Annotated in this window: 203 protein-coding genes, 5 tRNA genes, 2 pseudogenes and 1 riboswitch; of the genes and pseudogenes, 136 read left to right on the top strand and 74 right to left on the bottom strand. The window is 42.1% G+C overall.

Features of this window, described 5'->3' with window-relative positions; all coding sequences use genetic code 11:
• The 5 genes from PSV17_RS07505 to dapF all read right to left on the bottom strand — a co-directional run.
• Positions 1-1,096, bottom strand: a 1,096-nt coding sequence (locus PSV17_RS07505; RefSeq protein WP_300481147.1) for a PAS domain S-box protein, incomplete at its 3' end; no start/stop codon positions are given.
• A gap of 443 nt (positions 1,097-1,539) precedes the next feature.
• Entirely contained in the window at positions 1,540-2,124 is a 585-nt protein-coding gene (locus PSV17_RS07500) for a Fe-Mn family superoxide dismutase (RefSeq protein WP_300481145.1), read from the bottom strand.
• Positions 2,125-2,291: 167 nt separating this feature from the next.
• Positions 2,292-3,176, bottom strand: coding sequence for a tyrosine recombinase XerC (xerC, locus tag PSV17_RS07495; protein WP_300481143.1), 885 nt, complete (start codon positions 3,174-3,176; stop codon positions 2,292-2,294).
• A 46-nt stretch (positions 3,177-3,222) separates the two neighbouring features.
• Positions 3,223-3,900, bottom strand: coding sequence for a DUF484 family protein (locus tag PSV17_RS07490; RefSeq protein ID WP_300481142.1), 678 nt, complete (start codon positions 3,898-3,900; stop codon positions 3,223-3,225).
• Between the two features lie 44 nt (positions 3,901-3,944).
• The gene (gene dapF, locus PSV17_RS07485) at positions 3,945-4,769 is read right to left on the bottom strand and encodes a diaminopimelate epimerase (protein WP_300481141.1); all 825 of its coding nucleotides are present in this window, start codon (positions 4,767-4,769) and stop codon (positions 3,945-3,947) included.
• A 177-nt stretch (positions 4,770-4,946) separates the two neighbouring features.
• On the opposite strand from dapF, the gene metK reads away from it, so the two are divergent.
• The 5 genes and pseudogenes from metK (at position 4,947) to metF (ending at position 10,311) form a co-directional block, all read left to right on the top strand.
• The gene (metK, locus tag PSV17_RS07480; RefSeq protein WP_300481140.1) at positions 4,947-6,104 is read left to right on the top strand and encodes a methionine adenosyltransferase; all 1,158 of its coding nucleotides are present in this window, start codon (positions 4,947-4,949) and stop codon (positions 6,102-6,104) included.
• A 71-nt stretch (positions 6,105-6,175) separates the two neighbouring features.
• A pseudogene (locus PSV17_RS07475) lies at positions 6,176-7,400 on the top strand (HD-GYP domain-containing protein).
• 79 nt (positions 7,401-7,479) lie between these two features.
• Positions 7,480-7,560, top strand: a riboswitch (S-adenosyl-L-homocysteine riboswitch).
• 93 nt (positions 7,561-7,653) lie between these two features.
• On the top strand, positions 7,654-9,078 hold the full coding sequence (gene ahcY, locus PSV17_RS07470) for an adenosylhomocysteinase (RefSeq protein ID WP_300481139.1): 1,425 nt from the start codon (positions 7,654-7,656) through the stop codon (positions 9,076-9,078).
• A gap of 32 nt (positions 9,079-9,110) precedes the next feature.
• Positions 9,111-9,461 (top strand): phage holin family protein, encoded by a 351-nt coding sequence (locus tag PSV17_RS07465; protein ID WP_300481137.1) that lies wholly within the window; start codon positions 9,111-9,113, stop codon positions 9,459-9,461.
• A 16-nt stretch (positions 9,462-9,477) separates the two neighbouring features.
• A complete protein-coding gene (gene metF, locus PSV17_RS07460; protein WP_300481135.1) occupies positions 9,478-10,311 on the top strand; it encodes a methylenetetrahydrofolate reductase [NAD(P)H] in 834 nt (277 codons plus the stop codon).
• Positions 10,312-10,369: 58 nt separating this feature from the next.
• Here metF and PSV17_RS07455 read toward each other — a convergent pair whose 3' ends face one another.
• The 3 genes from PSV17_RS07455 to PSV17_RS07445 all read right to left on the bottom strand — a co-directional run bounded on the left by PSV17_RS07455 (position 10,370) and on the right by PSV17_RS07445 (position 13,131).
• Positions 10,370-10,843, bottom strand: a complete 474-nt coding sequence (locus PSV17_RS07455) for a DUF494 domain-containing protein (protein ID WP_300481133.1) — start codon at positions 10,841-10,843, stop codon at positions 10,370-10,372.
• Between the two features lie 96 nt (positions 10,844-10,939).
• Entirely contained in the window at positions 10,940-12,055 is a 1,116-nt protein-coding gene (gene dprA / locus PSV17_RS07450; RefSeq protein ID WP_300481132.1) for a DNA-processing protein DprA, read from the bottom strand.
• An 11-nt stretch (positions 12,056-12,066) separates the two neighbouring features.
• Positions 12,067-13,131, bottom strand: coding sequence for a LysM peptidoglycan-binding domain-containing protein (locus tag PSV17_RS07445; protein WP_300481130.1), 1,065 nt, complete (start codon positions 13,129-13,131; stop codon positions 12,067-12,069).
• 172 nt (positions 13,132-13,303) lie between these two features.
• Between PSV17_RS07445 and def the strand changes: the two genes are divergently transcribed.
• The 7 genes from def to PSV17_RS07410 all read left to right on the top strand — a co-directional run bounded on the left by def (position 13,304) and on the right by PSV17_RS07410 (position 21,859).
• Complete coding sequence (gene def, locus PSV17_RS07440; RefSeq protein WP_300481128.1) at positions 13,304-13,804, top strand: peptide deformylase; 501 nt, start codon at positions 13,304-13,306, stop codon at positions 13,802-13,804.
• A 51-nt stretch (positions 13,805-13,855) separates the two neighbouring features.
• A complete protein-coding gene (fmt, locus tag PSV17_RS07435; protein ID WP_300481126.1) occupies positions 13,856-14,779 on the top strand; it encodes a methionyl-tRNA formyltransferase in 924 nt (307 codons plus the stop codon).
• 86 nt (positions 14,780-14,865) lie between these two features.
• The gene (htpX, locus tag PSV17_RS07430; protein WP_300481124.1) at positions 14,866-15,741 is read left to right on the top strand and encodes a zinc metalloprotease HtpX; all 876 of its coding nucleotides are present in this window, start codon (positions 14,866-14,868) and stop codon (positions 15,739-15,741) included.
• Positions 15,742-16,490: 749 nt separating this feature from the next.
• Positions 16,491-17,810 (top strand): 16S rRNA (cytosine(967)-C(5))-methyltransferase RsmB, encoded by a 1,320-nt coding sequence (gene rsmB / locus PSV17_RS07425; RefSeq protein WP_300481122.1) that lies wholly within the window; start codon positions 16,491-16,493, stop codon positions 17,808-17,810.
• Between the two features lie 64 nt (positions 17,811-17,874).
• Positions 17,875-18,357 (top strand): DUF4390 domain-containing protein, encoded by a 483-nt coding sequence (locus PSV17_RS07420; protein WP_300481120.1) that lies wholly within the window; start codon positions 17,875-17,877, stop codon positions 18,355-18,357.
• A 13-nt stretch (positions 18,358-18,370) separates the two neighbouring features.
• Positions 18,371-20,527: an ATP-binding protein gene (locus tag PSV17_RS07415; RefSeq protein ID WP_300481118.1), complete on the top strand. Its 2,157-nt coding sequence runs from the start codon at positions 18,371-18,373 to the stop codon at positions 20,525-20,527.
• 12 nt (positions 20,528-20,539) lie between these two features.
• A complete protein-coding gene (locus PSV17_RS07410; RefSeq protein ID WP_300481116.1) occupies positions 20,540-21,859 on the top strand; it encodes a response regulator in 1,320 nt (439 codons plus the stop codon).
• A gap of 110 nt (positions 21,860-21,969) precedes the next feature.
• On the opposite strand, the gene xth is transcribed toward PSV17_RS07410, so the two are convergent.
• Entirely contained in the window at positions 21,970-22,737 is a 768-nt protein-coding gene (gene xth / locus PSV17_RS07405; RefSeq protein WP_300481114.1) for an exodeoxyribonuclease III, read from the bottom strand.
• Between the two features lie 261 nt (positions 22,738-22,998).
• Here xth and PSV17_RS07400 point away from each other — a divergent pair, with 261 nt between their 5' ends.
• Both PSV17_RS07400 and PSV17_RS07395 read left to right on the top strand, forming a co-directional pair.
• On the top strand, positions 22,999-23,655 hold the full coding sequence (locus PSV17_RS07400; RefSeq protein WP_300481113.1) for an HAD family phosphatase: 657 nt from the start codon (positions 22,999-23,001) through the stop codon (positions 23,653-23,655).
• A gap of 8 nt (positions 23,656-23,663) precedes the next feature.
• A complete protein-coding gene (locus tag PSV17_RS07395) occupies positions 23,664-24,803 on the top strand; it encodes an HPP family protein (protein ID WP_300481111.1) in 1,140 nt (379 codons plus the stop codon).
• A gap of 4 nt (positions 24,804-24,807) precedes the next feature.
• Here PSV17_RS07395 and tmpT read toward each other — a convergent pair whose 3' ends face one another.
• The 16 genes from tmpT to PSV17_RS07315 form a co-directional block, all read right to left on the bottom strand.
• Complete coding sequence (gene tmpT, locus PSV17_RS07390) at positions 24,808-25,446, bottom strand: thiopurine S-methyltransferase (protein ID WP_300481109.1); 639 nt, start codon at positions 25,444-25,446, stop codon at positions 24,808-24,810.
• Entirely contained in the window at positions 25,446-27,395 is a 1,950-nt protein-coding gene (locus PSV17_RS07385; protein ID WP_300481106.1) for an RNA-binding domain-containing protein, read from the bottom strand. The genes tmpT and PSV17_RS07385 overlap by 1 nt, the downstream gene beginning before the upstream one ends.
• A 9-nt stretch (positions 27,396-27,404) precedes the next feature.
• Complete coding sequence (locus tag PSV17_RS07380; RefSeq protein ID WP_300481105.1) at positions 27,405-29,450, bottom strand: M3 family metallopeptidase; 2,046 nt, start codon at positions 29,448-29,450, stop codon at positions 27,405-27,407.
• 20 nt (positions 29,451-29,470) lie between these two features.
• Positions 29,471-29,839, bottom strand: a complete 369-nt coding sequence (locus PSV17_RS07375; RefSeq protein WP_300481104.1) for a DUF4870 domain-containing protein — start codon at positions 29,837-29,839, stop codon at positions 29,471-29,473.
• A gap of 43 nt (positions 29,840-29,882) precedes the next feature.
• Positions 29,883-31,658 carry a phosphoenolpyruvate--protein phosphotransferase gene (ptsP, locus tag PSV17_RS07370; protein ID WP_300481103.1) on the bottom strand — a complete coding sequence of 592 codons (1,776 nt, stop codon included), beginning with the start codon at positions 31,656-31,658 and terminating at the stop codon, positions 29,883-29,885.
• Positions 31,659-31,703: 45 nt separating this feature from the next.
• Positions 31,704-31,973 carry an HPr family phosphocarrier protein gene (locus tag PSV17_RS07365; RefSeq protein ID WP_300481102.1) on the bottom strand — a complete coding sequence of 90 codons (270 nt, stop codon included), beginning with the start codon at positions 31,971-31,973 and terminating at the stop codon, positions 31,704-31,706.
• Between the two features lie 74 nt (positions 31,974-32,047).
• The gene (locus PSV17_RS07360) at positions 32,048-32,461 is read right to left on the bottom strand and encodes a PTS fructose transporter subunit IIA (protein WP_300481099.1); all 414 of its coding nucleotides are present in this window, start codon (positions 32,459-32,461) and stop codon (positions 32,048-32,050) included.
• Between the two features lie 150 nt (positions 32,462-32,611).
• Positions 32,612-33,478, bottom strand: a complete 867-nt coding sequence (gene rapZ / locus PSV17_RS07355) for an RNase adapter RapZ (RefSeq protein ID WP_300481097.1) — start codon at positions 33,476-33,478, stop codon at positions 32,612-32,614.
• Positions 33,479-33,482: 4 nt separating this feature from the next.
• Complete coding sequence (hprK, locus tag PSV17_RS07350) at positions 33,483-34,433, bottom strand: HPr(Ser) kinase/phosphatase (protein WP_300481096.1); 951 nt, start codon at positions 34,431-34,433, stop codon at positions 33,483-33,485.
• A 26-nt stretch (positions 34,434-34,459) separates the two neighbouring features.
• The gene (gene raiA, locus PSV17_RS07345; RefSeq protein ID WP_300481094.1) at positions 34,460-34,786 is read right to left on the bottom strand and encodes a ribosome-associated translation inhibitor RaiA; all 327 of its coding nucleotides are present in this window, start codon (positions 34,784-34,786) and stop codon (positions 34,460-34,462) included.
• A gap of 214 nt (positions 34,787-35,000) precedes the next feature.
• A complete protein-coding gene (locus PSV17_RS07340; protein WP_300481091.1) occupies positions 35,001-36,584 on the bottom strand; it encodes an RNA polymerase factor sigma-54 in 1,584 nt (527 codons plus the stop codon).
• Positions 36,581-37,303, bottom strand: coding sequence for an LPS export ABC transporter ATP-binding protein (gene lptB / locus PSV17_RS07335; RefSeq protein ID WP_300481089.1), 723 nt, complete (start codon positions 37,301-37,303; stop codon positions 36,581-36,583). The genes PSV17_RS07340 and lptB overlap by 4 nt, the downstream gene beginning before the upstream one ends.
• 69 nt (positions 37,304-37,372) lie before the next feature.
• On the bottom strand, positions 37,373-37,972 hold the full coding sequence (gene lptA, locus PSV17_RS07330) for a lipopolysaccharide transport periplasmic protein LptA (RefSeq protein ID WP_300481086.1): 600 nt from the start codon (positions 37,970-37,972) through the stop codon (positions 37,373-37,375).
• A gap of 21 nt (positions 37,973-37,993) precedes the next feature.
• Positions 37,994-38,725, bottom strand: coding sequence for an LPS export ABC transporter periplasmic protein LptC (lptC, locus tag PSV17_RS07325; protein WP_300481083.1), 732 nt, complete (start codon positions 38,723-38,725; stop codon positions 37,994-37,996).
• Positions 38,725-39,285, bottom strand: a complete 561-nt coding sequence (locus PSV17_RS07320; protein WP_300481081.1) for an HAD family hydrolase — start codon at positions 39,283-39,285, stop codon at positions 38,725-38,727. Before PSV17_RS07320 ends, lptC begins: the two co-directional genes overlap by 1 nt.
• Positions 39,286-39,290: 5 nt before the next feature.
• Positions 39,291-40,295, bottom strand: a complete 1,005-nt coding sequence (locus PSV17_RS07315; protein ID WP_300481079.1) for a KpsF/GutQ family sugar-phosphate isomerase — start codon at positions 40,293-40,295, stop codon at positions 39,291-39,293.
• A 252-nt stretch (positions 40,296-40,547) separates the two neighbouring features.
• On the opposite strand from PSV17_RS07315, the gene PSV17_RS07310 reads away from it, so the two are divergent.
• Together PSV17_RS07310 and PSV17_RS07305 are read left to right on the top strand one after the other, a co-directional pair.
• A complete protein-coding gene (locus tag PSV17_RS07310; RefSeq protein ID WP_300481078.1) occupies positions 40,548-42,533 on the top strand; it encodes a monovalent cation:proton antiporter-2 (CPA2) family protein in 1,986 nt (661 codons plus the stop codon).
• Between the two features lie 9 nt (positions 42,534-42,542).
• Positions 42,543-43,625 carry an FAD-dependent oxidoreductase gene (locus tag PSV17_RS07305; RefSeq protein WP_300481077.1) on the top strand — a complete coding sequence of 361 codons (1,083 nt, stop codon included), beginning with the start codon at positions 42,543-42,545 and terminating at the stop codon, positions 43,623-43,625.
• A 340-nt stretch (positions 43,626-43,965) separates the two neighbouring features.
• Here the strand turns inward: PSV17_RS07305 and PSV17_RS07300 are convergent, their stop codons facing one another.
• Together PSV17_RS07300 and moaC are read right to left on the bottom strand one after the other, a co-directional pair.
• On the bottom strand, positions 43,966-45,285 hold the full coding sequence (locus tag PSV17_RS07300; RefSeq protein WP_300481076.1) for a hypothetical protein: 1,320 nt from the start codon (positions 45,283-45,285) through the stop codon (positions 43,966-43,968).
• A 41-nt stretch (positions 45,286-45,326) separates the two neighbouring features.
• Entirely contained in the window at positions 45,327-45,815 is a 489-nt protein-coding gene (moaC, locus tag PSV17_RS07295; RefSeq protein WP_300481075.1) for a cyclic pyranopterin monophosphate synthase MoaC, read from the bottom strand.
• Between the two features lie 74 nt (positions 45,816-45,889).
• On the opposite strand from moaC, the gene PSV17_RS07290 reads away from it, so the two are divergent.
• The 5 genes from PSV17_RS07290 (at position 45,890) to ahpF (ending at position 50,610) form a co-directional block, all read left to right on the top strand.
• Positions 45,890-47,389 carry a M48 family metalloprotease gene (locus PSV17_RS07290; RefSeq protein WP_300481073.1) on the top strand — a complete coding sequence of 500 codons (1,500 nt, stop codon included), beginning with the start codon at positions 45,890-45,892 and terminating at the stop codon, positions 47,387-47,389.
• 10 nt (positions 47,390-47,399) lie between these two features.
• On the top strand, positions 47,400-47,843 hold the full coding sequence (gene soxY / locus PSV17_RS07285) for a thiosulfate oxidation carrier protein SoxY (protein ID WP_300481071.1): 444 nt from the start codon (positions 47,400-47,402) through the stop codon (positions 47,841-47,843).
• Between the two features lie 8 nt (positions 47,844-47,851).
• Entirely contained in the window at positions 47,852-48,166 is a 315-nt protein-coding gene (gene soxZ / locus PSV17_RS07280; RefSeq protein WP_300481069.1) for a thiosulfate oxidation carrier complex protein SoxZ, read from the top strand.
• A 154-nt stretch (positions 48,167-48,320) separates the two neighbouring features.
• The gene (ahpC, locus tag PSV17_RS07275) at positions 48,321-48,884 is read left to right on the top strand and encodes an alkyl hydroperoxide reductase subunit C (protein WP_300481066.1); all 564 of its coding nucleotides are present in this window, start codon (positions 48,321-48,323) and stop codon (positions 48,882-48,884) included.
• Between the two features lie 142 nt (positions 48,885-49,026).
• Complete coding sequence (ahpF, locus tag PSV17_RS07270; protein WP_300481065.1) at positions 49,027-50,610, top strand: alkyl hydroperoxide reductase subunit F; 1,584 nt, start codon at positions 49,027-49,029, stop codon at positions 50,608-50,610.
• Positions 50,611-50,704: 94 nt separating this feature from the next.
• Here ahpF and PSV17_RS07265 read toward each other — a convergent pair whose 3' ends face one another.
• From PSV17_RS07265 to nhaA, 5 genes are all read right to left on the bottom strand, one after another.
• The gene (locus PSV17_RS07265) at positions 50,705-50,890 is read right to left on the bottom strand and encodes a DUF2892 domain-containing protein (RefSeq protein WP_300481062.1); all 186 of its coding nucleotides are present in this window, start codon (positions 50,888-50,890) and stop codon (positions 50,705-50,707) included.
• Positions 50,891-50,985: 95 nt separating this feature from the next.
• Positions 50,986-52,482, bottom strand: coding sequence for a phospholipase D family protein (locus PSV17_RS07260; protein WP_300481061.1), 1,497 nt, complete (start codon positions 52,480-52,482; stop codon positions 50,986-50,988).
• Between the two features lie 251 nt (positions 52,483-52,733).
• Complete coding sequence (locus PSV17_RS07255) at positions 52,734-54,341, bottom strand: NAD(P)/FAD-dependent oxidoreductase (protein WP_300481058.1); 1,608 nt, start codon at positions 54,339-54,341, stop codon at positions 52,734-52,736.
• Positions 54,342-54,610: 269 nt separating this feature from the next.
• Positions 54,611-55,051 carry a hypothetical protein gene (locus PSV17_RS07250; protein WP_300481055.1) on the bottom strand — a complete coding sequence of 147 codons (441 nt, stop codon included), beginning with the start codon at positions 55,049-55,051 and terminating at the stop codon, positions 54,611-54,613.
• Between the two features lie 132 nt (positions 55,052-55,183).
• A complete protein-coding gene (nhaA, locus tag PSV17_RS07245; RefSeq protein ID WP_300481052.1) occupies positions 55,184-56,563 on the bottom strand; it encodes a Na+/H+ antiporter NhaA in 1,380 nt (459 codons plus the stop codon).
• Positions 56,564-57,146: 583 nt separating this feature from the next.
• Here nhaA and PSV17_RS13940 point away from each other — a divergent pair.
• A pseudogene (locus PSV17_RS13940) lies at positions 57,147-57,493 on the top strand (Na+/H+ antiporter NhaA).
• A gap of 14 nt (positions 57,494-57,507) precedes the next feature.
• On the opposite strand, the gene PSV17_RS07230 reads toward PSV17_RS13940, so the two are convergent.
• From PSV17_RS07230 to PSV17_RS07220, 3 genes are all read right to left on the bottom strand, one after another.
• On the bottom strand, positions 57,508-58,830 hold the full coding sequence (locus PSV17_RS07230; protein ID WP_300481046.1) for a hemolysin family protein: 1,323 nt from the start codon (positions 58,828-58,830) through the stop codon (positions 57,508-57,510).
• Positions 58,831-58,851: 21 nt separating this feature from the next.
• The gene (locus PSV17_RS07225) at positions 58,852-59,457 is read right to left on the bottom strand and encodes a DnaA/Hda family protein (RefSeq protein WP_300481044.1); all 606 of its coding nucleotides are present in this window, start codon (positions 59,455-59,457) and stop codon (positions 58,852-58,854) included.
• A 165-nt stretch (positions 59,458-59,622) separates the two neighbouring features.
• Positions 59,623-60,717, bottom strand: a complete 1,095-nt coding sequence (locus PSV17_RS07220) for an AI-2E family transporter (RefSeq protein WP_300481041.1) — start codon at positions 60,715-60,717, stop codon at positions 59,623-59,625.
• Positions 60,718-60,811: 94 nt separating this feature from the next.
• Between PSV17_RS07220 and purM the strand changes: the two genes are divergently transcribed.
• The 5 genes from purM to PSV17_RS07195 all read left to right on the top strand — a co-directional run bounded on the left by purM (position 60,812) and on the right by PSV17_RS07195 (position 66,651).
• Complete coding sequence (gene purM / locus PSV17_RS07215; RefSeq protein ID WP_300481038.1) at positions 60,812-61,861, top strand: phosphoribosylformylglycinamidine cyclo-ligase; 1,050 nt, start codon at positions 60,812-60,814, stop codon at positions 61,859-61,861.
• Between the two features lie 85 nt (positions 61,862-61,946).
• The gene (locus PSV17_RS07210; RefSeq protein ID WP_300481036.1) at positions 61,947-62,684 is read left to right on the top strand and encodes a DUF3108 domain-containing protein; all 738 of its coding nucleotides are present in this window, start codon (positions 61,947-61,949) and stop codon (positions 62,682-62,684) included.
• Positions 62,674-63,792 (top strand): DUF3108 domain-containing protein, encoded by a 1,119-nt coding sequence (locus PSV17_RS07205; RefSeq protein ID WP_300481035.1) that lies wholly within the window; start codon positions 62,674-62,676, stop codon positions 63,790-63,792. The genes PSV17_RS07210 and PSV17_RS07205 overlap by 11 nt, the downstream gene beginning before the upstream one ends.
• A gap of 52 nt (positions 63,793-63,844) precedes the next feature.
• The gene (locus PSV17_RS07200; protein WP_300481034.1) at positions 63,845-65,404 is read left to right on the top strand and encodes an RsmB/NOP family class I SAM-dependent RNA methyltransferase; all 1,560 of its coding nucleotides are present in this window, start codon (positions 63,845-63,847) and stop codon (positions 65,402-65,404) included.
• 5 nt (positions 65,405-65,409) lie between these two features.
• Positions 65,410-66,651: a dicarboxylate/amino acid:cation symporter gene (locus tag PSV17_RS07195; RefSeq protein WP_300481032.1), complete on the top strand. Its 1,242-nt coding sequence runs from the start codon at positions 65,410-65,412 to the stop codon at positions 66,649-66,651.
• Between the two features lie 24 nt (positions 66,652-66,675).
• Here PSV17_RS07195 and PSV17_RS07190 read toward each other — a convergent pair whose 3' ends face one another.
• Positions 66,676-67,881, bottom strand: coding sequence for a glycosyltransferase (locus PSV17_RS07190; protein WP_300481029.1), 1,206 nt, complete (start codon positions 67,879-67,881; stop codon positions 66,676-66,678).
• A 180-nt stretch (positions 67,882-68,061) separates the two neighbouring features.
• Here PSV17_RS07190 and PSV17_RS07185 point away from each other — a divergent pair, with 180 nt between their 5' ends.
• Positions 68,062-68,922 (top strand): zinc dependent phospholipase C family protein, encoded by an 861-nt coding sequence (locus tag PSV17_RS07185; protein ID WP_300481028.1) that lies wholly within the window; start codon positions 68,062-68,064, stop codon positions 68,920-68,922.
• Positions 68,923-69,216: 294 nt separating this feature from the next.
• On the opposite strand, the gene PSV17_RS07180 is transcribed toward PSV17_RS07185, so the two are convergent.
• From PSV17_RS07180 to PSV17_RS07170, 3 genes are all read right to left on the bottom strand, one after another.
• Positions 69,217-69,753, bottom strand: coding sequence for a phosphatase PAP2 family protein (locus PSV17_RS07180; protein WP_300481153.1), 537 nt, complete (start codon positions 69,751-69,753; stop codon positions 69,217-69,219).
• 150 nt (positions 69,754-69,903) lie between these two features.
• A complete protein-coding gene (locus tag PSV17_RS07175) occupies positions 69,904-70,953 on the bottom strand; it encodes a M48 family metallopeptidase (protein ID WP_300481026.1) in 1,050 nt (349 codons plus the stop codon).
• 8 nt (positions 70,954-70,961) lie between these two features.
• The gene (locus PSV17_RS07170; protein WP_300481023.1) at positions 70,962-72,311 is read right to left on the bottom strand and encodes a YjgN family protein; all 1,350 of its coding nucleotides are present in this window, start codon (positions 72,309-72,311) and stop codon (positions 70,962-70,964) included.
• Between the two features lie 169 nt (positions 72,312-72,480).
• Here PSV17_RS07170 and PSV17_RS07165 point away from each other — a divergent pair, with 169 nt between their 5' ends.
• Positions 72,481-73,020 carry a GNAT family N-acetyltransferase gene (locus PSV17_RS07165; RefSeq protein ID WP_300481022.1) on the top strand — a complete coding sequence of 180 codons (540 nt, stop codon included), beginning with the start codon at positions 72,481-72,483 and terminating at the stop codon, positions 73,018-73,020.
• Positions 73,021-73,264: 244 nt separating this feature from the next.
• Positions 73,265-74,200 carry a DMT family transporter gene (locus PSV17_RS07160; protein ID WP_300481021.1) on the top strand — a complete coding sequence of 312 codons (936 nt, stop codon included), beginning with the start codon at positions 73,265-73,267 and terminating at the stop codon, positions 74,198-74,200.
• Between the two features lie 29 nt (positions 74,201-74,229).
• Here PSV17_RS07160 and PSV17_RS07155 read toward each other — a convergent pair whose 3' ends face one another.
• Genes PSV17_RS07155 through ampD form a run of 3 tightly spaced genes read right to left on the bottom strand, consistent with a single transcriptional unit; the run spans position 74,230 to position 79,088 of the window.
• Positions 74,230-77,331, bottom strand: coding sequence for an efflux RND transporter permease subunit (locus PSV17_RS07155; RefSeq protein ID WP_300481020.1), 3,102 nt, complete (start codon positions 77,329-77,331; stop codon positions 74,230-74,232).
• A 33-nt stretch (positions 77,332-77,364) separates the two neighbouring features.
• Positions 77,365-78,498: an efflux RND transporter periplasmic adaptor subunit gene (locus tag PSV17_RS07150; protein WP_300481017.1), complete on the bottom strand. Its 1,134-nt coding sequence runs from the start codon at positions 78,496-78,498 to the stop codon at positions 77,365-77,367.
• Between the two features lie 20 nt (positions 78,499-78,518).
• Positions 78,519-79,088, bottom strand: a complete 570-nt coding sequence (gene ampD / locus PSV17_RS07145; protein WP_300481014.1) for a 1,6-anhydro-N-acetylmuramyl-L-alanine amidase AmpD — start codon at positions 79,086-79,088, stop codon at positions 78,519-78,521.
• A gap of 106 nt (positions 79,089-79,194) precedes the next feature.
• Between ampD and PSV17_RS07140 the strand changes: the two genes are divergently transcribed.
• Positions 79,195-80,196 (top strand): sodium:calcium antiporter, encoded by a 1,002-nt coding sequence (locus PSV17_RS07140; RefSeq protein WP_300481012.1) that lies wholly within the window; start codon positions 79,195-79,197, stop codon positions 80,194-80,196.
• Positions 80,197-80,250: 54 nt separating this feature from the next.
• On the opposite strand, the gene PSV17_RS07135 is transcribed toward PSV17_RS07140, so the two are convergent.
• From PSV17_RS07135 to PSV17_RS07125, 3 genes are all read right to left on the bottom strand, one after another.
• Complete coding sequence (locus PSV17_RS07135) at positions 80,251-81,660, bottom strand: sigma-54 dependent transcriptional regulator (protein WP_300481010.1); 1,410 nt, start codon at positions 81,658-81,660, stop codon at positions 80,251-80,253.
• A 6-nt stretch (positions 81,661-81,666) separates the two neighbouring features.
• The gene (locus PSV17_RS07130; protein WP_300481008.1) at positions 81,667-83,268 is read right to left on the bottom strand and encodes a HAMP domain-containing sensor histidine kinase; all 1,602 of its coding nucleotides are present in this window, start codon (positions 83,266-83,268) and stop codon (positions 81,667-81,669) included.
• 69 nt (positions 83,269-83,337) lie between these two features.
• The gene (locus tag PSV17_RS07125) at positions 83,338-83,583 is read right to left on the bottom strand and encodes a PP0621 family protein (RefSeq protein WP_300481005.1); all 246 of its coding nucleotides are present in this window, start codon (positions 83,581-83,583) and stop codon (positions 83,338-83,340) included.
• A 107-nt stretch (positions 83,584-83,690) separates the two neighbouring features.
• Between PSV17_RS07125 and PSV17_RS07120 the strand changes: the two genes are divergently transcribed.
• Genes PSV17_RS07120 through PSV17_RS07105 form a run of 4 tightly spaced genes read left to right on the top strand, consistent with a single transcriptional unit; the run spans position 83,691 to position 85,690 of the window.
• Positions 83,691-84,317, top strand: a complete 627-nt coding sequence (locus tag PSV17_RS07120; RefSeq protein WP_300481151.1) for an RNA polymerase sigma factor — start codon at positions 83,691-83,693, stop codon at positions 84,315-84,317.
• Between the two features lie 10 nt (positions 84,318-84,327).
• Positions 84,328-84,771 (top strand): DUF3619 family protein, encoded by a 444-nt coding sequence (locus PSV17_RS07115; protein ID WP_300481002.1) that lies wholly within the window; start codon positions 84,328-84,330, stop codon positions 84,769-84,771.
• Entirely contained in the window at positions 84,747-85,208 is a 462-nt protein-coding gene (locus tag PSV17_RS07110) for a DUF3106 domain-containing protein (RefSeq protein WP_300480999.1), read from the top strand. Before PSV17_RS07115 ends, PSV17_RS07110 begins: the two co-directional genes overlap by 25 nt.
• Positions 85,209-85,225: 17 nt before the next feature.
• Positions 85,226-85,690, top strand: a complete 465-nt coding sequence (locus PSV17_RS07105; protein WP_300480997.1) for an RDD family protein — start codon at positions 85,226-85,228, stop codon at positions 85,688-85,690.
• Here the strand turns inward: PSV17_RS07105 and lptG are convergent.
• Both lptG and lptF read right to left on the bottom strand, forming a co-directional pair.
• Entirely contained in the window at positions 85,638-86,708 is a 1,071-nt protein-coding gene (gene lptG, locus PSV17_RS07100; RefSeq protein ID WP_300480996.1) for an LPS export ABC transporter permease LptG, read from the bottom strand. The genes PSV17_RS07105 and lptG overlap by 53 nt on opposite strands.
• Positions 86,709-86,733: 25 nt before the next feature.
• The gene (lptF, locus tag PSV17_RS07095; RefSeq protein WP_300480993.1) at positions 86,734-87,852 is read right to left on the bottom strand and encodes an LPS export ABC transporter permease LptF; all 1,119 of its coding nucleotides are present in this window, start codon (positions 87,850-87,852) and stop codon (positions 86,734-86,736) included.
• Between the two features lie 101 nt (positions 87,853-87,953).
• Between lptF and PSV17_RS07090 the strand changes: the two genes are divergently transcribed.
• The 3 genes from PSV17_RS07090 to PSV17_RS07080 are packed head-to-tail and all read left to right on the top strand — an operon-like array spanning position 87,954 to position 91,520.
• Complete coding sequence (locus PSV17_RS07090) at positions 87,954-89,450, top strand: leucyl aminopeptidase (protein ID WP_300481149.1); 1,497 nt, start codon at positions 87,954-87,956, stop codon at positions 89,448-89,450.
• A gap of 7 nt (positions 89,451-89,457) precedes the next feature.
• Positions 89,458-89,880: a DNA polymerase III subunit chi gene (locus PSV17_RS07085; protein WP_300480990.1), complete on the top strand. Its 423-nt coding sequence runs from the start codon at positions 89,458-89,460 to the stop codon at positions 89,878-89,880.
• A 53-nt stretch (positions 89,881-89,933) separates the two neighbouring features.
• Positions 89,934-91,520, top strand: coding sequence for a hypothetical protein (locus tag PSV17_RS07080; protein ID WP_300480989.1), 1,587 nt, complete (start codon positions 89,934-89,936; stop codon positions 91,518-91,520).
• A 31-nt stretch (positions 91,521-91,551) separates the two neighbouring features.
• On the opposite strand, the gene gcvH is transcribed toward PSV17_RS07080, so the two are convergent.
• Positions 91,552-91,938, bottom strand: a complete 387-nt coding sequence (gcvH, locus tag PSV17_RS07075) for a glycine cleavage system protein GcvH (RefSeq protein WP_300480987.1) — start codon at positions 91,936-91,938, stop codon at positions 91,552-91,554.
• A gap of 198 nt (positions 91,939-92,136) precedes the next feature.
• On the opposite strand from gcvH, the gene pbpG reads away from it, so the two are divergent.
• The gene (pbpG, locus tag PSV17_RS07070) at positions 92,137-93,159 is read left to right on the top strand and encodes a D-alanyl-D-alanine endopeptidase (RefSeq protein WP_300480985.1); all 1,023 of its coding nucleotides are present in this window, start codon (positions 92,137-92,139) and stop codon (positions 93,157-93,159) included.
• An 82-nt stretch (positions 93,160-93,241) separates the two neighbouring features.
• Here pbpG and topA read toward each other — a convergent pair whose 3' ends face one another.
• The 5 genes from topA to PSV17_RS07045 all read right to left on the bottom strand — a co-directional run bounded on the left by topA (position 93,242) and on the right by PSV17_RS07045 (position 102,411).
• The gene (gene topA / locus PSV17_RS07065; protein WP_300480983.1) at positions 93,242-95,851 is read right to left on the bottom strand and encodes a type I DNA topoisomerase; all 2,610 of its coding nucleotides are present in this window, start codon (positions 95,849-95,851) and stop codon (positions 93,242-93,244) included.
• 139 nt (positions 95,852-95,990) lie between these two features.
• The gene (gene ttcA / locus PSV17_RS07060) at positions 95,991-96,896 is read right to left on the bottom strand and encodes a tRNA 2-thiocytidine(32) synthetase TtcA (protein ID WP_300480981.1); all 906 of its coding nucleotides are present in this window, start codon (positions 96,894-96,896) and stop codon (positions 95,991-95,993) included.
• A gap of 48 nt (positions 96,897-96,944) precedes the next feature.
• The gene (locus PSV17_RS07055) at positions 96,945-97,343 is read right to left on the bottom strand and encodes a type II toxin-antitoxin system death-on-curing family toxin (RefSeq protein WP_300480979.1); all 399 of its coding nucleotides are present in this window, start codon (positions 97,341-97,343) and stop codon (positions 96,945-96,947) included.
• Positions 97,344-101,594, bottom strand: coding sequence for an Eco57I restriction-modification methylase domain-containing protein (locus tag PSV17_RS07050; RefSeq protein ID WP_300480978.1), 4,251 nt, complete (start codon positions 101,592-101,594; stop codon positions 97,344-97,346).
• Between the two features lie 67 nt (positions 101,595-101,661).
• A complete protein-coding gene (locus PSV17_RS07045; protein WP_300480975.1) occupies positions 101,662-102,411 on the bottom strand; it encodes a pteridine reductase in 750 nt (249 codons plus the stop codon).
• A gap of 46 nt (positions 102,412-102,457) precedes the next feature.
• Here PSV17_RS07045 and PSV17_RS07040 point away from each other — a divergent pair, with 46 nt between their 5' ends.
• Both PSV17_RS07040 and trmB read left to right on the top strand, forming a co-directional pair.
• Positions 102,458-103,624 carry an SAM-dependent methyltransferase gene (locus tag PSV17_RS07040; RefSeq protein WP_300480972.1) on the top strand — a complete coding sequence of 389 codons (1,167 nt, stop codon included), beginning with the start codon at positions 102,458-102,460 and terminating at the stop codon, positions 103,622-103,624.
• Between the two features lie 109 nt (positions 103,625-103,733).
• Complete coding sequence (gene trmB, locus PSV17_RS07035; protein WP_300480970.1) at positions 103,734-104,474, top strand: tRNA (guanosine(46)-N7)-methyltransferase TrmB; 741 nt, start codon at positions 103,734-103,736, stop codon at positions 104,472-104,474.
• Between the two features lie 82 nt (positions 104,475-104,556).
• Here the strand turns inward: trmB and yihA are convergent, their stop codons facing one another.
• Complete coding sequence (gene yihA / locus PSV17_RS07030) at positions 104,557-105,225, bottom strand: ribosome biogenesis GTP-binding protein YihA/YsxC (RefSeq protein WP_300480968.1); 669 nt, start codon at positions 105,223-105,225, stop codon at positions 104,557-104,559.
• A gap of 273 nt (positions 105,226-105,498) precedes the next feature.
• On the opposite strand from yihA, the gene PSV17_RS07025 reads away from it, so the two are divergent.
• Positions 105,499-106,164, top strand: coding sequence for a c-type cytochrome (locus PSV17_RS07025; protein ID WP_300480966.1), 666 nt, complete (start codon positions 105,499-105,501; stop codon positions 106,162-106,164).
• A 92-nt stretch (positions 106,165-106,256) separates the two neighbouring features.
• On the opposite strand, the gene PSV17_RS07020 is transcribed toward PSV17_RS07025, so the two are convergent.
• On the bottom strand, positions 106,257-107,816 hold the full coding sequence (locus PSV17_RS07020; protein ID WP_300480964.1) for an ATP-binding protein: 1,560 nt from the start codon (positions 107,814-107,816) through the stop codon (positions 106,257-106,259).
• Between the two features lie 446 nt (positions 107,817-108,262).
• Between PSV17_RS07020 and PSV17_RS07015 the strand changes: the two genes are divergently transcribed.
• From PSV17_RS07015 to tatC, 25 genes are all read left to right on the top strand, one after another.
• Complete coding sequence (locus PSV17_RS07015; protein WP_300480962.1) at positions 108,263-108,940, top strand: prepilin-type N-terminal cleavage/methylation domain-containing protein; 678 nt, start codon at positions 108,263-108,265, stop codon at positions 108,938-108,940.
• A gap of 164 nt (positions 108,941-109,104) precedes the next feature.
• Positions 109,105-109,905, top strand: a complete 801-nt coding sequence (locus tag PSV17_RS07010; RefSeq protein ID WP_300480960.1) for an ABC transporter ATP-binding protein — start codon at positions 109,105-109,107, stop codon at positions 109,903-109,905.
• Between the two features lie 42 nt (positions 109,906-109,947).
• The gene (gene mlaE, locus PSV17_RS07005; protein ID WP_300480957.1) at positions 109,948-110,754 is read left to right on the top strand and encodes a lipid asymmetry maintenance ABC transporter permease subunit MlaE; all 807 of its coding nucleotides are present in this window, start codon (positions 109,948-109,950) and stop codon (positions 110,752-110,754) included.
• 34 nt (positions 110,755-110,788) lie between these two features.
• The gene (gene mlaD / locus PSV17_RS07000) at positions 110,789-111,337 is read left to right on the top strand and encodes an outer membrane lipid asymmetry maintenance protein MlaD (protein WP_300480955.1); all 549 of its coding nucleotides are present in this window, start codon (positions 110,789-110,791) and stop codon (positions 111,335-111,337) included.
• 74 nt (positions 111,338-111,411) lie between these two features.
• Positions 111,412-112,029 carry an ABC transporter substrate-binding protein gene (locus PSV17_RS06995; protein ID WP_300480953.1) on the top strand — a complete coding sequence of 206 codons (618 nt, stop codon included), beginning with the start codon at positions 111,412-111,414 and terminating at the stop codon, positions 112,027-112,029.
• Positions 112,030-112,044: 15 nt separating this feature from the next.
• Positions 112,045-112,365 (top strand): STAS domain-containing protein, encoded by a 321-nt coding sequence (locus PSV17_RS06990; protein WP_300480952.1) that lies wholly within the window; start codon positions 112,045-112,047, stop codon positions 112,363-112,365.
• A 187-nt stretch (positions 112,366-112,552) separates the two neighbouring features.
• Positions 112,553-113,470, top strand: a complete 918-nt coding sequence (locus PSV17_RS06985) for an ABC transporter ATP-binding protein (RefSeq protein WP_300480950.1) — start codon at positions 112,553-112,555, stop codon at positions 113,468-113,470.
• On the top strand, positions 113,467-114,255 hold the full coding sequence (locus PSV17_RS06980; protein WP_300480947.1) for an ABC transporter permease: 789 nt from the start codon (positions 113,467-113,469) through the stop codon (positions 114,253-114,255). Before PSV17_RS06985 ends, PSV17_RS06980 begins: the two co-directional genes overlap by 4 nt.
• A gap of 32 nt (positions 114,256-114,287) precedes the next feature.
• Positions 114,288-114,533, top strand: a complete 246-nt coding sequence (locus tag PSV17_RS06975; RefSeq protein WP_300480945.1) for a BolA/IbaG family iron-sulfur metabolism protein — start codon at positions 114,288-114,290, stop codon at positions 114,531-114,533.
• A 69-nt stretch (positions 114,534-114,602) separates the two neighbouring features.
• Positions 114,603-114,914 (top strand): Grx4 family monothiol glutaredoxin, encoded by a 312-nt coding sequence (gene grxD, locus PSV17_RS06970; RefSeq protein ID WP_300480943.1) that lies wholly within the window; start codon positions 114,603-114,605, stop codon positions 114,912-114,914.
• The gene (gene murA / locus PSV17_RS06965) at positions 114,915-116,177 is read left to right on the top strand and encodes a UDP-N-acetylglucosamine 1-carboxyvinyltransferase (protein ID WP_300480940.1); all 1,263 of its coding nucleotides are present in this window, start codon (positions 114,915-114,917) and stop codon (positions 116,175-116,177) included.
• Between the two features lie 2 nt (positions 116,178-116,179).
• Complete coding sequence (gene hisG / locus PSV17_RS06960) at positions 116,180-116,824, top strand: ATP phosphoribosyltransferase (RefSeq protein ID WP_300386945.1); 645 nt, start codon at positions 116,180-116,182, stop codon at positions 116,822-116,824.
• Positions 116,825-116,852: 28 nt separating this feature from the next.
• A complete protein-coding gene (gene hisD / locus PSV17_RS06955; protein WP_300480937.1) occupies positions 116,853-118,151 on the top strand; it encodes a histidinol dehydrogenase in 1,299 nt (432 codons plus the stop codon).
• A 6-nt stretch (positions 118,152-118,157) separates the two neighbouring features.
• Complete coding sequence (gene hisC / locus PSV17_RS06950) at positions 118,158-119,225, top strand: histidinol-phosphate transaminase (RefSeq protein WP_300480933.1); 1,068 nt, start codon at positions 118,158-118,160, stop codon at positions 119,223-119,225.
• A 228-nt stretch (positions 119,226-119,453) separates the two neighbouring features.
• A complete protein-coding gene (gene hxlA / locus PSV17_RS06945; RefSeq protein ID WP_300480931.1) occupies positions 119,454-120,308 on the top strand; it encodes a 3-hexulose-6-phosphate synthase in 855 nt (284 codons plus the stop codon).
• Positions 120,309-120,572: 264 nt separating this feature from the next.
• A complete protein-coding gene (gene hisB, locus PSV17_RS06940) occupies positions 120,573-121,160 on the top strand; it encodes an imidazoleglycerol-phosphate dehydratase HisB (RefSeq protein WP_300480929.1) in 588 nt (195 codons plus the stop codon).
• A 48-nt stretch (positions 121,161-121,208) separates the two neighbouring features.
• Complete coding sequence (gene hisH, locus PSV17_RS06935) at positions 121,209-121,868, top strand: imidazole glycerol phosphate synthase subunit HisH (RefSeq protein WP_300480926.1); 660 nt, start codon at positions 121,209-121,211, stop codon at positions 121,866-121,868.
• Positions 121,869-121,952: 84 nt separating this feature from the next.
• The gene (gene hisA / locus PSV17_RS06930) at positions 121,953-122,696 is read left to right on the top strand and encodes a 1-(5-phosphoribosyl)-5-[(5-phosphoribosylamino)methylideneamino]imidazole-4-carboxamide isomerase (RefSeq protein WP_300480924.1); all 744 of its coding nucleotides are present in this window, start codon (positions 121,953-121,955) and stop codon (positions 122,694-122,696) included.
• The gene (gene hisF / locus PSV17_RS06925; protein ID WP_300480922.1) at positions 122,686-123,450 is read left to right on the top strand and encodes an imidazole glycerol phosphate synthase subunit HisF; all 765 of its coding nucleotides are present in this window, start codon (positions 122,686-122,688) and stop codon (positions 123,448-123,450) included. Before hisA ends, hisF begins: the two co-directional genes overlap by 11 nt.
• The gene (hisI, locus tag PSV17_RS06920) at positions 123,447-123,845 is read left to right on the top strand and encodes a phosphoribosyl-AMP cyclohydrolase (RefSeq protein ID WP_300480919.1); all 399 of its coding nucleotides are present in this window, start codon (positions 123,447-123,449) and stop codon (positions 123,843-123,845) included. The genes hisF and hisI overlap by 4 nt, the downstream gene beginning before the upstream one ends.
• Positions 123,838-124,167 carry a phosphoribosyl-ATP diphosphatase gene (locus tag PSV17_RS06915; RefSeq protein WP_300480918.1) on the top strand — a complete coding sequence of 110 codons (330 nt, stop codon included), beginning with the start codon at positions 123,838-123,840 and terminating at the stop codon, positions 124,165-124,167. The genes hisI and PSV17_RS06915 overlap by 8 nt, the downstream gene beginning before the upstream one ends.
• Complete coding sequence (locus PSV17_RS06910) at positions 124,167-124,505, top strand: histidine triad nucleotide-binding protein (protein ID WP_300480916.1); 339 nt, start codon at positions 124,167-124,169, stop codon at positions 124,503-124,505. Before PSV17_RS06915 ends, PSV17_RS06910 begins: the two co-directional genes overlap by 1 nt.
• A 21-nt stretch (positions 124,506-124,526) precedes the next feature.
• Positions 124,527-124,733: a Sec-independent protein translocase subunit TatA gene (gene tatA / locus PSV17_RS06905; RefSeq protein ID WP_300480914.1), complete on the top strand. Its 207-nt coding sequence runs from the start codon at positions 124,527-124,529 to the stop codon at positions 124,731-124,733.
• A 6-nt stretch (positions 124,734-124,739) separates the two neighbouring features.
• Positions 124,740-125,168, top strand: coding sequence for a Sec-independent protein translocase protein TatB (tatB, locus tag PSV17_RS06900; RefSeq protein WP_300480912.1), 429 nt, complete (start codon positions 124,740-124,742; stop codon positions 125,166-125,168).
• A 6-nt stretch (positions 125,169-125,174) separates the two neighbouring features.
• A complete protein-coding gene (gene tatC / locus PSV17_RS06895) occupies positions 125,175-125,933 on the top strand; it encodes a twin-arginine translocase subunit TatC (protein WP_300480911.1) in 759 nt (252 codons plus the stop codon).
• Positions 125,934-125,954: 21 nt separating this feature from the next.
• Here tatC and PSV17_RS06890 read toward each other — a convergent pair whose 3' ends face one another.
• Positions 125,955-127,139, bottom strand: coding sequence for a Do family serine endopeptidase (locus PSV17_RS06890; protein ID WP_300480909.1), 1,185 nt, complete (start codon positions 127,137-127,139; stop codon positions 125,955-125,957).
• A 123-nt stretch (positions 127,140-127,262) separates the two neighbouring features.
• Here PSV17_RS06890 and PSV17_RS06885 point away from each other — a divergent pair, with 123 nt between their 5' ends.
• From PSV17_RS06885 to rplQ, 52 genes are all read left to right on the top strand, one after another.
• Complete coding sequence (locus PSV17_RS06885; RefSeq protein ID WP_300480907.1) at positions 127,263-128,012, top strand: Nif3-like dinuclear metal center hexameric protein; 750 nt, start codon at positions 127,263-127,265, stop codon at positions 128,010-128,012.
• A 179-nt stretch (positions 128,013-128,191) separates the two neighbouring features.
• On the top strand, positions 128,192-128,815 hold the full coding sequence (gene petA / locus PSV17_RS06880) for a ubiquinol-cytochrome c reductase iron-sulfur subunit (protein ID WP_300480906.1): 624 nt from the start codon (positions 128,192-128,194) through the stop codon (positions 128,813-128,815).
• Positions 128,816-128,818: 3 nt separating this feature from the next.
• Complete coding sequence (locus tag PSV17_RS06875; protein ID WP_300480905.1) at positions 128,819-130,159, top strand: cytochrome b N-terminal domain-containing protein; 1,341 nt, start codon at positions 128,819-128,821, stop codon at positions 130,157-130,159.
• Between the two features lie 4 nt (positions 130,160-130,163).
• Entirely contained in the window at positions 130,164-130,889 is a 726-nt protein-coding gene (locus PSV17_RS06870; protein WP_300480903.1) for a cytochrome c1, read from the top strand.
• A gap of 3 nt (positions 130,890-130,892) precedes the next feature.
• On the top strand, positions 130,893-131,492 hold the full coding sequence (locus PSV17_RS06865) for a glutathione S-transferase N-terminal domain-containing protein (RefSeq protein ID WP_300480901.1): 600 nt from the start codon (positions 130,893-130,895) through the stop codon (positions 131,490-131,492).
• Between the two features lie 16 nt (positions 131,493-131,508).
• Positions 131,509-131,931, top strand: a complete 423-nt coding sequence (locus PSV17_RS06860; RefSeq protein ID WP_300480899.1) for a ClpXP protease specificity-enhancing factor — start codon at positions 131,509-131,511, stop codon at positions 131,929-131,931.
• Between the two features lie 45 nt (positions 131,932-131,976).
• Positions 131,977-132,052 (top strand) — tRNA-Thr (locus PSV17_RS06855).
• A gap of 73 nt (positions 132,053-132,125) precedes the next feature.
• Positions 132,126-132,210 (top strand) — tRNA-Tyr (locus tag PSV17_RS06850).
• 77 nt (positions 132,211-132,287) lie between these two features.
• Positions 132,288-132,363 (top strand) — tRNA-Gly (locus tag PSV17_RS06845).
• 22 nt (positions 132,364-132,385) lie between these two features.
• Positions 132,386-132,460 (top strand) — tRNA-Thr (locus PSV17_RS06840).
• 120 nt (positions 132,461-132,580) lie between these two features.
• A complete protein-coding gene (gene tuf / locus PSV17_RS06835) occupies positions 132,581-133,771 on the top strand; it encodes an elongation factor Tu (protein ID WP_300386885.1) in 1,191 nt (396 codons plus the stop codon).
• A 74-nt stretch (positions 133,772-133,845) separates the two neighbouring features.
• A tRNA-Trp gene (locus PSV17_RS06830) sits at positions 133,846-133,921 on the top strand.
• A gap of 53 nt (positions 133,922-133,974) precedes the next feature.
• Positions 133,975-134,322 carry a preprotein translocase subunit SecE gene (secE, locus tag PSV17_RS06825; protein ID WP_300480897.1) on the top strand — a complete coding sequence of 116 codons (348 nt, stop codon included), beginning with the start codon at positions 133,975-133,977 and terminating at the stop codon, positions 134,320-134,322.
• On the top strand, positions 134,322-134,858 hold the full coding sequence (gene nusG / locus PSV17_RS06820; protein WP_300480895.1) for a transcription termination/antitermination protein NusG: 537 nt from the start codon (positions 134,322-134,324) through the stop codon (positions 134,856-134,858). Before secE ends, nusG begins: the two co-directional genes overlap by 1 nt.
• Positions 134,859-134,938: 80 nt before the next feature.
• Complete coding sequence (rplK, locus tag PSV17_RS06815) at positions 134,939-135,370, top strand: 50S ribosomal protein L11 (RefSeq protein ID WP_300386901.1); 432 nt, start codon at positions 134,939-134,941, stop codon at positions 135,368-135,370.
• Between the two features lies 1 nt (position 135,371).
• Complete coding sequence (rplA, locus tag PSV17_RS06810; protein WP_300480894.1) at positions 135,372-136,058, top strand: 50S ribosomal protein L1; 687 nt, start codon at positions 135,372-135,374, stop codon at positions 136,056-136,058.
• Between the two features lie 357 nt (positions 136,059-136,415).
• Positions 136,416-136,907: a 50S ribosomal protein L10 gene (rplJ, locus tag PSV17_RS06805; protein WP_300480893.1), complete on the top strand. Its 492-nt coding sequence runs from the start codon at positions 136,416-136,418 to the stop codon at positions 136,905-136,907.
• A 40-nt stretch (positions 136,908-136,947) separates the two neighbouring features.
• Positions 136,948-137,322, top strand: a complete 375-nt coding sequence (gene rplL, locus PSV17_RS06800; protein WP_300480892.1) for a 50S ribosomal protein L7/L12 — start codon at positions 136,948-136,950, stop codon at positions 137,320-137,322.
• 194 nt (positions 137,323-137,516) lie between these two features.
• Complete coding sequence (rpoB, locus tag PSV17_RS06795) at positions 137,517-141,689, top strand: DNA-directed RNA polymerase subunit beta (RefSeq protein ID WP_300480891.1); 4,173 nt, start codon at positions 137,517-137,519, stop codon at positions 141,687-141,689.
• 11 nt (positions 141,690-141,700) lie between these two features.
• Entirely contained in the window at positions 141,701-145,945 is a 4,245-nt protein-coding gene (gene rpoC, locus PSV17_RS06790; RefSeq protein WP_300480890.1) for a DNA-directed RNA polymerase subunit beta', read from the top strand.
• 170 nt (positions 145,946-146,115) lie between these two features.
• On the top strand, positions 146,116-146,502 hold the full coding sequence (gene rpsL, locus PSV17_RS06785) for a 30S ribosomal protein S12 (RefSeq protein ID WP_013147035.1): 387 nt from the start codon (positions 146,116-146,118) through the stop codon (positions 146,500-146,502).
• A 90-nt stretch (positions 146,503-146,592) separates the two neighbouring features.
• Positions 146,593-147,063, top strand: a complete 471-nt coding sequence (gene rpsG / locus PSV17_RS06780) for a 30S ribosomal protein S7 (protein ID WP_292841752.1) — start codon at positions 146,593-146,595, stop codon at positions 147,061-147,063.
• A 97-nt stretch (positions 147,064-147,160) separates the two neighbouring features.
• Positions 147,161-149,251 carry an elongation factor G gene (gene fusA, locus PSV17_RS06775; RefSeq protein ID WP_300480889.1) on the top strand — a complete coding sequence of 697 codons (2,091 nt, stop codon included), beginning with the start codon at positions 147,161-147,163 and terminating at the stop codon, positions 149,249-149,251.
• 42 nt (positions 149,252-149,293) lie between these two features.
• Positions 149,294-150,484, top strand: coding sequence for an elongation factor Tu (gene tuf, locus PSV17_RS06770; RefSeq protein WP_300386885.1), 1,191 nt, complete (start codon positions 149,294-149,296; stop codon positions 150,482-150,484).
• A 119-nt stretch (positions 150,485-150,603) separates the two neighbouring features.
• On the top strand, positions 150,604-150,912 hold the full coding sequence (gene rpsJ, locus PSV17_RS06765; RefSeq protein ID WP_013147038.1) for a 30S ribosomal protein S10: 309 nt from the start codon (positions 150,604-150,606) through the stop codon (positions 150,910-150,912).
• Positions 150,913-151,058: 146 nt separating this feature from the next.
• A complete protein-coding gene (gene rplC, locus PSV17_RS06760; protein WP_300480888.1) occupies positions 151,059-151,718 on the top strand; it encodes a 50S ribosomal protein L3 in 660 nt (219 codons plus the stop codon).
• Positions 151,718-152,344: a 50S ribosomal protein L4 gene (rplD, locus tag PSV17_RS06755; RefSeq protein ID WP_013147040.1), complete on the top strand. Its 627-nt coding sequence runs from the start codon at positions 151,718-151,720 to the stop codon at positions 152,342-152,344. Before rplC ends, rplD begins: the two co-directional genes overlap by 1 nt.
• On the top strand, positions 152,341-152,655 hold the full coding sequence (gene rplW, locus PSV17_RS06750; RefSeq protein ID WP_300433040.1) for a 50S ribosomal protein L23: 315 nt from the start codon (positions 152,341-152,343) through the stop codon (positions 152,653-152,655). The genes rplD and rplW overlap by 4 nt, the downstream gene beginning before the upstream one ends.
• Before the next feature lie 11 nt (positions 152,656-152,666).
• On the top strand, positions 152,667-153,500 hold the full coding sequence (gene rplB / locus PSV17_RS06745; protein ID WP_013147042.1) for a 50S ribosomal protein L2: 834 nt from the start codon (positions 152,667-152,669) through the stop codon (positions 153,498-153,500).
• 3 nt (positions 153,501-153,503) lie between these two features.
• Positions 153,504-153,779 (top strand): 30S ribosomal protein S19, encoded by a 276-nt coding sequence (gene rpsS, locus PSV17_RS06740; protein WP_015831300.1) that lies wholly within the window; start codon positions 153,504-153,506, stop codon positions 153,777-153,779.
• 9 nt (positions 153,780-153,788) lie between these two features.
• On the top strand, positions 153,789-154,118 hold the full coding sequence (gene rplV / locus PSV17_RS06735) for a 50S ribosomal protein L22 (RefSeq protein ID WP_013147044.1): 330 nt from the start codon (positions 153,789-153,791) through the stop codon (positions 154,116-154,118).
• Between the two features lie 9 nt (positions 154,119-154,127).
• Positions 154,128-154,853 carry a 30S ribosomal protein S3 gene (rpsC, locus tag PSV17_RS06730; RefSeq protein WP_300386876.1) on the top strand — a complete coding sequence of 242 codons (726 nt, stop codon included), beginning with the start codon at positions 154,128-154,130 and terminating at the stop codon, positions 154,851-154,853.
• Complete coding sequence (gene rplP / locus PSV17_RS06725) at positions 154,837-155,253, top strand: 50S ribosomal protein L16 (RefSeq protein ID WP_013147046.1); 417 nt, start codon at positions 154,837-154,839, stop codon at positions 155,251-155,253. Before rpsC ends, rplP begins: the two co-directional genes overlap by 17 nt.
• A 16-nt stretch (positions 155,254-155,269) precedes the next feature.
• Positions 155,270-155,464: a 50S ribosomal protein L29 gene (gene rpmC / locus PSV17_RS06720; protein WP_013147047.1), complete on the top strand. Its 195-nt coding sequence runs from the start codon at positions 155,270-155,272 to the stop codon at positions 155,462-155,464.
• Positions 155,465-155,466: 2 nt separating this feature from the next.
• Positions 155,467-155,712, top strand: a complete 246-nt coding sequence (gene rpsQ, locus PSV17_RS06715) for a 30S ribosomal protein S17 (protein WP_300433037.1) — start codon at positions 155,467-155,469, stop codon at positions 155,710-155,712.
• 225 nt (positions 155,713-155,937) lie between these two features.
• Positions 155,938-156,306, top strand: coding sequence for a 50S ribosomal protein L14 (rplN, locus tag PSV17_RS06710; RefSeq protein WP_013147049.1), 369 nt, complete (start codon positions 155,938-155,940; stop codon positions 156,304-156,306).
• Positions 156,307-156,314: 8 nt separating this feature from the next.
• Positions 156,315-156,632 carry a 50S ribosomal protein L24 gene (rplX, locus tag PSV17_RS06705; RefSeq protein WP_292841865.1) on the top strand — a complete coding sequence of 106 codons (318 nt, stop codon included), beginning with the start codon at positions 156,315-156,317 and terminating at the stop codon, positions 156,630-156,632.
• 8 nt (positions 156,633-156,640) lie between these two features.
• Positions 156,641-157,180, top strand: a complete 540-nt coding sequence (rplE, locus tag PSV17_RS06700; RefSeq protein ID WP_013147051.1) for a 50S ribosomal protein L5 — start codon at positions 156,641-156,643, stop codon at positions 157,178-157,180.
• A gap of 3 nt (positions 157,181-157,183) precedes the next feature.
• The gene (gene rpsN, locus PSV17_RS06695; RefSeq protein ID WP_013147052.1) at positions 157,184-157,489 is read left to right on the top strand and encodes a 30S ribosomal protein S14; all 306 of its coding nucleotides are present in this window, start codon (positions 157,184-157,186) and stop codon (positions 157,487-157,489) included.
• Between the two features lie 15 nt (positions 157,490-157,504).
• Positions 157,505-157,900, top strand: a complete 396-nt coding sequence (gene rpsH, locus PSV17_RS06690) for a 30S ribosomal protein S8 (protein WP_013147053.1) — start codon at positions 157,505-157,507, stop codon at positions 157,898-157,900.
• A 10-nt stretch (positions 157,901-157,910) separates the two neighbouring features.
• Positions 157,911-158,444, top strand: a complete 534-nt coding sequence (gene rplF / locus PSV17_RS06685; RefSeq protein ID WP_300433035.1) for a 50S ribosomal protein L6 — start codon at positions 157,911-157,913, stop codon at positions 158,442-158,444.
• 10 nt (positions 158,445-158,454) lie between these two features.
• Positions 158,455-158,808, top strand: a complete 354-nt coding sequence (rplR, locus tag PSV17_RS06680; protein WP_300480887.1) for a 50S ribosomal protein L18 — start codon at positions 158,455-158,457, stop codon at positions 158,806-158,808.
• A gap of 27 nt (positions 158,809-158,835) precedes the next feature.
• The gene (gene rpsE, locus PSV17_RS06675; RefSeq protein WP_013147056.1) at positions 158,836-159,348 is read left to right on the top strand and encodes a 30S ribosomal protein S5; all 513 of its coding nucleotides are present in this window, start codon (positions 158,836-158,838) and stop codon (positions 159,346-159,348) included.
• 2 nt (positions 159,349-159,350) lie between these two features.
• On the top strand, positions 159,351-159,548 hold the full coding sequence (rpmD, locus tag PSV17_RS06670; protein ID WP_300480885.1) for a 50S ribosomal protein L30: 198 nt from the start codon (positions 159,351-159,353) through the stop codon (positions 159,546-159,548).
• Positions 159,548-159,988 (top strand): 50S ribosomal protein L15, encoded by a 441-nt coding sequence (gene rplO / locus PSV17_RS06665; protein WP_300386860.1) that lies wholly within the window; start codon positions 159,548-159,550, stop codon positions 159,986-159,988. The genes rpmD and rplO overlap by 1 nt, the downstream gene beginning before the upstream one ends.
• 10 nt (positions 159,989-159,998) lie before the next feature.
• Entirely contained in the window at positions 159,999-161,324 is a 1,326-nt protein-coding gene (secY, locus tag PSV17_RS06660; RefSeq protein WP_300480883.1) for a preprotein translocase subunit SecY, read from the top strand.
• 50 nt (positions 161,325-161,374) lie between these two features.
• Complete coding sequence (rpmJ, locus tag PSV17_RS06655) at positions 161,375-161,488, top strand: 50S ribosomal protein L36 (RefSeq protein WP_013147060.1); 114 nt, start codon at positions 161,375-161,377, stop codon at positions 161,486-161,488.
• A gap of 169 nt (positions 161,489-161,657) precedes the next feature.
• On the top strand, positions 161,658-162,020 hold the full coding sequence (gene rpsM, locus PSV17_RS06650; protein WP_300433030.1) for a 30S ribosomal protein S13: 363 nt from the start codon (positions 161,658-161,660) through the stop codon (positions 162,018-162,020).
• 67 nt (positions 162,021-162,087) lie between these two features.
• Positions 162,088-162,477 carry a 30S ribosomal protein S11 gene (gene rpsK / locus PSV17_RS06645; RefSeq protein ID WP_013147062.1) on the top strand — a complete coding sequence of 130 codons (390 nt, stop codon included), beginning with the start codon at positions 162,088-162,090 and terminating at the stop codon, positions 162,475-162,477.
• A gap of 43 nt (positions 162,478-162,520) precedes the next feature.
• Entirely contained in the window at positions 162,521-163,150 is a 630-nt protein-coding gene (gene rpsD, locus PSV17_RS06640) for a 30S ribosomal protein S4 (RefSeq protein ID WP_300480881.1), read from the top strand.
• A 109-nt stretch (positions 163,151-163,259) separates the two neighbouring features.
• A complete protein-coding gene (gene rpoA / locus PSV17_RS06635) occupies positions 163,260-164,246 on the top strand; it encodes a DNA-directed RNA polymerase subunit alpha (protein ID WP_013147064.1) in 987 nt (328 codons plus the stop codon).
• Between the two features lie 37 nt (positions 164,247-164,283).
• Positions 164,284-164,673: a 50S ribosomal protein L17 gene (gene rplQ, locus PSV17_RS06630; protein ID WP_013147065.1), complete on the top strand. Its 390-nt coding sequence runs from the start codon at positions 164,284-164,286 to the stop codon at positions 164,671-164,673.
• 77 nt (positions 164,674-164,750) lie between these two features.
• Here the strand turns inward: rplQ and PSV17_RS06625 are convergent, their stop codons facing one another.
• A complete protein-coding gene (locus PSV17_RS06625; RefSeq protein ID WP_300480880.1) occupies positions 164,751-164,999 on the bottom strand; it encodes a glutaredoxin family protein in 249 nt (82 codons plus the stop codon).
• A gap of 212 nt (positions 165,000-165,211) precedes the next feature.
• Between PSV17_RS06625 and PSV17_RS06620 the strand changes: the two genes are divergently transcribed.
• Both PSV17_RS06620 and PSV17_RS06615 read left to right on the top strand, forming a co-directional pair.
• Entirely contained in the window at positions 165,212-166,561 is a 1,350-nt protein-coding gene (locus tag PSV17_RS06620; RefSeq protein WP_300480878.1) for a CorA family divalent cation transporter, read from the top strand.
• 64 nt (positions 166,562-166,625) lie between these two features.
• Positions 166,626-167,903 carry a mechanosensitive ion channel domain-containing protein gene (locus tag PSV17_RS06615; protein WP_300480876.1) on the top strand — a complete coding sequence of 426 codons (1,278 nt, stop codon included), beginning with the start codon at positions 166,626-166,628 and terminating at the stop codon, positions 167,901-167,903.
• A gap of 73 nt (positions 167,904-167,976) precedes the next feature.
• On the opposite strand, the gene rpmG is transcribed toward PSV17_RS06615, so the two are convergent.
• The 3 genes from rpmG to dut all read right to left on the bottom strand — a co-directional run bounded on the left by rpmG (position 167,977) and on the right by dut (position 168,999).
• Complete coding sequence (gene rpmG / locus PSV17_RS06610; RefSeq protein WP_013147069.1) at positions 167,977-168,132, bottom strand: 50S ribosomal protein L33; 156 nt, start codon at positions 168,130-168,132, stop codon at positions 167,977-167,979.
• Positions 168,133-168,144: 12 nt separating this feature from the next.
• Complete coding sequence (gene rpmB / locus PSV17_RS06605) at positions 168,145-168,381, bottom strand: 50S ribosomal protein L28 (RefSeq protein ID WP_013147070.1); 237 nt, start codon at positions 168,379-168,381, stop codon at positions 168,145-168,147.
• 165 nt (positions 168,382-168,546) lie between these two features.
• On the bottom strand, positions 168,547-168,999 hold the full coding sequence (gene dut, locus PSV17_RS06600; protein ID WP_300480875.1) for a dUTP diphosphatase: 453 nt from the start codon (positions 168,997-168,999) through the stop codon (positions 168,547-168,549).
• A gap of 133 nt (positions 169,000-169,132) precedes the next feature.
• Between dut and PSV17_RS06595 the strand changes: the two genes are divergently transcribed.
• Positions 169,133-171,409 carry a TonB-dependent receptor gene (locus PSV17_RS06595; RefSeq protein WP_300480874.1) on the top strand — a complete coding sequence of 759 codons (2,277 nt, stop codon included), beginning with the start codon at positions 169,133-169,135 and terminating at the stop codon, positions 171,407-171,409.
• 105 nt (positions 171,410-171,514) lie between these two features.
• Here the strand turns inward: PSV17_RS06595 and coaBC are convergent, their stop codons facing one another.
• Positions 171,515-172,720, bottom strand: coding sequence for a bifunctional phosphopantothenoylcysteine decarboxylase/phosphopantothenate--cysteine ligase CoaBC (gene coaBC, locus PSV17_RS06590; RefSeq protein WP_300480872.1), 1,206 nt, complete (start codon positions 172,718-172,720; stop codon positions 171,515-171,517).
• 14 nt (positions 172,721-172,734) lie between these two features.
• On the opposite strand from coaBC, the gene PSV17_RS06585 reads away from it, so the two are divergent.
• The 4 genes from PSV17_RS06585 to PSV17_RS06570 are packed head-to-tail and all read left to right on the top strand — an operon-like array spanning position 172,735 to position 177,566.
• Positions 172,735-174,855, top strand: a complete 2,121-nt coding sequence (locus PSV17_RS06585) for a PEP/pyruvate-binding domain-containing protein (protein ID WP_300480870.1) — start codon at positions 172,735-172,737, stop codon at positions 174,853-174,855.
• Positions 174,856-175,620, top strand: a complete 765-nt coding sequence (locus tag PSV17_RS06580; protein ID WP_300480869.1) for a hypothetical protein — start codon at positions 174,856-174,858, stop codon at positions 175,618-175,620.
• 13 nt (positions 175,621-175,633) lie between these two features.
• The gene (gene radC, locus PSV17_RS06575; RefSeq protein WP_300480867.1) at positions 175,634-176,308 is read left to right on the top strand and encodes a DNA repair protein RadC; all 675 of its coding nucleotides are present in this window, start codon (positions 175,634-175,636) and stop codon (positions 176,306-176,308) included.
• Between the two features lie 10 nt (positions 176,309-176,318).
• Positions 176,319-177,566, top strand: coding sequence for a DUF4010 domain-containing protein (locus PSV17_RS06570; RefSeq protein WP_300480865.1), 1,248 nt, complete (start codon positions 176,319-176,321; stop codon positions 177,564-177,566).
• A 35-nt stretch (positions 177,567-177,601) separates the two neighbouring features.
• On the opposite strand, the gene PSV17_RS06565 is transcribed toward PSV17_RS06570, so the two are convergent.
• Positions 177,602-179,440: an ABC transporter transmembrane domain-containing protein gene (locus tag PSV17_RS06565; protein ID WP_300480862.1), complete on the bottom strand. Its 1,839-nt coding sequence runs from the start codon at positions 179,438-179,440 to the stop codon at positions 177,602-177,604.
• A 168-nt stretch (positions 179,441-179,608) separates the two neighbouring features.
• On the opposite strand from PSV17_RS06565, the gene PSV17_RS06560 reads away from it, so the two are divergent.
• The 3 genes from PSV17_RS06560 to PSV17_RS06550 are packed head-to-tail and all read left to right on the top strand — an operon-like array spanning position 179,609 to position 182,128.
• The gene (locus tag PSV17_RS06560) at positions 179,609-181,678 is read left to right on the top strand and encodes a carbon starvation CstA family protein (RefSeq protein ID WP_300480860.1); all 2,070 of its coding nucleotides are present in this window, start codon (positions 179,609-179,611) and stop codon (positions 181,676-181,678) included.
• Between the two features lies 1 nt (position 181,679).
• Complete coding sequence (locus PSV17_RS06555; RefSeq protein ID WP_300480858.1) at positions 181,680-181,874, top strand: YbdD/YjiX family protein; 195 nt, start codon at positions 181,680-181,682, stop codon at positions 181,872-181,874.
• Positions 181,847-182,128, top strand: a complete 282-nt coding sequence (locus PSV17_RS06550) for a TIGR03643 family protein (RefSeq protein WP_300480856.1) — start codon at positions 181,847-181,849, stop codon at positions 182,126-182,128. Before PSV17_RS06555 ends, PSV17_RS06550 begins: the two co-directional genes overlap by 28 nt.
• A gap of 30 nt (positions 182,129-182,158) precedes the next feature.
• Here PSV17_RS06550 and PSV17_RS06545 read toward each other — a convergent pair whose 3' ends face one another.
• Complete coding sequence (locus PSV17_RS06545) at positions 182,159-182,359, bottom strand: hypothetical protein (protein WP_300480854.1); 201 nt, start codon at positions 182,357-182,359, stop codon at positions 182,159-182,161.
• A gap of 222 nt (positions 182,360-182,581) precedes the next feature.
• Positions 182,582-183,367, bottom strand: coding sequence for a prolipoprotein diacylglyceryl transferase (gene lgt, locus PSV17_RS06540; protein WP_300480851.1), 786 nt, complete (start codon positions 183,365-183,367; stop codon positions 182,582-182,584).
• 265 nt (positions 183,368-183,632) lie between these two features.
• Here lgt and PSV17_RS06535 point away from each other — a divergent pair, with 265 nt between their 5' ends.
• From PSV17_RS06535 to PSV17_RS06520, 4 genes are all read left to right on the top strand, one after another.
• Positions 183,633-186,116, top strand: coding sequence for an EAL domain-containing protein (locus tag PSV17_RS06535; RefSeq protein ID WP_300480849.1), 2,484 nt, complete (start codon positions 183,633-183,635; stop codon positions 186,114-186,116).
• Positions 186,117-186,198: 82 nt separating this feature from the next.
• On the top strand, positions 186,199-188,049 hold the full coding sequence (gene ilvD, locus PSV17_RS06530) for a dihydroxy-acid dehydratase (protein ID WP_300480847.1): 1,851 nt from the start codon (positions 186,199-186,201) through the stop codon (positions 188,047-188,049).
• 60 nt (positions 188,050-188,109) lie between these two features.
• Complete coding sequence (locus PSV17_RS06525) at positions 188,110-189,054, top strand: D-hexose-6-phosphate mutarotase (RefSeq protein ID WP_300480845.1); 945 nt, start codon at positions 188,110-188,112, stop codon at positions 189,052-189,054.
• A gap of 215 nt (positions 189,055-189,269) precedes the next feature.
• Positions 189,270-189,584 carry a c-type cytochrome gene (locus PSV17_RS06520; protein ID WP_300480843.1) on the top strand — a complete coding sequence of 105 codons (315 nt, stop codon included), beginning with the start codon at positions 189,270-189,272 and terminating at the stop codon, positions 189,582-189,584.
• A 136-nt stretch (positions 189,585-189,720) separates the two neighbouring features.
• Here the strand turns inward: PSV17_RS06520 and PSV17_RS06515 are convergent, their stop codons facing one another.
• The 3 genes from PSV17_RS06515 to PSV17_RS06505 all read right to left on the bottom strand — a co-directional run bounded on the left by PSV17_RS06515 (position 189,721) and on the right by PSV17_RS06505 (position 193,822).
• The gene (locus tag PSV17_RS06515; RefSeq protein ID WP_300480840.1) at positions 189,721-191,079 is read right to left on the bottom strand and encodes a sodium-dependent transporter; all 1,359 of its coding nucleotides are present in this window, start codon (positions 191,077-191,079) and stop codon (positions 189,721-189,723) included.
• A 16-nt stretch (positions 191,080-191,095) separates the two neighbouring features.
• A complete protein-coding gene (locus PSV17_RS06510) occupies positions 191,096-192,424 on the bottom strand; it encodes a sodium:alanine symporter family protein (protein WP_300480838.1) in 1,329 nt (442 codons plus the stop codon).
• A gap of 81 nt (positions 192,425-192,505) precedes the next feature.
• On the bottom strand, positions 192,506-193,822 hold the full coding sequence (locus tag PSV17_RS06505) for a M18 family aminopeptidase (protein ID WP_300480835.1): 1,317 nt from the start codon (positions 193,820-193,822) through the stop codon (positions 192,506-192,508).
• Positions 193,823-194,209: 387 nt separating this feature from the next.
• On the opposite strand from PSV17_RS06505, the gene eat reads away from it, so the two are divergent.
• From eat to eutC, 3 genes are all read left to right on the top strand, one after another.
• Entirely contained in the window at positions 194,210-195,568 is a 1,359-nt protein-coding gene (gene eat / locus PSV17_RS06500) for an ethanolamine permease (RefSeq protein WP_300480833.1), read from the top strand.
• Between the two features lie 146 nt (positions 195,569-195,714).
• Positions 195,715-197,112, top strand: coding sequence for an ethanolamine ammonia-lyase subunit EutB (locus PSV17_RS06495; protein WP_300480832.1), 1,398 nt, complete (start codon positions 195,715-195,717; stop codon positions 197,110-197,112).
• A 26-nt stretch (positions 197,113-197,138) separates the two neighbouring features.
• Positions 197,139-197,984 carry an ethanolamine ammonia-lyase subunit EutC gene (eutC, locus tag PSV17_RS06490; protein ID WP_300480830.1) on the top strand — a complete coding sequence of 282 codons (846 nt, stop codon included), beginning with the start codon at positions 197,139-197,141 and terminating at the stop codon, positions 197,982-197,984.
• A gap of 19 nt (positions 197,985-198,003) precedes the next feature.
• Here the strand turns inward: eutC and PSV17_RS06485 are convergent, their stop codons facing one another.
• The 7 genes from PSV17_RS06485 to PSV17_RS06455 all read right to left on the bottom strand — a co-directional run.
• Complete coding sequence (locus PSV17_RS06485; RefSeq protein WP_300480827.1) at positions 198,004-199,011, bottom strand: helix-turn-helix domain-containing protein; 1,008 nt, start codon at positions 199,009-199,011, stop codon at positions 198,004-198,006.
• A gap of 289 nt (positions 199,012-199,300) precedes the next feature.
• The gene (gene hemF / locus PSV17_RS06480) at positions 199,301-200,245 is read right to left on the bottom strand and encodes an oxygen-dependent coproporphyrinogen oxidase (RefSeq protein ID WP_300480825.1); all 945 of its coding nucleotides are present in this window, start codon (positions 200,243-200,245) and stop codon (positions 199,301-199,303) included.
• A gap of 2 nt (positions 200,246-200,247) precedes the next feature.
• On the bottom strand, positions 200,248-201,516 hold the full coding sequence (gene purD / locus PSV17_RS06475; protein ID WP_300480822.1) for a phosphoribosylamine--glycine ligase: 1,269 nt from the start codon (positions 201,514-201,516) through the stop codon (positions 200,248-200,250).
• A gap of 30 nt (positions 201,517-201,546) precedes the next feature.
• Entirely contained in the window at positions 201,547-203,154 is a 1,608-nt protein-coding gene (gene purH, locus PSV17_RS06470; RefSeq protein ID WP_300480820.1) for a bifunctional phosphoribosylaminoimidazolecarboxamide formyltransferase/IMP cyclohydrolase, read from the bottom strand.
• Positions 203,155-203,207: 53 nt separating this feature from the next.
• Positions 203,208-203,441, bottom strand: coding sequence for a helix-turn-helix domain-containing protein (locus tag PSV17_RS06465; RefSeq protein WP_300386733.1), 234 nt, complete (start codon positions 203,439-203,441; stop codon positions 203,208-203,210).
• A complete protein-coding gene (gene dusB, locus PSV17_RS06460; protein WP_300480818.1) occupies positions 203,441-204,478 on the bottom strand; it encodes a tRNA dihydrouridine synthase DusB in 1,038 nt (345 codons plus the stop codon). Before dusB ends, PSV17_RS06465 begins: the two co-directional genes overlap by 1 nt.
• A 149-nt stretch (positions 204,479-204,627) precedes the next feature.
• The coding region (locus PSV17_RS06455) for a hypothetical protein (protein ID WP_300480815.1) at positions 204,628-205,130 on the bottom strand (503 nt) is incomplete at its 5' end.

Here is a 205,130-nt window from a genome sequence, read left to right as displayed (position 1 = left end):
TTCCTTTGAAGGTCATTGGTAAAATATCATTTACACAGATTTTTTTACAGGCTCCATAATCGTGCCCATACTGATCATTGATTGATTTAAAATAATCCAAATCTATAAACAGCAATGCCCCAAGCTCTGCATTGCTCGAAGAAAAAGATATCGCTTTGTTCAGGCGATCCAACAAAAAACGTCGGTTCGGCAACCCAGTTAAACTATCGCTAAATGCTAACGCTTTAATCTCATTCTGATCCAATTTTTGCTCAGTAATATCACGCCCTACGGATTGAATTTCAGTTAATGATCCATTTTCATTAAAAACACCAATATTGATAAATTGCATCCAATGAACTTGGCCACTATGCCCAATTACTCTATTTTCAATTTTAACGACTGGATTAGAAACGGATAACAATCCAAGCTTCCTAGTTACTTTTTCCAAATCATCTGGAAAAACCACGGGTTGCCATTTACTGCCTATCAGCTTTTCGGCAGGTCTTCCGAAAAAGCGGCAAAATGCATCGTTTACAAATGTATAGGTACCATCGGCTTTTAAGCGTGAGATTAGTTCTGTTTGCGCTTCCACTACCAACCGATATCGTTTTTCGCTTAACTCTAAGGCCTCTTGCTTATTGCGTAGCTCAAACTCTGCTATTTTAAACGCGCTGACGTCTGTAACTAAAGCATAGAAACCCTCAACTTTATTATTTCTAATGTCAGGGATATAGTTTGCAAGGGAGTATCGGAATCCAGTTCCATTAACTGAGGGAATGGCCCTTTCAAACTCTTGTGGAACCCCTTTTAGTACAGCTTCAATATAAGGTAAATTGAGTTCATATAATTGCTTTCCAATCACCTCGCTAATATGTTTACCTGCAATTTCGTTCAATTTGCAACTAAACCACGCTTCATATGCCTTATTTACAAACCTGTTTCTTAAGTTTTTATCCCAGTAACCAACCATGGATGGTAGTTGATCTAGTAACTTAAGAATAGATTCACTTGAGAAGTAAGGATTTATTAAATTGGATGGGGATTCTATGTTTAGAACCTCATTTTTAGATAACGAGCGTAACTCGGATGTATCTGATGTGTCTAGTGAAGCCATTTTCATATACTCAACAATAAAAATACTTATATTTTTTATTTACGCCACTCAATAATAAACTTTATCTTATGCAAAGTCTAATTGACGTAATGAACTGCTGTTTTTCAAGGTTAGCAACCTCAAATCAAATCATCAATCCGTTTACCCAAGACGAGCTTTTTATAGATAAAGCTGCTTCACTTAATGAGTTGAAAATTCATTTAGGTCAGTTTGATCGAACTAAGATAATACATATATTACCTTAGTGGGCGGCTGTACAATTTCTAACTTAAACTCTAAATGTACTACAGATAAAACTGCCCCTCATCGGTTGGATTGATATCCAGCCGATGAGGGGCAGTTCAAAACATCTAAGGTTTTTTTTGAGAGTTAATCTTTAAAATTAAGAATTGATTATTATCGTATTTTTAAAAGTTACGTTTTTTCTCACCAGCTAGATATTTTTAGCCTGCAAAGTTAGTTGCTGCAAAATCCCAGTTGGCTAATGAAGTTAAGAATACCTCAACAAATTTAGCGCGAGCGTTGCGATAATCGATGTAATAAGCATGCTCCCAAACATCAATAGTTAATAATGCTTTGTCGCCAGTGGTGAGTGGTGTGCCAGCGGCGCCCATGTTAACGATGTCTACTGAACCGTCTGCCTTTTTAACAAGCCATGTCCAACCTGAACCGAAGTTACCCACAGCAGAAGCTTGGAATGCTTTTTTGAAATCTTCAAAAGAACTCCATTTTGCATTAATTGCATCGGCCAATGCACCTGTAGGAGCGCCGCCGCCGTTTGGCTTCATGCTGCTCCAAAAGAAAGTGTGGTTCCAAATTTGGGCTGAGTTGTTGTAAACGCCACCTGAAGATTTTTTGATAATTTCTTCTAAACTTGAATTTTCAAACTCTGTGCCTTTAATTAGGTTATTTAAGTTTGTTACATAAGTTTGGTGATGTTTGCCATAGTGAAACTCTAAAGTTTCTTCTGAAATGTGTGGTACTAAAGCAGTTTTTGCGTATGGTAGGGCTGGTAAAGTATGTTCCATGAGAAAGCTCCTTTGTATTATAAAATCTTTTGAATTACCATTTTGCCATATTTATTTCGCATTGTAGCGAGATAAATGGTCTGATATTTATTAGCACGGCATTGTAAATTCAATCTTCGTCGACTCTGAACCTAGAGTAAAACATTCATAACACAAGATGTATTAAGTTAGAGTTTCTTTTTAGCTCTAGGATGTGCTTTATCGTATATGGTGGCTAAGTGTTGAAAATCAAGATGCGTATAGATTTGCGTGGTACTAATATTTGAGTGACCTAACATTTCTTGTACTGCACGCAAGTCTTGGCTGGATTGCAATACATGGCTTGCAAAACTATGGCGAAGCAAATGCGGATGCATGCTGATATTGATGTCTTGCTTGATTGACCACTCTTTAACGCGATATTGAACAGCACGTGGCGTGATGCGTTTGCCTTGCTGAGTGACAAATAACGCATTAGGATTGGTTTTTTCAATTTTAATCAGGGCGCGGCTTTCTAACCAAGTTTGAATCGCACTCATCGCATGGCTGCCGATGGGCACAATGCGGGTTTTGTTGCCTTTACCGGTAACGGTGACGGTGCCTTCAGAAAAATCCAGCATATTTATATCTAAATTCACCAGCTCAGTCAAACGTAAACCTGATGAATAAAATAACTCTAAGATGGCGTGGTCTCGCCGTTCGAGCAGGCTATCGCTTTTAATATCTACAAACTTAACCGCTTGGTCTGTAGAAAGCGCTTGTGGCAAAGTTTTGGCTGATTTTGGCGCGCGCAAATCCATGACAGGGTTTTGCGTAAAACCTTTATATTGAGTGAGGTAACGATAGAAGCCGCGCCAAGCAGAAAGTGCCCGCGCTATGGTTTTGCTACTTAGGCCTCGCCCATGTAACGTGGCGACATAACGCCTGATTTGCATATTGGTAATGGCATCTAAAGCGGTATTATCAGCCAAGGATTTCAGTAACTCGATATCTCTGGCGTAGTTTTTTAGGGTGAGCGCGCTAAGGCCGCGCTCAAATGTTAAGTGTTGAAAGTAATCGTCCAAGTGGTTCATTTAACGGCCTAATTACCTATAAATGTGCCTAAGCGCTGCGAGCCACTTACAAATAGTTTGAGAACGAAGCGCTCACTAAATCGCCGATGCGTTTTAAATACATTAAACCCATATCAGCTTTAAAGCGTTTTTGGTCTTCAGAGCCTAGCATTAATACACCAAATGCGTGTTTTTTATCGCCGTTCTTGTACAGCGGTAGAAATGCAAAAGATTGAAGATTCTCTCCAAGTAAACCTTTAGCTGATTCAGGTTGAGTGCCGCAGTGAGGCGCTTCTAACGCAACTACCCAATCGCTAAAAGTATCATTGACTGGGGCGAAAACAGCATCATGCGAGAGTGCTTCATCATGTGGTTTTAACCAAATGCGCACATGAGACTCTGTCACATCAAACACATGCTGCATGTTTTCAGCAATAAGCGGTTGTAGTTTGGTTAAGTCATTGTTTTCAAGTAACTTAACGCTAAAATTATGTACCTTATGGCTGGTGACGTCATTTTGCTCACCAAATTCAATCAATTGTGCAAGCATCACTTCCTGCACGCGAATTTTGTCGCGCTGAGCCAGTTGTTGGCGCTCTGCTAATGAAATTGCACCACTACCATGCGGGCTTGGTAGATAGATTTCGGTCAGTAAGCTGGCGTGCTCTTCAAAGAAGTTTTTATGCGTGCGCAAATAACTTTTTACGTCGTCAACTGAAATGGTATTTTGAATATCTTCTTGCATAGTATTCCTTGTGATTCTCTTGAATGAGCGTGTTTTTATTAGATTTATATTTCAATGTTGCCAGTAAATACTGCCACAGCTGGCCCTGTCATCATCACAGGTGAGTTGCCACCCTGCCAAGCAATATGCAGTTCACCGCCACGTGCAGATACTTTGACAGGTGATTGTAATCGCCCTAATTGAATGCCCGCAACCACGGCGGCGCAAGCACCCGTGCCGCAAGCAAGGGTTTCGCCAGTACCACGCTCAAACACTCTTAGTTTGATATGATGTTCATTAATAATTTGCATGAACCCTGCGTTTACACGCTCAGGAAAGCGCGGATGCACTTCAATTTGGCTACCAAGCGCAACTACTGGCGCAGTTTCCACATCTTCAACGATTTGCACCGCATGCGGATTACCCATAGAAACTGCCGAAATGGTGATTTGTTGATTAGCAACTTCTAGTGGGTAGCTGTCAGCAACAACATCAGCAATGAAAGGCACTTCATCTGGTAATAATCTAGGCGCGCCCATATTCACTGTAACTAAACCAGTGCTTTCTAATTTTGGCGTAATAATGCCGCTAGCGGTTTCCACGCTAATTTCATGTTTATTGCTCAGTTTTTGGTCTACCACAAAGCGTACAAAACAGCGTGCACCATTGCCGCATTGCGAAACTTCATTGCCGTCAGCATTAAAAATACGGTATTTGAAATCGGCAACTTTAGAGGTTTCGACGAGTAAAAGTTGGTCAAAGCCAATGCCAAATTGGCGATGCGATAAAGCTTGAATTTGCTCGGTTGTGAGCTGAAAAGGCTGGTCAATGCCGTTAATCACAATAAAGTCATTGCCAGCGCCTTGCATTTTTGTAAAGTGTAAATTCATCGTTATATTATAAATTGATTGATTGAATAGGCTGTCATTTATTCTTCTTATTTTAACTATATTGTTTAAATACTTAGGTACAATAAGCGCCTAGTCTTTGACCTGTGATTCATGCTTTAGCCTTTAGTATGAATTTCATTTCATTTTTTTAAATTTTAGTTTCCAAGGCGCACCTCAATGAATGAATATTTTTTTACTTCAGAATCTGTTTCTGAAGGTCACCCAGACAAACTCGCAGACCAAGTATCAGACAGCATTTTAGATGCTATTTTAACCCAAGATCCAACCGCTCGTGTCGCTGCCGAAACCCTAGCCAACACTGGTTTGATTGTTTTAGCAGGTGAAATTACCACAACAGCGAATGTGGATTACATCAAAGTTGCGCGTGATGCGATTAAACGTATCGGCTACGACAATACAGAGTACGGTATCGACTACAAAGGTTGTGCGGTATTAGTGGCATACGACAAGCAATCACCCGACATCGCCCAAGGAGTTGATGGTGCACATGATGACCCACTAGACCAAGGTGCAGGCGACCAAGGGTTAATGTTTGGTTATGCCGTAGATGAAACGCCACAACTCATGCCATTGCCAATCTGGCTGAGCCATCGTTTAATGGAGCGTCAAGCGCAATTGCGTAAAGATGGCCGTCTGCCATGGCTACGCCCAGATGCTAAATCTCAAGTAACGATTAAATATGTTGATGGTAAACCAAGTGCCATTGATACAGTAGTCGTGTCAACACAACATGCGCCTGAAATGAGCTTAGAAGCGATTCGTGAGGCGGTCATTGAAGACATCATTAAACCCGTGCTACCAAGTGAGCTCATTAAAGGTGAAATTAAATATTTAGTGAACCCTACAGGGCGCTTTGTAATCGGTGGTCCGCAAGGCGATTGCGGTTTAACGGGTCGTAAGATTATTGTGGACACCTACGGTGGTGCCGCACCTCACGGCGGTGGTGCGTTTTCAGGTAAGGATCCTTCAAAAGTAGATCGTAGCGCGGCTTATGCAGGTCGCTATGTGGCTAAGAATATTGTCGCCGCAGGTTTGGCATCACGTTGCTTGGTACAAGTTTCTTACGCAATTGGCGTTGCACAGCCAACCAGCGTGATGGTGGAAACTTACGGTACAGGTAAGGTTAGCAATGAAACGCTGACTGCTTTGGTGCGCGAGCATTTTGACTTACGTCCAAAAGGTATCGTAAAAATGCTTGATCTGTTACGCCCTATTTACGCTAAAACAGCCGCTTACGGTCACTTTGGTCGTGATGAGCCCGAATTCACTTGGGAAGCGATTGATAAAGCAGCAGCACTAAAGGCGTCTATTTAGAACAATTGAATTGATTATGTCATTGCTAAAATGATGTTAAACGCTTGTTAGTATCTTTTTAGTGGTGGCATATGTTAAAAGTTGTTGCTATAAAGCAAGTTCGACTAGGCATGTTTATTCAAGAGCTGAAAGGCGCTTGGATAGACCATCCTTTCTGGAAAAAAGCATTCAAATTAGAAGACCCTGCTGATTTAATAAAACTGCAAGCCAGCGTTATTAAAGAGGTTGTCATTGACTCTTCTAAAGGCTTGGATATTGCAGAACTCAATGAGGTTGTAGATTCAGACATTCCTCTCGTTGTGGATATACCTGTATTAGCCTTAAATACTCCCATTCCGTCGCCAAAATCTAAGCAAATTTCGATAGCACAAGAGCAAGCTCAAGCGAAAAAAGTTATTAACGCTTCTAAAAAAGCGGTTGCATCAATGTTTCATGACGTGCGCATGGGTAAAGCCATTAATGCTGAAGCCGCTATGCAGATGGTCGATGATATCGCCGCTTCAGTGGATAGAAATCTAGGCGCACTTATTAGCTTGGTGCGTTTAAAAAACAAAGATGAATATACCTATATGCATTCTGTGGCCGTTTGCGCATTGATGATGGCATTGGCAAAAGAGCTAGGTATGCCTGAAGCTGAAACTAAAAAGGCTGGTTTGGCGGGTTTATTGCACGATTTAGGTAAGGCGGCTATTCCTTTAGAGGTGCTTAATAAACCTGGTGCCCTCACAGATGAGGAATTTACTTTAGTTAAGTTGCATCCAGAACGTGGGCATGAGCTTTTATTGCAAGCCAATATCACAGATGAAGTTACTTTGGATGTGTGCTTACATCACCACGAAAAAGTAAATGGCACTGGCTACCCTAACAAATTAAAAGCTGAGGAAATTAGTATTTTTGCCAAAATGGGTGCGGTGTGTGATGTCTACGATGCGATTACTTCTAACCGCCCATACAAGGGTGGTTGGGAGCCAGGCACCAGGCATTTCATTGCAGCGGATGGCGCAGTGGAATGGACATTTTGATGAGGTTGTTTTCAAGGCGTTTGTTAAAAGTGTGGGCATATATCCAATCGGCTCTATGGTTAAGCTCAAATCTGGACGATTGGCAGTAGTGATTGATCAAAGCCCCAAGTCTTTATTAACACCCATTATTAAAGTATTTTTCTCAACAAAATCAAAATCGCGTATTAAGGTTGATGTGGTAGATTTATCTAAACCTCACGAGCAAGACACTATCGTTGGTCATGAAGATCCTATTCTTTGGGGCATTAATGATATTCATGAAATATGGAGTTAGTATGAAATTTGGTAACGTAATTATTCACTTAGGCATTTTTAGCTATTTGTAAGCTAAAAAATATCGAGTATAATTCAGAAATTCCGAGGAGCGTTGCGAGAGATGTGATTTGTAAACATCTTCCCAGGCTCGGTAAATGTTTAAACTGCGCTCACCATTATTAACCGTGCCGGGCACGGGATACGGGTGAGAAAAGCGTTAGCATCTCTATATTATTCCCCATCCCCCCGGTCACACATTCAAGGAAATTGAAATGAATATTGTGACTGCAGATATTAAAGATACAAGCAAAGACTATGTAATTGCCGATATTAGCTTAGCTACATTTGGCCGCAAAGAAATCGCTATTGCTGAAACCGAAATGCCAGGCTTAATGGCAATTCGCGAAGAATTCGCCGCAGTGCAACCGCTTAAAGGTGCGCGCATTACGGGCTCTTTGCACATGACCATTCAAACAGCCGTGCTGATTGAAACCTTAAAAGACCTCGGTGCTGAAGTACGTTGGGCATCATGCAACATCTACTCTACGCAAGACCATGCTGCTGCTGCAATTGCTGCAGGCGGCACGCCCGTATTCGCTATTAAAGGTGAAACTTTGGCTGAGTATTGGGATTACACGCATCGCATTTTTGAGTGGACCGATGGTGGGTACTCAAACATGATTTTAGATGATGGTGGCGATGCAACATTGTTGCTTCACCTTGGCACACGAGCAGAAAAAGATTTGTCAGTGATTGCTCACCCTTCTTCAGAAGAAGAAACTTGCTTGTTTGATGCGATTAAAGCGAAATTAACAGTTGACCCAACATGGTATTCAACTCGCCTAGCTAAAATCATCGGCGTAACTGAAGAAACCACCACTGGCGTGCATCGTTTGTATCAAATGCATAAAGAAGGCAAATTAGCTTTCCCAGCGATTAATGTGAATGACTCAGTGACTAAGTCAAAATTTGACAATCTATATGGTTGCCGTGAATCATTGGTTGATGCGATTAAACGCGCAACTGACGTGATGATTGCAGGTAAAGTGGCAATTGTGGCTGGTTACGGCGATGTCGGTAAAGGTTCTGCACAAGCGCTTCGTGCATTATCTGCCCAAGTTTGGGTTACTGAAATTGATCCAATCTGTGCACTACAAGCCGCGATGGAAGGCTATCGTGTAGTAACCATGGATTATGCTTGTGAGCATGGTGATATTTTTGTCACTTGTACAGGTAACTATCATGTGATTACACATGACCATATGGCTAAAATGAAAACACAAGCTATCGTGTGTAATATCGGTCACTTTGATAACGAGATTGATGTTGCTTCACTTGAAAAATATGAGTGGGATGAAATTAAGCCACAAGTTGATCACGTGATTTTCCCCGATGGCAAAAAAATCATCTTGTTAGCAAAAGGTCGTTTGGTGAATTTAGGTTGCGGTACAGGCCACCCAAGCTACGTGATGAGCTCATCTTTTGCCAATCAGACCATTGCACAAATTGAGCTGTTTACGCAAACTGCTAATTACCCAGTAGGCGTATATACTCTGCCTAAGCATTTAGATGAAAAAGTGGCAATATTGCAATTGAAAAAACTCAATGCACAATTGTCTGTATTAACAGATCAACAAGCAGCTTATATTGGTGTGCAAAAACAAGGCCCTTACAAGCCAGACACCTACCGCTACTAAGCAACATTAACGCTTATTTAAGGAGTTAGCCCGTGAAACTATTACTTGTATGGTTATTAAATGCATTGGCTTTATTATTGGTCACGCATTTTGTTCCAGATATTCATGTGGCTAATTTCACAACAGCGCTAGTGGCAGCATTAGTGATTGGCTTAGTCAATATGTTGATTAAGCCAATTTTGGTCATATTAACGCTACCCATTACTATTCTTACATTAGGCCTTTTTATTCTGGTGATCAATGGAATATTATTTTATGGCGTTGGTCATTGGCTACAAGGGTTTGAGGTTAAAACCTTAATGGCAGGGATTATTGGTGCCTTGGTGTATAGCGTGCTGTCTTGGCTGTTCGCAGCTATTGTGATTGACAATAAAAAAGACTAATAATAAAGATTAATAAATGAAAAAAACTACGTTTAGTTTTGAATTTTTCCCGCCAAAAACAAGTGATGGCATAGAAAAGCTACGTGAAACTCGTGTGGAATTAGCTCAATATAATCCTGAATTCTTTTCGGTGACGTTCGGTGCAGGCGGCTCTACGCGTGATAGAACGATGGATACTGTGCTGGAAATTCAACAAGAAGGTTTTCAATCTGCGCCGCATATCTCTTGTGTTTCATCCAGCAAAGAAGAAATTCGTGATTTGCTAAAAACCTATCAAGAACGCGGTATTAAGCGTTTGGTGGCATTGCGTGGTGACGTACCCTCAGGTGAAGTGAGCGCAGGTGATTTTAAATATGCTGCGGAGCTAGTAGAGTTTATTCGTGCTGAAACTGGTAATCAGTTTCATATCGAAGTGGCTGCTTACCCAGAATTTCATCCAGAAGCAAGAACGCCTAAGGCGGACTTAATGAATTTAAAACGTAAAGTAGACGCTGGAGCTAACTCAGCTATTACGCAGTATTTTTATAACGCGGATGCATACTTTAGATTTGTAGATCAATGTGAGGCTACTGGCATTCATGTGCCTATCGTACCTGGTATTATGCCAATTTATAACATTACTCAATTAGCCAGATTTTCTAGCGTATGCGGTGCTGATATTCCACGTTGGCTTAAAATGCGCCTAGAAGAATATGGCGAAGATATAGATTCTTTACGCGCATTTGGCGTCGATGTCGTGAGTGAATTATGTGAGACATTGCAAGCTTGGGGAGTGCCAAGTCTGCATTTTTATACGCTGAATCGTTCTACAATGATTAGTAAAATCATAGAAAATATTAGCGAAAAATAACGTTTTAATTTGCTAGTTAAGTGTTTGACTAGTTTATTTTTTAATAAAAACCGACTTTCTAATGCAAAGTCGGTTTTTGTTTATTGAGTAAGGCATCTTCAATAAATAAATATTCTTTGGTTTTATCTGGACCAGACTTACTTGCACCCCAAGTCGTCATTAACGCAATCCAACGCATTTCTTCTATGCTGATGAGCGGTTGCGGTAAGTTCATGGCTAACTCAAGGATTAATTCTCGTTGTGCAGCATTGAGAATTTTTGCTTGAACCAAAAATAAGACAAAACCTAAGCTTTCACCAGTGATTTTTTTAAGTTCATCGCTAGTAAATATTCGTGTGCTCACGTGATTGGGCGTTTCAAATACATCAGCTTGGTCGGCCATCAGTTCTAGCTGATTAAACCAATCAAATGCGCCGTTAATATCTTGTTCATCAAAGCCTGCGGCACTTAATTCTCTTGAAAGCGTGCTCTCGTCAGGTCTAAAGTGTGTATCAATGTAATTCTCAAACATATAAACCAATACTTCAAACATGATGTTTATCCTTAAATTAGAGTTATTCTTAAATAAAGTGTGATGGTTTATGCATAAATCAAATTTCTAAATTTCCCTCAATTTAGATGAATCCAGTTACACAATTTTTTGATATTTTCCGCCTGCTAGGCTAGCGACACTCCCTTCTAATTCCAATATCATTAGCATGGATGAAACTTCGCTCACCGTCAAGCCACTTAAGTTGACTAAATTTTCTAATGTAATCGGCTCATATCCCATTAGAGTGAGCATTGTGTGATTAGTTTTAAGTTCGTCACTAGCGTCGCCATTAATGTTTGAATCTTGCTTGTTTAAGTCCAATTCTTCAACAATATCTTGTAGGCAATCGACCAATTTAGCACCTTGCTTGATAAGTTGATGACAGCCTTTAGACATTGGTGAATGAATTGAGCCAGGTATGGCAAATACTTCGCGTCCTTGCTCAGCAGATAGGCGAGCAGTGATTTGTGAGCCACTTTGTAGGTTAGCTTCGACTACCAAGCAGCCTAAGCTTAAGCCGCTAATGATGCGATTGCGCTTTGGGAAGTTTTGCGGTTTGGATGGCGTACTTAAAGCAAATTCGGAAATAATCAGTCCGTGTTCGACTATTTGATGGGCTAAATCTCTATGTTTGGCGGGGTAGACAATGTCTAAGCCCGTGCCGACTACGGCGATAGTTAAGCCTTTAGCTTTTAATGCGCCTCTATGTGCCGCGCCATCAATTCCAAGTGCCAAGCCACTTACGATACATAAGCCGTATTCACACAACCCTTGTGCAAATGCCTCAGCATTTTTTTCACCTTGCACAGAGGCGTTGCGACTTCCGACAATTGCGATACTGGGGTAATTGAGTAGCGCTAAATTACCTTTAGCGTACAAAAAAGCTGGAGGATCGGTAATTTCAAGTAGTGCTTTTGGGTATTCTGTGTCAGCAAGTGTGACTAAATGATTGTTAGGTTGCGATAACCAGCGTAGCGAACTGGAAAGGGCATCATGATTAACGCCTTTTGTGATTTCTGCTGCAATGGTATCTGATACCACTTCTTTTAGCTGATTATATGTTGCATCAAAAATATTGCTTGGATTGCCGAAAGTTTTGAGTAACAGGCAAAAAGTTTGTGAACCAATGCCATGAATGCTACTTAACGCTATCCACAGTGACTTTTCTACATGCGCTTCTTCGTAGAGCTCTTCACTGCGGGGGTCGCTCATAATTGTTTATATTAAGGAGTTTTTACAGAGTCGAGGGTGTTGATAGGTTGTGATGCTTGCATGATTAAAGCATATGACACATTTTCAAAGACACGGAACACCATTAATAAACCGATACGCTCATCAGGTAGTTTAACCATACCAGGTTCAAGTCCAGATTCTGATTTAATATTTTTTGAACCTTTCTCTTTGACGTATTCAGGGTCTTTAATCACAGGTCCATAACGATTAATTGCTAGTACATGTCCAACCTCAATGCCATCACTAGTTCCGCGATTAAGTGAAACTATGCTTTGTGGACCTGCTTCAGCAAGGCCGCCATAAACCTTCATAATGCGCCCAGATATTGCAGAATCCGGTGCATGGGGTACAAAGTTAGTGACAACGTCATCACCAGTAGGCACTAATCGGTCTTTAACAAAAACCTCTTCTTTGGCTTTGGAGATATCCGCACTGGCAGGTTCGCCGTATTTAGTGATTTTTGCGTCACCTAAATAGGTAGCTTCAATGCCTAATACTTTTTTAGTATCAGGATCTACCAAGTTGTCACCTGGGCGATAAATATACCAATTCAGGTTTCCGCCTTCTTCGATTTTATTAATATAAACACGTGTTCCAGGGCTAAGCACTACGCGGTTATCTTGTGCCGCAATGATTCTAGGTGATTTTTCCAGTTGATTTTTCTCAATTACCAAGGGCTGACTTAAGAAGGGCGCGATTGCATTAAGCTGAATGGTGGAAATAGCTGTTTTATCTAGCGGTTCTTCCACTGCCCCTGGTTGTAGAGTGATGGTTTCGTGTAGTAAACGTAATTGCGGCGTGCCGCTACTCATGTCTAATACGATAACGTCACCAGGATAAATCCAGTGTGGATTTTTAATTTGAGCGCGGTTTAACTTCCAAATGCTTGGCCATTGCCAAGGATCTTTGAGAAATTTAGCTGAAATTCCCCATAATGTATCGCCTTTTACCACGACATGTCGGTCAGGATGGTTATTTTTTAGAGTAACTACTTGAGCGTTAACGTTGAAGCTTATGCAACAAAACATGAGCAGAGTTATAATATGGCGAAACATATCTTGATGACCTCGGTCAAAAAAGCATTATAAAATATGCGGAGTAAACTACTTCTTTAACCGCGAAATTACGTTAAATCTATCACGTAATTCATTAAACAATCAAGCTTTTATGGAAAAACAACCATATTTGTAGTAACAATTTAGCTTTTAAGGAAACAACAAGGCTTTTATGGCAATTTTAGACATACTTAATTATCCAGATCCGCGCTTACATAAGGTGGCTAAACCAGTAAAAGAGGTGGATGCAAGCATTCGCCGTTTAATCGACGACATGCGCGAAACCATGTACGAGGCGCCTGGCATTGGCTTGGCGGCTACACAGGTGGATCAGCACATTCAACTTTTAATCATTGATACCAGTGAAACGAAAGACCATTTACAGGTATTTATTAATCCAAAAATCATTGAAAAAAGTGGCGAGCAAGACTATGAAGAAGGCTGTTTATCCGTGCCTGGTGTTTATGACACGGTTACTCGTGCTGAAAAAGTAACGGTTGAAGCTTTAGACTATCACGGTAAGCCATTTACATTGAAAGCCGAAGGTTTGTTAAGTATCTGTATTCAACATGAAATGGATCATTTGTTGGGTAAAGTATTTGTTGAGTATTTATCGCCACTTAAACGCAGTCGCATTAAAAATAAAATGCTGAAACTCACACGAAATAAATAGCGCAGCAGAAGTGCTTTAGTAAGTCATTAAGTAGTCATATAGGAAGTTACTTTGAAAATTATATTTGCTGGTACGCCAGAATTCGCCGTCCCAGCTTTAGCCGCATTGATTGCAGCAGGACATCAAATCGTCATGGTGCTCACACAACCAGACCGCCCAGCAGGCCGCGGAATGAAGCTTAAAGCTAGTCCTGTTAAGGTGATAGCTGAGCAACATGGTTTACTTGTATTCCAACCAGAAACTCTCAAAGACGCAGCAGTGCAAGCGCAAATAGAAGCTGTAAATGCCGATGTGATGATAGTCGCTGCTTACGGATTGATTATTCCGACGGTTGTTCTCAATATGCCGAAATTTGGTTGTTATAACATTCACGCCTCTTTGCTACCACGCTGGCGTGGCGCGGCACCTATTCATCGCTCTTTGTTAGTAGGTGATACAGAAACGGGCGTCACTATTATGGAAGTCGTTCCAGCTTTAGATGCAGGGGCGATGGTTAGCCGTGGTGTTGTGCCAATCACTGAGAACGATACTACACAAACTTTACATGATGAGTTAAGTAAAACGGGCGCTGTTTTAATGGTTCAAGCAATGGCTGAGTTAGAGTTAAAAGGCTCATTGCCAGCCACACCGCAAAATGAAGCTCTAGTGACTTATGCGCATAAATTAGAGAAATCTGAAGCGGCTATTGATTGGCAAAAAAATGCAATTGAAGTTTCGCGCCAAGTACGTGCATTTAACCCTTTCCCCGTTGCGCAAGGCGTACTTAAAGGTGAGGTTTGTCGTATTTGGATGGCCACCGCAAAAGAGGGAAAAGCTAAAGTAGGTGAAATCGTTAGCGTGCAAGATGGCGTCACGGTTGGTTGCGGCGATGGTTTGCTACATATCACAGAACTTCAAGCGCCAGGCGGCAAGCGGCTTAGCACGCAAGCTTTTGTGCAAGGGCATAATTTGCAAATCGGCGATTTTTTTAGTTAAGCGTTAACGCCTATAACAAAACTTGAATTTCTATCAATAGCCTTCATCTATCAAGCATTGAGGTGCGTCATGAACAGGAGAATGCAATGTTCGGAAATTGGTTAAAAACAGCGATATTAATGGCAGCCATCGTCGCATTATTTGGTGCGGTGGGCGCTGCGCTTGGCGGACAAGGCGGCATGATGATTGCCCTGCTATTGGCAGCGGGTATGAATGTGTATGCTTATTGGTTTTCAGATAAAGCCGTACTCAAAATGTATGGTGCGCAAGAAGTTAGCCCAGAAAACAATTTTGGCGATAACACGCAGTTTCGCAACTACTACAAAATGGTCAAAGAACTTGCCGAAAATGCGCAATTACCTATGCCAAAAGTGTATGTCATGAACGAAGCGCAACCGAATGCTTTTGCCACAGGTCGCAATCCAGAACACGCCGCCGTTGCGGCCACTACAGGCATTATGCAGGTATTGAGCGAACGAGAGTTGCGTGGCGTTATGGCGCATGAATTGGCACACGTTAAGCATCGTGATACGCTAATTTCTACTATATCTGCGACGATTGCAGGTGCAATTTCATCTATTGGTGCATTTGGCATGCTGTTTGGCGGTGGTCGTGGAGATGATGGCGAGCGCAATGTAAGCCCCATAGTAGCCATGTTGATGATGTTTTTAGCACCAATGGCAGCATCGCTGATTCAAATGGCAATTTCACGTTCGCGCGAGTTTGAGGCGGATAGAATGGGGGCGGAAATTAGTCGTGACCCGAAAGCCTTAGCGAGTGCATTGCAGAAGATTAGTGATTATGCGCATCAAATTCATAATCCAACAGCGGAAGCGCATCCAGAAACGGGGCAGATGATGATTATTAATCCATTGGCGGGCGTGTCGTTTGATAGTTTGTTTAGTACGCATCCTAAGACTGAGGAGCGGGTGGCGCGGTTGATGGCGATGGCAGTCGTTTAGCAAATTCATTCTTTGGAATTTGTAAGTGGTCGCTTTCGCGCGACTGGCGAGTTTCTTTCTTTTGCTTAGCCAAAAGAAAGAAACCAAAGAAAAGGCTACCCCTACCGCTTGACTCCTATTCTGCTCAGCTTCATGGGCGGCAATCGGAAACTCGCCAATAAAATCATTTGACTCAAACAGCCGCTTGCCGAAAGCTCCCATGAAACTGAGCAGAACAGGCGCGGTAGCAGGGGATTTAAGTTCAAAACCATGATGTTTTGGATTTATTTGAGTTTCTGAAACCTCGCCATTTCATTATATTTCCCCTTTATGCCACGCTGAGCAACACAGACATAAAGGGGCATTCAGCAAGCGGCTGTTTGAGTGCAGCGAGTTTCCGATTGCTGCCTTTGTGTTGAGTAGCGCAAGGAAGCCTTTAGGCCGTGATGTTAGGGTGCCGTTTTCTTGGGTTACTTTCTTTTTAGGCAGTTAGAAAGAAAGTGACTAGCTGTCGGGCTACCCCCGACACCTTACTTATTAAAATCGCTAGCGCTTTTTATACTGAATAGTTACTAATGCAAAGCAACAAACCAAACCCCAAAGTCGCTGGATTCTTTGTCAAGTACAGAATGAATTGGTTTATTGCTTGTGCGGCGCGATAGTAGAGGATTTAAACTGCATTAAGTTCGTCTATTGGTTTAACCCGAGCTGGCGGTTATCAAGTAAAATCAAGCCTTAATCAATTGGTTTTAACTTCAAGAAAGTTTTCTTTGTATATATCTCAACAAATCGCTGCGAATGCTGTGAATCAGGTGTTGTCTGGTCGTAATCTAACAATAGCGTTGCCTGCGGCTTTGGCTGTGTTTCCTAGTGCTACTCCACAGCAGCGTGGGGCGGCGCAGGATTTAAGTTATGGTACTTTGCGGTTTTATGGTGAGATTGATGCTTATTTGGTGCAATTGCTAGAAAAACCGTTAACGGATGACCGTATTAACGCCTTATTATTAGTCGCAATTTATCAGTTGTTGCACGATAAAGCGGACTCTTTCACCGTGGTAAACCAAGCAGTGCATGCGGTGAGTGAGTTAAAACGCCCAGCGCCTAAGAGCTGGGCTAAGGGTTTGGTGAATGCGATCTTGCGTAATTTTTTACGTCAAAAAGATCAGCTTGCGGCAAAACTTAAATCTAACGATGTGGCGACTTATTCTTATCCTCAGTGGTGGGTTAATAAACTTAAAACGCAGTATCCAGAGCATTGGCAAGGAATGCTGGAAACAGGAAATCAGCATCCGCCGATGACTTTGCGCGTTAATACGCAAAAAGTCAGCATGCAGGACTATTTACAACTACTCACTCGTCAAGATATTGAGGCTAAACATATCGGTGCGCAGGCTTTGATTTTAACTCACCCATTACCAGTAGAAAAAATCCCAGGTTTTAGCGATGGTATTGTTTCTGTGCAAGATTTAGGTGCGCAGTTGGCGGCGTATATGCTCGATGCCAAAGCTGGCATGAACGTGCTAGATGCTTGTTGCGCGCCAGGTGGTAAAACTGGTCATATTCTCGAGTTGGCAGATGTGGCATTAACGGCTTTAGATTCTGATGAAACGCGTTTGCAGCGCGTGCAAAGTAATTTGAGTCGCATGAATTTACAGGCGAATTTATTGGTTGGCGATGCATCCATGACTGATTGGTGGAATGAGAACACAACTGCCCCGCAGCTTTTTGACAGAATATTGGCGGATGTACCTTGTAGCGCATCTGGTATTGTGCGCCGCCATGTAGATATTAAATGGTTAAGACGTGAGGCTGATATTGCTTCGTTTACGCGACAACAGGCTAAAATTCTGGCTAATTTATGGCAGATGTTGGCAAAGGGTGGTAAATTACTTTATGTAACCTGCTCTGTTTTCAATGAAGAAAATCAAGGTCAAGTGGATAATTTCTTACAAAATAATGCGGACGCAACTCAACTGCCGTTTGAACTTCCAGAAAGTTATGCTTCTGCAGATATCACGCATATAAATGGTCAACTTCTTCCTACAATTGCACACGATGGCTTTTTTTATGCATTGCTACAAAAAAATTAAACCATTTTTCGCACTCTGCTTGCTCATGCTGTTTTCTACAACAGTTTTGGCGGGTAATAGCAGTATGATTATCAGGAGTGCTTCACTAGTTGCGACTGATGATTCTTACGCACTTAATGCAGACCTTGACATGAAATTCAGCGAGAAGATGGAACAAGCCATTAGTAAAGGTTTTGAGCTAAATTTCTTAATTGAATTCCAGTTAGCAAAACCACGTCAATATTGGTTTGACGATGAGGTGGTAACTGTAACTAACCGTGTGACTTTAAGCTACCATGCGCTTTCGAGACAATTTTTAGTCATCCGCGGCGATCAGCAAAAAGCTTTTGTGCGTTTAGATGAAGCGACTGATGATTTATCTGAAATCAGCGACCTAAAGTTATTTCAAAAGTCTGAAGTGGAAAAGGGTGAGCATTATAAAGCCGCTTTATTGATAAGGCTTGATCCTAGAAAATTACCAAAAGTAGTGCAGGGCGATACCATAGGCTCAGATGACTGGAAGATGAGTTCGCAGCGCTTTGAATGGGTGCCTAGTTTGTTTAAATGATCAATATCCCACAATGAAGTATGTCATTTTTATTAGCGCTGCTTTAGGCGTTTTTTTACTTTACTTGCTGTCAAATGCAAGTGCGAATACTGCTGCTTCAGGTGAATACTACACTTTACTGGTGACGCTCAATGGCGTTTTAGCAACCTTCTTGATTGTATTGATTGGTTATCAAATTTGGCGTTTATACCGACAAATTCGTAAAGGTGTGGTGGGTAGCCGTTTTACGCTACGTTTGTTAGGTAGCTTTGCGATGATGGCGATTATTCCAGGCTTAATCGTCTACCTAGTTTCCGTGAACTTTTTAACAAGGTCTATTGAATCTTGGTTTAACGTGAAGGTTGAAGCTGCGCTTGAGGGCGGGCTTAATTTAGGGCGCACGGCCTTAGATATTATGCTGGCGGATGTAAAAGAAAAAGGCGAGAGCATGGCGACAGCCTTATCTTTTCAACCTTTAAATACCCATTCCATACTAAATGATTTACGTGAAAAAAGCGGAATACAAGATCTGACTTTATTAACCGTACAAGGCCGAATTTTAGAGGTTTCAAGTAGTGATTCAGGGACTTTTTTGCCTGAGTTGCCAAGCATTGTTCAGCTTAGGCAAGCGCGTAAACATACCGTGGCAAGTATTGAACCTATCGGCGATAAAGGTTTATATTTACGCGTGCTGGCACCCGTCAATGGGCAAGACTTAACTGGTGAACTACGTATATTACAGCTGTTGCAGCCAGTACCTAAACCGTTAGCAAAAACAGCTGAAGCGGTACAAGATGTCTATCAAGATTATCAGCAGCTTTCATATAGTCGTGCTTCATTAAGGGAGGTATTTGCCCTTACGCTCACTTTGGTGATGATGCTGGCGATGCTGGGAGCGGTTGCTGTGGCTTTCGTGTTAAGTCGGCGCCTTTCTGCACCATTAACCGTTTTAGCAGAAGGTACTAAGGCGATTGCTAGCGGTGACTACAGTACGATGTTGCCTGCGCATGGTAAAGATGAGTTGGGCGTGCTGGTGCAATCATTCAATAGCATGACGCAACAGTTAGGCGATGCGACAAAAGCTGCTGATGGAAATCGTGCGCGAGTTGAAGCCGCACGCGGCTATTTAGAAACCATACTCGCGCATTTGTCATCAGGCGTGATGGCGCTCAATAAACGTGGCGAGTTGCGCACATTTAACGAAGCGGCTATGAACATACTTGGGGTGCCATTGCAAGGTTATGTCGGCCTGCAGCTAGAACAAATTAACCTTAAATATCCCCGATTGGAAAACTTTTTACTTACTGTGGCTAAGAATAGCTTAGATGATATTGAGCAAGCTGGCACTCATAAAGAAGATGGTCAAACCCAGGTAGAATTGTTAGGTGCTAATGGCAAGCAGATACTAACAGTGCGTGGCACGCGCTTACCTGATGGCGGCTATGTTGCGGTATTTGATGACGCAACCACGATGATACAAGCGCAACGCGATGCAGCATGGGGTGAGGTGGCAAGACGACTTGCGCATGAAATTAAAAATCCGCTTACGCCGATTCAACTATCAGCAGAACGCATGTCGCATAAATTACTGAGTAAGCTGAATGATGCTGATGCGGAAATGTTAAGACGTTCGACAGAAACCATCGTTAACCAAGTAGATGCGATGAAGCGCATGGTGAATGAGTTTAGTGATTACGCGCGTTCACCAGCGCCACAACTACAAAAGCTAAACTTAAACAATCTCATTAAAGAAGTAGTTTCACTTTATGATCATTCGGGTAGTAAGATAAGTTTGGTGTTAGAAAAACAGCCTTGTTCAATAAAAGGCGATAGTACGATGTTGCGTCAAGTGATTCATAATTTGCTTCAAAATGCGCAAGATGCACTTGTAGATCAAGCCGATGCCACCATAGCGGTTCAGACTAAAATTGAAGGTGAAATGTTAGCGCTCACTGTCACCGATAATGGCTTAGGTTTTCCTGAAGACATGCTGTTGCGTGTTTTTGAACCTTATGTCACAACCAAATCACATGGTACTGGCTTAGGCTTAGCCATCGTGAAAAAAATTATTGAAGAACATAAAGGCAGTATTAAAATTGAAAATGTGCCAAAAGCCATGCAAACCACAGGTGCAATTGTTGCAATCAAAATCCCACTCTTGATAGATACACTTAGTCATACGGAATCATAAAGAAGATAGAAAATGGCATCAAAACATATATTAGTAGTTGACGATGAAATTGGTATACGCGAGCTTTTGCGCGATATTCTGCAAGACGAAGGCTACCAAGTACAGCTGGCAGAAAATGCTGCCGCAGCCCGTGCAGCACGCTTGCATGAACGCCCTGATCTTGTGTTGCTTGATATTTGGATGCCAGATTGTGATGGTATTACGCTGCTTAAAGAATGGGCGAATAGCAGTTTATTGACAATGCCCGTGGTGATGATGTCAGGGCATGGCACGATTGATACTGCAGTAGAAGCAACACGTATCGGCGCTTTTGACTTTTTAGAAAAGCCAATTGCACTACAAAAGCTCTTAAAAACTGTAAGTGCCGCGTTAAAACACAGTGAACAGTTGCCAAAATCAGAAATGAATCTCAGCAGTTTAGGCAAAAGCCCGATTGTTACAGCACTTAAAGATAGGCTAGATAAAATTGCCGTTGGCGTTAGTCCTACGCCAATTTTATTGATTGGCCCTAAGGGTTGTGGGGCGGAGCTTTGCGCACGATATTTACAAGATGCTGGTAGCCCTTGGCTGCAACTCACGGACTTCAACCAACTGGTAGATACGCCTTTGGACATACTTGAATCGGTTCGTGGTGGCGTATTATTTCTTTCCGAGATTGCCGATCTTAAGAAAGCTGAACAAAAAGGCTTACTGCTGTTAATTGCAAAATCAGAAAAGTATCATGTGCGTGTTGTGTGTGGCACCAGCGAAAACTTACCTAAGTTACAAGCTGAATCTTTATTTGATCTCAATTTATTTCAAGCTTTGTCTGCGGCATCTTTACGTGTACCAGCCTTAGATGAGCATAGGGAAGACATCCCTGACTTAGTAGTTGCGATTGCTAATTTGCAACTCGAGTTGGCGGGCTTGGAATACCGCGAGTTTGATATAGCCGCATTAAATGCGCTACGTAATGCTAATTGGCCTGGCGATTTGGCGCAATTAGATGCCGCAATCAGAAATTTAATACACACGAGTTTGGGTGAGAAAATCACTTTAGATGATGTGAAGCGTGTTTTGCACCAGTTTGATAACTCTGAAGTGCAGGTTAATACTGCTGAAATTAAAAAGCATAAACCAGTACAAGTTGGAGAGGTCAATATGGCGGACGCTCTAAGTATGTCATTCTTAGACCAGCCTTTGCGTGAGGCGCGAGACGACTTTGAGCGTATGTATTTTCAGCATCACATGAAGGCTGCGGCTAATAATATGAGTAAATTAGCCGATATAGCTGGATTAGAGCGCACACATTTGTACCGTAAACTCAAACAGCTTGGGATTAAGATTAAGTAATCAGGCGTCATTCCCGAGCAGTCGAGAATGACGATTAAACGTGAAAGGTCTAGGTTTTATCTAGCAAGAACGTTAAACCGCAAGTGTATTCTGACCGCCGTATATTTCCTTTAAATACCTAATTCCAAAATCACAGGTGTATGGTCAGAAGGTCTTTCCAGTTTGCGTGGTGTTTTGTCGATAGCCACAGCGATACAAGCTGATTTAAGCGCGTCGCTAACTAAAATATGGTCAATGCGCATACCGAAGTTACGTCTGAAACCCATCATGCGGTAATCCCACCAGCTAAAGCTTTTTTCTGCTTGCTCAAATAACCTAAAGCTATCATGCAATCCCAATTGAAGCAGTTTTTGAAAATGCTCGCGCTCTTTTGGGCTGACTAATATTTGCCCAAGCCAGGCTGCAGGGTCGTGGCAATCACGGTCTTCAGGTGCAATGTTGTAATCACCTAATAAAACTAATTTTGGGTACTTTTTAAGCTCAATCGCTAACCATGCATTAAGCGCACTTAACCAGCGCATCTTGTATTCATACTTTTCAGAATCCACAGCTTGGCCATTTACAATATACACACACACTACTCGCACGCCGTTAATAGTGGCAGAAATCACACGTTTTTGCTCATCTTCAAAAGCGTTAATACCATGCTCAATATCTGTCATTTCATGAGTGCTTAAAATTGCCACGCCATTGTAGGTTCTTTGCCCACTATGAATGGCGTTGTAACCTGCCTCTTTTAATTCAGCATAAGGAAACTTGCTATCTTCTTGCTTAGTTTCTTGCAAGCAAAGCACGTCAATGGGGTTATCACGGAGCCAATCTAGTACATGCGGTAGGCGCACATTCAGTGAGTTTACGTTCCAAGTTGCAAGTTTCACGGCTCAATCTCAATTATGGTTTAGCCTATTTTAGCATGTGTAAATAATTGCATATAATTCTATATAAATGAGACCTTTGTACGAACCAGAATTTAGGTGTGTCTTGAGCAGAGTTATAAAATCCCGTCTTAACCGCATGCGACGGAAGGACGAATTTGTAAGTTTTTATAACGAAAGTGCATTCGTGCAAAAGTCTCTTAATGAATTTAAATCACGGTTCTTGTTGTATGTTAAAGTCACGCTTTTTGCGAAAAAGCTCACGTGATAAAAGCAGCAATTTTTGATATGGATGGCTTACTGATTGATTCTGAGCGCATCATCATGCAAGGCTGCATACAAGCCGCAGAACAAATTGGTATTAACTACACGCAAACTGAGTATGTTGAGTTAGTTGGACGAGTTTGGTCAGATTCCACGCGCATCATGACTCAGCAATTGGGTGGAGAAGCCAACTTTAATCACGTGTTACAAGGCTTAAATACCTACTTAGATCTGCGCAATCATGTGTTTCCCCTGAAAGCAGGCGCACAAGCTTTATTACACCACTACCAAACCAATGGCGTGATTTGTAGCGTGGCTTCTTCATCGCCAATGCAACACATTACCCATCGATTAACGCATACTGGTGTGTTGGATTATTTTAGTCATCTTACCAGCGGTCAAGAAGTTTCCCGAGGCAAGCCAAACCCAGATATTTATTTACTTGCAGTAGAGAAGCTAGGCTTAAAAGCCAGTGAATGTATCGCGTTTGAAGATAGCGAATTAGGCGCACAAGCCGCCATAGCCGCAGGTTTAAAAGTAGTTGTGGTGCCAGATTTAAAACAACCTAGCGACTTTGTAGTGCAAAATAGTTACCATGTAGTTAATAACTTAAGTGATTGGCTGACTTTGACTAATGTTGATAACAAATGTGCTTGAGCTAAAAAGTGAATCTGATTATTTATCTAAAGCGTTTTTGGCCTCAAGCCATGACAGGTGGTTGGGCTGAAAAATACCGCGCTGCTGTAGGTGCTTTATGTGGCATTTTATTTACGGGTTTGATTGCTCAATACGCGGTTAATTACGACCCTATCGCGACCTTTTTCTTGATTGCTCCCATGGGAGCTTCGTCAGTTCTACTGTTTGCTCTACCCAGTAGCCCTTTAGCGCAGCCGTGGTCTATTGTTGGCGGCAACATCATTGCCGCATTGACGGGAGTGAGCTTTGCATTATTGTTTCCGCAGAATATCTCGCTCGCCGCAGGGCTAGCTGCCATGTTTTCCATACTCTTAATGTTTGCCTTGCGTTGCTTGCATCCGCCCAGCGGCGCTGTTGCGCTTACCGCTGTTTTAGGTGGACCAGCGATTCATGCGCTGGGCTACGGATTTGTACTTTGGCCAGTGGCTGTTAACAGCTTTCTATTATTAGGCATGGCTTTAATTTACAACAACCTGACTGGACGCACCTATCCACCTGCATCCGCGAGCGAAAAAACGGCCTCTCCCGCGCAAATGCATTATCAATTCGGCTTTCGCGAAGAAGATCTCAACGCAGCACTGCAGCAATTTGATCAAATTATTGATATTAACCGTGATAATTTAAAGCAATTGTTAGAGCAAACTGAGCTCAATGCTTATAAGCGTAAGCTGGGAGAAATTCAATGCAATAAAATCATGAGCCCTGTGACTTTTGCCTTGGAGTATGGGCATAGATTAGAAGATGCTTGGGAAAAGCTCAGGCAAAGCCCTTACCCAGCCATTCCTGTAGTTAACAAAGCAAACCGAGTGATTGGCCTATTAAGTCACGATGACTTTATGCGCCACGCCAAACCTGAATCATTTGCGCATGTGGAATCACGCTTTAAGCAACTTATCCGTCGCTCGCATCGCACACATAGCACTCAGCCAGAAGTAGTTGGGCAAATTATGAGCACCCATGCCGTCACCATTCAACATGACGCGCATATTGTGCATATTATTCCGCTTATCACCACGCATGCCCTGCATGTTATTCCCGTGGTGGATGATGAAAAGCGCTTAGTAGGCATATTGTCGCAAACCGATGTGATTAATGCCTTGTATAAATAAAAGTTTAGTCAGGCTTTAACAACCAAACCTGTTCTGTAGCTGGGTATTTACCTTTCAAACCATCGGCTAAGGTCTCGCTTGCTAGCAAAGTTAAGTCATAAACAGCTTGGTAATGCTGTTTTACTTCATCCGCACCAATTGAGAATGGCGGCCCCGCATGCACAGACTGGTCATACTCAAAGCAAATCAGTAATTGGGGTGCCTTGTTTGTGAGCGCCATTAAATGCTCGGTGTAGGTTGTGCGCATATCTTCAGGCAGCGCCACCAAAGCAGCACGGTCGTACACTGCCTCCACCTTGCCGAGTAAAGCTTGGTTAATCTCAAAAATATCACCATTCCATAGGGTGATATTAGGCGCGCTATACTGGACCAACCTACCCACTTGAGTAATGGTTGGCATAAGGTTTAACTCACTAAACAAAGCCTCAACCGCAATAGTGCTCAACTCGGCCCCAACCACTTGGTAGCCCTGCGCCAGCAACCAATGAATGTCTAAGGTTTTGCCACATAAAGGCAAAAAAATGCGGCTATTTGACGCAAGTTGTAACGCAGGAAAATGTTTAACCAATAATGGATTGGCTTCAGCTAAGTGAAAACCAATCTCGTCTTTTTGCCATTTACTGTGCCAGAAATCGTGTTTCATTATAACGACCTATATGCTTGTTTTTCGTGCGTGGGTGTGGCTGGGAAAGCAAGCCCAATCTGTTGAGAACGAACCATTTCATTTAAATGCTGTTGTCTTAAAGCATCTGGGCTTCTATTGAGTAGTTTTGCGAGGACATGCAGTGTTAGAAACTGGTCTCTACAAACACTACTAATCAATGTTTTCATTTCATCTGAAGCTAATCTTTTGTTATTTCTAGCTTGGTTCGTTAATCCTTCTAATTTGCTTTTAAGTATAGGTGATAGGGACTCTATATCATCAACTATTGGCACTGTTAATAAAGGACTAATCCAACACCCATCAGAGTTTCTGTTCCCTTTCTGGGTCGTTAAATGTTCGGAGCTACGATTCAAATGTTCGGAGCTGCTCACCATATATTCGGAGCTGCTCCCTATATATGAAAATACTTGATCTGGTGTTGGTAAATTCTCTCCCGGTAAGTGGTATACAGTTCCTTTTCCTGATCGACCGTTGGTTTCCAAATATCCCTGACGAACTAAACCCTGCAAGCATGTAGATAAATCATGGGGGTGATCAGTACTTATTTCGAGTAATCTTTGATGCGTCACTACACGCTCAATTTCTGCTGTTGCAAGAACTAGTCGTTCTGTAGTTTTTAATGCATCAAATTTTTGTTTAAATCTGTCACGCAGCTTCGCTAAAACTGGTTCAGGCAATAAATCTAGCATACGCAATTCAAGCAACGTTTGTTCTGGGTCATCTTTTTGATATAAAGCGGGAGGTCGCCAATGCTGACTACCCCAACCACTATATATTTTTGGAACACCAGAACCACCACGTTCCCCTAGACCTATCATAAGAAACATTTGGTGCATTAAACGATTGCGGCAATCACTTTCACCTCCACGCAAAACTTGTTCAATCGGCAAGCGTAATCCACCAGGGTTTCTAAAACCAAACATATCTGGACGTTTGACCACAAGTATTGAAAGTCGACCACTATAGTCGGCATGAACCAATGTATTAACCAACGCCTCTCGGAGAGCCTCATGAACAGGAGTATCATCCCGTCGTTGGTCCCCTTTTAATTCGAAAGGAATCTTGATGTCGGATGTAATTTTCCTATACACTCTGCGGTAAAAGTCAAATACATTGCCAGACCATGAGCCATCAGGGCATATTCTATCCACCCATCTATTTTCTGTGCGGGCTTCAGGTCGTTCTTGATAGTCAACAAAGTAATGAGGTACAGCCGCCTGAATGGCATGCCATTGACCAAACATTAATAGACCAGCTAAGGTTAATCCCTCATCACCTGTACTTCTATCTCTACGCCATGCACCTATTTGTTGTAGAAAACTAGCATCTTGATGTTCCAAAAAAGGATGCGTTGGATTCCGGTCATATAAAGATTGCCTAAATATCCGAAGACTCTCTGCATCCAAATCAATTAACCCGAAACCCTTTAGTATGCGTTGATCACGGTCATCCTCAATTTGTTCAGTAAGCATACGCTTCACATCTTCATCATCACATTTACGATCTCCTTCATGTAAGCGTTTGAATGAATTGCCACCCATTGGATTGCCATTAAGATAAACAGGTTTTTGTTTACGAGAGGCAACAGGAACTTCGATTAAGATAACATCGCCGTTTTGCAAGCTAACCTTGCGAACCATCGCATCCGTAATGAGGTTAATGCTCACTTTTTGTTTGTTATTTAAATTATCAAAAAGCTCTTTAATGATGCGATCTGCATCTGGAACGCCTTTTAGTTCGAACTTACCTTGCTTCTCTTTGACCCCAAGTATGATCAAACCTCCATGTGTATTAGCAAATGCACTATAAGTCGGCCAGAAATCATCAGGAAGTTTGCCACGTCCATCTTGACCTGTACCAAGCTTGCATTCAACAATAACGGACTCACAGAGCCAATCTAGATCATTAATGTCATTAAATTCAATCAATTAAGTTCCTTATCTGCTCATTCCATTATGCCGTAACAGCGCATCCATACTAGGTTCTCTGCCCCTAAACGCTACAAATGACTCCATGGCAGGACGTGAACCACCTTTTGCTAGTACTTCATCTTTAAATAGCTTTCCAGCTTCAGCGGAGAGTGTGCCCATTTCTTCAAACAGGCTGTAAGCATCGGCAGAGAGTACTTCTGCCCATTTGTAGCTGTAGTAGCCTGCGGCGTAACCACCTGCAAAAATATGGCTAAAGCTGTTGGGGAAGCGGTTCCATTTTGGTGGTCTGACCACAGCCACTTCGTCACGAATTTGTTCGATTAAATCTAGTGCGGTTTGTTTACCATTAGGATCAAACTCGCCGTGTAGGCGCATATCGAACAGTGAAAATTCAATTTGGCGCATGGTTTGCATGCCTGCTTGAAAGTTTTTAGCGGCGACCATTTTGTCGAATAATTCACGTGGTAATTGTGCGCCTGTATCTACGTGGGCGGTCATGTGGCGTAGCACTTCCCATTCCCAGCAGAAGTTTTCCATAAATTGGCTTGGTAGTTCAACCGCATCCCATTCCACACCTTTGATACCTGAAACGCCGTATTCATCCACTTGCGTGAGCATATGGTGCAGGCCGTGACCAAATTCATGGAACATGGTGATAACTTCATCGTGCGTGAATAAGGCTGGCTTACCGCCAACTGGCGCAGAGAAATTACAGGTTAAGAACGCAACTGGCAGTTCAATGCCGTCGGCTTTTTTGCGACGGGTAATCGCTTCATCCATCCAGGCGCCACCACGTTTGTTGTTGCGGGCATAGAGGTCTAAATAGAAGTAGGCGATAGCCTTACCTGCGGCATCATTAATTTGGTAAAACGCAGCGTCTGCGTGCCAAAGCGGAGCTTCGGCTTTTTGTACTTGTACGCCAAAAATAGTTTCTGTGACTTTGAATAAACCTTCCAGTACTTTACTTTCAGGAAAGTATTGTTTCACTTCTTGGTCTGAGAAGGCGTATTTATCTTCACGTAGTTTTTCGCTAACGTAGCCGACATCCCATGATTGCATGTCTTCAATACCAAGCTTTTTGGCATAGGCGGTGAGTTCTTGCATATCGCGTAGAGCATACGGTTTAGCGCGTTTTGCCAGCGTATCTAAAAACTCAGTGACTTGTGCAGGGGTGTCTGCCATTTTGGTAGCGAGCGAAAGTTCAGCATAGTTTTTAAAGCCTAAGGTTTGCGCTTCTTCTTGCTTAAGTTTCAAAATATCGCTGATAAGTTTTGTGTTATCCCACTTTATGTTTCCATTTTCATCGGGCTTACTAAATTCTGAAGCGCGAGTCGCGTAAGCGCGGTAAAGCGTTTCGCGTAGAGCACGGTTTTCGCCGTATTGCAAAACGGGCATGTAAGAAGGAAATTGCAGGCTAAATTTATACCCAGTTTTGCTTTCAGCTTTTGCAGCCTCAGCAGCGGCTTCAATCGCATCGGCTGGTATACCCGCTAAATCGGCAATGTCTTCAACGTAATGCGCAAAGTCATTGGTGTTATCTAGAATGTTTTCTTCAAATTTTGAGCCTAATTTTGAAAGCTCTTCGCTCACGGCTTTAAAGCGCGCTTTTTGCGCTTCTGCTAACTCGGCACCACCTAGTTTGAAATCACGTACTTCGTTGTTAATAATTTTTTGTTGTGTTGGCGTTAAGCTGGCAAACGCAGCACTTGCTTGTATGGCTTTATACTTAGCGTACAATCGTTCATCTTGCGACATATCACTGCCGTAATCGGTTAACTTTGCTAAGTTATCGTTATAGGCTTCACGTAATTCTGGGCTATTCACCACAGCGTTCATGTGGCCGACTTGGCTCCATGCGCGACTGATTTTATCGCTATGGTCTTCTAACTTAAGTGCAAAGTTTTCCCATGTTGGCGCTTCTGTTGCGGTAGCTAAGCTTTCAACAAGTGCGCGGCCTTCCGTAAGTAAGCTGTCAATGGCTGGGCTGACATGTTCAGGTTTAACTTCATTAAATTTAGGTAAGCCAGCAAGATGCAACAATGGGTTTGACACAGATTATTCCTTAAAACAGATTAGTTAATTAGACGTAGACTAAACGGATAGCGGTAATTTTCGCCCTTGCTAGTAGAGATGGCGGCGATAATGCAGAAAACAATATTCAGCACCCAAATAACAGGAAAAAATAACAAGCCGATGAGTATCCAAGAAAGCACACCAGCGACCATATAAGCCAGCACCATGGTGACTTGGAAATTTAGCGCTTCTCTGGATTGGTCGGCAAGGTATGCATTGTTATCTTTTTTAAGAATCCACACGATAAGCGCAGGCACAAAAGAGAAAATAGTGCCGCCTATATGGGTAATTGTGGCGATGTTTTTATCGTCACTGCTAGGATTTTGGTTGTTGACCAGGGGTTCTTCATGATTAATTTCGGTAGGCATGGAAAGTCCTTTCGATAGTAAATGAGTTTTCTTAAGTAGTTAATTATGAACTGAGATGAAGGCCTAAATCAGAATTTCGATTCAGTTTGGCTACTAATGGTTCAACTTTTTCCAAATCCGTTAAGTTCAGCACTTTGCGGGCATCCGCTTTAAGCATGGTCAATTGGCTATGCAATATTTGTTGTTTTACACTCAATATATGTGATGGATGCATAGAAAGCTGACGCAAGCCCATGCCAATCAATAGCTTGGTTAACCTTGCGTCACCCGCCATTTCGCCACACACTGAAACCGATTTGCCTAACTTTTCACCAGCTTTAATGGTCATTGCAATGAGTTTTAATACTGACGGATGCAATGGGTTGTAAAGGTGTGCAACTGCATCATCGGTGCGATCGATCGCTAATGTGTATTGGATCAAATCGTTAGTGCCGATAGACAGGAAATCTAATTCGTTGGCAAATGCTTCAGCATTAATCGCAGCTGCGGGGATTTCTATCATGCCGCCTAATGGGATATTTTCATTGAACGGAATGTTTTGTTTGCGCAGGCTGATTTTGGCGCGCTCCAACAATAGTTTAGTTTGGCGCAGCTCAGATAACGTACACAGCATAGGCACTAATATTTTGATATTGCCAAAATGCGAGGCGCGCAATAGGGCGCGCAATTGCGTATTAAAAATCTGCGGTTCAGATAAACAATAGCGAATAGCACGTAAACCCAGTGCTGGGTTAGCGCAAGTGACTATCGTTTCAGGATTCATTTGTTTATCTGCGCCCAAATCCAAAGTGCGTATGATGACAGTTGCGCCTTTCATTGCTTCAGCCACTGTTTTATACGCAATAAATTGTTCTTCTTCATCAGGCATTTCACGCCGATTCATAAACAAGAATTCGGTGCGGTATAAGCCAATGCCCGTAGCGCCTGATGCCGCGACTGCGACTACATCTTCTGGCACTTCAATGTTGGCAAATAATTCAATATTCACCCCATCTAAAGTGACCGCTTTAGTCGATTTAATGCGTTGTAGTTTTTGTTGCTCCAGTTCCCACTGCTCTTGGCGCAACTTGTATTCAGTTAAGATGCTGGCATCGGGATTAACAATCACCACGCCTTGTTTGCCATCTACAATAATTAACTCGCCATCGCGAATTAAAGCGTGCGCTCTTTGCAGCGCAACAATAGAAGGTATATTAAGGCTACGCGCTAAAATTGCCGTGTGCGAGGTTACGCCACCAACATCGGTAATAAAAGCGGCAAATTCGTGTTGTTTAAATTGAATAGCATCAGCGGGCGAAATATCGTGCGCTACTAAAATGAGCTTGTGTTCTTGACTCGCGGCGCTGATTTTCTGCTCGGTACTTAATTGGCTAGGATGGCCAAGCAGCACCTTAATGACACGTTCAACAACTTGAATCACATCTTGCTTACGTTCGCGCAAATACTCATCTTCGATTTGCTCAAACTGCTCGACAATATCGTCCATTTGCAGCTTGATTGCCCATTCGGCATTGCATCGCTCGTTTTCGATTATTTTGATGGGCGCTTCAGATAAAGACTTATCTGCCAACATCATTAAATGGGTACCAATGAAAGCGCTTATTTCAGCAGGCGCATTTTTACGCAAACTTCCGTTAATGGCTTCTAAATCCGCTTTAACCGTATCTATGGCATCGATAAAGCGCTTTACTTCATCCTTAATCAAATGTGGCGGAATCTGGTAATGAACGACCTCTAACAGTGCATTAGAAATGAGATGTGCTTGCCCAATCGCAATGCCGCTAGAAACGCCTACGCCATGAATGCTAAAACTAGTCAATGTTATCTCCCTCGCTAGAAATCACTTTTAGCACTCTCATGAAAGTTACTCGCCTTCACCAAAAAAATTCGTAATCAAGGCTGTTAAGCCTTCAATAGCTTCTTTCTCATCTGCACCGCTGGCTTCTAGTTTGACAATAGAACCTTTGGCGGCTGCTAACATCATCACGCCCATAATACTTTTTGCATTCACACGGCGATCATTGCGAGTTATCCAGATTTCGGATGCAAATTTACTCGCAGTTTGCGTTAATTTAGTTGATGCACGTGCGTGCAGCCCTAATTTATTGATAATCTCTACTTCAGTGCTAATCATGCTTTATAAGCCCAGTTATATTGTTATTTATTGTTCTTGTGAGGTCGTTTTAAGATGAATCTTATGATTCAATACTACGAAGGTACAAACCTGTCACAACGCTCTCTATCAAAATGCACAACGCCTTCACGCCCACCACTCACAGCTTTTTCTACCAATGCCATAAGTGATTCATGTCGGTAAGTCATGGTGCGAACTATCATTGGCATATTGACGCCTGCTACGCCTTCAACCTTACCTGGAACGAGTAGTTTGCTAACAATATTGCAAGGAGTTGCACCATACATATCTGACAGCACTAGAACGCCGTCACCTTGATTCAGTTCTAGTATCAATGCCTTAGCTTTAGGAAGTAACTCACTTGGGTCGTCCGAAGTGTTAACTGCTAAGAAAGCTAATTGCCGAGGTTCATTGCCTATCACGTGTTTAGCACATTCTTTTAGGCTTTCACCTAAACTTCCATGCGCGATTATTAAAATTCCAATCATGTTTACCTCAACCCATTTATCTAAAACTTAAGTACTAAGATCGGGGTAATGAAACCCAGGGATTCAATACTAACTTTCTAGATTTGTTTTAATTTTAATCAATGACTACATTATTTTAGAACGGCATCTTAAAATGGCGCGTCGAAATTTCTATTTTAATTCGCGGTGCCGCGTTAATACTTTTTGTTTAGGCGCAAAATATTTAGTCAGTTGCTCTACAAAGTAAACTGAGCGGTGTTGTCCGCCAGTACAACCAATTGCCACGGTTAAATAACTGCGGTTGTCTGATACAAAACAAGGTAGCCATTTTTCAATGTAATTTTTAATATCATTTAACATGTCCTGCACGTTAGCTTGAGCTTCTAAAAACGACTTAACATCAGCATCTAAACCAGTTAAATCTTTTAATTTTGGATCGTAATGTGGGTTAGGCAGGCAACGTATATCAAATACAAAGTCAGCATCTAATGGAATGCCATGTTTAAAACCAAATGAGGTGAAGAGTAGCGTTAAGCCAGAGCTCTCAATGGCTACTGCATCTTTTATCCATGCTCTTAATTTATTGGCGCTAATATAGCTCGTATCAATCACATGACCTAGCTTACCTAAATCGCCTAGCAATTCGCGTTCTTCAGCAATGCTTTCAGCAAGTGTCGTGGTGTCTTTGCTTAATGGGTGTTTGCGACGCGTTTCGCTAAATCGTTTAACAAGTGTTTCAACATTAGATTCTAAAAACAATACTTGAGCAATAATGCCTTGTGACTTTAATTGTTCAATGTGAGCGGGCAGCGTTTCAATGGCCACGCTGCGGCTATCAATGCTAATAGCCACGCGGTCATAGTTGGTGGTGATTGGATTATCTCGTCGCTTATTTTCAGACTGTAAATGCGCTGCAATTTGTGACAACATCGTGGCTGGTAAATTGTCTACACAATAGTAGCCACTGTCTTCCAGCGCATGTAGCGCAATACTCTTGCCAGAACCTGAAAGCCCTGTGACGATAATGAGATGTTTCATAGCGTTATTTAACTAATTGCTGTTTTTTCATTTCACGCTGTTGGCGTTGGGTAAATTGTTTAGTCGCATTGATGCCCCGTAATAATAGCATGTGGTTGCGTATCGCGACCTCTACTAACACTGCTATGTTGCGGCCAGCCGCGATGGGAATCTGCACTTTAGCAATCTTCATCCCTAATACTTCTTCATGCAGTTTTTTAATGCTTAATCGGTTGAGTTGGTCAGGCGATTGTTTATCCGCCATGACTAATTGAATAATCAAATCTAGTGGCTTGGTTGGTTTGACTGAATTATCGCCAAATAGTGCGCGGATATTCAGAATACCCAAGCCGCGTACTTCTAAAAAATCTTGTAATAAAGGCGGACAACGACCTTCGATACGTTCGGGTGAAATGCGATAGAAATCCACAATGTCATCAGCAATTAATCGATGCCCGCGGGAAATGAGTTCTAAAGCTAGTTCACTTTTACCAATGGCAGCTTCACCTTTAATGAGCGCGCCAAAGCCTTGCACTTCCATAAATACACCATGTGCGCTGACTGATTCTGCAACGGCTTGCGCCAGAAAATGGTTCAGAATGTCCATCAACCCTGGGCTGGGTAATGTTGAAGTGAATAGCGGCGTATTGCGATTATTGGCTTCTTCAATCAGTTTATCGGGTACTTGTTCGCTATTAGCTACAATCACAGCGGCTAGGTTAGTGGAGTATAGATTTGCAATTGCACCATCTGCCTCATCCGTTTTTAAGCTGCGCAAATAATCCATTTCAGCGCAACCTAATACTTGTACGCGATTCGGATGAACAAAATTGACATGCCCGATAAGGGCCAAAGAAGGCTTTGAAACAGTTTCGCTAGTGAGGGAATTAGACCCGCCGTTAAGTCCGGCAATCCAATTAAGTTTGAGCTTAAGGCGGGTTTGTTTGAATAGCTCAGCTACATTTATTTGAGCCATGTTAAGTTACAAGATGTGTGTAAAAATTATTCAATACTTTGGTGCTTAACTGCGCCATTCGTTTTGTGATGATCGGCATTTTTTTCTTTGTGTTTTACGACTTGTCGATCGAGCTTATCGGTCAGCATATCAATTGCGCTGTACATATTATCGTCTGTACAGGCAGCATGTAAATCGTTACCAGGAACATGCAGCGTAGCCTCTACCTTTTGGATAAGTTTTTCTACACTCATGGTGACTTTGACATCAATCACGTGATCAAAGTGGTTGCTAATTCTTCCTAATTTGCTTGTGACATAATCGCGTAATGCAGGAGTTACTTCTAAATGATGACCAGTTAATTGTAAATTCATGACTTGCTCCTTTTTAAGATATTCTCAAAGTTTGAATTTCCTAAAAGCTGCTGTGTGTGAAAAATTTAGCACCTTAGCGTTAGGATCTTAACTTTTCGAACAATTTCAGTTTACTACTTTAATTCACGTCTGTGCCATGCGAATAGAGAATTTTTTATGCTTCTGTTAAATCAATTGCAATGAATACTTTCATTTAGCGGGTCAGCTAAAAAAACTAAAGAGATTTTCTCAGGCTAGCTGGAGCAATATTGAGTGACTCGCGATATTTTGCAATGGTGCGGCGTGCAACAACAATACCTTGCTTGGCTAATAGCTCAGTAATTTGGCTATCTGAGTAAGGTTTTTTAGGATTTTCCTGATCAATTAATTGCTTAATCAATGCGCGAATTGCAGTGGCGGAGCAAGTACCGCCTGAATCGGTTGCCACTGAGCTACCGAAAAAATATTTCAACTCGAAAATCCCGCGTGGTGTCAGCATGTATTTGTTGTTGGTGACGCGTGAAATGGTTGATTCATGTAGCTCAAGCTCTTCCGCAATTTCACGCAAGACTAAAGGTTTCATCGCTACTTCACCGTATTCCAAAAAGTTACGCTGGCGGTCAGTAATAGCTTGCGATACTCGTAGAATAGTAGAAAAGCGCTGCTGAATGTTTTTAATCATCCACTTAGCCTCTTGCATTTGGCTTTGCAAATATTGGCTAGAACTATCGCGATTGCGTTTTAAAATGCCTGCGTAAAGCTGGTTAATTTTAAGTTTAGGAATCACAGCATCATTCAAGCTGGCAATCCAAATGCCTTTTACTTTTTTTATGATGACTTCATGTTGAATGTAATGTTCCGAACCAATAATGCTGAAGGCGCTACCAGGGCGAGGGTTTAAGTTGGTAATGACTTGTTGAACACATTTTAAAGTGGCTTCATCACAACCTAGCTCTTTACGTAATTTGCCAAAGTCGCGCGCGCCAAGCGCCGCTAAGTAATGTTTTGCCATCAATTTGGCTAGTTCTAAATGTGGTGTAATTGGCGGCAACAATTCGAGTTGTAATAGCAGACATTCACTTAAGTTACGTGCACCAACGCCAACTGGATCTAAGTTTTGAATATGACGTAGAGCAGTTTGTAGCTCTAAAACTTCAATTTCAAGCTCTTCTGGCATCTCTTCTACAATATCTTCGAGCGATGCTTCTAAATAGCCATCATCGTTAATACTATCTACCAATAGCATCGTGAGCGTTTGGTCGCGCTCTGATAACTGCATGAGCTTTAGTTGTGAAAGTAGATGTTCACGCAAGCCGATTTGTAGGGTGTCTTGTTGTTTGTAATCGCTATCATCATCTGCTGGCGTGCTGTTTTCATCCCACAGGCTGCCGTTTGAGTATTCATCGTAATCATCATTGAACTCTGCAGAAAAATCAGTGGTACTTTGTTCAAATTCAGAGGTGCTAGCATCAAATTCAGTTGGTTCGGTCTGACTTAGCTCTGTTTTAACTTCAGTAAACTCGGTGCTGTTTTTTTCAAAGTCAGCATCGCTATTGGCTTCGTATTCTTGTGTAGTATCGACCACATTCCCATCATTGCTTGTTGTGTTTACAGTAACTTCATCATTACTGTTATCGGTTGAGTTGCCATATTCATCTTCACCATCATCGCCTCTTTCTAGCAATGGATTGGTTTGCATTAATAAATCAATTTCTTGATTAAGCTCTAACGTTGATAGTTGCAATAGCTTAATCGCTTGTTGTAACTGCGGCGTTAGTGAAAGGTTTTGCGAAAACCTAAGTTGTAAACCTTGCTTCATAGACGGAAATCTTTACCTAGATACACTTCGCGCACTCTTTCATTTTCAACAATTTCGTTGGGATGGCCTGATGCGAATACATGACCTTGATTAACAATATAAGCACGGTCGCAAATGCCTAAGGTTTCACGCACATTATGGTCAGTTATTAACACGCCGATATTGCGCGCCGTCAAAAAGCGAATGATTTTTTGAATATCAATTACAGCAATTGGGTCAATCCCTGCAAATGGTTCATCTAACAAAATAAAGCTTGGGTTAGAGGCTAAACAGCGTGCAATTTCAACCCGGCGTCGCTCACCACCAGATAAACTCACCGCAGCGCTGTCACGAATATGCGAAATATGTAACTCTTCAAGTAACGATTCTAATTTCTCGTTCATGTCATCTTCTGACATCTCTTGCAACTCTAATACAGCAAGAATGTTTTCAGAGACGGTGAGTTTACGAAAAATAGAAGGCTCTTGCGGCAAATAAGACAAACCCATTCTTGCGCGCATGTGAATAGGCATGCGACTTAAATCTTTGCCATCGAGTAGGATGCGGCCATCATCTAGAGCTACTAAGCCAACTATCATGTAAAAACTGGTAGTTTTACCTGCGCCATTTGGACCAAGTAAACCCACGACCTCGCCACTTTTGACGCTCAAGGAGATATCCTGCACGACGGTACGCGTTTTGTACGATTTACGTAAATTTTCTACAACCAGTTCACTCATTTGCTTACTCACAATAGCTATAATCTAATATTTCTCAATGACTTGATTGAGCATTTGGATTGCCAGTAGTTAATTGCTTGGCTTAGTAGCAGGCTTTGCATTATCAATAACTGGCTCGGTTGTTTTTTTGTTTTTTGGTTGAATAATAGCGTGCACTCGGCCATTAGTGGTTTTTCCATCTACTGTTTTTGTGCCGCCCAAGACTTCAGCATATTCAGCATTAGCGTCATAGCTGATGTAGTCACCATGCACAATATCCTCGCCACGTTTTACCCAAGCTTTGGTATATAACTGTATTTTATCCATGCGACCATCATATTCAATACGTTGGGCGCTACCTTCCATATACTCGTTCTTACCTTCACGCTTTTGTTTAAATGTCGTTGGATTGCCCAATGAGGTACTGTGTTGAAAGCCCGCACTGTCCTCACGCACGATAAGTTTATCCGCATGAATAATCAAAGTGCCTTGTGTCAATATCACATTACCTGAATAAGTGCTGATTTGTTTGGCATCATCTACTTTGACGGAGTCGGCTTCCAAATCAATTGGCTTATTTCTATCTGCCGACTCAGCTAACGCTAAGTTGGAACAGCTTAACAAAGCTAAGCTTAGAAAAACATAGTTTATTATTAAGTGATGCTGTCTGTTGGTTAATTTTTTAATCATGGCTTCTCCCAAATTCGTACATTAATTCGTATTAGATTTTTGTAATGGTGAACCTGCCTTTTGCTTAGCAGTTTCAGTGGCTTTTGTAGTCTTTTTATTTTCTTCGCTTGGTGGCGATAATTCACTTTGTGGTATTTTCGTTTCTTCTGGTACCGCAGCATTCTGGCTTATTGTCGCCGGCTTTTCGTAATGCGCACGTACTTTATGCAATAGGGTCATGGTGCGGATATTCTTTTCATACACCATCCCCGTGGCGTAAATAACAGTTTTAGGCGCTTGTTTTATTACGACTGGCTTATCGGTTTGCACTAAATCTTGATTGGGCAGAATGTTAAGATACTCTGTTTCAACCGTCATTTCACCTTTACCAGCAAATGCTTGGCGAGTAATTTTAACTTTTTCAACTAGCTGCACTCGTTCACCATCGCTTGCAACATAACCACGTAACGCCTCAACTTGCGTATAAGGCTTGTCAAGACTAAATTGTGTATAACGAGGGCGCTGTAAATCTGTGCTGTCATTATCAGGAAAATGTCTCATTTCCGCTGCGGCTAGTTTATACCGCAACTTACCGTTTACATCGGTTTGAGAAGTCACAAAATTACTCACGATATAATCTGGGTCATGCCTGCTGCTACCATCTAGCTTTGCTTGTGGCGGTTGTACCGTATAATTAATCCACGCGGTAATCAATGCCAGTACCGACAATATCACTATCGGGAAAATAATTGCCGAACGTTTACTCAAGCTCATTAGTTGGAGATACTTGCTTGCGTTAAAAATTGTGCCATTTGTGAATCAAACGTACCTTGCGCCTGCATAATGAGTTCGCAAACCTCACGCACCGCCCCGTGACCCCCTGATTTAGCGGTGACATAATGGGCATATTTCAGTACTAAAGCTGGTGAATCTGGTACGGCAAGTGCAAGGCCGCATTTAAGCATAGGTGGTAAATCCACCACATCATCGCCCATAAATGCACATTGGTTTGCTTGCAAACCGCTTTTACTCATTAAGTCGTTAAACGCCGCTAATTTATCTTCTGCACCTTGGTAGAAATGCGCAACGCCAGTACTTTCAGCACGTTTTTTTACTACGTTGGAGGTACGTCCTGTAATAATCGCCATTTCAACGCCTGTGGCTTTAAGCAACTTCATGCCAAGCCCGTCATGCGCATGAAAAGTCTTATATTCTTGACCATCATCACCTATGGTCAGACCGCCGTTGGTCATCACACCATCGACATCAAGCACTAATAACTTAATATTTTTGAAACGAGCCAGCAACTCAGTATTTAACGTCTTTATGTTCATTACACTTAAACTACTTTCGCTAATAAAAGATCATGCATGTTTAATGCACCAACTAAAACGCCTGCATCATCAATAACTAACAACGCGTTGATTTTACGTTGCTCCATCATCTCAACGGCTTCAATGGCTAATTTACTTTGATGAATGGTAAATGGATTTTGATGCATCACGTCTTTAATACCAGAAATAGCAACATCTACCTTTTGCTCAAACGCTCGGCGTAAATCACCATCGGTAAAAATACCAATCGGCATATTGATGCTATCAACAATTGCGGTAAGCCCTAAGCCCTTGCGTGTCATTTCTAACAAACCATCAGAAAGATTGGCATTGATAGCAACTTTTGGAATTTGTTCGCCAGTGCGCATTAAGTCACTTACATGAATTAGTAAACGTCGACCAAGGCTACCGCCCGGGTGAGAGCGCGCGAAATCTTCCGCGGTAAAGTCACGCTGATCGAGTACGCACAGCGCCAGCGCATCACCTAAAGCCAGAGCAACCGTTGTGCTCGAAGTTGGCGCTAATCCAAGTGGGCAAGCTTCTTTCGCGACATGTGCGCTTAAATGAATATCCGCGGCTTTTGCTAAAGTGGATGAATCATTACCTGTAATAGCTATAATGCTTGCGCCTAACCTTTTGAGCGGCGGCACAATGGCGAGAATTTCATCGCTCTCACCGGAATTTGACAGCGCAATCACAATGTCGCCCGTGGTAATCATGCCTAAATCGCCATGGCTGGCTTCTGCAGGATGCATAAAAAATGCTGGCGTACCAGTACTAGCTAATGTCGAGGCTATTTTGCCGCCAATATGGCCAGATTTGCCCATGCCACTTACTACAACGCGTCCTTTGCATTGTAGAATAAGTGCGACTGCATCCGTAAATTGTCCATCCAGCCTCAAAGCAAGTGCATTGATTTCACTGGCTTCTAATAGCAGTACATCACGGGCCAGCGCTAGTGTGTTTTGCTCAGTAGTTGCAGATTTTGATAGGTTACTTTGTGCTGACATTTATTTTAAGCTGCATAATTAATAGCATTTTTCGAAAATTGACATAATTATCGGTTAGTATAAAAGGGAAATCGTCACACATAAAGCCTAAATAAGCTTCAAAAATGACATTTTTGCAAAAACCAGCAAAATACTATTGTTTTAGGCACACATTTTGCTAATGTGATTTTGCTAGCTGGTTTTTTAGTATCTACTTAATTGACAAAAAACAAAAGAACTTAACTGATATCTAGTTACAATTTATAGCTCATGATGAACGAAACTTTACCATTAATTTTAATTCTGCTTGTCAGCGCTGTATTAGCCGTTGCCTTGTTCCGCAGGCTGCGCTTGCCAGCGATGTTGGCTTATTTCTTAGTCGGTGTGATGCTTGGCCCGCATACCTCTGGCTTACTTACAGAAAGCGAAGCTAATCGCGAGTTTGCAGAGTTCGGCATTGTGTTTCTAATGTTCAGTATCGGCCTTGAATTTAGCTTGCCTCAACTTTATGCCATGCGTAAGAAAGTGCTCGGCTTAGGTGGGTCGCAAGTTTTCATTACACTGGGTGTAGTGATGTGCATCGCCAAGTTAGCGGGATTAGATTGGTCTGCGGCATTTGTTGTGGGCGCGGCTATCACTATGTCTTCTACGGCGATTGTTTCAAAGATTTTAGCTGAACGCGTTGATTTAAACTCACGTCATGGGCGCTTGAGTATAGGCGTACTCCTATTTCAAGACATTGCCGTGGTGCCAGTTCTGGTGCTTATTCCTGCTTTAGGCGTGGCGGGTACTAATCTAACAGACGTACTTGGTTTGGCGATGTTAAAAGCGGCGGCCATGCTGTTGTTCTTATTTACTATCGGTAAATGGTTAATTAACCCGTGGTTTAATTTGGTTGCTAGTCAACGTTCACGCGAACTGTTTGTAATGAACGTATTAATGGTCACATTGTTGTTGGCGTATGCGACTAAGCTCGCGGGTTTATCTTATGCCCTAGGGGCCTTTATCGCAGGGATGTTAATTTCAGAAACCAAATTTAGATACCAAGTGGAGTCTGACATTTCAGCGTTCCGCGACATCTTTTTAGGATTGTTTTTTATCAGCGTTGGCATGCTGCTAGATGTGCAACAAATATCCCATCATATTGGCGCGATTTTATTGGTGTTAATCGCACTTATAATGCTCAAAGCCGCAATCGTTACTTTGGTTGTTAGACTGGTGAAGTACGAAAATGGTGTAGCGATTCGCACTGGTTTGATTCTTGCCCAGGCAGGTGAATTTAGTTTTGTTATTTTGGCGCTAGGTGTAGAGCAAAAACTTATCGGTGGCCCAGCGTTGCAAGTGGTACTTGCTGCCTCCTTACTTTCTATGGTGATTGCGCCGTTTCTTATTCAGTTTAATGGTCGTATTGCCAGAAAGTTGGTGCAAAGCTATAGCCGCAATAGCGGGCAAGTTGTGCAGGATATTGATGATGCGGGTAAGCACTTACATAACCACGTGATTATTTGCGGCTATGGACGGAGTGGCCAGTATCTTGCCCGCTTTTTAAGAGAAGAAGCCATCCCATATATTGCTTTAGATATTGATCCTGCTCGGGTGCTGGAGGCGGCAACCGCAGGGGAGAATGTAATGTTTGGGGATGCAGCGCGACGCGTTGTATTAGAAGCGGCAGGCGGTGCGCGAGCTAAAGCCTTGGTGATTAGTTATGCGGATAATCGTGCCGCTATGAAGATTCTGCATATCGTACAAGAAAATTACCCACAATTACCAGTCATCGTCCGTACAGTGGACGATACCAATATGGAAACGCTAAGAGCGGCTGGTGCCGCTGAAGTGGTACCTGAGATTTTAGAAGGTAGTTTAATGCTAGCTTCGCATGCGCTCATGCTACTCGGTGTGCCATTAAATCGCGTGGTGAAGCGCATTCGTATTTTCCGCGAAGAACGCTACAAATTATTTAAAGGTTACTTCCACGGTATTTCAGATGTGGAAAATGAGGGGTTAGACAATCAACAAGTGCGGCTGCATTCTGTAATTATTTCACCAGGTACATTTGCCATTGGTAGAAACTTGGCTGATATGCATCTGGAAAATTTTGAGGTAGAAGTGAAATCTATACGTCGCCCAAACTCAAATGGCTCTCAGCTTAGCGAGCAAAGCATCTTGGCAGAAGGCGATGTGATCGTTCTGCTTGGTCAGCCAACAGGTTTAACTAACGCACAGAATGCTTTGTTAATAGGGCGAGTAGCTAATAAATAAGCAGGAATTATGACAAAACATGTAGTAATTGTAGGTGGTGGTATTGTTGGCTGTATGACCGCGATGGAGTTGGTCGGTCGTGGCTGCAAAGTCACTATCGTAGAGCGGAACCAAATCGCCAGCCAGACATCTGGTGAATCATCTTGGGCGGGCGGCGGCATTGTTTTTCCGCTCTTGCCTTGGCTTTATTCTGAAGCTGTAAATACGCTTACCAATTATGGGGCGAAGTCTTATGCAGAAATTTGCCAACGCTTATTGCGCGAAACAGGCATTGATACCGACTTTGAGCAGTCAGGCTTTCTGCTACTGCCAAACTTCGATACCCAAGCAGCAACTGCATGGTGCGCTAACAACCAAGTACCAGCCCAAGCCGTTAAAGCATCTGCATTTGGCGTGCAATCGCTCAGTGGCGAAGATGCGTTATGGTTACCTACTGTATGCCAAATTCGCCCGCCATACTTTATGCAAGCCATGCGTAAATGGTTAGAGCAAAACAAAGTCACCATGCTAGAACACACCGAACTTGTGCCGCTAAAAGAAACGCAAAAGTTAAATGAGTGGCAAACGATTGATGGCAAAACTATCAGCGCAGATCAATTTATAGTCACATCAGGCGCGTGGAGCTTTGATTTATTAAAAGAAACTAGCGCAAAATTGAATATCAAACCGATGCGTGGGCAAATTCTGCTGTATAAACCAGAAAAAAACCTTGAGCAAATTGTCTATCGAGAAGGCTTCTACATGATTCCACGTCGCGATGGCTATTTATTAGCTGGCAGCACTTTAGAAGATGTCGGTTTCGACACCTCCGTGACGCAAGAAGTACGCAATGAGATTAGCGCAAAAGCCGAAGCCATTATGCCAGCACTAAAGAATCAAGCCATACTCAAACACTGGAGTGGCTTACGCCCAGGTACTCCAGAAAACTTGCCGACTATTTCAGCGCATCCAACCATCGAAAATCTTTACCTGAATACTGGTCATTTTAGATACGGATTAACCATGGCACCAGCCAGTGCGAAATTAGTGACGGCGTTAATGTTAGGTGAAAAACCGATGATAGATGCCGAGCCTTACCATTGTAGTTATTAGCAGGGCGCGTTCTTGAGTCTTGTAATAGGTCGCTTTCGCGCGACGCACGAATTACTTTCTTTTGCTTAGCCAAAAGAAAGTAACCAAAGAAAAGGCTACCCCCTTCCGCTTATTTCCTGTTCTGCTCAGCTTCCTGGGCGGCCATCGGAAACTCGCTAACGCTCAAACAACCGCTAGCCGAATACTCCCATGAAGCTGAACAGAACAGGCGCGAAAGCAGGGGATCAAAACGCATTGGATTTTCACGAGGGCTTAGTTAATCTCAAACCCCGTCATTCCGACGAAAGTCGGAATCTAGTGACGTTAAATAGACCAGAAGTTTGTAGCTAGTGCTATTTAGTTAAAGCCTAACCTCAGCAACGCGAGTTTTTGATTCTGGGATGTCACAAAACAATATATTGTTTTGGGCATCAAACTGCATAGGCTGATTAGTAAATGGGCAATCGTATTGTTTGCCTGCTTGATTTAAAAATTCCTGAATTTTTGCTGGAGATATTTTTTTCTGCTTAATTTGAACGCTTAAGTTAAGTGAATTAATCAACGCATTTTTAGCATGCATAGAACCAATCAAATACAAGTTTTTTGCAAAGCCACTTGTTAGTCTCATGGCAAGAAAGCTGTTAAATGGGTCTAGCCAATTATAAGCAAATATATTGGTTGTTTCGCCATACTTTTCATTCAGTTCATGCCTACTTGCACTGAATGTAGCTGGTGGTTTTTGTGCTCTATTTAACAAGTCTACTTGCGCGCGATAAATTCTGTTACGAATAAATTCACGATGAAAAACAGTGGTTTGATTTTGTTTTTTTAAAAACTCTATGTTGAAGAAATTATAATCAGCCCTGAGCATGCCAGCCAAGTTATATCTTTCTATATTGGTTGGTTTAAGAACTACTTGTAGTTCCTCAAAATGTTTAATCCCTATTTCGGGAGATTTGAAAAGTAAATTTTCTAGTGAATATAAATTTATTCCGTCTAACACTAAAAAAACAGCGTGCTCTATTGCTGTTGTATCTTGCTTCAAGATATGACTTATAAAGTGATGGTTTGCTAGCCACTTGCTATAAGCCGCTTCAGAATTACCAGTTTGAATATTGAGCTTAATTTCCTCAGCAAGCAGTTTATTCAAATTGATAAGTGTTTGACCGCTGTAATGAATTTGCCCATGACTACTCATACCGCGCCAATCTGGCATATTAAATAAGCTGCTGTAACGGTCTAGTAAGACTTTGTTCTGAAGTAACAAGAATTTAACGCGATCTTCACTAATATAGTTGCCTTTCTTTTTTTCAACTGGAAAATCAGACCAGCAGTCAAACTCATTTGAATCACCTACAAATGACAGTTCACCTGTATTTTCGACTGTTAGTTTAGCGATGAAGTTGTTTAACGAATGCTCATAGGTGCCAATTACAAATTGCCCGTGTTCAATAACATCCGCACCTATTGGCGCATTTAGACCTGATAATGCAACTGCAATATTCTGACTGTCAGGTATATTTTCAGGATTAAGAGCGTAAAACTCATCTCTTCCAATATCTGGTGATTCATCATGGTAAATAGCGAAAGCTATCCAAGTTATCAAGAGTAACAATATTGATAAAATGGTATAGAGCGTTCGCTTAAGTATGATTTTTAGATTTATAGTTTTTGTTATCATGATTTTCTAATGACTGTATTCGTCAGCTTAGCCTTTTAAACTTATTTAGCCACCCAATCTCCAGACTTGCCGCCATGTTTTTCCAATAGCTTAATGCTGCTTATTGTCATGCCTCTATCTACAGCTTTGCACATATCATATATCGTCAGTAAGCCCACGCTTACAGCCGCAAGCGCTTCCATTTCCACCCCCGTTTGACCTGTGGTCTCTGTAGTGGCAGTGCATATGACAGATGTATTTTTATCGTCTATTTCAAAGGTGACAGCTACTTTTGTTAAGCTAATCGGGTGGCACAGAGGAATTAAATCAGAGGTGCGTTTTGAGCCTTGAATCGCGGCAATTCTTGCAATGCCGAGTACATCACCTTTTTTTGAATCACCACTTTTAATCAGTGCTAAGGTACTGGCTTGCATGGTAATTTTTCCGCTGGCAATAGCAATTCGCTTGGTGTGTGCTTTGTCGCCAACATCGACCATGTGCGCTTGGCCACTGTTGTCAAAATGGGTGAGGATGTTTGCTGCGTTGGTCATTTTTTGCTTTCCAAGATCTATTATTTTTATGATTCCTGCTGAACTAGCTCGGTAAAGTAGCTATCATAACAATAATGAAATTAAAAACTATTGTAATTGCAATTTTGCTGATAACAAACGGCACGTTAGCCTCCAATTTGCGGGCGCAAGCTTACGGCGAAGCTGTGTTAACTGGCAAGCCTTACGAAGCGCCTAGAAGCTTTGATTTGAGTCTGCCTGAGCTAGGTGATGTTTCGCAAACTGTGTTAACACCGCTTGATGAAAGGCGCATTGGTGAGCAGATTATGCGCGAGGTATCGACCAGTGACGAGGTGGTGCAAGACGTAGAAATTATCGATTATCTGAATAATCTGGGCAATCGATTGGTTTCTGCCAGCAGTGATAAGCAGCAAAAATTTAACTTTTTTGTGGTGAAGGATAGCTCAATCAATGCTTTTGCCATGCCTGGTGGCGTGGTGGGCGTGCATACAGGGTTAATATTAGCTACCAATACTGAATCTGAACTTGCGAGTGTATTAGGTCATGAGATTGGTCATGTGACACAGCACCATATGGCACGCATGTTGGCTTCACAAAAATATGACATGTTTAAAAATATAGCGGGCATTGCCTTAGCATTGCTGGTCGCGCGCGCTAATCCACAATTAGCGAGCGGTGCGCTAACAACGTCTGCGGCTGTTGGAGTACAAAACCAATTAGATTACACGCGTGACCATGAGCGTGAGGCAGACCGCGTAGGCTTACAAATTTTAGATAGTGGCGGTTTCGATGTGCGCGCAATGCCCGCATTTTTTACCACTCTGCAGCGCGGTACTCGTTTTGCAGAAGGTGGTGCGCCTAGCTTTTTACGTACCCATCCGCTAACTGGAGAACGTATCGCCGATGTCGAAAATCGCGTTTCACAAATGACTTACCGACAAGTGCCAGATAGTGTTGAGTTTCAATTTGTGCGGGCAAAAATCATTGCCAACAATGGTTCGGCAGACACTAATATTGAAGTATTTAAACAAAATATTAATGAGCATAAATATAGCAATGAAGCGGCAGAGCATTACGGGTTAGCAGTCGCATATCTGCGTAAAAATGCTTTGCCGCAAGCCGAGAAAGAGGTTGCTTGGCTGAAAAAAAATGCCCCGTCGCATGCCATGATAGAAAATATAAGCGCACGTATGCAGGTGCTAGAAAACAATCCACAGCAAGCAGCAAAACAATATGCGGCAGCACTTAAATTATACCCAGATAATCGGGCATTAATTTACGGATACGCAGACCACTTTTTAGCGATTAAACAAGCCGATAGCGCGATTAAACTGATTAAAGAGAAGCAAGGTTTATATCCCAATGATGCGCAGTTTTACGATGTATTGGCAAAAGCCTATACTATGCAGAATAAACTTTTGCTGAGCTATCAAGCCCAAGGTGAGTCTTATTTTAGAAAGTATGATCTTGTGCGGGCAATTGAGCAAATGGAGTTAGCGGTAAAAGCAAATGATGGGGATTTTTATCAAAAATCTATCGTTGAAGCGCGGCTTACTGAATTGCGCCGTATGCAAAGCGATGTGAAAAAAGGTTAAAAGGTTAAAAATGCAACGTAGAGATTTCGTTAAGCTCGTATTTGGTGCGTTTACTTTGGCTTTTATTCTACCTAAGAATGCCTTAGCCGCTATATGGAATAAGGCTGCGTTTGAAACTACTCAGTTAAATGAAGCCGAAAAGAATTTAGAAGTTAACGGCGAAAAGCTTAGCCAAGATATTTTGATTACCGTACCAGATAAAGCTGAAAATGGTGCAATTGTTCAGGTTGAAGTCAAAAGCAATATTCTTAACACTGAAACGATTTCTATTTTTGTAGAAAAAAATCCCACCCCACTCATCGCACATTTCAAATTTAGCAATGGCGCCGAGCCCTTTGTGGTGACGCGTATCAAAATGGCGGAAACTTCAGATGTTAAAGTAGTTGTGAAAGCCGGCAATGAATATTTCATGAATGCTAAAAATGTGGTTGTATTAGAGAATGGTTGCGGCTAAGGATTTCTATGGCATCAGATAACATGAAAATGCGCGCCCAGTTAAAAGGCGATGTTACCGAGGTGAAAGTGCTTATGAGTCACCCCATGGAAACTGGCCGCAAAAAAGATGACTTTGATCGATTGATCCCTGCGCATTTTGTTCAATTAGTGACTGCCACCTTAAATGGCAAAACGGTGTTGGAAGCGCAATGGGGAACGGGCATTTCAAAAAATCCATATCTAACGTTTAGATTGTCTGGCGCAAAAACTGGAGACACAATTGAAGTGACTTGGCATGATAACTTAGGCGAAACAGCTACACAAAATATTACTGTCACTTAATAAGTTTAATATTCAAATATGAAATTAAGATAAATTAAATTTATCATAACCATTAGAATGATATATTGGATTTAGTCAATTTAACGCCCTATAATCGCTTCTACCAATTAAAAAAGCAGTAAATTTTATTCAACCCACAATAAGGAAAGAAACTATGTCATTAATCAATACACAAGTTCAACCATTTAAAGCACAAGCTTTTCATAACGGTCAATTTATTGAAGTGAGCGACGTAAGCATGAAAGGTAAATGGTCTGTGGTTATTTTTATGCCTGCCGCATTTACTTTTAACTGCCCAACAGAAGTTGAAGATGCTGCGGATAACTACGCAGAATTTCAAAAAGCAAATGCAGAAGTGTATATCGTTACTACAGATACACAATTCTCACATAAAGTATGGCACGAGACTTCACCAGCAGTTGGTAAAGCAAAATTCCCATTAGTGGGTGATCCTACACACCAATTGACACGTGCGTTTGACGTGCATATTGATGAAGAAGGTCTAGCATTGCGCGGTACTTTTGTAATCAACCCAGAAGGCGTAATTAAAACTGTAGAAATCCACAGCAACGAAATTGCCCGTGACGTTAAAGAAACTCTACGTAAATTAAAAGCTGCTCAATTTACAGCGGCCAACCCAGGCCAAGTATGCCCAGCAAAATGGCAAGAAGGCGCTAAAACAATTACACCTTCACTAGATCTAGTAGGTAAGATCTAAGAAGTTAGTTTTAAGTAGTACGCATTACGTTACACCTTTAAAACATCATTTAAAGGTGTAACGCTTACAAAAGCATTGTTCAAAAGATAATGCTTTTTTATTTGCCAAAATAAGCTGTTTAGGAATAAAAAAAGGGATCATCATGGCATTAGAAGAAAATATCAAAACTCAGTTACAAACCTATTTAGGTATGTTGCGCGAGCCTATCGAGCTCGTTGCTTCATTAGATAACACCGCAGCTGCACAAGAGATGCGTGAGTTATTAGAAGAAATTACTAGCATGTCAGATAAAATTACACTGACTAATGGCGATGATGCGCGTAAACCATCATTTGCGGTGAAACGCGCTGCCACACATAAAAATGCAGGCCAATCAGAGGGTGTGCGCTTTGCTGGTATTCCTATGGGGCATGAATTTACGTCACTTGTATTAGCTTTGCTACATACAGGTGACCATCCAATGAAATTAGAAGCTGAAAAAATTGCGCAAATTGCGGCGGTTGAAGGCACGTTTCATTTTGAAACCTATATTTCTTTGAGCTGCCATAATTGCCCAGATGTTGTACAAGCCATGAACATGATGGCAGTGATTAACCCTAACATCACTCACGTGATGATTGACGGCGCGCTGTATCAAGATGAAGTAAAGGCCAGAGAAATTATGTCTGTGCCAACCATGTATTTAAATGGTGAAGTTTTTGGCGCAGGACGTATGGAGTTAGATGAAATTCTACTCAAAATTGATACTGGCGCAGCAGCACGCGAAGCTAAAAAAATAGACGCGGCAGCGCCTTATGATGTGCTAGTGGTTGGCGGCGGACCAGCAGGTGCTTCTGCTGCTATTTATGCAGCACGTAAAGGCATTAGAACTGGTATCGTCGCCGAGCGTTTTGGTGGCCAAGTGATGGATACGCTAGGCATTGAAAACTTTATTTCTGTGGAAGCAACTGAAGGGCCAAAATTAGTCGCGGCTTTTGAAGAGCATGTGAAAAGTTACGATGTCGATATTATGAACTTGCAACGTGCAGTAAGCTTGTCTGAACCAGGTAAAGATGGCAATAAAAATACTGATTTAATCGAGCTTAAGTTAGAAAGCGGCGGCACACTTAAAAGTAAAGTAGTGATATTGGCTACTGGCGCGCGTTGGCGCGAGCTTGGCGTGCCAGGTGAAAAAGAATACCGTGGAAAAGGCGTAGCTTATTGCCCGCATTGTGATGGCCCTTTGTTTAAAGGCAAACCTGTCGCAGTGGTTGGTGGCGGTAATTCAGGCGTTGAAGCGGCGATTGATTTGGCTGGGTTTGTGGCACATGTGACTTTATTGCAGTTTGATACAGTGTTAAAAGCTGATGCAGTATTGCAGAAAAAACTACGCTCATTGTCAAATGTATCCATTGTTACCAGTGCACAAACCACTGAAGTCACAGGCGATGGCACTAAAATGAATGGCTTAACTTACACCGATCGCGTGACGGGTGAAAGTAAACATTTAGTGCTTGATGCAGTATTCGTGCAAATCGGCTTATTGCCTAATAGTGATTGGCTTAAAGGCACGGTCAACTTAAGTAAGTTTGGTGAGGTAGAAGTGAATCATCATAATGCTACTTCATTACCTGGCGTGTTTGCGGCGGGCGATGTGACTACGACACCTTATAAGCAGATTATTATTGCAATGGGTGAAGGTGCAAAGGCTGCGTTAGGTGCTTTTGATTACTTAATTAGGCAGTAATTTGGTTTAAGTTTTAGCAATATAAAAAATGGCGGATAATCCGCCATTTTTTATGTGTTTAAATTTCTAGTGATAACATTTGAGGTGTATAAATTCACTTAACTTTACAAGTATTAATGCCAATTAAAGAATAAAGGCCACAAAAATTAAAAAGTCCTGTCGCTAATGGAATAACGCCAATCCAAGCCCACGACGGGCCACCTAGCAAAGCCCAAGTAATTAAAGCGGCACCACATGCAATGCGTAATACTTTATCTAAACCTCCAACATTCGCTTTCATCATCACTCCTTTTGAAAAGATATTAATCATATTGAGAATACATTACATACATAAGAGTACGCCATATTGACATCAATACAGTGACTAAAGTTACATTAGAGCAAAGGTTTAATTGGCGTTAATTGCAAAGCCGTCACTTTTCTACGTTTAGCACCTGTAGCGTATTGGTCTGGATTATCAGTAGCGGCGCTCCAGCTATTTTCAGGCTGCATATCAGTTTCAATAGCGCTTTGCACGCTTTGTGCTAAGGCGTCATTGTTAACAATCACACCAACTTCGGTATTTAGATTTTGTGAGCGTGGGTCAAAATTAAAGGTGCCAATAAACACTGTTTTAGTATCAACCACCATAGTCTTGGCGTGAATCGCGAATACAGGTGGCTTGGCATCTTTAGGTAAAACACGTTGCACCAGTTTTTGTTTGATTTGCGGGTCGGGTTTATATTCGTAAACTTCTATGCCCATTCTGATGAGCTGATCACGTTGGTTTCGGTAACCGCTAAAGGCTTCTAAATTGTCTGTAGAAGCCATTGAGTTGGTATTGATACTGACTTTAACACCACGTTTAAGCGCGTTTTTGAACAGTTTTTTCGCTTGGCTAGACATGACTAGATAAGGCGATTGAATCACGATTTGCGTTTTCGCGTTTTCAACTAATTGCGCTAATTTTTGCGTGGTAACGCCACCGCCGCCCATGATGTATTTGTAATTGTTTTTACCTGGCGTATCGCTAATAAACTCAATTGGCGTCCAGATGACTTTTTCGGCAAGTTCAGCAAATACCTTTGGCATCTCATTAATTGCTTTGCGATTTTCAGGGGCGAAGTTTTCAGGTGAGTTAGCGTAATTGTGAAGGTCACTGTAGATTTTTTGAATTTCATCATCTTTTACCGTGACATGTTTCTGCATGAGACCTAAGCCGTCATACAAATCTTCCACGGGTGCGCTAAGTGGGCTATGCCAAAACTTTTCGAAGCTGGCTTGCATGTCTTTTGCTACATCGCCAATCAGTAAAGCATCGCGGTCGCGAAAGTTATACTTTTGGTTATAGTCAAAATATTCAGCCGCCATATTGCGACCGCCAGTTATAGCAAGCTTGCCATCTACTATAAAAGTTTTATCGTGCATACGCTGATTTACACCACGAAAATTGACAACGATATTCATCAAGCGTTTGTGAAATGGTGTGCCTACTGAGTGCTGTGGGTTGTAAATGTGGATTTCAACGTTGGGATGTTTAGCGAGCGCCAGTAAAGATTTATCTGGTGCATCAATTAATAAATCATCAACAATCACACGCACTTTCACCCCCCTATCAGCCGCGCGAAGTAAGGCTTCTGAAGCTAATATACCGATGTTATCGGTACTCCAGATGAAGTATTGCACTTCAATGGTTTTCTCCGCATGGTCAGCCAGCCAAGCGCGCGCGAGTAGGGCATCATCACCTTTATCAAGTACGTAGATGCCACTTTGATTAGGATGAGCGGTAATTTGATTGTCAATGTAAGTCAGTTCGGGCGAAGCCATAGCCATTTGCGCAAAGCAAATAAACGAAACCGCTAGAGTTTTTAGCGCTAACTTAAAGTGGATCAATTGATTTTCCTTTTTGAGACTTTTGCACGAATCGATTTGAAACTTTTATTGGGTAAAACTACCCAATACTCGTCATTCCATCGAAGGACGGAATCCAGTCAGCGTTCAACATTCAAGCATTAAATTACCATCACTAACATTGAGATTTACTGGATTCCGTCCTTCGACGGAATGACGGTAATTTAAGGTTTTTTAGGGCAATTAACTCAATTTTTAGTTTGTTAAAAGGTCTCATATTGCCTTTCTAAGACTTAAAGCCCCACCATACTTAAAGCTACTGCTTCAGCGATTCTAATGCCATCTACGCCAGCAGAGAGAATGCCACCAGCATAACCAGCGCCCTCACCAGTTGGGTATAAGCCTTTGGTATTGATACTTTGCAAATCGACATCATTGCGTTTAATACGAATCGGCGACGAGGTGCGGGTTTCAACGCCTGTGAGTATGGCATCTGCCATATCGAAGCCTTTAATCTGTTTGGCAAATTGCGGTATCGCTTCACGAATTGCCGAAATCACGTATTCAGGCAAAACCGTATCTAAGTTGGTAAGATGAACGCCCGGCGTATATGAAGGGGTGACTTCACCAAATTGAGTTGAGGGTTGATTGGCTAAAAAGTCGCCGACTAACTGCCCCGGCGCTTGGTAAGTGCTGCCGCCTAATAAATAAGCTTGGCTTTCCCATTTACGTTGTAACTCCATACCCGCGAGAGGATGACCCGGGTAATCGACTTCTGGCGTGATGCCCACTACGATGCCCGCATTCGCGTTGCGTTCGTTACGTGAGTATTGGCTCATGCCGTTGGTGACTACACGTCCTTCTTCAGACGCTGCCGCTACCACGGTGCCGCCCGGGCACATACAGAAGCTATATACACTGCGACCATTACTGGCGTGGTGTACTAATTTGTAATCTGCTGCACCTAAAATTGGGTGTTGCGCATTTGGACCATGGCGTGCGGCGTCAATAAGCGACTGCGGATGTTCAATACGGAAGCCGATAGAAAAAGGCTTAGCTTCAATATAAATGCCACGTTTGTGAATCATTTCGAAAGTATCGCGTGCGCTGTGGCCAACCGCTAAAATAAGATGGTTTGTCGCAATGCGTTCACCGCTTGCTAACACCACAGCTTGCACTTGATTGTCTGTAATCTCGATGTCGTCCACTTTGCTTTGAAAACGCACTTCGCCGCCAAGCGCGATAATTTTGTTGCGCATTTCTTCCACCATACCAACTAGCCTGAAAGTACCGATATGTGGATGGCTAACGTATAAGATTTCTTCTGGTGCGCCCGCTTGTACGAACTCATTTAATACTTTGCGACCATAATGATTAGGATCTTTAATTTGGCTATACAGTTTGCCATCTGAGAAAGTCCCAGCGCCGCCTTCACCAAACTGCACATTAGATTCTGGGTTAAGTTTTGATTTACGCCATAAATCCCAAGTATCTTTGGTACGTTCACGCACAGCTTTGCCGCGCTCTAACACGATTGGTTTAAAGCCAGATTGTGCCAAAATAAGCGCCGCAAAAAGACCAGCAGGACCTAAGCCAACAATCACAGGTCGTTCTTTAAGCGTTTCTGGTGCTTGGGCGACAAATTTATAAGAAGTATCTGGCGCAAGTTTTACATGCGGGTCTTTACCCAGTTTGGCTAACACTTTAGCCTCACCATTTACGGTCACATCAAGCGAATAAACTAATAAAATCGCATTGGCTTTACGCGCATCTACACCTCGTTTGAATATGGTATATTCGACTAAATCAGCCTTATTAATCGCCAATTTTTTAACAATGGCGGCATTAATGTCGCTGGGTTGATGGTCAAGTGGTAATTTTATTTCAGTGATTCTAAGCATGTTATTGATTTTGCCCGATGATATTTTATGTGGTACTGATAATATTAACTAGTGCAGATTGATTAGTTAGTGCAGTTTTATTAAAAAAAGGCTGTTATCGACTAGTTTTGCAATGATAACTTATGTTATAAAAGATTGCTTTCAAACATTAAAATTTTAAAGATTGCCCCATGACTTCATCCTCCACGACAACAGCATCAATGAAATTATCAAAAACGTTTACTCAGTTTATTGAATCAGAAAAAGCCAGTGGCATTTACTAATTACATTTACGCTCGTTTGAATTTTGCTCGCTTAAGAATCTTTGCCGCGATAATCAGGAAGTTAATGCCTAGCGTGATGTTGGGTGAATGCAGTACGCATGTTCGCTTTGCTAATTTACGGATAGTTTTAGCCCGTTCATCACTGTACTGAGATACTGCACTAACGATGGTTACCCCACGTTTTGCCGCCTCTTCAGCGTAATAATCCAAGCCCGTACCCGAAGAAAAATCAACAATGACATCAATCGGATGCTGATCAAGCAACTCTGAGATCGTGAATTCATCTTTGGAATAAATTAACCTGGGCTCGTCTGATGCAATTCCTAAAAACTCAGGAACGGAACAGTGCTCCAATAAGGTTGGTTGACGGACTACCCATTGAAGATTTGTTTTCTTTGATTCCAGCAATACAGTGGCAACGGCACGCCCTGTTTTACCAAACCTCATGATTCCAACTTTCACATGCATCTACTTGCTTGAGCCTAAAATGCGCAACAGGCTAATCGGGCATTATATCAATGCTTGGTAATTGACCTAAACCAAGGCACATTGATACTAGCTTAACTATAAAATTGGATGTTATTCGTGTATTTTACGTCCCAGCCACCATAGCCATGCAAAGCCTAACACACCTGCCAGTAACGAAGCTACTAGCACACCGGTCTTAGCCATCAATAGATATTCCGTCTGATTCGCAAAGCCTAGCTCGGCAATAAAAATCGACATAGTAAATCCGATACCGGCTAACACTGATACGGCGGCAATCTGGCTGAAACGTGTACCAGTAGGCAGCTGTCCGATACCGAAACGCAGCGCTAGCCAGCATGCGCCTGTGATGCCAATAAACTTACCAAACAGCAGGCCAAAAGTTACACCTAGCATGACAGGATGAGAGAAAGTCTCACTTAGCGTGCCCAATTGCAATGGAATACCCGCGTTAAAAATAGCGAATATCGGAATCACGATAAAAGCGACTGGTAAATGCCAGATATGCTCCAGTCGCTGCAGTGGTGTCTGCACTCCGTTTACGCTTTCTTCCAGATTCTGCACTATAGAGTAGAGTTTTTCGTTAGTCATCAGACTATCGCCCTGATGACGATTGGCAATAAAACGATCTATTTGCTCATTAATGAGATCTGCAAATAAACTCGGGTCATATTTAGATCTTGCCGGTACTGTAAAGGCGCCTATAACGCCAGCCAGGGTTGCATGTACGCCGGATTGTAGCAAGGCATACCAAAGTAACACTGCAACAATAAAATAGGGCATGGCTTTGCGGATACCGGCATAATTAAAGTTCATCAGAACTACTACTAACACAGCTGATGCCAGCAACCAATTCAATGCCAATTCCTGCGTATAGAATAATGCAATAACCAGTACCGCCCCTAAGTCATCAGCAATCGCTAAAGCCACAAGAAATGTAATGAGCGCTTTAGGCACGCGGCTCGCTAACAATACCAACACGCCGACAGCGAATGCGATATCAGTTGCCATTGGCACCCCCCAACCTTGGGCTGCCTCGCTATCGTGATTAAATGCAAGATAGATGAGTGCGGGCACCACCATGCCTCCTGCAGCCGCGATGATGGGCAGCGCCGCCTGCCGGAAATCCGACAATTCACCCACCATAATTTCGCGCTTTAACTCCAAGCCCACGACAAAGAAAAATAACGCCATCAGGCCATCATTCACCCAATGATGCATGCTCATATTGATTACCCAGCTCCCGATGTTCAGGCTAATAGGAGTATGAATGAGATGCTGGTAAACCTCTGCGAAAATACCGTTGGCTAAAAATAGCGCGATAATTGCAGAGCCCATTAGCAGAAGACCACTTGTCGTCTGCCGATGGATAAATTCCTCAAATGGGGTGAGCACACGACTGAAAGCACGCTCCCATGGTGCGTAAATGAGCCCACTCTCCTTATTCGCTGCGGATTGATCTTGATGTGACATAGTTGCTTTTCCGATAACTTAATTAAGTAGTTTAATCTGGGTTTGTTAAAGATATAGAGTCTGACTTGAGCGAGGTATGTCGCTATAAGTCTTGCTGCTATCTGCCTATTCTTACAAAGCAGACCGGCTCACTTTCGCCTGCAATCGCGGCTAACTCTAGGAAGCTCCTCTCTTAAAATTTGTCTGATAAGCAACTTTGCATCATTCATCGTAGTTTTTTGATTGGGGAGAAATTCCAAGTTCGATAGCAAGCACTCGTCCGTACTTGTATAAAATAGCTGGCTTAAATTAAGCATTTTAACTTTACCTTTCAGAGTTGTTTACGCTTTTTGTTGAAGCGTAAAGCCTTGTATAGGAATAATGCGTTGAATCACCATCTTCTAATGAACTAAAACCTAGTGTTACAACGAGATGTCAATCAATATATGGTAAGTATACTAATATGGCATCACTAAATGTTGTATTAGTAATTATTTTTCTTTATTATGAATTTTAAGAGCGTTTTACTGATTACCACTTCAATCGATGGTTCTCTTCAGTATCTTGGTGCCTCTTATTGGACTTCCCCCAATAATGTAGACACATTTTCAATGTCCGATTTGTTGTTGTTCAAATCGAACAGGGTTTAATAATCTGCAAACCGTTAGGCGTAGCTTTATTTTGTTTTTTTGCGGTATTTGCGGGACTTTGTCAATTACCTGCGGACTTGAAATGGTTGCACATTGTGGGGCAGGCATATTGGGAGGTATAGGTTTTACTATGTCAATTTTCACCACAAACCTAGCTTTTCCGGGCCATCATGAAACGGTTAATGCCGCCAAAATGGCGATTTTATTAGCATCACTTTCAGCGGGCTTGTTAGGCTATATTTGGTTTAGATTGTTTGCTAAACCAGCAGTTAATAGCGAAGAAGTAACTGTGGTGGCCTGAAGGAATACTAACCATTAGTGCGCAGAAGTATTATCAACGACTTGTATTTTTGGGTAAACCCTTACTAATAAAATACGTGGGCCTATCATTTTTTTCACTACGACATCAAAAGACGTGAACGAGACACGCTGACCTTCTTTGGGGAGGTCACCAAGCGCCCACAGTATTAAGCCTGCGATAGTGTCGGCATCCTCTGATTCAATATCAATGCCCAAAGTGCGCTCTAATGTATTCAGCGGCAAAGTGCCTTTACCGAGCAGTGAGCCGTCGTTTAACTTTGCCCATTCGCTTTGCGATTGTCTGAATTCATCACGAATATCGCCAACCAATGCTGATAATAGATTATCTAGTGTAATGTAGCCGATAGGTGCTGCATTTGAATAGCCGACTACAGTAAAGTGAGGCGCACCTTTTTGTAGCTTTCTGAATAATGTCATGGCGTGCGTGGATGGTGGCACCTGTTCAATTGGCCGCGCGAGACTCTTAATCTCAGTGAAATCTACATTTTTACGCATAGCAACAAAAATATCTTTAATATGCACAATGCCCGTCACCACTCCATTGTCATTCACCAATGGGTAACGGCTATAACGGTGCTGCAAGATGCGATCCATATTTTCATCGAAAGTATCTTCCTCGTATAAAGCAACTGCTTCGCTAAACGGGTGCATTAAATCCGATACTTCCAGTTCTCTGAAATCAATGGCTTGCGCGAGTACTTTCCACTCATCATCGCTAAATTCTTCACTGGCGTGAGAACTACGCAAAATCAACTTTAACTCTTCTGTAGAATAGTGTGAGTCGTGCCCCACTTTATTTTTTAGCTTTAATGCGCGAATTACAACATTTGAGCTCTGGTTGAGTAACCAAATAGCAGGAAACATTAGCCAATAAAATCCATATAAAGCTGGGGCTGTCCAAATGCCTACCCGTTCAGACATGCGAATCGCCAGTGATTTTGGCACTAATTCGCCAAGTACGATGTGCAAATATGAAATGGTAAAAAAGGCAAAAATGAAGGCAATGCTGTGAATTAGTTTTAGGCTAGTGACGCCAATTTGCGCAAGTAATGGTTCGATTAATGCCGCAAAAGCAGGTTCGCCAATCCAGCCTAATCCTAGTGAAGATAATGTAATCCCAAGCTGACAGGCAGATAAATAGGTGTCAAGATTTGAATGAACCTTCGCCAACATTCTGCCGCGCCAGCCTAAGGTTGTTGCAATGGTGCGCACACGTGTGCTGCGAAGTTTAACTAAGCTGAATTCTGCTGCTACAAAGAAACCGTTAAGTAATACTAATAGAAATGCGATAAAAATTAATAGAAAATTTGCGCTCATGTTCGTCCTAGGTTTCTAAATTCAAGATTCTAAATTCAGCTGTAGTAACTGTCGTAGCAAAGGTACGGTCACAGGTTTCTTAGTAGTAAGTGACCACTCATCCAAGGCATCTAAAGTCGCCATTAAGGTAGATAGATCGCGTCTGAGGTAACGTAAGCAGTAATCCACAACTTCGGTGGGTAAACGAATGCCACGTTCCGCCGCATGATTTTGTAGGGCTAAGGCTTTTTCCGCATCATTAAGTGGATGGAGCTGATAAACCAAGCCCCAAGCCAAGCGGGTAGCTAAATCGTCACGCAGCCCCATTTGCGTTGGCGCATGTAAGCCGGCGGTAATTAGCGTGCCGCCGCTTTCTTTAAGCTGATTATAAGTGTTAAATAAATCAATTTGTGCATCATTGCCGAGCAAATGCACATTATCTACAACCTTCATGTCTATTGACTCAAAGGCCGTTAGTAAATGGCTTTTACCACTACCAGTTTCACCCCATAGATATATAAATTTTGATTGTGCAGTATTGCTAGCGACTGCATTTAAGCTAGCGAGCGCCTCGTCATTACGCCCAACTATAAAATTAAGTAGCGTGGGCGGAGCCGCAGGCTTGATGTCGAGTATTAGTTGTCTCATTAACAAAATTTGAAGGACACTTCTATAAAATTAAATTTTCGTCATTATACGGCGTTGCTCATAAAAAATAATTCCTTACTAATAAAACATATGCGGCGTTATCATTTTTTACTCGCGCCTTGTCTAATTTAGAAACTTGAATTTATAGAAGCGTCCTTGGTGGGGCTAATTGAGATAAGTATCGCTATTGAGATAAGTGTCTTTGGTGTGACGCAAGCCTACAGCAATCGCCGCGCTTACTGGTAAAGCAAGCAGAACGCCAGCAAAGCCAAATAATTCTCCACCAGCGAGCAAAGCAAAAATCACGATAACTGGGTGTAAACCAATGCGGTCGCCGACTAATTTCGGGGTAAGAAACATGCTTTCTACTAGTTGGCCTAAGCCAAATACTATTAATACTGGAATCAATTGACCGAAGCTGGTGAATTGCAATGCTGCAACCACTAAGGCTAAAATAACGCCAAGGGCGAATCCTAAATAGGGCACAAAGCCTAACAAGCCTGCAACTAAACCAATCGGTAACGCCATATTTAACCCTGCGAACCATAAGCCTATGGCATAAAAGGCGCTCATAGCGAGCATGACTGAAAGTTGACCGCGTAAGAACTCCGCTAATACTTGGTCAATTTCACTCACCATGGCGACGGTTTTATCATGCCATTCACGTGGAATCAATTGACCTATGCGCGCTACAAAGATATCCCAATCGCGTAGTAAATAAAACAGCACCACGGGTAAAAGTAAGATGTTCGCAATTATGCCGACTAGCGCCAAGCCGTTATTGCCAGCCATAATTAGCACATCGCCAAGCAGTCCGCCCGCAGTTTTCCAGTTTTTGGTAATGATTTCTTGAATCTGCGAGCCATCAATCGCAAAACTAATGCCGAATTGGCTTTGTAACCAAGGTTCAACAGTCGCGCGGATATTGTTGATAGTGCTGGGTAAACGCTCGGCAATCAGCAGTGATTCTTTTTGCAGTAACGGAATAAGAATAAGTAGCAATATAGTAATAATGCCGAAAATACCTGCCATGACTATGACCGTAGCTAGCGTGCGACCAATTTTGAATTTACCAAATCCAACTACACAAAGCCGATCAACCAGTGGATCACACATATAAGCAAGTATTGCCGCAACTAAAAAGGGTGTAAGTATTGGCAGCAATAAATAAATAATAAATACAAGAATCGTGGTAACTATTAACCAGCGATTATCGAAAAATACATTTTTTGCTGCTGTTTTTTTGGGTTCAGTCGTCATATAGGTTAAAATTATACTTAATATATTGAATACTCACTTAAAAGCATTCAGAAACCTTTATTTAATTAAATATTATTACTAAGCGAGAGCCCTTTTGACCACTAACTCATCAAACACACCATCAATTAGCTACCGCGATGCGGGCGTGGATATGGAAGCTGGCGACGCGCTAGTTGAGCAGATTAAGCCATTTGCAAAGCGCACCATGCGACCAGAAGTTTTGGGTGGCATCGGCGGTTTTGGCTCATTGTTCGAAATGCCGAAGAAGTTTAAGAATCCTGTGCTGGTTTCAGGTACAGATGGCGTGGGTACTAAACTTAAATTAGCTTTCGAGTTGAATAAACACGATACCGTGGGTATTGATTTGGTTGCTATGAGCGTGAACGACATTTTAGTGCAAGGCGCTGAACCACTATTTTTCTTAGACTATTTTGCTTGTGGAAAGCTAGAAGTTGGTACCGCAGCACAAGTGATTAAAGGCATTGCAGAAGGTTGTGAACAATCTGGTTGTGCTTTAGTGGGTGGCGAAACGGCTGAAATGCCAGGCATGTACCCAGCTGGCGAATATGATTTAGCAGGTTTTGCCGTAGGTTGTGTGGATAAAGAGAATATTATCAATGGCACAACGATTGCTGAGGGTGATGTTGTGCTTGGTTTGGCTTCAAGCGGTGCACATTCAAATGGCTACTCATTAATTCGTAAATTGATTGATAAGTCAGGTATCGATTTTGAGTCAGATTTTCATGGTAGAAAATTCAAAGATGTCGTCATGGCACCAACGCGTATTTATGTAAAACCATTGTTAGCGTTAATCGCAGCAATGCCAGTTAAAGGCATGGCGCATATCACAGGTGGTGGCATTACTGAAAATATTCCACGTGTATTGCCTGCAGGTTTAACCGCTGAAATTAAAAAAGGTAGCTGGACGATACCGCCATTATTCACATGGTTGCAAGCCCAAGGCAATGTGGCCGATTTAGAAATGTATAAAACCTTCAATTGCGGTATTGGTATGGCAGTGATTGTATCTAAAGACCAAGCTGAGGCAGCGCAAAAATTACTCCAAGATGCCGGTGAAACTGTATTTGAAATTGGTCATATCCGCGCGCAACAAGCGGGTGAAGCACCAACAGTAGTAGTCTAAATTTTATAGTACCTGTATCTAAAAGCTAACTTGATGCGTTAAGTACTGGTGAGACTTTTTTATAAAGTCATATTAAGGAGTTTTCGTGCTGAGTCAAATTAGAGTTTTTAGTACAGTTAGCGTATTAAGTCTAGCGTTCATTTTCACCAGTTCATCTGCCTTCGCAGCACAGCAGGTGAACCTGCCTAAACGTATTCAAGCCAACTATGTAGTGACCAAAGACGGTACGCCGTTTGCTAATGTCCGTGAGAAGTATGTGGTCACAGGTAACACTTATAAAGTGGAAAGTACGACAAAAGGCATAGGGGTATATGCATTATTGGGCGTAAGAAAACTGACCAGCACAGGTAAAGTGACGCGGAAAGGTTTAGTGCCGACGCACTTTGAGTTACACCAAGGTAGCAACCCAAATAAGGCGTTGTTTGCAGATTTTGACTGGGCGACTAATACCTTGCGCATGCAAGGTAAAGGTGAGCCTCAAACCATTCCGCTTAAAGCTGGCACGCAAGACTTAGCTAGCTTTGCTTACCAATTTATGTTTCTACCTAGACCTTTTAAAAACAATCTTACGGTCACACTCACCACAGGTAAAAAACTCAATCAGTATCAATATAAGGTTAAACCAGAACTAGAGCAGCTTAACCTTGCTGGTAGCCAATACAAAACGGTACATTTGGTGCCGGGTGGCTCTGATAAAGCGCAATCTGAAACCAAAGAGCTTTGGTTGGCGTCAGAGCAGAACTTCCTTTTGGTACGTTTTCTAATGGTAGATTCTGATGGTGCAAAACTAGAACAAACACTCACTGAGTTACATGTGGATTAGCCGTTATTGGATTAAATTAAAGTGTATATGCCAAGATGCTAGTTATAGAAAGCTAGCGCTAGCATTAGGATTTTCGCTCTTACTGCATTTATTTTTAATAGGGAAGTTCAGCTTTAATCTACCAAACTTAAATGAGCAGCATGATTTAATTGATGCTCGGTTAGTGTTGCCCAAAGTTTTGCAAAAAGCGTTGCCTAGTCCAGTTCAAAATCCAACTGCAGTAAAAAAACCTGTTGCAAACCAAGCCAAGCCAAATAAACCTACGGAGCTTAAAGACGGGCTAGTTGAAGAAGTAGCTCAAGTTAACCCAATACTGGCACAGCCCACAGTGCCATCGCCAGTTGATACCGCAACTCCAATTGAGCCTGCAGAAGTTGTCCAAGCCGAGCCAGAAAGTCAAAGTGAGGTTCCTGATTTAACAGCTAAGCAAGAACCCTATCAATATGTTGAGTCTGAATTTGACGTATATGCTGATAAAGAAGATATGCCAAATAGGTCTATAGCTGGAGGTGCCAAAATGGTGTATCAGCGCTTCCCTAATGGTGAGCAGTATCAAATTAAAAGTTTGATACAGGCTAGAGGCATTGCCGCCTTAGTTATTCCAGATCTGCTTCAGACGAGTGATGGCTATTTTGGTGAAATGGGTTTGCAACCAGCACATTACCTCTATCAATTTGGTAATAAAAAAAATAAAACTTACAACGCTGATTTCAATTGGGAAAGTAAGAAGTTAGTTTTAAAAAGTGAAAAGGGGGTTGAAACCCTAGATATAAAGGCGGGCACGCAAGATTTATTGAGTTTTATGTATCAATTTATGTTTGTTCCACCTATGCAAAGCATGCAGTTGAGTATTACAAACGGTAGAAAACTAGGTATTTATGACTATTCCTTTGAGGGCGAAGAAATTATTTCTACGAAAATAGGTGATTTAAAGACTTTCCACTTGCTACGAGGTGCCCAAGCAGGCGAAAAGAAAACAGAATTATGGTTAGCTTTAGATTATCAGCATGTACCTGTTAAAATACGTGAAACGAACAAAGATGGCCAAGTTTACGAGTTGCTAGTGACAAGTTTGAAAACAGAATTGCCAGTTACTTCGCAGGAATAATCCAGTACATGGGCTAAATCGATAGCCCTCAAATTATATTAAAGAGAATCAAATGACGCCCAATCTTATACGGCAAGCCGCTGTAATGTTATCTAACTTGCTTGAGTTCAACAGCCCTGCTGATGCTAAGCTAAGCGAATTCTTTCGCAATAATCGTGACCTTGGTACCAAAGAACGCGCCTTTGTAGCAGAAAGTGTTTATGGTGTTTTGCGTCGTTTGCGCTTTTTAAGCGCGGTGACCGCTAATGATGACAATGATCCTGATGATGCGCGTAAATTGGTGCTTGCATGGATGCTACGCATACAAGGTATGAGCATACAGAAAATCGAATCTATGTTAACTGAGCAGCAAATCGAGTGGGCGCATACCATTAAAGCAAAATCGACTGAGAATTTACCGCTTGCTGTTCAAGCAGATGTGCGTGATTGGTTATGGGAAAAACTGGTTGCACAGTATGGTGAAAAGGAAGCACTTACTATCGCACGTAGTATGCATGATGCCGCCACCTTAGATTTACGCGTGAACACTATTAAAGGCACGCGCGATGAAGTGATGGCGAAATTTAATGCGGAAAATACTTCGGGTGAAAGCAATGTGACTAAAACCCCTTATTCGCCAATTGGTTTGCGTATGCCATTAAGGTTGAACATTAGCCGCCACGTAATGTTTACTGAAGGCCAAATTGAAGTGCAAGATGAAGGTAGTCAAATTTTAGCGCATTTAGTCGCCCCCAAACGCGGCATGATGGTGGCAGATTTTTGCGCAGGCGCTGGCGGTAAAACATTAGCCATGGGCGCTTTAATGCGCAACACTGGCCGTTTGTATGCCTTTGATGTATCAGAAAAACGTTTACACAGCTTAGGTCAGCGCTTGAAGCGTTCTGGTTTAAGCAACCTCAATGCACAAAGTATTAGCAGTGAAACCGACCCTAAACTTAAACGCTTAAATGGTAAATTTGACCGCGTTCTGGTTGATGCACCATGCACAGGTTTAGGCACTTTGCGCCGTAATCCAGATCTTAAATGGCGTCAAACGCCGCAAGACTTGGCTGAGCTGACAGTGAAGCAAGGTAATATTTTAGCGCGCGCGTCTAAACTGACTAAAGTGGGTGGCCGCTTGATTTACTCAACATGCAGTTTATTGCGAGATGAGAATGAGCAAATAGCAGAAAACTTTTTGTCAGCACATCCAGATTTTAAATTGCTCAACGCCGCAGAAATTTTAAGACAACAACAAATTAATTTAGATACTGGCGACTATTTAAAATTACTGCCACATTTACATAGTACCGACGGCTTTTTTGCTGCAGTGTTTGAAAAAACTGATGGCACAAGCAAGCCTGCGAAAGTAGAAGCACCCGTAGTTGCTGTAGAGGAGACCGTACTAGAAACCGTCGCCCCAGAAGCAAAACCTAAAAAGACCGCGGCCAAACCTAAAGTGGCGAAAGAAGGCGTCTCAAAAGAAAAGGGAGCTAAACCAAAAGTAGTTAAAGAGAAGGTCGTTAAAGAAAAAGTAGCGAAAGAAGAGAAAGAAAAGGCTGTGAAAGAGAAACTTGTGAAAGAGAAAATAGTTAAGCCTAAAGCAGTTAAAACTAAGGCTGTTAAGGAGTAAACACCATGAAACTCCCTAGCCTTAACGTCCAAATATTATTAGGTGCTGTGTTTGGTGTTGGGCTGGGCTTGTATTTTCATTCGCTAGGCTCTGAAAGTAATCTAGTGCAGACTAGCCTTTACGCATCAGGTTTAGTCGGCACCTTGTTTATTGATTTGCTCAAAATGATCTTGATTCCACTAGTATTTTGCTCTATTAGTGTGGGGATTGCTAATTTACGGCAACATCAGCAAATACACCAGGTTTGGGTGAAGACCTTACTGTTTTTTATCAGTAGTATGACTATTGCAATGGTGTTAGCGTTAGTCGCAAGCAATTATTTTAAGCCAGGAACGGGCTTACAGTTGGTGATGTTTCAGGATGCCATGCAAAATTTTGAGGCTAAGCAATTACCTTTGCCCGAGTTTTTTGCGCAGTTTCTTCATGGTTTATTTCTCAATCCATTTACGGCTTTGTCTCAAGGTAATGTGCTTGCAGTCGTGGTATTTGCGCTTATTCTAGGCATCACGCTCGTCATGGGGGGAGAGCGTTTCAAAAACATCCTTTCGCTATTGCAAGAAGGCTTAGATGTGACTATGCACATTGTGAGCTGGGTGATGCGCTTAGCGCCACTGGGCATTATGGCGCTATTGATTAAGTTAATTACAGTACAAGATGCTGCGATGTTGAGCACCTTAGCTAAGTTTGTTGCCGTAGTCGTTGGCTCACTGTTAGTCCACGGTTTAATCTTATTACCTTTGATCTTATATTTATTCACTGGCCGGTCACCACTATGGTTTTGGCGTGGCGCACGTGAATCTCTTATTACTGCATTCGCGACAAGTTCAAGTTCAGCGACGCTACCAGTCACTTTACGCTGCGCTACTCAGCATTTACACGTAAAACCTGAAATAGCAGGCTTTGTACTACCATTAGGTGCCACCATCAATATGGATGGCACGGCATTATATGAAGCTGCCGCGGCAATCTTCATTGCTAATTTGGTTGGTATAGAGCTGAGTATGGGTCAGCAACTTATAGTGTTCTTTACAGCCATGATAGCCGCTATGGGGGCGCCCGGCATACCTAGTGCGGGCATGGTCACTATGGTGATGGTATTACAGTCTGTAGGCTTACCTGCCGAAGCGATTGCTATTCTGCTGCCTGTTGATAGGCTGCTTGATACATTACGCACCGCTGTGAACGTAGAGGGCGATATGGTCGGCAGCCTAGTTGTGCAAAAGCTTGTGATGCAGAAATCAACTTAAGTCGATAATTTACTCACTTCGCAATTAACCTTTTACAGGGTTAAGATGCGTCTTTGCATAAGCTTGACGTAGCGATGGATTGCGAATGATTTCTTCATAGAATTTAATCATCCGTTGCGCTTGCAATGTTGCAGTCCATTTGTCCAAAGCATAACTTTTAGCACGTTTACCCAGTTCAAATCTATGCTCAGGATTCAGTAATAACTGATGCACTCTATCTGCAAATTTAGCAGTTTCATCTGGCGCAATCAACGCGCCTTTTCCTTCAATTAGAATAGAGGCCGTGCCAAGTTCGGCAATCGCCACTACTGGCGTGGCTTGCGCCATGGCTTCTAGTAGCACCAAGCCTTGAGTTTCACTTTTAGAAGCGAACACAAAAATATCAGCAGATTCATAGCAGGCATTCAATTCTTTGTTGCGGTCTAAATAGCCGATAAATTGAACGTTGTTTTCTATCTCTAATGTTTTGGCAAGTTTATGTAAACTCGCCTCTGCTGGGCCTTCGCCAGTCACCACCAATAAAACATCTGGTCGTTTCTCCGCGAGTAGCTTAGTCATTTCTAATAAGAAATCGATATTCTTCTCAAATGCAACACGACCTACATACAGCAACATCGGCCTATCTAGAGCAATACCATATTTCAATCTAAATGCTTGGCCATCTGCCTCGGTAAAGCTAGTGTCTTGTAACCCAGTTGGAATCACTTCGGATAGCACGTTAACTCCATATTTGCGTAATACATCCAACATGGGGTTTGATGGAGCGACAATGGCATCAACCGCATTACATTGGCGTTTGGAAATCATTCTAGCAATACCACGTGCTATAGACTTAGGCATCCATGGTAAGTAGTGATGCAAATAATCTTCAAAGAAGGTATGGTAAGTTTCGATGCATGGAATATTCAGTTGAGTTGCAAGCGTCAGACCTAAGTAATGCGCCACAAAGGGCGTATGTACGTGAATAATGTCGTATTTTTCTTTTTCAAGCGTGGGCAATAATTGTAGCGCCTCGCCGTATTTCATGAGTTTATCTTCAGGGTCAAAATAGATGCTACGTGCTGGAATGCGCTTAATCCAAGCTTCATCTTCTGTCACTACATCGTAGTCAGGTGCTATTAAATGCACTTCATGACCTAACTTCTGCATTTGCAAAACAAATGTCCTGATAGAAGTCGATACGCCATTAATTCGCGGAAAATAGACATCTGAGATAAATAATATTTTCATAGTTTAGAGTTCATTCAATTAAATCAAGTGGTTAATTAGCCCGTTGTTAAACTGAACGATAGCGAGCCAATATGACGGTTTAATGAAATTTATTTAACGCTTCAATAAACCCTTAGAATTTCACTAAATAGTCATCTATCTGTCACTAATGCTTAATCACCGCATGGCAAATTACATGCTATGCAAATACCAAAATTTATTAAATATTATTGTTGGTGGTTGCCATGCTGCTTTTATTCAGTGGATGCGAATGCTTGGGGGTTGGTGACGCATCTCTATTTTGCGCAGTCGTTGCTTTGGGCAATGCCGCTGTTGGATCCACGCTTGCAACGCGCAATCAAAAACTTTCCTGAGCTAGTGATGGCAGGTGCTTGCTTGCCTGACTTGGCGATTGTGAGCCCTCACTATCGCAAGACTCATCTTTGGGAGAATGGTCATCAACTGATGCAATCTGCGCGCACAGAAGAAGAAACGGCGATTGCCATTGGCTATATCAGCCACTTATATATTGATGTGATTGCGCATAACCATTTTGTTCCAGCGCACGAGGCGATGTGGCATAAAAATGAGGTGTTTACGCATATAGCCTCTGAATGGGCAATGGACGGCCATTTGGCGCCATTGTTAGATGCATCAGTAACAAAGCTATTAAATAAACACCAAGCCGTGATTGCTGCGTTTATTTCTATTCAATTTGAATGCCCCGTGCATGTCACCATTAAGGCTTTAAAGCGCCTATCATTCTGGGATGGCGTACTACGTGCAGTCAAACTACCAACATTGATTTATAAAGCGGTGCAGGTGCTTGATAAGCGTGTGTTTAAGCACTTTGTCTACTATGTGGCTAAAACGCAAGTCGCTGTGGCGGATATCGGTGAGGTGCTCAATGGTAAGAATCCATTATTAGAGCCAGAGCTCAAGAATCTCAGTGTGGATCAGTTGAATGTTTGGCGTGAGCAATGTTTAAAACACTTGTATATTGTGCACTCAACGCCGATTCAATATTATCAAAAGACTTTGGTTGAAGATGCTTTTCATTAGATTACTGGAAATCATTACAAGAATCGATTTGACACGTTGTTTTGAATAAACATTATCAAATGTTCGTCATTTCGTCGTACCAGTGCTTGGCATCCCCGTGGAATATATGTGCTGAAGCGCATTATTCACACGTGAAGGACGGAATCCAGTCAGGTTTCAATATTAAAGCATTAAATTATAATCACTTGCATTGAGATATGACTGGATACCAGCCTTCGCTGGTATGACGGATATTTGATAATTTAGCTAAAATACAACTATATTTAAGTGAGTCCAAAGTTCACTATTAGATGACTAAACAAGAGAAAATGACAATCTAGCGATCGTCGCACCAATCACAGCGCCAGCAATCACGTCGCTAGGGTAGTGTAAACCTAGCACTACACGCGATAATCCTACTAGCACTGCAAATGGCACAACAATGATGGCGATTTGTGGGTAGTAGCCAATCGCGACTAAGCTAAACACAACTGCGTGCAAAGTGTGACCTGAAGGGAAGCTGAATTTATCCAGCGGCGTGCCAGTCAGCCAAATGTCTTGATGCACTTCGTATGGACGAGGTCTTAGGGTTTTACCTTTCAACCATTTGTATAGCAAAGTGCCGCTTAGGCCTGCCAGCGCCATATGTATCACTGGCATTAAACCATCCATGCCATGTAGTAGCATAATGCCAGCCATTAGTCCGTACCAGAATATGCCATCACCAAGTCTGCTGGTTATTCTAAAAAAGTGACGTATTAATCTGTATTGGCTAGTGTGGTTTACCGCAATACATAAAAAACTATCTAATTGATGCATACGACTGATATAAAAACGCATCTTGAGTGACATCATAACCTCCTGTTTCTATTATTCTTTCCTTTTAGTATGAAGGCTAGAATGTCATTGAAATGTGAAGGATTGATGAATGGAATGTGAATGTTTGTTGAAGCAATGGCTGAAATGAAAAGATTCTGCAGGCTAGACCTACTCGCGTGAGGCTTAGTTGCAGTGACTATGAACTTTTAAAAATGGCACAATCCGCGCTTTGGTATCAGGATGCGATGAAATCATTTCTGGCATTGAACCGCCACCGCCATGACTTTTTTCTAATCTCATTAAGAGCATAGCGAATGATTTGGTTGGAATACATGCCGCTTTTAGTGATTGCAAAGAGTAATTATCTGCATCATTTTCTAGCTCTCGAGAATAACTCAAATTCATCATTATGGCTGGTAAGCCAGACGCTATGCTACTTACGTCACCTGTGATGGCGAGGATAATCAGCCCAGAAACTGTGCCTTGCAAGGTTTGTCGCAAAGCGTGACGGCCTTTAACATGGCCTAATTCATGCGCTAACACGGCGATGATTTCATCATTATTTTTAGCCAAATCAATCAACTCATCGGTGATGACCATATAGCCGCCAGGCAAGGCAAAGGCGTTCGCGCCAATAATAGGGCTTTTTCTAAAATTTAATTGGTAGGCAGGGCAATTGTTGGTTTTGGCACACATAGCAGCGAGTGCGGCGGTGATGTCTTTTTGTTTTGTCGCGGGTATTTTCGAGGCTTCAAAATAGCCAAGTTTTTCACTGTCTAGCGAATCTAGGGTTTGTTTACCTAAATCTTTTTCCATGCTAATAGGGGTTGCTAATGCTGCATATTTAGCAATGACAGGTACGCCATATTTAAGTAATACAGCGCTTGCCAGTGCAATGCCAACAAAGGCAATAAGAATCACAAGTTTGTGAGTTTCGGCATAATGTACACCTTGCCAAAATCTGTTCGCTGGTTTTGCAGGTAAACAACGTTCTAAGTCTTTAAAGTCTGTTTCTAAACGGCTATCGTCAGGTAAATCAATCAGTCGTTTGCCACTACCAAGTCTTGCTTGTACATGACAATCCTTGATTAATACTTTGATTGGCTGATGACTAATAGTTTCATCAGCATTGGTAGTCGTTACCGTAAAAGTAAAGTAACTGTCTACAATGTCCACCAGCACCCGCTTGGCGCGGGGGCTGATGCCATCGTAATATTCTGCTTCAAATTGCACGTAACTGATTAACCGAATGAAATATCAACATCAAACATATCGGCAATTTCTTCACCTAATGCACGTGATGCATCTTTTTTCTCGCCTACAAATTTGTCCCAATCTGTTTCACCTGTAAGCGCCAAATGATTTGCAGTATATCTCGCCATGCGCACTTGTGCCCAAGGCGTTGCAAGACCAAGAGTGAAGAGTAAAACAATAGTATTGGTGATGTAGAGTAAGACTAAATCACGCATACGTTGGTTGCTAAAAAAGCCGATATGTTCAAGCGAGGTGTTGTTAAAAACGAGATTATGAATACGTGATTTCATATAAGCAGCGAATGAAAATATGACCGCAAGATAGAGTAATAAGCCAATTAAACCAGCTAATACTGCTGCCGCAACACCCCATTTACCCATTAGCCCAGCAAATGCGTCTGCTAGTGGATCTTTTTTTTGTGTTGTCATGTCTGTTTCAGGATTATTTGCTTCAACTCCCTTAATCAATTTGTTATATTCGGCAAGCTCTTCAGGGGTTAAATTTTTGAGATAATCTTCTTCAGACATTGCTGCCTCATCTGTTACGTTATCTTCAGTCACATAATTTTCAGATGTTACAGATTCAGTCGTGGTCACATCAGCTACTTTAATAAAACCACCCATGTCCATTTCAGCCTTTATACTAGTTGAGGCATGAGAGAACTGTTGGGTCTGATATGCGCTAACATGACTAGCTTTAATTTTATATTGTTGATAAGCAGGAATGGCAATTGCTGCGACAATACCTAATAATGGAATGATGAAAATGACGAGGTAGATTTTGTAAAAATCTTTCACTAAAGCTTCCATTTTAAAATTTGTCACCCCAAATTTATGACCAGATATAATAAATTTTTGGGTGCGTTGTGCTACAAACGGAATAGCCAAGCCTAATGTGACGATAATTAACAATGTATAGCCGATAAATACCTTGATAGCCTGACCGTATGTTCCATTAAAATCAAAACGTAAGCCGCGGTGACTGGAGTTACGCGCATTAAACATCATGCCGCGAACGATAATCCAAGGTAGCGCAAGGAATAAAGCGAGCCCCATCAAAACGCCAAATATCGGGTTAAAACCAGAAACAACGCTGTAAATGACAAATAAAACAAAGGCGATGATGCGGCCTTTTAAAATATTGATAGGGTTCGCGTGGTAATCAAAACCAACGCCATCGACCAGCGTGTTATTGTAAAAATATTTTTTTCGGCGCACTTTTGCCCAAGCTGAATAAATACCTAAAGTGACAATGGAAAGCAGTAAATTCACAATCCAAATACCAAAATACTCCCCCGCTTTTCCCGTAAAGACGACGGGTGTTTGATTCTCTGACATATTTCCCCCTAAATATTATTTGTTTTTTTTCAAGTAAGTCAACTCTAGAGCATACCTGCAATCAAGCAGATGTGAGATATTAGCATCAGTAGATGCTTTATCCAACACAAGCCAAACTAGCATCACTTAGCTAAATTTTTTCATCATTTAGACAGAAGATAATTTTTATATGCAACATTTCAGAAAAGCGGCTTCAACCGATGTGGAAGCCATCGTGAAGCTGGTGAATATGGCTTATCGTGGGGAGCCTAGCCGCGCGGGTTGGACCACGGAAGCGGATATTCTTGATGGCTTACGGACTTCTGTTAACGAGGTTAAACGTCTCATTGATTCTGAAAACAACATTATTTTGCTGTGCTTGAATGATGAGGAATTGCTTGGCTCAATTTGCCTTGAAAAAGAGGTAAGGAAAGGAAATGACCACAATATTGCACATATTGGCATGTTTGTTGTGCATCCTCAGACACAAGCGAAAGGTATTGGTAAACGCTTACTAATTGAGGCTGAAAGTCTGGCCAGGCAAATATGGAACATAGAGCAGTTTCAAATGCATGTGATTACGGTAAGGCTCGAGTTAATCAAATTCTATGAGAGACGCGGTTATGTGCGTACTGGTATTGTTGGTGAATTTCCAGTTAACCCAGACGTTTGGCAACCTAAATTGGATGGTTTACAATTAGAAACGCTAGAAAAGTTCATCCCAAAATAAAGTATTGTTTGGGCTTACTCTTGACCAGATAAAACTGGTCGAGTAAAGTACATAAGCTTATGACAACCAATTACAACATTACCGCAAATGCGGTCATTAACAACCGAAAAGCATTATGGCTTCTGGCCATTGTATGCTGCGGTTGCTTTGATGTAATTTAGGTCGTCATCAATTTAGCAACCGTGGGCTCTCCGCGGTTGTCTTTAGTCATTCATCCCATTGAGCCCTAATTTAAGGGCAATATATGCAATCCCAAAACACTCAAACCTCGCGCGATGCCTTAATTGGTGCATTAATGGTGCTGGCTGCTGCCGTCACTGTCTCATCTAAAGCGATTATGGTGAAAATCGCCTATGCTTATGCAGAGCCATTTCCAGTAGATGCTTCTACGTTAATCGCTTTACGTATGGCATTCTCAGCGCCATTTTTTATTGCATTGGCGATTTGGGCGCGCGCATCTGATTCAGTACCAAAAATATCAAGTTACGATGCTTGGGTAATCGCTTTGATGGGAATTATGGGCGGTTATGTTCCTATGTTGTTAGATTTTGCAGGGCTAGTCTATGTGACCGCGGGCTTAGAGCGAATCATTTTATATATCTATCCCACAATCGTGATTTTGCTAAGCGCAGCCATGTTCAAACACCGTATCGGCAAACGCGTCTACTTTGCTCTGTTGGCAACCTATGCGGGTGTGGCTTTAGCTGTTGGGCATGATGTACTTATCGTAAAATCAGGTTCCGCTGAAACTATACTTGGTGCTAGTTTAGTCGCGGCTAGCGCCGTGGCATATGCTGCTTACTTAATTGCGAGTGGCAGATTGATTCCACGAGTAGGAGCATCGTTGTTTACTGCGTATACGATGCTTGCTGCCACGGCAGCGAGCGCGGCACATTACGGCAGTACCTCGCATCAGGTGAAGATTTTGCATTTGCCTACACAAGTTTATTTACTTAGCATGTTAATGGCGGTGGTTGCCACAGTGTTCCCTGCAATTTTATTAAATGTTGGCATACATAAAATTGGCAGTAGCAAGGCCGCGCTTATTAGCTCAATCGGCCCAGTATCGACGATATTTTTAGCCAGTATATTTTTAGGTGAAGATATTACCTTGTTGCAATTAGCTGGAACGTGTTTGGTGTTGATTGGAGTGTTGGCGATAAGTTTAGGCAAGAAATAAGTAGCATGCTTATTAGTCTTTAAGTGGCCTTAATGCTTCAATTTTTTAAGCCCACCCATCACCAATGAATAGGCCGCTGGCACTACAACTAAGGTTAATAGGGTTGAGGAAATCATCCCGCCAATAATCGCGACTGATAGCGGTTTGTTGGTTTCTGAACCTGCTCCTAGGCCTAGCGCCGCTGGTAACAGCGCTAGAATAATGGTGAGTGAGGTCATGACTACTGGGCGCAGACGAATAGGACAAGCCTCTTTGAGGGCATCGTTAATACTGGCGCCTTTTTCTACAAGTTGATTAGTGAGATCAACCAGCAAAATAGAGTTTTTAGCGACTAAACCTATCAGCAATACCAAGCCTATCATTGAGTAAATGTTTAAAGTATTGCCTGTCAAAAGTAGGGCGATTAAGCCACCAATAATAGCGAGCGGTTGTGCCAGCATGATGAATAGCGGCTGGATGAATGAGTTGAATTGGCTGGCGAGTACCATATAGAGTAAAAGAAAACCTAGAGCGAATACAAACTTAATGTTTTTCATGGTTTTGCCGAACTCTTCTGCTTGCCCTGTGAGTTTGAGTGTGTAATCAGGTGGCACAATTTTGGCTGCGGTGGCTTTCACTATGTCGACTGCCTCACCAAGAGGAACAGCAGGATTGGCGTAAAAGTTAACGGCGTATTGTAGGTCGTAGCGACCAATGACTGCAGCGCCTAATTCTTTATTAAAGCTTGCCACTGCATCGATTCTGACTAATTCACCACTACTGCTGCGTAGGTATATTTTATTTAAATCAGCGATATTTTCTAATTCAGATTCATTGGCTTTTACACGGATGTCATAACGCTGACCATCACCATTCAATTCATTATATTTGGCTATGTTAATGCCACCAGCATAGAGGGAAACCGCAGTGGCGATATCATTAGCACTAATGCCAAGTGCAGATGCTCTGAGTCGGTCAATCTGCATATTGAGTTGTGGTAAATCTAACTGCACATCTACATCAACCTTACCAATGTCGCTATTGGTGCTTAATTCTTTCTGTAAGAGTTGAGAAATACGACCGATTTCTTGTAAATTTACGCCAGTGAGATTGAATTGAAGCTTTTCAGAACGTTGACCGCGTGCGATAGAGCTAGGAGAAGGAATAGCGCGCACGCCGGGGAGTTGATCTAGTTCTTTTTTTAACTCCTTAATTAGCGTTTGTTGGCTTTTAGCGCGCTCCTCTTTGGGTTTTAAACGCACATTCACATTACCTTGGTTAACTTGTCCGCGTGAGCCCGCACCTATCGTAGCAAAGTAGCTTTCGACTTCACTTTTATGGGTCGCGAGCGTTGCTTCTACTAATTTCAAGCGTGAGTCGGTGTAGTCTAAGTTGGAACCTAGCGGTGTTTTAATATTGATACTGAAACTGCCTTCATCAGTTTCTGGTACAAAATCTTTCTCTACATATTTAAGAGAGAAAAAGCCGCTCACCGCAACAAAAATTAGCGTAATTAACAAGACCAAACCGCGATGGTTGAGTGATGAATAAAGTAGCTTTTTATAGACCACATCCATGCGGGATAATACGCGTCCAACCGCTTTGTAAACCGCATTTTCATTGTGGGTGACGCTTAAGTAGCGCGAACACAACATTGGTGTGAGCGTGAGAGAAACCAGCAGCGATGCCAGTACGCCGAACGTGACGACCACTGCAAAAGATTTAAAAAACATGCCGATGATGCCATCCATAAAAATCACGGGAGCGAATATGCAAACGAGGGATGCTGAGGAGGCTAGTACTGCGAATACCACTTCATTACTGCCTAAAATAGTGGTTTTGGTACGAAATGCGGCAACCGCTAGTGGATTTTTTATATCGATTGCTCTAATACCTTCGCCAACTTCACCTTCCATATGTCGCAAAATACTCTCGCGCACCACAATGGCGTCATCGACCACCACGCCAATCAGCAATAATAATGCAAGCAAGGTCATGCTGTTAAAGGTATAGCCAGCAAAATACATTACGGCAATGGCACCTAATAGCGATACGGGAATTTCTAAACAAATCATTAATGTAGAGCTAAACGACCGCATAAAAATCAGTACAATCAGGGCGGCAAACAAGGTGCCTTCTACCAGATGTTCTTTCAACGAAGCGACTAACTGATTGATGAAAATGCCGTCGTTAGTTGAGATTTCCAGCAACATACCAGCAGGTAAATTGGGGCGAATATCACTTTCCAGTCTACGTTCAACTTCTTTAATAATGTCGACAGTATTGGTATTGGCAATTTTAACCATACCAATTCCAACTGTTGGTTTACCATTGTAACGGGCTATCTGACGGTTATCAGAAATGCCATCTTCCACTGTTGCAACATCTTTAAGCCGAATAGGCGCGCCAACTTTATCTACAATAACCATATTGGCTAAGTCTGAAATTTTATGAAATTCAAGATCTAGTTTAAGTAATTGTTCTGCTTGTGAGCTGACGAGAAACCCGCCTGGAAGTTGGACATGTTCGCGATTAAAAGCGGTAATTAAATCCTGGGCAGTAAGTTTGTAGGCTGCCATACGATCTGGTTGAATGTTAACGCGAATCACACGATCTCTGCGCCCACCTAGGGTGACTTCACCCACGCCATTGATGGTTTCAAATTTCTTTTTTAGTACATTATTGGCATACAAGTTAAGTTGTTGAATGGTTCGATCACCACTTAATGCCAACCAAATAACTGGCGATGCGTTGGTATCTACTTTCTGAACGACAGGTGGATCAGTGTCCGTAGGTAAACGGCGCACTATTTGATTTACTTTGGATTGCACCTCGTTATAAGCGACGTCTATGTTTTTACTTAGCGCAAAGGTAATGCTAATGCTAGACACGCCAGGTGATGAAGCTGATTGAATATGCTCAATACCCGGAGTAGTGTTAATAGCAGATTCAATGATGCTGGTAATACTGGTATCAACCACGTCAGGGTTAGCACCACGCAACACGGTATTCACCGTAATGACAGGAAAATCAATCGAAGGCACGCGATCTACACCGATGCGCTGGTAGGCGATGATGCCGAAGAGAATAATCACGCCAGAGATCATCCAAGTTAGAACGTGGCGTTTAATGGATAGTTCTGGCAAGGTCATGTGCGGATTACTTTGTCTTTGAGAGTCACGGTGTTATTTTTTAAGCGTGTTAGCAGCTTTATCGGTATTTGCATCGGTTGGGGTACTTGCAATTTTAATGTCAGTATCGTCAGTTAAAAAGCCAGCACCATCCACCACGATGGTGTCATTTTCTTTGACACCACTGAGCAGTTCAACCATGCCATTTTGATGTGCGCCTGTTTTCACGATGGCCTGATAGGCTTTATTATTACGCACGATATACACGACTTCACCCGCAGGGCGTAGCACTACGCTTTGCTCGGGTACCATCATAGCGGCAGCTTGTTCACCTAGAATCACTGTTCCAGTTACGCTGGCACCAGGTTGCCAATCGGGTGAACCTATTATGTCTGCAATGACATCTACGGTTTGGCTGCCTTCAACGATCATTGGTTTTAAATCGTGAATGGTGCTTTTGATGATAGTCTCGCTGGTGGGTGAAGTGAGGCGTACTTCTAAACCGGGTTTGAGTTTTGCTGCTATATATTCAGGAAAGGGCAGATGAGCGCGCAGATGCTGCTTAGAAACTATCATAATCATAGGGTCACCCACTTTTACAAACTCGCCGTCATCTACTAGTTTTTTTTCAACATTACCACTGGCTGGCGCATAGATTTTGGTTTTACTGCTTGTATGGTTAATGCTGCCCACACGGGCTTTAGCGCCGATTAATTGTTCTTTCAATACATTCTGTTGCGCCACTTCATTATCCACCGCATTTTGTGAAATAAATTTCTTATTCACCAGCGCTTGGTTGCGTTCAACAGTTTTAATTTGATTCGATAATAAAGCTTGGATTCGCGCTACTTCTGCTTGAGCTTCGTTACGTTGCATTCCAAAATCAGATGCATCTAAGGTAACGATGAGTTGACCTTGTTTTACGGCTTCGCCGGTATTTACATGAATTTTTACGACACGCGCAGCGACCTCAGCTGAAATAGTTGGGTTGGTTAATCCTTCAAGCATGCCAATGGCTTCTTCACTTGTTTCAACTGCTTGATTTTTTACTTGAGTGACCGTTACCAGTGTTGGCTTTGCCACTTTTTTATCGAGCTGAGATTTTTCCGAAGCCGCATCTTTAGCGCCACAAGCCACCATTAAGGTGGAAATTATTACAATAAAGAATAGTTTGATATTTTTTTGCATTTTCTAAGAGTATTCGTTTCTTATTTTTTGTTAATGTTATCTATTTGAGACCAGTCAAAATATGGCCCAGGGTCTGTTTTGCGAATAGGTGCAATATCAGAATGTCCCACTATAGCTTGAATTGAGTAAGCTTCAGTCAGGCTTGTTATCAAATTTTTCAGGGTAAGGTATTGTGCTGGCTCAAATGCTTCAAAGTCTGAACCTTCGAGCTCTATTCCGACCGAGAAGTCGTTGCAACGTTCCCGATTATTCCAATTTGACACACCGGCGTGCCAAGCACGATCTAGACAAGACACAAACTGTATGAGTTCGCCATCCCGTCGAATCAGAAAATGCGAAGATACCTTACGCGTGTATATTTCCGCATAATAAGGATGCTCGTCTGGATTAAGTTGATTGGTAAATAGCTCAATAATGCCATTTCCACCATACTGGCTTGGCGGCAGGCTGATGTTGTGAATGACAATTAAGCTTATTTCACTTTCTGGTTTACTGGTGGGTTTACTGGCAGGACGAGCGTCAAAGTTAGGCGATGCGATATATTGCGCGTTAATCGCCATGCCAGCTTCATTGATTGTATAAGATTTCATAAAGGTTAATTTTATGCGAAATTTAGTTGTAAATTGCAGTATTCCGATAAAATGACGGTATAAACAAAAATTTACTTCAATTTTGCAATAGTTAGGGAAGCGTCAGATGATATTTTTAGAGTTATTCGCCATGTTGATCGTGATTTTAATCGCGGCAGAAGTGTTTACCAACGCACTAGAACACTTAGGCGAAAAGCTTGGTATTTCTGAAGGCGTGACAGGCTCTATATTTGCAGCGGTAGGCACAGCTTTGCCTGAAACCATGGTGCCTTTACTGGCTTTATTAGCGGGTACTCAAAACGTGGCAACCAATGAAGAAATTGGCGTCGGCTCCATTTTAGGTGCGCCCTTAATGTTAGCTACTTTATCCATATCGCTCATGGCGATTTCTGTTTGGAAGCGTCGTGGCACGCAAGGGCATTTAAGACCAGAGCGTACTGGGTTAACCCGCGATCTTAATTATTTCATTGCGGCTTTTACTTTTGCTGCAGTGGCTATGTACGTACCGCACACATTAACAACGGTTCGCTATGGCTTGGGTGCTTGCATGGTATTAATTTATGTTGTTTACGTGATGATGACGATCAATGCATCAAAAGCTTTGGTGCAAGACGGTCATGCCACAGAAGCAGGCGGCGATATGTTCCTATGTAAAACTGGTTTGCCAAATAATATGGTGGTGATTATTATTCAGTTGTTACTAGGTCTGAGCTTGCTGATTGCCGGCGCTAAAGGTTTTATTCATGGCGTTGAAGCAGCCTCTCAAATCCTCGGTATTTCGGCGTTATTGTTATCTTTACTCATTATTCCGATTGCGACTGAATTGCCTGAAAAAGTGAACAGTATTTTATGGATACGCAAAGGCAAAGACACTTTGGCATTTGGCAATATTACTGGCGCCATGGTGTTTCAAGGGACATTATTACCAGCGATAGGGATTATGTTAACACCTTGGGAGCCGCGTAAAGAGGTTGTGTTAGGTATTGCAATGACTTTACTGGCATCCATCTGGCTGCGTTACTTAGTTGCAAAAGGCGGTATTCGCGTTTGGCATTTGCTAGTGAATGGCGCGATGTATGTGACTTATTTGGCGCTAGTGTTAAGTTAAAGTTATTAATATAAACAGCTTATTAAAATGAAGCTTAGGTAAACTTGAGTTTAACTAAGCTTCATCGATTTCAAAATCTGGATCCAAATCACTCTCTTTTGCTAAACCAAGTTTAGCTAGTCTGTAACGCAAAGTGCGAAAGCTAATGCCGAGCAATTTTGCTGCGGCTGTCTTATTATTGTTGGTTTTCTCTAACGCCTTAATAATCGCTTTCTTCTCAACATCTTCAAGATAATCAGATAAGTTGAGATTAAGTGGTTTTTCCGCATTAAATGTAGAATTTTTTTCAGCACTTAATCCTGTGGCCGGCGTGCTGTCGTTACTTCCATAATTTAAATCTTCAATCGTAATCAATTTGCCATCACTCATTGCCAAAGCGCGCTCTAGCATATTCTCTAACTCGCGGACATTCCCAGGAAACTGCATTTTAGAGAGGTATGCCTGCGCTTCGCTATCCAGTTCTGGCATGCTAATTTTTTGGTAGGCACATAATTTTGCGAGTAATAAATTAGCCAGTAAAGGAATGTCACTTGGGCGGTCGCGCAAAGAAGGCATCTTAAGCTGAATAACGTTGAGGCGGTAATACAAGTCTTGTCTAAACAAGCCTGCATCCATCATTTGAGCCAGATTTTTGTGAGTGGCGCTAATAATGCGCACATCCACGGCTTCTTCATTAGCGCCACCTACCATGCGCACTTTTTTCTCTTGAATCGCACGTAAAAGTTTGACTTGCATCGGCAACGGTAAATCAGCGACTTCATCTAAAAATAAGGTTCCGCCATTCGCCGCCTGAAACAACCCTTCTTTATCTTGGTTAGCACCAGTAAAAGAACCTTTTTTATAGCCAAAGAACTCGCTTTCCATTAAGTTATCTGGAATCGCTCCGCAATTTACTGCGATAAAAGCGCCGTCGCCCCTAGAGCTGTACTTATGGATGAGCTTAGCAGCAAGCTCTTTACCGCTACCAGACTCGCCGCTGATATAGACAGGCGCTTGGCTACGTGCAAGCTTGGTAATCATTGCACGCACATGCACCATAGGTTCAGATTCACCAATCATTTCTAGCGCATCGCCTTTATTGTTTTTGGTTTGCGAACTAAGTTTGATTGCGGATTCGATGACAGGACGTAATTGCTTTAGTGAAATGGGTTTACTAAGATAGTCAAAAGCGCCGGCTTTAAGTGCGGATACCGCATTTTCTGCACTTGCATGAGCGGTGATGACAGCTACTGGTAAACCTGGATGAAATTCACTAATATAATTGACTAAATCTAGCCCAGTTCCGCCAGGCATTTGCATGTCAGTTAAGCACAGCGCATATTGCCGCTGAGTGAGTAAAGACTTGGCTTCTTGGATATTACTCGCGCTGTAAGTATCAATATCCATGCGCTCCAGCGTCATTGTGAGTAATTCACGTATGTCAGTTTCATCGTCTACTATTAAGCAGGTAAATTTTTGAGTCATGCGCTATTATGCCTTCTTAAGCTGCAAAATAAAGACACTACCATCAGCTAATGCTCGGTATTTCAGTTTTGCGCCATTGGCTTCAGCTAACTCGCGCGAAATATAAAGTCCTAAACCATTTCCAGTATTTTTTGTGGTAAAAAACGGCTCGAATAATCTTGCTTGATCTTGCTCTGCCACGCCGTCTCCATCGTCGATAATTTGGATGCTAAAACCTAATTTACTGAATTCAGAACAAATAATTTTTAAACTACCCACTTGTTTTTGACTATGTTCCCAGCCATTTTTACATAAATTCCATAAAATTTGTGTGAGATGACGTTTGTCAAAAGAAATATTTTTTTGTGATAGATTGTCCAGCGTAAAATGGGTGCTAGGTACTTTCTCTACAGCACAAAATTGCGCATGAAAACTACTTAGAAAGTCACTTATTTCAAAGAGCTCTTGCTGCGTGCGATCGCGTCTGTTCAATTCAAGCACATCTTTGATAATTTGGTCTATGCGCCCGATGTTGTCAGCTACAATTTCTAGTAGTCGCTCAGTTGATTTTGAGTTGCTTTCATCTTCTTGAAGTAATTGGTTGGCATGACTAATGGCGCTTAACGGGTTGCGAATCTCATGTGCGATATTAGCGGTTAATCTACCTAGCGCTGCCAGCTTAGCCTGTTGAGCCGCCGTTTGAATTTGACTCAGATCTTGAATGAAGATTACCGCACCAGCATTTCTGCCAGACAAAGGCGAATCTTGTTGCTGATTGATAGGCATAAACCTAAGTTTTAATTCACGATTGCTGATAGAAACATTTGAGTTGTTTTTTTCATCTGCACCATTCACCCAATCCTTAAAAACCTTTACTATTTCAGGGGCCTGCGTGGATAAAGGCAGATTAACTTCACTATTTTGAGCTAAAGAAAGTAATGCTGTGGCTTGCAAATTACTGTGGCGAATATTTAAGTTTTTGTCTACCACAATGACGCCATCTTGCATCTCTTGTGTGATTAGGGCGTTTATTTGCGACAAATTTTCAATATCAATGCCACGTGCAGAGGCGAGCGCTTCACTATGCTGCATACGTTTGGCTAAACTATAAGCCAGCAAAGCTGTCGCAAAGCAACTTAAGCCTAGCATCACAGGCTGCGTGTAGGTGCTCGCGGATAAGTTTTCTAAAATTATTCGGTAGCTATGTTCAAGCAACAAACCAATAGTAGCGATAGCCGCATAAAATAAAGCTAATCGACCATTGCTGACTAAGCTGGCGATAACGATAATAATGATTAACAACAGCCCTAGACCACTCGTGATACCGCCCGCTGTAAACATGAACAAAATAATAAAAACAATATCAGTCGTGATTTGCAGTGGTAAGGAGAGTCGATACACATCAGACTTTAGCGGACTTATTAGTAAAATGAATATGCTAAAGATTAGGTAAGCAATGGACAGCTTGAAGGTGAGTATGGCATGGCCGCCTTGCCATATGAAATCCTTACCAAGGTAAAGGTAAGAAATGGTAAAAACTATACTTAATACAAAGCGAAATAGATTGAGTACGTTAATTGCATGGCGCTGTAGCGATAAATCGATAGAGTCCGCAATAGATTGTTTCACGTTAGAATTTAGCACTTTTTAAAATTAATACGTTCAGGTTCCATTTTCATGGTGACAATCATTTCTAAGTTATTTAGGAATGTGAGTTTTACTGCAGTAAAACTCACCGTTGACTAGAAAAGCTTCTGACCTCGGCAAATGCACTGAACATGAAGCGCATTGCACCATGTTTTCTATTTCGTTATTTTCTTTTTCCTGCTCTTTTGCTGAGGTTTCTTTGTTATTATTTTTATCATTATTTGTGTTCGCCTTACTCCGTTTATAAATAACGATCAGTAGATAAATGATGAGCCCTAAAAAAATCAGTCGCCACATAAAATTTTGCACCTATTAGATAATTGCTATGATTGTAACCAAAGCTTGGTCTAGTTCAAAATGTAAACCTGATATACTTTCATTAATGACTGCGTTAACTATTTATAATAAACCAACCAACCATAAGCACGATGGCCACCACTAAAGAACTTTCAGATTTTCTTGAGTCGGTGGAGCGCAGAGCTTTCAAACAGACCGCTTACGCTGTTCGCGATGACCATGCGGCGCTAGATATTGTGCAAGACGCAATGATGAAGCTTGCGGAGAAGTATGGTGAAAAACCAGTGACAGAACTGCCTATGTTGTTTCAGAGGATATTGCAAAATACCATGCGAGATTTCTGGCGCAGGCAAAAAGTTAGAAATATATGGACGACATTATTGTCTTCATTTGGCAGCACTGAAGACGGCGAAGACCGTGATCCGTTAGAAACGATTGACGTAGAGGATGATAGTGATGAGCCTGAAGCCCAACTCGAACGCAGTCAGACCATTAAACTTATAGAAGCGGCATTGGAAAAGTTACCTGCGCGTCAACGAGAAGCCTTTGTTCTGCGTTATTGGGAAGAGATGGATGTTGCTGAAACGGCAAAAATTATGGGTTGCTCAGACGGAAGCGTTAAAACGCACTGTTCTCGGGCGGTTCACTCATTGGCGACAGAGTTGAAGAAACAGGGGTTAGAAAAATTAGGCCTACCAAGTTTAATGATAAGCAACGAAGGCTCAAAAGGCTAGGAGGTGAGCTATGGATAATCTAAAAGATATGCAAAATAGTAAAATAAATAAAAATAATGTAAATGACAATTTACTTGGGGATGAGCAGCTAGCGAAATTAGCGGCTAATTTGCTGAATGATAACGCGCAACATTTAAATGCTGTAACTTTGAAACGTTTGTCGGAAATGCGTGGTTTAGCAGTCTCAAAATTAGAGACAAGCCTAGCTATAAATCAAAACGGTAACGTCTTGCAATGGGTGAGGCATGGTTTTGGTAGTTATTTTGAACAGCATCGTTGGATGTCTGCTGCCATTATTATTAGTGCCATGTTGCTTACATTTTTAGCAGCACAAAAATTCAATATAGATAATAATTTAGAAAATAGTGATGCGTTCTTGTTGGCGTCTGAACTGCCACCAGAAGCATTTGCAGATAAGGGGTTTGATACATGGTTAGTTTCCAAGCGAGATTAAAGCTCGGCGCAATATTTTCTGCTCTATTATTAGTCAGTGGATTGATGTTTAACCATGCTGCATTCGCCGACGAAGCAAACGTGCCTTGGGCGCAACTCAATGATGGTCAGCGACAAATATTAAATCCTTTAGCTTCTGAGTGGGATACTTTACGCCCCTGGCAGCGAGAAAAAATGCTTGATATCGCGCGGGATTACCCAAAAATGAGCTCTAAAAAGCAAGAGTTGGTACAAAAGAGGCTTAGCAATTGGAGCCGCATGACACCGTATGAACGAGAGAATGCTAGAAAAAGTCATCAACAATTTCAGTCCTTATCAACCGATAAAAAGAATGAGTTGCGACAAAAGTGGTTGGAATATCAAAAATTACCAGAGTCAGAAAGAGCTAAATTGAGAGCTGATTCACCAGATACTTATCGGGATGCAGATTTAAATTAATAAGTTAACTAATACCTATGCAAACTGAGCAATTGTCACAAACAACAGCCCCAAGTTTCTTTAAGCTTGGGGCTTGCCTTATTTATGAGGCCTTAGTAGTGACTGCGATATCATTAGCCACCACTGCTATTTTTGTTTTATTGTTAGGTGAGGCAACTGGCATTAAACGATATTTGCTACAGCTATTCTTATGGCTGTCTGTGGGGATGTATTTTGTTTGGTGTTGGCAGAGAAAAGGCCAAACACTAGCAATGCAAACTTGGCAATTAAAGCTACTGAATCAAGATGCGCAGTCGTTGCCATTAAAAGCCGCGATTGCAAGGTATATACTAGCCACCTTTAGTTTAATGCTGTTTAGTCTTGGTTTTCTGTGGATTTTTGTGGATAGAGACAGGTTATTTTTGCATGATAGACTGCTCAAAAATAAAATTATCTACGCTCCACGTAAAACAACATTGCAATACCAGCCATTAAAAAAATAATGGTAGGCATAATGGCGCTAAATAATGGGGTCCAGTCATTGAGCAATCCCAAATGTGCAAATACACGGTTGAGTATTTGATACATAACTCCCAGCATAATTCCGATAAAAATCTTGCTGCTGGCACCAGCGGCACGTTGTTGTATAAAGCCAAATGGCAGCGCTAAAATCACCATGACCATGCAAGCTAAGGGGTAAATCATCTTTGCCCAAAGCGCGACTTCATAACGGGTCGTTTTTTGTTTATTTGTGCTTAAGTGATTGATGTAAGTATATAAATTCCAAGCAGACATTTTTTCTGGCATGATAAGTAATACATTGAGCAGTTCTGGGCGAATTAATGATTGCCATGTTGCCTCTGCAGATTGATGTACTTTCACTGAGTCTTCACCGAAATGGGTATCTGAAACTTCTTTGAGCTTCCATGACTCATGTTTAAACTCCCCCGATTTAGCAGTGCGGGTACTGATAAGTTTTGCATTTTTATCAAAGTCGAAAATATGGATATTGAGCAATGATGCGTCTGGTAATACTTCTTCAACGTTAATAAAACTATTACCATCCTTTACCCAAAGACCAGAGCGGAATTCTTGAGCAACCACAGAATCGGTGGCTTTAATACGCATGCGCTGTGCCATTTTTTCACTAAATGGAGTGATTAATTCACCGATTAAAAAAGTAATGATGGTAAATATAGCGCCAATTTTTAAAAGTAAAATCGCAATCTCAAAAAGCGAAAGACCGCTCACTCTTAACACTACCAGTTCGGAATAGCGTGCGAACTGACCTAAGCTGTACATGCAGCCGACCAACACCGCTACAGGCATTACGTCGTAAACATGACCAGGTGCGCTTAGCAATACGAAGAATAAAATTTTACTAAGACCATAATTACCTTTGCCTAAAGCATCTAACTCTTGAATCAAATCAAAGAAAGAGAACAAAGCAATGAGTGCAAGCATGACCATAAGGACATTAGCAACAATTTCTTTGAGAATATATTTATTAAGAATTTTCATATGGATTTAGATCATTAGATCTGAGCTATTTTTTTGCCTTCGTTGCTAATTTTAACCATGAAGGCAGATGAACATTAGGTAATAGCGGCAATTGCTGTGCTCGTTTATAAAACATATAAAGCACCAATAAACTAAAGCCTAAATGGACAGGCCATAGACCTATAATTCCGCTTATTTTGCCTTGTGCTATCCAAGCTTGAATGATGTTGAGTAGGTTGTTATAGATAATATAAATAACAATTGCCAGTGCAAAATTTGCCGAGCGCCCTGCCCGCGGATCTAACGCACTTAATGGGATTGCAAACAGGACTAGTATTAGCGCAGAAATAGGTATGGCAAGGCGCCATTGCAACTCGGCAATATTATTATTATTTTTATTGATGATTAAATCGCGGCTTGAAATTGATTGTGTAGAAGGTGGCTCACGTTTTGCTTCACCAGCCTCCACTCGAATGGCGTATTTTTCGAACTCCGTGATTGAATATTCGGCTGTGCCACGCATGCCTTCATAACGATGTCCATGTTCCATTAGTAAGTAGTTATCGCCATTTTTTTCAACGAATCGGCTGCCTTCTGCAGCCACCATGATGCCAAGTTTTTGGTGTTGTATGGATTGAACAAATATATTCTTAACAATGTTACCCAGTTCATCAAAACTCTCAACAAAGAACACGCGATCCGCATGCGCAGATTCTTTAAACATGCCTGGGCTGATGGCGGCTAAGTCATCACGACTTTCAAGCTGCATACGAAACTCTTCTACTTTGAGGTTAGCCCACGGTGTAACAAATAAGCTTAAAAAAGCAATAATGATAATGATAGGAGCGCTAAAAGTCAGAACAGGGCGTATCCAGCTGGTAATGCTGAGGCCAGAACTAAACCAAATGACCATCTCGGAATCTCTATACCAGCGAGAAAGCGTCAGTAATATCGCTAAAAATAGGCTCAAGGATAACAATAAGGGCATGAATCGAATGATATTGAAGCCCAATATAGTCGTAATGGCATCGTTAGGTAATATGCCTTTTGACGCTAATTTGACCAAGTGGCCTGCGCGTTGGGCGATGACAATCCCGACTAAAATAAGAAAAGCACCGCTAGCGGTAACAATAAGTTCGTGTAAGAGTGATCGCCTAAAAAGCATATGATTTATTGATAACTATATATACAACTATGAATTGCGTGTAAAAAACGCGATAATTTAACTTAACAATATTAAAGGTAGAAGCCATGAAATCCAGCACTATGGAATTTAGCATAAAAAATGACAATCCGCTAAAGTTACAAAGCGATTGCCTAATTATAGGCGTATATGAGGATAAAAAACTGTCAGAGACTGCTCAATCTATAGATACAGCATCTGCAGGCTACCTTTCACTTATTCTAAAGCGTGGTGATTTTGATGGTAAGTCAGATACTTCTTTAATGTTGCACAATGTGCCAAACACAGCCAGTGAGCGGGTTCTGTTGGTTGGCTTAGGGAAAGAATCTGATTTTTCGGAAAAACAATATTGTAAAGCGGCAAGAGCTTCGATCAAAGCCCTAGCCAATAGTGGCGCGAGCAAAGCGATTACTTTCTTGGCTGAGGTGCCTGTAAAACAATTGTCAGCTAAACAGAAAGCTGCGCTTTTAGTTGAAGCCAGTTTGGATGCAAGCTATAAGTTTTCCGCAAATAAAAAGAAAAAAGAAGAGTCAAAAAAAGGGTTAAGCGTGCTTAACATTAACGTCGCCGCTGACGATGTGAAAGAGGCGAAATTAGGGTTAGCCGATGGTTTGGCTTTAGCTTCAGGCGTGAGTTTTGCGAAGGATTTAGGTAACTTGCCGCCAAACGTTTGCACGCCGAGCTACTTGGCTGAGCAAGCACAATCATTGGGTAAAAAGCATGACTTCAAGGTTAAAGTGCTTGAGCGGGATGAGCTTGAAAAATTAGGCATGGGTTCATTCTTAGCAGTGTCGCAAGGCAGTGAAGAGCCACCTAAATTTATTATCATGCAGCACTTAAAAGGTAAGAAAGACCAAAAACCAGTCGTGCTAGTGGGCAAAGGTATTACTTTTGATACTGGCGGTATTTCATTGAAATCAGGTTCTGAAATGGATGAGATGAAGTACGATATGTGCGGCGCTGCAAGTGTGTTGGGCACATTCAAAACCATTGCAGAGATGGATTTACCATTGAATGTCATAGGCGTTATTCCTACCTGTGAGAACATGCCAGATGGCCGCGCAACTAGGCCTGGTGACGTATTAACCAGCATGTCTGGCTTAACCATAGAAGTGTTAAATACCGACGCTGAAGGACGTTTGATTCTATGTGATGCGCTGACTTATGTTGAACGTTTTGAACCAAGTGCAGTGATTGACATTGCAACGCTGACAGGTGCCTGTGTCATCGCTCTCGGACACCACGCAAGTGGTTTGTTTAGTAATAACGATGACTTAGCTAAAGAGCTATTGCACGCGGGTGAGACCTCATTAGATCGTGCATGGCACATGCCGATGTGGGATGACTATCAACCCTTGCTTGATAGTAATTTCGCCGATATGGCCAATATTGGCGGACGTGCGGCTGGTAGCATTACCGCAGCTTGCTTCTTATCAAGGTTTGCTAAGAAATATGATTGGGCACATTTAGATGTTGCTGGTACTGCTTGGAAGTCTGGCAAAGAAAAGGGTGGTACAGGTCGACCAGTGCCACTATTAACCGCATTTTTAGTGAATAGAGCGAATAGCTCTAAAAAATAGCATTCCGATGACTCGTGTTGAATTTTATTTTAATGTCTCTGATAAGTTTGCAAAAACTGTAGAACTCTGTGAAAAAGCGTTAGCTAAAGGCCGCCAGCTAACGATTTATACGCAAAACGACGCTATGAGTAATGACATCCAAAACTTGCTATGGACTCAATCACCCAGTAGTTTTTTAGCAAATAGCCTTATAAATGAAACCCAAAGTCGATTTTCACCTATTGTCATTGACGCTCATGGTGAAAATTTAATTCAAGATGACGTGTTAATTAATTTTCAAACATTGCAGCCACTTTTTTTTAGTCGATTTAGATACTTGGTTGAGTTAGTCGGTAGCGATGAGGCTGATAAAGCAGCAGCAAGAGCGCGATTTAGGTTTTATAAAGATCGTGGTTATGAAATAAAATCAACAGATGCGGCAGAGACTTAAGAGGTTTCCTAGTAGTTGATGAGTGCTCAATCTAATTTTTATTAGGCTTAAATATGCAAGAAGATGATATTCCCTTATTAACAGAAGTGCACGTTAGGTCCGCGCAATCTATTAAATCAATCAACATCACTGCAGACTTGATTGCAGAGTTGACAGCCCAAATTAAGCCGCAATTAAAGTTGCAGCTTGAAGAGGAAATTGAAAACGCTGTTATGAACTCTGTCTTGGATAAGTTTGAAAAGCGCATGCACGATAGCTTGCTGAATGAATCTGCAGAGGTGCAAAAGGCTGGGCAGATTTTTCTTGCTGAAGCACTTAAAGAACAGTATGAAGTGCAATCGCAGCGTTTAGACGATAAATCTAACGCGGCTCAAGAATTGGCAAGTGCTAGATTAATACAGCATATCCACGAAGAGCTAAATACTTCGCAACACGCCAACCATGCTAGTTTAATGGATACTATTCATACGACCATTAATCAGGCGCAACAAACTTCGATTGAGCAAATTAGAGAAACGGTAGCAATAGAGGTTAACCGCGCCGTGGCAAATGCGCAGCTGGCTGTAATGGAAAATAGTGCCGTTTATGTGGATAAAGTGAGAGCTGATTTAGCCACCGAAATTCCAAAAATGATGCATGCAAATGCAGATATTATTAAAGCGGACTTAGTTAATACTTTAAGTGCAATGCAGGCTAGGGGGTTAGATGAAGTCCAAACCAGTCTTAACCAAGCAATGCCCTTGTTAGAGCAGGCGGCTACCAAACAATTTGAAACAAATTTAGCTCATATAGAGAGTAATGCACTTGAAAGCGCTACCCAAGTATTGCAAGCAAGTATTAACTTAGCTAAATCTGATTTAACCAGCGCATTAGGGCAGATGCATGCAGAGGGGATCGTGGAGGTGCAATCTAAACTTGCATCATTATTGCCTGTCATGGAACAGGGGCTGACCAATCAAGTGGAAGAAACTTTAAAAAGTTTGGAGGCTGCAACAATAGAACATGTGTCTCAGGCAGTTACTAATGTGAAAACTGATTTCGAAAGTGCACTAGTGCAAATGCAAGCGCTCAGTATTGCTGAGGTGCAAACTAAACTCATTAGTGCCTTGCCTGTGTTGCAAGAGTCAATGACAGAAAAATTGCAACTTACTTTATCTGGCATCGAAACCAAAACAGTAGAAGATGCCAGCCATGCATTACAAGATAAAATAACTCGGCTTCATGAAGATATTTTAACCGACCATCAGAATAATCTAGCGCGGGATTTGTCTGCAATTTATCAAGGTCTGACCGCACAATCGCACACGGAGCTAACGATATATTTGGATGCATTGCAACTCAAGTCTAAACAGCAATTAGACCAAGAAGTCAGCGAAGCTTTCCCAGCGCTATATCAAGGGTTAACAAGTGAGTTAACTACAAGTTTAAAACAAGATTTGGATGAGATAGCGGATGTTAGCAAGCTTAAATTTAAGCACACCTTGGATGCGGAGTTACCTGAAGTCGAACTAGTGCTAGCCAATAAGGTTCAAGAAATACTCAGCGTTGAAGTGCCAAGAATTCAGCAACAGGTCAGTGAAAATATTAAGTTAGAAATCGAAAAACTATTAGATTCCGTACGTCTAATTTTCAGTAAATGAACTTTTGCTGACATGCATTAATCAAATCAACTTAGGCTACGCCGTCAAGTAAAGTTTTGTAAGCCTCGGGAGATAATAGCGTTTTACTCACATCATCGTTGGTCGGTTTATATTTAAATATCCAAGCTTGATAGGGTTTTTCATTAATTAATTCTGGTGAGTTGATTAACTCTTGATTAATTTCAATTACGTTCCCATCAACAAGGGCATGTAAATCTGAGCCTGTTTTTACTGATTCGACTATACCACAAGGTTGACCAGTCACAAGTTTGGAGCCAACTGCAGGAGCTTCTATGAACACAATGTCGCCAAGTAAATCCTGTGCATAATCTGTAATGCCAGCCTCCCATGTACCGTCAGCCGAGGCTTTTGTCCATAAATGTTCGGTGCTATATAGAAAGTTCTGAGGTATATGCATTTTGGTGCTCTAAAATTAATTGCTTGATGTTGAATAAGCATGTGATTATATTGCTAATAATCGAATTGTGAAAAACAATTTGAATGCATAATAAAACATTAAAAATGAGTACTATTAAAGATAAAACATTTTTAATGACAAAGTTAAGGTTTTTATATAGACTAATCTCGTAACTCTATGACGTAAAAGAAACTAATTATGCGCAAACTCATATTACTTTATATCACCTTAACGCTAAGCTTGTCGCCCATGCTTACGTATGCCGCTGCTAAAAAATCACAAAAACAAACGGTTAAGGTGTCGCATACAAAGAATCAAAAAAATAAAGCAGGTAGTTACGATCTTGCAAAGTATAAGTTGAGGGGCAGTGCTCATAGTGTTAAGAAATCACGAGTGCATGTTCAAAAAGTAAACATGGTAGTGCCCCGCGCTTACGATGGAAGCGGGCCATTAGAGTTAGCCTCAACTAAAGCCCTAGTGATTAATCAACTCACTGGTGAAATCATTTACGCTAAGAATACCAATCAATTAACGCCAATCGCTTCTGTCACTAAATTGATGACGGCGATGGTGGTATTAGATGCACTTTTACCGATGGATGATTTGTTATTTATTGGTGATGAGGATGTAGACTATCTAAAACGCACACACTCTAGATTGAATATAGGTACACAGCTTACACGCGGCGAGCTTTTACAATTGGCACTTATGTCCTCAGAGAATCGTGCAGCTTCTGCCCTAGCGCGTAATTATCCAGGTGGTATCGGTGCATTTTTGGCTGCGATGAATCGTAAATCTGAAATGTTAGGCATGACATCAACACACTTTTTCGATGCTACTGGTTTAGATAGTAATAATGTTTCAACAGCAGAAGATTTGGTGAAAATGGTCAATGCCGCTTATCACTATCCTGAAATTCGCCAAGTAACTACTACTGCTTCACAAGAAATCACATTGTTTGGACGTGGAAATCCACTCAACTTTGTGAATACAAACTCCTTAGTACGCGGCAGTGATTGGGTGATTGGGTTATCTAAAACTGGCTTTATTAATGAAGCTGGGCGTTGTTTAGTAATGCAAGCGGAAATTTCTGGTCAACCTATGATTATTGTATTATTAGATTCAGCAGGTAAACAGACACGTATTGGCGATGCTAATAGAATTCGTAAATGGATAGAATATAATGATGCTGCCTCATTGGGCGAGAATGTTAGCGGTTAAATATGGAGTTGATACGATAATAAAAAAGCGGCTGGAAGGCCGCTTTTTTATTATCGTAAATTTAATTTTCTGAATTTATATATTATTGAACAGTAGCTTTGTTAGTAGCCGCCTTTTTGGCAGCAGGTTTTTTTGCAGCGGTCTTAGCTGCCGCTGGCTTTTTAGCTGCTGTAGGTTTCTTGGCTGGAGCTTTTTTAGCTACTGGTTTTTTTACAACGGCCTTCTTCGTCGCTGCCTTTTTAGCAGGTGCTTCTTTTTGCGCTTTAGCCATCAACAACTCCAAAGCTTCATCCAAAGTCAGCGATTCAGGCTCTACACTTTTTGGCAGAGTTGCACGAATCTTGCCGTGCTGCACATAAGGCCCGTAGCGACCTGCAAACACTTCAATTTGACCATCTTCAGTCGGATGGTTACCTAATGTGGCCAATGGCGCTGGGCCAGTGTGAGCCGCTGCTAATAAAGCAACTGCGCCGTCTAAATCAATGGTGAATACACTGTCTGTTTTCGGGATCGATTTAAATTTAGCATCATGATTTACATAAGGACCAAAACGGCCAATGTTCGCCACAATTTTTTTATTAGTTACTGGATGCAAGCCAAGATCGCGTGGTAAAGAAAGTACCATTTTCGCGGTTTCTAAATTCATATCCGCCAATGAAATTTCTTTAGGTACACTGACACGTTTTGGTTTCTTTTTGTCACCTTCAATGGCTAAACCAAGTTGTAAATAAGGACCGTAAGGACCATTCATCAGCATAATTTCTTTACCAGATTCATCATCATTACCAATGATAACTGGGTCACTACCCACTTGTGCTGCGCCATTTAAGCTGCGTTTGTAATCACATTTAGGCTCATCGTTATAGCCTGTACAACCAATAAATGTGCCAAAACGGCTGAGTTGTTTTTGTAGGGGTTTGCCACACTTAGGACAAGCTTCATCAATTAACTCATTACCTGGGCGCTCTACATCGGCTTTACTTAGTAATTGTTGGTTGAAGCCTTGCCAAAACTCTGCCATGAGCGGTAACCACTCACGCTCACCTTCAGCAACGCTATCAAGCGCATCTTCGAGGTTAGCTGTGAAGTCGTAATCTACATATTTGGTAAAATGTTCGGTTAGAAACTTATTCACCACACGTCCAACATCGGTCGGCGTAAAACGTTTTTTATCTAACAAAACATATTCGCGGTCTTGCAATGTACTAATGATGCTGGCGTAAGTAGAAGGGCGGCCAATGCCGTATTCTTCGAGAATCTTGACTAAGCTTGCCTCACCATAACGTGGTGGCGGTTCTGTAAAGTGTTGATCGCCGTATATTTTTTCAACCGTTAGTACTTCGCCAGTTTCAAGATGCGGTAGTTTACTTTCGCCTTCTTCTTCCTCATCATCTGTGCCTTCCATATAAACCGCGATAAAGCCTGGGAATACGAGGGTTTGACCAGAGGCACGGAACAAGTTGGCATCAGAGCCTACGCTTAAATCTACGCTAACTGCATCAAATTTAGCAGGTGCCATTTGACAAGCTAGGGCGCGCTTCCAAATCATTTCATACAGTTTAAATTGTTCATCCGTTAAGTATTGACGAACGCTCGCAGGCGTGCGGCTGATGTCGGTTGGGCGAATCGCCTCATGAGCTTCTTGCGCACTTTTTGATTTGGTTTTGTATTGAATCGCAGCTTTTGGCAAATATTCTGCATCGAAATTCTTTTTCACGTAATCACGAATCTGCGCAATTGCCTCAGCCGCAATGCTGAATGAGTCGGTACGCATATAAGTAATCAAACCGACGGTACCACTACCTACATCCATACCTTCATACAACTGCTGTGCCACGCGCATGGCTCGTGAAGTGGTAAAGCTTAATTTACGCACGGCTTCTTGTTGTAAGGTAGAGGTTGTAAAAGGCGCAGCGGGACTGCGACTGCGTTGTTTTTTCTCAACGCGTGATACGGTGGTTTTACCTGCGCTGGCGAGTAATAATTTGCCTACAATGTCAGAGTGCTGGTCATGGTTGATGACCGTGAATTGCTCAACTTTTTGATTGTTGAGTTGTATTAGTTTTGCGCTGAAGCCATGGCTATGTTTTAAAGCGTCTAAATGAATAGACCAGTATTCTTGTGACTTAAACGCTTCAATTTCAAGCTCACGCTCAACAATTAAGCGCAGTGCAGGACTTTGTACACGTCCTGCAGATAATCCGCGGCGGATTTTTTTCCACAATAGGGGTGATAAATTAAAGCCGACTAAATAATCTAAAGCGCGACGCGCTTGCTGCGCATTCACCATTGGCATGGAAATGTCGCGTGGCTCGGCAATTGCGTGTTCAACTGCGCTTTTAGTGATTTCATGAAACACCACACGCTTCATGATTTTATTTTTGAGTAAATTCTTAGACTTTAAAATCTCGGCAATATGCCATGAAATGGCTTCACCTTCGCGGTCCGGATCGGTTGCGAGATAGATGCTATCAGCACTTTTCACAGCCTTGGCAATTGCGTCCACATGCTTGCTATTGCGCTCGATGATGTCGTACTTCATAGCGAAGTCATTAGCAGTATCAACCGCACCATTTTTCGGAATCAAGTCACGCACGTGTCCGTAGGAGGCAAGCACTTCAAAGTCGCTTCCAAGATATTTCTTGAGCGTTTTTGCTTTAGAAGGAGATTCAACAATTAACAGTTTGGACATGCATGCCTAGAAGAATGAGTGATTAAATGGGCTAAATTATAGAATTGCTAAGCTAACAACTCGGATAATAGCAAGGTAAATGGCTATAAGACAACAACTTACGCACATACTACGCAAATTTATCGAATAATTTGTAACATTATGTGTTTCGAATAAATTCGATTCGTGTGCCATCACTGCTATTTAAGCTTAGCGCTTCACTTTCTTTAGCAATGTCGCCAAAAAGTGGATCTTCATCTTCTGGCTTGGCTTGGCTCAAGCCTTTGAAGTCGTATAAATTAAAATCTGCCAGATGTGACGGCTCAACATTGCCAATCGCGCGGAAAATATTATTGATACGGCCTGGTTGTTCGCGCTCCCAAGCTTGCAACATATCTTTTACCTTTTGGCGCTGTAAATTTTCTTGGCTACCGCATAAGTCACACGGAATGATAGGAAACTCCATTTGGCGCGCATAGCTGGCAATATCTTTTTCACTGCAATATGCCAATGGTCGAATCACGATATTTTGTTTATCATTGGTTGAAAGCTTAGGTGGCATGGCTTTTAACTTTGCGCCAAAGAACATATTTAAAAACATTGTTTCTACAATGTCATCACGGTGATGCCCAAGCGCAATTTTATTGGCGCCTAGTTTTTTGGCCGTGGTATAAATAATGCCGCGGCGTAGACGAGAACATAAACTACAAGTCGTTGCACCTTCAGGAATCTTCTCTTTAACAATTGAATAAGTATCAGCTTCAACAATGCGGTAATCAATGCCAAGCTTTTCAAAATAAGCCGGCAGAATATCAGCAGGGAAGCCTGGCTGTTTTTGGTCCAAATTCATGGCAATAAGTTTGAAGTTAATCGGCGCACGCTCTTGCAACGCTAGCAATATCATTAACATGGCGTGAGAATCCTTGCCGCCGCTCATGCACACCAACACGGTATCGCCTTCTTCTATCATGTTGTAATCGCCAATAGCTTTGCCCGTGGCGCTAATCAGGCTATTGCGTAGCTTGATGAAGTTGTTGGAATGGTTTGCTGGTAAATGGTTAATCATAGTAATTTCTAATTAGGTTTGTATTTGACTATTTGAATTTTAGAGAATTTAGACTTTATCTTTTGAGTACTTGCGTACCCACTCACCTAGTGCGTCCTCGCTCATCTCGCTACTTGCCACACTCAGCACAGTTAACGTTGCATCGGCTTGAGTTGCTGTTAATTTTTTGCCATTTAATAACAAAAACAGACCCAAAGCCAATAATGCAGCACGCTTATTGCCATCTATAAAAGGGTGATTTTTAGCAAGCGCCACACAATAAGATGCCGCTAAAGCTGCATAATCAGGCGCTTCATAAGCGGCTAAATTAACAGGCCGTGCTAGTGCTGAATCTAACAAACCTTCATCACGCAAACCAGAATCACCGCCATGCTCGGCTAAACTTTCATCGTGCAATAAAAGTAACAGGTTTTTATCAACCCAGCGCCAAGCCTTTTGCACCGCCACTTACTTAGCCAATGCCTTAAATGTATCGCGATAATCTCGCATAAACTCGCGACCTAACTCAAGCTGCTCTTCAAACGCTATATCATGCGGCGTAATGCTAAAGCCATCAAGTGAAATGACGGTTGTAAAGTCACCTGCGGCAACCGCGTTCATGTAGGCTAAAATTAAATCGCGCGTTAAATAGCGGCCGTGGGCTTTGATGTCTTGCTCACGCACAATAGGAAACTGGTCAAGCATATAGCTGGCATCATCACGGTGAATGCCGTACAGATTAAAGAACAACGCATCTAAGCGGCATTGCCTGTGTAACCTGTCAGTTTCATCCCACACAAACGGTGCGCCAACTTTGCCATCTTTTACATAGCCCAAGTCGCGGGCAAAAGGCGCAAGGTCGTGTGCGGTGTAGCTTAAATGTAATACTTCGCCACGAATAAAGTCCGCTATAGTTTGCCGCGATTTGGTTTGGTGCGAAAGGAGAGCCCCGAACTGTTCGGGCTTAATGAGGGGTAGTTGTTCGACGATATACCAGTTTAAGTGTGTAGATTGAGTTTTTTGTCGTGCTATGTAATCAAAAGCTAAACTATTAAAGTTGGCTAATAATAGTGGCGCCCATTCCGCATAATCAACATTATCTGATAAAACTAATGGCAAAGTGTTACCAGCAGCCACTGTTGGCACAATCGCAGCAATCATCGTGCGCATATCAGTTGCACGCGCAATATCACGGAAACCTATTGCCCACTCACGTTGTTCATCATTCGCTATATCGCTGGTTGCTACCCAATACTGCGGTGTGGGGTAACTATCTATATCAGCTTTTTGTTCGGCACTAAGGTTTGCACTTAACGCTGCGTTATGTAGGTTTTCTTCATTCGTTGTGACATGAGATGCCCTATGGTCATAGTTGTAGACCATGCGCCCCACATACAGCGGCACTGCCTCTGCCTCGCCGTTTTTCCAATGGTTGCCACCTACGGGGTACCAGCCTTGTTTTTCTAAATCGTCACGTTTCTTAAACAGGTGTGAATCATTGGTCATATGGAACATAGTGCAATAGCGCACCGGCCAGACTTTGAGAGGTGCGTTGGTTTTGGATTCGTTGCGTCTATCCACCAGCACCGGCTGGCGGCGGTAAATAGCGGTGGTAATATCGGCATCACGGCGGGTGCGGAAAATAGGCGCTGCGCCAGTATTGGGGTTGACTGCGCTAAAATCTGCCGCTTGCAGCTTAAGTATTTTGGTCGGCGCATCTAGCTCGCTGATTTCATGTACATAAAAAGCACACCGCGCAACCTCAAATTGGCGCTGTGCGCCACCAAACACCAATGCGCAAAATTTGAAGCTTGCATGAATATCTGGGAAGAAAGTTTTTCTATTCTCGAAATCAAACAGCACGCCTAAGCGCCCCGTTTTAGATAAGCTGCTAAAAAACTCCGCCGCGCCTTTATCTGCCGCAATACCCGATGGTGTGAGTAAGCCGACAATGCCTGTGGGCTTTACCAACCAACTGGCGCGCTCTACAAACAGTGAGTATAAGTTAATATCACCGCCAGACAATAATGGGTAATCGCCGCAGCTACGCGCTATTTTGCTGGCAATTTCGGCTGATTCTTGTGCGTGTTGGTAATCTTGCCAAAGTGGGTCGTTGGTTTTTTGCAGTTCAGTAATTAATTTTTTACGGTCTGCGGCTTTGCTCGCCAAGGCAATTTGCGGGCGGCGTTCAGCAAACCATTCCACCTCTTGCAGTTTCATTCTATCCCACGGCGGGTTGCCAATAATCGCATCAAAGCCGCCCTGCCCACCCTGCCAGACAGTGGGGAAAGCTAGCTCCCAATGCAAAAAGTGCTCTTGTTCAGCGCGGGCGAGCGCCATCTGCATGATGCTATGTGCTTGCTGCTCGCGCGGCGTCGGCAACCTGCCTTTACGTTTGGCAAGAAACTCGACAGATTCAAGCAAGTTTTCACCAAACTCTTGTGCGAGTAATTGCGACCAGCCTCTTTGATATTTCTGCGCCATGGATAACTCGTCCCAGTCTGCCGTATCTTTCACCTTGCCGACTGGATTGCCTGCCCAACGCTTAGCTTGCAAGAAATCCAACGTTCGATGCAAAGGCAGCAAGCCTTCTGTTGCAGTCTCCATAAGAGCTTTTGAGTAGTGCGCTTCGGCTATATCAATGTCTGTTAAATTTCCTATCGCTTCCATCGTTGCGCTGGCTCTCTCGACTCGTGCGAGATCTTCTTGGTGGAACATCCCCACAAATTTACCCAGCTCTTGTGAAATATCACTCACCTTGCCACCAAATAATGAATCGCCGCATCGTAAATGGTGATCTAAAAATGAGAGCGGTGCGCCCACGGTAAAAGTGTGTAGCCATAAGGCTACTTTGGCAAGTTCTACCGCCATGGGGTTTTTATCTACGCCATATACCACGCGTTTTAGTATCATGCGGCGGACAATATGGCGGTCATCCAATTGTGCTTCGGTCACTGTCCAGTTTGCTTTATGGGCGGCGGTGAGTATGCGGCTGCGAATATCTTTAATACGCGCCACTAATGGCGATGCCCAAGCATTGGTAATATCTTTTGCCCAAGGCTGAGCAGCAATTTCAAGCTCGGCTGTGGCAATAGTTTCTAAGATTTCATCGGCCAGGTAATCTACTAAGCTCACTAAAAAGTGACCGCTACCCATAGCAGGGTCGCAAATTTTTAAGTCTAAAATAGCGGCGGCGGGGTCTAGGTTATCTAGTAGTTTCCAATCAGTTGGGTTGATTGTTGGCTTCTTTGCCCACGACGTTATTTGGGCGTTAAATAAGGCAAGCTGCTCAGCTATCAATGGGGCAACAGTTTCTTTAATAATGAGTTTTACCAAGCCATCGTGCGTGTAATAGCTGCCGCTGGTTTTGCGGGCAAAGCTGGCTGGGCGCGCAACAATCACGCCTTTTTCTACTTGCAGGCTATATTCCAAAAGCCGCTCGTAAATACCGCCTAAATGCTGCACAGATAAATCGCGGTAGTTAATCCACGCACGCAGTAAATCAGCTCGACGCGAAAGGTCATCTAACAAGGGCGCAAATAAGCTATCTGGCACGCGCGTGCGGCTTAATATCGGTGCGCGTGTCTCTTCAAACAGGCCGCCGTTATAAGCAGGCATGCCAATGGAGGTATCACCTTTGGAAATAATGCGGAATAAATCGCCTAAATGCTGCCAATAACGGCTGGCACTGGCACTAAAGGTATCATTTGCATCGCGGCGTTCGGCGATTCCCGTACGAATTTTACGTAAAGCGTAATCGTCATAACGCGTATCGCGTACTGGCAATAAATTGCGGTCTTCTGCATAAAATAAAAATAGCAGGCGGTATAGCAAAATCAGCGTGGCTTCACGTAGTTCGCTTAAGTATTGGGCAGAATTTAATGCGGCTTCTGGGTCGCCCTGAGCCAAAGCATTGGCAAGCTGCGGAAATATGGTTTTGAATACGCGACTGCCTAAATCTGTAGATACTTTTTCTTCGTAAAGCCTAGCTTCATTAAATGCATATTGGTGAAAAGTGCGTTGTTCGGTATCCCAGTTTTGTGGTAAAAAAGCCTCGCGTCTAAATAAGCAATAAAACAGCTTAAGGGCATGTTCTGGGTCACTGTCAAATAAGCTAAGGTCAACACCAGCTATTTTTAGCGCCGCGCTTAAATCAATATCAAAAAACTCTTCTGAGCGCGAGCGTGCACCTTGCCAGTAAAGTCTCCAAACTGCGCCATTCGTGAGTATGCCCCATGTAATTTTGCGATTTGAGGCAATTTCTACACTGGATAAATAACGCAAAATTTGATTTGATGGAGTGCCAGAGTCTAACTTATCGGTAGCATCGCCACGGTCTAGTGGGCGACACCATTTTTTTGCCTCTAGCACTGATATGCCGTGTAGATATTGCTTATCGGCCTTAGTTTCTTTGAGTGCTTTTTGTTTAGATTCTATGGTATCAAATAACAAAAAGTCTGGCACATCTTGCCTGCCCTTGCTATTAGCTTGCACTTGCCTTTGTGTTAAATCTTGCCAGCCGAGAAGGTCTAAAATTTTAACGATGATTTCGGCTTCAGTATTGGCCTCGTTAAGCTGGCTAGTTGCATCGTAAGGTGCAAATATATTTTCTAAACTTTGCTTAAAGGTATCAAACTCGCTAGCTGTGATAGTCTGCCATGGCTTCGTCTCAACAATGCCTTGGGTTAAAAAGTTTTGCGAAAATAGTTTGCCTTCCATGCCCGACAGTTTACTTGATTTTGTTTTCTAAGCGACAATCAAATTGAGTTATTTAAACAATAATGGCTTATAAATTCAAGCTCCTGCCGCCATCCACAGCCAACACATGTCCTGTAATAAAAGGCGCATCTGTAACCAAAAATTTCACCGCTTTCGCTACGTCTTCTGCTTCGCCTACGCGCTTCAGTAGCGTTTGGTTGATGACACGTTGACGATATACCTCATCAAATTGAGGGTTGTTTTCTGGCCATTGTACAGGGCCTGGCGCAACTGCATTGACGCGTACTTCAGGGCTTAACTCATGCGCTAAGGATTTTGTCAGTGTTACCAAGCCAGCCTTTGCCACACTATAAACAATGTAACCTTTTTTCGGGCGCTCGACGTGCATATCAGTAATGTTGACAATACAGCCGTGGTTTTTGCGTAATTCAGGCGCAGCTGCTTGCGATAAAAACAGTGGTGCTTTTAAATTGCTGCCTACTAAGTCTTGCCATTTGGCTTCATCTATCTCGCCGATTTCAGTTGGGTAGTAAGTGGATGCGTTATTGATGAGCACATCTAAGCGCCCAAAGTGGCTAATGGTTTCACTAATTAAATTAGGTAAACTGGCGATATTTAATAAGTCGCCCTGAATAATCGCTACAGAATTTGGGCGTTGTAAACTTAACTCAGCTTGTAGGGCACGCGCTTCTTTAATTGAGCTTTTGTAATGAATCATCAAGTTAAAGCCATCTGCATGCAAGCTACGGCATATGGCTGCGCCTACGCGTTTTGCCCCGCCCGTAATGAGTACCACTTTATTTATCTTGTTAGTCACTACGCATTAATCCAATCTTGATTGTTAGCTATTATAATCTAAGTCTATGAATACATTACCCACAGCTTCTGTTGAGGCGCAAAAGCATAGTCAGCAACTTATCAAGCTGATCCAAGAGACCATCAATGCACAAAAAGGTTGGATAAGTTTTGCAGAGTTTATGCATTTAGCGCTTTATGCCCCCAGCTTGGGCTATTACAGCGCAGGTAACCAAAAGTTTGGTGACATCAAAAATGGTGGGGGGGATTTCGTCACTGCACCACAAATTTCACCGTTGTTTGCCCAAACGCTTACTAATCAAATCTTACAAGTGTTGAATTTAACGCATGGCAATATTCTAGAATTGGGCGCAGGCACAGGTAAGTTAGCTGCTGATATTTTGTTAACTTTGGCGGAGAAAAACGCCGCTCCACCGAAGTATCTCATCTTAGAAGTAAGTGACCACTTACGGCAAGTGCAGCTAGAGACCTTGCAAAAGAAATTGCCAGAAAATTTAGTTCAGCGCGTGGAATGGTTAAGAGAACTGCCTTCAAATTTTAAAGGCGTGATTCTAGGTAACGAAGTATTAGATGCTATTCCAGTCAATATTGTGCATGTTAAAGAGGATGGCATTTATGAACGCGGCATAGCTATTGAGTCTGAGGAGTTCGTTTGGCAAGATAAAATCTTGAGTGAGTCAAGTTTGTTAAATGTTGTCAGCAAGCTCAATTTGCCTGAGGGCTATATGACTGAGGTTTGCCCAGCTGCTAGTGGATTGATTGCTAGTCTTGCTCATAGCCTGCAACAAGGCATCATTTTGATGATTGATTATGGATTTTCTGCCCGTGAGTACTACCACCCGCAGCGTAATCAAGGCACGCTCATGTGCCATTATCAGCACTATGCGCATAGCGAACCTTTAATCAATATTGGTTTGCAAGACATTACAGCGCATGTTGATTTCACTAGCATTGCCCATGCTGGTGTTAATAACGGTTTAGAGTTAAGCGGCTTTTGCAGCCAAGCACAGTTTTTAATGAACTGCGGTATTTTAGAGTTAATGTCGAAAGTATCGCCGCATGACATGGCTCGCTATGCGCCACTTGCTGCTGCCGCGCAGAAGTTATTATCTCCCGCAGAAATGGGTGACTTATTTAAGGTGATTGCCTTAAGTAAAAATATTGATGCGCCATTATTGGGGTTTATACAGGGAGATAAGTCTTATACGCTTTAGATATTGTAGGAGCGGTCTGTGACCGCGAAATTTATTAGAGCACTTTTTCGCGGTCGCAGACCGCTCCTACAGAAAGCAATTGCCTCATACATCCAGTATAATGTGCAACATGACAAAATTAAACCAACCCGAAGAAACTACAGTTTTAGATACCACTTTAGATGCAGATAAAGACGCCTTAAAAGGTCGTCGTATTCGCAGCTTTGTATTGCGCCAAGGTCGCGTTACCAAAGGGCAGGCGCACGCTTTAGACGTTGGTCGGCCAAAATTTGGCATTGATTACGCGCCAGAAATTATCGATTTAAACGCAAAATTTAATCGCACTGACAGTAAAAAAATATTGGAAATCGGCTTTGGTATGGGTGAAACGACGGCGAAAATTGCCCAAACTTTACCTGACTGCGATTTCCTTGCGGCTGAAGTGCATACGCCCGGTGTTGGCGCTCTGCTTAAGTTAATTGAAGAGTCAGCGCTTACTAACATACGAATCATTCAGCATGATGTTGTGGATGTGCTGCAAAATATGTTGGCTGATGCGAGTTTAGATGGCGTACATATTTTCTTTCCTGATCCTTGGCATAAAGCGCGCCATCATAAGCGTCGTTTGATTCAAGCAGGGTTTGTGAAATTGCTTTGTAGTAAATTAAAAACTGGCGGCTATTTGCATGTGGCAACCGATTGGCAAGAATATGCGGAATGGGTGTTAGAGGTATTAAACGCTGAGCCGCTATTACAAAACACCGCAGAAAACTATGCTGAAAAACCGAGTTATAGACCGCTGACTAAGTTTGAAAATCGCGGTATTAAGCTCGGGCATGGCGTTTGGGATATGGTGTTTAAGCGCAAGTAACACATCGCTAACTGTAGGAGCGACGACGTCTCGTCGCGATGAGCACCATGGCTTCGCGACGAAACGTCGCTCCTACAAAAACTTATTCTGCGTCTTTATCATCTACAAGATTAAATGATTTACGCACTAAATCTTCAGGTGTTTCCGCAAACAGCCACTTGCCAATGACGGCTTCGGCTTCTTCTACACCTTGTTTTTTCAAGCTAGAGAATAGTTGAATGGTACATTCGCTATGGTAATGATTGCCCCAAGTTTCAATAAGCTCTTTACGCACTCTATTGAGCGTAAGCGAGGCTTCACCACGCGATAATTTATCAGATTTTGTTAATAACACATGCACAGGTTTACCGCTCGGGCAAAACCAATCTAACATTTGGCGATCTAGTGGCGTGAGTGGGTGGCGGCTGTCCATCACCAATACAAGGCCACCTAAGCTTGAACGCTCACCTAAATAGCGAGCCAGTACATTTTGCCAATGCGCACGCATGGCTTCTGGCACTTTTGCGTAACCGTAACCAGGTAAATCCACTAAGTGTCGGTCATTACCCAAAGTGAAAAAGTTAATGAGTTGCGTGCGGCCAGGTTGCTTACTCACAAAGGCTAGGCGATTGTGATTGGCAAGCGTGTTAAGTGCACTTGACTTGCCAGCATTTGAACGGCCGGCAAAGGCCACTTCAATGCCGCTGGCAGGAGGTAAGTCGCGTAAATGGTGTGCTGAAATAAAAAAAGCAGCATTTTGAAACAAGGGCATGAAAATCCAATTCTTTTGGGTCAAACTTAAACGTCATTTTCGTAAAAATATCACCGCTTAAATTTCGCTTTAAAGAAATTAATGAGGCTAAGCTGAATGTGATATTTTGCGACGAGATAAACAATAGTGAAAAATGCTATCACGAATAGGCGAATTTCGCTAAAATAGCGCGTTAATTGATTGAATAATTTAGATTAGTCGCAGAAATTTGATGTACATCTGAGCGGCATGCAGTAAGTTTTGCGTAAGTATTTTTGATAATTGGGAGCGGTAATGCAATTTCGTCATGTTTTAAGCTTAAATTCAGTAAGAGTTAACTTAACTGGTTTAATCGTAAGTGCTTTATTTAGTTTGTCTGCACAAGCTGCGGCTACCGTAGAAAAGCCAGCAGAAGCTGCGCCAGCGACCACAAAAACTGCGGAACAGATTGTTGGAACTATGTGTTCTGCTTGTCATGGCAATGATGGTAACAGTGTAATTACTGCCAACCCTAAATTGGCAGGTCAACATCCTGAATATTTGATTAAACAATTAACAGAATTTAAATCAGGTAAGCGTGCTAACGCTGTAATGTCTGGCATGGCTTCGGCATTGACTGATGAAGATATGAAAAATCTTGCAGCTTATTTTTCAAATCAAAATATTAAATTAGGCGCAGCTAAAACTAACGGCGCTGGTTCATTAGGTGAAAAAATCTATCGTGGCGGTATTGCAGCAACTGGCGTGCCAGCTTGCGCAGCGTGTCATGGTGCAACAGGCTCAGGTTTACCTAAACAATTTCCACGATTAGGTGGCCAGCATTCGGATTACGTATTAACGCAATTAAAAACCTTTAGAACAGGCGAACGTGCAAATGCACCGATGATGATGACCATTTCTACAAAAATGACAGATGCAGAAATGGCGGCAGTAGCTGATTATATTCAAGGCTTACGCTAGTCAGTAATACTTTCTCCCCAAGCAGGGAGTGTAAAAAAGGGTTCATCTGAATGATGAACCCTTTTTTATTTCTATTTCACCTTCTCAAGAAGTTAGATTTTATGTTCTATCACCATCTCTAACCTAAAGCGTACTTCACCATCCTGATTATCAACAAGGCTTAATTCGTAACCTGCATTCTTCGCCTGCTGTGCGGCATGAAATAGTCCAACGCCTAGTCCATTCTTGGAGCTTATGTGCGACTTGAATAAACGTTCAACTACACTTTTAGGCACTGCAGAACCAGTATCTGTCACTTCCAAACAAAAATGGGTGCTGGGCATTAAGCTTACATTTATATTGATATTAGCCTCAAGCTTCGCCTTCTCTAAAGCATTATGCAATAAATTATCTACTACGCTATCCAATACATCTGGGTCAATATTAGTCTTAGGCATGTTAAGCGGCGCTTCAAACGATACTTGCAGATTATTATTAAGCTGCTTAAAACCACTCCACCAATGGGCGACTTTTTCTTGGCTCTTTTTCTCTTTGCTTGGAAGTTCAAGTTTTGTCAGGGTGCTAGCCAAGCGCTGGCTTAATCGTGGCAGTTGCTTTTTCACTAATTCAATTAATCTAGCGTCATCGCTACCATCATCGCTGCTTTGTTCAGCTGCAGTAGATAATGTACCCATAGATTGCAGTATGTTTTTAATGTCATGCGTCAGGCGCGAGCCAGTTTCATACAGTGATTGCATATAGGTATTTTGCACTATCATTTCTTCGCGACGTTTTGCCTCATAGAACTCGCCTAAAATCTGTGTGAGTAATTGCACGTGCAGATACATAGCAGGGCTAAATTGCCAACGTGAATAAAGTGTTAAATGTAGTTGATGAAAATTAAACGTAGAAATAAACGGCGTAGCCTCACCAATTTGGTCTTTCGAGTCTTCAGCCTCCCACATCAAACCGCTTACCCAGTTAAGCTCCCGTAGTCCACGCATAGCTGCTTGCAAAAATTTTTCGGCAGTAGATTCATATTCAGCATATTTTGCGATTTGTCTTATCCAATGCTCAAAAGGCAGACCAATACTGAGTAAATAACGAGACATCAGTAATTCTAGGCCAGAGAAGGACGAGCTTGGATTCCAGAGCCAGCTTAAAACCACCAATGTGGCGGCTAAACTCATGACCACTACAATGAGTAATTTAATATAGTGAATTTTCCAAATGACGCCGATCGCAAAGCTGCCGAGTATGACGATAGAGGACAGTAAAAAAATTAATAAGGTATAGAAAAAGTCAATATTGGCAGATGTTGCCTTAGATTTATGTTTGGCCGATAAGAATAAAATGGCTATTGGCAGTAATGGCAAAAAATAAGTGAGCATGAAGGCCGCGGCGGCTAAATCATTGTTTGACTTAAGTAGTTTAGGTACCACCCATAACAGCAAAATGGCGAGTAGGTAGGTCGAAGCCAGTATATTAGGTAGCCTGTCGCGTAAGGATTCTTCTGAGAAAATGCGACCACCAATTAATGCAAATAAACTCGCAATCCAAAAAGCAATTACCCACCAATTGATAAAGAACATACCGACTGCAGCACCTACAACGATGAGAAAAGCTGCCTGCCATGATAAGGTTTTGCTTTGTCGCATAACGGGCTGCCACATCAAAAAGCACCCGAAATGGCATAAAAATAGCGCTCTGTGTAGGTCGATAGAGTCACCCCAAATTAACAAAGCATGTAATGATAGAATCATTAAAGCCATTAATCGGTCAGAATCATTAAATAATTGGTATGCTAATTTGAGACTTGGTTTGAATGATATTTGCATATAATGGCTCAATGATTGGTTGAAGTTATCCAGCTTGCTATTATTGTATGCTGATTTTTAGTAAGTTAATCATATCAAAAAGCGTTAAAAATTGAACACACCTGTTAGGTTTTCGACGGCTGTTAGATAATTTTTCAACAAAATTTAGCTTAAACTAACTAAAATGCCAGTAAACTAGGCTAAAGGACGCTGGTATGGTAATTGCATGCATTTTGCTGACTGATAAGCATTTTATTTGAATTAAAATGACTTAATATAACTTTTATAGTTCGGGGAACTAAATGAAAAAACAAGCAGGTTTCACTTTAATTGAGCTGGCGATCGTACTTGTGATCATTGGCCTGCTGCTAGGCGGTGTATTAAAAGGTCAAGAATTGATTAATAGTGCTAAAGTTAAAAACTTAGCTAGTGATTTCCGTAATATTCCAGTTTATATATATGGTTACCAAGATAAATTTAAAGCATTGCCTGGCGATGATAAAAGTGCTGCAGTCCATTTGGGCGTGGCTGCAGATTCTACAAAAATTGGTAATGGTGATGGTGCGTTAGGTGGTAATTGGTATGATGTGACTTCGGCATCTGAAGCATATATGTTATGGCAACATGTCCGTTTAGCGGGCTTGGCAACTGGCGCAACTGATATGGCAAATACAGACTGGCGCCCAACTAATGCGGATGGTAACCCTATTGGTATTATGGCTGGTACTAATGACGCTACAAAAGCGGCGGTGAAAGACAAGGACGGAAATGCTATTAGAGGCTCTTACGTTATTTGCTCAAAAGGTATTTTAGGTAAGTATGTTACGCAGTTGGATGTCACTATGGATAATGGCGATGCGACTACGGGCTCAATGATAGCGTATGAGTTTTCTAGCACTGATGGCTTAGGTAAAAGCCCACCAACTAGCGATCCTGTTATTGACCCAGCAAAGTCATATGTAGTATGTTATGGTGTATGAGCCTAGCGTAATTCCTCAAAAGCCCACTTCGGTGGGCTTTTTATTGCCTATATTCGACATATGCAAATCACAAAGCAATTAACTGCTTACTTACACGCTAAATTGTTTTAGAATGATGACTTCAAAAAATCTAACAAAAAATTAACCGTACAATTTAGCTGCACATGACTAATAATATTGTAGAAATTGATAATCTTTCCTTTGGATACAAAGGGCGATTGCTGCACAAAGGCATCAATATGGTGTTCCCACGCGGTAAAGTCGTGGCGATTATGGGTGGTAGCGGTAGCGGAAAAACGACTTTATTACGACTGATTGGTGGTCAAATTAAGCCATCAAAAGGTGAGGTGCGTGTTCATGGTGATGTGGTACACAAGCAAGACCGCGATGGCATATTTAAATTGCGCCGTAAAATGGGCATGTTATTTCAGCAAGGTGCGTTGTTTACCGATTTATCCGTGTATGAAAACGTAGCATTCCCCATGCGTGAGTTAACAGATTTGCCAAATTCTATGATTCATGACTTAGTGTTAATGAAACTAAATGCGGTGGGCTTACGAGGTGCGTATACGCTGATGCCAGCAGAACTTTCTGGCGGTATGGCAAGGCGTGTCGCTTTGGCGCGCGCCATTGCTTTAGATCCCGCGATCATGATGTACGACGAGCCGTTTGCAGGTTTAGACCCAATTTCTATGGGCGTTATTTGCAGCTTAATTCGAAGCTTAAATGATGCTTTAGGAGCTACCTCTATTATCGTGTCGCATGATGTTAAGGAGACATTTCTAATTGCGGATTACGTGTATTTTGTGGCAAATGGAGTAGTCACCGCTGAAGGTACGCCTGATGATTTAATGAAATCAACTCTGCCTTTCGTACATCAGTTTGTGCATGGTGATAAAGATGGCCCTGTTCCATTTCACTACCCAGCTGGCAATTATCAATCTGAATTGATGAAGCACGGATAATCAAATAATCTTTGGTAACTCTTACTAAAAGACTTAAATTAAATGACCAACTCAAACCCTCTCATTAACATCATTAAAACCTTGCAAGGCATAGGCCATCGCATGGTTGAACGCATTTGGCGATTAGGTGCGGGCGCTAGATTGTTTTTTCTAACGATTGTTTATTCTGGTGAAAGTTTTAAACGATTTCATCTAACCATGCGTGAAATTTACTCAACTGGAGTGATGTCACTGTTGATTATCATTGTGTCAGCATTTTTCGTGGGCATGGTGTTAGCTTTGCAAGGCTATAACACTTTGCAGAAGTACGGCTCGTCTGAAGCGATAGGGGTCTTAGTCTCACTATCGTTGGTGCGCGAGCTCGGGCCTGTTGTAACAGCCCTGCTATTTGCAGGGCGCGCTGGGACAGCAATTACAGCTGAAATTGGCTTAATGAAGACTACTGAGCAGCTTTCAGCAATGGAAATGATGGCAGTTAATCCAATCGCCCGTGTAGTTGCGCCAAGGTTTTGGGCGGGTGTGATATCTATGCCGATATTGGCTGCTCTGTTTTCAATGGTGGGTATATTGGGCGGTTATATTGTCGCTGTACCACTTATTGGTGTGGATGAAGGCGCATTTTGGTCACAAATGCAGGCCAATGTAGATTTTCAATCGGATATTGTGAACGGCATCATCAAGAGTTTAGTATTCGGCATTGCCTGCACAATGATTGCATTGTTTGAAGGTTTTGATGCTCCACCAACAGCAGAAGGTGTGAGTCGAGCAACAACGCGCACGGTTGTAATTTCATCATTAACAGTATTGGGTTTAGATTTTGTTTTAACCTCTTTTATGCTCGTGATATAGAGCTAAAAGAGTAGTAAAAATTAGGGGATGCTAAGTGGATAGAACTAAAATTGATTTATGGGTGGGGATTTTTGTAGCTTTAGGTATGGCTGCCTTGCTAGGTCTTGCGATGAAGGTTGGCAACTTGACCTCAGGTAAAATCGGCGAAACTTATGCTGTTACAGCAGCTTTTGAAAATGTGGGTAGCTTAAAACCGCATGCCCCAGTTAAAAGTGCCGGCGTAGCAGTAGGGCGCGTTGATAGTATTGCATTTAACAGCAAAACTTACGAAGCGGTAGTCACAATTAAAATTGATAAACGCTATAACTTTCCTAAAGATACTTTTGCTAATATTTATACAGCGGGTTTGTTAGGTGAGCAATACATTGGCTTAGAAGCTGGTGGCGACGAAGATGTGTTAAGCAATGGTGATAAAATTGCCAAAACACAAGACGCTGTTGTGTTAGAAAAAATGATTAGTCAATTTTTGTTTAGCAAAGCCTCCGAAATGGATAATGATGCAAAAATATCAGCTAAACCAAGCGAGTCAGAATCAAAACCGGCAGAAGCTAAGTCAACCGAATTAGGTGATGCACCGTTTTAGTGAATTGTGCGAAAGTATTCTATAAACGCATCAGGTTTTAATTTAAATTAAATATCGGATCAAAAAGGGTTCAAATGAAATCAGTTTCTAAGATTGTAGTTGGTATAAGTTTTCTTGCGAGTTTATATTCTGGCGTAGCTAGCGCCGAAATTGCACCAGATATGCTTGTGAAACAAACTGCAGAAGATGTGTTGGCTATTATTAAAAATGACAAAGAAATTCAAGCCGGAAATCAGCAAAAACTTTACGCAGTGGCTGAAGAAAAGATTTTGCCTAACTTTGACTTCGACCGTGTATGTCGTATGGTGCTAGGTAAAAACTGGAAGTCTGCCACAGCTGAACAGCAAGCAAGTTTTCAGAAAGAGTTTCGTAGCTTATTGTTACGTACTTATTCTGTTGCGTTAGGTAAATATAAAGACCAAGTGATTGAATATAAACCTATGCGTATCGAAACGGATGCAAAAAATGTGACTGTTAAAACACAGATTCTGCAATCTGGTGGACAACCTATCGCAGTAGATTATAGCTTAGTTAAAAATGGCCCTAACTGGAAGGTATACGATATTGTGATAGAAAACGTAAGTTTGGTTACTAATTATCGTAGTCAATTCAGCAATGAAATTCGTCAAAATGGTATTGATAGTTTAAATACTAAGTTGGCTGATAAAAATAAAAATGCTGGTCTAAGATAAGTATAAAGTCTAGATATGTCTGAACTGGTACAACTTAAAGATGCTGAACGCATCACGGCGCATGGGAATAAATGGCAGGTATTTGGCGACTTGTTGGTGTATAACGCAACTCTAGTGTTAAACCAGAGTGCTACATTTAAGATGAGCGGAGAAATTGAAGTGGATTTTTCCGCAGTGGATAATGTGGATACTTCAACATTGAGCTTAATGTTAGAATGGCAACGTCGAGCTGTCGCAGAAGATTGCAAAATTAAATTTACTCACTTACCTGAAAGTTTAGCTAGTTTGGCAGATTTATATGGGATTGAAGATTTTATTCCGTTAAGTTTTCATTAAGCTAACCCTCGTTAACGCTATGCTAAATGCTTATTTTTATGATTACTTATTGTAATGTCTAGAAGTATCACCATGTTAGTAGTCAAATATACGGCTTGTTCAGGAACAAGCCGTAATTCATTTAACTGTTGACCATAAAATCAAACTAAAAGTTAAGCTAATCAATAAGTTTTAAAGCATTCAAAAAATGAAACCTGCAATTCAAATTAATGGCATACATAAAAGCTTTGGCAGTTTGCAGGCCTTAAATGGCGTTGATTTAACGATTGCTCAAGGTGAATTCTTTGCATTGCTTGGCCCAAATGGTGCGGGCAAATCGACCTTAATTAGTATTCTTGCTGGCTTAATCAAACCAAGTGCAGGTGATATTTCCGTCATGGGTTTTGATGTGGTCAATCAATATCAACAAGCCCGGCAATTGCTAGGTGTCGTTCCGCAAGAGCTAGTGTTTGACCCATTTTTTAATGTGCGTGAAATGTTGCGATTTCAAGCAGGTTATTTTGGTCGTGGACCTGAAAATGATGCGTGGGTAGATGAAATTCTCGAAGGTCTAGGATTAGCCGATAAAGCACATGTGAATATGCGCAAGCTTTCTGGCGGCATGAAGCGTCGAGCCTTGATAGCGCAAGCTTTAGCGCACAAACCACCAGTGATTGTGCTGGATGAGCCAACAGCAGGCGTAGACGTTGAGCTTCGCCAATTGATGTGGGGATTTATCAAAAAGCTAAACTATGAAGGTCATACCATTGTACTCACTACGCACTATTTAGAAGAGGCCGAGACTTTATGTAGTCGCGTAGGTATGATGAAACAAGGTGAAATTGTTGCTTTAGATAGCACCGCTAATTTGCTAAATAAATTTGCTGGCAAGCAGCTGCGTTTGACGCTTGGTAATGTGGACTTGCCTACCAACATCCATAGTTTATTGCGCAGTCAAGAAAATGGAGTTTACACATTTGCCTTAAACGACATGGCGCAAATCGAGCTAGTGCTATCGTCACTGCGTACTGCAGAAATTAAAGTGATAGATATGCAACTGAATGAAGCAGATTTAGAGGATGTATTCATGTCCCTGGTTGGTATGTCATCTGGGAGTAGGTCATGATTAATAATTCAAATTTAATTCCAAACTCTTTTCGCGGACCATGGACTCTTTTGAAAAAAGAGTTGCTACGTTTTTGGCGTGTTGCCTTTCAAACAGTAGCAGCACCAGTTATCACCGCCTTATTATATCTGCTCATTTTTTCTCATGCGCTAGAAAGTCACGTGCATGTTTATGACGGTGTACCTTATACATCATTCTTGGTGCCAGGTTTGATTATGATGTCGGTGCTGCAAAACGCCTTTGCAAATAGTTCATCTAGTTTGATTCAATCCAAAGTGATGGGTAACCTCGTTTTTGTATTATTAACGCCGCTCACGCATTTACAATTCTTTATCGCATTCTTGTTCGCGGCGATTATTCGAGGGCTAGTTGTAGGTTTAGGTATCTACTTAGTCGCCATGTGGTTTGTGGATATCCACGTGACCAATTTTTGGATGGTGTTTGCTTTCGCGTTGTTGGGTAGTGCCTTGCTTGGGACATTTGGCATTATTGCTGGTATATGGGCAGATAGATTTGATCAAATGGCGGCATTTCAAAACTTTATCATCATGCCTTTATCGTTTCTTTCGGGCGTATTTTACTCCATCCATTCTTTACCGCCTTTTTGGCAAAAGCTGTCGCAACTGAACCCATTCTTCTACATGATAGACGGCTTTAGATACGGTTTCTTTGGTAAAGGCGATGTGTCGCCATTGATTAGCCTGTCTATTGTTGGCGCTTCTTTCTTAGTGTTAGCAATGATTACGCTAAAAATGTTAAAATCAGGCTATAAATTACGAGCATAAATTAAGAGCTTAAGAATCAAGGAATCATTAAATTGCTAAGTGCACAACAGTTAGAGGCTTACATCACGCAAAATCTGGCCTGCGAATATATTAAAGTGCTGGGCGATGATGGTACTCATTTTGAGTCAGTGATCGTAAGCAATGCCTTTGTTGGCAAAAGCATGCTGCAACAACATCAGCTGGTCTACAGCGCGCTAGGCGATAGAATGCGCTCGGAAATTCATGCGCTTTCAATGAAAACATATACACCTGAACAATGGTCAAAGCTCTCTGCCTAACAAATTCAGCAGGCTTGCGAATTGTAGGCAAATAAATCAAGATAAATTAAATAAGTAATGGAGAACTAAATGGACGCACAAGCTAGAATTAAAGAAACGGTAAGCACCAACCCAGTAGTACTTTACATGAAAGGTAACCCTAAGTTTCCACAATGTGGTTTTTCAAACTTAGCGACGCAAATTTTAGATGCGTGCCAAGCAAAATATATTTCAGTTGACGTGTTGCAAGACCAAGAGGTACGCGAAGGTATCAAACAATTTGCTAATTGGCCTACTATTCCACAGCTTTACATTAAAGGCGAGTTTGTCGGTGGTTCAGACATCATGCGCGCAATGTACGAGAGCGGCGAACTTAAAACGATGTTAGATGCGGCAAAATAATTGGAAAAGTTAATCATACAAGGCGGTAGCCGCCTCAATGGTGAAGTCACCATCTCTGGCGCGAAAAATGCCGCTTTGCCAATTTTATGCGCGTCATTGTTAGCCGAAACGCCCTTACATTTAAGTAGTATTGCGGCGTTAAAAGATATCGATACCACTATTAAACTGCTCGATATGATGGGCGTTAAAATCACACGCAATACTAGCCAAGTAACTTTAGATGCGAGTGATGTGACCTCTTTTGAAGCCACATACGAAATGGTAAAAACCATGCGCGCCTCTATTTTGGTGCTAGGCCCTTTATTGGCGCGCTTTGGTACTGCACGCGTTTCATTGCCAGGCGGTTGTGCCATTGGCTCACGTCCCGTAGATTTGCACATCAAAGGCTTGCAAGCCATGGGTGCTGCAATACATATCACGCATGGTTATATACAAGCGAGTACTTTGCATTTGCCTAATCGTCGTTTGCAGGGCGCCCGCTACTATATGGATATGGTGACTGTGACTGGTACTGAAAACCTGATGATGGCTGCGGCTTTGGCTGAAGGCACAACAGTACTGGAAAATGCCGCTAAAGAGCCTGAGGTGGTCGATTTAGCCGAGATGCTCATTAAAATGGGCGCAAAAATCACAGGTGCTGGTACAGATGTGATTACGATTGTCGGTGTAGAAAAACTTAATGGCACAACACATAACGTAGTCTGTGACCGCATTGAAGCAGGGACTTATATGGTTGCCGCTGCAATGACAGGTGGCGAGGTTAAGTTGCTTAACGCTCGTGCGGATTTACTAGATGCCGTGATTGAAAAACTGCGCGATGCTGGTGCAACCGTCACGAGTGATGAAAATAGCATTACAGTTAAAAGTGACGGCAAGCTTAAAGCGGTGAATATCCGCACAGCACCACACCCAGCTTTCCCAACCGATATGCAAGCCCAGTTTATGGCGTTGAACACGATTGCCGAAGGCGTAGCAAAAGTCACTGAAACCATTTTTGAAAATCGTTTTATGCACGTGCAAGAAATGCAACGCATGGGCGCTGATATTAGCATTGACGGCAATACAGCCCTGGTGAAAGGTATTGAATTTTTAGATGGCGCAACGGTCATGGCAACTGACTTACGTGCTTCTGCAAGTTTAGTGTTAGCGGGCTTGGTGGCGCGTGGCGAAACTGTGATTGAACGTATTTACCATTTAGATCGCGGTTACGAACACTTAGAAGCTAAATTGAATGCGCTTGGCGCAAATGTAAAAAGAGTTTAAACATGATTACCATAGCCCTCTCAAAAGGCCGTATCTTTGAAGAAACCACGCCACTTTTAGCTGCGGCGGGAATTCATCCTGCGGAAGATCCTGAATCATCACGCAAACTGATTATCGGTACCAATCGCGAGGATGTACGTTTAATTATTGTTCGTGCTAGCGATGTGCCAACTTATGTGCAATACGGCGCGGCTGATTTAGGCATTGCAGGTAAAGATGTGCTTGATGAGCATGGCGGCGATGGCTTATATCAGCCAATCGATCTGCAAATTGCAAAATGCAAGATGATGGTGGCAGTGCGGGAAGACTTTGATTATTTCGCTTCGATTCGTAGTGGTGCGCGTTTAAAAGTAGTGACTAAATACGTTAAAACGGCACGTGAGCACTTTGCCGCAAAAGGCATGCATGTAGACCTGATTAAGCTTTATGGCTCAATGGAGTTAGGTCCTTTGGTTGGTTTGGCGGATGTGATTGTCGATTTAGTCAGTACAGGTGGAACTTTACGCGCAAATAACCTCAAAGCTGTAGAAGAAGTTGGTGAAATCAGCTCAAGACTTGTTGTAAATCAAGCTTCGCTCAAGCTGAACCGAGGTAAAATTCAGCCAATTATGGATGCATTTACAAATGCAATTGCTTCCAGAACTTAGTATTTAGATTAAACATAGGTCAAATAGCATGAAAATAAGACGCTTTTCTACTACAGATGTAGATTTTGATAGCAATTTAAAAGCCTTGCTCGCCTTCGAAACTGCTCAGGACGACAGTATCGATGTTGTCGTGGCTGATATTCTTAAAGATGTTAAAAAACGCGGCGATGCTGCGGTTTTGGAATACACCAACCGTTTTGATAAAACGAATGCAACTAGTCTGCCTGATTTGGAAATTAGCCAAGCAGAATTAACTGCCGCCTTAAATGGCTTGCCAACTGAGCAACGAGACGCTTTAAAAACCGCCGCTGATCGTGTACGTATTTATCACGAAAAACAACTGATGTCTTCTTGGAGTTATACCGAAGCAGATGGCACTTTGCTTGGTCAACAAGTGACCTCATTAGACCGCGTAGGTTTATATGTGCCTGGCGGTAAAGCGGCTTATCCATCGTCTGTATTGATGAATGCGATTCCAGCTAAGGTGGCCGGTGTTAAAGAGCTTATCATGGTGGTACCTACGCCAAATGGTGAGCGCAATCAGTTGGTCTTAGCCGCTGCTGCGATTTCAGGTGTAGACCGCGTATTTTGCCTAGGTGGCGCGCAAGCAGTAGGCGCTTTGGCATATGGCACTGAAACTGTTCCGCAAGTGGATAAAGTAGTTGGGCCAGGTAATGCTTATGTAGCTGCCGCTAAACGCCGTGTATTTGGCGTAGTTGGAATCGATATGGTGGCAGGGCCATCTGAAATTTTAGTCATTTGCGATGGTAAAACCAATCCTGATTGGGTGGCGATGGATCTATTTAGCCAAGCCGAGCATGACGAATTAGCGCAAGCTATTTTATTAAGCCCAGATGCGGATTTCTTAAATCAAGTAAATGCAAGCATTTTAAAACTAGTGGAAGAGATGCCGCGTAAAGACATTATTCGTACTTCATTAACAGACCGCGGTGCCCTAATTCAAGTGCGCGATTTAGCGGAAGCTGCTGAAATTTGTAATTACATTGCACCAGAGCATTTAGAGTTATCAATGGAAGAGCCCTTAGCTTTTAGTAAAATCATCAAGCATGCAGGTGCTATATTTATGGGTCGCAATACTTGTGAGGCGCTGGGCGATTATTGCGCAGGGCCCAACCATGTATTGCCAACTTCGCGTACAGCTCGTTTTTCATCGCCGCTAGGTGTATATGACTTCCAAAAACGCTCGAGTTTAATCATGGTGTCGGCTGAAGGTGCGCAAGTGCTAGGTAAAGTTGCCGCAACGCTTGCTTACGGTGAAGGCTTGCAAGCACATGCCAGATCAGCAGAGTATAGATTGAAAAGCTAAACCAATATGAGTAAATTTTGGAGTGATGTGGTGCATAAGCTTACGCCTTATGTACCAGGTGAGCAGCCTAAGTTAGATAACCTAGTCAAACTTAATACCAACGAGAACCCTTATGGACCTAGCCCTAAGGTAATTGAGGCGCTTAAGCTTGAAGCGGCAGATTCATTACGTTTATATCCAGACCCTAACTCGGACGCACTGAAGGCCGCGATTGCGGAAGTGCATCATTTGAGCGCCAATCAAGTGTTTGTTGGTAATGGTTCAGATGAAGTATTAGCGCATGTGTTTCAAGCGCTATTAAAACATAGCCGACCATTATTATTTCCTGATATTACCTACAGCTTTTACCCAGTATATTGCGGTTTGTATGACATTGAATATCAAACAATCCCTTTGGCAGCTGATTTTTCAATTAACATCGACGATTACTATCAGCCCAATGGCGGCATTATATTTCCTAATCCGAATGCACCTACAGGTATTCCACTATCGTTAGCTACCATTGAAAAGTTGCTAAAAAAGAATACACAGTCAGTTGTGGTCATTGATGAAGCGTACGTCGATTTCGGTACTGAATCTGCCGTGGGATTGATTAACACTTATCCCAACTTATTGGTAACGCATACATTGTCTAAAGCTCGCTCATTGGCAGGTTTGCGCGTTGGGTACGCGTTGGGTCATCCAGATTTAATCGAAGCGCTGATACGCGTGAAAGATAGCTTTAACTCTTACCCTATAGACCGCTTTGCTTCTGCTGGCGCAGTTGCGGCGATGCAAGATACTGCGTATTTTGAAGAAACATGCAGCAAAGTCATTGCAACACGTGAGGCATTGGTTAAAGACTTAATCAAGTTGGGTTTTGATGTATTGCCATCAGGCGCCAACTTTATTTTTGCTAAACATCAAGTGAAGGATGGCGCAGAACTGTCCGCATTGCTGCGTCAAAAAAATATTATTGTGCGTCATTTTAAATCACCAAGTCGGGTAGCTCCTTACCTACGCATTACAATTGGAACTGATGCTCAGTCAAAAGCACTCATCGATACATTAACAGAACTACTTTTAGGCACTTAAGATATACGAAAAAGTTAGCTTAACCCGTATTATTCGCTGTAGTTTAGTGAGGAAATGCTAGAAAATCCCCGAAACATTAAAAATAAGCAAAAAAAGTTTGTAATTTCACATTAAGTGCGTGTTATTATCGCGAAATGTGTGTTTTATACACAAATAAAAAATTAACTCACTTTGTATTTTTAATCTAAATAAATCAGTTATGGTTTATTTTTAGTTGGAGGATGTAGCATGGCTCAAACCCAAATGGCATTAGATTCATTAGATTTCGACGGTACCGTCGCCTTAGCAACCAAAGTTGCTCCACACGTAGATATTTTGGAAATTGGTACACCTTGCATTAAGCATAATGGTATCAAATTGTTAGAAGTTTTACGCGCTAAGTTCCCAAACAACAAAATTTTGGTTGACTTGAAAACAATGGATGCTGGTTTCTATGAAGCTGAGCCATTCTACAAAGCTGGTGCTGACATCTGTACAGTTCTAGGTACTGCTGATATCGGTACAATCAAAGGCGTAATCGATGTTGCTAACAAATACGGCAAAAAAGCTCAAGTTGATTTGATCAACGTAGCTGATAAAAAAGCACGTACTATTGAAGTGGCTAAATTAGGCGCGCACATCATTGGCGTTCATACTGGTTTAGATCAGCAGGCTGCTGGTCAAACACCATTCAATGACTTAGGTATGGTTGCTGCTTTGAACCTAGGCGTTGATATTTCAGTTGCTGGTGGCGTTAAAGCTGCAACAACACAACAAGTTAAAGATGCTGGCGCAACTATCATTGTTGCAGGTGCTGCTATTTACGGTGCTGCTGACCCTGCTGCCGCTGCTGCTGAAATTACAGCAATCGCTCACGGTGCTAATGCTAGTGCTGGTGGTGCTAAGAAATTCTTACCATGGATCATCGGTGCTGTTGTTTTAGTAATATTGTTTGCTTTACTTAGTGCTAAAAAACCAGATGCTACAGAAGTTCCAGCTGCAGATGCTCCAGTTGCAACTGAACCAGCTGAAGTTGCTCCAATGGAAGCTGCACCTGTTGAAGAAGCTGCACCAGTTGAAGCAGCACCAGAAGCAGCACAGTAATTATTAATTACTATAATCGCTTAGCTAATGAATACAGCTAAGTGAGAGAAATTGTAATTACGTATTAGCGTATGCTAATGAATGAGGCCTAGTTAAGATATGTAATCTTGCTAGGCTTTATTGCTTCTTATTCCATATTTTATTGAATCAATTAATAATTACAGAATGATGTAGCTTTAATGTCTTCAAAAAGACCAATAGCATCTGGTTTAGGTTAAAATATTTACTTGTCAATAATATGCACTTTAGCTTAAGTGATTCAATATGCGATCTGCGGAAGTAGTTAGAAATACCTTAGAAACACAAATCACAGTCGCCATTAATTTAGATGGCACTGGCGTTTCACAATTTAGTACTGGTTTAGGTTTTTTAGATCATATGCTAGACCAAATCGCCCGTCACGGCATGATGGATATTAGCGTCAACGCTAAAGGTGATTTGCATATTGATGCCCATCACACTGTAGAAGATATTGGAATAACAATTGGACAAGCCTTTGCTAAAGCGATAGGTGATAAAAAAGGCATACGTCGTTATGGGCACGCTTATGTTCCGCTGGATGAGGCTTTGTCGCGTGTAGTGCTAGATATTTCTGGACGACCAGGCTTGGAGTTTGGCTGTGTATTCACGCGTGCTTCAATTGGTGAATTCGATGTTGATTTAATCCATGAGTTCTTTCAAGGTTTTGTCAATCACGCCAATGTCACTTTGCATATAGATAACCTAAAGGGTCATAACGCTCATCATCAAGCCGAAACGATTTTTAAAGCTTTTGGACGTGCGTTGCGAATGGCTGTTGAGCAAGACTCACGCATGGCAGGCATTATGCCATCCACCAAAGGAAGTTTATAAGCATAAGCCCTTGTAACGCTTGAGCGGCAACCCCATGAAAATTGTAGTATGAGAAAAATTGATATAGCAGTAGTTGATTATGGCATGGGCAATTTGCGCTCAGTGTCTAAAGCGCTAGAGCATGTCGCACCTAATAAACACGTATTGGTGACCAGCAACCCTGTCGATATAGCAAATGCTGAGCGCATCGTATTTCCAGGTCAGGGCGCTATGCCGGATTGTATTCGTGAGTTAGATGCTAGAGGCTTGCGCGACTCAGTCATTCATGCTGCTAGTAATAAGCCATTTCTGGGCATTTGCATCGGTTTGCAAATGCTTTTTGAACACTCTGAAGAAGGTGATGCAGCTGGGTTAGGTTTGTTTAAAGGCACTGTTAAGCGCTTTGCTGCAGCTGAAATGCATGATGCGAATGGTGCAAAGTTAAAAGTCCCACATATGGGCTGGAATCAGGTTTATCAGAGCCTTAACCAACAGTCGCAAGCACATGCTTTATGGAGCAATATAGAAGATGGTGCGCGTTTTTACTATGTGCATAGTTATTACGTTCAGCCAGATGATTTAGCCATTGTCGGAGGCTATAGCGAATATCCTAAACGGTTTACCAGCGCGATAGCGAAAGATAACTTATTTGCAGTGCAGTTTCACCCAGAAAAAAGTGCAACGGCAGGCTTGCAAATGTTAAGCAATTTCGTAAACTGGTTACCTTAATTCAAGCTAATATTAGAGTCATTTTTACAATTTTTTTAATCGCTTAATTTCAATTATTATTTAATCAATCAATATCAAATCATTATGTTAATTATCCCAGCAATTGATCTTAAAGACGGCCACTGTGTAAGACTAAAACAAGGCTTAATGGAAGAGTCCACCGTATTTTCTGAAGACCCAGGCGCCATGGCGCGCCATTGGGTAGATAGCGGTGGCAAGCGCTTACATTTAGTTGATTTAAACGGCGCATTTGCAGGTAAGCCGATTAATGAAGCTGCAATTAAATCTATTGTACGTGCGGTCGGCGGTGAAATCCCTATTCAACTCGGTGGAGGTATTCGCGACCTTGAAACGATAGAGCGTTATCTTGATGATGGCATTGATTATGTGATTATCGGTACCGCAGCGGTAAAGAATCCAGGTTTCTTGCATGAAGCTTGTGATGCGTTTCCAGGTCAAATAATCGTCGGTTTGGATGCTAAAGAAGGCAAAGTGGCTGTGGATGGTTGGTCAAAACTCACAGGTCACGATGTGATTGATTTGGCGAAAAAATTCGAAGGTTATGGCGTCAGCTCCATCGTCTATACCGACATTGGACGTGATGGCATGTTAACTGGCGTGAATATTGAGGCGACGGTTGCTTTAGCGCAAGCCTTAACAATCCCCGTGATTGCTTCTGGTGGCGTGACTAATTTAGACGACGTGCGTAAGCTATGTGCAGTGGCAAGTGAGGGCATTATCGGTACCATTACTGGCCGCGCAATTTATGAAGGAACGCTTGATTTCGCTGCGGCACAACAACTAGCGGATGAATTAAGTGCTCGCTAAACGCATTATCCCTTGCTTAGATGTAACTAATGGACGCGTTGTTAAGGGCATTAACTTTTTAGAGTTGCGCGACGCAGGCGACCCTGTAGAAATTGCCAAGCGCTATGATGAACAAGGCGCAGACGAGCTTACTTTTTTAGATATTACTGCCAGCTCAGATAATCGAGGCTTGATTCTACATATTATTGAAGAAGTTGCAGCGCAAGTCTTTATTCCACTCACGGTAGGGGGTGGGGTTCGAGAAGTTGAAGATGTGCGCAGATTGTTAAATGCAGGTGCTGACAAAGTCAGTATTAATACCACCGCAGTACTTAACCCACAAATGGTACAAGATGCGGCAAGTAGATTTGGTTCGCAGTGTATCGTTGTGGCGATTGATGCTAAAAAAGTAGATAACCAATCCTTTGAATGGGAAGTTTTTACCCACGGTGGGCGTAAAGCTACCGGCTTGGATGCTGTTAAGTGGGCTGAATATATGGCTAAACTTGGTGCTGGCGAACTGTTAGTTACGAGTATGGATAGAGATGGGACGAAAATTGGCTTCAATAACCCATTAAATAGAGCTATTTCAAATGCGGTTGACGTGCCAATTATTGCTTCTGGCGGTGTGGGAAACTTGCAGCATTTGGTTGATGGCGTAAAAGATGGCGGTGCAGATGCTGTTCTTGCTGCCAGCATTTTTCACTATGGTGAATATACCGTTAAACAGGCCAAAGAATATATGCAAAAAAATGGTATTGAGGTCAGACTTTGAGTTGGTTAGATGATATAAACTGGGATGCTAACGGGCTTGTGCCCGTCATCGCTCAAGAGCACAATACTAGACGCATACTCATGTTTGCATGGATGAATCGCGAAGCTTTGCAGCTCACTAATGCTACTAAGCAAGCCGTTTATTGGTCGCGTTCGCGTAATAAATTATGGCGCAAAGGCGAAGAGTCGGGTCATGTACAACTTGTGCATGAGATTCGCTTAGACTGCGATGAAGATGTTGTTTTAATTAATGTAGAACAAGTCGGTGGCATTGCTTGTCATACTGGACGACATAACTGTTTTTTTAAAAAACTTGAAAATGACGAGTGGCTTGTAGATCAGCCAGTCATCAAGAACCCAGACGAAATATACACGGAAGTTAAAAAAAGTGAGTGAAACATTAAATCGCTTGGCGGAATTATTAGAGCAGCGTAAGAACGCGGATCCACAAACTTCTTATGTGGCTAAACTATATGCCAAAGGCATGGATAGCATTCTAAAAAAAGTCGGTGAAGAAGCTGCTGAAACTATTATTGCGGCGAAGAATGGCGATAATGAACATCTTATTTATGAAACTGCAGATTTATGGTTTCATACTTTAGTCATGTTGGCAAAAGCAGGTTTAAAGCCGCAAGATGTTTTAGACGAGCTAGCAAGACGCGAAGGTCTTTCAGGCTTGGTAGAAAAGGCTTCTAGAACAGAAGAGGGCGCAAAATAATGAGTGCTGATTGTATTTTTTGTAAAATAATCGATGGCAGTATTCCTGCTAAGAAAATCTATGAAGATGACGATGTGATAGCCTTTAATGACATTAATCCGTCCGCTAAAGTACATTTTTTAATTGTGCCAAAATTGCATATTGAAAGTCTTGCAAGTTGTGAAGCGCAGCATCAAAGTTTGCTGGGTAAAATGCTTTTACTCGCACCAAAGCTTGCAAAAGAGCAAGGTTTGGCAGGTTTCAAGACACTTATCAATACTGGTAAAGATGGCGGTCAGTTAGTGTTTCATATTCATGTTCATGTGCTGGGTGGTGGTAACTTGCCACTTGCAGCTTAATTATATTTCTGGAGAATTATCATGGGTTCATTTAGCATTTGGCATTGGTTAATTGTATTGTTGATTGTGGTATTGGTATTTGGAACTAAAAAGCTAAAAAATATTGGCGGTGATGTGGGCGGCGCGGTAAATGAGTTCAAAAAAGCCATGCGTGATGATAAGCTTACTGATAACAAAGAGACGAGTAATACTATAGAAGGTGAAGTCACGAACAAAACTAAGCAATAACGAAAAATGTTTGATGTTTCTTTCTCAGAGTTAATCATGATAACTGTGGTGGCTTTGATAGTTATAGGGCCAGAGAAGCTCCCAAAAGTAGCGCGAACCCTTGGCGCACTTGCGGGACGCATGCAACGGTATGTGGCTCAAGTGAAGGAAGAGGTGAATCGAGATGTGCGTTTTCAAGAATTGCAACAGTTACAACAAGAGATTCAAGATACTGTCACTAAGACCAAAGAGACTATTGAATCAAACGTGCAGGAGAACTTAGGTTCGGTTTCTCAGGGTTTTTCTGAGTTTAAATTAGAAACTGATAGTCTCAGTGCTTCAGAAGCAGAATCGATAGATGTAAATTCTCTTGATATTAAAGCTAGTATGAACACTAAAGATACAAAACCCATAGTCAAAAGAACTCGCACTAAAAAAGTACCAAAAACCGAATAAACGCAAGTGACCCCTACAGATAATTTCATTTCACATTTGATTGAGTTGCGCGACCGCTTATTGCGCGTCGTGCTAGGCTTTATTATTGTCTTTATCGGGTTTTTCCCTTTTGCTAACAAGATTTACGCACTACTCGCCGCGCCCTTGTTAAGTAAGCTACCAGCAGGTGGCCAAATGATTGCTACCGCGGTTACCACACCATTCTTTGTACCAATGAAAGTAGCTATGATGGCAGCTTTTATTGTTTCCTTACCGCATACCATGTATCAAGTTTGGGCATTTATCGCGCCTGGGCTTTATTCGCATGAGAAGAAATTCATGATCCCCATGATTATTGCTAGTAGCTTGCTTTTTTTAGCAGGTATGGCATTTGCCTATTTTGCGGTGTTCCCTGTAGTCTTTGGGTTCATTGTAGGTTCAGCACCAATAGGCGTTGCGGTGATGACTGACATAGGCAACTACTTGGATTTTGTATTAACCTTATTTTTCGCATTCGGTTTGGCATTTCAAGTACCTATCGCAGTGGTCATGACCGTGCGCTTTGGTTGGCTAACAATCGCTCAACTTAAAGAGGCGCGTGGCTACGTGGTGGTTGGTGCGTTTATTATCGGAGCGATATTTACACCACCAGATATCATTTCTCAGTTTATGCTAGCTGTACCTATCTGGCTGCTATTCGAGCTTGGTCTAATTGTAGCTTCATTTACTAAGCAAACCCCCACCCAGAACATACAACCACCTATTTCCAAAGGCGAGACTCAATAAACAAATAAAGATAACAATCGTTTAGTCTTTTTCGATGATAGGTTTTGGGCGCTTACCAATCATTACTGCGATATTTAGTCGTTCTTCTGCTCTTGCAATTTTAAACGTGACTTTTTTGTTTGGCGTGAGTGCGGCAATTAAAGTTAGCATAGTACTCGTGTCAGCTATCGGTTTGTTATCAATCGTCAATAAGACATCACCCGCGTGTAACCCAGCTTTTTCAGCAGGACTATTCTTAAGCACCCCAGCAATTAACGCACCTTCTGCCGCTGGTAGTTTGAATGATTCAGCGAGTTCAGGTGTGATGTCTTGCGCCTCAATACCAATCCAGCCTCTAGTCACGTTACCTTGACTAACAATTTGATCCATGACTTGGCGTGCCAATGTTGCAGGGATAGCAAAGCCTATACCCATGGAGCCCCCACTGCGGGAATAAATAGCACTATTAATACCGACTAAGTTACCATCCGTGTTGATTAACGCGCCTCCAGAATTGCCTGGATTGATTGATGCATCGGTTTGAATAAAGTTTTCAAAAGTATTAATGCCTAAGTGGTTTCGCCCAAGCGCACTAATAATTCCTTGTGTTACTGTTTGCCCAACGCCAAATGGATTGCCAATAGCCAGAACAACATCTCCAACGGCTAAAGTGTCTGAGCTGGCAAAAGTGATTGCAGGTAAGTTGTCCGCTTCAATTTTAATTAAAGCTAAATCGGTTTCGGGATCAGTCCCAACAACCTTGGCAGACATTTTACGGCCATCGGCGAGTGCAATTTCGATTTCGTCGGCTGACGCTACAACATGATTATTGGTTAAAATTAAGCCCTGTTCACTGACTATTACGCCTGATCCAAGACTGGTTTCAGGCTGAGCTTGAGTATCAGGATCATCAAATTGATCACCAAAAAACTGTCTAAAAGCTGGGTCATCTAAATATTTTTGATGTGGATTGTCCGGCGCTTTTTTACTAGTAAAAATATTAACAACAGAAGGCATCGCTTTTTTTACAGCGAGATTATAAGACCCAATTGGAATTACGCTCGCATTAGGGCTAACCTGCTTAACCAGCACTGGTTTACTAGATTTAGTAAGCATGTTTTCAAGTAAGCTGGGAAAAAAAAGACGTAACACAAACACCAATGCTAAACAAACCGTTACAGTCTGAGCAAAAATGAGCCATAATTTTTGATGTAGTTGATTGTTCATTTGAATGGATACATGTAGTGATGTTTATGAATAATGCTTGTTTTTATGTAATGTTAAGTACGCAATGTAATATCAGGCTATTCTAGCGAATATTCAAGAGTGATGGGATAAAAGGTCGTAAATATGGTAAAACTGAACGAGTTGCTACATTATACTCAAGAACTTATGCAGGTTGAACGCTTCAAAGATTACTGCCCTAATGGCCTGCAGGTAGAAGGTAGAGTAGAAGTCAGAAAAGTGGTCACCGGCGTGACCGCCAGCATGGCGTTGTTAGAAGCCGCTAATCAAATCAATGCTGACTTGATTCTAGTGCACCATGGTTATTTTTGGCGTAATGAAGATCCAAGAGTGGTCGGAATTAAACGCAATCGCTTAGCATTTTTACTGAAAAATGACTTGAACTTAATGGCCTATCATTTGCCATTAGATGCGCATACAGAGTTTGGCAACAATGTACAGCTTGGACGGCTATTGGATATTCGTGCTGATGGTTTTGCCGGAGAGTCTAAACTGATTGCTTATGGCGAGTTAATTAAACCTGTCACGCTAGCGGTATTTGCCGCACAGATTGAATCAACTTTGCAACGTACGCCATTAATCATTGGCGACCCACAGAAAATAGTCAAGAAAGTTGCTTGGTGCACAGGTGCAGCACAAGGCTATATAGATACTGCAATTGAGCTTGGGGTGGATGTTTATATTAGCGGAGAAATCTCAGAACAAACTACCCATCAATCCATTGAATCGGGCGTGTCATATATTTCTGCGGGGCATCATGTAACGGAACGTTATGGCGTACAAGCATTAGGGCAACATTTAGCTGAAAAGTTTAATTTACAGCACGAGTTTATAGATATAAAAAATCCAATTTAATTGTTTTATATCAATTACTTATAAAATAAAGCTTTAATTTACTTGTAAAGAATTGTATAATCGCAACCTTTATAATTGCGTCATATTATTGAGCTTCTATTTTTTAATGAAAATATAGTTAAGCGGATTGATGTTGGCCCGAAAAAGGTAAGAATTCATAATCAGTAGCCGAGGAAATCATGTCAGACCACCACAGTGACAAGTATCAAACTGGTTCGCAGTCCGAACCAGATGCTTTAGTAGATTTAGAAAAACGTAAATTTTTAATTACCACTTCTGCTGTTGGTGCGTTAGGTTGCGCTGCTGCGGCTGTGCCTTTTGTTGTGAGCATGACGCCGAGCGAGCGCGCTAAGGCCGCTGGTGCGCCTGTTGAGGTCGATATTTCTAAAGTGGCGCCTGGTGAAATGATGGTGGCTGAGTATCGCGGTCAACCAGTATGGATTATCCATCGTACAAAAGAAATGCTAGAGAAACTTGAAAACCACGATGCACAGTTGAAAGATCCAAAGTCAGATGTTCCTCAGCAACAAGATTATTGCAAAGATAATGGTCGCGCAATTAAGGCCGAGTACGGGGTAATGCTCGGCACTTGTACGCATTTAGGTTGTTCACCAAACTCACGCTTTGAGGTAACTTCAGATTGGGACGGTGGGTTCGTTTGTCCATGCCATGGTTCTAAGTTTGACTTAGCTGGGCGTGTTTTTGAAGGTTCACCTGCGCCGACAAATTTGGTGGTGCCAAAGTATCATTATTTAACCGAAACCACGCTGCTTATCGGTATTGATCCTGAAGGGAAAGCATAAGTCATGGCTATTAAATCTGTAACAGAAAGAAAATCAAGATTTGCTGGCGTTTTAGATGGTACTCTCAATTGGGTGGATGATCGTTTTCCGCTGACTAGTAATATTAAAGCGCACTTAACAGAATATTACGCACCTAAAAACTTCAATTTTTGGTACTTCTTCGGCTCATTAGCCATGTTGGTTTTGGTGATTCAAATTGTCACTGGCATCTTTTTAACCATGCATTACAAGCCAGATGCTTCGCCATTAGACGGTATTCTTGGTAATCCGTCAGTAGCTTTCGCATCTGTTGAATACATTATGCGCGACGTGCCATGGGGCTACATCATTCGCTATATGCACTCTACTGGCGCATCCATGTTCTTCGTAGTAATTTATTTACATATGTTCCGCGGCATTATTTATGGTTCATATCGTAATCCGCGCGAGCTAATTTGGTTATTCGGAATGGGTATTTTCTTGGCTTTAATGGGCGAAGCATTTTTCGGATACCTTTTGCCATGGGGTCAAATGTCTTACTGGGGTGCGCAAGTAATTACTAGTTTGTTTGGTACTGTGCCATTAATTGGGCCAGACTTAATGGAGTGGTTACGTGGCGACTATTTAGTGGGTGATGCTACCTTAAACCGCTTTTTTGCATTTCACGTCATTGCTTTGCCATTGGTGTTGCTTGGCCTTGTAGCGGCTCACTTAATTGCACTGCATGAAGTTGGGTCAAATAATCCTGATGGCGTAGAGATTAAAAAGACAAAAGATGAAAAAACTGGCATTCCATTAGATGGTATTCCGTTTCATCCTTACTACACCGTTAAAGATATGGTGGGCGTGGTTGTATTCTTAATCGTGTTTTCAGCTATTATTTTCTTTGCGCCAGAAGTTGGTGGATACTTTCTAGAAGCTAATAACTTTATACCGGCTAACCCGCTAGTCACACCAGCGCACATTGCTCCTACGTGGTACTTCACGCCTTATTATTCAATATTAAGAGCAGTTCCGCCAATTGGTGTTTCGCAGTTCCCAGGGGTAGTTGCAATGGGTCTGTCGGTAGTCATCTTTGCTTTCTTACCTTGGCTGGATAAGGGTGCGGTAAAGTCTATTCGCTACCGCGGTACACTTTACAAAAAATGGCTTTTGGCCTTTGTTGTGAGCTTTTTAGTGTTAGGGTATTTAGGAACTGTACCAGCTGATATATTTGGTCAGTTTGGGGCATGGTTAGGTAAAGCAGATATTGCTACGGTTATTGCCCGTATCTTTACTGTGGTTTACTTTGCTTTCTTCTTACTGATGCCGTGGTATACCAAACGAGATAAAAGCTTGCCAGTGCCAGAAAGAGTGACAGGTTAATATCATGAAAATTAAAAATATAATGAAAAAATCTTTATTGGCATTGGTCTTGTTCCCTTGCTTATTATTTACGCAATTTGCAATTGCTAACGAAGGCGCACATTTAGACCGGGCGCCGATTGATGCGTCTAATCAAGACTCACTACAACGCGGCGCACGTACTTTTATCAATAATTGCTTAAATTGTCATAGTGCAAGCTTTATGCGTTATAGCCGTTTGCAAGAAATCGGCTTAACTGAAAAGCAAATTAAAGATAATTTACTTTTTGCGGGTGAAAAAGTTGGTGACACCATGAAAGTCTCTATGAATAAAAATGAGGCTAAAGTATGGCTTGGTGTTGCGCCGCCAGATTTATCCGTAGAGGTGCGCGCTCGCGGTGCAGATTGGGTATACACCTATATGCGCAGCTTTTATCGCGACGATACGCGCCCATCGGGTTGGAATAACGTGGTGTACGATAAAGTAGCAATGCCCCACGTACTGTTTGAATTACAAGGCGAGCAAACCTTCAATCATGAAACGCATGAACTTACGTTGTCTAAGCCGGGTATGCTTAGCACGGAAGAATACGACACTTTAATTGGTGATTTAACCAACTATATGGCCTTTATGGCTGAACCTGGCAAGCAGCAGCGCAATCACTTGGGCTGGTTTGTATTACTGTTTTTAGGAGTGTTGTTGGTACTTACTTACAAACTCAAAAAAGCTTATTGGAAAGATATACATTAAATTATGATGACTTTATATTCGGGGACAACTGATCCCTATAGCCACCGCTGTCGAATTGTTTTGTTTGAAAAGGGCATGGATTTTCAAGTAATCGATGTTGATCTTGCGAATAAACCAGAAGATTTAGCGGTAATTAATCCATACAACCAAGTGCCTGTTCTGGTTGAGCGTGATTTGGTGTTGTCGGAAGCTAATATTATCAATGAGTATATTGATGAGCGCTTTCCACATCCGCAATTAATGCCACCAGATCCTGTAATGCGCGCACGTGCAAGATTGTTTTTATATAACTTTGAAAAAGAGTTGTTTGATCACATTAAAGACATTGAGTCTGGTGATGATGAGAAAGCAGATAAAGCACGTATTACGATTCGTGATAATTTGACACAGCTTGTGCCAATTTTCTCTAAACAAAACTATTTGTTAGGTGATGATTACTCAATGTTGGATGTGGCTGTAACACCATTATTATGGCGTTTAGGTCATTACGGTATTGATTTGCAAAACCAAGCTACACCTATCTTAAAATATGCAGAGCGTTTATTCTCAAGACCGTTGTATTCAGATGCAATGACGCCTTCAGAAAAAGCAATGCGTAAGTAATAGGATATAAGTTTCAATGGCTGATTTTACCTCGACTAAACCCTATATGGTACGTGCTATACACGAATGGTGTATGGATAATGGCTGCACACCGCACTTGCTAGTTGCGGTAGATAGCCACGCACGCGTACCTGTAGCCTATGTTAAAAATGGTGAAATAGTATTGAATGTGAACTATAGCGCTACTAAAGACTTGTTGATAGGCAATGAAGCGATTAGCTTTTCAGCAAGATTTGGTGGCGTTTCACAAAATCTTTATGTGCCTATGCATGCGGTAAAAGGTATTTTCGCACGTGAAAACGGTCAGGGTATGTTTTTCGAAATAGAAGATGCCTCAGTCTTTTCGAGTAAAAATGAGGCGTCAGATGGCCAAGTAGAGGCCTCTGATGAGAAAAGTGTAAATAAAAGCAAAAAACCTACATTAACTATCGTAAAGTAGGTTACTTTTTTTAAAATATCAGTATAATACGCAACTCAAATAAACGCCGGATTAGCTCAGTTGGTAGAGCAGCGCACTTGTAATGCGAAGGTCGTCAGTTCGATTCCGACATCCGGCACCAAATTCTTAAACGTTTACCCTTTTATACAATTTGACAGCCAGTTAAATTTTCAGCATAATCGCGGGTTCGGTTTGGAGGGGTGGCCGAGTGGTTAAAGGCGACGGACTGTAAATCCGTTCTCTCAGAGTACGAAGGTTCGAATCCTTCCCCCTCCACCAAAGTTTGTAATACACCGATTTTGCAAAAGTAGTAGCTGTAATAGTTTGAGCCTGTTGGCGCTGGTTAAGATGGATGCGCGGGTGTAGCTCAGTTGGTAGAGCTTCAGTTTTCCAAACTGAATGTCGCGAGTTCGAGTCTCGTCGCCCGCTCCAAAGACTGGGTAGCAGAACAAGCGCCCATGTGGCTCAGTGGTAGAGCACTCCCTTGGTAAGGGAGAGGTCGCGGGTCCGATTCCCGCCATGGGCACCAAAGTGTTATATAGAAAATTTAAAGTGGTATCAATTTGATTTAGGTAAGTTTTAATTTGAACAAGTTTTATTAATTCTAATAAAACTTATAGTTAATAAAATATTGTAAAGGACTGAAGCAATGGCAAAAGGTAAATTTGAGCGGACCAAGCCGCACGTTAACGTAGGCACAATTGGCCACGTTGACCATGGTAAAACAACATTAACAGCAGCGATTACCACAATCCTGTCTAAAAAATTCGGCGGCGAAGCAAAAGCCTACGATCAAATTGACGCGGCACCAGAAGAAAAAGCACGTGGTATTACCATTAACACAGCCCACGTTGAATACGAAACAGCCAACCGTCACTACGCACACGTAGACTGTCCAGGCCATGCCGACTATGTTAAAAACATGATTACCGGTGCAGCACAAATGGACGGCGCGATCTTAGTATGTTCAGCTGCTGATGGTCCTATGCCACAAACACGTGAGCACATCCTATTAGCACGTCAAGTTGGCGTACCATACATCGTTGTCTACCTAAACAAAGCAGACTTAGTAGACGATGCTGAGTTATTAGAACTAGTGGAAATGGAAGTACGTGACTTGCTAAGCAAATACGACTTCCCAGGTGACGATACACCAATCATCACAGGCTCAGCACGTGCAGCATTAGAAGGCGACCAAACAGAAATCGGCGAGCCATCAATCTTCCGTCTAGCAGAAGCATTAGATACTTACATCCCAATGCCAGAACGCGCAATCGACGGTACATTCTTAATGCCAGTTGAAGACGTATTCTCAATCTCAGGTCGTGGTACTGTAGTAACAGGCCGTATCGAACGCGGTATTGTAAAAGTCGGTGATGAAATTGAAATTGTTGGTCTAAAACCAACCGTAAAAACTACTTGTACTGGTGTTGAAATGTTCCGTAAATTACTAGACCAAGGTATGGCTGGTGATAACGTAGGTGTATTGCTACGTGGTACAAAACGTGAAGACATCGAACGTGGTCAAGTATTAGCTAAATCAGGTTCAATCAAACCACACACAAAATTCACAGCAGAAATCTATGTGCTAGGTAAAGATGAAGGCGGTCGTCACACACCATTCTTCCAAGGTTACCGCCCACAATTCTACTTCCGTACCACAGACGTAACGGGCGCAGTAGAATTACCAGAAGGCACAGAAATGGTGATGCCAGGTGATAACGTATCAATCGTAGTCACATTGATCTCTCCAATCGCGATGGAAGAAGGCTTACGCTTCGCTATCCGTGAAGGTGGTCGTACTGTGGGTGCTGGTGTTGTTGCTAAAATCATCGAGTAATATGTTTTGAATAAGAAGCTACGCTAACAACCCAGCGTAGCTTTTTAAGTTGTGAGGCGTAAAGCCTAAACTACAGGCCAATAGCTCAATTGGTAGAGTATCGGTCTCCAAAACCGAGGGTTGGGGGTTCGACACCCTCTTGGCCTGCCAAATTTGAAGTGATGTTTTTAAACATTATTTAAGTAACGCTAATTAAGTAAACTATGATCAACAAAATTAAGTTGTTGGTGGCATTTTTGCTACTCGCTGCAGGCATTGCAGGATTCTACCTGCTAGCAGATAAAGCTACCGTGTTGCGTATACTCGCAGTACTTGCTGGCTTAGGTGCTTCTATTGCAGTGCTTTGGACAACACCTATTGGCCAGCAGTCAATAGTATTTATGGGCGAGGCTGTAGCTGAAGCGCGTAAAGTGGTATGGCCAACACGTAAAGAAACAACGCAAACAACTTTAGTAGTGTTTGTGTTGGTGGTGATTATGGCTGCATTCTTAGCGGTAGTTGATATCGGATTTGCATTTATGGTGCAGTGGTTAATGGGACGGGGCGCGTAATGAGTATGAAATGGTACGCGGTACAAGCATTCTCAGGTTTTGAGAAGTCTGTGCAAAAAGGACTGGAAGAACGCATCGTTCGTAATGGTCTGCAAGATCAATTTGGTCAGATTCTTGTTCCAATCGAAGAAGTGATTGAGATGAAGGCAGGTCAAAAAACCATCTCTGAGCGCAAGCTATATCCAGGATACGTTCTAGTGCAAATGGCGATGACTGACGAGAGTTGGCATTTGGTTAAAAGCACGCCACGTGTAACTGCATTTATTGGTGGTAGCGCGCAAAAGCCTACGCCAATCAAAGATAAAGAAGTTGATATCATCTTGCAGCGTATTGATGATAGTAAAAGCAATCCTACACAAAAACTTACCTTTGAAAAAGGTGAGTCTGTACGCATTGTTGATGGCCCATTCAAAGACTTTTCTGGCAATGTGGAAGATGTTAACTACGAGAAAAGTAAGTTACATGTGTCCGTTGTGATCTTTGGACGTTCAACGCCAGTTGAGCTTGAGTTCAGTCAAATCGAAAAAGAAGTTTAGTAAGAAGTAATTTTTAGGTAGTTATATTTAACGGGGAGCTAAATTTATTTAGCGCTATTACCCATTTTAGGAGTTATACCATGGCAAAGAAAGTCATTGGCTACATCAAATTGCAGATTCCTGCAGGTAAAGCCAACCCAAGTCCACCAGTTGGTCCAGCTTTGGGTCAACGCGGTTTGAATATTATGGAATTCTGCAAGGCATTTAATGCTGCAACGCAAGGCGTAGAGCCAGGCTTGCCAATTCCAGTAGTGATTACAGCATTTGCGGATAAGAGCTTCACATTTGTGATGAAAACGCCTCCGGCGACTATTCTTATCAAAAAAGCGGCGAATATCACTAAAGGTTCACCTACACCGCACACTAATAAAGTGGGCAAGATTACTCGCAAACAGGCTGAAGATATTGCTACAACAAAAATGCCTGACTTAACAGCGTCAGATATGGATGCTGCAGTGCGTACTATCGCAGGTAGTGCGCGTAGTATGGGTATCGAAGTGGAGGGTGTATAACATGGCTAAGAGAATTGATGCACTACGTGCAAAAGTAGATCGTAATAAACTTTATCTAGTGGCTGATGGCTTAACTATCGTTAAAGAAAATGCAACTGCAAAATTCAATGAATCCATTGATGCTGTTGTTAACCTAGGTATTGATGCACGTAAATCTGACCAATTGGTTCGTGGTGCTTTAGTATTGCCTAACGGTACTGGTAAAACAACACGCGTAGCAGTGTTTGCTCAAGGTGCGCAAGCTGAAGCAGCTAAAGCTGCTGGTGCTGATATTGTTGGTTTTGAAGATTTAGCTGAACAAGTTAAAGCCGGCGTGATGGATTTTGATATTGTGATTGCCACACCAGATGCTATGCGTATCGTGGGTGCTTTAGGTCAAATCTTAGGCCCACGTGGTTTAATGCCAAACCCAAAAGTTGGTACTGTAACGCCTGATGCTGCTACTGCTGTTAAAAATGCAAAAGCGGGTCAAGTGCAATATCGTACAGATAAAGGCGGTATTATCCATTGCACAATCGGCCGAGCTTCTTTCACTGTTGAGCAATTGCAAGGTAACTTGTTAGCTTTAGTAGATGCTTTAAACAAAGCAAAACCAGCTTCAACAAAAGGTGTTTACCTTAAAAAATTATCTATCTCTAGCACAATGGGTGCTGGTGTACGTTTAGATCAAGCAAGTTTAGTAGCTTAGTAAAGAATGATGATTGGACTTGTTAATTCAAGTCCAATCGCAAAGGGCTTTGGGCTTATTGATTGATTAATAACTTGATTAATCAATAAGGTTATCAAAGACCGTAGGTGTCCTAAAGGACTTAATGTCGGTAGTTTCTCAGTGGGTGAAAAAGTGCCAATGTAGTATGCGCGCTTTAACCTCTGCTTTGATTTTACTAAACCCTACGCAGATGGTGTATCCCTAAACAGGAAAAATATTTCCCAGTGAATGGTCGCCGTGAAATGGTTTTTAGTATTTCTAATGCTAGAAGCAGATTCTGTTTTAGTAATAATTTAATTATTATTTAGGCAGAGATTTTAACGGAAGGAGAAGACCTTGAGTCTAAATCTTACAGAGAAAAAAGCAGTAGTTGCTGAAGTTAGCGCGCAAGTTGCACAAGCTCAAGCAATGGTTCTTGCTGAATATCGTGGTATGGGCGTGGCTGACATGACTGTATTACGTGCAGATGCTCGAAAATCAGGCGTGTACTTACGTGTGTTGAAAAACTCATTAGTACGTCGTGCCGTTGAAGGCACAGCATTTTCAGCATTAGCAGACAGCATGATTGGCCCATTGGTGTTTGGTATTTCATCAGACCCAGTAGCAGCGGCTAAAGTATTGAACAACTTTGCAAAAACTAACGACAAGTTCGTGATTAAAGCGGGTGCTATTCCGAATCAGTTGATGGATGTTGCTGGCGTACAAGCCTTGGCATCTACACTGAGTCGTGAAGAATTGCTTGCTAAGTTTGCTCGTACGCTCAACGAAGTGCCAACCAAATTCGCTCGCGCGATGGCGGCAATTCGTGATGCTAAAGAAGCAGCTTAATTCATTTAACTACATTATTAAATTATAGGAAATATTCAAAATGGCTATTACAAATGCAGAAATTTTAGATGCAGTAGGAAGTATGTCAGTTTTAGATTTGACAGCATTCATTAAAGAAATCGAAGAAAAATTCGGCGTATCAGCTGCAGCTGTTGCTGTTGCATCTGGTGCTGCAGGTGCTCCTGCTGCTGCGGCAGCAGAGCAAACTGAATTCACAGTGTTTATTTTAAGCGCTGGCGAACAAAAAGTTAGCGCAATTAAAGCGGTTCGTGAATTAACTGGTTTAGGCTTGAAAGAAGCTAAAGACTTAGTTGATGGCGCACCAAAAGCTGTTAAAGAAGGCGTAAGCAAAGCTGATGCTGATGCAGCATTGAAAAAATTGATCGAAGCTGGTGCAACTGGCGAAATCAAGTAATCACTTAGTTTTAGTGTGATTTAGGCTGACGGGAGACCGTCAGCCTTCGCCGTTTATAGCGGCGTAAAAAATGTAACAAAATGTAATTAAATTTCGTACTTAACATGAAGTTAGAAATAAAAATACTTTCTACGTTTTAGATTCAATTCTTTAACAAGTATTTTAATTTCTGCCCTCAAACATTAGGAGATGCAATGAGCTATTCCTTCACCGAAAAGAAACGCCTTCGTAAAAGTTTCGCCAAGCGCGAAAGTGTTCAAGAAATTCCATACTTGTTAGCAATGCAGTTAGAATCATATAAAGCATTCTTACAAGCAGAAATCCCAGCAGATAAGCGTACAGAAGATGGTTTGCAATCAACTTTCGCTTCAGTTTTCCCTATTATCAGCCATTCAGGCAACGCACGTTTAGATTATGTGAGCTATCAATTAGGCGCTGAGCCATTTGATGTGAAAGAGTGTCAACAGCGTGGTTTAACTTACGCTGCACCTTTGCGCGTAAAAGTCCGTTTGACTATTATGGACAAAGAGGCTTCTAAGCCAACAGTTAAAGAAGTGAAAGAGCAAGAAGTTTACATGGGCGAGTTGCCTTTGATGACTGAAAACGGCTCATTTGTGATTAACGGTACTGAGCGTGTGATTGTTTCGCAATTGCATCGTAGCCCAGGCGTGTTCTTTGAACATGACCGTGGTAAAACGCATAGCTCAGGCAAACTGTTATTCTCAGCACGTATCATTCCTTACCGTGGTTCATGGTTGGATTTCGAGTTTGATCCAAAAGACTACTTGTATTTCCGTATTGACCGTCGCCGTAAAATGCCAGTTACCATTTTGCTTAAAGCGCTTGGTTACACACCAGAGCAAATCATTGCTACATTCTTTGATTTCGATACATTCCATGTGAGTGCAAAAGGTGTTGAGTTCACATTAGTGCCAGATCGCCTACGTGGTGAAGTGGCTAAATTCGATATCGTGGCTAAAGACGGTGAAGTATTAGTTGCTAAAGACAAACGTATTACCGTAAAACATATCCGTGATATGGAAAAAGCTGGCGTGAGCAAAATTGCTGTGCCACAAGACTTTATTCTAGGTCGTGCGATTGGTAAAAATATTGTCGATAAAGAAACTGGTGAAATCGTTGCGAATGCGAATGATGAAATCACAGAGTCATTGTTAGAGAAATTAGTCGACGCAAAAGTTGGCGAAATTAACACGCTTTATTCTAATGACTTAGATCACGGCGATTATATTTCTCAAACATTACGTATTGATGAAATCCCTGACCAATACAGTGCACGTGTTGCGATTTACCGCATGATGCGTCCAGGCGAGCCACCAACTGAAGATTCAGTAGAAGCTTTATTTAACGGTTTATTCTTCAATGAAGATCGTTATGACTTGTCACGCGTTGGTCGTATGAAGTTTAACCGTCGCGCATTCCCTGAGAAAGCGGAAGACCGTCAATCAAACTGGATGCGTAAGTTTTACGAGACTGTAGGTCCACGTGGTGCTGAAGGCGCTTACATCCTTTCAAATGATGATATTCTTGCTGTTATCGGCGTGTTGCTTGAGTTACGCAATGGCCGCGGCGAGATTGATGATATTGACCATTTAGGTAATCGTCGTATTCGTTCAGTAGGTGAATTGGCCGAGAATCAATTCCGTACAGGTTTGGTTCGTGTAGAACGCGCTGTTAAAGAGCGTTTGTCACAAGCTGAGTCAGATAACTTAATGCCACATGACTTGATTAACGCTAAACCAGTGTCTAGCGCAATTCGTGAATTCTTTGGTTCAAGCCAATTGTCACAATTTATGGATCAAACCAATCCATTGTCTGAAATTACGCATAAACGTCGTATTTCTGCATTAGGCCCAGGCGGTTTGACACGTGAACGCGCAGGTTTCGAAGTGCGTGACGTTCACTCAACCCACTACGGACGTATGTGTCCAATTGAAACGCCAGAGGGTCCAAACATTGGTTTGATTAACTCATTGGCATTGTATGCACGTACTAACGAATACGGTTTCTTAGAAACACCGTATCGCCGTGTTGAAGGCAATAAAGTATCTGACACCATTGATTATCTTTCAGCGATTGAAGAAAGTCAGTACATGATCGCGCAAGCGAATACAGACTTAGATACTAAGAACATGTTTGTTGAAGACTTGGTTTCATCACGTCATCACAACGAGTTCACAATGACTCAACCAGACCGCGTTCAATATATGGACGTTGCGCCAGGTCAAATTGTATCTGTAGCGGCTTCATTGATTCCATTCTTGGAACACGATGATGCGAACCGCGCATTGATGGGTGCCAACATGCAGCGTCAAGCGGTGCCATGTCTACGTGCTGAAAAAGCCGTGGTTGGTACAGGTATTGAGCGTACAGTTGCGGTTGACTCTGGTACGACAGTGCAAGCACGTCGTGGCGGTTTAGTGGATTACGTTGACTCAGGTCGTATCGTGGTTCGTGTAAACGATGATGAAGCAAAAGATGGTGAAGTTGGTGTAGATATTTACAACTTAACTAAATATACGCGGTCAAACCAAAATACAAACATTAACCAACGTCCTTTAGTTCGCGTAGGCGATAAATTGGCGCGTGGTGATGTGATTGCGGATGGTGCTTCTACGGATATGGGTGAATTGGCTTTAGGTCAAAACATGTTAGTAGGCTTTATGCCTTGGAACGGTTATAACTACGAAGACTCGATTTTGATTTCAGAGCGCGTAGTGGCTGATGACCGCTACACTTCAATTCACATTGAAGAGTTAACTGTTGTTGCTCGCGATACGAAACTTGGTGCTGAAGAGATTACACAAGATATTTCAAACCTAAGCGAGCGCATGTTAGGTCGTTTAGATGAAGTGGGTATTATCTATATCGGTGCTGATGTTGAGGCAGGTGACGTTCTAGTTGGTAAAGTTACACCAAAAGGTGAAACACAACTGACTCCAGAAGAAAAATTGTTACGCGCTATTTTCGGTGAAAAAGCATCTGACGTTAAAGATACTTCATTGCGCGTGCCTTCAGGCATGAGCGGTACAGTGATTGACGTTCAAGTCTTTACCCGTGAAGGTTTAGAACGTGATTCACGTGCACAACAAATTATCGATGATCAGTTAACGCACTACAAACAAGACTTAGCCGATCAAATGCGTATTGTTGAAGATGATGCATTCGGACGTATCCGTCGTTTGATCGAAGGTAAAGCTGCTACTGGCGGTCCTAACAAACTGAAAAAAGGCGATGCTTTAACTGCTGAGTACTTAGCTTCAGTAGGTCGTTATGACTGGTTTGATATTCGCTTAACAGACGAAGAAACAGCGCGTCAATTAGAGCAGTTGAAAGACAGCTTGGCACAAGCGCGTGTTAACTTTGATAGCAAGTTTGAAGAGAAAAAACGTAAATTAACGCAAGGCGATGAGTTGCCAGCTGGCGTACAAAAAATGGTTAAAGTGTATTTAGCTGTTAAACGCCGCATTCAGCCTGGTGATAAAATGGCGGGTCGTCACGGTAATAAGGGTGTTATTTCAAAAATCTGCCCAATTGAAGATATGCCGCACATGGCAGATGGTACGCCAATGGACATCGTGTTGAACCCACTAGGCGTTCCTTCACGTATGAACATCGGTCAGATTCTAGAGGTTCACTTGGGTTGGGCTGCTAAAGGTCTAGGTTTGCGTATTGATGAAATGTTGCGTGAAGAAGCTAAAGTTGCCGAAATCCGTAAGTTCCTTGAGCAAATCTACAACGACAGCACAGGTAAAAAAGAAGACATCAATTCGTTTACTGACACTGAAGTATTAGAACTTGCACGTAACTTAACAAATGGCGTGCCTTTCGCAACGCCAGTATTTGATGGTGCGGCCGAATCTGATATTAAAGCCATGCTTGATTTAGCTTACCCTGATGATGCAGCACGTACTAAACAGTTGCAATTTCATGCTGGTAAAACACAAGTAACATTGTTTGATGGTCGTACTGGTGATGCATTTGAACGTCCAGTGACAGTTGGTTATATGCACGTATTGAAATTGCATCACTTGGTTGATGACAAAATGCATGCACGTTCAACAGGTCCTTATTCATTAGTCACGCAACAACCATTGGGTGGTAAAGCTCAATTCGGTGGTCAGCGTTTCGGTGAGATGGAGGTTTGGGCGCTTGAAGCTTATGGTGCTTCATATACATTGCAAGAAATGCTGACAGTTAAGTCTGATGACGTAACTGGCCGTACAAAAGTATATGAAAATATTGTTAAAGGCGAACACAAAATTGATGCTGGTATGCCAGAATCATTCAACGTGTTAGTGAAAGAAATTCGTTCACTTGCTATCGACATTGACCTAGACAGAAACTAAGGAGAACAGACTTGAAAGCTCTATTAGACTTATTTAAACAGGTAACGCAAGAAGAAGAGTTCGATGCTATTAAGATTGCACTCGCTTCACCTGAAAAAATCCGTTCATGGTCATATGGCGAAGTTAAAAAGCCAGAAACTATCAACTACCGTACATTCAAACCTGAACGTGATGGCTTGTTCTGTGCAAAAATCTTTGGCCCAATAAAAGATTACGAGTGCTTATGCGGTAAATACAAACGCTTAAAACATCGCGGCGTAATCTGTGAAAAATGCGGCGTTGAGGTTACTTTATCAAAAGTGCGTCGTGAACGTATGGGTCATATTGACCTAGCATCACCAGTAGCGCATATTTGGTTCTTGAAATCACTACCAAGCCGTTTAGGTATGGTATTAGATATCGCTTTGCGTGATATTGAACGTGTGTTGTACTTTGAAGCATTTATCGTGGTTGATCCAGGCATGACGCCGCTTACACGCGGTCAGTTATTGACTGAAGATGACTATCTTGCAAAAGTAGAAGAGTACGGCGATGAATTCAATGCTGTTATGGGTGCTGAAGCGGTGCGTGAGTTATTACGTACAATGGATATTGAGCGTGAAGTTGTGCAATTACGTCAAGACCTAGGCGCAACAGGCTCTGAAGCGAAAATCAAGAAAATTGCTAAACGCTTGAAAGTGTTAGAAGCATTCCAAAAATCTGGTATTAAACCAGAGTGGATGATTCTTGAAATCTTGCCAGTATTACCACCAGAACTACGTCCATTGGTACCATTGGATGGCGGTCGTTTTGCAACGTCTGATTTGAACGATTTGTATCGTCGCGTGATTAACCGTAACAACCGTTTAAAACGTTTGCTAGAGTTAAAAGCACCTGAAATTATCGTACGTAACGAAAAACGTATGTTGCAAGAGGCGGTGGATTCACTATTGGATAACGGTCGTCGCGGTAAAGTGATGACTGGTGCTAACAAGCGACCATTGAAATCACTTGCTGACATGATTAAAGGTAAAGGCGGTCGTTTCCGTCAGAACTTGTTGGGTAAACGTGTGGATTACTCAGGTCGTTCAGTGATTGTGGTTGGTCCACAACTGAAATTGCACCAATGTGGTTTACCTAAGAAAATGGCTTTGGAATTGTTCAAACCATTCATTTTCCATAAATTGGAAGTGTTAGGTATTGCAACAACGATTAAAGCAGCGAAGAAAAAAGTAGAAGAAGAAGGACCAGAAGTTTGGGATATTCTCGAGGATGTTATCCGCGAGCATCCAGTATTACTTAACCGTGCGCCTACATTGCACCGTTTAGGTATTCAAGCGTTTGAGCCTATCTTAATCGAAGGTAAAGCGATTCAATTGCACCCATTAGTTTGTGCGGCATTCAACGCCGACTTCGATGGTGACCAAATGGCTGTTCACGTTCCATTGAGCTTAGAAGCGCAAATGGAAGCACGTACTTTAATGTTGGCATCTAACAACGTATTGTCTCCTGCAAACGGCGAGCCAATTATTGTGCCTTCACAAGATATCGTGTTGGGTCTTTACTATATGACGCGTGAAAGAGTTGCGGCTCGTGGTGAAGGTATGCGCTTTGCAGATGTTAAAGAAGTGCAACGTGTATATGACCAAGGTTTAATTGACCTTCATGCCAAAGTTACTGTGCGTATTAAAGAATACGAAGTGGATTTTGACGGTGTTAAAACTGAAAAAATCAATCGCTACGAAACAACGGTTGGTCGTGCATTATTGTCACAAATTCTGCCAGCTGGCTTACCTTACAGCAATCTAGATAAAGCTTTGAAAAAGAAAGAAATTTCTAAATTAATCAATGCTTCATTCCGTAAAGTAGGTATCCGTGAAACAGTTATTTTCGCAGATAAGCTAAAAGATGCTGGTTATTCTTACGCAACTAAAGCAGGTATTTCTATCAGTATTAACGACATGTTAGTGCCGAAAGAGAAAGGTGCATTAATTGCATCAGCTGAATCTGAAGTGAAAGAAATTGAAGATCAATACGTTTCAGGCTTGGTAACTCAAGGTGAGCGTTACAATAAAGTAGTGGATATCTGGGGTCGTGCAAGTGATAAAGTTGCTGACGCGATGATGAAGCAACTTAAAGAAGAAGATGTATTAGACGCTGATGGCAAACAAGTGAAAGACAAAGCAGGTAAAGTGCTTCGTCAAGAATCATTCAATGCTATTTACATGATGGCCGACTCTGGTGCGCGTGGTTCTGCAGCACAGATTCGTCAGTTAGCTGGTATGCGCGGTTTGATGGCGAAACCAGATGGCTCTATTATTGAAACGCCAATTAAAGCGAACTTCCGTGACGGTTTAAACGTGTTGCAATACTTTATTTCAACTCACGGTGCTCGTAAGGGTCTTGCCGATACTGCGTTGAAAACAGCTAACTCTGGTTACTTAACACGTCGTTTAGTGGACGTAACACAAGATTTAGTGGTCACTGAGACAGACTGCGGTACTACTGATGGTTTGGTAACAAAAGCGCTAGTAAAAGGTGGTGAAGTCATTGAGCCATTGCACGATCGTATTTTAGGTCGTACGGCTGCGCTTGATGTGGTTAACCCAGAAACGCAAGAAGTGATTTACCCAGCAGGTACATTATTGGGTGAAGATGAAGTTGAGCATCTAGATGCGCTTGGTATTGATGAAGTGAAAGTGCGTACAGCACTTACTTGCGATACACGCTACGGTATCTGTGCGAAATGTTATGGTCGTGACTTAGGTCGTGGCAAACTCATTAGTATGGGTGAGGCTGTTGGTGTGATTGCGGCGCAATCAATCGGTGAACCTGGTACACAGCTAACCATGCGTACATTCCACATTGGTGGTGCGGCGTCGCGTGCGGCTTCAGTGTCACAAGTTGAAGGTAAGTCTAACGGTGTGTTGAACTTCACTTCTACGATGCGTTACGTAACGAATGCGCGTAATGAGCAAGTAGTCATTTCACGTAATGGTGAAGTGTTAATTGCTGATGAAAACGGTCGTGAGCGTGAGCGTCATAAAGTGCCATACGGTGCGACATTGCAAATTACTGACGGTAAAACAGTAAAAGCGGGTCAAGCGATTGCAACATGGGATCCACATACTCGCCCAATTATTACTGAATACGCGGGTCAAATTAAATTTGAAAACGTGGAAGAAGGTATTACCGTTGCTAAACAAATCGATGATGTGACAGGTTTGTCATCATTAGTGGTAATCGATCCTAAACAACGTGCTGGCCAAACTAAAGGCTTACGCCCACAAGTTAAATTGTTGGATGCAAATGGTGTTGAAGTTAAGATTACTGGTAGTGAGCAGTCTGTAAATACGACATTCCAATTGGGTTGTATTATTACGGTTAAAGATGGTCAGGAAGTGGGCGTAGGTGAAGTAATTGCGCGTATTCCACAAGAATCATCTAAAACTCGTGATATTACTGGGGGTCTTCCACGCGTAGCTGAGTTGTTTGAAGCGCGTTCACCAAAAGATGCCGGTATGTTGGCTGAAGTGACAGGTACTGTTTCATTTGGTAAAGATACTAAAGGTAAACAACGTTTAGTGATTACTGATTTAGATGGTATCACCAGCGAATTCTTGATTCCTAAAGATAAACACGTGACGGCGCATGACGGTCAAGTGGTGACTAAAGGCGAGAGCATTGTTGATGGTCCAGCTGAGCCGCAAGATATCTTACGTTTACAAGGTCGTGAAGCATTAGCACGTTACATTATCGATGAAGTGCAAGACGTTTATCGTTTACAAGGTGTAAAGATCAACGATAAGCATATTGAAGTAATTGTGCGTCAAATGTTACGCCGTGTACGTGTAACAGATGCTGGCGATACAAACTTCATTATGGGCGAACAAGTAGAGCGCGCAGATTTGTTGCTAGAAAATGAACGTGTCATTCCATTAGATCTAAAACCAGCTGAATTTGAATATGTGTTGCTTGGTATTACTAAAGCATCATTATCAACAGATTCATTTATCTCTGCGGCTTCGTTCCAAGAAACAACTCGCGTGTTAACTGAAGCAGCTATTTTAGGTAAGCGTGATGAGTTACGTGGTTTGAAAGAAAACGTAATTGTTGGACGCTTGATTCCAGCAGGTACTGGGCTGGCATATCATGATGCGCGTAAGCGTGCAGCGGTTGCAGGCAGTGCGCCAGCTAAAGAAATTCCAGCTGAAGCGTTGTTTACAGAAGCTGAAGTTCCAGCAGTAGAAGTAGTTAGTGAAACGGCAGCAGAATAAAATCAAACAATTAAAGGCTTGACAATAAAAGTCAGGCTAAATAGAATGTTGGGTTTTTCAGGATAGCTAAATTGTCAGCGATGACATTGCTATCCTGATTTGTTTTGCAAAATTTTAAAAGTAATATTTGAAGACATCAATTTAGATGACTTAAATAAGGGATTAGGGCAATGCCAACCATCAATCAGTTAATACGCAAACCACGCGCTAAAGTGGTCACAAAAAGTAAAGTGCCAGCACTTGAATCATGTCCACAAAAACGTGGTGTATGTACTCGTGTTTATACAACAACACCTAAAAAGCCTAACTCTGCTTTGCGTAAAGTTGCAAAAGTACGTTTGACTAACGGCTACGAAGTGATTAGTTACATCGGTGGTGAAGGCCATAACTTGCAAGAGCATAGCGTGGTATTGCTACGCGGCGGCCGTGTAAAAGATTTGCCAGGTGTACGTTACCATATGGTGCGCGGTAGTTTGGATACGGCTGGTGTTAAAGATCGTAAACAATCACGTTCTAAATACGGTGCTAAACGCCCTAAAGCAGGTAAAGCAGCGTAATTGTTACGGTAGTGTGATGCATTTAAGCGGCTGAAACGCCTTGCTAATGTAGTTGCTAGCAAAAACTAATTTTATAGAATAGAGAAAATAATGCCAAGACGTAGAGAAGTCCCCAAACGCAACATTCTTCCTGATCCAAAATTTGGAAGCCAAGAAGTATCAAAATTTGTAAACGTATTAATGACAGGTGGTAAAAAATCTGTTGCAGAGCGTATTTTATACGGTGCGTTTGATCAAATTACAGCTAAAACAGGTAAAGATGCTTTGGAAGTATTTACGCTTGCGTTAACAAACTTGCGTCCATTGGTCGAAGTTAAAAGCCGTCGCGTCGGTGGTGCTAACTATCAGGTGCCAGTTGAAGTGCGTCCTAACCGTCGTAGTGCTTTGGCAATGCGTTGGATGCGTGATGCCGCGCGTAAACGTGGTGAGAAGTCAATGGGCTTGCGTTTAGCTGCTGAATTAACTGAAGCTTCAGAAGGTCGTGGTTCAGCAATGAAAAAACGTGAAGAAGTTCACCGTATGGCAGAAGCGAATAAAGCATTCTCACATTTCAGATTCTAATATTTGAATGTTGTCTGACTGGCCTAAGTAAGTGCTTAGGCCATTTGCATCGCTCTTTAAGAATTTAAGCAATAATATTTAAGTAAAGGTAATAGCCGTGGCTCGTATAACCCCTATTGAACGCTATCGTAACATTGGTATTTCTGCGCACATTGATGCCGGTAAAACTACAACGACTGAACGTATCTTGTTTTACACAGGCGTAAACCACAAAATTGGTGAAGTGCATAATGGCGCTGCAACAATGGACTGGATGGAGCAAGAGCAGGAGCGCGGTATTACTATTACTTCAGCGGCAACTACTTGCTTCTGGAAAGGTATGGCTGGTCAATTTGACCAGCATCGTATTAATATTATTGATACTCCAGGCCACGTTGACTTTACGATTGAAGTAGAGCGTTCAATGCGTGTGCTTGATGGTGCGTGTATGGTTTATTGTGCTGTGGGCGGTGTTCAACCTCAGTCTGAAACTGTATGGCGTCAAGCAAATAAATACAAAGTGCCGCGTTTAGCGTTCGTTAATAAAATGGACCGTGCTGGTGCTAACTTCTTTAAAGTGTACGATCAAATGCGTGCACGTCTAAAAGCAAATCCAATTCCTTTGCAAGTGCCAATCGGTGCTGAAGATAAATTCGAAGGTGTTGTTGATCTTATCAAGATGAAGGCTATCTATTGGGATGACGCTTCACAAGGTATGAAATTTGACTACCGTGAAATCCCGGCAGACTTAAAAGCTGAATGTGATAAATGGCGCGAAAACATGGTTGAAGCAGCCGCAGAAGCGACTGAAGAGCTGATGAATAAATACCTTGAAGAAGGTGATTTGTCAGAAGCTGACATTATGACTGGTTTGCGTATGCGTACCATTGCGTTTGAAATCGTACCTATGGTATGTGGTTCAGCTTTCAAAAACAAAGGCGTTCAAGCAATGTTGGATAAAGTTGTTGAGTTGATGCCAGCTCCAACAGATATTCCTCCAACTAAAGCTGAAGACGGTGAAGGTAATGAAATCCGTCTTAGAGCTTCTGATGATGAAAAATTCTCAGCATTAGCGTTCAAAATTATGACTGACCCGTTTGTTGGTCAATTGATTTTCTTCCGCGTTTATTCAGGTGTGATTAACGCTGGTGATACGGTTTACAACCCAATCAAGGGTAAAAAAGAGCGTATTGGTCGTATCGTGCAAATGCACGCCAATACACGTGAGCCTTTAACTGAAGTGCGTGCAGGTGATATTGCTGCGGCTATTGGTCTTAAAGAAGCAACTACAGGTGATACATTATGTAGCTTGAATGATGAAATCATTTTAGAGCGCATGATATTCCCTGAGCCGGTGATTCACGTTGCTGTTGAGCCAAAAACAAAAGCTGACCAAGAAAAAATGGGTGTTGCTTTAAACCGCTTGGCGCAAGAAGATCCATCTTTCCGCGTTAAAACAGATGAAGAAACTAACCAAACTATTATTTCTGGTATGGGTGAGTTGCATCTTGAGATTCTAGTAGATCGTATGCGTCGTGAGTTTAATGTTGAAGCCAACGTTGGTGCGCCGCAAGTGGCTTACCGTGAAGCGATCAAGAAAAAGGTTGAAGTTGAAGGTAAGTTCGTTAAACAATCTGGTGGTAAAGGTCAGTATGGTCACGTATGGCTAATTCTTGAGCCAAATGAGCCAGGTAAAGGTTTTGAATTTATCGATCAAATTAAAGGCGGTACTGTGCCACGCGAGTTCATTCCTGCTGTTGAAAAAGGTTTGCGCGAAACTATTCCGTCTGGCGTTTTAGCTGGCTTCCCAGTTGTTGACGTTAAAGTAACATTGTTTGATGGTTCATACCATGATGTTGACTCGAACGAAAACGCATTTAAAATGGCCGCTTCAATCGGTTTCAAAGACGGTATGCGTAAAGCAGACCCAATCTTGCTAGAGCCTATGATGGCTGTAGAAGTTGAAACGCCTGAAGATTACATGGGCGACATCATGGGTGATTTGTCATCTCGTCGCGGTATGATTCAAGGTATGGAAGACAACGCAACAGGTAAAGTGTTGCGCGCAGAAGTGCCATTGGCTGAGATGTTTGGTTACTCAACCACTGTGCGTTCATTGTCACAAGGTCGTGCAAGTTATAGTATGGAATTTAAGCACTACACAGAAGCACCAAGAAACGTGGCTGAAGCCATTATGAATAAGAAGTAATTAAAAACTATTCTTAATATATTAAATTTAAAGGAAAATTAAATGGCAAAAGGTAAATTTGAGCGGACCAAGCCGCACGTTAACGTAGGCACAATTGGCCACGTTGACCATGGTAAAACAACATTAACAGCAGCGATTACCACAATCCTGTCTAAAAAATTCGGCGGCGAAGCAAAAGCCTACGATCAAATTGACGCGGCACCAGAAGAAAAAGCACGTGGTATTACCATTAACACAGCCCACGTTGAATACGAAACAGCCAACCGTCACTACGCACACGTAGACTGTCCAGGCCATGCCGACTATGTTAAAAACATGATTACCGGTGCAGCACAAATGGACGGCGCGATCTTAGTATGTTCAGCTGCTGATGGTCCTATGCCACAAACACGTGAGCACATCCTATTAGCACGTCAAGTTGGCGTACCATACATCGTTGTCTACCTAAACAAAGCAGACTTAGTAGACGATGCTGAGTTATTAGAACTAGTGGAAATGGAAGTACGTGACTTGCTAAGCAAATACGACTTCCCAGGTGACGATACACCAATCATCACAGGCTCAGCACGTGCAGCATTAGAAGGCGACCAAACAGAAATCGGCGAGCCATCAATCTTCCGTCTAGCAGAAGCATTAGATACTTACATCCCAATGCCAGAACGCGCAATCGACGGTACATTCTTAATGCCAGTTGAAGACGTATTCTCAATCTCAGGTCGTGGTACTGTAGTAACAGGCCGTATCGAACGCGGTATTGTAAAAGTCGGTGATGAAATTGAAATTGTTGGTCTAAAACCAACCGTAAAAACTACTTGTACTGGTGTTGAAATGTTCCGTAAATTACTAGACCAAGGTATGGCTGGTGATAACGTAGGTGTATTGCTACGTGGTACAAAACGTGAAGACATCGAACGTGGTCAAGTATTAGCTAAATCAGGTTCAATCAAACCACACACAAAATTCACAGCAGAAATCTATGTGCTAGGTAAAGATGAAGGCGGTCGTCACACACCATTCTTCCAAGGTTACCGCCCACAATTCTACTTCCGTACCACAGACGTAACGGGCGCAGTAGAATTACCAGAAGGCACAGAAATGGTGATGCCAGGTGATAACGTATCAATCGTAGTCACATTGATCTCTCCAATCGCGATGGAAGAAGGCTTACGCTTCGCTATCCGTGAAGGTGGTCGTACTGTGGGTGCTGGTGTTGTTGCTAAAATCATCGAGTAATATGTTTTTAACTAAAGATATATTGAGCATTCGTAATAAATAAGTAGTTTAATCAAGCGGCAGAGTGAACTCTGCCGCTTCGCTCTTTGAAAAGTAGTAAATTAGAAAGGCAGTAAAACATGTCAACACAGAAAATTCGTATTCGTCTTAAAGCATTTGACTACCGTTTGATTGATCAGTCAGCTCAAGAAATCGTAGAAACTGCCAAACGTACAGGCGCTGTGGTAAAAGGTCCAGTACCATTACCAACACGCATCGAACGTTTTGATATTTTACGTTCACCTCACGTTAACAAAACTTCACGTGATCAATTCGAAATTCGTACACACCAACGTTTGATGGATATTGTTGATCCAACAGATAAAACAGTTGATGCGTTAATGAAATTAGATTTACCAGCTGGTGTGGATGTAGAAATCAAGCTGTAAGAATTTAAGTAGTAAAAATGCTGTAGTCAAAAATACAGTTGTAATAAATAGTTGTAAAAATATTGGGGGTTCGGTATAATCCGCCCTCTTTCACAGAAGTCGGTCAATTGTAATCGACTTTTTAACTAAATAATAAGGATACGATCATGAGCTTAGGGCTTATTGGTCGCAAAGTGGGTATGACCCGCGTGTTTACTGAGGACGGCGCAAGCATCCCAGTAACCGTGTTGGAAGTTGTACCTAACCGCGTGACACAGATCAAGACGATCGCAAGCGATGGCTATACTGGCCTTCAAGTTGCTTACGGTACACGTCGTGCTAGCCGCATCAACAGTGCATTGACTGGGCATTATGCCAAGTCAGGTTCTGCTGCAGGCGCTGGTGTGCATGAATTTCCAGTGGCTAGTGATGTTTTAGCTAATTACACTGCAGGTGCAAATATCACAGTTGATATTTTCCAAGCAGGTCAAATAGTAGATGTTACTGGTATTTCTTTGGGTAAAGGCTTTGCTGGTGCTATCAAGCGTCATCACTTTAAGTCAAACCGTGCATCTCACGGTAACTCAAAATCACATAATGTACCTGGTTCAATCGGTATGGCGCAAGATCCAGGTCGAGTATTCCCTGGTAAGCGTATGCCTGGTCACTTAGGTGCAACTAAAGTAACGACACAGAACTTAGAAATCGTTCGTGTTGATGCTGAGCGTAACCTATTGTTGATTAAAGGTGCAATCCCTGGTTCTAAAGGCGGCGATGTTGTTGTGCGCCCAGCTATTAAAGCTAAGCTTCAGAAGGGGATGAAATAATGGAACTGAAATTACAAGACAAAAATGGTAAAGCAGTTAAAGCTGGCGTAACGGTATCTGATGATACTTTTGGCCGTGAGTTTAACGAAGCTTTAGTGCATCAAGTAGTTGTTGCTTACATGGCTAACGCTCGTACAGCAACTCGTGCACAAAAGGGTCGTGGTAATGTTGCGCATACTACACACAAGCCGTACGCACAAAAAGGAACGGGTAACGCACGTGCTGGTATGACGTCTAGCCCAATCTGGCGTGGAGGCGGTCGTGCATTTCCTAGCTCACCTCTAGAAAACTTCAGTCATAAAATTAACCGTAAAGCTTACCGTGCTGGTATGCAAACGATTTTATCTGAATTGGTTCGTCAAGAGCGTTTGAATGTGGTTGAAGAGTTTGTTGTAGCTACACCTAAAACTAAAGCTTTTGCTGAAAAAATTAAAAATCTAGGTTTTGAAGGCGGCGTATTGGTGCTGACTGATGGCTTTGATGAAAACTTATATTTATCTTCACGTAACTTGATTAACGTCATGGTGGTTGAAGCGCAATTCGCTGACCCAGTCAGTTTGGTGCGTTTTCCAAATGTAGTGGCTACAGTTGCTGCGGTGAAGAAACTTGAGGAGATGTTAGCATGATGACCGCTATGACTAAAACTCAAGATCGCTTGTTGCAAGTAATCTTAGCACCACAAATCACTGAAAAAGCAACTTACATTGCTGATAAATATCAGCAAATTGCTTTCATCGTTCGTACAGATGCAACTAAACCCGAAATTAAAGCTGCCGTTGAGCTTGTTTTCAAAGTTGAAGTTGAAAAAGTTTCTACGATCAATGTTGGTGGTAAAACAAAGCGCGCTGGCAAAAGTATGGGCAAGCGTAAAGACTGGAAAAAAGCTTATGTAAGCTTGAAACCAGGCCAAGAAATTAACTTCGCAGCGGCTGAATAAGGAGAGATGAGATGGCATTAGTTAAAGTCAAGCCAACGTCCCCGGGTCGTCGTGGTGTAGTAAAGGTGGTAACACCTGACCTTTATAAAGGTAAACCACACGCACCGCTGTTGGAGAGTCAAAGTAGAAACGCTGGTCGTAATAATAACGGCCGTATTACAGTTCGTCACCAAGGTGGTGGTCATAAACAGCATTACCGTTTAATTGACTTCTTACGCAATAAAGCTGGTATTCCAGCGACAGTAGAACATATTGAATATGATCCAAACCGTACAGCACACATTGCTTTGCTTTGTTACGCTGATGGTGAGCGTCGTTATATTATTGCTCCGCGTGGCGTAAGTGCTGGTATGCAGTTAATTAGTGGTTCAGAAGCGCCTATTAAAGTAGGTAACGCGATGCCACTACGTAACATTCCAGTGGGTAGCACAATTCATTGTATCGAATTGCAACCTGGTAAAGGTGCACAAATTGCCCGTTCAGCAGGTACTTCTGTACAATTGCTAGCGCGTGAAGGTGCTTATGCTCAATTGCGTTTACGTTCAGGTGAAGTTCGCCGCGTACACGTTGATTGCATGGCAACTTTAGGTGAAGTGGGTAATGAAGAGCATTCATTGCGTTCAATCGGTAAAGCTGGTGCAATGCGCTGGCGTGGTGTTCGTCCAACCGTTCGCGGTGTGGTTATGAACCCGGTAGATCACCCGCACGGTGGTGGTGAAGGCCGTACAGCTGCAGGTATGAATCCAGTTAGCCCATGGGGTGTTAAAACTAAAGGTTATCGTACACGTAGCAGTAAACGTACAGATAATATGCGTATTAGTCGTCGTCCGAGAGGCGTAAGGTAATTTATGGCACGTTCACTTAAAAAAGGTCCATTTATTGATGGTCATTTGGCTAAAAAAGTAGAAGTTGCTGCGGCAACGCGCGATCGTAAACCAATTAAGACTTGGTCACGTCGCTCTACAATTTTCCCAGATTTTATCGGTCTTACTATTGCAATTCATAATGGTAAGCAACACATTCCAGTGTTGATTTCTGAAAACATGGTAGGTCACAAGCTCGGTGAATTTGCGTTGACACGTACATTCAAAGGTCATGCAGCCGACAAAAAAGCTAAGAAGTAGGAGCTGAAGATGCAAGTATCTGCAATATTAAAAGGTGTTCATCTCTCTCCTCAAAAGGCTAGATTGGTGGCAGACCTTGTTCGTGGCAAGAAAGTAGATCACGCACTTAACATTCTTAATTTCACACCTAAAAAAGGTGCTGAGATTATTAAGAAAGTGGTTGAATCTGCAATTGCTAACGCCGAACACAACAATGGCGCCGATATCGACGAATTGAAAGTTACTTCAATTTATGTAGATAAAGGTATTGTGCTTAAACGTATTCGTCCACGTGCAAAAGGTCGCGCGGGTCGTATTACTAAACCAACCTGTCACATTCATGTGACTGTCGGTAACTAAGGGATAATCATGGGTCAGAAAATTCATCCAATTGGTTTCCGTCTGAGTGTCCAAAAAAACTGGTCCTCACGTTGGTATGCCAATAGCAAGAACTTCCCTGCAATGTTGCAAGGCGACATTAAAGTACGTGAGTTCTTAAACAAAAAATTAGCCAGTGCTGCGGTTAGCCGTATTTTGATTGAGCGTCCTGCAAAGAACGCAAAGATCACTATTTACAGCGCGCGTCCTGGTGTTGTTATCGGTAAGAAAGGTGAAGACATTGAGTCTTTACGCGCTACTTTACAAGGTTTAATGGGCGTTCCAGTTCATTTAAACATTGAAGAAGTACGTAAGCCTGAAATTGATGCAGCATTGATTGCGCAATCTATTGCTCAACAACTTGAAAAACGCGTGATGTTCCGTCGTGCTATGAAGCGTGCAATGCAAAATGCAATGCGCCTTGGTGCACAAGGTATCAAAATCATGAGTTCAGGTCGTTTAAACGGTATCGAAATTGCTCGTACTGAATGGTATCGTGAAGGCCGTGTGCCATTACATACACTTCGTGCTGACATTGATTACGGTGTTGCTGAAGCTTCAACGACATACGGTATTATCGGTATTAAAGTTTGGGTATTCAAAGGCGAAATTTTTGCTGGTAACGTACAAGCTCCTATCGGCGCTACTACAACTCCAGTTGCTGAGCCAGAGAAAAAAGTAAGAAAGCCGAGGGCTAAAGATGCTACAACCGTCTAGACAAAAATATCGTAAGATGCAAAAAGGCCGCAATAAAGGCATTGCAACTACGGGTAATAAAGTAAGTTTTGGTGATTTTGGTTTGAAAGCAGTAGGCCGTGGCCGTTTAACTGCTCGTCAAATTGAAGCTGCTCGTCGCGTTATGACCCGTCACATTAAACGTGGTGGTCGTGTATGGATTCGCATATTCCCAGATCAACCAATTTCTAAAAAACCTGCTGAAGTACGTATGGGTAATGGTAAAGGTAGTACAGAGTACTACGTTGCTCAAATCCAACCAGGTAAAATGTTATACGAGATGGACGGAGTGAGCGAAGAGCTTGCACGTGAAGCGTTCCGTTTGGCTGCTGCAAAGTTGCCAATTGAAACGACATTCATGACTCGCCAAATCGGTAGTTAAGGATAAGGAAGCTAAAATGAAAGCAACCGATTTAAGAGCAAAAAGCGTTGAAGAGCTAAATGCAGAATTGATTGAATTACGCCGTGCGCAATTCTCTCTACGTATGCAAGTAGCAACTCAGCAATTATCTAAAGTAGATCAGCTAGGTAAAGTACGCAAAGATGTAGCGCGTGTGAAGCTTGTATTGGCTGAGAAAGCGAAACAGGCATAATCATGACTGAAACGACAAAAGTAGTACGTAGCTTAACAGGCCGCGTAACAAGTGACAAAATGGATAAAACAGTTACGGTGTTGGTTGAGCGTAAAGTGAAGCATCCATTGATTGGTAAAGTTATTCGCCAATCTAAAAAGTTTCATGCACATGATGAAACTAACAGCTGTAAAGAAGGTGACATTGTAACGATTGTTGAAAGTCGTCCACTCTCTAAAACTAAAAACTGGGTTGTTAAAGCAGCTTAAGTAAAAGTAAGTTTAAATAGCGTAATTATTAGTAATAGTAATTGCGCTATTTGATGATGCAAGTTATAATGTTTGGCTATTTAGGCGAGCGACTTTTTGTAAAAAATAAGTCATAAGCTCTCGCCCCAATACTGACCGGGTCTATCGGCCGTGTTAATTGAAAGATAAGTTTCAATTAAAAATGGCTGGTGTTGGTTTTAACGGATTAAGTTGGAGATTATTCTCATGATTCAAATGCAATCTCGGCTAGAAGTTGCCGATAACACTGGTGCGCGCTCTGTGCAATGCATCAAGGTGTTAGGTGGCTCTAAACGTCGCTACGCTGGAATAGGCGATATCATTAAAGTGAGCATCAAAGATGCTGCACCACGTGGTCGCGTAAAAAAAGGCGAAGTTTACAGCGCGGTAGTTGTGCGCACTGCTAAAGGTGTTCGTCGTCCAGACGGTTCTTTAGTTAAGTTCGATGGCAATGCTGCAGTACTGTTAAATAATAAGCTAGAACCGATTGGTACCCGTATATTCGGGCCAGTAACACGTGAATTACGTACTGAAAAATTCATGAAAATCGTTTCATTAGCGCCAGAAGTGTTGTAGGAGCTCACATGAACAAAATTCGCAAGGGTGATCAAGTCATCCTAAATACCGGTAAAGACAAAGGTAAGCAAGGTACAGTTATTAGTATTCTTGATTCAGGTCATGTTGTTGTTGAGGGTCTTAACTTAGTTAAGAAGCACGCAAAAGCAAACCCGATGAAAGGTATTGCTGGCGGCATCATTGCTAAAGAAATGCCATTAGACATTTCTAACGTTGCTTTATTTAACAGCGCGACCCAAAAAGGTGATCGCGTAGGCTTCAAAACATTAGATGATGGTCGCAAAATTCGCGTATTCAAATCTAATGGCGAAGCAGTGGACGCATAGGAAGAATTATGGCGCGCTTAAAAGATTTTTATAAAGACTCAGTTGTTAAATCTATGACTGAGCAATTTGGTTACACTTCAGTAATGCAAGTGCCTCGTATTGATAAAATCACTCTTAATATGGGTGTTGGCGAAGCGGTTGCAGATAAAAAGGTAATGGAACACGCTGTTGGCGATATGGAGAAAATTGCTGGTCAAAAAGCAATTGTCACTAAAGCTAAAAAATCAGTAGCTGCATTTAAGATTCGTGATGACTATCCTGTTGGTTGTAAAGTAACTTTACGCCGTGAACGTATGTATGAGTTCTTGGATCGTTTAGTTACTGTTGCTATTCCACGTATTCGTGACTTTCGCGGTATTTCTGCGAAATCATTTGATGGTCGTGGTAATTACAACATGGGTGTTAAAGAGCAAATCATTTTCCCTGAAATTGAATACGATAAAATCGATGCAATTCGCGGAATGAATATCACTATTACAACTACTGCGAAAACGGATGAAGAAGCAAAAGCTTTGCTTGCTGCGTTTAGTTTTCCTTTCAGAGGTTAAGTCATGGCTAAAACCTGTATGACAGAGCGCGAAATCAAACGTCGCGCAACTGTAAGTAAATTCGCTGTAAAACGTGCTGCACTTGAAGCGGCAATGAATGATGTTACTGCAACTGCTGAGAGTCGCCTTGAAGCGCGCATGAAATTCCAAGCGCTTCCACGTAACTCTAGCCCAGTTCGTCTTCGTAATCGTTGTGCTTTAACTGGTCGCCCACGTGGTGTGTTTAGTAAATTCGGTATTGGGCGTAGTAAGTTACGCGATTTAATGATGGCTGGCTTCGTTCCAGGCGTCACTAAAGCCAGCTGGTAATAGGAGGATATAGCTATGAGTATGAGTGATCCGATTGCCGACATGTTGACGCGTATTCGTAATGCGCAAATGGTTAACAAAGCGGTTGTTGCTATGCCTTCATCAAATGTTAAGACTGCTATTGCTAGCGTGCTTAAAGAAGAAGGTTATGTAGAAGATTTTGCAGTGCAAACTGAAGGTGGTAAAGCTACTTTAACTATTAGCTTGAAATATTATGCTGGTCGCCCAGTTATTGAGCGTATTCAGCGTATTAGCAAACCAGGTTTGCGTGTATATAAAGGGTCTCAAGAGATTCCTAAAGTAATGAATGGCCTTGGTGTGACAATTATGTCTACATCTAAGGGTGTAATGACAGATCGTAAAGCACAAGCAGCCGGTATCGGTGGCGAAGTGTTGTGCGTAGTGGCTTAAGGAGAAGCAAATGTCACGTGTTGCTAAAAATCCAGTCGCTATTCCAGCTAAAGTTGAAGTGGTATTAAGTGCTAATTCAATTGATGTTAGCGGTCCATTAGGTAAATTGTCTCATCCGCTAACAAGTGCGGTTGTGCTAAAGCGTGAAGGTGAAACTATTACGTTTCAAGCTTCAAGTGATGCGCAACACTCACGTGCAATGTCAGGTACATTGCGTGCTTTAGTGGCTAATATGGTTAAAGGTGTTTCAGAAGGCTTTACACGTAAATTAACACTAGTAGGTGTTGGTTACAAAGCTGCTGCACAAGGCGCTATATTAAACTTAGAATTAGGTTATTCACATCCAATCAACCACAAAATGCCAGCTGGCGTGACTGTGGCAACTGCTACACCAACAGAAATCCTGTTAACGGGTGTTGATAAGCAAGTGATTGGCCAGGTTGCTGCACAGATTCGTGCTTACCGCGCTCCAGAGCCATATAAAGGCAAGGGTGTTCGTTATGCTGATGAAGTTGTTGCAATTAAAGAAACCAAAAAGAAATAAGGCTTAAAAAATGAACAACGTAAATAATCGCTTGCGTCGTGCACGTAAAACCCGTGCCAAAATTGCAGAGCTAAAAGTTACACGTCTAAGTGTGCACCGTACTAATACGCACATTTACGCACAAATTATTGCTGAATCTGGCGATAAAGTAATTGTTAGTGCTTCAACAGTAGAAGCTGACGTTCGTAAAAATATTAAAAATGGCGGCAATGTGGAAGCAGCTGCAGCTATTGGTAAACTTATTGCTGAAAAAGCGGTTAAAGCTGGTGTTACTACTGTTGCTTTTGATCGTTCAGGCTATAAATATCACGGTCGTATTAAAGCGTTGGCTGATGCCGCTCGCGAAAACGGCTTATCCTTCTAATTGGTCTGATTGCTAAAGAGGTTAATGATGGCGAGAGAAATGGAACAGCAACAGCAGCAGACTGATGGTTTGCGCGAAAAAATGATTGCAGTTAATCGTGTAAGTAAAACGGTTAAAGGTGGTCGTATCATGAGTTTTGCAGCTCTTACAGTAGTTGGTGATGGCGATGGCGCCGTTGGTATGGGTAAAGGTAAAGCACGTGAAGTACCTGTAGCTGTACAAAAAGCAATGGACGAAGCCCGTCGTGGTATGTTGAAAATCAACTTAACTAACGGTACTTTGCATCACGCAGTTACTGGTGTGCATGGCGCAGCTAAAGTGTTTATTCAACCAGCTTCAGAAGGTACTGGCATTATCGCTGGTGGTGCAATGCGCGCTATTTTTGAAGTGATGGGTGTTACTAACGTTGTGGCTAAATGTATTGGTTCAACTAACCCTTACAATTTGGTTCGTGCTACTTTAAATGGCCTAGAGTCAATGAATACACCAGCAGAAATCGCAGCTAAACGCGGTAAATCAGTTGAAGAAATTAGAGGCTAATCATGGCTAAAACACAAAAAGTTGCGACACCTATCAAGGTGACGTTAGTTAAAAGTACTATTGGTCGCATTCAAGCGCATAAAGCTACCGTTACAGGCTTAGGTTTACGTCGTATGCACCATACAGTTGAGTTACAAGACACTCCAGCAATTCGCGGTATGATCAATACTGTCGGCTATCTCTTAAAGGTAGAAGGATAATGCAATTAAATACAATTAAGCCTGCTGAAGGCGCAAAGAAAGAACGTCGCCGCGTTGGTCGTGGTATCGGTTCTGGTTTTGGTAAAACGGCTGGTCGCGGTCATAAAGGTCAAAAGTCACGTACTGGTGGTTTTCATAAAGTCGGTTTTGAAGGCGGTCAAATGCCTATTCAACGTCGTCTACCAAAACGTGGTTTTAAATCAATGACTAAAGCTAAAACTGCGCATGTGCGCACTAGTGAATTAGCATTGGTTCCAAATGAAGTGATTGATTTGTTGGCTTTAAAAGCAGCAAATATCGTTTCTGGTACAGTAAGAAATGCTAAGTTGTTTTTATCTGGTGATGTAACTGCAAAATATAATATCCAAGGCTTATTGTTAACTAAAGGCGCTCGCGCCGCAGTTGAAGCGGCTGGCGGTAAAATTTTAGAAGCTGCGTAAGAGTATAGTTTTGGCACAGGATAGTTTATTAAAAACAGCATCAAAAATGGGCGAACTTAAAAGTCGCCTGCTTTTTGTACTCGGTGCGTTAATCGTATACCGCTTAGGTGCTCACGTACCAGTTCCTGGGATTGATCCAGTAGTTTTAGCTAAGCTTTTTGAATCGCAAAGTGGCGGCATCTTAGGCATGTTCAACATGTTCTCAGGTGGCGCTCTTTCAAGATTCACAGTGTTCGCTTTAGGTATCATGCCTTATATTTCTGCATCTATTATCATGCAGTTAATGTCGGCAGTATCACCTAAGTTAGAGCAATTGAAAAAAGAAGGTGAAGCTGGGCGTAGAACGATTACAAAGTGGACGCGTTACGGCACTGTTGTACTTGCAACTTTTCAGGCATTAGGTATTGCAATCGCTCTTGAAGGTCAGCCTGGCTTGGTATTAGATCCTGGTATGGCGTTCAGATTGACGGCAGTAATTACTTTGGTGAGCGGTACTATGTTCATTATGTGGTTAGGTGAGCAGATAACAGAACGTGGTATTGGTAATGGAATTTCTATTATCATTTTCGCTGGGATTGTAGCTGGTCTACCATCTGCGATTAGTACTTCTGTAGAAATGGCTAACTCTGGTGGATTTGGTGCAGCCGGGCCTTTAATCTTATTCTTTTTGTTAGTTACTATTATTTTGGTAACAGCATTGGTGGTGTTCGTAGAGCGTGGCCAACGTAAGATTACTGTTAACTACGCTAAGCGTCAGGTTGGCAATAAAGTGTATGGCGGACAAACTACGCATTTACCATTGAAGTTAAATATGGCGGGTGTTATTCCTCCAATTTTTGCTTCTAGCATTATTTTGTTTCCAGCAACTTTGGCAAACTGGTTTAGTGGTAAAGAAAGTATGTACTGGTTAAAGGATATCTCTAATGCTTTATCACCAGGTCAGCCGATTTATATTTTGTTTTTTACTGTAGCTATTGTGTTCTTTTGTTTCTTTTATACGGCTTTGCAATTTAACCCAAAAGACACTGCTGATAATTTGAAGAAAAGTGGTGCGTTTGTACCTGGTATTCGTCCTGGTGATCAAACGGCGAAATACATCGATAGAATTATGGGTCGATTAACATTAATCGGGGCTATTTACATTACCTTAGTTTGTTTGTTGCCTGAGTTTTTAAGATTGAAATTTAATACGCCATTTTATTTTGGCGGAACATCATTGCTAATTATTGTTGTTGTTACGATGGATTTTATGACGCAAGTTCAGTCACATTTGATGTCAAATCAATACGAAGGATTGCTTAAAAAAGCTAACTTTAAAGGCAATACGCAAAAGTAATAAATAGTAATAATTTAGAAACTGTAGTTTAAGAAGTGATGGAGTTATAAATGAGAGTTCGTGCATCTGTAAAAGCATTATGCCGTAATTGTAAAGTTGTTCGCCGTCGTGGCGTTGTACGTATCATTTGTACAGATCCACGTCACAAACAACGTCAAGGTTAATAGAGTTTTATTAATCCAATGAATGGTAGCTTTATAGCCATTCATTAAGTTGGTCAATATTTTAATTGATCAGAAGATAAGCTAATTGATATATATTGGTTTTACTGTTAAAATCGTCGGCTTTTTTAAAGCAATAGATTTTTAGGTAAACCTAAATTTGGAGTAAAGTATGGCGCGTATTGCAGGGGTAAATATCCCAAATAACAAACATGCTGACATTGCATTAACCGCAATTTTCGGTATTGGACGTGTTACAGCACAAAAAATCTGTGCTGCAGCTGGCGTTTTAGCAACAACAAAAATGAAAGATCTAAATGACGCTGATGTAGATAAGCTGCGTGATGAAGTTGCTAAAGAAAAAGTTGAAGGTGATTTACGTCGTGAAGTATCTATGAACATCAAACGCTTGATGGACTTAGGTTGCTATCGCGGTATTCGTCATCGCCGTGGTTTACCAGTTCGTGGTCAGCGCACAAAAACAAATGCGCGTACACGTAAAGGTCCAGTTAAAGCGATTAAACAAGCTAAATAAGCTGTTGATTAGCTCAAAATTTTAGGTTTACAAATTTTAGTAAGATTATTGGTAAGGATAGTGCAACATGGCAAAAGCTAATGTACGCGTAAGAAAAAAAGTTAAAAAGAATATTGCAGAGGGCATTGCCCATGTGCATGCATCTTTTAACAATACCATCATCACCATTACAGACCGTCAAGGTAATGCGTTGTCATGGGCAACTTCAGGTGGCCAAGGTTTTAAAGGCTCACGTAAGAGTACACCTTTTGCTGCGCAAGTAGCTGCAGAAGTTGCTGGTAAGTCAGCACAAGAAAATGGTGTTAAGAATTTAGAAGTGCGTATTAAAGGCCCAGGCCCAGGTCGTGAATCTGCAGTGCGCGCACTTAATGCAGCTGGTTTTAAAATCACCAGCATTACTGATGTGACGCCAGTGCCACACAATGGCTGCCGTCCACCTAAAAAACGCCGCATTTAAGTTGAGCTTAAGCTCACTTTAGTAGAGATAACAGGAGAATCCCTTGGCTAGAAATTTAGACCCTAAGTGCCGTCAATGTCGTCGTGAAGGCGAAAAGCTTTTTTTAAAAGCTGAAAAGTGCTTTACAGACAAATGTGCAATCGAAAAACGTAACTTCCCACCAGGTCAGCACGGTCAACGTCGCAACCAACGTCTATCAGACTATGGTGTTCAATTGCGTGAAAAACAAAAAGTTCGTCGTATTTACGGCGTATTGGAAGCTCAATTCCGTAGTTACTACGCTGAAGCTGATCGTCAAAAAGGTATTACAGGTGAAAACTTGTTGCAACTTTTAGAGTGCCGTTTAGATAACGTTACTTACCGTATGGGTCTTGGTGGTTCACGCACTGAAGCGCGTCAAATTGTTCGTCACAACAGTATTTTAGTAAATGGTCGTCGCGTAAATATCCCTTCATACCAAGTTAAAGCTGGTGATGTAGTGAGTGTAGCTGAATCATCTAAAACTCAGTTGCGGATCAAAGGCGCTCTAGATGCTGCTGAACAACGTGGCTTCCCAGCTTGGATTGAAGTTGATGTTAAGGCACTTAAAGGTACATTTAAGGCTAAACCACAACGTGATGAGTTACCACCAACAATCAATGAATCATTGGTAGTTGAGCTTTACTCAAAATAATTAAGATCTAAATTGTTATTTTAAGTGAGCCGTTTACGGCTCACTTAAATATTTAATCTAGTCATTATTAAATGATTAGTGATTAATACAAAAATTAAAAGGTATAACTATGCAAAACAGTCCTACCGAATACTTAAAACCGCGTGTAGTAGATGTAGAGGTGTTATCTCCATTGCGTGCACGTGTAACACTAGAACCGATGGAACGTGGTTTCGGTTACACTTTAGGTAATGCATTACGTCGTGTTTTATTGTCTTCAATCCCTGGCTTCGCTATTACAGAAGTTAAAATTGATGGCGTCGTACATGAGTATTCAACTTTAGATGGCGTTCAAGAAGATGTAGTTGATATCTTACTAAATCTTAAAGGCGTAGCTTTAAAATTAAATACTAAATCAGAAACAATTTTAGTATTAAATAAATCTGTTGAAGGCGTTGTTACTGCAGGCGACTTTGAAACAGGTCATGACGCTGAAATCGTTAACCCTGATCATGTGATTGCTCATCTGACAAAAGGTGGCAAACTGAATTTAGAAGTTAAAGTGGCAATGGGTCGTGGATACCAACCAGTTCCTGCTCGTCAAAAAGCAAATGAAGAAGACCGTGTATTAGGTTTTATTATGGTTGATGCATCATTCAGCCCAATCAACAAAGTGAGCTATCAAGTTGAAAGCGCTCGTGTTGAGCAGCGTACTGACCTTGACAAGTTGGTAATGGATGTTGAAACTAATGGTGTAATTGAACCTGAACAAGCTATTCGTGATGCTGCACGCATCTTAATGGGTCAATTGTCTGTATTTGCTGATTTAGAAGGCGCACCAAGTGAAGTTGAAGTTAAATCTGCACCGCAGGTTGATCCAATTTTATTGCGTCCAGTAGATGATTTAGAATTAACTGTTCGTTCAGCAAATTGCTTGAAAGCTGAAAATATATTCTACATCGGTGATTTGATTCAACGAACTGAGAATGAGCTATTAAAAGCACCAAATCTTGGCCGTAAATCATTGAATGAAATTAAAGATGTACTTGCAACTCGCGGCCTAACATTGGGCATGAAACTAGAAAACTGGCCACCAGTTGGGCTTGAAAAAGCTTAATAGACCAGCATAAATAAAGAAACTTTAAGGAATTACTATGCGTCACGGTAATAGCAATCGTAAATTAAATCGTACAAGCAGCCATCGTGCAGCTATGTTCCGCAATATGACAGCATCATTGCTACGTCATGAAGTGATTAAAACAACTTTGCCAAAAGCTAAAGAGTTGCGTAAATTTGCAGAACCTTTAATCACATTAGGTAAAACACCTACTTTAGCTAATCGTCGTTTAGCGTTCAGTCGCTTGCGCGATCGTGATATCGTGGGTAAGTTATTCGGTGAATTGGGTCCACGTTACCTTGCGCGTAATGGCGGCTATTTACGTGTGCTTAAATGTGGATTCCGTAACGGCGATAACGCTCCAATGGCATTAGTTGAGTTAGTTGATCGTCCTGACACAGGCGCAGATGTAGTCGTTGCAGAGTAAGTTCTGTAATTAATATTTGTTACTAGAGAAGCCAGCGTAATGCTGGCTTTTTGCTTATCTGGACAAATATTCAAAGTTTATATTTTGTCATCTCTTAATAACAATCTGATTTCATCTTCATTAAATGGCCAAGTTATTTCATCGTCTGTATCTATTCTCCTCAGCACGGGAATTTTAATTTCGTAGCGTTCATACAGACTGGCATCATCAGATATGTCTATTGAATTCCAATTTAGCTTATGCTCAGAACATAGCTTTAGTAGTAATGATTCAGCCTGTTCACATAAGTGACAGTGTGAAGTTGTATAAAGAATAAGATTTATCATTACTAATATGTTCTATGTAATACAGATAAGCAATTCTAAATAATAACATTGATTATATTTGTAAAGATTTAACTGTAAGCAATTCAATATTAATTAATAAATTAATTTTTGTGCAGCTTATTGTTAATGCACTATTTGAGGCTAATTGAATTACTTGCGTGTTAGAATTGGGAATAAATTGATAGTACCCTTATGAAGTAAAGGCAGCTCAAATGAGTGAACTCGAAAGCATTCAAGAATCACGTGCAAAAGTTAAAAGCATGATCGAAAGGCATAAGCTTGTTGAAGACTTAGTGCATCGTCAAGATATGCAGCGTCATGACCTAGTTGAGGGCATGGTACACCAAAATAATCTATCTGAACTAAGTCGCCTTCTAGAGAAGCTTGAAACACAGGCTATTGCAAGCATCCTAGAGTCATTGTCTACAGATGATTGTAAGATTATTTGGCCGCTTATTAGTGAGGAGCGGAAAGAAGAAATTTTGTTGGTAGTTTCTGATTCCGTTAGGGTCGAGTTAGTCTCTGAGCCCAAACCCACCAATCAGAGTATGGTAATTCGCGTATTTGACTTACACGAAGGGAAATTGAGGCAGATACCAATTTATAATCGAGAAGATTTGGTGCAAGCCAAACCTATCTGGGTTGACCTTGTTACCCCTGAAGACGAACAACTTGCTTGGGCAAAGGAAATTTTTGGCGTTAATCTGCCTAATCCTAAAGAGTTAACGGATTTGGAAACCAGCGCACGCTTTTATGAAGAGGAAAACGGCGAGGTGCATCTGCACTCAGCGTTCTTATTAGAGCGTGAGAATGAGTCTCGAAATGTTGCAGTAGCATTCATTTTAAATAAAGGCACGCTCTTTTCAGTAAGGGGCGAGGAGCTTCCAGTATTCCGCTTACAACGCCTGCGAGCACGCGCTCAAGCTGGCTATGTTTCTGAGGCAAAGGACGTGTTACTAGATCTTTATGCTGCAGATGTTGAGTATTCAGCAAATGCCTTAGAAGATGAGTATGTGCGTCTGGAAGAAGTCGGCAGGCAAGTGTTTAGATCCCATATGACAAATGAGCAGGCAGCAAAAATTCTTACTGATATTTCTGTTGAGGAAGATCTAAACGGTCGTATTCGTCGCAATGTTCTGGATACACGTAATGCCCTATCATTTTTAATGAGACGTAAGTTTTTATCAATCGCACAACATGAAGATGTGCGTGAGATTTTACGGGATATTGAATCTTTAGACGGACACACAACTTTTTTGTTTAATAAAATTAACTTTCAAATGGACGCAACGGTTGGTTTTTTGAACGTTAATCAGAATAAAGACCTTAAGCGCTTAACTGTAATTAGTGTGGTGATTATGCCGATTAATGTTTTGGCAGGGATCGGTGGCATGTCTGAGTTCTCTATGATGACCCATGTCATTCCATGGCCTATTGCATACAGTTTATTCATTATTGTGATGATTGGAATTGGAATACTGACCTATATGGGATTGCGCCATTTAGAAAGCCGTAGAATCAAAAGCCATAGAACAGAAAGTCATAGAGTTGAGAGTCATTAGTTTGATATCTTCAATTTCTAACGCACCTTGTCCTTAAAATAACTCAAAATTTGAAATTCTTGAAATGAACTCAGAAATACATTTGCTGTGGCAAGAAATGTTAGCAGATTTATCTACCACAGCGGTACTGTGGCAGCTTGCCGTCATTGTAGTTGCCTGTGCTATAGGGTGGGCTGTAAACGGGGCGTTGCGTAGCTATGTCATGCGCCATGCTCCGGAAAATTGGAAGATGGGCATTGGTGGAATCAACCGGGTTCTATTCCCATTAACAACACTAGTTTTCGTTCAAATAGGGAGGGCAACACTTTCCTACTGGCAACATACCAGCATATTAAAGCTCGTAAGTACCCTGTTAATTTCTATGGCAGTTATTCGATTAGCAGTATATGCATTGAGGTATATTATCGCTCCAGGTGGTTTGTTAAAAACACTAGAAAATACAATTGCAACGAGTATATGGCTGGTTCTTGCATTGCATTTAAGTGGGTTGTTAACTGATTTTTTCAATGTGTTAGACGATGTGAAATTTAAAATTGGTCTGCATTCCGTTAATTTGTTGTTGGTTTTGCAGGCATTACTCACTATTCTTGTGACAATATTCTTCGCACTTTGGGTTAGTCGATTTATAGAAAATAAACTCATGAATGCCGAGCATATAGGCGTCAATATGCGCGTAGTGATGAGCAAAGTATTACGTATTTTCTTACTCACCATTGCGATTCTAATCGCACTTTCGGCTGTTGGTTTAGATATTACTTTTCTCTCGGTTTTCGGTGGTGCACTGGGGGTGGGTTTAGGGTTTGGTTTACAACGTATTGCTAGCAATTATGTAAGCGGCTTTATAATTTTGTTAGATAAGTCTATGCAAATAGGTGATGTAGTGACGATTGACACACATTATGGTGTAGTAACTGACTTACGCACGCGTTACCTTGTATTGCGTAAGCTCGATGGCACGGAAGTGATTATTCCCAATGAGACTTTAATCATCAACCCAGTCATTAACCATTCATCTGCCGACCACAAGGCGAGAGTGCAAATGCCTGTGCAAGTGAGTTATGCTAGTTCTTTAGAGACAGCTATGAAGGTCATGTACGAAATTGCATTTAGACACCCCAGAGTGCTTGAATTACCCTTGCCTGCTGTTCAAATACAAGGTTTCGGAGAGAGTGGTATTGATTTGGTCTTGAACCTTTGGATTCCAGATCCTGAAGAGGGTTCAGCGAATCTCAAGACTGAGATTTATCTAGAGGTCTGGCGTGCATTTCAGAATAATGGTATTTCGATTCCGTACCCGCAAAGAGAAGTGCGTATTCTTAGGGAGCAGCAGCCGGAGACTTAAACTTTTTATATTTTAAATAGCACAAATAAAAAAACCCGCTGATTTGCGAGTTTTTAATAAACTAAATAATATATTATTTAAGTTTAGTTTCTTTGTACATAACGTGTTGGCGCACTACTGGATCAAATTTCTTGATTTCCATTTTGCCAGGCATGGTACGTTTGTTTTTAGTAGTGGTATAAAAATGACCTGTACCAGCACTAGACTCTAATTTGATTTTTTCGCGCATGATATTTTATCCTTAGATTTTCTGGCCAGCTGCACGCATATCAGCAAGCACGGCATCAATACCGTTTTTGTCGATTGTACGTAACGCATTATTAGTAATGCGCATGCTTACCCAGCGATTTTCGCTCTCAACCCAAAATTTGCGGTTTTGCAAATTAGGTAAAAAACGACGTTTTGTTCTGTTATTAGCGTGAGAAACATTGTTACCCACCATTGGCTTTTTGCCAGTTACCATACATACACGTGCCATGGTTAATCTCCAAACTTCTGCTTTTTTTGAAAGACCGCAATTATAGTATGAAAGCCAACTTATTCTCAAGAGAAATATTAGAAAAAATCAATAATATTCAAGATTTAACGCATCGGTAAGCGTTAGTTATGATTTATGTTGGAATTCAGTCATGTATGCGGCTAATTAATGCTTACCTGTACTGCCAAATCCACCTTCGCCACGCTCGCTTGTATCAAAATCATCTACAAGATGAAAGTCCGCTTGCAGAACAGGAACGATAACCAATTGAGCAATGCGTTCCATAGGATTTAGCTCAAATGCTGTATTGCCTCTGTTCCAGCATGACACCATGAGTTGACCTTGATAATCAGAGTCAATCAAACCAACTAAGTTACCTAAAACAATACCATGTTTATGACCAAGCCCAGAGCGCGGCAAGATAAGTGCGGCATGATAAATATTATCTAGATGAATCGCCATGCCAGTAGGTATGAGGACAGTTTCCCCTGGTAGCAACGTAATCGGAGCATCAATGCATGCGCGTAAGTCTAACCCTGCTGATCCTTCAGTGGCGTAAGTTGGCATTTGTTCATGTAGACGGTCGTCTAGAATTTTTAGGTCGACGATAATTTTCATAAAAGTCTCTTCAATATTAAATTGGTGGATTGGTTTAGGTAAGCATTAAACACTAATTATTCATTAAAATCACTATGGTTTAATTTCGTTATAGCTACTATTATTAACCATAATCTTAATATGGGAATAAGTAATGCAAATATTTTGTTTCAATAGAATAAATAGTTTACTTGCTTTGGCAGGGTTTTTCGGTGTATCAACCACGGTTTTAGCTGAGGCTAATGAGGATAGTGTTGCCATAACGATGGCGCCTATAGTCGTTACTGGTACTCGCGTTGAGCAAAATAGCTTTGATTTGCCAATGTCAATTGATGCTACTGATGCTGCAATAATTCAAGATGGTCAACTAAAAGTTAACTTGTCCGAATCTTCAAGTCGTGTACCAGGCGTTGTTATTAATAATCGCAATAATCCAGCACAAGATTTAGCTATCCAAATTCGTGGTTTCGGTGCACGTTCTGCATTTGGCGTACGAGGTGTACGTTTATATGCAGATGGCATTCCAATGACTATGCCTGATGGGCAAGGTCAAACTGGTACATTCAACTTAGATACTGCTTCACGTGTGGAGTATTTACGTGGACCATTCTCATCGTTATATGGCAACTCTTCTGGCGGTGTTGTTCAGATTTTCACTAAAGATGGCGATGCAGATCCAACAGTTTCAGGAGCTATGACTTTTGGTAGCAATAATACACAGCGCTATAGCTTAGGTATTAGTGGACGGGGTGAAGGGTTTGATGCTGTAGTCAATGCTAATACGTATAGTTCTGATGGATTCCGCGATCAGTCTGATACACGTCGCGATACTTTGCATGGAAAATTTAATTTTCAATTGGGTAATGATACCAAGTTGACTGTTGTGGCGACGGCGTTAGACCAACCAGATAATAAAGATCCGCAAGGTCTTGATGCAGCTCAGCTTAAAGCTAATCGCAAACAGGCAGGTACAAATTCAGAGCTGTTTAACACGCGCGTATCACGTAGTCATGAGCAAATAGGAGCAACTTTAGAGCAAAAGTTTACTGCTGATGACACAGTTCGTTTAATGGCTTATTACGGACAACGTGATAATGAACAGTATCAATCGATTGCCGTAGGTGCGCAGCGTAATGATTTGCAAGGTGGTGGAGTTGCTACCATAGACCGTACTTTTGGGGGTGCCGATTTGCGATGGACTCACAATGGCAGTATTGTTGAAAGGCCATTCACAGTTACTGCAGGCATGAATTATGACCGTATGATAGACGATCGTAAGGGTTATGAAAATTTCACATCTAATAAGGCTTTCGGTTCATTACTAGGGGCAAATCTTGATTGTGGTAACGCTATAAACGCAATTGTATGTGGTGTGAAAGGGAATTTGCGTAGAGATGAAACTAATACAGCCAAAAACTTTGACCAATATATCCAAGGCTCGATCGACTTAAGTCATAGATTTACATTTAGCGGTGGTTTGCGCCATAGTAAAGTGCGCTTTAGCAATAATGACAATTTCATTGTGAATACTGCTTACAATGGATCAAATCCAGATGATAGTGGCTCAGTTAGCTTTAGTGAAACAACCCCTGTACTTGGTGCTATATTTAAAGTCACAGATACTATTAACCTCTATGCTAACGCAGGTGAAAGTTTTGAGACCCCAACTTTTGTAGAAATGGGCTACAAGGTGACAGGTTCTGGACTGAATCTTGACTTGAAGCCAGCAAAAAGTCGTCAATTTGAAGCCGGTATCAAGGCATTTTTGGGAGACAACACTCTAATGAATGCTGCGGTTTTCAGCATTGATACAGATGATGAGATTGTCGTTCAACAGCAAGCTGCTGGACGCACAGTGTATCAAAATGTGAAAAGTAGTGAGCGTAAAGGTTTTGAATTGTCGTTCGATAGTAAATTCGATACCGGTTTAGGTACTTATCTCGCCTATTCATATTTAGATGCCGCATTTTCATCGAATTTTCTAGCATGTCGCCCATTCAGTGGCGGACAGACTGCTTGTAATATCAACGCAGCAGCAGCGGCTGGTACACCTGGTAACTCAGGTGGAGAGGTAATTAAATCTGGAGCTGATATTCCTGGTACATTTAAACAAACTTTATATGGTGAAGTGTCTTGGAAGTATGCACCGATTGGTTTTTCTACAGCGATAGAAGCGCGTGTGAACAGTAAAACTTATGTAGCATTTAAGCCTGAATATGGCAATGCCGCCGGTTATACAGTTGCTGCTTTTCGTGGAGGCTTTACGCAAAATCTAGAAAAATGGAAATTTAACGAGTTTGTACGCATTGATAATTTATTTGATAAAGATTATGTAGGTTCAGTGCGTGTGGGTGATTTGAATGGTCGTTATTACGAGCCAGCACCTGGACGCACTTGGTTGTTGGGGTTCAATACCAGTTACAAGTTTTAGGCATAAGTAAGCAATAAAAATTTCTCGAGATTACGAGATTTTTTATTGCTGAAAATATCTATTTTTGTCTAACTTCTTTTTAACCCATTTGAAAAGTCTACTTTCTTAAGGGTGTACAATAAGCTTCGTGATGTGTAGCAATATCTCCCTTGCGACGTCAATTTTAGAGGCGCGATCTAAGGGATATGTACCTTCATCATCGAGTAGAGTGATTTGATTTTCATCACTGCCCATCGCATCTGCGGCTAAATTGGCCACAATCAATGGTAATTTTTTAGCTTTACGTTTAGCTTCTGCATACTCAAGCAAATTTTCGCTTTCGGCGGAAAAACCTACACAAAATGGCGGGTTGGGCAAACCGGCAACGTCTGCAAGAATGTCTTTATTCTTTTTAAGTTCTAACGTAAGTGTTTGCTCACTTTTCTTAATTTTTTGCTTATGTTGCAACATTGGGCTGTAGTCTGCTACGGCCGCGACAGCAATGAATATATTTTGTTTGGCGATTTCTGTCATGACAGCTTGATACATACTCTCAGCGCTTGTTGCGTAAATGGTATTAATATTCAAGGGAGGTATAAGCGCGCTTGCGCCGCTAATTAAAGTGACTTCAGCCCCCATATCTGCGGCAATTTGAGCGATTGCATAGCCCATTTTTCCTGAGCTTAGATTAGTGATGCTGCGCACAGGGTCAATCATTTCTAGTGTGGCGCCAGCGGTAATTAGCACTCGTTTGCCAGCTAATAATTTAGGGGTAAAGTGAGCATTTACTAACGCTAGTAGGGCGCCTGCTTCTAACATTCTGCCTAAGCCTACTTCGCCACAGGCTTGCTCGCCGCTATCTGGTCCGAATATGCTAATGCCATCGGCAGTCAACTGATTAACATTACGTTGCGTGGCCGGGTTTTCCCACATTTGTTTATTCATCGCTGGTGCGACTAGTAATGGGCAATCTCTTGCCAAACATAGCGTAGAAAGTAAGTCATCCGCACGACCATGCACTAATTTAGCCATAAAGTCTGCGCTGGCAGGTGCGACTAAAATTGCATCTGCACCGCGACTTAACTCTATATGTGGCATACCGTTACTAATGCTGCTATCCCACATGTCAATAAATACAGGTTTGCCAGACAACGCTTGCATAGTCACTGGAGTAATAAACTGGCAAGCAGCAGCAGTCATCACGACTTGTACGTCGTAATTAGCTTTCACTAGCAAACGCACAAGCTCAGCCGCTTTGTATGCCGCGATGCCACCAGTAATGCCGAGTACAAGCTTTGTTGAAATTTTTCGTTTATTTATCTGCGATGTCATGGTAGATTTTGCTTATGCTAAAAACAATAAAATTGCTAACGATTCAAGAGTTAGCTTCAAGTTTAACATGGGTGCTTGTGCTATGTGCAAGTATGCTTGTTGGCATTGATTCTGCTCAAGCGCGAGGTGTGGGTGCAGAGCAAAGGGATAAAGCTAACGGCATTAAGTCAAATGCTGTGCCAGGGCCGGCAGCGGATTTTACTTGCAGAGATTGCCCAATCAAAAAGCTGCCAGATGAATCGCTCACGGGTCGAGTGTGGCAATCTGAAGTGCGAGATATGGCAACTTGGAAGCGGTTGAGTAAACCGCTTCGAGATGCTGAGTTTAGTAAGTTTGTGATTAACCTGAGAACCAACAAAATTTACTTTGTAGATAGCAATGTGTTTATGCTGCATGCCGATTTTGTGGTGGATTACTTGCAAAAGATCCCGCGTACGGCGGCAAATATGAAAGCCTATAACCGTAATTACAGCACGAAAAAACCACAGTTTATTTTGGGGTATTTAACCCACTATTCTAATTTAGACTTATATAAACAAGATACGAATACGACTCCCCGTGATTTATGGACTTTTTCTTTCTGGGAAGGCGATACTATTCAAGCGCAGGACATTCAGCTGGTTTATAAACGTTTGCAGCAAACATTTACAGTTGCGCCACTGGTATTTAGACCAGATTCATCTGAGCAAGAGCGCATAGCCAGCCAGTTAAAAGCGTTTCACATTCAAACCATTAATAACAATCAAATTTATCAATCGTTACCCTATCAGGCATTTAACACTGGCAGTGCGATTGGCCGCTTGGTGATTGTGCCACCAACAACACAAATTGAAAACTTAACGTTTGATGAGGATGATATTGTGTTGTTGCAGAGTAGTTATCCTGATATTTCTCCCGTCGCTGGCGTGATTACCACGCAGTTTTCTACTCCCTTATCTCATGTGAATTTGCGTGCAAGTGCATGGGGCGTTCCTAACGCGACTATCAAAAGTGCTGTTAATGAGTTTAGGAGTTTTGATGGTAAGCAGGTAGTTTATGAAGTGACTGAAGCTGGTTATCACATGCGGCTGGCAACGGAAGGTGAGGTTACACATCATAAGAATGACAAGTTGGCTAAAACTGCCGTTGCCATGCCCTCAGCAGATTTAGCGACGACAGCCCTGTTACCTCTAAGTAAAATCAGCGCAGAAGATGCCAATAAATACGGCGCTAAAATCAGTAATTTAGGTGAAATGGTGCGTGCTAATACCAATTTGAATATTCCTGATGGCTTTGGCATCCCTTTTAGTTACTACCTTGCGCACATCAAGCATAACCATATTGATCAATTAATAAATAAGACTTTAAACGATCCCAAATTCAAACAAGATGCAAACTGGCGTAAAGCAAATTTACAAGCCATTCGTTTAGCTATTACAAATGCTCCACTCGCTATGAATACTTTTAATAAAATTCAAACAAAGTGGCAAAAACAGCTAGGTAGCAGAGGCGTGTTTGTGCGTAGCTCTACTAATGCTGAAGACTTAAAAGGTTTTAACGGCGCAGGGCTTTATGACACGGTGCCTAACGTAAAAGATAAGAAAGCCTTGGCAACCGCAATTAAGCAGGTATGGGCGTCAGTTTGGAATTTACGTGCAGTTGAAGAACGAACGCACTTTGGTATTTCGCATGAGCAAGTTTACCCAGCGGTGTTAATACAATCTGCCATCAATGCCGCAGCCGCAGGCGTGTTGTTGACCACGGATATTTGGGGGCATCAACCGACTACTTATGCCATTAATGCCAAATGGGGCTTGGGCATGCGTGTGGTTGAAGGGCAAAAAATAGCCGAGCAGATTTTGTTTGATACTAGCAACGATGGCACTCGCGTGATTAGTCGCTCGGATGAGTCGACTATGTTAGTGGCTAATCCAAAAGGTGGCATGATGGAGAGACCCGTCACAAAAGGTGCTGCTATTTTGACAGAGAAACGTGCCAAAATATTGGGTGAAGCAGCGCAGCATGTTGCCGAAATTTTTAATCAAACTGAGGTGTTAGATATTGAGTGGGTGCTTGAAACTCAAAGCGGCCAAGATGTTTTTTGGATAGTTCAGGCGAGACCATACGTAAATAATCACCATGAAAGTAATTTGTAAATGGGACAAAAGATTCGAGTGATTATATTACTGCTGATTTTGGCAACGGTAGTGCAACAAACTTGGCTAGAGAAAAGTAGTTTATCTTGGAAAGATAACTTCTATGTTGCAGTATATCCCGTCAATGTAGATAACAGCAGCAAAGTAAGTGATTACTTACGCACGTTAACGCGTGATGATTTCGAGCCAGTTGCAGAGTACTTTGCAAGTGAAGCCGAACCGTATCATTTGGGTTTACGCCGCCCGATAGAAGTGCAATTAGGTGCGCAGGTGACGGATATTCCACCAGCACCGCCTAACGATGGAAGTGCTTTAAGTACGATTGTTTGGAGTTTAAAATTTAGATATTTCGCATGGCGCCATAGCCCTAAAGTCAATGTTAAACCAGCGATTCGGCTGTATTTGTTGTATTACGACCCTGTTACCAACCCACGTTTAAGTCATTCAACCGCACTTAATAAAGGCAGAATTGGTCGCGTAAACTTATTTGGGGATAGCTCTTATGCCAAGCAGAACTTAGTGATTTTGTCGCATGAGTTACTACACACACTTAATGCTACTGATAAGTATGATTTGGCGACTTCTATGCCTATCTATCCAGATGGTTTTGCAGAACCCGACAAGTCACCACGTTATCCGCAAAGCTTGGCTGAGTTGATGGGTGGGCGAGTACCTATTAGTGAAAATAAAGCTGAAATTCCTAAAAGTTTAAAGCGGACATTAATTGGTGAGAAAACCGCGCGTGAGATTGGCTGGTTGAAATGATGAAGGAGCAAGTATGGCAATAACTGACTGGCCTGCAAGTGAGCGTCCACGTGAAAAGCTATTAGAGCTTGGCGTAGAAGCGCTTTCTGATGCTGAATTACTTGCCATTTTTTTACGCGTTGGCGTGACTGGTAAAAGTGCGGTAGATTTAGCGCGCGATTTGCTCACGCAGTTTGGTAGCTTAAACGGAATTTTTGCCGCACAACTGAGTGAGTTAACTCAAGTACACGGCATAGGTAGCAGTAAGTTCGTACAGTTGCAGGCTATTTTTGAAATGAGCCGCCGCGCGTTAAACGAGCAAATGCAAATAAAAGATATCCTCAACTCACCGAAGCAAGTGCGCGATTACCTTTGTTTAAAATTAGGCAATCTAACGCGCGAAGTGTTTTTGGTGCTGTTTTTAGATGCGCAAAATAGAGTAGTGACGACTGAAGAGATGTTTAGTGGCACACTCATGCAAACCAGTGTGTACCCAAGAGAAGTCGTTAAACGCGCCTTGCACCATAATGCCGCCAGCGTGATTTTTGCGCATAATCATCCTTCTGGCATTGCCCAGCAAAGCCAAGCCGATGAGTTAATCACTAAGCAGTTAAAAGAAGCTTTAGCGCTAGTGGATGTGCGAGTGTTAGATCATTTTATAGTGGCTGGCAACACTACACTTTCATTTGTTGAGCGAGGGTTGCTGTAAACTTAAACTTATGCAAAATATATTAATAGATAATTTTTTATGGCTTAACTTAGCTGTTGCTTTAGGCATAGGGCTTTTAGTGGGTGCTGAACGTGAGCGCAGCAAGGGCGAGGATCCTGATAGGTCATTAGCAGGCATACGCACTTTTACGATTGCCTCTTTATTGGGCGCAGTAAGTACAATTATCAATTTTTGGCTATTAGTTGTTGCAGTACTCAGTGTGACTGTTTTTGCTGCCATTTCTTATGCGTTGAGAGTCAATAAGCACCCTGGATTAACGACAGAAATCACCTTGATTTTTACAGTTATTCTGGGTGGCTTAGCGCTTACTGCCCCATCTTTAGCCGCCAGCCTTGCGGTGACAGCCGCTATATTGTTAGCGGCAAAAGAGCCTATTCATGGTTTTATACGGGGTGCCGTGACTAAAGATGAGTTAAATGACTTTTTGATACTAGCGGCAGCTACGCTGATTGTATTGCCACTGGTGCCGAATGAATTTATAGGGCCATTTAATGCGATAAATCCAAGAAACCTATGGCTAATTGTCATATTAGTCATGTTTATCAGCGCAGTGGGCCACTTAGCTTTACGTTTGCTTGGTGGGCGTATTGGCTTGCCAATTGTTGGTTTGGTTTCTGGTTTTATTTCTAGTATAGCTACCATCGGTGCAATGGGGGAACGTGCTAAAGAAATGCCAACTTTAATGGGTTCTGCTGTAGCAGGTGCTTTGCTGTCTAGTCTCTCAACAGTGTTGCAACTTACTGTATTGCTCGCTGCTATTCATAGACCCACATTGCAAGCCTTAGCCGCACCATTGATTTTTGCCGGGGTTTCCATAGCGATTTATGGCTTGGTAGTTACGCTAAGATCATTTCATCACCCTGGTGCAGAAATGACCAAGCCAACTCGATCCTTTAGCGTAAAAACTGCGCTTATCTTGGCTACGGTCATTGCTATTGTATTGATTGTTTCAGCTGCGTTGAAAGCTTGGTTTGGTCAAGCTGGTCTTGTGGTCGCCTCGGCAGTGGCAGGGTTAGCTGACGTACATGCTTCAACAATTTCTGTGGCTTCGTTAGCCGCTGCGGGGAACATCATTGCAGCTAATGCCGTCATTCCGATTCTTGTGGCTTTTTCAGTTAATATCATCTCTAAAGTGGTTGCAGCCTTGGCAAGTGGTGGCAAAGCCTTTGCACTTCAAGTGGTTCCTGGGTTGGTCATACAAGTGACGGCAACATGGCTTGGTTGGTGGCTGTTCTAGGGTTTTAGCAAACGCTTGGCTTAGTAAACAGCAGCTTAGGCAAGCTGAAGCGCAGCAAGTCTTGCATATAGCCCACCTTGCTCGCGCAGTTGAGCTGGACTGCCAATTTCTACAATACGCCCATTTTCCAGTACGATAATTCGGTTGGCTTTTTGCACAGTACTTAATCGATGTGCAATCATCAATGTGGTTCGCCCTTGCATTGCAGCATTTAAGCCTTGCTGTACAAGTATTTCTGATTCTGCGTCCAATGCGCTAGTGGCCTCATCTAATAGTAATATCGGCGCATCTTTAAGTATGGCGCGAGCGATGGCGATACGTTGGCGTTGTCCACCAGATAATCGGGTGCCACGTTCACCTAAAAAGGTTTGGTAGCCATCAGGTAATTTATGCACAAATTCGTCTACTTGGGCGGCTTTGGCGGCAGCAATCACTTCATCATCACTCGCATCAGGTTTGCCGTAACGAATATTTTCCAACGCGTTAGCTGAGAAAATCACTGCGTCTTGCGGCACGATGGCGATATTATTGCGTAAACTATTTAAACTAAGCGTATCAATATTTTGTCCGTTGATGCTGATTTGACCAGCGTTTGTTTCATAAAACCTAAGTAAACATTGAAATAAAGTGGTTTTACCAGCACCAGAGGGGCCAACCAATGCAATGGTTTCGCCAGCGGCAATGCTTAATGAAACGTTATCTAAAGCGGCAATTTGTGGGCGCGAAGGGTAGTAAAACACCACATTTTTGAACTCAATTGCGGCATGAGTTGGGTTAATAAGACTTTGTGCATTTGCAGGCTCTTTAATTGAAACTTCTGCATGCAAAAGTTCAAGCAAGCGCTCGGTTGCGCCTGCGGCGCGCATTACATCGCCCCAAACTTCTGCCATTGTGCCTACTGCACCAGCAACCATCATGGCGTAAAGCACAAAGCTAGCAAGCTCACCACCAGTCATGGTGCCAGCACTGACTTGCCGTGCGCCTATCCATAGCACAAAAATAATCGTACCCAATACGGCGGTGACCATCAGCATGGTTAACATGGCGCGCACACGGACTCTTTTTAACGCGGTGGTAAAACTCAGGTCGGCACTTTTGCTGAAGCGTGCAATCTCGCGTTGCTCTTGCGTATAGGATTGCACTGTAGGCATGGCGTTAAGTATTTCACCTGCCATAGCGGAGCTATCGGCAATGCGGTCTTGAGATTCGCGCGAGAGCTTTTTAACTGAACGACCAATGATAATAATAGGCAATATCAGCAATAACATCAGACCGATATTGAGTGAAAATAAGTAAAAATTAGTCACAGCCAACATGACCATGCCACCAATAAATTGAAACAAACTGCGCAAACCCATAGAAATTGAACTGCCCACCACGGTTTGAATTAAGGTGGTGTCGCCTGTCAGGCGAGATAGGACTTCACCAGTTTGGGTGGTTTCAAAGAACTGTGGTGATTGCGTCATGACTCGTGCATACACGGCGCTACGTAAATCAGCGGTCGCACGTTCACCCACCCAAGAAACCGTGTAATAGCGCGATGCAATCATCAACGCCCAAAATACCGCCAGCGCGAACATCACTAAAAAGTGACCATTTAAGCTTAATGAACCAATCAAACCTTGATGAACAGTTGCTGAAGTTGCCTTCGTGACAAAGCCAAAGTCGATTAAGTCTCTAAAGGCTAGCGGCACCAATAGCAGCGTGGCAGAGCCTAAACACAGTAATATAAATGCCAGAAATACGCGCGAACGATAAGGGTGTAAAAATGGCCAAAGATTAGCTAGTGACGATAGTTTTTTAGCTGGTGATTTTGCGTTGAGTGGTAAATCAGTATCTGTAGTATAGGTCTTATTTTTCTTAGGAGCCTGCATGCTAATCGGTTCAGTATAGTTGTATTAATGACAGTATAACTGGCAACTGAAAATCGTTTAGGTTCATTGCGACTCAAGTTCACAAATACTAAAGTTTCCAATAAAGTTTTTAGCGTGGTCGCAGGTCTGATTTATACTTGGCGAATCTAATTATTTCAAATAGTCATCATGCATAAAAATTTCAAAATAATTATCTGGATTGCAGTGCTTGTTTTAGGCGTTTCTGCAGTGGGTGCTATTGCGCTTAATCGGGGTGAAAGCATTAGTGCCATGTGGTTTATTACGGCGGCACTGTGTATTTATGCCATTGCGTATCGTTTTTATGCGGCTTGGATTGCGGCGATAGTATTAACCGTGGATGAAACGCGCGCCACACCTGCTGAGAGACTGGACAATGGACGTGATTTTATACCAACCAATAAATGGGTGGTGTTTGGTCACCATTTTGCCGCCATTGCAGGGCCGGGGCCTTTGGTAGGGCCTACTTTAGCAGCACAATTTGGCTATTTACCCGGCACGCTATGGATTTTAATTGGCGCGGTATTAGGCGGCGCTGTGCAAGATATGGTGACTTTGTTTTTCTCAACGCGACGTAATGCTCGCAGTTTAGGGCAAATGGCGCGTGATGAAATTGGCCCCATTGGCGGTGCGGCAGCGTTGATTGGTACATTTTTAATCATGATTATTCTGATTGCAGTGTTAGGTTTAGTTGTGGTTAACGCAATGAAGCATAGCCCGTGGGCAACTTCAACTGTAGCGGCAACTATTCCTATCGCCATGATTGTTGGGTTTTACATGCGTAATTTTCGCCCAGGGCGTGTGTTAGAAGCTTCGACTCTCGGTGTAGTATTATTATTGCTAGCCGTTGCTGGCGGCGGCTGGATTGACCACAACGAATCATTACGTGGCTTATTTGACCATGAAGGCTTAACGCTTGCTTGGGTGATTATTGCTTATGGTTTTGCAGCAGCGGTGATGCCTGTATGGTTGCTACTTGCGCCACGCGACTATTTATCAACTTTTGTGAAGTTGGGTACAGTCACTTTGCTCGCCGTTGCTATTATCATTTTGCAGCCACATATTCATATGCCTGCGATGACGCAGTTCACCGACGGAAGTGGGCCAATATTCGGTGGCAAGCTGTTCCCCTTTGTATTTATTACCATCGCCTGTGGCGCTATTTCAGGCTTTCATGCGCTCATTTCATCGGGTACTACGCCTAAGCTTTTAGCCAATGAACGTGATATTCGCATGATAGGTTATGGCGCTATGCTGCTAGAAAGCTTTGTGGCCATTATGGCGATGATAGCCGCCACAGTGCTAGAACCTGGCGTATTTTTTGCCATTAATAGTCCAGCGGGCGTGGTGGGGAAAGAGGCGATTGACGCGATTGCCAAAATTAATAGCTGGGGTTTTGCGGTGAGTGTAGAGCAAATGAATCAACTCGCTAAAGACATGGGCGAAAGTAGTTTGTTTGCCCGCACAGGCGGCGCACCAAGTTTAGCGGTGGGCATGGCGAGCATTTTTGGTAATGCTTTTGGTAAAAGTATGTTGGCGCTGTGGTACCACTTTGCCATTATGTTTGAGGCGATTTTTATTCTTACTACGCTAGATGCTGGTACGCGCGTAGGTCGCTTTATGTTGCAAGATATGCTGGGTAATATTTGGCCAAAAATGGGTCGCACCTCTTGGATGCCGTCTGTTATTTTCACCAGTGCGCTAGTGGTTGCTGGCTGGGGTTATTTCTTATACATCGGTGTGATTGACCCTAATGGCGGCGTGAATATTTTATGGCCATTGTTCGGTATAGCGAACCAAATGCTAGCTGCCATTGCCCTATGCGTAGCAACAGGTATTTTGGTTAAGTCTGGCAAGTCTAGATATGCTTGGGTTACGGGCCTGCCTTTGGTTTGGCTGGTGATTATTACCAGTAGCGCTGCATGGCAAAAGATATTCAGTGATGATATTCGTGTTGGTTTTTTTGCTGCGGCAAATGATATGGCAACTAAATTAGCAGCAGGTGTGCTACCAGCAGAAAAGGCGGCAGTAGCGCCACAACTCATCTTTAACCAGCAGCTAGATGCCTATTTAACGATGTTTTTTGTAGTCGTACTATGGGTGGTGATTATTGACATGCTCTATGTCACCTATAAATATTTAGCAGGTAAGCCAGTGTTACCAATCACAGAAGTGGCTCGAGAGCCAAGTAGTTTAGTCGAGAATTGGGTGAGAGATTAAGATGTTAGAAAGATTAAAAGCTTTTTGGCGAACGGTACGACGTCTTTCAGGTGATGATGCTTACGAGCAATACTTAAAGCATTTTGCCGAACATCATGCGGATTCATTAGCGGAAGTCCAAGCGCCATTAAGCCGAGAAGCTTTTTTTAAAGAGTGGCAAGATAAAAAATGGAAAGGCATCAAGCGTTGCTGTTAAGTGCAAGTTTTTGCGAGGGTGATATTTCCCGCATCATAGAAATGGCTTGGGAAGACAGAACCGCCTTTGAGGCGATTGAAGCACAATTTGGCTTAAAACAAGATGGTGTGATTAAAGTAATGCGCACTCATTTAAAGCTGAGTTCTTTCAAGCTATGGCGTGAGCGTACCCATGGGCAAAAGACTAAGCATGCAATGCTGCGAACCTCAGACGTCAATCGTCATCAGTCAAAACAGCACAATAAGTTTGCATAGGTAGTTTTTTACCAAAAGGTTAGAAAAATACTACCAACTAAGATATATATTATCAATTTGCATCTCGTCTTGTTGTGTTTCGTTAGAGATGGAAGTTTTTTCAAACTCATGCTCTGAGTCATCCACAGCATTCAAGAAGTTAGGTGGGTTAATATATAAAGGTTGAAATACAGCCTTGAGTTCACTTAATCCAGATTCTTTTTTAAATATTCCTACAAATAAGTTTTTCATTTTCATTCACCTCAAATGGTCATGCACATTATTCAATATGCAAAGTGCATACCATCTTTACGGCATGAAATGAGGAAAATTAAGTGATTGATTTATAAATAATATTAATATTAAGTAAGGTGCGGAAGCTTAAAGGTGCAGATGAAATGCTAGATTATGTTGTTGGATTTTAATCGCTTGGTTTAGATTTTCATCATATGAATAACCAAGCGATTAATTGGGCTAATTAAAACGTTGATTTTGTGCCTGAATCCACATCCAGATGCCCAGTAATATCATAGGTAAGCTTAGCCATTGCCCCATACTAAAGCCCATGGATAAAAGGCCTAAGTAAGCATCAGGTTCTCGAGTATATTCTGCTAAAAATCTAAAACTGCCGTAGCCAATTAAGAATAAAGCTGAAACCGCGCCAGTTTCACGTGGCTTGGATGAATAAATCCAAAGTGCCAAAAACAGTACTATGCCTTCAAGACCAAATTCATATAGTTGCGAAGGATGACGCAGTAGATTATCCACTTTTGGAAAAACCATTCCCCATTGTGCATTGGTCACACGACCCCAAAGTTCGCCGTTAATAAAGTTGCCCATGCGTCCAGCGCCTAAGCCAATCGGCACAAGTGGCGCTACAAAATCCATAATATTTAGCCATTTGATTTGGTATTTATGCGCAAAAAACCACATTGCGCCTAAAACGCCTAAAAACCCGCCATGAAAGCTCATGCCGCCCTGCCACACCGCAAAAATCTCTATTGGATGATGGGTAAAGTAACTGAACTGGTAAAACAATACATAGCCTATGCGCCCACCCAAAATCACGCCTAGCGCGCCAAAAAACAGAGCGTCATCAAGCATGGCAATAGTCCAACCATGCCATTTTCTGTGACTAATTTGCCATTTACCTAAGCCCAAAAATGCTAAAAATCCTACTAAGTACATTAGGCCGTACCAGTGAATACCAAACTTGCCAAGATGAATTGCTATCGGGTCAAAACTAGGGTGAACGAACATGAGAGATGCGCTATTAAGTAAAGCTTGAATTTTACCTAAGTTTTAATATTTATAGGCTTAAATAAAGGTAATTAAATTGTAATGATGATATAGCTCTTATTCGTAGATATTTAAAACATAATCACTATTTAGTATGGATATGGTGGGTATGTTCAAAGCCCATAAACTTGGCGTATAGTTCAAATATTATGATGAATAATTACCGCCTTTCAAAGGCGGTGTAGTTGAGTTAAACCGTTTAGATGCAATTTTGTCTGGGATACCTATGTCAGAATCAAATGATTACATCAACTCAGCGTTGATTACCCTAAAGGTAGATAAAGGCTTAGATGTTTATATAAGCGCGTGTGAAAAGCTTTTTTTATTCGCGCAAGACAACGTTTGTATTCTCGACCCCCACGGCAAATTAGTATATCGGAACCCCACCCTTGTGGAGTTATGTGATACGTATGCTAACACCGATGCTGAAGCTGCATGGAATGGCATCTGCCAAAAAATGAGTGCGCAAATGATACGTGCAATGGATACCCGCACCAGCACGTCTTTTTTCTTTGAGTGCGAAGGCGCAAGCGCTCAATATCATGTCAATGATTTAATACATATATCTCCTATTATTGATATGCAAGATCAGGTTTTAGGTGTTATTGCCATCGGTCGAGATCACAGTTTTTATGAGCAAATTGAAGGTCAGGAAATCAGACGGCGTGAGTATTATTTACGTGCTTTATTGGATACTTTTCCATTTATGGTGTGGATGAAAGATAAAAATAGCCGTTTTCTCGCTTGTAATAATGCTTTTGCTAAGGTTGCTCAGCAGATTTCTGTACATGATCTTGAGGGTAGAACGGATTATGACTATTTTTCAGTAGAGGCGGCTGCTAGCTATATAGCGGACGATCGAGATGTTATGCAAACAGGTGTTAGTAAAACACTCGTGGAGCCCATTGTAAAAAATAATGGTGAAATACACTGGGCTGAAACCTTTAAGTCTTGCGTAGTTATAAATGACGAGGTTATTGGCACGGTTGGTTTTGCGCGAGACATTAGCAAAGAACAATACCTACAGGCGCAAGTGACCAAACGTCAGCAAGATTACATGACCTTGGTAAAGAACCTGCCGATTACCATTGTGCGATATGACTTGAAGTGTAAGCGTATTTTTGTGAGTACGCATTGCGAAGGGCTACATGGAGTTTTAGGTGATAGTTATCTTTTAAAAACACCGGAAGAGGCGTGGAGTCCATATATTCTTAATCTGACGGCTAAAGAGTTTACTCGGCGATTAGAAGCAGTGATACAAACAGAGAAGAAACAGTCGTTTGAAATACACACTAAGTACGGTGAATCATTTTCTGTCAATCAAGTGAAATTAATTCCAGAGTACGACGAGAACCGAAACGTGACGGGTGTGTTAACTATCGCGACAGACATTACAGAGAATGCCGAGTATAGGCAGACAATTGAGCATTTGGCTTTTCACGATGTGCTGACTGGTTTACCTAACCGCAGATTTTTTAATCAAGCATTAAACAAAGCCATTGAGCGCGCCGAGCAGAATCAGGCAGCATTTGCTGTTTTCATCATGGATCTAGATCACTTTAAAACGATTAATGACACCATGGGGCATGACGTAGGTGATCAATTGTTAATTGATGTGGCTAATCGAATTAAACAAAATACTGGCGAAAGTTATTTCTTTGCCCGCATGGGGGGTGATGAGTTTGCCATACTGATTCATGGTTATGAGTTTGATGAAGATTTGATCGCTAAATCTACGATTTTATTGGAGCAGGTTTTTCAGCCATATTATATTGCAGGGGCTGGTTATTTTGTCTCTGCAAGTATCGGTGTTGCCTGTTACCCTAAAGACAGTCATGACGTCGATGATTTGATTAAATACGCTGATTCAGCCATGTACTCAGCTAAACAAAAGGGCGGGAACAATTGCCAACTCTACTCGCCAGCTTTAACCCAGGGTATGAGGTATCGATTGGCAATTGAAACAGCTTTGCGTTATGCGATGATTAACCACGAGCTATATCCGGAGTTTCAGCCTATTGTCGATATGCAGACCAAGCGCTTGATTGGGGTTGAAATTTTGTGCCGCTGGAAGAGTGCTACTTTAGGTCAAGTTTCTCCCACATCTTTTATTCAGGTAGCTGAACAGTCGGGCATTATTGTAGAGATTGGGTATTGGATCATCAAGCAAGGGTTTATTGCTGCCAAAATCATTAACGAGGCAAGTGCGGAAGTTGTCTCAGTTTCTATTAATCTTTCATCTAGGCAGTTTATTGAGATTAATTTTTTGCAACGAATCAAATCGCTGCTTGATGAAACAAAATGCAAGCCTGCTTGGATAAAGTTTGAAATCACCGAGGGCTTGCTCTTGCAGGATGCTTACGAAGTGCATCGAGTATTAGACGCTTTTGATGAAATGGGTTTCAGAATTTCTATAGATGACTTTGGTACAGGCTATTCAGCATTGGCCTATTTAAATAAATTTCCAATTCATCAAGTCAAAATCGACCGTTCTTTTATTAATGAAATGACGACTAATCATAACCATGCATTATTGGTAAAAGCCATTGTCGCCATGGTGCAAAGTTTGGGTAAAGAATTGGTTGCAGAAGGCGTTGAAACTGAAGCGCAGGCAAGCCTATTACAAAGCTATGGTTGTCAATATGCACAGGGATTTTTGTTTAGTAAATCAGTAGGGTTAGAAAATTTGATGTTAATGCTAAAAAAATAAACATATTTATCCGCTCTTGTTTCCCCATCTGGTCTAAAATTACGCTTTATATATAGTACTCATTATTTTACGGATTATATCTATGCCAGTTTATCGCTCTCGAACCACTACTCACGGCCGCAACATGGCAGGTGCACGCGCTTTGTGGCGTGCTACTGGCATGAAAGATGGCGATTTTGATAAGCCTATTATTGCAGTTTGTAATTCATTTACACAGTTTGTGCCGGGTCATGTGCATTTAAAAGACCTAGGTCAATTAGTAGCTCGTGAAATTGAGCGCGCAGGTGGCGTGGCAAAAGAGTTCAACACCATTGCAGTGGATGACGGTATTGCTATGGGGCATGGCGGTATGTTGTATAGCCTACCAAGTCGTGATTTGATTGCTGACTCAGTAGAATATATGGTGAATGCGCACTGTGCGGATGCGCTTGTGTGTATTTCAAATTGCGACAAAATCACGCCCGGCATGTTAATGGCGGCGCTACGTTTGAATATCCCAGTGGTATTTGTTTCAGGCGGCCCAATGGAGGCTGGTAAAGTTAACTGGCAGGGCGAAATATTGAAGTTAGACTTGGTTGATGCCATGGTAGCCGCGGCTGATAGCAAAGTCAGCGATGAAAAATCTGCAGCGATTGAGCGCTCAGCTTGTCCAACTTGCGGTTCATGTTCTGGTATGTTTACCGCAAACTCTATGAACTGCTTAACAGAGGCGCTTGGTTTAAGTCTACCAGGTAATGGTTCTGCACTTGCTACACATGGTGCACGTAAAGAGTTATTCTTAAAAGCAGGTCGCTTGATTGTTGAATTGGCAAAACGCCATTATGAACAAGATGATTATTCTGTGTTGCCACGTAGCATTGCCAATATCAAAGCGTTTGAAAATGCTATGAGTTTAGATGTAGCTATGGGTGGTTCAACCAATACCGTATTGCACTTGTTAGCTGCTGCACATGAAGCTGAAGTTGATTTTACTATGAGTGACATTGACCATATTTCGCGCAAAGTGCCTTGCGTATGTAAAGTGGCGCCCGCTACACAAAAATATCACATGGAAGACGTACACCATGCAGGGGGTGTAATGGGAATTCTGGGTGAGCTAGACCGTGCTGGCGTGATTCATCGTGATACGCCGACCGTGCATAGCGCTACTTTGGGTGATGCTTTAGATAAATGGGATATTAAAGTCACACAAGATGAAGATGTGAAGAAATTTTTCCGCGCTGCTCCAGGTGGAATTTCTACTACGATTGCATTTAGTCAAAGTATGCTTTTCCCAACTTTGGATGATGACCGTGCAGAAGGCTGTATTCGTGATAAAGCACACGCTTATTCACAAGATGGTGGTTTGGCTGTGCTGTACGGTAATATTGCTTTAGACGGCTGTATTGTTAAAACAGCAGGTGTGGACGATAGTATTCTTAAGTTTACTGGTCGCGCACGTATTTTTGAAAGCCAAGACGCTACAGTTGAAGCGATTCTTGCCGATAAGATCGTAGCAGGAGATGTGGTAGTGATTCGCTATGAAGGCCCACGTGGTGGTCCTGGCATGCAAGAAATGCTATATCCGACTTCATACTTGAAGTCTAAAGATTTAGGCAAAGTATGTGCATTGCTGACTGATGGCCGCTTTTCGGGCGGTACGTCAGGTCTTAGCATTGGTCATGCATCACCAGAAGCTGCCGAAGGTGGCGCGATTGGTTTAGTAGAAGAAGGTGATACGATTGAAATCGACATTCCAAATCGTACGATTCATTTAGCCGTGAGTGACGAAGAGATGTCGCATCGCCGCGCCAAAATGGTAGCTAAAGGCAAAGATGCATGGAAACCAGTTGACCGCGTACGTGCTGTTTCTCCTGCCTTGCGTGCTTATGCAGCCATGACCACCAGCGCGGCTCGCGGCGCTGTGCGTGACGTTAGCCAAATTGAAAAGTAAACTATAATCAATTTATAGAGCCTAATAATTAATCCGTGTAATCGAAGAGTAATGGATAAAATGAATTCAGAAACACTAGAAGCTAGCCCATTAGAGTTAAGCATACCTCAAACGAAAAAGCGTTTAAAGCTTCACGCCCATGTGACGCAAACGCAAGATGAAAATGGCTTGCAATATCTTGAGGTAGATAATCCGCTCTGTACGGCTAAAGTTGCTTTACAAGGTGCGCATGTCATGGCTTGGCAACCTAAATTTTTAGCTGAGCCAGTATTATGGCTTTCTAGCAACGCAAGATATGTAAAAAGTCGCTCAATACGCGGCGGCGTGCCTATCTGCTGGCCTTGGTTTGGGGCGCATCCCACAGACAGCACTTTTTGTCCGCATGGCTTCGCACGCGTTATCCCTTGGCGTGTAATTGATGTTGATGCAACCCCAACGGGCGCTACGCGTATTATGCTGGAAATGGCCGATACGCCAGAAGCGCAGCGTCAGCTTTCATATCCATACACACTTGTCGCTACCATTACAGTTGGGCGACGGTTACGCGTTGATTTAGCTACGACTAATAAAGCGGATCATCCATTTGTCATTAGTGAGGCATTTCACACCTATTTAAATATTAGCGACATTGCCAATGTGAAGATTACAGGTCTGCAAGACTGCTTATACTCAGATAAAATGCTTAAATATGAACGTCATGTGGAGCATAATCCTCTTACTTTTGACGGTGAGTTTGACCGTGTATTTATCAACCATAGCTCAGACTGCACTGTGCATGATAAGGGATACAACCGCCTGATTCATATCTCAAAATCAGGAAGTGATACCACTGTGGTGTGGAGCCCCGGAGCTGAAAAATCTGCACAAATGACAGATATGGGCACGCCAGATGAATGGCGTAAAATGGTCTGTGTAGAAACCACTAATGCGATGGATAATATGGTGGTGATTAACCCTGGTCGTACTCATGTCATCAGTGCCGAGTATGCAATCGAAACGCTGTAAGAAAAAAGACTTCAAAACTGTCAACGCAGGGTAAGCATGTGCGTTAAAGATATATAAAGCATTTACGACGTTGTAAGTTTGATGAAAAATTTAATTGGAATAAGTATTCTTTAACTAATTGATAAAGCTCACTTGTTTAAATTACAATTATAGGTATCATGGCTCGTTGCAAAAAAATGCAAACTAATTATTAAGTGTAAATTCAAGGAGATAGCATGAAAGCTTTAATGTTAACAATCGCTTTGGCTGGTTCAATGTTAGTTGCTGGTCAAGCAAACGCAGAAGATGCTAAAGCATTAGCACAAAAAAGTGGCTGTTTAGCTTGCCACAGCGTAGATGCAAAAATTTTAGGCCCTGGCTATAAGGATGTTGCAGCAAAATACAAAGGTGATAAAACCGCTGAAGCTAAGTTAATCGCTAAAGTTAAAACTGGTGGTAGTGGTGTTTGGGGTCCTATGCCAATGCCAGCAAATACGCAAGTTAAAGACGACGATATCAAAACAATCGTAAAATGGATCTTGTCACTATAATTTACGAGCTATAGTTTAATCACATTTATTAGCTCAGTAAGTAATTAGTAAATGAAAGGCCAGCTCAAAAAGCTGGCTTTTTTGTATGTGTGACTTTTTTTATTAATGAAATGAATTTATTAATGAGTTGGCAGGTTTATTTCACAAGCCCAAACAGATACAAAAATACCGCTCCAATAGCGATAGGGGCAATGTAGTTATTGGTAAAGCGCCACAGTTTAAAATGTTGGTCGTTTAAATCTAACTCTTCCTGCGCGTGAATTTTATTCATAAAGTAACCTGCAAAAATCGCCATCAATAGACCTCCAAGCGGCAATAAAATTGTAGAGGTTAGTTTATCTAGCGTTTCAAAAATATTAAGTCCCATTACAATTTTTATTGCTTTCCATTCGTTAAAAGACAACACCACTGCAATACCAAGCAGCCAAACTGCTAATCCTATAATCCCTGCCGCCGTATGACGTTTAATTTTGGTGTTTTCTACAATACAGGCTATGGCTGGTTCAACTAACGAAATAGATGAAGTCCAAGCAGCAAATGCGACGAGAATAAAAAACAACATACCAAAAAAGTCACCGGCAGGCATCTGGCCAAAAGCAATCGGCAAAGTTTGGAATATTAAACCTGGGCCTGCATTTGGAGCTAAATGGTTGGCAAACACTAGAGAGTAAATAGCTAAGCCGACTAATAACCCCAGCAAGGTGTCAATGAGTGCAATGTAAATTGTGGTGCGGGCAATGGAGACGTTGCGCTGCAAATATGAGCCATAAACCATCACCGCTCCCATGCCTAAACTTAATGTGAAAAAGGCATGTCCCATCGCAGACAATACTGCGGTGGGACTTATCTTAGAAAAATCAGGTTTGAACATGAATTGAAAAGCTGCCTGCATATCTCCTACGGACATACTGTAACCTAGCAATATCAACAAGATGACAAATAGCGAGGGAATGAGAATGTTGTTAGCCTTTTCTAAGCCAGAGTTAACGCCATGCGCTACGACGCTCATGGTCATGAACATAAATAGAGTGTGCCAGCCTAGTAACTTCAACGGAGAGGCTAATAATGCATCAAAGTCGGCGGAAGATTGGGTTGCAGTAATTTGGCTGAAGCTACCGCGCGCAGCTTCAATTATGTAAGCCAGAACCCAGCCACCAATGACACTATAAAAGCTCAGTATTAGTAAGCCAGTCAACATGCCCATTCCACCCAGATATTTCCATGCCGTAGATCTTTTTGCCTCATTTGCGAGTGCTTGCATGCCATTAAATGGATTTTTTTGTGCGCGACGACCGAGTAGTATTTCTGTCATCATCAACGGAATGCCAATTAACAAGACGCAGGCGACAAAAACCAATACAAAAGCACTGCCGCCATTCACACCTATCATGTAGGGCAATTTCCAAATATTACCCAAACCAATCGCTGAGCCCGCCGTGGCTAGCATGAATGTCCAGCGACTGTTCCAGTGGCTACGATGTGGTGAGTGGCTCATAGTTTAGAAGTACTGGTTAATGGTTCTCACTAAAGAATCTATCTGTTTCTGCTTTGACTACTTTGGAGAGTAGTAGTAAACCAATCAAATTTGGAATCGCCATCATGCCGTTCATGAGGTCAGAGAAATTCCAAACTAATTCTAAGCTCATCGTTGCACCTACAATGACAGCCGCAGTAAAAAAGAGGCGATAAATGGCAATCGATTTTGAGCCAAATAGGTACTCAATGGCTTTCTCTCCGTAGTAATTCCAGCCTATCAACGTAGAGTAAGCGAATAACGCAGTGGAGATGGCGACAATGATTTTTCCTGTATCGCCCAATGTTTCAGCCATGCTGGCGCTAGTCAATTCACCGGCACTTATGCCGTTTGTCCAAGAAGTAGCCGTTAAAATAATCAATGCGGTCATTGTGCATACCACTAGAGTATCAATAAACGTTTGCGTCATGCTTACTAAAGCTTGTTTAACGGGGTCGGCCGTACGTGCCGCAGCGGCTGCGATTGGTGCCGACCCTAAACCAGACTCATTAGAGAATACGCCTCGAGCAATACCATAGCGCATCGCTGCTGCAATGGTTGCGCCTGCAAAACCACCTGTGGCAGAGGCTGGGCTGAATGCATTTGAAAAAATCAAACCAAAAGCATGGGGGATTTGGTCTATGTGAACAGATAGAACGACTAAACAGGTGCCGATATAGACCACAATCATAAACGGCACTAAAAATGAGGTGAATTTACCAATGGATTTAATGCCACCCAGTATCACTGCACCAGTGAGTAGCATCAGCACCCATCCTGTGATGTAAGGCGCAATATGAAAGGTCGATTCGAAGATTTTTGCGGTAGCATTAGCTTGTGTCATGTTGCCAATACCAAATGCGGCGCAGGCAGTGAATATTGCAAATAAGGTACCTAACCAAGGTAAGCCCGCACCTTTAGCTAAATAATACATCGGTCCGCCACGCATACCATGCGGGCCTTTTTCTCTGTATTTCATGGCTAATACGGCTTCGGAATATTTAGTTGCCATGCCAACCAAGCCTGTCATCCACATCCAAAATACCGCACCTGGGCCGCCAAGAGTAATTGCTGTGGCTACGCCAACAATATTTCCGATACCTACCGTTGCCGCCAAAGCAGTCATTAATGCCGCAAAATGCGAAATATCGCCTTCATGATGATGGTCTTTGCGAAATACAAGTTTGAAGGCTAGTGGCAATGCACGAAACTGCATACCTTTAAGGAGAATGGTAAGGTAAAGACCAGTACCAACTAACAAGGTTAACATCGGTGGACCCCATACCCAATTAGAAAGGGTAGAGATGATAGCCTCGAATGATTGCATGGTGATTACCAGTAGTTTTAATTTAGCTAGATTATAGACATAACTTTCATTTTTGTGTGTATTGCCTTTGGGCGGGATTTTTTAACTATTAAAAAGCGCCTTCAATACAGCAATCATATAGCTGTGGTCTAGCACGCCAGCACTTTCGCGTATGCTGTGCATTGCCCACATGGGGTTGCCAACATCCACGCTTGCTACCCCAAGTTGTGCCGCCAATATCGGGCCTATTGTGCTGCCGCAACCTAAATCAGTGCGGTGCGCGTACTGCTGGTAAGGTACTTCTGCGCTTTTGCAAAGCTGAATAAAGCGTGCGGCAGTATCAGCATTGGTGCTATAGCGTTGATTTGCGTTGGTTTTAATCACAGGCCCTTGGTTTACAATGGCGTGGTGACAGGGTTCGTAGCTGCTTGCATGGTTAGGGTGAAATGCATGCGCCATGTCTGCGCTCACAAAGAAGCTATTGGCGAGTGCGCGTAAACGGTCTTCAACGGTTGTGTTGGTTGAGGCGCAAATGCGCGTAATCACATCATTCATAAAACTTCCGCTTGCACCCGTTGCACTTTCACTGCCAACCTCTTCATGGTCAAACAGGGCACAGATGCTGGTGCTATTGGGTTTTTTGTTACTTAATAAAGCACTAATGGCGGCATGGCAAGAGGCGAGGTTGTCTAATTGACTATTGGCGATAAATTCTTCGTTTAATCCCCAAAAGCTACCTTTTTGCGTGTCGTAAACGCTTAAATCCCAAGTAATAATGTCAGTAGGTTCTATTTTTAATTGTTCTGCAAGCGCGTTGGTGAGTTGTGTTTGAGCCTGGGCGCTGTCGGCAGCAAAGCCAAAAATCAACGGTAAGCCAGTTTGTTTGTTAAGCACTAAACCTTTGTCATTGACTTCACGATTCATATGAATGGCAAGATTAGGTAAGCGTACAACGGAACTACTAAATTGAACGTGGCGCGCTAAGTGTGTGTCGCCATCGCGCACCATCACGCGCCCAGCTAGGCTCAAATCGCGGTCGGTAAACGTAGCTAAAATAGGGCCGCCGTATACTTCAACGCCAAGTTGAGCAATGCCTTGGGTGCTGAATGCGGCTTTTGGCTTTAAGCGCAACCCAGGTGAATCAGTATGCGCGCCAACAATACGAAAACCAGTTTCTGCTAACGCTTGGTTGCCAATGACAAAAGCAATAATCGAAGCACCATCGCGCACGACATAATAACGGCCATTCTGTTTAAACTGCCAAGGCTGATTTTCTATGAGCGGCTTAAAACCATTTTCATTTAATAACTTGGCAACGCTATCTACCGCATGCCAAGGGCTAGGGCTGGCGTCAATGAAGTTAAGCAAGTCTTGGGCTTGCACTTTAGCGTGGTTCAGAGAGTTTGTTTCAGCGGGCATTTTTGTCTTAAATATTTTAGATAGATGCTGGAAGTTTATCATGCCCGTGTTTCATCACCAATTATCCAATAGTGTTGCTAAACAGCTCAAACTGTTGCGGATGGCTGTAGGAGGGGCTTGTAGCCCCGAACAAAATATCACTTCGAATCGACATCGCCATTCGGGGCTGAAAGCCCCTCCTACATTGGATTTACGTTAATTGTATTATTTCTAATGGACAATCGGGGTTAAATATAAAACAGCAAATATGTATGAATGACACATTGCCAAAATGGGATAGTGCAATTTCCTAAAAAGTTACACTATCGCATTCAGGCTAGCATATTGTGGCCGCAATGCTTTAATTGGCGACCATTAGGGGCCATTTTCATACTAAGGAGAGTAGTAATGAGTTCATCATTAAAAGCCACGTTAAATGGCTGGCATTTGTGGGGATTAGCCGTTGGCTTGGTTATATCGGGCGAGTATTTTGGTTGGAGTTATGGTTGGGATAAAGCTGGTACTTTAGGCTTTTTAGTCACCTCCATTTTAATCGCAATCATGTACACAACATTTATTTTTAGTTTTACTGAGTTAACAACTTCCATTCCGCATGCGGGTGGACCTTTTGCTTATGCAAGGCGAGCATTTGGCTCAAAAATGGCCTATGTGGCAGGGTTTGCAACGCTAATTGAGTTCGTGTTTGCACCACCAGCAATTGCGATGGCAATTGGCGCTTATTTGAATGTTCAATTCCCAGGAGTAGACCCTAAAATGTTTGCGATGGGAGCCTATGTTGTATTTGTTGGATTGAATATTATAGGTGTAAGAATTGCTGCTACTTTTGAATTATTTGTGACTGTATTAGCTATTTTTGAATTGCTGGTATTTATGGGTGTGGTTTCACCAGGTTTCTCTATGAGCAATTTTGTGGCTAATGGTTGGGCAGGTCAGAATGATTTTAGTATGGCGGCTATTCCAGGTATGGTTGCAGCTATTCCTTTTGCTATTTGGTTCTTCTTAGCCATTGAAGGGGTTGCCATGGCCGCAGAAGAAGCTCAAGATCCTAAAAGGACTATTCCTAAAGCTTATATTGGTGGGATTTTGACTTTGCTAGTATTGGCAATTGGCGTGATGGTATTTGCGGGTGGCGCAGGTGATTGGAAAGCGCTTTCAAATATTAATGATCCATTACCACAAGCCATGAAAATGATTGTTGGTGAAAATAGTGGCTGGTTGCATATGTTGGTGTGGATTGGTTTATTTGGCTTGATTGCCTCGTTCCACGGCATTATTCTTGGCTACTCACGTCAAATATTTGCATTGTCACGCGCAGGCTATATGCCAAAATACTTTGGTGAGGTTAATGATAAATTCAAAACACCACACCGCGCAATTATTGCGGGTGCTGTAGTTGGCGTGGCCGCAATTATGGGCGATAGCTTTCAATTCGCAGGTCAATCATTGACTGCAAACTTGATTACTATGGCTGTATTCGGAGCGATTGTGATGTATATCGTATCTATGATGAGTTTGTTTGCGCTACGTAAAAATGAGCCTAATTTAGAGCGTCCATTTGCAGCAGTAGCTTATCCGTTATTTCCAGCAATTGCTTTAGGTTTAGCGACTATTAGCTTGGTGACAATGATTTACTTTAACCAACAACTGACTGTGGTTTTCTTTGGCCTAATGGCACTAGGCTATGTTTACTTTAGTATGACGCAGCATCATCGTGATGCATCTGCTGATAATAAAGTGGCAGCTTAGATGTGAATCGCGCTAGAGTTAATCTCTAGCGCGATGTGTTTTATTTTGAGTGACTATCACTGAAGTAAATGTAAATAAAGTATCAAAAGAAGTGACTGTATAAGAGTAATTACTAGTGAAATGAGCACAAGCTAAGTGAGTACAAGATGAGTTATCGATATACTGCGGGAGCGCATACTTATCAATTCGCAGACCTGAAATGTGTGTTGGCCAAAGCTACGCCAGCGCGTTCTGGTGATTATCTTGCAGGTGTCGCGGCAGAAACTTATGCTGAGCGCATGGCTGCTAGAATGTGTTTAGCAACCATTCCGCTTAAAAGATTTTTAGAAGAGTTAATCATTCCGTACGAAACGGATGAGGTGACGCGACTTATCGTTGATACACATGATAAGCAGGCGTTTGCCGAAATTAGTCACCTTACAGTAGGGGATTTTCGTGATTGGTTGTTATCTGATATCGCAGATTCTGCCACTTTAAAACGCGTAGCACCTGGCATAACACCAGAGATGGCCGCCGCTGTGTGTAAGTTAATGCGCAATCAGGATTTAATACTCGTTGCTAAAAAATGCCATGTGATTACCGCCTTTCGTAATACTATCGGCTTGCCAGGACATATCTCGGTACGTTTGCAGCCAAACCATCCAACAGATGACCCACGCGGTATTGCTGCCTCTATGTTAGATGGTCTACTTTATGGTTCAGGCGATGCGGTGATTGGCATTAACCCTGCCACAGATAGTTTGCCTGCTTTAATGGATTTATATTATTTGGTAGATGAAGTCATCAACCAATACAACATTCCTACGCAGTCTTGCATACTTACACATGTGACAAACCAAATTCAACTAATAGAAAAAGGCGCGCCACTTGACTTGGTGTTTCAGTCTATTGCGGGTACCGAAAAAGCAAATAAAAGTTTTGGCATAGATATAGCGCTACTTAAAGAAGCGCAGTCGGCTGCCTTGTCGTTAAATCGTGGCACAGTGGGTAACAATGTCATGTATTTTGAAACAGGCCAAGGTTCGGTGCTATCAGCCAATGCTAACTTTGGCGTTGATCAACAAACCTGCGAAGCGCGGGCTTACGCGATTGCACGGCATTTATCGCCATTGTTAACAAATACGGTAGTCGGTTTTATTGGCCCAGAATACTTATATGATGGAAAACAAATTATACGCGCAGGTTTAGAAGATCATTTTTGTGGCAAGTTGCTAGGCGTGCCTTTGGGTTGTGATGTTTGCTATACCAACCATGCTGAAGCAGATCAGGACGATATGGATACCTTAATGACACTGCTGGCGACAGCTGGCTTAACCTTCATTATGGGCATTCCGGGTTCAGATGACATTATGCTTAACTATCAAACTACTTCATTCCATGATGCCTTATATCTGCGTAAAGTGTTGGGCTTAAAAGCTGCGCCAGAGTTTGAGTTATGGCTTAAAAAAATGAATATTATGGATGAGCACGGCCAGATGAAAGCCGTGAAAAGTGGGCATAGTATGTTGCAGAATATGCCAAGAAATCTATTGAGTGCGGCATAATTGCATTATCAATATGGCGAGAGAGTATGACTAAAAAACCAGACAGTATGTTGCCTGAGACTCCTGAAGTTTCAGACTCGCTTACAACAGATGCTTTTTCCATCGATCCTTGGGTGCAGTTAAAAAAATTCACACAAGCTCGCATTGCTTTGGGGCGTGTGGGTAGTAGTTTGCCTACTAAAGAAGTGCTTGATTTTGGTTTGGCACACGCAATGGCACGCGATGCCGTACATCTAGCTTTAGATGTGGATGCCTTAGATGCGGGTATTCAATCACAAGGCTTTAATACGCTTCGTGTTCATAGTCGCGCACCAGATCGCGCTAGTTATTTACTTCGTCCAGATTGGGGTCGCAGCCTTAATGAAGACGGTTTGAATGTTTTAGAGGACTATAAAAAACAGCAGGTTGAGATAGCCGAGCCCATTGATTTTTTAATTGTGGTCGGTGACGGTCTGTCATCTTTAGCTGTATCACGTCATGTGCAACACCTACTTGAAGAGCTTCGTAATGTATTGCCCGAGGAGTGGAAGCTTGGGCCAGTAGTCATAGCGAGTCAGGCACGAGTGGCTATATCCGATGAAATTGGACAAGCGCTAGGTGCTCGTATGGTCGCGATGCTTATTGGTGAGCGTCCAGGGTTGAGTTCGCCAGACAGTTTAGGTCTGTATCTAACATACTCACCAAAACGTGGCGGGAGCGATGCAGATCGAAACTGTATTTCTAACGTGAGACCTGAAGGTTTGCATTATGCTGCTGCGGCTAAAAAACTGATGTGGTTAGCTAAGGAGGCGTCAAGACTCAAAGTGTCTGGTGTTGCGCTTAAAGATGAAAGTGATATGCAAGAAATTAGCCAGCAAGTATCACTGAGTTGAACTAATCTTTTGCTATAAGTTAATGATTTTGGCGTCTTTTAAACGTAGCAGAAGGTAGTTCGCCAAACATCTTTTTATATTCCTGTGCAAAGTGCCCAAAGTGCCAAAATCCCCAATGTGCGGCAGCTTCAGTGACGGATTTTTCCGTTCTGAGCATTGCTCTCACACCATTTAAACGCTCCGCCCTTAAAAATGCCATTGGTGTGGTGTTTAGTAGATTTTGAAAGCAATACTGTAAGGCACGTCGACTAATACCAAGCTGCGAGCATACTTCAGCGACGCTTATTGGTTCATCTACATTTTTTTTCACGAGTTCGCGCGTTTCAGCAATGATGTTCCAACATTTTGCATTGGTCATCGCCGCATGTTGTGGTGTTTTGTCTCTGGAGTCGGGTGCGTCTACCAAGCATTCAGTTAATAGGGCGATGACAGATTGGCTAAGAGAGGTGCGGTTTTTCTTGCTGTTTAATAGCTGCGGATTTTGGTTAATCATGGCAAATGCACCTGTCATGAAATCACGCACAGCACTGGTTTTTGTATAGTCGATATGCAATAAATTGGCTTGCGAAATGTGATTCAATGCAATCTCGGCGTCTTCCGCACTGAGTGTATTTAATAGCGCATCACGTTTAACTGAAATTCCCGCCATCAATAATTGTGTTGGTGAGAAAAATTCAAATCCATTTCTACCCGAAAAAATATGCATGGATTGATGATTGCAAGCAGACCCACAGAATAAGCCATTGCTGGTGAATTGCAGGGGTACACCAACCGCAATGACATCTTCTGGTAGCTGACCATTTTGGAATAAACGTTGGCTACTGTATTCCATAAATAAGTGCATGTTGTCAAAACGCATTTCTGAAACGTAGCCTTCAAAGCCACCCGATGAAAGTTGGGCATAGCCTTGATTCCATCCTTCCAGCAATACCGCCTGCTCTTCAAAGTCTTGAGTTGACTGAAAATTGACTACAGTTTCAGTTGAGCTATCTACGGCAGATTCAGGTTGGGTAAGAACTCGCATCATGACACTCCACATTAAGTGCTAATTAACATGCAATAAATATGCCACTGCCAAAGTGGCTTTACTCTTATGAATCAAGTAGATATTTGTATTTTTATGCACCACAATTTAGCAAGTATGTGATTTATGCATGCTTTTGTAGCAACATAATTTTCTTAATACTTGTTTAACTTAAACGCTGGTAATCAGGATAGTAGCAGAAAAATAAAAAACAGATTATGAGTGGCTTGTTAAATAGCTAAAGGGGTATTTGACGATGCCGAATACCCCTTAGCTATTTGCAGATGAGCTTTTATTTTACTAATGAAAGCCAATCTTTATCAATGAGGAAGTCAGTATAAAGTTTAGCTTCAGAACTACCAGCTTCAGGTTTCCAGTCGTAACGCCATTTTACGATAGGTGGCATAGAGAGCAGAATAGATTCAGTGCGACCGTTAGACTGCAAACCAAAAATCGTACCACGATCATAAATTAAATTAAATTCTACATAGCGGCCACGACGGTAGGCTTGGAAATCACGTTCGAGCTCGCCGTAGGGGATATCTTTACGGCGTTGCACGATAGGCAAATAGGCTTGTAAGAAAGCGTCACCGACTGCGCGATGAAAGTCAAAAGTGCGTTCGAAACCTAGTTCGTTAAAGTCATCATAAAAAATACCGCCTATACCCCGCGGTTCTTTACGATGTTTTAAATAGAAATATTCGTCACATTCTTTTTTAAATTTTGGGTAATAGCTTAAATCAAAGGCATCTAATGCGGTTTTGTTTGTACGATGAAAATGTTCTGCATCTTCTTCAAAACCATAATATGGCGTTAAATCCATGCCGCCACCAAACCACCAAATATCTTGCTCGGAATCATTTTGAGCTTTGGCAACAAAAAAGCGTACATTCATATGTACGGTTGGAATGTATGGATTGCGGGGATGAAACACCAATGACACGCCCATCGCCTCCCAAGGGCGCCCAGCGGCTTCGGGATGCGCCACACTCGCTGCTGGTGGTAACTTTGTACCTAATACGTGAGAAAAACCAACGCCAGCACGTTCAAACACATTACCTTCTTCTAGCAAACATGAGTTACCACCACCACCTTCAGGCCGTTGCCAGCTATCTTGTAAAAAGGTTTTACCATCAATCAGTTCTATGGCTTCAATAATTTTGGTCTGCAGTTTTTGCAGGTAATTATAGATGTCGCTAGTATTGATATGACCCATATTGGTGTTGGCAGTTATCATGACTAACCTTTAATCGCGCGATAACCGATATCTTTGCGATATTGCGCGCCATTAAATTTAATATCGTCGATGATTTTATAAGCCTGTTGTTGCGCGAATTTAACGGTTTCACCTAATGCCGTAACGCAAAGCACGCGCCCCCCGCTTGTTAATACTTTTCCATCTTTAAGTGTTGTGCCAGCATGAAATACATGGGCATCCACTAGATTTTTTGGTAAGCCAGTGATTTCATCACCTAATCTAGGCGTATCTGGGTAGTTGGCAGAAGCCATGACAACGCCAAGTGCTGTGCGTCTATCCCACTCAGTTTCTGCTTGGTCTAATGTGCCATTTACTGCATGCTCTGCGAGGGCTACAAAGTCACTTTTCAGGCGTAGCATAATGGGCTGTGTTTCTGGGTCGCCCATACGGCAATTAAACTCTAAAGTTTTAACGCCACCATCTGGCGAAATCATCAAGCCTGCGTACAAAAAGCCAGTGTATGGAATGCCATCTTTCATCATGCCCTCAACGGTTGGCCGGATGATTTCTCGCATCACTTTTGCGTGAATTTCTGGGGTGACTACTGGCGCAGGTGAATAAGCACCCATGCCGCCAGTATTTGGACCTTGATCGCCATCTTGCAAGCGTTTATGGTCTTGGCTAGTAGCAAGCGCTAAGATATTTTTGCCATCAACCATGACAATAAAACTAGCTTCTTCACCCGTTAAAAACTCTTCAATCACCACGCGTGCGCCTGCGCTACCTAGTTTGTTGTCAGAAAGCATAGCATCAATGGCTGCATGGGCTTCATCGTTAGACATGGCGACTACAACGCCTTTGCCTGCAGCCAGGCCATCGGCCTTAATCACAATCGGTGCGCCTTGGGCTGTTACATAGTCATGCGCAAGTTTAGCGTCGGTAAATGTCGCGTAAGCTGCAGTAGGAATGTTGTGGCGTACCATAAATGCTTTAGCGAAATCTTTTGAGCTTTCTAATTGCGCAGCGGCTTTAGTGGGGCCAAAAATTTTCAGACCATTGGCACGAAATACATCGACCACGCCTTGTGATAAAGGTGCTTCTGGACCTACAACGGTCAACTGAATTTGTTCTTTTTGAGCAAACTCTAGCAAATCTTGTACGCTAGAAATCGGTACGTTAATCATATCCGGGTTAAGTGCAGTGCCGGCATTGCCAGGTGCGACATATACGCGGCTGACTTCTTTATTTTGAGCGATTTTCCAAGCCAGTGCATGCTCGCGACCACCACTGCCAATAACCATTACTTTCATTTTTTTATTATCCTAAGGTTTTAACGGTGATTAGTGTCTGAAATGGCGAATGCCAGTGACCACCATGACCAAGCCGTGCTCATCAGCTGCCGCAATGACTTCTTCATCACGCATACTGCCACCTGGATGAATCACGCAGCTTGCACCAGCTTCTGCAAGTGCATCAATACCATCACGGAATGGGAAGAATGCATCAGAAGCCACCACGGAATTTTGCAAACTTAAGCTGGCATTTTGCGCTTTAATAATCGCAATTTTCGTGCTGTCGATACGACTCATTTGCCCAGCACCAACGCCCAGCGTCATTTCGTTGCCACAAAACACAATGGCGTTAGATTTCACATATTTCGCTACGCGCCAAGCAAATAACATATCGGCCATTTGCTGTGGGGTTGGTTGTTTTTTGCTGATGACTTTTAAATCTGATTGGCTAATTTCATGATTGTCAGCTGTTTGAATCAGGATGCCAGAACCCACACGTTTGCTTTCATGTGAGTTGCGACCTTGTTCCCAAGCCGTTACTCCGCCAGTTGGCAATGCAATTTTTAGTACGCGAACATTTGCTTTTGCAGCAAAAATTGCCAGTGCTTCAGCGGTGTAATCAGGGGCAATCAGCACTTCAACAAATTGTTTGCTGACGATTTCTGCGGCAGCTTTATCAACAGTAGTGTTGAAAGCGATGATGCCACCAAATGCGCTACTTGGGTCAGTTTGGAAAGCTTTTGAGTATGCGTCTAGGGCTGTAGCACCAAGCGCTACGCCACATGGGTTTGCGTGTTTAACGATGACGCAAGCTGAAGAGTTAAAACTTTTAACGGCTTCCCAAGCGGCGTCGCCATCGGCAATATTGTTAAAACTTAATTCTTTACCTTGCAATTGTTGCGCAGTCACCAGTGAGCCAGGCGCTGGGTGTAAGTCGCGATAAAAAGCCGCTTGCTGATGTGGGTTTTCGCCGTAGCGTAAATCTTGTACTTTGACAAAATTAGTATTGCTTTGCGCAGGAAATTGATGCGATACAGGCTTGTTGCTCGCCATGCTTGCCGCATAATCAATAGCCGATAAGTAGTTACTGATGGCTGCATCATATTGCGATACGCGGTTAAATGCTGCCACTGAAAGCGCAAAAGTTGTCGCTTCCGCAAGTGCACCACCAGTGCTTTTCAACTCATTTACTACATCTGCATATTGGCTCGCATCAGTTAACACTGCCACGTCTTTCCAGTTTTTAGCGGCAGAGCGAACCATTGCTGGGCCGCCGATGTCGATATTTTCAATCGCATCTTCAAGTGTACAATTTGGCTTTGCGACCGTGGCTTCAAATGGATAAAGATTCACCACGACCATGTCGATATTTGGAATATTAGCTGCTTTCATCGCGGCTACATGTTCAGGCAAATCACGGCGACCTAAAATACCACCATGTACTTTAGGATGCAGCGTTTTTACGCGGCCATCTAACATTTCAGTAAAGCCAGTGTAGTCGCTGACTTCAATCACAGGAATTTGATTATCGCGGAATAGTTTCGCCGTGCCGCCAGTCGATAAGATTTCTACGTTTAATTTAGTTAAAGCTTGTGCTAATTCTAAAATACCTGATTTGTCTGAAACGCTGATAAGCGCACGTTTAATAGTTGCCATTTGAAAACTCTAGAGAAGAAAGTGATTAGTTGGAGGTGAATATTTTGTGTTGCTTATTCGATTTTGTATTGCTGCATTTTTTTACGCAGAGTATTGCGATTTAAGCCTAAAATTTCTGCTGTTTTGCTTTGGTTGCCACCAGCGTACTGCAAGGTGTATTCAAGTAATGGCTTTTCAATGCATGACAATACCATGTCATATAAGGCATGCGGCGGCTCACCATCAAGGTCTTTAAAGTATTGATCTAATGATAATGTTACGCTGTTAGCGAGTTCGCACGGATTCATTATGCCACCTTAAGAACTAGATTGTTGGAGTCAGTATTATCTGTAGAGTCGTATTGCAAACGGTGATCGCGACTTTGCAGATGATCAAAAAACTCATCAATCGCGGCAAGCTGCAAATCTATGGTTGGCAGGGTGTTCATGTTATGGCGGAAATTTGCAGAGTCTTTTAAACCCTTGGTGTACCAAGAAATATGCTTGCGCGCCATGCGCATACCAGTTAACTCGCCATAAAACTCATATAAATCATGCAGGTGAGCAAGCATTACTGAACGAATTTCAGTCACTTCAGGCGCTGGCAAATGCTCACCCGTTTTAATGAAATGCTCAATTTCGCGGAAAATCCAAGGTCTGCCTTGCGCGGCACGGCCAATCATTACAGCGTCTGCGCCTGTGTAATCCAACACGAATTTGGCTTTTTCTGGGGTGGTAATATCACCATTGGCAATGAGTGGGATTTTAATGGCCTGTTTCACCGCGGCAATCGTGTCATACTCAGCATCGCCAGTGTACAAGCACGCCCGCGTGCGGCCATGCATAGCCAAAGCTTGAACGCCTAAGTCTTCGGCCATTTTGGCAATTTGCACGGCGTTGCGGTTATTTTTATCCCAACCCGTACGAATCTTTAAGGTCACAGGAACATTAACGGCGTTCACGACCGCTCTTAAAATTTGTGCAACCAATGGCTCATCTTTAAGTAAGGCAGAACCCGCCATCACATTACAGATTTTTTTAGCAGGGCAACCCATATTAATGTCGATAATCTGCGCGCCATTATCTACGTTATGTCGCGCAGCTTCAGCCATCATTTGCGGGTCTGCGCCAGCAATTTGTACTGAAATCGGGTCTACTTCGCCTTCATGATTAGCTCTGCGAAGTGTTTTCTCGCTGCCGTAAAGCAGAGAGTTTGACGTCACCATTTCACTCACAGCCAAGCCCGCGCCCATTTTTTTACATAACTGGCGGAAAGGTCTGTCCGTCACACCAGCCATAGGGGCGACGATCAGGTTGTTCTTTAAAATGTGTGATCCGATTTGCATTTATATTTAGTTTTAGCAATTGTGATTTGTTTGGAGCGAACTGCCTATTTTATACGCAATTACTCTTTCAGAAAACCTTAACCATGCAATTTAATCATTAATCTTAATGAATAACCTAAAAATGAATATTACTTAGAATTAAAAGTAACTTAGTTGCACTGGTTCAGGGCACGTTGAGCAAGTGTGCATTCTGATTCAGCGCCTTTTTGAACGTCTTTAACCAACTTTTCAAACAATCCTTCTGACTTTTGCTCTTCGGTTGAGTTAACAGTCGCGGTTTCTTTCTTGGACTCATGCACTACTGGAGCCTCGGCTTTTGCTGGAGCAGTTGGCTCAGGTTTGTTAGGTATAGCGTTATTAGTGTTCTTAGAGACTTTTTTGATTGCTTTGGTTTTAATGATTTTCTTAACTTTGACTTTCGTTTTTTTAACTATTTCAGGTGATAGGTCTTGTTTAGTTGCTTCTGCCGGACTTGTGACAGGTGGAGGGATTACTCTAGGTTCAACATTGGTAGAGGATTCTTCTCTTGCAATAGATGCTGGATTTGCAGGTTTTACTTCAGGGCTTACTATGGTCGATACCATTGGGCTGTTTTTCGAGCCTGTAAATAATTCTGTGTAAATGCAGTTTGAGTGCATTAATTCAAGGGTGG

It is taken from the genome of Methylotenera sp. (genome assembly GCF_029946165.1).
Classification (GTDB): domain Bacteria; phylum Pseudomonadota; class Gammaproteobacteria; order Burkholderiales; family Methylophilaceae; genus Methylotenera.
Note: the sequence above shows the minus strand (reverse complement) of the source record. Positions and strands in the feature narration are given on the sequence as shown.

What these genes read in the sequence shown, in the direction of transcription:
- rplX (WP_292841865.1), top strand. Translation starts at nt 156,315, where the DNA reads ATGAACAAAATTCGCAAGGGTGATCAAGTCATCCTAAATACCGGTAAA.
- PSV17_RS07085 (WP_300480990.1), top strand. Translation starts at nt 89,458, where the DNA reads ATGACTCGTGTTGAATTTTATTTTAATGTCTCTGATAAGTTTGCAAAA.
- rpsK (WP_013147062.1), top strand. Translation starts at nt 162,088, where the DNA reads ATGGCAAAAGCTAATGTACGCGTAAGAAAAAAAGTTAAAAAGAATATT.
- rapZ (WP_300481097.1), bottom strand. Translation starts at nt 33,478, where the DNA reads ATGAAACATCTCATTATCGTCACAGGGCTTTCAGGTTCTGGCAAGAGT.
- mlaE (WP_300480957.1), top strand. Translation starts at nt 109,948, where the DNA reads ATGACCAACTCAAACCCTCTCATTAACATCATTAAAACCTTGCAAGGC.
- PSV17_RS06495 (WP_300480832.1), top strand. Translation starts at nt 195,715, where the DNA reads ATGAGTTATCGATATACTGCGGGAGCGCATACTTATCAATTCGCAGAC.
- PSV17_RS06510 (WP_300480838.1), bottom strand. Translation starts at nt 192,424, where the DNA reads ATGCAATCATTCGAGGCTATCATCTCTACCCTTTCTAATTGGGTATGG.
- tatA (WP_300480914.1), top strand. Translation starts at nt 124,527, where the DNA reads ATGGGTTCATTTAGCATTTGGCATTGGTTAATTGTATTGTTGATTGTG.
- purH (WP_300480820.1), bottom strand. Translation starts at nt 203,154, where the DNA reads ATGGCAACTATTAAACGTGCGCTTATCAGCGTTTCAGACAAATCAGGT.
- PSV17_RS07115 (WP_300481002.1), top strand. Translation starts at nt 84,328, where the DNA reads ATGGATAATCTAAAAGATATGCAAAATAGTAAAATAAATAAAAATAAT.
- PSV17_RS06565 (WP_300480862.1), bottom strand. Translation starts at nt 179,440, where the DNA reads ATGCAGGCTCCTAAGAAAAATAAGACCTATACTACAGATACTGATTTA.
- rplV (WP_013147044.1), top strand. Translation starts at nt 153,789, where the DNA reads ATGCAAGTATCTGCAATATTAAAAGGTGTTCATCTCTCTCCTCAAAAG.
- ampD (WP_300481014.1), bottom strand. Translation starts at nt 79,088, where the DNA reads ATGAAATCTTATACAATCAATGAAGCTGGCATGGCGATTAACGCGCAA.
- moaC (WP_300481075.1), bottom strand. Translation starts at nt 45,815, where the DNA reads ATGACCAACGCAGCAAACATCCTCACCCATTTTGACAACAGTGGCCAA.
- def (WP_300481128.1), top strand. Translation starts at nt 13,304, where the DNA reads ATGGCAATTTTAGACATACTTAATTATCCAGATCCGCGCTTACATAAG.
- PSV17_RS07220 (WP_300481041.1), bottom strand. Translation starts at nt 60,717, where the DNA reads ATGACGACTGAACCCAAAAAAACAGCAGCAAAAAATGTATTTTTCGAT.
- xerC (WP_300481143.1), bottom strand. Translation starts at nt 3,176, where the DNA reads ATGAACCACTTGGACGATTACTTTCAACACTTAACATTTGAGCGCGGC.
- rplK (WP_300386901.1), top strand. Translation starts at nt 134,939, where the DNA reads ATGGCAAAGAAAGTCATTGGCTACATCAAATTGCAGATTCCTGCAGGT.
- PSV17_RS06985 (WP_300480950.1), top strand. Translation starts at nt 112,553, where the DNA reads ATGAAACCTGCAATTCAAATTAATGGCATACATAAAAGCTTTGGCAGT.
- PSV17_RS07310 (WP_300481078.1), top strand. Translation starts at nt 40,548, where the DNA reads ATGAACGAAACTTTACCATTAATTTTAATTCTGCTTGTCAGCGCTGTA.
- PSV17_RS07015 (WP_300480962.1), top strand. Translation starts at nt 108,263, where the DNA reads ATGAAAAAACAAGCAGGTTTCACTTTAATTGAGCTGGCGATCGTACTT.
- PSV17_RS07340 (WP_300481091.1), bottom strand. Translation starts at nt 36,584, where the DNA reads ATGAAGCAAGGTTTACAACTTAGGTTTTCGCAAAACCTTTCACTAACG.
- tatB (WP_300480912.1), top strand. Translation starts at nt 124,740, where the DNA reads ATGTTTGATGTTTCTTTCTCAGAGTTAATCATGATAACTGTGGTGGCT.
- rpsQ (WP_300433037.1), top strand. Translation starts at nt 155,467, where the DNA reads ATGACTGAAACGACAAAAGTAGTACGTAGCTTAACAGGCCGCGTAACA.
- hisC (WP_300480933.1), top strand. Translation starts at nt 118,158, where the DNA reads ATGAGTAAATTTTGGAGTGATGTGGTGCATAAGCTTACGCCTTATGTA.
- PSV17_RS06870 (WP_300480903.1), top strand. Translation starts at nt 130,164, where the DNA reads ATGAAAATTAAAAATATAATGAAAAAATCTTTATTGGCATTGGTCTTG.
- hisB (WP_300480929.1), top strand. Translation starts at nt 120,573, where the DNA reads ATGCGATCTGCGGAAGTAGTTAGAAATACCTTAGAAACACAAATCACA.
- lgt (WP_300480851.1), bottom strand. Translation starts at nt 183,367, where the DNA reads ATGTTCGTTCACCCTAGTTTTGACCCGATAGCAATTCATCTTGGCAAG.
- PSV17_RS07025 (WP_300480966.1), top strand. Translation starts at nt 105,499, where the DNA reads ATGCAATTTCGTCATGTTTTAAGCTTAAATTCAGTAAGAGTTAACTTA.
- rplP (WP_013147046.1), top strand. Translation starts at nt 154,837, where the DNA reads ATGCTACAACCGTCTAGACAAAAATATCGTAAGATGCAAAAAGGCCGC.
- lptG (WP_300480996.1), bottom strand. Translation starts at nt 86,708, where the DNA reads ATGAAAATTCTTAATAAATATATTCTCAAAGAAATTGTTGCTAATGTC.
- tuf (WP_300386885.1), top strand. Translation starts at nt 149,294, where the DNA reads ATGGCAAAAGGTAAATTTGAGCGGACCAAGCCGCACGTTAACGTAGGC.
- rplA (WP_300480894.1), top strand. Translation starts at nt 135,372, where the DNA reads ATGGCTAAGAGAATTGATGCACTACGTGCAAAAGTAGATCGTAATAAA.
- PSV17_RS07080 (WP_300480989.1), top strand. Translation starts at nt 89,934, where the DNA reads ATGCAAGAAGATGATATTCCCTTATTAACAGAAGTGCACGTTAGGTCC.
- PSV17_RS07125 (WP_300481005.1), bottom strand. Translation starts at nt 83,583, where the DNA reads ATGTGGCGACTGATTTTTTTAGGGCTCATCATTTATCTACTGATCGTT.
- rpsE (WP_013147056.1), top strand. Translation starts at nt 158,836, where the DNA reads ATGGCGAGAGAAATGGAACAGCAACAGCAGCAGACTGATGGTTTGCGC.
- nhaA (WP_300481052.1), bottom strand. Translation starts at nt 56,563, where the DNA reads ATGTCACATCAAGATCAATCCGCAGCGAATAAGGAGAGTGGGCTCATT.
- dusB (WP_300480818.1), bottom strand. Translation starts at nt 204,478, where the DNA reads ATGCAAATCGGATCACACATTTTAAAGAACAACCTGATCGTCGCCCCT.
- PSV17_RS06980 (WP_300480947.1), top strand. Translation starts at nt 113,467, where the DNA reads ATGATTAATAATTCAAATTTAATTCCAAACTCTTTTCGCGGACCATGG.
- PSV17_RS07135 (WP_300481010.1), bottom strand. Translation starts at nt 81,660, where the DNA reads ATGACTCAAAAATTTACCTGCTTAATAGTAGACGATGAAACTGACATA.
- PSV17_RS06910 (WP_300480916.1), top strand. Translation starts at nt 124,167, where the DNA reads ATGAGTGCTGATTGTATTTTTTGTAAAATAATCGATGGCAGTATTCCT.
- rplF (WP_300433035.1), top strand. Translation starts at nt 157,911, where the DNA reads ATGTCACGTGTTGCTAAAAATCCAGTCGCTATTCCAGCTAAAGTTGAA.
- gcvH (WP_300480987.1), bottom strand. Translation starts at nt 91,938, where the DNA reads ATGCATATACCTCAGAACTTTCTATATAGCACCGAACATTTATGGACA.
- tmpT (WP_300481109.1), bottom strand. Translation starts at nt 25,446, where the DNA reads ATGAAACACGATTTCTGGCACAGTAAATGGCAAAAAGACGAGATTGGT.
- hprK (WP_300481096.1), bottom strand. Translation starts at nt 34,433, where the DNA reads ATGGCTCAAATAAATGTAGCTGAGCTATTCAAACAAACCCGCCTTAAG.
- PSV17_RS07225 (WP_300481044.1), bottom strand. Translation starts at nt 59,457, where the DNA reads ATGAGACAACTAATACTCGACATCAAGCCTGCGGCTCCGCCCACGCTA.
- rplQ (WP_013147065.1), top strand. Translation starts at nt 164,284, where the DNA reads ATGCGTCACGGTAATAGCAATCGTAAATTAAATCGTACAAGCAGCCAT.
- PSV17_RS07360 (WP_300481099.1), bottom strand. Translation starts at nt 32,461, where the DNA reads ATGATTGGAATTTTAATAATCGCGCATGGAAGTTTAGGTGAAAGCCTA.
- PSV17_RS07410 (WP_300481116.1), top strand. Translation starts at nt 20,540, where the DNA reads ATGGCATCAAAACATATATTAGTAGTTGACGATGAAATTGGTATACGC.
- PSV17_RS06625 (WP_300480880.1), bottom strand. Translation starts at nt 164,999, where the DNA reads ATGATAAATCTTATTCTTTATACAACTTCACACTGTCACTTATGTGAA.
- PSV17_RS07420 (WP_300481120.1), top strand. Translation starts at nt 17,875, where the DNA reads ATGATTATCAGGAGTGCTTCACTAGTTGCGACTGATGATTCTTACGCA.
- hisG (WP_300386945.1), top strand. Translation starts at nt 116,180, where the DNA reads ATGATTACCATAGCCCTCTCAAAAGGCCGTATCTTTGAAGAAACCACG.
- PSV17_RS07305 (WP_300481077.1), top strand. Translation starts at nt 42,543, where the DNA reads ATGACAAAACATGTAGTAATTGTAGGTGGTGGTATTGTTGGCTGTATG.
- lptA (WP_300481086.1), bottom strand. Translation starts at nt 37,972, where the DNA reads ATGATTAAAAAATTAACCAACAGACAGCATCACTTAATAATAAACTAT.
- radC (WP_300480867.1), top strand. Translation starts at nt 175,634, where the DNA reads ATGGCAATAACTGACTGGCCTGCAAGTGAGCGTCCACGTGAAAAGCTA.
- eutC (WP_300480830.1), top strand. Translation starts at nt 197,139, where the DNA reads ATGACTAAAAAACCAGACAGTATGTTGCCTGAGACTCCTGAAGTTTCA.
- pbpG (WP_300480985.1), top strand. Translation starts at nt 92,137, where the DNA reads ATGCGCAAACTCATATTACTTTATATCACCTTAACGCTAAGCTTGTCG.
- rpsS (WP_015831300.1), top strand. Translation starts at nt 153,504, where the DNA reads ATGGCACGTTCACTTAAAAAAGGTCCATTTATTGATGGTCATTTGGCT.
- ahpC (WP_300481066.1), top strand. Translation starts at nt 48,321, where the DNA reads ATGTCATTAATCAATACACAAGTTCAACCATTTAAAGCACAAGCTTTT.
- PSV17_RS06585 (WP_300480870.1), top strand. Translation starts at nt 172,735, where the DNA reads ATGCTAAAAACAATAAAATTGCTAACGATTCAAGAGTTAGCTTCAAGT.
- dut (WP_300480875.1), bottom strand. Translation starts at nt 168,999, where the DNA reads ATGAAAATTATCGTCGACCTAAAAATTCTAGACGACCGTCTACATGAA.
- hisA (WP_300480924.1), top strand. Translation starts at nt 121,953, where the DNA reads ATGTTAATTATCCCAGCAATTGATCTTAAAGACGGCCACTGTGTAAGA.
- PSV17_RS07185 (WP_300481028.1), top strand. Translation starts at nt 68,062, where the DNA reads ATGCAAATACCAAAATTTATTAAATATTATTGTTGGTGGTTGCCATGC.
- lptB (WP_300481089.1), bottom strand. Translation starts at nt 37,303, where the DNA reads ATGAGTGAACTGGTTGTAGAAAATTTACGTAAATCGTACAAAACGCGT.
- rpmD (WP_300480885.1), top strand. Translation starts at nt 159,351, where the DNA reads ATGGCTAAAACACAAAAAGTTGCGACACCTATCAAGGTGACGTTAGTT.
- yihA (WP_300480968.1), bottom strand. Translation starts at nt 105,225, where the DNA reads ATGCCCTTGTTTCAAAATGCTGCTTTTTTTATTTCAGCACACCATTTA.
- rpsJ (WP_013147038.1), top strand. Translation starts at nt 150,604, where the DNA reads ATGTCAACACAGAAAATTCGTATTCGTCTTAAAGCATTTGACTACCGT.
- PSV17_RS07315 (WP_300481079.1), bottom strand. Translation starts at nt 40,295, where the DNA reads ATGTCAGCACAAAGTAACCTATCAAAATCTGCAACTACTGAGCAAAAC.
- soxY (WP_300481071.1), top strand. Translation starts at nt 47,400, where the DNA reads ATGCAACGTAGAGATTTCGTTAAGCTCGTATTTGGTGCGTTTACTTTG.
- PSV17_RS07490 (WP_300481142.1), bottom strand. Translation starts at nt 3,900, where the DNA reads ATGCAAGAAGATATTCAAAATACCATTTCAGTTGACGACGTAAAAAGT.
- PSV17_RS06535 (WP_300480849.1), top strand. Translation starts at nt 183,633, where the DNA reads ATGTCAGAATCAAATGATTACATCAACTCAGCGTTGATTACCCTAAAG.
- tuf (WP_300386885.1), top strand. Translation starts at nt 132,581, where the DNA reads ATGGCAAAAGGTAAATTTGAGCGGACCAAGCCGCACGTTAACGTAGGC.
- rpsH (WP_013147053.1), top strand. Translation starts at nt 157,505, where the DNA reads ATGAGTATGAGTGATCCGATTGCCGACATGTTGACGCGTATTCGTAAT.
- PSV17_RS06875 (WP_300480905.1), top strand. Translation starts at nt 128,819, where the DNA reads ATGGCTATTAAATCTGTAACAGAAAGAAAATCAAGATTTGCTGGCGTT.
- purD (WP_300480822.1), bottom strand. Translation starts at nt 201,516, where the DNA reads ATGAAAGTAATGGTTATTGGCAGTGGTGGTCGCGAGCATGCACTGGCT.
- PSV17_RS07375 (WP_300481104.1), bottom strand. Translation starts at nt 29,839, where the DNA reads ATGCCTACCGAAATTAATCATGAAGAACCCCTGGTCAACAACCAAAAT.
- PSV17_RS06515 (WP_300480840.1), bottom strand. Translation starts at nt 191,079, where the DNA reads ATGAGCCACTCACCACATCGTAGCCACTGGAACAGTCGCTGGACATTC.
- lptC (WP_300481083.1), bottom strand. Translation starts at nt 38,725, where the DNA reads ATGAGCTTGAGTAAACGTTCGGCAATTATTTTCCCGATAGTGATATTG.
- PSV17_RS07500 (WP_300481145.1), bottom strand. Translation starts at nt 2,124, where the DNA reads ATGGAACATACTTTACCAGCCCTACCATACGCAAAAACTGCTTTAGTA.
- PSV17_RS07320 (WP_300481081.1), bottom strand. Translation starts at nt 39,285, where the DNA reads ATGAACATAAAGACGTTAAATACTGAGTTGCTGGCTCGTTTCAAAAAT.
- rplL (WP_300480892.1), top strand. Translation starts at nt 136,948, where the DNA reads ATGGCTATTACAAATGCAGAAATTTTAGATGCAGTAGGAAGTATGTCA.
- PSV17_RS06465 (WP_300386733.1), bottom strand. Translation starts at nt 203,441, where the DNA reads ATGAATCCGTGCGAACTCGCTAACAGCGTAACATTATCATTAGATCAA.
- PSV17_RS06615 (WP_300480876.1), top strand. Translation starts at nt 166,626, where the DNA reads ATGAACTCAGAAATACATTTGCTGTGGCAAGAAATGTTAGCAGATTTA.
- eat (WP_300480833.1), top strand. Translation starts at nt 194,210, where the DNA reads ATGAGTTCATCATTAAAAGCCACGTTAAATGGCTGGCATTTGTGGGGA.
- htpX (WP_300481124.1), top strand. Translation starts at nt 14,866, where the DNA reads ATGTTCGGAAATTGGTTAAAAACAGCGATATTAATGGCAGCCATCGTC.
- PSV17_RS07180 (WP_300481153.1), bottom strand. Translation starts at nt 69,753, where the DNA reads ATGTCACTCAAGATGCGTTTTTATATCAGTCGTATGCATCAATTAGAT.
- dprA (WP_300481132.1), bottom strand. Translation starts at nt 12,055, where the DNA reads ATGAGCGACCCCCGCAGTGAAGAGCTCTACGAAGAAGCGCATGTAGAA.
- soxZ (WP_300481069.1), top strand. Translation starts at nt 47,852, where the DNA reads ATGGCATCAGATAACATGAAAATGCGCGCCCAGTTAAAAGGCGATGTT.
- PSV17_RS06620 (WP_300480878.1), top strand. Translation starts at nt 165,212, where the DNA reads ATGAGTGAACTCGAAAGCATTCAAGAATCACGTGCAAAAGTTAAAAGC.
- PSV17_RS06860 (WP_300480899.1), top strand. Translation starts at nt 131,509, where the DNA reads ATGGCTGATTTTACCTCGACTAAACCCTATATGGTACGTGCTATACAC.
- rpmB (WP_013147070.1), bottom strand. Translation starts at nt 168,381, where the DNA reads ATGGCACGTGTATGTATGGTAACTGGCAAAAAGCCAATGGTGGGTAAC.
- rpmG (WP_013147069.1), bottom strand. Translation starts at nt 168,132, where the DNA reads ATGCGCGAAAAAATCAAATTAGAGTCTAGTGCTGGTACAGGTCATTTT.
- PSV17_RS06890 (WP_300480909.1), bottom strand. Translation starts at nt 127,139, where the DNA reads ATGAACAATCAACTACATCAAAAATTATGGCTCATTTTTGCTCAGACT.
- lptF (WP_300480993.1), bottom strand. Translation starts at nt 87,852, where the DNA reads ATGCTTTTTAGGCGATCACTCTTACACGAACTTATTGTTACCGCTAGC.
- hxlA (WP_300480931.1), top strand. Translation starts at nt 119,454, where the DNA reads ATGGCTCAAACCCAAATGGCATTAGATTCATTAGATTTCGACGGTACC.
- ttcA (WP_300480981.1), bottom strand. Translation starts at nt 96,896, where the DNA reads ATGATTAACCATTTACCAGCAAACCATTCCAACAACTTCATCAAGCTA.
- topA (WP_300480983.1), bottom strand. Translation starts at nt 95,851, where the DNA reads ATGTCCAAACTGTTAATTGTTGAATCTCCTTCTAAAGCAAAAACGCTC.
- metK (WP_300481140.1), top strand. Translation starts at nt 4,947, where the DNA reads ATGAATGAATATTTTTTTACTTCAGAATCTGTTTCTGAAGGTCACCCA.
- PSV17_RS07010 (WP_300480960.1), top strand. Translation starts at nt 109,105, where the DNA reads ATGACTAATAATATTGTAGAAATTGATAATCTTTCCTTTGGATACAAA.
- hemF (WP_300480825.1), bottom strand. Translation starts at nt 200,245, where the DNA reads ATGATAACTGCCAACACCAATATGGGTCATATCAATACTAGCGACATC.
- hisD (WP_300480937.1), top strand. Translation starts at nt 116,853, where the DNA reads ATGAAAATAAGACGCTTTTCTACTACAGATGTAGATTTTGATAGCAAT.
- PSV17_RS07090 (WP_300481149.1), top strand. Translation starts at nt 87,954, where the DNA reads ATGGAATTTAGCATAAAAAATGACAATCCGCTAAAGTTACAAAGCGAT.
- rplW (WP_300433040.1), top strand. Translation starts at nt 152,341, where the DNA reads ATGATGACCGCTATGACTAAAACTCAAGATCGCTTGTTGCAAGTAATC.
- PSV17_RS06485 (WP_300480827.1), bottom strand. Translation starts at nt 199,011, where the DNA reads ATGATGCGAGTTCTTACCCAACCTGAATCTGCCGTAGATAGCTCAACT.
- PSV17_RS06520 (WP_300480843.1), top strand. Translation starts at nt 189,270, where the DNA reads ATGAAAGCTTTAATGTTAACAATCGCTTTGGCTGGTTCAATGTTAGTT.
- PSV17_RS06865 (WP_300480901.1), top strand. Translation starts at nt 130,893, where the DNA reads ATGATGACTTTATATTCGGGGACAACTGATCCCTATAGCCACCGCTGT.
- PSV17_RS07455 (WP_300481133.1), bottom strand. Translation starts at nt 10,843, where the DNA reads ATGTTTGAAGTATTGGTTTATATGTTTGAGAATTACATTGATACACAC.
- PSV17_RS07170 (WP_300481023.1), bottom strand. Translation starts at nt 72,311, where the DNA reads ATGTCAGAGAATCAAACACCCGTCGTCTTTACGGGAAAAGCGGGGGAG.
- rpsN (WP_013147052.1), top strand. Translation starts at nt 157,184, where the DNA reads ATGGCTAAAACCTGTATGACAGAGCGCGAAATCAAACGTCGCGCAACT.
- hisH (WP_300480926.1), top strand. Translation starts at nt 121,209, where the DNA reads ATGAGAAAAATTGATATAGCAGTAGTTGATTATGGCATGGGCAATTTG.
- secE (WP_300480897.1), top strand. Translation starts at nt 133,975, where the DNA reads ATGATCAACAAAATTAAGTTGTTGGTGGCATTTTTGCTACTCGCTGCA.
- PSV17_RS07165 (WP_300481022.1), top strand. Translation starts at nt 72,481, where the DNA reads ATGCAACATTTCAGAAAAGCGGCTTCAACCGATGTGGAAGCCATCGTG.
- PSV17_RS06580 (WP_300480869.1), top strand. Translation starts at nt 174,856, where the DNA reads ATGGGACAAAAGATTCGAGTGATTATATTACTGCTGATTTTGGCAACG.
- PSV17_RS06595 (WP_300480874.1), top strand. Translation starts at nt 169,133, where the DNA reads ATGCAAATATTTTGTTTCAATAGAATAAATAGTTTACTTGCTTTGGCA.
- PSV17_RS06505 (WP_300480835.1), bottom strand. Translation starts at nt 193,822, where the DNA reads ATGCCCGCTGAAACAAACTCTCTGAACCACGCTAAAGTGCAAGCCCAA.
- PSV17_RS06525 (WP_300480845.1), top strand. Translation starts at nt 188,110, where the DNA reads ATGAATTCAGAAACACTAGAAGCTAGCCCATTAGAGTTAAGCATACCT.
- rplE (WP_013147051.1), top strand. Translation starts at nt 156,641, where the DNA reads ATGGCGCGCTTAAAAGATTTTTATAAAGACTCAGTTGTTAAATCTATG.
- PSV17_RS07255 (WP_300481058.1), bottom strand. Translation starts at nt 54,341, where the DNA reads ATGCTTAGAATCACTGAAATAAAATTACCACTTGACCATCAACCCAGC.
- petA (WP_300480906.1), top strand. Translation starts at nt 128,192, where the DNA reads ATGTCAGACCACCACAGTGACAAGTATCAAACTGGTTCGCAGTCCGAA.
- PSV17_RS06560 (WP_300480860.1), top strand. Translation starts at nt 179,609, where the DNA reads ATGCATAAAAATTTCAAAATAATTATCTGGATTGCAGTGCTTGTTTTA.
- grxD (WP_300480943.1), top strand. Translation starts at nt 114,603, where the DNA reads ATGGACGCACAAGCTAGAATTAAAGAAACGGTAAGCACCAACCCAGTA.
- PSV17_RS07290 (WP_300481073.1), top strand. Translation starts at nt 45,890, where the DNA reads ATGAAATTAAAAACTATTGTAATTGCAATTTTGCTGATAACAAACGGC.
- coaBC (WP_300480872.1), bottom strand. Translation starts at nt 172,720, where the DNA reads ATGACATCGCAGATAAATAAACGAAAAATTTCAACAAAGCTTGTACTC.
- PSV17_RS07105 (WP_300480997.1), top strand. Translation starts at nt 85,226, where the DNA reads ATGCAAACTGAGCAATTGTCACAAACAACAGCCCCAAGTTTCTTTAAG.
- rpoB (WP_300480891.1), top strand. Translation starts at nt 137,517, where the DNA reads ATGAGCTATTCCTTCACCGAAAAGAAACGCCTTCGTAAAAGTTTCGCC.
- PSV17_RS07040 (WP_300480972.1), top strand. Translation starts at nt 102,458, where the DNA reads ATGAATACATTACCCACAGCTTCTGTTGAGGCGCAAAAGCATAGTCAG.
- PSV17_RS07110 (WP_300480999.1), top strand. Translation starts at nt 84,747, where the DNA reads ATGGTTAGTTTCCAAGCGAGATTAAAGCTCGGCGCAATATTTTCTGCT.
- PSV17_RS06995 (WP_300480953.1), top strand. Translation starts at nt 111,412, where the DNA reads ATGAAATCAGTTTCTAAGATTGTAGTTGGTATAAGTTTTCTTGCGAGT.
- PSV17_RS06555 (WP_300480858.1), top strand. Translation starts at nt 181,680, where the DNA reads ATGTTAGAAAGATTAAAAGCTTTTTGGCGAACGGTACGACGTCTTTCA.
- metF (WP_300481135.1), top strand. Translation starts at nt 9,478, where the DNA reads ATGAAAAAAACTACGTTTAGTTTTGAATTTTTCCCGCCAAAAACAAGT.
- PSV17_RS07265 (WP_300481062.1), bottom strand. Translation starts at nt 50,890, where the DNA reads ATGAAAGCGAATGTTGGAGGTTTAGATAAAGTATTACGCATTGCATGT.
- PSV17_RS06550 (WP_300480856.1), top strand. Translation starts at nt 181,847, where the DNA reads ATGGAAAGGCATCAAGCGTTGCTGTTAAGTGCAAGTTTTTGCGAGGGT.
- PSV17_RS06990 (WP_300480952.1), top strand. Translation starts at nt 112,045, where the DNA reads ATGTCTGAACTGGTACAACTTAAAGATGCTGAACGCATCACGGCGCAT.
- PSV17_RS07365 (WP_300481102.1), bottom strand. Translation starts at nt 31,973, where the DNA reads ATGATTAGCACTGAAGTAGAGATTATCAATAAATTAGGGCTGCACGCA.
- PSV17_RS07250 (WP_300481055.1), bottom strand. Translation starts at nt 55,051, where the DNA reads ATGAGGTTTGGTAAAACAGGGCGTGCCGTTGCCACTGTATTGCTGGAA.
- rpmC (WP_013147047.1), top strand. Translation starts at nt 155,270, where the DNA reads ATGAAAGCAACCGATTTAAGAGCAAAAAGCGTTGAAGAGCTAAATGCA.
- PSV17_RS07200 (WP_300481034.1), top strand. Translation starts at nt 63,845, where the DNA reads ATGACGCCCAATCTTATACGGCAAGCCGCTGTAATGTTATCTAACTTG.
- PSV17_RS07020 (WP_300480964.1), bottom strand. Translation starts at nt 107,816, where the DNA reads ATGTGGCAGCCCGTTATGCGACAAAGCAAAACCTTATCATGGCAGGCA.
- rplB (WP_013147042.1), top strand. Translation starts at nt 152,667, where the DNA reads ATGGCATTAGTTAAAGTCAAGCCAACGTCCCCGGGTCGTCGTGGTGTA.
- PSV17_RS07155 (WP_300481020.1), bottom strand. Translation starts at nt 77,331, where the DNA reads ATGACCTTGCCAGAACTATCCATTAAACGCCACGTTCTAACTTGGATG.
- rpsL (WP_013147035.1), top strand. Translation starts at nt 146,116, where the DNA reads ATGCCAACCATCAATCAGTTAATACGCAAACCACGCGCTAAAGTGGTC.
- rplO (WP_300386860.1), top strand. Translation starts at nt 159,548, where the DNA reads ATGCAATTAAATACAATTAAGCCTGCTGAAGGCGCAAAGAAAGAACGT.
- PSV17_RS07150 (WP_300481017.1), bottom strand. Translation starts at nt 78,498, where the DNA reads ATGCAAAAAAATATCAAACTATTCTTTATTGTAATAATTTCCACCTTA.
- rplC (WP_300480888.1), top strand. Translation starts at nt 151,059, where the DNA reads ATGAGCTTAGGGCTTATTGGTCGCAAAGTGGGTATGACCCGCGTGTTT.
- rplR (WP_300480887.1), top strand. Translation starts at nt 158,455, where the DNA reads ATGAACAACGTAAATAATCGCTTGCGTCGTGCACGTAAAACCCGTGCC.
- raiA (WP_300481094.1), bottom strand. Translation starts at nt 34,786, where the DNA reads ATGAATTTACAATTAACTGGTCATCATTTAGAAGTAACTCCTGCATTA.
- PSV17_RS06885 (WP_300480907.1), top strand. Translation starts at nt 127,263, where the DNA reads ATGGTAAAACTGAACGAGTTGCTACATTATACTCAAGAACTTATGCAG.
- PSV17_RS06545 (WP_300480854.1), bottom strand. Translation starts at nt 182,359, where the DNA reads ATGAAAAACTTATTTGTAGGAATATTTAAAAAAGAATCTGGATTAAGT.
- ahcY (WP_300481139.1), top strand. Translation starts at nt 7,654, where the DNA reads ATGAATATTGTGACTGCAGATATTAAAGATACAAGCAAAGACTATGTA.
- nusG (WP_300480895.1), top strand. Translation starts at nt 134,322, where the DNA reads ATGAGTATGAAATGGTACGCGGTACAAGCATTCTCAGGTTTTGAGAAG.
- PSV17_RS07160 (WP_300481021.1), top strand. Translation starts at nt 73,265, where the DNA reads ATGCAATCCCAAAACACTCAAACCTCGCGCGATGCCTTAATTGGTGCA.
- rpsG (WP_292841752.1), top strand. Translation starts at nt 146,593, where the DNA reads ATGCCAAGACGTAGAGAAGTCCCCAAACGCAACATTCTTCCTGATCCA.
- trmB (WP_300480970.1), top strand. Translation starts at nt 103,734, where the DNA reads ATGACAAAATTAAACCAACCCGAAGAAACTACAGTTTTAGATACCACT.
- rplN (WP_013147049.1), top strand. Translation starts at nt 155,938, where the DNA reads ATGATTCAAATGCAATCTCGGCTAGAAGTTGCCGATAACACTGGTGCG.
- PSV17_RS07140 (WP_300481012.1), top strand. Translation starts at nt 79,195, where the DNA reads ATGATATTTTTAGAGTTATTCGCCATGTTGATCGTGATTTTAATCGCG.
- PSV17_RS07445 (WP_300481130.1), bottom strand. Translation starts at nt 13,131, where the DNA reads ATGTTTCGCCATATTATAACTCTGCTCATGTTTTGTTGCATAAGCTTC.
- rplD (WP_013147040.1), top strand. Translation starts at nt 151,718, where the DNA reads ATGGAACTGAAATTACAAGACAAAAATGGTAAAGCAGTTAAAGCTGGC.
- rpsC (WP_300386876.1), top strand. Translation starts at nt 154,128, where the DNA reads ATGGGTCAGAAAATTCATCCAATTGGTTTCCGTCTGAGTGTCCAAAAA.
- PSV17_RS07205 (WP_300481035.1), top strand. Translation starts at nt 62,674, where the DNA reads ATGTGGATTAGCCGTTATTGGATTAAATTAAAGTGTATATGCCAAGAT.
- rpsM (WP_300433030.1), top strand. Translation starts at nt 161,658, where the DNA reads ATGGCGCGTATTGCAGGGGTAAATATCCCAAATAACAAACATGCTGAC.
- rpoA (WP_013147064.1), top strand. Translation starts at nt 163,260, where the DNA reads ATGCAAAACAGTCCTACCGAATACTTAAAACCGCGTGTAGTAGATGTA.
- ahpF (WP_300481065.1), top strand. Translation starts at nt 49,027, where the DNA reads ATGGCATTAGAAGAAAATATCAAAACTCAGTTACAAACCTATTTAGGT.
- PSV17_RS07195 (WP_300481032.1), top strand. Translation starts at nt 65,410, where the DNA reads ATGAAACTCCCTAGCCTTAACGTCCAAATATTATTAGGTGCTGTGTTT.
- ilvD (WP_300480847.1), top strand. Translation starts at nt 186,199, where the DNA reads ATGCCAGTTTATCGCTCTCGAACCACTACTCACGGCCGCAACATGGCA.
- PSV17_RS06570 (WP_300480865.1), top strand. Translation starts at nt 176,319, where the DNA reads ATGCAAAATATATTAATAGATAATTTTTTATGGCTTAACTTAGCTGTT.
- PSV17_RS07300 (WP_300481076.1), bottom strand. Translation starts at nt 45,285, where the DNA reads ATGATAACAAAAACTATAAATCTAAAAATCATACTTAAGCGAACGCTC.
- rpmJ (WP_013147060.1), top strand. Translation starts at nt 161,375, where the DNA reads ATGAGAGTTCGTGCATCTGTAAAAGCATTATGCCGTAATTGTAAAGTT.
- dapF (WP_300481141.1), bottom strand. Translation starts at nt 4,769, where the DNA reads ATGAATTTACACTTTACAAAAATGCAAGGCGCTGGCAATGACTTTATT.
- PSV17_RS07050 (WP_300480978.1), bottom strand. Translation starts at nt 101,594, where the DNA reads ATGGAAGGCAAACTATTTTCGCAAAACTTTTTAACCCAAGGCATTGTT.
- PSV17_RS07190 (WP_300481029.1), bottom strand. Translation starts at nt 67,881, where the DNA reads ATGAAAATATTATTTATCTCAGATGTCTATTTTCCGCGAATTAATGGC.
- PSV17_RS07415 (WP_300481118.1), top strand. Translation starts at nt 18,371, where the DNA reads ATGAAGTATGTCATTTTTATTAGCGCTGCTTTAGGCGTTTTTTTACTT.
- PSV17_RS07230 (WP_300481046.1), bottom strand. Translation starts at nt 58,830, where the DNA reads ATGAGCGCAAATTTTCTATTAATTTTTATCGCATTTCTATTAGTATTA.